The 230686-nt window shown below is 44.7% G+C and carries 222 protein-coding genes, 1 pseudogene and 9 riboswitches (2 of these 232 running past the window's edge); of the genes and pseudogenes, 32 read left to right on the top strand and 191 right to left on the bottom strand.

Features of this window, described 5'->3' with window-relative positions; all coding sequences use genetic code 11:
- Positions 1–66, bottom strand: a riboswitch (molybdenum cofactor riboswitch); it reaches 67 nt to the left of the window's first position.
- A gap of 160 nt (positions 67–226) precedes the next feature.
- The 20 genes from DESDE_RS06970 to DESDE_RS06875 form a co-directional block, all read right to left on the bottom strand.
- Complete coding sequence (locus DESDE_RS06970) at positions 227–922, bottom strand: double-CXXCG motif protein (protein WP_014793340.1); 696 nt, start codon at positions 920–922, stop codon at positions 227–229.
- 142 nt (positions 923–1064) lie between these two features.
- Positions 1065–1243, bottom strand: a riboswitch (cobalamin riboswitch).
- Between the two features lie 191 nt (positions 1244–1434).
- Positions 1435–1719 carry a DUF4491 family protein gene (locus DESDE_RS06965; protein ID WP_014793339.1) on the bottom strand — a complete coding sequence of 95 codons (285 nt, stop codon included), beginning with the start codon at positions 1717–1719 and terminating at the stop codon, positions 1435–1437.
- 136 nt (positions 1720–1855) lie between these two features.
- Positions 1856–3283, bottom strand: a complete 1428-nt coding sequence (locus DESDE_RS06960) for a sodium:solute symporter family protein (RefSeq protein ID WP_014793338.1) — start codon at positions 3281–3283, stop codon at positions 1856–1858.
- Positions 3284–3377: 94 nt separating this feature from the next.
- Entirely contained in the window at positions 3378–4658 is a 1281-nt protein-coding gene (gene larAH10 / locus DESDE_RS06955; protein ID WP_014793337.1) for an NPN-dependent 2-hydroxyacid racemase, LarAH10 family, read from the bottom strand.
- A gap of 97 nt (positions 4659–4755) precedes the next feature.
- On the bottom strand, positions 4756–5967 hold the full coding sequence (locus DESDE_RS06950; protein ID WP_014793336.1) for an NADP-dependent isocitrate dehydrogenase: 1212 nt from the start codon (positions 5965–5967) through the stop codon (positions 4756–4758).
- A gap of 37 nt (positions 5968–6004) precedes the next feature.
- Entirely contained in the window at positions 6005–7147 is a 1143-nt protein-coding gene (nifV, locus tag DESDE_RS06945; protein ID WP_014793335.1) for a homocitrate synthase, read from the bottom strand.
- A gap of 164 nt (positions 7148–7311) precedes the next feature.
- Positions 7312–8133 (bottom strand): methyl-accepting chemotaxis protein, encoded by an 822-nt coding sequence (locus tag DESDE_RS22720; RefSeq protein ID WP_014793334.1) that lies wholly within the window; start codon positions 8131–8133, stop codon positions 7312–7314.
- 255 nt (positions 8134–8388) lie between these two features.
- Positions 8389–9843: an Asp-tRNA(Asn)/Glu-tRNA(Gln) amidotransferase subunit GatB gene (gene gatB / locus DESDE_RS06935; RefSeq protein ID WP_014793333.1), complete on the bottom strand. Its 1455-nt coding sequence runs from the start codon at positions 9841–9843 to the stop codon at positions 8389–8391.
- Positions 9843–11318, bottom strand: coding sequence for an Asp-tRNA(Asn)/Glu-tRNA(Gln) amidotransferase subunit GatA (gatA, locus tag DESDE_RS06930; RefSeq protein WP_014793332.1), 1476 nt, complete (start codon positions 11316–11318; stop codon positions 9843–9845). The genes gatB and gatA overlap by 1 nt, the downstream gene beginning before the upstream one ends.
- 37 nt (positions 11319–11355) lie before the next feature.
- The gene (gene gatC / locus DESDE_RS06925) at positions 11356–11640 is read right to left on the bottom strand and encodes an Asp-tRNA(Asn)/Glu-tRNA(Gln) amidotransferase subunit GatC (protein ID WP_014793331.1); all 285 of its coding nucleotides are present in this window, start codon (positions 11638–11640) and stop codon (positions 11356–11358) included.
- 117 nt (positions 11641–11757) lie between these two features.
- Complete coding sequence (gene ligA / locus DESDE_RS06920) at positions 11758–13737, bottom strand: NAD-dependent DNA ligase LigA (RefSeq protein WP_014793330.1); 1980 nt, start codon at positions 13735–13737, stop codon at positions 11758–11760.
- An 800-nt stretch (positions 13738–14537) separates the two neighbouring features.
- Complete coding sequence (locus DESDE_RS06915; RefSeq protein ID WP_014793329.1) at positions 14538–16172, bottom strand: putative manganese-dependent inorganic diphosphatase; 1635 nt, start codon at positions 16170–16172, stop codon at positions 14538–14540.
- 78 nt (positions 16173–16250) lie between these two features.
- On the bottom strand, positions 16251–18518 hold the full coding sequence (gene pcrA, locus DESDE_RS06910) for a DNA helicase PcrA (protein WP_014793328.1): 2268 nt from the start codon (positions 18516–18518) through the stop codon (positions 16251–16253).
- Between the two features lie 240 nt (positions 18519–18758).
- Complete coding sequence (locus DESDE_RS06905) at positions 18759–19646, bottom strand: rhodanese-like domain-containing protein (protein WP_014793327.1); 888 nt, start codon at positions 19644–19646, stop codon at positions 18759–18761.
- Positions 19647–19697: 51 nt separating this feature from the next.
- On the bottom strand, positions 19698–20360 hold the full coding sequence (locus DESDE_RS06900) for a TorD/DmsD family molecular chaperone (RefSeq protein ID WP_014793326.1): 663 nt from the start codon (positions 20358–20360) through the stop codon (positions 19698–19700).
- A gap of 20 nt (positions 20361–20380) precedes the next feature.
- Positions 20381–21529: an NrfD/PsrC family molybdoenzyme membrane anchor subunit gene (gene nrfD, locus DESDE_RS06895; protein WP_014793325.1), complete on the bottom strand. Its 1149-nt coding sequence runs from the start codon at positions 21527–21529 to the stop codon at positions 20381–20383.
- Positions 21530–21540: 11 nt separating this feature from the next.
- Positions 21541–22089, bottom strand: a complete 549-nt coding sequence (locus DESDE_RS06890) for a 4Fe-4S dicluster domain-containing protein (protein ID WP_014793324.1) — start codon at positions 22087–22089, stop codon at positions 21541–21543.
- Positions 22089–24287, bottom strand: coding sequence for a respiratory selenite reductase catalytic subunit SrrA (srrA, locus tag DESDE_RS06885; protein WP_014793323.1), 2199 nt, complete (start codon positions 24285–24287; stop codon positions 22089–22091). Before srrA ends, DESDE_RS06890 begins: the two co-directional genes overlap by 1 nt.
- Before the next feature lie 26 nt (positions 24288–24313).
- Entirely contained in the window at positions 24314–25372 is a 1059-nt protein-coding gene (locus tag DESDE_RS06880) for a rhodanese-like domain-containing protein (RefSeq protein WP_014793322.1), read from the bottom strand.
- A gap of 327 nt (positions 25373–25699) precedes the next feature.
- Positions 25700–26383: a Crp/Fnr family transcriptional regulator gene (locus DESDE_RS06875; RefSeq protein WP_014793321.1), complete on the bottom strand. Its 684-nt coding sequence runs from the start codon at positions 26381–26383 to the stop codon at positions 25700–25702.
- Between the two features lie 213 nt (positions 26384–26596).
- Here DESDE_RS06875 and DESDE_RS06870 point away from each other — a divergent pair, with 213 nt between their 5' ends.
- A complete protein-coding gene (locus DESDE_RS06870) occupies positions 26597–26881 on the top strand; it encodes an ArsR/SmtB family transcription factor (RefSeq protein ID WP_014793320.1) in 285 nt (94 codons plus the stop codon).
- Positions 26882–26899: 18 nt separating this feature from the next.
- A complete protein-coding gene (locus tag DESDE_RS06865; RefSeq protein ID WP_014793319.1) occupies positions 26900–28642 on the top strand; it encodes an FAD-dependent oxidoreductase in 1743 nt (580 codons plus the stop codon).
- Positions 28643–28768: 126 nt separating this feature from the next.
- Here the strand turns inward: DESDE_RS06865 and DESDE_RS06860 are convergent, their stop codons facing one another.
- The 26 genes from DESDE_RS06860 to DESDE_RS06730 all read right to left on the bottom strand — a co-directional run bounded on the left by DESDE_RS06860 (position 28769) and on the right by DESDE_RS06730 (position 53884).
- Positions 28769–29791: an FAD:protein FMN transferase gene (locus tag DESDE_RS06860; RefSeq protein ID WP_242831400.1), complete on the bottom strand. Its 1023-nt coding sequence runs from the start codon at positions 29789–29791 to the stop codon at positions 28769–28771.
- 226 nt (positions 29792–30017) lie between these two features.
- Positions 30018–31265, bottom strand: a complete 1248-nt coding sequence (locus tag DESDE_RS06855) for a major membrane immunogen, membrane-anchored lipoprotein (protein ID WP_014793317.1) — start codon at positions 31263–31265, stop codon at positions 30018–30020.
- A gap of 431 nt (positions 31266–31696) precedes the next feature.
- Positions 31697–32512, bottom strand: coding sequence for a CbiQ family ECF transporter T component (locus DESDE_RS06850; RefSeq protein ID WP_014793316.1), 816 nt, complete (start codon positions 32510–32512; stop codon positions 31697–31699).
- A gap of 33 nt (positions 32513–32545) precedes the next feature.
- Complete coding sequence (locus DESDE_RS06845; RefSeq protein WP_014793315.1) at positions 32546–33181, bottom strand: Gx transporter family protein; 636 nt, start codon at positions 33179–33181, stop codon at positions 32546–32548.
- The gene (locus tag DESDE_RS06840) at positions 33174–33563 is read right to left on the bottom strand and encodes a NusG domain II-containing protein (RefSeq protein ID WP_014793314.1); all 390 of its coding nucleotides are present in this window, start codon (positions 33561–33563) and stop codon (positions 33174–33176) included. The genes DESDE_RS06845 and DESDE_RS06840 overlap by 8 nt, the downstream gene beginning before the upstream one ends.
- 39 nt (positions 33564–33602) lie before the next feature.
- Positions 33603–34679, bottom strand: a complete 1077-nt coding sequence (locus DESDE_RS06835; RefSeq protein WP_014793313.1) for an FAD:protein FMN transferase — start codon at positions 34677–34679, stop codon at positions 33603–33605.
- Positions 34680–34945: 266 nt separating this feature from the next.
- Entirely contained in the window at positions 34946–35626 is a 681-nt protein-coding gene (hisIE, locus tag DESDE_RS06830; protein ID WP_014793312.1) for a bifunctional phosphoribosyl-AMP cyclohydrolase/phosphoribosyl-ATP diphosphatase HisIE, read from the bottom strand.
- Between the two features lie 733 nt (positions 35627–36359).
- Positions 36360–37121: an imidazole glycerol phosphate synthase subunit HisF gene (hisF, locus tag DESDE_RS06825; protein ID WP_014793311.1), complete on the bottom strand. Its 762-nt coding sequence runs from the start codon at positions 37119–37121 to the stop codon at positions 36360–36362.
- Positions 37121–37891: a 1-(5-phosphoribosyl)-5-[(5-phosphoribosylamino)methylideneamino]imidazole-4-carboxamide isomerase gene (hisA, locus tag DESDE_RS06820; RefSeq protein ID WP_041917230.1), complete on the bottom strand. Its 771-nt coding sequence runs from the start codon at positions 37889–37891 to the stop codon at positions 37121–37123. Before hisA ends, hisF begins: the two co-directional genes overlap by 1 nt.
- A complete protein-coding gene (gene hisH, locus DESDE_RS06815; protein WP_014793309.1) occupies positions 37869–38498 on the bottom strand; it encodes an imidazole glycerol phosphate synthase subunit HisH in 630 nt (209 codons plus the stop codon). Before hisH ends, hisA begins: the two co-directional genes overlap by 23 nt.
- A 17-nt stretch (positions 38499–38515) precedes the next feature.
- On the bottom strand, positions 38516–39100 hold the full coding sequence (gene hisB, locus DESDE_RS06810) for an imidazoleglycerol-phosphate dehydratase HisB (protein WP_014793308.1): 585 nt from the start codon (positions 39098–39100) through the stop codon (positions 38516–38518).
- A 355-nt stretch (positions 39101–39455) separates the two neighbouring features.
- A complete protein-coding gene (hisC, locus tag DESDE_RS06805) occupies positions 39456–40538 on the bottom strand; it encodes a histidinol-phosphate transaminase (RefSeq protein WP_014793307.1) in 1083 nt (360 codons plus the stop codon).
- A complete protein-coding gene (gene hisD / locus DESDE_RS06800; protein ID WP_014793306.1) occupies positions 40532–41812 on the bottom strand; it encodes a histidinol dehydrogenase in 1281 nt (426 codons plus the stop codon). Before hisD ends, hisC begins: the two co-directional genes overlap by 7 nt.
- A 28-nt stretch (positions 41813–41840) precedes the next feature.
- Positions 41841–42500, bottom strand: a complete 660-nt coding sequence (gene hisG / locus DESDE_RS06795) for an ATP phosphoribosyltransferase (protein WP_014793305.1) — start codon at positions 42498–42500, stop codon at positions 41841–41843.
- A 102-nt stretch (positions 42501–42602) separates the two neighbouring features.
- Positions 42603–42785, bottom strand: a complete 183-nt coding sequence (locus DESDE_RS20780; RefSeq protein ID WP_050981816.1) for a hypothetical protein — start codon at positions 42783–42785, stop codon at positions 42603–42605.
- Between the two features lie 122 nt (positions 42786–42907).
- Positions 42908–43291 carry a TIR domain-containing protein gene (locus DESDE_RS06785; RefSeq protein ID WP_014793304.1) on the bottom strand — a complete coding sequence of 128 codons (384 nt, stop codon included), beginning with the start codon at positions 43289–43291 and terminating at the stop codon, positions 42908–42910.
- Between the two features lie 23 nt (positions 43292–43314).
- Positions 43315–44274 carry a caspase family protein gene (locus tag DESDE_RS06780; protein ID WP_014793303.1) on the bottom strand — a complete coding sequence of 320 codons (960 nt, stop codon included), beginning with the start codon at positions 44272–44274 and terminating at the stop codon, positions 43315–43317.
- A gap of 40 nt (positions 44275–44314) precedes the next feature.
- Positions 44315–45991 carry a toll/interleukin-1 receptor domain-containing protein gene (locus DESDE_RS06775; protein WP_014793302.1) on the bottom strand — a complete coding sequence of 559 codons (1677 nt, stop codon included), beginning with the start codon at positions 45989–45991 and terminating at the stop codon, positions 44315–44317.
- A 681-nt stretch (positions 45992–46672) separates the two neighbouring features.
- Positions 46673–47794, bottom strand: a complete 1122-nt coding sequence (locus tag DESDE_RS06770) for a hypothetical protein (protein WP_014793301.1) — start codon at positions 47792–47794, stop codon at positions 46673–46675.
- Positions 47791–48318 (bottom strand): DUF4365 domain-containing protein, encoded by a 528-nt coding sequence (locus DESDE_RS06765; RefSeq protein WP_014793300.1) that lies wholly within the window; start codon positions 48316–48318, stop codon positions 47791–47793. Before DESDE_RS06765 ends, DESDE_RS06770 begins: the two co-directional genes overlap by 4 nt.
- 423 nt (positions 48319–48741) lie before the next feature.
- A complete protein-coding gene (locus tag DESDE_RS06760; RefSeq protein ID WP_014793299.1) occupies positions 48742–49680 on the bottom strand; it encodes a Kiwa anti-phage protein KwaB-like domain-containing protein in 939 nt (312 codons plus the stop codon).
- The gene (locus DESDE_RS22185; RefSeq protein ID WP_242831352.1) at positions 49673–50686 is read right to left on the bottom strand and encodes a hypothetical protein; all 1014 of its coding nucleotides are present in this window, start codon (positions 50684–50686) and stop codon (positions 49673–49675) included. The genes DESDE_RS06760 and DESDE_RS22185 overlap by 8 nt, the downstream gene beginning before the upstream one ends.
- A 980-nt stretch (positions 50687–51666) precedes the next feature.
- Positions 51667–51834 (bottom strand): hypothetical protein, encoded by a 168-nt coding sequence (locus DESDE_RS22015; RefSeq protein ID WP_014793297.1) that lies wholly within the window; start codon positions 51832–51834, stop codon positions 51667–51669.
- A 245-nt stretch (positions 51835–52079) separates the two neighbouring features.
- A complete protein-coding gene (locus DESDE_RS22440) occupies positions 52080–52250 on the bottom strand; it encodes a hypothetical protein (protein ID WP_242831351.1) in 171 nt (56 codons plus the stop codon).
- 142 nt (positions 52251–52392) lie between these two features.
- The gene (gene hisZ / locus DESDE_RS06735; protein ID WP_014793295.1) at positions 52393–53544 is read right to left on the bottom strand and encodes an ATP phosphoribosyltransferase regulatory subunit; all 1152 of its coding nucleotides are present in this window, start codon (positions 53542–53544) and stop codon (positions 52393–52395) included.
- A gap of 1 nt (position 53545) precedes the next feature.
- A complete protein-coding gene (locus DESDE_RS06730) occupies positions 53546–53884 on the bottom strand; it encodes a YerC/YecD family TrpR-related protein (protein ID WP_014793294.1) in 339 nt (112 codons plus the stop codon).
- Positions 53885–54101: 217 nt separating this feature from the next.
- Positions 54102–54202, top strand: a riboswitch (SAM riboswitch).
- Positions 54203–54282: 80 nt separating this feature from the next.
- On the opposite strand from DESDE_RS06730, the gene DESDE_RS06725 reads away from it, so the two are divergent.
- The 4 genes from DESDE_RS06725 (at position 54283) to DESDE_RS06710 (ending at position 58030) form a co-directional block, all read left to right on the top strand.
- Positions 54283–55305: a methionine ABC transporter ATP-binding protein gene (locus DESDE_RS06725; protein ID WP_014793293.1), complete on the top strand. Its 1023-nt coding sequence runs from the start codon at positions 54283–54285 to the stop codon at positions 55303–55305.
- On the top strand, positions 55298–55975 hold the full coding sequence (locus tag DESDE_RS06720; RefSeq protein WP_014793292.1) for a methionine ABC transporter permease: 678 nt from the start codon (positions 55298–55300) through the stop codon (positions 55973–55975). Before DESDE_RS06725 ends, DESDE_RS06720 begins: the two co-directional genes overlap by 8 nt.
- A gap of 165 nt (positions 55976–56140) precedes the next feature.
- Positions 56141–56986 carry a MetQ/NlpA family ABC transporter substrate-binding protein gene (locus tag DESDE_RS06715; RefSeq protein ID WP_014793291.1) on the top strand — a complete coding sequence of 282 codons (846 nt, stop codon included), beginning with the start codon at positions 56141–56143 and terminating at the stop codon, positions 56984–56986.
- A 342-nt stretch (positions 56987–57328) separates the two neighbouring features.
- Complete coding sequence (locus tag DESDE_RS06710) at positions 57329–58030, top strand: hypothetical protein (RefSeq protein ID WP_014793290.1); 702 nt, start codon at positions 57329–57331, stop codon at positions 58028–58030.
- On the opposite strand, the gene DESDE_RS06705 is transcribed toward DESDE_RS06710, so the two are convergent.
- The 12 genes from DESDE_RS06705 to DESDE_RS06655 form a co-directional block, all read right to left on the bottom strand.
- Complete coding sequence (locus DESDE_RS06705) at positions 58025–59380, bottom strand: MFS transporter (RefSeq protein ID WP_014793289.1); 1356 nt, start codon at positions 59378–59380, stop codon at positions 58025–58027. The two genes, DESDE_RS06710 and DESDE_RS06705, sit on opposite strands and share 6 nt — an antisense overlap.
- 115 nt (positions 59381–59495) lie before the next feature.
- The gene (locus DESDE_RS06700) at positions 59496–60050 is read right to left on the bottom strand and encodes a manganese catalase family protein (RefSeq protein ID WP_014793288.1); all 555 of its coding nucleotides are present in this window, start codon (positions 60048–60050) and stop codon (positions 59496–59498) included.
- Between the two features lie 81 nt (positions 60051–60131).
- Positions 60132–61391, bottom strand: coding sequence for a phosphoribosylamine--glycine ligase (purD, locus tag DESDE_RS06695; RefSeq protein WP_014793287.1), 1260 nt, complete (start codon positions 61389–61391; stop codon positions 60132–60134).
- A gap of 161 nt (positions 61392–61552) precedes the next feature.
- Positions 61553–61783, bottom strand: coding sequence for a hypothetical protein (locus DESDE_RS21815; RefSeq protein WP_158309858.1), 231 nt, complete (start codon positions 61781–61783; stop codon positions 61553–61555).
- 257 nt (positions 61784–62040) lie between these two features.
- On the bottom strand, positions 62041–63591 hold the full coding sequence (purH, locus tag DESDE_RS06690; protein WP_014793286.1) for a bifunctional phosphoribosylaminoimidazolecarboxamide formyltransferase/IMP cyclohydrolase: 1551 nt from the start codon (positions 63589–63591) through the stop codon (positions 62041–62043).
- A gap of 18 nt (positions 63592–63609) precedes the next feature.
- Positions 63610–64209 carry a phosphoribosylglycinamide formyltransferase gene (purN, locus tag DESDE_RS06685; RefSeq protein WP_041917227.1) on the bottom strand — a complete coding sequence of 200 codons (600 nt, stop codon included), beginning with the start codon at positions 64207–64209 and terminating at the stop codon, positions 63610–63612.
- On the bottom strand, positions 64209–65228 hold the full coding sequence (gene purM, locus DESDE_RS06680) for a phosphoribosylformylglycinamidine cyclo-ligase (RefSeq protein ID WP_014793284.1): 1020 nt from the start codon (positions 65226–65228) through the stop codon (positions 64209–64211). The genes purN and purM overlap by 1 nt, the downstream gene beginning before the upstream one ends.
- A 41-nt stretch (positions 65229–65269) precedes the next feature.
- Positions 65270–66688, bottom strand: coding sequence for an amidophosphoribosyltransferase (gene purF, locus DESDE_RS06675; RefSeq protein WP_014793283.1), 1419 nt, complete (start codon positions 66686–66688; stop codon positions 65270–65272).
- An 18-nt stretch (positions 66689–66706) separates the two neighbouring features.
- Positions 66707–67423 carry a phosphoribosylaminoimidazolesuccinocarboxamide synthase gene (gene purC, locus DESDE_RS06670; RefSeq protein WP_014793282.1) on the bottom strand — a complete coding sequence of 239 codons (717 nt, stop codon included), beginning with the start codon at positions 67421–67423 and terminating at the stop codon, positions 66707–66709.
- Positions 67424–67485: 62 nt separating this feature from the next.
- Positions 67486–68781, bottom strand: a complete 1296-nt coding sequence (purB, locus tag DESDE_RS06665) for an adenylosuccinate lyase (RefSeq protein WP_014793281.1) — start codon at positions 68779–68781, stop codon at positions 67486–67488.
- Between the two features lie 3 nt (positions 68782–68784).
- Positions 68785–69291 (bottom strand): 5-(carboxyamino)imidazole ribonucleotide mutase, encoded by a 507-nt coding sequence (gene purE, locus DESDE_RS06660; protein ID WP_014793280.1) that lies wholly within the window; start codon positions 69289–69291, stop codon positions 68785–68787.
- A gap of 50 nt (positions 69292–69341) precedes the next feature.
- Complete coding sequence (locus DESDE_RS06655) at positions 69342–73151, bottom strand: phosphoribosylformylglycinamidine synthase (RefSeq protein WP_014793279.1); 3810 nt, start codon at positions 73149–73151, stop codon at positions 69342–69344.
- A gap of 270 nt (positions 73152–73421) precedes the next feature.
- Positions 73422–73523: riboswitch (purine riboswitch) on the bottom strand.
- A gap of 298 nt (positions 73524–73821) precedes the next feature.
- Here DESDE_RS06655 and DESDE_RS06650 point away from each other — a divergent pair.
- A complete protein-coding gene (locus DESDE_RS06650) occupies positions 73822–75756 on the top strand; it encodes a cell wall-binding repeat-containing protein (RefSeq protein WP_014793278.1) in 1935 nt (644 codons plus the stop codon).
- A gap of 94 nt (positions 75757–75850) precedes the next feature.
- Positions 75851–75970 carry a DUF4023 family protein gene (locus DESDE_RS06645; protein ID WP_014793277.1) on the top strand — a complete coding sequence of 40 codons (120 nt, stop codon included), beginning with the start codon at positions 75851–75853 and terminating at the stop codon, positions 75968–75970.
- A gap of 152 nt (positions 75971–76122) precedes the next feature.
- On the opposite strand, the gene guaA is transcribed toward DESDE_RS06645, so the two are convergent.
- The 3 genes from guaA to DESDE_RS06630 form a co-directional block, all read right to left on the bottom strand.
- Positions 76123–77655 (bottom strand): glutamine-hydrolyzing GMP synthase, encoded by a 1533-nt coding sequence (gene guaA / locus DESDE_RS06640; RefSeq protein WP_014793276.1) that lies wholly within the window; start codon positions 77653–77655, stop codon positions 76123–76125.
- A 116-nt stretch (positions 77656–77771) separates the two neighbouring features.
- Complete coding sequence (hpt, locus tag DESDE_RS06635; RefSeq protein WP_014793275.1) at positions 77772–78317, bottom strand: hypoxanthine phosphoribosyltransferase; 546 nt, start codon at positions 78315–78317, stop codon at positions 77772–77774.
- A 234-nt stretch (positions 78318–78551) separates the two neighbouring features.
- Positions 78552–79217 (bottom strand): LolA family protein, encoded by a 666-nt coding sequence (locus tag DESDE_RS06630; protein WP_014793274.1) that lies wholly within the window; start codon positions 79215–79217, stop codon positions 78552–78554.
- Positions 79218–79408: 191 nt separating this feature from the next.
- Between DESDE_RS06630 and DESDE_RS06625 the strand changes: the two genes are divergently transcribed.
- Together DESDE_RS06625 and DESDE_RS06620 are read left to right on the top strand one after the other, a co-directional pair.
- Positions 79409–79903 carry a hypothetical protein gene (locus tag DESDE_RS06625; protein ID WP_014793273.1) on the top strand — a complete coding sequence of 165 codons (495 nt, stop codon included), beginning with the start codon at positions 79409–79411 and terminating at the stop codon, positions 79901–79903.
- 200 nt (positions 79904–80103) lie between these two features.
- Positions 80104–80382: a hypothetical protein gene (locus DESDE_RS06620; protein ID WP_014793272.1), complete on the top strand. Its 279-nt coding sequence runs from the start codon at positions 80104–80106 to the stop codon at positions 80380–80382.
- 126 nt (positions 80383–80508) lie between these two features.
- Here DESDE_RS06620 and DESDE_RS06615 read toward each other — a convergent pair whose 3' ends face one another.
- The 31 genes and pseudogenes from DESDE_RS06615 to DESDE_RS06480 all read right to left on the bottom strand — a co-directional run bounded on the left by DESDE_RS06615 (position 80509) and on the right by DESDE_RS06480 (position 101768).
- The gene (locus DESDE_RS06615) at positions 80509–81048 is read right to left on the bottom strand and encodes a DUF3231 family protein (RefSeq protein ID WP_014793271.1); all 540 of its coding nucleotides are present in this window, start codon (positions 81046–81048) and stop codon (positions 80509–80511) included.
- A 141-nt stretch (positions 81049–81189) separates the two neighbouring features.
- Positions 81190–82728, bottom strand: coding sequence for a group II intron reverse transcriptase/maturase (ltrA, locus tag DESDE_RS06610; protein ID WP_041917226.1), 1539 nt, complete (start codon positions 82726–82728; stop codon positions 81190–81192).
- A 658-nt stretch (positions 82729–83386) separates the two neighbouring features.
- Entirely contained in the window at positions 83387–83617 is a 231-nt protein-coding gene (locus DESDE_RS06605) for a hypothetical protein (protein WP_014793270.1), read from the bottom strand.
- Positions 83618–83911: 294 nt separating this feature from the next.
- On the bottom strand, positions 83912–84274 hold the full coding sequence (locus DESDE_RS06600; protein WP_014793269.1) for a hypothetical protein: 363 nt from the start codon (positions 84272–84274) through the stop codon (positions 83912–83914).
- A gap of 13 nt (positions 84275–84287) precedes the next feature.
- Positions 84288–84998: an N-acetylmuramoyl-L-alanine amidase gene (locus tag DESDE_RS06595; RefSeq protein ID WP_014793268.1), complete on the bottom strand. Its 711-nt coding sequence runs from the start codon at positions 84996–84998 to the stop codon at positions 84288–84290.
- Positions 84999–85003: 5 nt separating this feature from the next.
- Positions 85004–85300, bottom strand: a complete 297-nt coding sequence (locus tag DESDE_RS06590) for a hypothetical protein (RefSeq protein ID WP_014793267.1) — start codon at positions 85298–85300, stop codon at positions 85004–85006.
- 124 nt (positions 85301–85424) lie between these two features.
- Entirely contained in the window at positions 85425–85571 is a 147-nt protein-coding gene (locus DESDE_RS22010) for a hypothetical protein (protein ID WP_014793266.1), read from the bottom strand.
- 13 nt (positions 85572–85584) lie between these two features.
- Positions 85585–85866, bottom strand: a complete 282-nt coding sequence (locus DESDE_RS06585; RefSeq protein WP_014793265.1) for a hypothetical protein — start codon at positions 85864–85866, stop codon at positions 85585–85587.
- A gap of 13 nt (positions 85867–85879) precedes the next feature.
- Positions 85880–86467, bottom strand: a complete 588-nt coding sequence (locus DESDE_RS22715; protein ID WP_282433508.1) for a hypothetical protein — start codon at positions 86465–86467, stop codon at positions 85880–85882.
- A gap of 222 nt (positions 86468–86689) precedes the next feature.
- Positions 86690–86875, bottom strand: a complete 186-nt coding sequence (locus DESDE_RS06575) for a hypothetical protein (RefSeq protein ID WP_014793263.1) — start codon at positions 86873–86875, stop codon at positions 86690–86692.
- A gap of 56 nt (positions 86876–86931) precedes the next feature.
- Positions 86932–87063, bottom strand: a complete 132-nt coding sequence (locus DESDE_RS22710) for a hypothetical protein (protein WP_014793262.1) — start codon at positions 87061–87063, stop codon at positions 86932–86934.
- A complete protein-coding gene (locus DESDE_RS06570) occupies positions 87063–87476 on the bottom strand; it encodes a hypothetical protein (protein WP_014793261.1) in 414 nt (137 codons plus the stop codon). Before DESDE_RS06570 ends, DESDE_RS22710 begins: the two co-directional genes overlap by 1 nt.
- Positions 87477–87903: 427 nt before the next feature.
- A pseudogene (locus tag DESDE_RS06565) lies at positions 87904–89186 on the bottom strand (IS110 family RNA-guided transposase).
- A 128-nt stretch (positions 89187–89314) separates the two neighbouring features.
- Complete coding sequence (locus DESDE_RS22435; RefSeq protein ID WP_014793260.1) at positions 89315–90718, bottom strand: hypothetical protein; 1404 nt, start codon at positions 90716–90718, stop codon at positions 89315–89317.
- 2 nt (positions 90719–90720) lie between these two features.
- Positions 90721–91002, bottom strand: coding sequence for a hypothetical protein (locus tag DESDE_RS06555; RefSeq protein ID WP_014793259.1), 282 nt, complete (start codon positions 91000–91002; stop codon positions 90721–90723).
- On the bottom strand, positions 90999–91586 hold the full coding sequence (locus DESDE_RS06550; protein WP_014793258.1) for a putative phage tail protein: 588 nt from the start codon (positions 91584–91586) through the stop codon (positions 90999–91001). The genes DESDE_RS06555 and DESDE_RS06550 overlap by 4 nt, the downstream gene beginning before the upstream one ends.
- Entirely contained in the window at positions 91579–92658 is a 1080-nt protein-coding gene (locus DESDE_RS06545) for a baseplate J/gp47 family protein (protein WP_014793257.1), read from the bottom strand. Before DESDE_RS06545 ends, DESDE_RS06550 begins: the two co-directional genes overlap by 8 nt.
- Positions 92658–93059, bottom strand: coding sequence for a DUF2634 domain-containing protein (locus tag DESDE_RS06540; RefSeq protein ID WP_014793256.1), 402 nt, complete (start codon positions 93057–93059; stop codon positions 92658–92660). The genes DESDE_RS06545 and DESDE_RS06540 overlap by 1 nt, the downstream gene beginning before the upstream one ends.
- Positions 93056–93415: a DUF2577 domain-containing protein gene (locus DESDE_RS06535; protein ID WP_014793255.1), complete on the bottom strand. Its 360-nt coding sequence runs from the start codon at positions 93413–93415 to the stop codon at positions 93056–93058. Before DESDE_RS06535 ends, DESDE_RS06540 begins: the two co-directional genes overlap by 4 nt.
- A gap of 19 nt (positions 93416–93434) precedes the next feature.
- Positions 93435–94406, bottom strand: a complete 972-nt coding sequence (locus tag DESDE_RS06530) for an XkdQ/YqbQ family protein (protein WP_014793254.1) — start codon at positions 94404–94406, stop codon at positions 93435–93437.
- A gap of 14 nt (positions 94407–94420) precedes the next feature.
- Positions 94421–95086, bottom strand: coding sequence for a LysM peptidoglycan-binding domain-containing protein (locus DESDE_RS06525; protein WP_014793253.1), 666 nt, complete (start codon positions 95084–95086; stop codon positions 94421–94423).
- A gap of 39 nt (positions 95087–95125) precedes the next feature.
- Positions 95126–96649: a phage tail family protein gene (locus DESDE_RS06520; protein ID WP_242831399.1), complete on the bottom strand. Its 1524-nt coding sequence runs from the start codon at positions 96647–96649 to the stop codon at positions 95126–95128.
- 524 nt (positions 96650–97173) lie between these two features.
- Positions 97174–97587 carry a phage tail assembly chaperone gene (locus DESDE_RS06515; RefSeq protein WP_014793251.1) on the bottom strand — a complete coding sequence of 138 codons (414 nt, stop codon included), beginning with the start codon at positions 97585–97587 and terminating at the stop codon, positions 97174–97176.
- A gap of 145 nt (positions 97588–97732) precedes the next feature.
- Positions 97733–98200: a phage tail tube protein gene (locus DESDE_RS06510; protein WP_014793250.1), complete on the bottom strand. Its 468-nt coding sequence runs from the start codon at positions 98198–98200 to the stop codon at positions 97733–97735.
- A gap of 19 nt (positions 98201–98219) precedes the next feature.
- Positions 98220–99536, bottom strand: a complete 1317-nt coding sequence (locus DESDE_RS06505) for a phage tail sheath family protein (RefSeq protein WP_014793249.1) — start codon at positions 99534–99536, stop codon at positions 98220–98222.
- Between the two features lie 2 nt (positions 99537–99538).
- Positions 99539–99715 carry a hypothetical protein gene (locus DESDE_RS22005; RefSeq protein ID WP_014793248.1) on the bottom strand — a complete coding sequence of 59 codons (177 nt, stop codon included), beginning with the start codon at positions 99713–99715 and terminating at the stop codon, positions 99539–99541.
- A complete protein-coding gene (locus DESDE_RS06500; protein WP_014793247.1) occupies positions 99708–100169 on the bottom strand; it encodes a phage tail terminator family protein in 462 nt (153 codons plus the stop codon). The genes DESDE_RS22005 and DESDE_RS06500 overlap by 8 nt, the downstream gene beginning before the upstream one ends.
- On the bottom strand, positions 100166–100471 hold the full coding sequence (locus DESDE_RS06495) for a hypothetical protein (protein ID WP_014793246.1): 306 nt from the start codon (positions 100469–100471) through the stop codon (positions 100166–100168). Before DESDE_RS06495 ends, DESDE_RS06500 begins: the two co-directional genes overlap by 4 nt.
- 350 nt (positions 100472–100821) lie before the next feature.
- Positions 100822–101250, bottom strand: a complete 429-nt coding sequence (locus DESDE_RS06490; protein WP_014793245.1) for a transcriptional regulator — start codon at positions 101248–101250, stop codon at positions 100822–100824.
- Positions 101234–101446, bottom strand: a complete 213-nt coding sequence (locus DESDE_RS06485) for a hypothetical protein (RefSeq protein WP_041917225.1) — start codon at positions 101444–101446, stop codon at positions 101234–101236. The genes DESDE_RS06490 and DESDE_RS06485 overlap by 17 nt, the downstream gene beginning before the upstream one ends.
- A 70-nt stretch (positions 101447–101516) precedes the next feature.
- Positions 101517–101768 (bottom strand): helix-turn-helix domain-containing protein, encoded by a 252-nt coding sequence (locus tag DESDE_RS06480; protein WP_014793244.1) that lies wholly within the window; start codon positions 101766–101768, stop codon positions 101517–101519.
- A gap of 154 nt (positions 101769–101922) precedes the next feature.
- Between DESDE_RS06480 and DESDE_RS06475 the strand changes: the two genes are divergently transcribed.
- Positions 101923–102264 carry a helix-turn-helix domain-containing protein gene (locus DESDE_RS06475; protein WP_014793243.1) on the top strand — a complete coding sequence of 114 codons (342 nt, stop codon included), beginning with the start codon at positions 101923–101925 and terminating at the stop codon, positions 102262–102264.
- Between the two features lie 151 nt (positions 102265–102415).
- Here the strand turns inward: DESDE_RS06475 and groL are convergent, their stop codons facing one another.
- The 23 genes from groL to DESDE_RS06350 all read right to left on the bottom strand — a co-directional run bounded on the left by groL (position 102416) and on the right by DESDE_RS06350 (position 126570).
- A complete protein-coding gene (gene groL / locus DESDE_RS06470; RefSeq protein WP_014793242.1) occupies positions 102416–104053 on the bottom strand; it encodes a chaperonin GroEL in 1638 nt (545 codons plus the stop codon).
- A 99-nt stretch (positions 104054–104152) separates the two neighbouring features.
- On the bottom strand, positions 104153–104437 hold the full coding sequence (gene groES, locus DESDE_RS06465; RefSeq protein ID WP_014793241.1) for a co-chaperone GroES: 285 nt from the start codon (positions 104435–104437) through the stop codon (positions 104153–104155).
- Between the two features lie 388 nt (positions 104438–104825).
- Positions 104826–105650 carry an NYN domain-containing protein gene (locus DESDE_RS06460; RefSeq protein ID WP_041917353.1) on the bottom strand — a complete coding sequence of 275 codons (825 nt, stop codon included), beginning with the start codon at positions 105648–105650 and terminating at the stop codon, positions 104826–104828.
- 95 nt (positions 105651–105745) lie between these two features.
- Positions 105746–106246: a MogA/MoaB family molybdenum cofactor biosynthesis protein gene (locus tag DESDE_RS06455; protein WP_014793239.1), complete on the bottom strand. Its 501-nt coding sequence runs from the start codon at positions 106244–106246 to the stop codon at positions 105746–105748.
- Positions 106246–106680, bottom strand: coding sequence for an MOSC domain-containing protein (locus DESDE_RS06450; RefSeq protein ID WP_014793238.1), 435 nt, complete (start codon positions 106678–106680; stop codon positions 106246–106248). The genes DESDE_RS06455 and DESDE_RS06450 overlap by 1 nt, the downstream gene beginning before the upstream one ends.
- A 20-nt stretch (positions 106681–106700) precedes the next feature.
- Complete coding sequence (gene moaC / locus DESDE_RS06445) at positions 106701–107183, bottom strand: cyclic pyranopterin monophosphate synthase MoaC (protein ID WP_014793237.1); 483 nt, start codon at positions 107181–107183, stop codon at positions 106701–106703.
- Positions 107184–107185: 2 nt separating this feature from the next.
- Positions 107186–108157, bottom strand: a complete 972-nt coding sequence (gene moaA, locus DESDE_RS06440; protein ID WP_014793236.1) for a GTP 3',8-cyclase MoaA — start codon at positions 108155–108157, stop codon at positions 107186–107188.
- 73 nt (positions 108158–108230) lie between these two features.
- Positions 108231–108356, bottom strand: a riboswitch (molybdenum cofactor riboswitch).
- Between the two features lie 199 nt (positions 108357–108555).
- Positions 108556–109182, bottom strand: a complete 627-nt coding sequence (mobA, locus tag DESDE_RS06435) for a molybdenum cofactor guanylyltransferase (protein ID WP_014793235.1) — start codon at positions 109180–109182, stop codon at positions 108556–108558.
- 267 nt (positions 109183–109449) lie between these two features.
- On the bottom strand, positions 109450–112143 hold the full coding sequence (gene fdhF, locus DESDE_RS21040; RefSeq protein WP_014793234.1) for a formate dehydrogenase subunit alpha: 2694 nt from the start codon (positions 112141–112143) through the stop codon (positions 109450–109452).
- Positions 112144–112161: 18 nt separating this feature from the next.
- Complete coding sequence (gene nuoF / locus DESDE_RS06420; RefSeq protein ID WP_014793233.1) at positions 112162–113955, bottom strand: NADH-quinone oxidoreductase subunit NuoF; 1794 nt, start codon at positions 113953–113955, stop codon at positions 112162–112164.
- Between the two features lie 11 nt (positions 113956–113966).
- Entirely contained in the window at positions 113967–114449 is a 483-nt protein-coding gene (gene nuoE / locus DESDE_RS06415; protein ID WP_014793232.1) for an NADH-quinone oxidoreductase subunit NuoE, read from the bottom strand.
- Positions 114450–114477: 28 nt separating this feature from the next.
- Positions 114478–115062, bottom strand: coding sequence for a 5-formyltetrahydrofolate cyclo-ligase (locus tag DESDE_RS06410; RefSeq protein ID WP_014793231.1), 585 nt, complete (start codon positions 115060–115062; stop codon positions 114478–114480).
- A 141-nt stretch (positions 115063–115203) separates the two neighbouring features.
- Positions 115204–116130: a LysO family transporter gene (locus DESDE_RS06405; protein WP_014793230.1), complete on the bottom strand. Its 927-nt coding sequence runs from the start codon at positions 116128–116130 to the stop codon at positions 115204–115206.
- A 417-nt stretch (positions 116131–116547) separates the two neighbouring features.
- Positions 116548–117567 carry a tRNA (adenosine(37)-N6)-threonylcarbamoyltransferase complex transferase subunit TsaD gene (gene tsaD, locus DESDE_RS06400; RefSeq protein WP_014793229.1) on the bottom strand — a complete coding sequence of 340 codons (1020 nt, stop codon included), beginning with the start codon at positions 117565–117567 and terminating at the stop codon, positions 116548–116550.
- 97 nt (positions 117568–117664) lie between these two features.
- Positions 117665–118111, bottom strand: a complete 447-nt coding sequence (gene rimI / locus DESDE_RS06395) for a ribosomal protein S18-alanine N-acetyltransferase (RefSeq protein ID WP_014793228.1) — start codon at positions 118109–118111, stop codon at positions 117665–117667.
- A complete protein-coding gene (gene tsaB / locus DESDE_RS06390) occupies positions 118108–118824 on the bottom strand; it encodes a tRNA (adenosine(37)-N6)-threonylcarbamoyltransferase complex dimerization subunit type 1 TsaB (protein WP_014793227.1) in 717 nt (238 codons plus the stop codon). The genes rimI and tsaB overlap by 4 nt, the downstream gene beginning before the upstream one ends.
- 8 nt (positions 118825–118832) lie before the next feature.
- Complete coding sequence (gene tsaE, locus DESDE_RS06385) at positions 118833–119315, bottom strand: tRNA (adenosine(37)-N6)-threonylcarbamoyltransferase complex ATPase subunit type 1 TsaE (protein ID WP_014793226.1); 483 nt, start codon at positions 119313–119315, stop codon at positions 118833–118835.
- Positions 119316–119435: 120 nt separating this feature from the next.
- Positions 119436–120605, bottom strand: coding sequence for an amidohydrolase (locus DESDE_RS06380; protein WP_014793225.1), 1170 nt, complete (start codon positions 120603–120605; stop codon positions 119436–119438).
- Positions 120606–120655: 50 nt separating this feature from the next.
- On the bottom strand, positions 120656–122821 hold the full coding sequence (locus tag DESDE_RS06375) for a Tex family protein (RefSeq protein ID WP_014793224.1): 2166 nt from the start codon (positions 122819–122821) through the stop codon (positions 120656–120658).
- A gap of 136 nt (positions 122822–122957) precedes the next feature.
- Entirely contained in the window at positions 122958–123746 is a 789-nt protein-coding gene (locus DESDE_RS06370; RefSeq protein ID WP_242831349.1) for a DUF4652 domain-containing protein, read from the bottom strand.
- A 271-nt stretch (positions 123747–124017) separates the two neighbouring features.
- The gene (locus tag DESDE_RS06365; RefSeq protein WP_014793222.1) at positions 124018–125046 is read right to left on the bottom strand and encodes a homoserine dehydrogenase; all 1029 of its coding nucleotides are present in this window, start codon (positions 125044–125046) and stop codon (positions 124018–124020) included.
- Positions 125047–125153: 107 nt separating this feature from the next.
- A riboswitch (SAM riboswitch) is annotated at positions 125154–125255 on the bottom strand.
- Positions 125256–125364: 109 nt separating this feature from the next.
- Positions 125365–126168, bottom strand: coding sequence for an ATP-dependent sacrificial sulfur transferase LarE (gene larE, locus DESDE_RS06355; protein ID WP_014793221.1), 804 nt, complete (start codon positions 126166–126168; stop codon positions 125365–125367).
- 51 nt (positions 126169–126219) lie between these two features.
- Positions 126220–126570 (bottom strand): hypothetical protein, encoded by a 351-nt coding sequence (locus DESDE_RS06350; protein WP_014793220.1) that lies wholly within the window; start codon positions 126568–126570, stop codon positions 126220–126222.
- A 270-nt stretch (positions 126571–126840) separates the two neighbouring features.
- Positions 126841–126939: riboswitch (SAM riboswitch) on the top strand.
- An 89-nt stretch (positions 126940–127028) separates the two neighbouring features.
- Between DESDE_RS06350 and DESDE_RS06345 the strand changes: the two genes are divergently transcribed.
- Positions 127029–128174, top strand: coding sequence for a trans-sulfuration enzyme family protein (locus DESDE_RS06345; RefSeq protein ID WP_174270142.1), 1146 nt, complete (start codon positions 127029–127031; stop codon positions 128172–128174).
- Here DESDE_RS06345 and DESDE_RS06340 read toward each other — a convergent pair.
- The 9 genes from DESDE_RS06340 to DESDE_RS06300 form a co-directional block, all read right to left on the bottom strand.
- Entirely contained in the window at positions 128171–128839 is a 669-nt protein-coding gene (locus DESDE_RS06340; RefSeq protein WP_014793218.1) for a YczE/YyaS/YitT family protein, read from the bottom strand. The genes DESDE_RS06345 and DESDE_RS06340 overlap by 4 nt on opposite strands.
- 492 nt (positions 128840–129331) lie before the next feature.
- Positions 129332–129982 (bottom strand): TetR/AcrR family transcriptional regulator, encoded by a 651-nt coding sequence (locus DESDE_RS06335; protein WP_014793217.1) that lies wholly within the window; start codon positions 129980–129982, stop codon positions 129332–129334.
- A gap of 49 nt (positions 129983–130031) precedes the next feature.
- Positions 130032–130424: a ribosomal maturation YjgA family protein gene (locus tag DESDE_RS06330; protein WP_014793216.1), complete on the bottom strand. Its 393-nt coding sequence runs from the start codon at positions 130422–130424 to the stop codon at positions 130032–130034.
- A 330-nt stretch (positions 130425–130754) separates the two neighbouring features.
- A complete protein-coding gene (locus DESDE_RS06325) occupies positions 130755–131282 on the bottom strand; it encodes a GNAT family N-acetyltransferase (RefSeq protein WP_014793215.1) in 528 nt (175 codons plus the stop codon).
- A 65-nt stretch (positions 131283–131347) separates the two neighbouring features.
- A complete protein-coding gene (locus tag DESDE_RS06320) occupies positions 131348–131869 on the bottom strand; it encodes a hypothetical protein (protein ID WP_014793214.1) in 522 nt (173 codons plus the stop codon).
- 211 nt (positions 131870–132080) lie between these two features.
- Entirely contained in the window at positions 132081–133217 is a 1137-nt protein-coding gene (locus DESDE_RS06315; protein ID WP_014793213.1) for an ABC transporter permease, read from the bottom strand.
- A 34-nt stretch (positions 133218–133251) separates the two neighbouring features.
- Positions 133252–134412 carry an ABC transporter permease gene (locus tag DESDE_RS06310; protein WP_014793212.1) on the bottom strand — a complete coding sequence of 387 codons (1161 nt, stop codon included), beginning with the start codon at positions 134410–134412 and terminating at the stop codon, positions 133252–133254.
- Positions 134409–135107 carry an ABC transporter ATP-binding protein gene (locus DESDE_RS06305; protein ID WP_014793211.1) on the bottom strand — a complete coding sequence of 233 codons (699 nt, stop codon included), beginning with the start codon at positions 135105–135107 and terminating at the stop codon, positions 134409–134411. The genes DESDE_RS06310 and DESDE_RS06305 overlap by 4 nt, the downstream gene beginning before the upstream one ends.
- A 71-nt stretch (positions 135108–135178) precedes the next feature.
- A complete protein-coding gene (locus DESDE_RS06300; RefSeq protein WP_014793210.1) occupies positions 135179–135760 on the bottom strand; it encodes a DUF2318 domain-containing protein in 582 nt (193 codons plus the stop codon).
- A 314-nt stretch (positions 135761–136074) separates the two neighbouring features.
- Between DESDE_RS06300 and DESDE_RS06295 the strand changes: the two genes are divergently transcribed.
- From DESDE_RS06295 to DESDE_RS06285, 3 genes are all read left to right on the top strand, one after another.
- Entirely contained in the window at positions 136075–136842 is a 768-nt protein-coding gene (locus tag DESDE_RS06295) for a tRNA threonylcarbamoyladenosine dehydratase (RefSeq protein ID WP_014793209.1), read from the top strand.
- 180 nt (positions 136843–137022) lie between these two features.
- Positions 137023–137715, top strand: coding sequence for a response regulator transcription factor (locus tag DESDE_RS06290; RefSeq protein WP_014793208.1), 693 nt, complete (start codon positions 137023–137025; stop codon positions 137713–137715).
- 4 nt (positions 137716–137719) lie between these two features.
- Positions 137720–139111: a sensor histidine kinase gene (locus DESDE_RS06285; protein ID WP_014793207.1), complete on the top strand. Its 1392-nt coding sequence runs from the start codon at positions 137720–137722 to the stop codon at positions 139109–139111.
- Positions 139112–139148: 37 nt separating this feature from the next.
- On the opposite strand, the gene DESDE_RS22250 is transcribed toward DESDE_RS06285, so the two are convergent.
- Positions 139149–139451, bottom strand: coding sequence for a hypothetical protein (locus DESDE_RS22250; protein ID WP_033422381.1), 303 nt, complete (start codon positions 139449–139451; stop codon positions 139149–139151).
- Positions 139452–139780: 329 nt separating this feature from the next.
- Here DESDE_RS22250 and DESDE_RS06275 point away from each other — a divergent pair, with 329 nt between their 5' ends.
- Positions 139781–140323, top strand: a complete 543-nt coding sequence (locus DESDE_RS06275) for a nitroreductase family protein (protein WP_014793206.1) — start codon at positions 139781–139783, stop codon at positions 140321–140323.
- Between the two features lie 116 nt (positions 140324–140439).
- Here DESDE_RS06275 and DESDE_RS06270 read toward each other — a convergent pair whose 3' ends face one another.
- Complete coding sequence (locus DESDE_RS06270; protein WP_014793205.1) at positions 140440–141015, bottom strand: DoxX family membrane protein; 576 nt, start codon at positions 141013–141015, stop codon at positions 140440–140442.
- Positions 141016–141322: 307 nt separating this feature from the next.
- On the opposite strand from DESDE_RS06270, the gene DESDE_RS06265 reads away from it, so the two are divergent.
- Positions 141323–143557 (top strand): sigma-54-dependent Fis family transcriptional regulator, encoded by a 2235-nt coding sequence (locus DESDE_RS06265; protein WP_014793204.1) that lies wholly within the window; start codon positions 141323–141325, stop codon positions 143555–143557.
- 378 nt (positions 143558–143935) lie between these two features.
- Here the strand turns inward: DESDE_RS06265 and DESDE_RS06260 are convergent, their stop codons facing one another.
- The 8 genes from DESDE_RS06260 to DESDE_RS06230 all read right to left on the bottom strand — a co-directional run bounded on the left by DESDE_RS06260 (position 143936) and on the right by DESDE_RS06230 (position 150314).
- Complete coding sequence (locus tag DESDE_RS06260) at positions 143936–144661, bottom strand: gamma-glutamyl-gamma-aminobutyrate hydrolase family protein (protein ID WP_014793203.1); 726 nt, start codon at positions 144659–144661, stop codon at positions 143936–143938.
- 397 nt (positions 144662–145058) lie between these two features.
- Entirely contained in the window at positions 145059–145658 is a 600-nt protein-coding gene (locus DESDE_RS06255) for an MBL fold metallo-hydrolase (RefSeq protein ID WP_242831348.1), read from the bottom strand.
- Positions 145637–145852, bottom strand: a complete 216-nt coding sequence (locus tag DESDE_RS22430; protein WP_242831347.1) for an MBL fold metallo-hydrolase — start codon at positions 145850–145852, stop codon at positions 145637–145639. The genes DESDE_RS06255 and DESDE_RS22430 overlap by 22 nt, the downstream gene beginning before the upstream one ends.
- Positions 145853–146137: 285 nt before the next feature.
- Complete coding sequence (locus DESDE_RS06250) at positions 146138–146488, bottom strand: type II toxin-antitoxin system PemK/MazF family toxin (RefSeq protein ID WP_005817423.1); 351 nt, start codon at positions 146486–146488, stop codon at positions 146138–146140.
- Positions 146485–146763 carry a CopG family ribbon-helix-helix protein gene (locus DESDE_RS06245; RefSeq protein ID WP_014793202.1) on the bottom strand — a complete coding sequence of 93 codons (279 nt, stop codon included), beginning with the start codon at positions 146761–146763 and terminating at the stop codon, positions 146485–146487. The genes DESDE_RS06250 and DESDE_RS06245 overlap by 4 nt, the downstream gene beginning before the upstream one ends.
- Before the next feature lie 229 nt (positions 146764–146992).
- Positions 146993–147757, bottom strand: coding sequence for a type 1 glutamine amidotransferase (locus DESDE_RS06240; protein ID WP_014793201.1), 765 nt, complete (start codon positions 147755–147757; stop codon positions 146993–146995).
- A gap of 3 nt (positions 147758–147760) precedes the next feature.
- Positions 147761–149161 carry a MurT ligase domain-containing protein gene (locus DESDE_RS06235; protein WP_014793200.1) on the bottom strand — a complete coding sequence of 467 codons (1401 nt, stop codon included), beginning with the start codon at positions 149159–149161 and terminating at the stop codon, positions 147761–147763.
- Positions 149162–149297: 136 nt separating this feature from the next.
- The gene (locus DESDE_RS06230; RefSeq protein ID WP_014793199.1) at positions 149298–150314 is read right to left on the bottom strand and encodes a 2-hydroxyacid dehydrogenase family protein; all 1017 of its coding nucleotides are present in this window, start codon (positions 150312–150314) and stop codon (positions 149298–149300) included.
- A 278-nt stretch (positions 150315–150592) separates the two neighbouring features.
- Between DESDE_RS06230 and DESDE_RS06225 the strand changes: the two genes are divergently transcribed.
- Complete coding sequence (locus DESDE_RS06225) at positions 150593–151123, top strand: gamma carbonic anhydrase family protein (RefSeq protein ID WP_014793198.1); 531 nt, start codon at positions 150593–150595, stop codon at positions 151121–151123.
- 175 nt (positions 151124–151298) lie between these two features.
- Here DESDE_RS06225 and alr read toward each other — a convergent pair whose 3' ends face one another.
- The 5 genes from alr to DESDE_RS06200 form a co-directional block, all read right to left on the bottom strand.
- Positions 151299–152411: an alanine racemase gene (gene alr, locus DESDE_RS06220; protein ID WP_014793197.1), complete on the bottom strand. Its 1113-nt coding sequence runs from the start codon at positions 152409–152411 to the stop codon at positions 151299–151301.
- Between the two features lie 10 nt (positions 152412–152421).
- A complete protein-coding gene (locus tag DESDE_RS06215; protein ID WP_014793196.1) occupies positions 152422–153987 on the bottom strand; it encodes a bifunctional ADP-dependent NAD(P)H-hydrate dehydratase/NAD(P)H-hydrate epimerase in 1566 nt (521 codons plus the stop codon).
- 74 nt (positions 153988–154061) lie between these two features.
- Positions 154062–154418 (bottom strand): holo-ACP synthase, encoded by a 357-nt coding sequence (locus tag DESDE_RS06210; protein WP_014793195.1) that lies wholly within the window; start codon positions 154416–154418, stop codon positions 154062–154064.
- Positions 154415–155686 carry a histidine kinase gene (locus DESDE_RS06205; RefSeq protein ID WP_014793194.1) on the bottom strand — a complete coding sequence of 424 codons (1272 nt, stop codon included), beginning with the start codon at positions 155684–155686 and terminating at the stop codon, positions 154415–154417. The genes DESDE_RS06210 and DESDE_RS06205 overlap by 4 nt, the downstream gene beginning before the upstream one ends.
- Before the next feature lie 67 nt (positions 155687–155753).
- Complete coding sequence (locus DESDE_RS06200; RefSeq protein WP_014793193.1) at positions 155754–156359, bottom strand: GntR family transcriptional regulator; 606 nt, start codon at positions 156357–156359, stop codon at positions 155754–155756.
- A gap of 175 nt (positions 156360–156534) precedes the next feature.
- A riboswitch (cyclic di-AMP (ydaO/yuaA leader) is annotated at positions 156535–156662 on the top strand.
- Between the two features lie 107 nt (positions 156663–156769).
- Between DESDE_RS06200 and eam the strand changes: the two genes are divergently transcribed.
- Both eam and DESDE_RS06190 read left to right on the top strand, forming a co-directional pair.
- A complete protein-coding gene (gene eam, locus DESDE_RS06195) occupies positions 156770–158011 on the top strand; it encodes a glutamate 2,3-aminomutase (RefSeq protein ID WP_014793192.1) in 1242 nt (413 codons plus the stop codon).
- Between the two features lie 69 nt (positions 158012–158080).
- Entirely contained in the window at positions 158081–158272 is a 192-nt protein-coding gene (locus DESDE_RS06190; RefSeq protein ID WP_014793191.1) for a hypothetical protein, read from the top strand.
- Between the two features lie 74 nt (positions 158273–158346).
- Here DESDE_RS06190 and mnmL read toward each other — a convergent pair whose 3' ends face one another.
- The 4 genes from mnmL to DESDE_RS22860 all read right to left on the bottom strand — a co-directional run bounded on the left by mnmL (position 158347) and on the right by DESDE_RS22860 (position 161292).
- Positions 158347–159315: a tRNA modification radical SAM protein MnmL/YtqA gene (gene mnmL / locus DESDE_RS06185; protein ID WP_014793190.1), complete on the bottom strand. Its 969-nt coding sequence runs from the start codon at positions 159313–159315 to the stop codon at positions 158347–158349.
- 38 nt (positions 159316–159353) lie between these two features.
- Positions 159354–159734, bottom strand: coding sequence for a VOC family protein (locus DESDE_RS06180; protein WP_014793189.1), 381 nt, complete (start codon positions 159732–159734; stop codon positions 159354–159356).
- A gap of 46 nt (positions 159735–159780) precedes the next feature.
- Positions 159781–160944 carry a DVU0298 family protein gene (locus DESDE_RS06175; protein WP_019849789.1) on the bottom strand — a complete coding sequence of 388 codons (1164 nt, stop codon included), beginning with the start codon at positions 160942–160944 and terminating at the stop codon, positions 159781–159783.
- A 132-nt stretch (positions 160945–161076) separates the two neighbouring features.
- Positions 161077–161292, bottom strand: a complete 216-nt coding sequence (locus DESDE_RS22860; RefSeq protein ID WP_014793187.1) for a tautomerase family protein — start codon at positions 161290–161292, stop codon at positions 161077–161079.
- A gap of 266 nt (positions 161293–161558) precedes the next feature.
- Between DESDE_RS22860 and DESDE_RS06165 the strand changes: the two genes are divergently transcribed.
- The gene (locus DESDE_RS06165; protein ID WP_014793185.1) at positions 161559–161747 is read left to right on the top strand and encodes a CooT family nickel-binding protein; all 189 of its coding nucleotides are present in this window, start codon (positions 161559–161561) and stop codon (positions 161745–161747) included.
- Between the two features lie 5 nt (positions 161748–161752).
- Complete coding sequence (gene tsaA, locus DESDE_RS06160) at positions 161753–162370, top strand: tRNA (N6-threonylcarbamoyladenosine(37)-N6)-methyltransferase TrmO (protein WP_041917352.1); 618 nt, start codon at positions 161753–161755, stop codon at positions 162368–162370.
- Positions 162371–162471: 101 nt separating this feature from the next.
- Here the strand turns inward: tsaA and DESDE_RS06155 are convergent, their stop codons facing one another.
- Positions 162472–163302: a manganese catalase family protein gene (locus DESDE_RS06155; RefSeq protein WP_014793183.1), complete on the bottom strand. Its 831-nt coding sequence runs from the start codon at positions 163300–163302 to the stop codon at positions 162472–162474.
- Between the two features lie 146 nt (positions 163303–163448).
- A complete protein-coding gene (locus tag DESDE_RS06150) occupies positions 163449–165425 on the bottom strand; it encodes a methyl-accepting chemotaxis protein (protein ID WP_014793182.1) in 1977 nt (658 codons plus the stop codon).
- Between the two features lie 308 nt (positions 165426–165733).
- Here DESDE_RS06150 and DESDE_RS06145 point away from each other — a divergent pair, with 308 nt between their 5' ends.
- The 5 genes from DESDE_RS06145 (at position 165734) to DESDE_RS06125 (ending at position 173435) form a co-directional block, all read left to right on the top strand.
- On the top strand, positions 165734–167827 hold the full coding sequence (locus tag DESDE_RS06145; protein WP_014793181.1) for a glutamine synthetase III family protein: 2094 nt from the start codon (positions 165734–165736) through the stop codon (positions 167825–167827).
- 158 nt (positions 167828–167985) lie between these two features.
- A complete protein-coding gene (locus tag DESDE_RS06140; RefSeq protein WP_014793180.1) occupies positions 167986–169608 on the top strand; it encodes a sigma 54-interacting transcriptional regulator in 1623 nt (540 codons plus the stop codon).
- Positions 169609–169857: 249 nt separating this feature from the next.
- The gene (locus DESDE_RS06135; protein WP_014793179.1) at positions 169858–171225 is read left to right on the top strand and encodes an amino acid permease; all 1368 of its coding nucleotides are present in this window, start codon (positions 169858–169860) and stop codon (positions 171223–171225) included.
- Between the two features lie 119 nt (positions 171226–171344).
- Entirely contained in the window at positions 171345–172733 is a 1389-nt protein-coding gene (locus DESDE_RS06130) for a tryptophanase (RefSeq protein ID WP_014793178.1), read from the top strand.
- Positions 172734–173054: 321 nt separating this feature from the next.
- The gene (locus DESDE_RS06125; RefSeq protein ID WP_014793177.1) at positions 173055–173435 is read left to right on the top strand and encodes a RidA family protein; all 381 of its coding nucleotides are present in this window, start codon (positions 173055–173057) and stop codon (positions 173433–173435) included.
- A 120-nt stretch (positions 173436–173555) separates the two neighbouring features.
- On the opposite strand, the gene DESDE_RS06120 is transcribed toward DESDE_RS06125, so the two are convergent.
- Positions 173556–175805 (bottom strand): cell wall-binding repeat-containing protein, encoded by a 2250-nt coding sequence (locus tag DESDE_RS06120; protein WP_014793176.1) that lies wholly within the window; start codon positions 175803–175805, stop codon positions 173556–173558.
- Positions 175806–176541: 736 nt separating this feature from the next.
- On the opposite strand from DESDE_RS06120, the gene DESDE_RS22420 reads away from it, so the two are divergent.
- Positions 176542–176874: a hypothetical protein gene (locus tag DESDE_RS22420; RefSeq protein ID WP_242831345.1), complete on the top strand. Its 333-nt coding sequence runs from the start codon at positions 176542–176544 to the stop codon at positions 176872–176874.
- Here the strand turns inward: DESDE_RS22420 and DESDE_RS06110 are convergent.
- Positions 176871–177368 (bottom strand): PspC domain-containing protein, encoded by a 498-nt coding sequence (locus tag DESDE_RS06110; protein WP_014793174.1) that lies wholly within the window; start codon positions 177366–177368, stop codon positions 176871–176873. The two genes, DESDE_RS22420 and DESDE_RS06110, sit on opposite strands and share 4 nt — an antisense overlap.
- A gap of 202 nt (positions 177369–177570) precedes the next feature.
- On the opposite strand from DESDE_RS06110, the gene DESDE_RS06105 reads away from it, so the two are divergent.
- Positions 177571–178056: a hypothetical protein gene (locus DESDE_RS06105; protein WP_014793173.1), complete on the top strand. Its 486-nt coding sequence runs from the start codon at positions 177571–177573 to the stop codon at positions 178054–178056.
- Between the two features lie 28 nt (positions 178057–178084).
- Here DESDE_RS06105 and DESDE_RS06100 read toward each other — a convergent pair whose 3' ends face one another.
- The 3 genes from DESDE_RS06100 to DESDE_RS06090 form a co-directional block, all read right to left on the bottom strand.
- Positions 178085–178960 carry an NAD(P)-dependent oxidoreductase gene (locus tag DESDE_RS06100; RefSeq protein WP_014793172.1) on the bottom strand — a complete coding sequence of 292 codons (876 nt, stop codon included), beginning with the start codon at positions 178958–178960 and terminating at the stop codon, positions 178085–178087.
- Between the two features lie 170 nt (positions 178961–179130).
- On the bottom strand, positions 179131–180096 hold the full coding sequence (locus tag DESDE_RS06095; RefSeq protein ID WP_019849781.1) for a DUF2935 domain-containing protein: 966 nt from the start codon (positions 180094–180096) through the stop codon (positions 179131–179133).
- A gap of 260 nt (positions 180097–180356) precedes the next feature.
- The gene (locus tag DESDE_RS06090) at positions 180357–182582 is read right to left on the bottom strand and encodes a YcdB/YcdC domain-containing protein (RefSeq protein ID WP_014793169.1); all 2226 of its coding nucleotides are present in this window, start codon (positions 182580–182582) and stop codon (positions 180357–180359) included.
- Positions 182583–182822: 240 nt separating this feature from the next.
- On the opposite strand from DESDE_RS06090, the gene DESDE_RS06085 reads away from it, so the two are divergent.
- Positions 182823–183374 carry a hypothetical protein gene (locus tag DESDE_RS06085; protein ID WP_014793168.1) on the top strand — a complete coding sequence of 184 codons (552 nt, stop codon included), beginning with the start codon at positions 182823–182825 and terminating at the stop codon, positions 183372–183374.
- Positions 183375–183537: 163 nt separating this feature from the next.
- Here DESDE_RS06085 and DESDE_RS06080 read toward each other — a convergent pair whose 3' ends face one another.
- From DESDE_RS06080 to DESDE_RS06040, 9 genes are all read right to left on the bottom strand, one after another.
- Positions 183538–184941, bottom strand: coding sequence for a sodium:proton antiporter (locus DESDE_RS06080; protein WP_014793167.1), 1404 nt, complete (start codon positions 184939–184941; stop codon positions 183538–183540).
- A gap of 105 nt (positions 184942–185046) precedes the next feature.
- Positions 185047–186810, bottom strand: coding sequence for a thiol reductant ABC exporter subunit CydC (gene cydC / locus DESDE_RS06075; RefSeq protein ID WP_014793166.1), 1764 nt, complete (start codon positions 186808–186810; stop codon positions 185047–185049).
- A complete protein-coding gene (cydD, locus tag DESDE_RS06070) occupies positions 186807–188561 on the bottom strand; it encodes a thiol reductant ABC exporter subunit CydD (RefSeq protein ID WP_014793165.1) in 1755 nt (584 codons plus the stop codon). The genes cydC and cydD overlap by 4 nt, the downstream gene beginning before the upstream one ends.
- Before the next feature lie 139 nt (positions 188562–188700).
- Complete coding sequence (cydB, locus tag DESDE_RS06065; protein WP_014793164.1) at positions 188701–189705, bottom strand: cytochrome d ubiquinol oxidase subunit II; 1005 nt, start codon at positions 189703–189705, stop codon at positions 188701–188703.
- Positions 189696–191084: a cytochrome ubiquinol oxidase subunit I gene (locus DESDE_RS06060; protein ID WP_014793163.1), complete on the bottom strand. Its 1389-nt coding sequence runs from the start codon at positions 191082–191084 to the stop codon at positions 189696–189698. Before DESDE_RS06060 ends, cydB begins: the two co-directional genes overlap by 10 nt.
- 452 nt (positions 191085–191536) lie before the next feature.
- Entirely contained in the window at positions 191537–192667 is a 1131-nt protein-coding gene (locus DESDE_RS06055; RefSeq protein ID WP_014793161.1) for a pyridoxal phosphate-dependent aminotransferase, read from the bottom strand.
- Entirely contained in the window at positions 192609–193598 is a 990-nt protein-coding gene (locus tag DESDE_RS06050; protein ID WP_014793160.1) for a GHMP family kinase ATP-binding protein, read from the bottom strand. Before DESDE_RS06050 ends, DESDE_RS06055 begins: the two co-directional genes overlap by 59 nt.
- Positions 193598–194158 carry a cob(I)yrinic acid a,c-diamide adenosyltransferase gene (locus DESDE_RS06045; protein WP_014793159.1) on the bottom strand — a complete coding sequence of 187 codons (561 nt, stop codon included), beginning with the start codon at positions 194156–194158 and terminating at the stop codon, positions 193598–193600. The genes DESDE_RS06050 and DESDE_RS06045 overlap by 1 nt, the downstream gene beginning before the upstream one ends.
- A 2-nt stretch (positions 194159–194160) precedes the next feature.
- Positions 194161–195585, bottom strand: a complete 1425-nt coding sequence (locus tag DESDE_RS06040; RefSeq protein WP_014793158.1) for a cobyrinic acid a,c-diamide synthase CobB — start codon at positions 195583–195585, stop codon at positions 194161–194163.
- Positions 195586–195843: 258 nt separating this feature from the next.
- Between DESDE_RS06040 and DESDE_RS21900 the strand changes: the two genes are divergently transcribed.
- A complete protein-coding gene (locus DESDE_RS21900; protein WP_162470822.1) occupies positions 195844–196002 on the top strand; it encodes a hypothetical protein in 159 nt (52 codons plus the stop codon).
- 214 nt (positions 196003–196216) lie between these two features.
- Here the strand turns inward: DESDE_RS21900 and cbiB are convergent, their stop codons facing one another.
- The 15 genes from cbiB to DESDE_RS05960 form a co-directional block, all read right to left on the bottom strand.
- Complete coding sequence (gene cbiB / locus DESDE_RS06030) at positions 196217–197182, bottom strand: adenosylcobinamide-phosphate synthase CbiB (protein WP_014793157.1); 966 nt, start codon at positions 197180–197182, stop codon at positions 196217–196219.
- Positions 197183–197187: 5 nt separating this feature from the next.
- Complete coding sequence (locus DESDE_RS06025; RefSeq protein ID WP_014793156.1) at positions 197188–198777, bottom strand: cobyric acid synthase; 1590 nt, start codon at positions 198775–198777, stop codon at positions 197188–197190.
- Between the two features lie 15 nt (positions 198778–198792).
- A complete protein-coding gene (locus DESDE_RS06020; RefSeq protein ID WP_014793155.1) occupies positions 198793–199431 on the bottom strand; it encodes a precorrin-8X methylmutase in 639 nt (212 codons plus the stop codon).
- On the bottom strand, positions 199428–199796 hold the full coding sequence (locus tag DESDE_RS06015) for a sirohydrochlorin chelatase (RefSeq protein ID WP_014793154.1): 369 nt from the start codon (positions 199794–199796) through the stop codon (positions 199428–199430). The genes DESDE_RS06020 and DESDE_RS06015 overlap by 4 nt, the downstream gene beginning before the upstream one ends.
- Positions 199786–200571, bottom strand: a complete 786-nt coding sequence (gene cobK / locus DESDE_RS06010; protein ID WP_014793153.1) for a precorrin-6A reductase — start codon at positions 200569–200571, stop codon at positions 199786–199788. Before cobK ends, DESDE_RS06015 begins: the two co-directional genes overlap by 11 nt.
- Positions 200568–201254 carry a precorrin-3B C(17)-methyltransferase gene (gene cobJ, locus DESDE_RS06005; protein WP_019849770.1) on the bottom strand — a complete coding sequence of 229 codons (687 nt, stop codon included), beginning with the start codon at positions 201252–201254 and terminating at the stop codon, positions 200568–200570. The genes cobK and cobJ overlap by 4 nt, the downstream gene beginning before the upstream one ends.
- A 26-nt stretch (positions 201255–201280) precedes the next feature.
- Positions 201281–202384: a cobalt-precorrin 5A hydrolase gene (locus DESDE_RS06000; protein WP_014793151.1), complete on the bottom strand. Its 1104-nt coding sequence runs from the start codon at positions 202382–202384 to the stop codon at positions 201281–201283.
- Positions 202381–203151: a precorrin-4 C(11)-methyltransferase gene (gene cobM, locus DESDE_RS05995; RefSeq protein WP_014793150.1), complete on the bottom strand. Its 771-nt coding sequence runs from the start codon at positions 203149–203151 to the stop codon at positions 202381–202383. Before cobM ends, DESDE_RS06000 begins: the two co-directional genes overlap by 4 nt.
- A 747-nt stretch (positions 203152–203898) precedes the next feature.
- Complete coding sequence (gene cobI / locus DESDE_RS05990; protein ID WP_014793149.1) at positions 203899–204642, bottom strand: precorrin-2 C(20)-methyltransferase; 744 nt, start codon at positions 204640–204642, stop codon at positions 203899–203901.
- 99 nt (positions 204643–204741) lie between these two features.
- Positions 204742–205968, bottom strand: a complete 1227-nt coding sequence (locus DESDE_RS05985; protein ID WP_014793148.1) for a bifunctional cobalt-precorrin-7 (C(5))-methyltransferase/cobalt-precorrin-6B (C(15))-methyltransferase — start codon at positions 205966–205968, stop codon at positions 204742–204744.
- 4 nt (positions 205969–205972) lie between these two features.
- On the bottom strand, positions 205973–206179 hold the full coding sequence (locus tag DESDE_RS22970) for a hypothetical protein (protein WP_041917223.1): 207 nt from the start codon (positions 206177–206179) through the stop codon (positions 205973–205975).
- Positions 206135–206313: riboswitch (cobalamin riboswitch) on the bottom strand. Its footprint overlaps the gene before it by 45 nt.
- 41 nt (positions 206314–206354) lie before the next feature.
- Entirely contained in the window at positions 206355–207494 is a 1140-nt protein-coding gene (cbiD, locus tag DESDE_RS05975; RefSeq protein ID WP_174270141.1) for a cobalt-precorrin-5B (C(1))-methyltransferase CbiD, read from the bottom strand.
- A gap of 46 nt (positions 207495–207540) precedes the next feature.
- Positions 207541–208383: a glycosyltransferase family 8 protein gene (locus DESDE_RS05970; RefSeq protein ID WP_014793146.1), complete on the bottom strand. Its 843-nt coding sequence runs from the start codon at positions 208381–208383 to the stop codon at positions 207541–207543.
- A 108-nt stretch (positions 208384–208491) separates the two neighbouring features.
- Positions 208492–210318, bottom strand: coding sequence for an ATP-dependent zinc metalloprotease FtsH (gene ftsH, locus DESDE_RS05965; RefSeq protein WP_014793145.1), 1827 nt, complete (start codon positions 210316–210318; stop codon positions 208492–208494).
- Positions 210319–210368: 50 nt separating this feature from the next.
- Positions 210369–210821, bottom strand: coding sequence for a MarR family winged helix-turn-helix transcriptional regulator (locus tag DESDE_RS05960; protein ID WP_014793144.1), 453 nt, complete (start codon positions 210819–210821; stop codon positions 210369–210371).
- 158 nt (positions 210822–210979) lie between these two features.
- On the opposite strand from DESDE_RS05960, the gene cls reads away from it, so the two are divergent.
- A complete protein-coding gene (gene cls, locus DESDE_RS05955) occupies positions 210980–212509 on the top strand; it encodes a cardiolipin synthase (protein WP_014793143.1) in 1530 nt (509 codons plus the stop codon).
- 135 nt (positions 212510–212644) lie between these two features.
- On the opposite strand, the gene DESDE_RS05950 is transcribed toward cls, so the two are convergent.
- The 17 genes from DESDE_RS05950 to DESDE_RS05870 all read right to left on the bottom strand — a co-directional run.
- Complete coding sequence (locus DESDE_RS05950; RefSeq protein WP_014793142.1) at positions 212645–214021, bottom strand: 4Fe-4S binding protein; 1377 nt, start codon at positions 214019–214021, stop codon at positions 212645–212647.
- 14 nt (positions 214022–214035) lie between these two features.
- Positions 214036–216312, bottom strand: a complete 2277-nt coding sequence (locus DESDE_RS05945) for a molybdopterin-dependent oxidoreductase (RefSeq protein ID WP_014793141.1) — start codon at positions 216310–216312, stop codon at positions 214036–214038.
- A 33-nt stretch (positions 216313–216345) separates the two neighbouring features.
- Positions 216346–216651 carry a hypothetical protein gene (locus DESDE_RS05940; RefSeq protein WP_014793140.1) on the bottom strand — a complete coding sequence of 102 codons (306 nt, stop codon included), beginning with the start codon at positions 216649–216651 and terminating at the stop codon, positions 216346–216348.
- A gap of 34 nt (positions 216652–216685) precedes the next feature.
- Positions 216686–217249: a 4Fe-4S dicluster domain-containing protein gene (locus DESDE_RS05935; protein ID WP_014793139.1), complete on the bottom strand. Its 564-nt coding sequence runs from the start codon at positions 217247–217249 to the stop codon at positions 216686–216688.
- A gap of 3 nt (positions 217250–217252) precedes the next feature.
- On the bottom strand, positions 217253–217504 hold the full coding sequence (locus DESDE_RS05930; RefSeq protein WP_014793138.1) for a chaperone NapD: 252 nt from the start codon (positions 217502–217504) through the stop codon (positions 217253–217255).
- A 34-nt stretch (positions 217505–217538) separates the two neighbouring features.
- Positions 217539–218381, bottom strand: a complete 843-nt coding sequence (gene ccsB, locus DESDE_RS05925) for a c-type cytochrome biogenesis protein CcsB (RefSeq protein ID WP_014793137.1) — start codon at positions 218379–218381, stop codon at positions 217539–217541.
- The gene (locus tag DESDE_RS05920) at positions 218378–219727 is read right to left on the bottom strand and encodes a cytochrome c biogenesis ResB family protein (protein ID WP_242831398.1); all 1350 of its coding nucleotides are present in this window, start codon (positions 219725–219727) and stop codon (positions 218378–218380) included. Before DESDE_RS05920 ends, ccsB begins: the two co-directional genes overlap by 4 nt.
- Before the next feature lie 188 nt (positions 219728–219915).
- Positions 219916–220620, bottom strand: coding sequence for a response regulator transcription factor (locus DESDE_RS05915; RefSeq protein ID WP_014793135.1), 705 nt, complete (start codon positions 220618–220620; stop codon positions 219916–219918).
- A 92-nt stretch (positions 220621–220712) separates the two neighbouring features.
- Positions 220713–222371, bottom strand: coding sequence for an ATP-binding protein (locus tag DESDE_RS05910; RefSeq protein WP_014793134.1), 1659 nt, complete (start codon positions 222369–222371; stop codon positions 220713–220715).
- 47 nt (positions 222372–222418) lie between these two features.
- Positions 222419–222925, bottom strand: coding sequence for an iron reductase (locus DESDE_RS05905; RefSeq protein ID WP_014793133.1), 507 nt, complete (start codon positions 222923–222925; stop codon positions 222419–222421).
- Between the two features lie 82 nt (positions 222926–223007).
- On the bottom strand, positions 223008–223826 hold the full coding sequence (locus tag DESDE_RS05900) for a dimethyl sulfoxide reductase anchor subunit family protein (RefSeq protein WP_014793132.1): 819 nt from the start codon (positions 223824–223826) through the stop codon (positions 223008–223010).
- Positions 223827–224025: 199 nt separating this feature from the next.
- Positions 224026–224868: a dimethyl sulfoxide reductase anchor subunit family protein gene (locus DESDE_RS05895; RefSeq protein WP_014793131.1), complete on the bottom strand. Its 843-nt coding sequence runs from the start codon at positions 224866–224868 to the stop codon at positions 224026–224028.
- Positions 224869–224870: 2 nt separating this feature from the next.
- Positions 224871–225449: a DMSO/selenate family reductase complex B subunit gene (locus DESDE_RS05890; RefSeq protein WP_014793130.1), complete on the bottom strand. Its 579-nt coding sequence runs from the start codon at positions 225447–225449 to the stop codon at positions 224871–224873.
- Entirely contained in the window at positions 225449–228046 is a 2598-nt protein-coding gene (locus DESDE_RS05885) for a molybdopterin-dependent oxidoreductase (RefSeq protein ID WP_014793129.1), read from the bottom strand. The genes DESDE_RS05890 and DESDE_RS05885 overlap by 1 nt, the downstream gene beginning before the upstream one ends.
- A 19-nt stretch (positions 228047–228065) precedes the next feature.
- Entirely contained in the window at positions 228066–228896 is an 831-nt protein-coding gene (locus DESDE_RS05880) for a dimethyl sulfoxide reductase anchor subunit family protein (protein ID WP_014793128.1), read from the bottom strand.
- A gap of 2 nt (positions 228897–228898) precedes the next feature.
- The gene (locus DESDE_RS05875; RefSeq protein WP_005808093.1) at positions 228899–229474 is read right to left on the bottom strand and encodes a 4Fe-4S dicluster domain-containing protein; all 576 of its coding nucleotides are present in this window, start codon (positions 229472–229474) and stop codon (positions 228899–228901) included.
- Positions 229475–229491: 17 nt separating this feature from the next.
- On the bottom strand, positions 229492–230686 hold the final stretch of the coding sequence (locus DESDE_RS05870; protein ID WP_014793127.1) for a molybdopterin-dependent oxidoreductase. Its footprint extends 1382 nt past the window's final position; only the last 1195 of its 2577 coding nucleotides appear in the window; its start codon lies off the right edge, out of view; it ends in the stop codon at positions 229492–229494.

The following is a 230686-nucleotide window of genomic DNA, read 5'->3' as shown; positions in this document are numbered from 1 at the left end:
GTTTGCTCAGGCTCTTCCGTCATGAGAGATTCTTTTAGACGAATGAGCTCGGAAACTATTCAGTTTTGTCTTTATGCTAATAATCGGACAATCCGAAATTTTAATTCCCGATGTTTCTTCCCACAAACATAAATAACATAAATCAACAGAAAAATAAACATCTTGATTTTATTTTACATTATATCTAGTTATGTTAGGTTATCTTCCGCCCAGTTATGCAGCAGCCTCAAAGCACTACAATCTCAGTAAACATCAATCCTGTCAGCTCGTGTCTTTGATAGGCTTCAACAAATCTTTCAGAGCAATAGATATTAACACCGTAGCCCTTGGCCCTGAACAGATCTATTCCATTGAGAGACTCCCCCCTCAAAAAAAGGCTATCTCTCGATTCAATCCGCTCCTTGCTCTCGGCAAGGTATGTTTCATAGCCGCATTCCGAGCAACTATCGAGCAGAATAATGTTTGATTTTCTATAAAGTTCGGCGCACACATCAACATGAAGTTTGTAATAGGCAGGCGGGACTGTGGGTATTTTATTGACCCGGGTACCATGGCGCCGGAGCTCCTTAAGTTGCATATCAGTTAAATCATTGAAGGATAACACAGGGGCTTTCTCTAGTCTATAGCCCGTAATCTTTTCTCTTTCCAGAACGTCTTTAGCTTTCTCTGAAATATGATTAATATAAAACCAGAGAAAATCAGGATAATTATCATTAGACAAAACAATAGGGGTATCTGTTCCAAAGTCATGCATTACGCTTTTTTTCCATTCTCTCTGGCATTTGGAGCAAAGAATCCATTTTCTTGGCCATTCGGTTACACTTAACCCATAGGCGTATTTTTTCTTGTTTCCTTCATCAATTTCTAAACAATAATATCGCATCTCATCACCTTCAATATATACTTTATGGACATCAACCATTTCTGGTGCTCCCTATAAGTTAAGCTTCTTAAATAATAAAAAAGAGCCGATGAATTCGGCTCCGGCAAACATCATGTAAAAAGGCAAAGATGTAATATCATACTACCCTTAAATTCGCCACACTTGTTCCCTCCCCGAAAACTTGTGCTTCTGGAATAGGGCAGGTATCCTGACTTGAACTCATCCTCATCCCTTGCCTTCCCGGCTTCGACCAGTGGATCCTCTAAGGGACTCGTCCTTCATACAGTAGCGGGGCTGTCCCGGCTTCGCACCGGAGTTCACTATTAATGCCATTAAGCAACCCTATTCCGCATCGTATTTAGCTGTTTTCCTTAACTTTCCCTTATAACCAGATTATAACAAGTACCCCCGTAAGTCAACAGAATATTTTGACATTTCACAGAAGTTCTATCGATTTAAAAATATTTTGCCCACAATAAAAGCATCCCCTATAAATAGGAAAATCCAGCAGCCCAAATTATGCATCGATGCATAATTTGACCTCTTTTCCTTCACTTTCTGTTCGGATTGCTTGGAAACCAGCCTTTTTTCACCCGTTTTTCCTGCTCAAGAATTTCATGGATACTCCAGAGACAGGAGAAGCCTGTCACACTGACGATTGCGGAAAGCATATTATTCGTGATGAATAGAGAAGCGCCGATCAGTACCACCCCTGCGACCAAGAATAAGGGCCAGATCCTTTTTCCGAAATAGTACTCTCCCTTGATAACGATGGGATGAAAGACACCGATTATGATAAAAACCATGATTCCTATGATCACACCCTGAAAACTCATCTAAATCCCCTCCTATGTACCCTAGAAGTTTATTTTAATCCCATAACTCCCTTTTGTCACTAGCCTGTCACTCTGGATCTCCTAATAATAAAACCGAGGCATAGCCCCGGCTTTATACACATACAACGATCCAGCTCTACTTTGCAATTTGTCCTAATACAGAAGCCTCTTTATTTCCTGTTTGAATGGGCTGTCGATCAAAAATAGGCACCAATAAAAACGTAATTAAACAGACAATCCACTCCAGATAAATCACATGAGGGAACACCCTTATGACCGGGATAAATTGCCATAAAATAATTGCCGCAATCCCCACGAGATTCGTATAAAAAGCTGAACTCCTCCGGGCAAGCCCCGGCGCAAAAACAGTAAACAGGAATACAACGGTAAAAGCTGTGGTCAGGCTAAGTCCGATCATAATCGTCTTCAGAATCCCACTGATCGTCAAAGCTAAAGTAAAGGTCAGTACACCTAAAGCGATCACCGAAAACTTTGTCACCCACATTAAATGCTTCTCATCGCTATCCGGACGTAAAAAGCGTTTATAGATATCCTGGGAAAATAAGGTGGCGGAACCTAATAATAAACTTCCTGCTGTAGATACATCCGCAGCCCAAAGAGCGGCAAGGGTGATTCCGGCAAGTATCGGAGGCTGCGACATAATCATTTGGGGCAGCGCCAGGGTTGCACTCATATCCGGATACATTCCCTTGGCAGCAATTCCCATCAAGGCGGCGAGAAAACCTATGGGCAGCATCAAAAGCCCCCCAATGACAAATCCATTCCGTGCTGTCTTCGCATCCTTGGCACTTAAGGAAATCTGTACTGTACCTTGAATGGACATGGTTTGCGTGATCATCACGGCAAACCAGCCGGCAATGACAATCCAGCCCAGACCATCCACCCAATGAAAATACGGGACCTCTTGGGGAAGCTTCACAGCGATCTGTGCAATCCCACCTTGGTTCATGAGAGTGGAAATGGTCGCCACAGCAATTCCCAGATAGATCAAAACTACATTTAAGATATTCGAAATACCGGCGGACCACATTCCTCCGACGAAGGTAATTCCAATAAAAACAATGGCACTTATAATGATTCCCGACTGCAGCGTAAACACGGAAGGGAGCAAGGAGGCCAGGATCGCTCCGCCGGCAAGGTATTGCAGGGATGTTATGACCAGTTGAATGGTAATTTGACTGAGTACACAGATCACCCGGCCTTTAACATCATAGAACTTCTCAAACATCTCGGGAACTGTAGTGATATTCATACTACGGTATTTGGCGGCAGCCAACATTCCCATACAGATCGCCCCTGCACCCCAGGCCACATTATACCAGCCGGCAGCAAGTCCCACATTATAGGCCTGTTCCGCCACACCAATGGTCGAAGCCCCGCCGATGGCTAAACCTGTAATCAATACGGCAATGAGAGGAGTCGTCATCTGACGACCGGCAAGGAGGAATCCTTCCGTTCCCTTGGCGCGTTTAGAGGCATAAACACTAATTCCAAATAACGCAATAATATAAAGAATTACAATCAGCAAAGGTATATTGAACATCTCGCCACCATCCTACTAAAGTTAATTTGAAAGTTAAGATTTAATTTTCTTCAAAGTCCTACTGAACTTCTGTACTTCACTTTTTATACTACAATTAGTTACCCTTTTGGTACAAAGGTATGGTTGCCCCCCCATAGGGCATTAAAATTACATCTTGTTTTTCCTGATCAATTTGAGCCAATTGTATGGCCTCTTGAAATGAATTGACCCCGATTACTCCCATGGGTTTGACCAACTTCGGCTCAATCTCCGAGTAGAGAATGACTTTTGCCTTACGGGCTGATTCCACTGCGGCATAGAAGATATATCCAGGAATGGTAAAGTTCTTGCGCAGCTCTGGATCAAGGACTTTTTCCTTAAGGGGCTCATTCCATCCGAAAAACTCATCTGCGCCGGCCCCTTCCCGGCACTCAGCCAGAATAAGAATCGTACCGCCGGGCTTGACGGCAAGAGCCGCATTAAATAAGGTTTTGGTACTCTGATAGAGAGAAATATCTTTAGGGAAACCCCCACAGCTGGCAATGACGAGATCAGCCTTCTTCTCAATCGGTACTCCATAATTCTCATCAGCCCATGTACAGCCTTCTTCCCAAGCTTTTAGCCAGTGTCCGGCCACAAATTTAGCAATCCGGCCATCCGTATGGATAATGGTATTAATGAGGAATTCAGGATTGACAAAGCGTGTCGCATCGACCATATCTTCATGCAAAGGGTTATCGATAAGTGCTCCTACCCCGATCAATGGATTGGACTGCTCTGCATTGGGATCCAAGGAATGCAAATGGTTTTGAGCAATGGTCTTCCGGCTTGCTACCCCTGGAAGAATGGACTTGCGCCCACCGCCGAAGCCGGCCATCAGGTGATGAACAATTCCTCCGGTGAGAATCACCTTCCGGTCCACAACGAAGCGGTTGACAACCACTTCCGTGCCCCGAGGAGTTGTTCCCACATGTACCATTTCGGAATGGTCGCAGTCATGATCCACCACCTCAATTCGTGAATACACCTCCTCTCCGACAATCTTCTTTTTCTCCTCAGGAGTTTGTCCCCGGTGAGTTCCGGTAGCCGTTAGGATAAGGATATCCTTATCCGGAATGCCTAAGGTATTCAATCGATTCACAACCGTGGGCAGATATTCATGAAGCTTTACCAGACGTGTGATATCACTGACGACAATCGTAACCTGATCCCCTGCCTTAAACAAGGTATTGAAAGACGGAGAGGCGATGGGAGTATCGAGAACCCTCTCGATTTCCTTCACCACATCCTCTAAAGGCTGAATATCTTTGGCCTGGAGCTCCTGGATGACATTCTGCGGATTGAGTAGAAACTCCTGATACCCTTCACCGTATTTAAACCGATATTCCTTTTTCATAAGTTTCCCTCCCTATGCACCATATACTGATTCAAATAAGCCGCGATAAGGGAAAGGCCCCATATCTCGGTGAGATATGGGAACCTTCCCTCTTTTCCTATGAGCGGATAGTATCAAGAGTTTTCTTAATCTCTTCGAGGAAACTTTTTGTGTTTACAGTTTTTATATTGGGCAACTCAGAGATCAGTGCCAGATCTTTGGTCATAATTCCAGCTTCTATGGTCTTTAAGGAGGCTTCCTCTAATTGTCTGGCAAAATCAACCAAATCCTTCAAATCATCCAACTCTCCACGCTTTTTAAGGGCGCCCGTCCAGGCAAAAATAGTGGCGATGGGATTCGTTGATGTCTCTTCCCCTTGGAGATGCTTGTAATAGTGACGAGTGACGGTACCATGGGCCGCTTCATATTCGAAATATCCCTCCGGGGAAACCAGGACGGAGGTCATCATGGCCAGACTTCCAAAGGCCGTGGCCACCATGTCCGACATCACATCCCCATCATAATTCTTACAAGCCCAGATGTACCCGCCTTCTGAGCGGATGACTCGGGCGACGGCATCGTCAATGAGGGTGTAGAAATATTCCAATTGAGCCTCGTCAAAGCGTTCCTTATATTCCTTGTCATAGATTTCCTGGAAGATATCCTTAAAGGTATGATCGTATTGCTTGGAGATGGTGTCTTTGGTAGAAAACCAAAGATCCTGATTGACATCCAGTGCGTAATTAAAACAAGCCCGGGCAAAACTCTCAATGGAATGATCAAGGTTATGCATTCCCATCAGGATTCCCTTACCTTCAAAGTCATAGATGGTCTGACGCGATTCTTCCCCATGTTCACCTGAGAAAACAAGCTCAGCCTTGCCTGGACCACCTACCCGATACTCCACATTTCTATAGATATCTCCATAGGCATGACGAGCGATGGTAATGGGTTTCTTCCAAGTGGTGACTAAGGGCTTGATGCCTTCCACAAGAACGGGAGCACGAAAGACCGTTCCATCGAGAAGGGCCCGGATGGTTCCGTTGGGACTCTTCCACATTTGCTTTAGATTGTATTCTTCCACCCGCTGTGCATTGGGTGTAATCGTAGCACATTTAACCGCTACCCCATATTTCTTGGTGGCCAAAGCTGCATCAATGGTGATCTGGTCATCGGTTTCGTCCCGTTTCTGCAGTCCCAGATCATAATACTCAGTCTTCAATTCAATGTAGGGATGAAGCAGGATTTCCTTGATATAGTCCCAGATAATCCGGGTCATTTCATCTCCGTCCATCTCCACCAAGGGGACATTCATTTGAATTTTAGTCATGGCTTCCTCCTTATATTAAAATTACTTATGGGTTAGGTTAATGATCTCCTTTTTCCCTAAGCAAATCTTCGTAAATATACATAAGCTCCTTATCAAAGAGGGAGCGCTTCATATCCACAGCAAAAGCTCTTACCCGGGCAAGAAGCTCATCGGCTTCTTCATCCGTAATCTCTTTACCGTATTCATTCCGGAACTTAGCTTTGATGGCGGCAGTTCCCGAGTGTTTACCAATAACAATCTGACGCTCTAAGCCTACTTCCTCCGGTTTAAACACTTCGTAGGTGAGGGGGTTCTTCAACGCTCCATCCGCGTGGATCCCTGACTCATGAGCAAACATGTTACTGCCCACGATGGCCTTCCAAGCAGGAACAGAACGTCCTGATGCTCTCGCCACAAATTCTGAGACCTCTACAAAACGCCCTGTGGCAAACTTCAGATCGACTCCTGCCAAATACTTCAGCGCCATGACAACTTCCTCTAGGGCTGCATTGCCGGCCCGCTCTCCCAAACCGTTGACAGTTACCCCAATATGGCTGGCCCCCGCTTTTACCCCGGCTAGAGCGTTGGCGGTTGCCATACCAAAGTCATTGTGAGTATGCATCTCTATATCAATATCGATGGTTTCTTTTATCTTTGTAATTCGTTCAAACGTCGTGAAAGGCTCAAGAATCCCCACCGTATCACAATAGCGGAGCCGGTCTGCCCCCGCCTCTTTGGCCAGACGGGCAAATTCCAGGAGAAAATCCATATCGGAACGGGAGGCATCCTCAGCATTCACTGATATATAAAGCCCATTTTTCTTGGCAAATTCGGTGGCCTTAACCATTCTTGCCAGCACATCTTCCCGCGTGGTCATCAGCTTATGTTCGATATGAATGTCCGAAGTAGAAATCGATATAGCAACAGCATCGCATCCACAATCCATAGATTTTTCAATGTCCGCTATCACAGCCCGGTTCCATCCCATAATACTGGCCTTCAAGTTCATCTTAACAATATCACGGATGGCCTTTTGCTCATCTCCACCCATGACCGGAACCCCAGCTTCAATCTGATGGACACCGAGATCATTCAGCATCCGGGCAATCATCAGTTTTTCCTGATTAGAAAATACTACTCCTGCAGTCTGTTCTCCATCCCGCAATGTCGTGTCCACGATGGTTAATGTTCTTTCTTCCACGACTATTTCAGCTCCTTGCATTTTTAGCAAATATTCATCGACCTTAATACTAACACAATCTAGAAATTTGTGAACTATTTACCCCAACAAATACTGTATACTTTGTCGAATAACTAAAACAAAACTTCCTTTCAGATTATACTCCAGAAAGGAAGCCCGATTGCTTATAACTTTGCTGCGAAGTCCTTTAATTTTAACCCTACATTGCGCAGCTCATCGATCGTTGCTGTATTTTCCTGAATCGCAGCCGCTTGCTGCTGGGAGATCGCTCCAGACTCCTCGGCGGATAGGATCATATTCTTTACTGCAGATGAAATCGCCTCAATGATGACCCTGACCTGCTCTGTTGAATGTTTACTCTCATCAGCTAATTTGCGGATTTCCTGTGCGACTACACCAAACCCGCGTCCATACTCTCCGGCCCTCGCGGACTCGATCGCCGCATTTAATCCCAGCAAATTGGTCTGATTGGATATGGATTTGATCGAATTGATGATGACTTCTGTTTCGCTAATTTTCTTATCGGATAATTGTGCCTTTTCTGTAAGTGCTTGCCCGACTTCTGCCAGCCTTGCTGCCCCACTGGCAATCTCATTCATCGCCTCAGCCATTTGGTCCAAAGTATCTGCTAATTGCTCAGCCACTTGATAGACATCCTGCTGCTTTTTTCGGCCTGTAGCACATAATATGGTACCTACGGGATTTTTATTTTCATCGAGAATCGGGATGTTCACCCCTTTAAATGGCATGCCGTCACGAACATTAAAGGATGTTTTTCTTTTCTCCTTCATGCACTTTTCCGTGGCTTTTCCCCATACCTTGCTCCCCACAGTGATGCCAATCTGTAAATCGGGACCTTCCGCAACTTGTAAGTAGTTTTCGCCATCCGTGACATATAACGCCATATCTTCAGGTAGAGACTTAACGATATGAGGCAAAACGCCAATCAGAGCCTGCAGCGCTTCCTGCCCTTTCAATACTTCCATCTTCTTTCCTCCAGACTTCGAAAGTGAACCACTTCGACAGCTTTGACGTCATAATAGGCCTTTGCAATCTTAGATCAATTACCAAGTACTATTTAAAATCACCACCATTTTACTATGGTTTTACAAAGGAAACAATCTTCTCATTGATTAATTATTTTGAAACTTCAAATTAAATAACTTCTTGCATAAAAAAGCTTTCTTCCCAAATGTCTGGAAAGAAAGCTTTATCGATCAACAATTCTCTAAATTCTACTCTTAAACCTTCGCTAGCTGTTCCTTGAGCAGGGTATTGACCACACCGGGGTTAGCCTGGCCTTTGGTGGCTTTCATCATCTGACCGACAAGGAAGCCCATGGCTCTCTCCTTACCGGCTTTATAGTCTTCCACCGATTGAGGATGAGCGGCAATCACTTCATCTACCAGTTTCAGTAAGGCATCTGTATCGCTGATTTGTGCCAAGCCCTTCTCTTGAACAATGACTTGCGGATCCTTCCCAGATTCAAACATTTCTTCAATCACAGTTTTGCCGATCTTACCGCTGATAGCTCCTTTCTCAATCAGAGTCAGGAGCTCAGCCAGTTGAGATGGCCGAACGGGGGATTCTTCCACACTGATTTGTTTCGCATTGAGGAGGCGGGCGAACTCCACCATGACCCAATTCGCCAAGGTCTTGGCATCTTCATAATTCTTCAGAGCTTCATCAAAAAAGTCCGATATCGCCTTAGACAAAGTAAGTACTCCTGCATCATACTCCGTCAATCCTAAAGACTTATAACGTTCCCGACGTGCAGCGGGCATTTCCGGAAGGGTCTGGCGAATTTCCTCCACCCACTCCCTCTCGATAACCAGGGGCACCAGATCCGGCTCAGGGAAATAGCGGTAATCATGGGCCTCCTCTTTTGAACGCAAGGAAAGGGTGACTCCTTTTCCCTCATCCCATGTCCGGGTTTCCTGAATGATGCTTTTCCCCTGATCTAAAAGTCGGGCTTGGCGCTCAGTCTCATATTCCAGGCAGCGCCGTACAGAGCTGAAGGAATTGAGATTCTTCGTTTCGGTCCGGATGCCAAACTCCTTCTGCCCGTGCGGACGCAAGGACACATTAATATCAAAGCGGACCGAACCTTGTTCCATCCGGCAGTCGGAGACTTCGGTGTATTGAATGGTCCGCACCAATTCTTCCAAGAAGCTCACCACTTCGGAAATAGAACGCATATCCGGTTCCGATACAATCTCCAAGAGAGGCACTCCGGTCCGGTTGTAATCAACAAACGACTCATCGGAGGTGGAAATGGTGGCACCGCTATGAACCAGCTTTCCGGCATCATCTTCCATATGGGCGCGGGTTATTCCCACCTGTTTTTTTTCTCCGCCCACTTCGAATTCCAACCAGCCCTTTTTGCAGATAGGCAGATCATACTGGGATGTCTGAAAATTCTTCGGTGCATCTGGATAAAAGTAATTTTTACGATCGAATTTAGAAAAGTCGGCAATCTCGCAATGTAAAGCCAGACCAGCTTTGATGGCCAGATTGACCACTTCACGATTGAGGACCGGCAGTACCCCAGGCAACCCCAGACAAACGGGACAGACATGGGTATTTTGCTCTCCCCCAAACTCGGTGGAGCAGTTGCAAAAGATCTTGGTCTTAGTAGCCAGCTCAACATGGACTTCCACTCCGCAGACCATTTCATAACGTTCAAAGATACTCATTACCGCGCCCCTCCTTTGCTTAAGCTTGGTTTCCTGGTATGGAAGGCGGTGTTTTTCTCGTAGGCGTAGGCTGTCTTATAAAGAATTCCTTCAGCAAAATGTTTCCCCATCAGCTGCATACCCACCGGCAATCCATCCACAAAGCCTGCCGGAATGGATAGGGCCGGGATTCCGGCTAAATTAATGGGGACAGTACATACATCGGATAGATACATGGTGAGAGGATCTCCGGATTTCTCCCCGATGCGGAAAGCTGGAGTAGGCGCTGTAGGTGAAAGGAGCACATCAAACTTATCAAAAGCCTGTTGAAAGTCCTGAACGATTAGGGTCCTTACCTTTTGAGCCTTCAGATAATAGGCGTCATAATACCCGGCACTTAAGGCATAGGTGCCCAGCATGATCCGGCGCTTAACTTCTGATCCGAAACCTTCTGCCCGGGTTTTGCAGAACATCCCTATGACATCTTCCGCCGATTCGGCCCGATGTCCATAGCGAACCCCATCATAACGGGCTAAGTTGGAGCTGGCTTCTGCCGTAGCAATCAAATAATAAGCCGGCATAGCATATTCTGTATGCGGTAAGGAGCATTCTTCAACGATAGCTCCCAGACTTTCATAGGTGCGAAGGGCTTCCCGAATGACCTCTTCGACATGGGGATCCATCCCCTGCCCAAAGTACTCCTTAGGCACACCGATTCTTAAGCCCCGAATATCTTCGGTTAAAAATTGAGTATAATCTGGTTTCTCAAATGGCACTGAAGTGGAATCTTTAGGATCATGCCCTGCAATAGCATTGAGCACTAAAGCATTATCGCGGACAGTTTTCGTCACCGGTCCGATTTGATCCAGGGAAGAAGCATAGGCAATAAGCCCGTAGCGAGACACTACCCCATAGGTAGGCTTTAAGCCCACGACACCGCAGAAAGCTGCCGGTTGACGAATCGATCCCCCTGTGTCCGAGCCTAAGGAGTAGACTGCTTGGTCTGCGGCTACAGAAGCCACAGAGCCTCCCGAAGAACCTCCAGGTACCCGTTCCAAATCCCAGGGATTACGGGTGGCGAAAAATCCGGAGTTCTCAGTAGAAGAGCCCATGGCAAACTCATCCATATTGAGCTTTCCTAAGAGAATGGCTCCAGAATCATTCAGCTTCTCAGCCACGGCAGCATTATAGGGCGGAATAAAGTTCTCCAGGATTTTAGAGGAACAGGTTGTGCGAATTCCATCTGTGCAAAGATTATCTTTCAGAGCCATCGGAATTCCCTCTAAAACTCCAAGCTTCTCTCCCCGGGCTAATTTTTCATCCACAGTCTTCGCTTGGGAAAGTGCCTCTTTTTTAGTAACCGTGATAAATGCTCTAATATCAGGATCTACAGCTTCAATTCTATCCAAAAAACCTTGGGTAAGCTCAGTTGTACTGATTGCCCTGCTTTCTAATAGCTCATGCAGTTCGCCAATGGTTAGCCCTGTCATTTCCATGAAGTTCCTTTCTCCTTTGCTACACTAAATTTCAATATTAAACAATCCGTGGGACTTTAAAGAAACCCTCTTTTGCATCAGGCGCATTGGCGAGTACTTTTTCACGGTCCATGGAGGGCTTAACCAGATCCTCCCGCAGCACATTATGCAAAGGAACTGCGTGAGCCGTAGGTCTGATATCGTCCGTATTCAACTTTTCCAGCATAACTGCATAGTCCAGAATAGAGTTCAATTGCTCTGTATTGGTCATTAATTCTTCCTCCGTCAATTCCAATCGAGCAAGCAAGGCCACATGTTCTACTTCTTCGCGAGAGATTTTCATTTCGTTCACCATCCCATGTACAAATAATGAAATATGAGAGCTTATAGTATAACCCCAAAGTGTATATTACAACATTTTTGTGGATAAACAACCATTTTTTGAATTGGAATTAACGTCCTAGGGCAACAGCTTAACAAACTCCTCTTCAGTTAAAACTGGAATCCCCAATTCTTTTGCCTTGATGAGTTTTGAACCCGCTTTTTCTCCGGCGACCACAAAGGCGGTTTTCTTGCTGACACTGCTGGCAGCCTTGCCTCCGAACTCTTCGATCATAGTTTCTACATATTGACGATCCCAGCGCTCTAAAGACCCTGTCACCACGATGCTTTTTCCGGCGAAAATCTGGGGTTTCGCAGAGCGTTGAGCCCTCATGTTTACACCTGCTTGACGCAGCTTATCCAGGAAGTGGTGCGTACTTTCCTGCTGGAAAAATTGAGCGACGCTTTGAGCCATGGCAGGACCCACATCCGGAATCTCCTGCAATTCCTCTACCCCAGCTCTCTCCAGCTCTTCCATGGTTCCGTATTTTTGAGCTAAGATCTTGCCGGCCTTTTCCCCCACATGGCGAATTCCCAGACCGAAAATGAGGGAAGCCAATCCTCGTTCTTTGCTGTCTTCGATAGCCTTGAGCAGATTCTCGGCAGATTTTTTACCCATCCGCTCCAATTGGACCAGGGGATCATATTCCAAAGCATAGAGATCTGCGGCGTCCTTAATCAGTCCAGCCTCCAAAAGCTGATAAATGACCGCCGGTCCCAACCCATCAATATTCATCGCATCCCGGGATACAAAATGAATGATGGCTTCCCGCTGCCGGGCCGGACAGGTGATACTGGTACAGCGATGAGCTGCCTCCCCTTCTTCCCGAATGACCGGACTTTGGCACTCAGGGCAGGTCTGGGGCATCTCAAAGATTCGCTCACTGCCTGTTCTCTTTTCCGGCAGAGTTTTCACCACTTCAGGGATCACATCCCCGGCCTTTTGAATCAAGACACGGTCCCCTATGCGGACATCCTTGGTTCGGATATTATCCAGGTTGTGAAGCGTGGCCCGGCTCACCGTGGATCCTGCGACAAAGACCGGAGTCAAATTGGCTGTGGGAGTAAGTACACCTGTCCGCCCCACTCGAATCACAATATCCTCTACAACGGTTTCCACTTGCTCCGCAGGAAATTTATAAGCTATGGCCCAACGAGGGCTTTTGGCAGTGAAGCCCAGCTCCCGCTGCTGGGCGATATCATTGACCTTAATCACCAGTCCGTCAATATCATAAGGATAGTTATGACGTTTCCCGACCACTTCCTCACAATAGGTAATGACATCTTCAATAGCTGTAAAGACCCTATACTCCGGATTAACCGAGAACCCCTGTTCCTTCAGATAATCCAGTACGGCAGACTGGGAAGCCAGCTCCGCCCCTTCGGGAGTCAGGACTTGATAAGCAAAATACCCTAATTTGCGCTGAGCCGTAATCTTGGAGTCAAGCTGACGTAAAGAACCGGCTGCCGCATTGCGAGGGTTAGCAAAGAGAGGCTGTCCAGCATCTTCGCGCTCTTGGTTAAGTCGTAAAAACGAGCCTTTAGGCATATATCCCTCTCCCCGCACATCAAGGCGGCCGCCCGATTTACGAAGTCGCAAGGGAATAGCGGGTATGGTCTTCACATTGGCTGTAATTTCTTCACCGACTTCACCATCGCCACGAGTAGCACCACGAACCAAAACCCCATCTTCATAGGTTAAAGCGACGGTCAAACCGTCAATTTTGAGCTCCACTACATACTCCACTTCGGCTACCATCGAACGAACCCTGCGGTCAAATTCCAGAAGATCTCCTGCATTAAAAGCATTATCCAAACTAAGGAGGGCTTCAGCATGACGAACTTTGGGAAATTCCTTGGCAATATATCCTCCGACCCGCTGAGATGGGGAATCGGAAGTCAGGAATTCCGGGTGTTCTTCCTCCAGACGAATCAACTCCAGAATGAGTGTGTCATACTCTGCATCACTTAAGGTCGGCTGATCCAAACCATAATATTGATAATTAGCTTCCTCGATTTGCTCACGTAAGGCCTTGATTCTTTGTGATACATCGGACATAAAAATTTCCCTCCTAAACATATAAAACTAAGGAGATCCGGGTCAGGTAGCTTTACGCACAACGTTCTCTCAGTAGCTCCAAGGCTGGTCAACTCGCTCTCTCAACAGCTCCGCCAAACCCCTGGGTAGTACCCGATGTGAACCGGTGGCTCCGCTACATTAAGAAAGCCTCGTTAACCCGGCCGCCCTTCCGCTAAAATCGTTCACTCTTGTGCGTAAAGCTACGCTTACGGGTCCTTAAGATTGTCTTTCCCGGGTCTATTTTCCGGTAGCTGGCCATGCCGCGGAGCGGCACCGGCCAAGAATGAAAAGTGTCATCTGGGTCGTATAACTTTATCCTACATCTGCCTGCCCAAGCCCGAAAAGCAGCCAAAGGATTTTGCTTTAAGGCAGAGAACGGATTCTAAGCGAGCAGGTCAGCAATCTTCGCGAAAAGACTGCAGCGGAGTCGGGTTGGAAACAGGACGTTTCCAACCGGCTATGAGAACAAGTGCGAAAGCAGTGCTTTCGAGGAGCCGATTTAGCCACGAAACCCGGGTGAGGGTTTCGCCCAAGCCGCCACGCCACAGAGATTACTTAGCGGCGCAGGTGCACCCGACGTAGCGGAGGTCTTGAGCGATTAGATTGCTCCGCACAGCTTATGGAGTGAACGCCGAAAGCAAAATCCTGGAGAACTGGCTTTCAGGCCTTTTCAAAGTTGGCATTCGTGCCGAGCCATTTACAGGAGAGGCGCTGTGGGTTACCCTCACAACGCCATCTATAGTCTAACCCGTTAAGGGAACTCAATTCTTCGGGAGACGCTATTGAAGGAAATATTTAGACAAGGGGGGAACCACCTGTTTCTTCCGTGACAGTACTCCAGGCAGGAAGATACCTCCTTTGTCCAAGGGTTTATCAAAGGCCTTGGCTATTTCCTCAGGTTTGGCACCGCTGATGAACAATTCCGTGTTTTCCTCCAGCAGATCGGTCACCATCAACATAAGGTAATTCATAGCTCGCTGACCGCGAATCTCTTCAAGCCTTTGAGATAATTCGACACGCAATTGATCCAGCCCTTCAAGCCCCATGACGCTGAATTGACCGATTCCGATCCGGAGATCTCCCATAGTAAATTCTTTGAGATCTTCTTCGATCAATTCATCCACTTGCCGTTCCCTGAGATTTGAAGCCGCCTTGAACATTTGCACTCCAAATTCCTTGGGATCTACTCCGGCGATTTTTGCCAGGTAGGTAGCATTCTCCTTATCAATCTCTGTACAGGTGGGAGATTTAAAGATGACTGTGTCGGATAAAATAGCTCCCAGCATGATTCCGGCTATAGCTTTCTCAGGAACAATGTCCCAATCCCGATAGCATTTTGCTACTATCGTACAAGTAGAACCTACAGGCTCATTGCGGAATAAAATCGGCTCTCCGGTTTGGATACCACCCACCCGATGGTGATCTACCACCTCAAGAATCTGGGCTTGATCCGTTCCCACCACAGCTTGCCCAAATTCATTATGATCCACGAGAATTACTTTTTTCCGACTTAAGCTCAGAAGATGATAGCGGCTGATTAATCCGACGACCTTTCCCTGCTCATCTAGGACAGGGTAATTGCGAAAACGGGTTTCCAGCATCTTCTCTTTGACTTCTGAGATAAGATCATCTTCATTAAAAGAGATAATTCCCTCTGTCTGCATGGCATTTTGCACTGGGGCGGTCATAGGCAGAAGCCGGGCTGCCGTAAAGGTATCATAGGGTACGGAGATGACCACACAATTCTGCTGACGGGCTAAGCCCTCCAGCTCCGGTGCTAAGGTGGCGCCCCCTGTAAGGATCAAGGCCGATACGCCCTGACGGAGAACGCTCTCCTGTGCTGTCTGCCGATCTCCCATCAATACAATATTACCGTTACCCACATAGGCCTCTAATGTCTCATGGCGCATGGCCCCCACATAAACATTCCCTTTGAGGTCCTGCTCTTCACTGCCTACCAATAATCGTCCGTCCAGTGTTCGTATTACGTTTTTCACCGGTATATGAAGAGATTCCAACTCATGATCCGCCATGCTCTCAATATAGGAACCGGATAAATCACCCACCGTGATCATCCCGATCATTTGGTCGGTATGATCCACCACAGGAAGTGTCTTTTGGTTATTCTCCTTCATGATCTTCCAAGCTTCCAGAAGAGAAGTTCTTGGTTTAACGGTAGGAATAGGACCATTAAGCATATCTTTAACTCGGAGATGAAGATCCTTCAAAAATTCCGGAGCCTCCACTCCGAAAGCATTTAATACGAATTCTGTCTCACGATTGATTTTTCCAGCCCGATAAGGAATAACATTGCCCATACCAAGACGTTGCTTTAAGCGAGCATAGGCAATAGCTGCGCAAATAGAATCGGTATCCGGGTTTCGATGACCTACTACATGGATTTTTTTTGGCACGTTGTTCTATCCTTTCTTAATTAATTATATCGGATTCTCTTAGAGAATAGCCCGGAGAAGATCTATAAGCATTCCCAATCAAAGCTTAACAAGTCTAGCATATTCCGCTATTAGCTTTTTGATTTCGCCCCCAAAAACCACAGAAAGTTCAGCAGAGTTTCCTTCTCCTTTGATGGCCACAATCACGCCCTTGCCAAATTTGGCATGCTCCACTTTTTCTCCCACTTTATAATCTACCCCAGGGGCATCTTGTATAGGATTACCAATGGTTCTCTCCCCAGTTCTCCAAGGTGATGGCCCCCCTGCCGGGGTCGTTCCTACGCTTGCCATAGAGGAGCGAGGCTTCTGGGCCCGGACTGGCGGGGGATCGATAGGATCCCGATCCACGAGGATATGGGTGGGAATTTCTTGAAAGAACTCCGAAGGGCGATTGTATTGAGTTCTTCCATAAAGCATCCGCTGCTGTGCATAGGCCAGGTAGAGACGTTCCCGGGCACGGGTTATGGCCACATAGCAAAGTCTCCGTTCTTCTGCCAAAAGTACCGGGTCAAGCATGGAGCGGCTGCTGGGGAAGATCCCCTCCTCCATTCCTCCTAAGAAAACCACAGGGAATTCCAGCCCTTTAGCACTGTGGATGGTCATCATAACCACAGCATCGTCTCCCTGATCTAAGGAGTCGATCTGGGCTACTAAGGATACTTGTTCCAAAAATCCTGCCAATCCGGGAACAAGAGCTTCTTCAATCCCCTCCTGTGCAACCACGTTTTCATAATTATCCGCTTTCTCATCATACTCTGCAGTCACGGATAAGAATTCGCGAAGGTTTTCCAGTCGGGCTTCCGCTTCCGGCGATTTATCACTAACCAGATTATCCCAATATCCGGTACGCTTTAATACTTCTTCGACCAATTTAGTTACTGAGCTCTCTGCAACAGCTAAGGCCTTAAGCTCTTGCATAAGGTGGGCAAAGGCCAGCAAAGGCTTCTTAGCCCGGGACTGAAGTTCAGGGATATAGTCTGCTTCCATGATAGCATCCAGAACAGGCATTTCCTGTTCATTAGCATAGTCAAGAATCTTTTCTAAAGTACTCTCCCCTAATCCCCGCTTCGGAACATTTAAAACGCGGGAAAAGCTCACTTGATCCGCCGGATTATGGAGGATCCGCAGATAAGCCAGGATATCCTTGATTTCCATGCGCTCATAGAATTTAAGTCCTGAAAAAATCCGATAAGGGATTCCTTCCTTCATAAAGCGCTCTTCTATGACCCGGGATTGAGCATTGGTACGGTAGAGCACGGCAAAATCATTGAACTTGCGGCCTTCCACATTAAGCAAGCGTTGAATACGCTCGGCAATATAGCGGGCTTCATCATGCTCATTGTCTGCCACATAATAGACTATGGGCTGTCCATCCTCATTTTCCGTCCACAAGGACTTTTCTTTCCGCTCCGTATTATTCTGAACCACCGAGTTGGCAGCCTGCAGAATAGATTTGGTTGAACGGTAATTCTGCTCGAGTTTCAAAGTTTTGGCTTCAGGATAATCCCGTTCAAAATCCAGGATATTCTGAACATCTGCCCCACGAAACATGTAAATGGATTGGTCATCATCTCCTACCACACAAAGGTTGCGGTATTTCTTAGCCAGAAGATTGACCAAAGCGTATTGAGCATGGTTGGTATCCTGATACTCATCCACAAGGATGTAACGAAATTTATCTTGATACTGGGACAGCACCTCAGGATTTTCTCGGAATAACCGAACCGTCAGCATGATGATGTCATCGAAATCCAGCGCATTATTAGCCAGGAGCTTCTTTTGATACAGCTCATAGACCCGTTCGGCCTTTTGCTCGAAGTAATCTGTAGCTCTGCGGGAAAAATCTTCCGGCGTAAGCAGCTTATTCTTCGCATCACTAATCACAGATTCGATGGCCCGAGGCGCGAATTTCTTCTCATCCAGGTTCAGTTCTTTCATGCAAGACTTGATTACGGCCAACTGATCCCCACTATCATAAATGACAAAGCTCCGCGAATATCCGGGCAGATAGCCGATCTCGCTTCTTAATATCCGAACGCAAGCGGAGTGAAAGGTCGCTACCCAAAGCCCTCTTCCTTCACTGCCCACCAAGCTATAGACCCGCTCACGCATTTCCTGAGCTGCTTTATTGGTAAAGGTAATGGCCAGAATATTCCATGGTTCAACGCCTTGGGCGATTAAATGCGCTATACGATACGTTAAAACCCGTGTTTTTCCGGATCCTGCCCCCGCTAATATTAATAAGGGGCCTTCACGATGCTCTACCGCTTGGCGCTGAACCGGGTTCAAATCCTCTAAACGATACATTTCTTACTCCACCTCACTATTCGACTTTTTATTATATCATAGGAAGGGGAGCTTGTTTAAGACTTTCCTTTAGATTTCATAACAAAACAAGCCACCGTAGTAAAACGGCGGCCTGTTTAAGCCATGACATTGCTCATCTAGGGTTGTGATTGTGGGAAAGTGATATTACATCGTCATCGTCTAGAGGGATGATGCGGTTGATATGCCCATGAGCAACGCTGGCAAAATAACAACCTCAAATTATTCAAACTTATAGTTTCCGCTGGCATCAATAGTAATCTTATTGTCCAATGTTACCACATTGGTATAGCCTTCAGCTTTCAGATGAGCCTGAGCCACTTTCGCACGGGCGCCTACTGCGCAATGAACCAGGACTAAAGCATCTTTGTTAGGAATGGCTTCCTTCACTTTGGCGATGGTTGCGGCATGATCCACAGTGAATTGATCTCTGACACCGAAATTCAATGCGCCTTCAATATGTCCGGCATCATATTCACTCTTATCACGGGCATCGAGGACATAATAGTCTTTACCAATAGTTCCTTGCATTTTCGCTACCCAAGCATCAGGCTTAAGTTGCTCAGAGCTGGCGGTTATTTTAGTGGCACCAAAATAGCCTTTGGCATCAAAAGCAGTCCATCCGTCAAGGGCAAAAGTATTGACATAACCTTTGTCCAAGAAAGCTTGAAGATTCTTTTTAGCTCTTCCACCGGATTTACAATGGACAAGGATGACTGTATCTTTGGATACACCTTGCAGTTTTTCGTCGATAACATCGGTATTTCCTGTGCCAAGGGTTGCATTAGCATCAATATTGATTGATCCTTCTAAGGCTTTCTCCAGTTTGATTTCATCGGGAGTTCTTAAGTCTACGATATAGTAATCTTTGTTAATGGTGCCTTTCATTTTGGCTGACCAATCATCCCAGCCTAAGGTGTTGGACTCTACTGTAGGAGCAGCTGCAGCCGGTTGTTCAGGTTGAGCAGGAGTTTCCGGTTTAGCCGGTTCTTGACTTGAAGGCGGTTGAGCAGGTGTGGTGGTAGCGGTCGCGGATCCGCAACCTGTAATGAGACTGAGAACAAGTAGAAGAGAGATAACCAGAGTAAAGGCTTTTGATTGTTTAAACATTCTTTTTCCCCCTTTTATTATTTAAACCGACTCGTAATGAGTCAATTTAATTCAGAAGTTTGAGTAGTCAATAGTCTCTTTCAAAAGTCTATGATTCCGAGCATGACTCATGAAAGCCTGGAGAATGTCCTCTAATTCTCTAAGAGCAGCGATGAAAATACGTCCATTGGCGGGAAGTTCTTCAATGGCCTTTTGCAAATCCGGCAGCCAGTCAAAATGGTCCTGGCATAACTGCTTGGCCTCTTTTTCAAAACCGCTGCCCACCAGAAAGGCTAACAATTCCAACAAGATGACAAGGTGGTCCGGCATCATGGTGTATTCCTGTGGGATTTCCAACCCAAAGGACTTAAGGATATGTTGAACATGCTGTGCAGAATCCCCCATAAGGTACCCTTTTTGATTTTTAAAGGGTACTTGAAAACTTTCATCTGTGGTCCATGGTTTATAGATGGACTCAATGGGTGGTGCAAAAGGCTTTTGAACTCCCAAGAAGCAGCGATTATATGAGGTTACCCACTCTTCGTAGCTTAGAGCATCCTTCTCGAGTTCACTTTCAATGGGCACTCCTGCCCTTTGACTTAGTTCTTTTACCTGTAGGTCCACACTCCCCCCGCGGACCGCTTCACAGAAATCCTCATCGGGAAACGCAAAGAACTCTGCAAAAAGCCGTAGCAGATCCTGCAAGGCCTGCGGGGAGGGACAGGTGTTATTCATAGTCACACCTTCATTCTCGCTTAATGATGAGAATCCAGAGAGAATTTGCTCTCGGCATAATCGAACACTAGGATAATTAAGCCTATAGCCCCAATAATCAGAGACCATTCACTCCAAGTTGGCGAATAAGCATTGAATACATGCATAGCCTTGGTAGCTTCATCTGTAATTTGTAAGGGCACCACTTGACCGGCGTAGACAAAGTCCAGCCTGGAAAAGAGCAGACCAAGCATGGTCAGGATTCCGGCCCAGAAGGATAGCCCCGGGGATGAGAATTTGGATCGATAGAGAATCAGTAAGGGAGCCACAATTCCTGCAAGTACTTCCATCAACCAGAAAGGTACGGCCATAGGACCGGATATCAAGGCTTTAGCTGCCTGAGCCACCGTTATATTCTCACTGCCTAGAGATGTGCCTACCTTTACAGCCTGGAAGAGGGCAAAAACCATCAGGGCACCTGCTAAGATCTGACTTAAGGTTCTAGATAGCTCTTTTCCTTGAGAGTCTTGTGCAAAGGAATTGTACGAATTTTTATTGGATAGATAGAGAATAATCGACAGCACTGCAGCACCGGAAACCACCGCTGAGACGACCATATACGCCGGGTAGTAATACCCATCCCAAAAGCTGCGGGTGGTCGTGAATCCAAAAACTCTGCCTAAATTTATGATAGCGGATAATTTAACAACAAAGGACACATAAGCAATACCTGTAGCGACTTTGTGATTGTCTTTCATGGTGAAAAAGAATTCACCGAAAAGCAAAACCAGATAGAACCCATAAAAGACCCCCATCCAAAGAATTGGACTGGACAAATTAGGCAAAAGCAAGAGGTAAACCATCTTAAAGGGATTGGACAGCTCCACTGCCAGCACGATGAAAGCGGAAAGAAGCAAGAGTATGGAGGCAAGTAGAGCGCGCTTGGATAGAACTTCGAATTTCTTGATGCGGAAGACGTGGCCTAAGGAACCCACAAGCCCTGTCCCGGTAGCGGCAACTGCAAAGAAGACATAGCCGGAAATTAACGCCCCCCAAGGAACGTCCGGGGTAACTCCAAAGGCATGTTCCCCGCTGATCAGGTACTTATTAATGGCTCCTGCTACAGCAAAGGCCAACAAAAGAAGGGACAAATAGGTCCAAATACTTCGCTGATACTTTCTTTTTTCCATGAGCTCACCTCCTAAATCCGTTTACTCTTGGCATAGTAGATTCTCGGCTTGGTATGGAGATCAGCCCGGAGCTGAACAACTTCTTGGTTCTTGAGAAGTTCATGAAGGGGGCTATTGGGATCATCCAGGTCACCAAAAACGCGTACATCATTCATACAGGTAGATACGCAAGCCGGTGTTTCCCCATTGACCACATACTCAGCACAGAATCGGCATTTCTCCGGCACTCCGTGCTCATTAATGACCCGTGCATTGTAGGGGCAGGCCACCATACAATATTTACAGCCAATGCACTTTTGGGCATCGATTAAAACGATTCCATCTTCCCTCTTGTATGTCGCTCCCGTTGGGCAAACGGTTTGGCAAGGAGCATCGTCGCAATGCTGACATTGGACGGGAGTAATAAACCGTTGAACCTTAGGATATTTCCCTGTCTCCTGTTCGATAAGGCTGTTAAAATTCATACTCGGTGCTAAACCCCACTGGGTCTGGCAGGCGATTCGGCACGCATTGCAGCCTGTACATCTGTTGGGGTCAATGAACATCACATAGTCAGCCATCATTTCCCCCCCTTTGCAATAGTCACGATACATTCCTGTCCCATGACATGACCGGTCTTCTTATCTATCCGGGCAGGAATAAAATCGTTATAATTCACGCCTTTACCGAATCCAAGCTCTAACTTTTCGGAAAAGGTCCCATAAGTCGAGGGAATCCAAACACATTCCGGATGGAGACCTTCTGTTACATGAATCTGCACCTGCTTAGTGGCTATATCACTGGTGACTTTAACCCAGTCCCCCTCCTGAATACCTAGCTCAATTGCGCGGGAACTGTTCATCCACATGGTGGTTCCCTTTTTCTCTTCTGTGATAGCCATCAAATACGGATTATTGGTAGTCATAATATGGGAATGCCAGGGTTGTTTGCCATGAATCAAGCGGAACTCGTTGGTTTCCTTAGGCTCCACCAGGGGTGGCACCCATGTGGGTACACCCAGATACCCTTCCTTCCTCCAGGCTCCTATAGAGAACTCTATTTTTCCGGTAAAGGTGCTGAAGGTTAAGCCTTCGTCTTTGGGTAGTACTGAGGGCATAAGCTCTATACATCCCTTTTCCCGAAGTTCATCCACACTGATCCCTATGGGACCTAAAGCTACTTCCAATTCTTCCTCCACGGTATAGCCATAGAGATTTTCAATTCCGTAAGCCTTAGTCAAGCCTTTCATAATATCCAACAGGTCAAGACTCGAGGTGGTGCTCTCCAAAGCTTTAAAGCGGGTTGCCACTTGGGCTGCCGGCCAATAGATATTACCATTGATAACCTTTGGGTGCTCCGTCCGCTCCAGATAGTGGTTCTCAGGTAGAATATAATGGGCGGTATAGAGAGAGGTTTCATTCCAGTCATAAGGAATGCTTACTACTAAATCCGCATTTTTAATTTTCTTTTGGTATTCCGGTTCAGGGGCTGAACGCAAAGGATTGTAGGAGTAAAAGAATACCATTTTAGCTCTTCCCTTTTCGATCATGTCGGGGATCCTCTGGGGAATACCACGGGAAGGTTCCACTAAAGGATATTCTCTGGCTTCACCGGCACCGTCTGCCCGGATCCCTTTTACAGCAGTAGGCCCGTAATAGGTGGCCTCAGGATGACCGAAAGTAGTGCTGGCGGCTGGGAATAGTCCACCCGCTTTCCAGAAGTTGCCGAGGAGAGCGTTGATGATAATATTCAACATCATGGTCTCATTGGAATTTTGGTAGTGGGCGGCCAATCCGTGATAGCCCGGATCCAGGAAGGCTTGGGGAGCACTCTTGGCTAATTCCCTGGCGATTTCACGAATCTTATCCGCAGCAATACCACAAATGGCGGCTGCCTTATCGGCGCTAAAATCCTTATTATGCATCCAGAACTCGTCAAAGCCGTAAACGTATTGCTCCACAAAATCCTTATCATAGAGGTTTTCCGTAATTAAAGTGTGTGCGATTCCTAAAAAGAAGGCTAAGTCTGTTCCGGGCCGAATAGGAATCCATTCATCGGCGATGGTCGCCAATTCACAGAAACGGGGATCCACTACGATGATCCTGGCTCCTTTGGCCTTGGCTTCCGTTATCCGTTTCATAGCAGCGGGAATAATTCCCCCGGCATAGTTTCTTCCCACAAAGAGCATGGTTTTGGCTTGATCTAAATCCGGGTTAAACATACCGCCCACCATGTTTTGCCAGATATTGGTCTTAGCTGAAAAGCAGGTGGCATAGTGGGTTATATAGGTGGCAGAGCCGATAATATCCATAAATTGCTGAGCGTAAGTTTCCTTACCCCCATGGCAAGCCCAGACCATTTTATCGCCGCCATGCTCCTCCACAATGGCTTTCATCTTAGCCCCGACCTCCTGGAAGGCTTCCTCCCAGGTCATAGGTTGGAAATTGTTTTTGTCATCCACACGCTTCATGGGTTGGGTTACCCGTCCAGGGTTATACACATTCTGAGCAATCCCATGCCCCCGCGCACAGAGATGTCCCCTGGATTTCATATGAATTTCATTACCCTCGATCTTCCACAGTCTGCCGTTCTTCACATAAGCCCATACTCCACAGTAACTGGAGCATCCATTGCAAAGTGATGGAACCCGTGTGACTTCTGCAGTCTTGGCATCCTGAGCAAAGGCTTTGAAGTTCATATTCAATGCTTGAGGCAGAGCAACTGCTGTTGTAGTGGCCGCAGCAATTTTTAAAAAGGACCGACGTGATATTGGCCGCATAACCTTTCCTCCTTGTCCGTAATCCGTCAACCGCAACCTGCAGCACCTGTACTCGGTGGGAGATAGTTCAACGGAGTTAATTGGTAATATTCCTTAACAAGGTTGTGCACCGGAGTCACTCCTGTAGCTTCCTCCTCGGCACTCCAATAGCTCATTCCATACTTCAGAGCCACACAATCATAGCCTAAGGTGACCAAGCTTCGGGAACCCTGGCTGGCATCCATACCGTCATAGCCAATCAAGACTATGCGCTTATCCGGCGAGTAGCTCTTAACCTTATCCGGGTCGGCCAATTGATCGAGAGGAATATTGACAGATCCTTCAATGTGACCCTGCTGATAATGCTTCAGGTCTCGAATGTCCACTAAAAAGTAGTGGTCTGTAGAACCCTGTTGAAGCTCGCCATAAAGTTCTTCCGCAGTAATCACTCCTTTATAATTCCGATCCAGATACGTTCTGGTGGTCTGAGCTATATAATCCTGGGTTTTCCCCTCAGGGTATTTAATTTCTGGAGATGTATTCTCCGAAAGGACTATTGGATTGACTTCTGTAACTAGAGTGTTGTTAAGGGGTTGACCGGGAAATGCTTCATAACCGATGGATGATGCTTCCTGTGTCCAGCTTTGTACTCCATAGAGAAGCGGTACCGCCTGATATCCCAGCTGATTCCAAGTGGCAGCTGTTTGCGCTGCCTGATGGCCATTATAGTCAATAACCACCAGGGTTTTGTCTTTGGGCAAAGCCTCTAGCCTTTCAGGGTCAGAAGTTTGAGCGTAGGGAATGCTGACTGAGCCTTGGATATTGCTATTGATGAAATCCTGATTGGCTCTTATATCCACTAAGTAGTAATGATCATTACGCTCCTGAACAATTTGATAAAGCTCCTCGGGCGTCATAGAGACCACTTTATCACTTGAGAGAAAATCCTCCACGACTTGCCTGACAGATTCAAACTGTTCCACCAAAGGCGCTTCACTACTACCCGGTTCAATTACAGCCGCCGGGCTTGTGTGGGAACACCCTGCCAAAGCAAATGCAAGAAGCGACATCCCAAGCAGGGTCTTAAATCGAAACCGATGCTTCATTTGCTACTCCTCCTTCTTCAATGCTAATTAGTAATTGTGATAGTATTCACGTATAAAGGCTAGGCAATACCGGATTCTTGCTCGGCTAATAAAACTTACCTTCGTAAAGTTCTTAATTCTGCCTATAATGTAACTTTTATCACAACTTACTCTTATCCTAACATAACTTTTTAACTTCATCTGTGACTAAAGTACAATTGCGAAAAAAGTCAATATTTGGCCAGTTGCTCTTACCCCCTCCAAATCACTTCAAAAAATATAAAAAAATGTGAAGAACAGTAAGTTTATCTTCACATTTCAGGAGATTTTTATCTAAATTTTATAACCCTATTGGGTGAGTTTTTCTAATTCCTTAGGATCCTTGATATCCAGACGTCCTCGCGATAACGTTAAAATACCCAACCGTTCAAACCCTTTTAGTTCCCGACTAATAACTTCCCGTGCTGTACCCAGCTCTCGAGCAAAGCCTTCATGAGTCATGTAGATAGGAGACCTGCCACCACTACTGCTGGAGAATAAGAGTTGTGCCAATCGCTTTCTTACCGGGACAAAGGCAATACTATCCACGACCTCTGTCGCCTCGAAAAGTCGGTTGGAAATATCATTGATTACAAACCGATAGAAGGGTTCTGATTCTACAAACGACTGCGCCAAAAACCTGCGGGATACCCAAACCACCTTAACGTCAGTCTCTGCTGTAACTGTGACCGTGTTTCCCTTAAAATCCCCTAATACACAGGCTGCCGATAGAGGACAAATCCTTCCTTTAAAAATATGATAGATTGTCACTTCCCGTCCGTCCTCTGAACTCATGGCCACCCTTAATTTACCGGATAAAAGTAGTGCTAAGCCATGACAATAGGATCCCTTTTCTGCAATCACTGTACCGGCAGGAACTTCTTGAATATTTGAATGGTCCACTAATGTCTCAATCTGCTTATAGGATAACTCTCGAGCAAAGCTGAAGGTTTCGATTAATTCCTCGACAATACCTTTAGTTTTACCTTCCATTCATCATCCTCCTCGATCTCTTATTGCTGCATGCTTCGACACTTGTGCAAGAATATCCTGTTAAATTTTAGAATAAATCATAAGAAATACAAGAAAAGAATTCTTCAAAACAAATCATAGCCACTTGACGACTTATATTATTATATCATATTATTTGAATATAGTAATATAGATTGCAGAATAGGCTCTTCATGATAGAAAGGCGGAATCTCTTTGGATCATGGTTACGCAAAATACAACGAGGTTGCTGAATTACTCAAGGTTTTGGCTCATCCGGTAAGACTTTGTATTGTAAGCAAGTTGCTGGAAATGGGGGAGTCCAATGTAACCTCCATGCATACTTGTCTCAATACTCCTCAGTCCACAATATCACAACATTTGCAGAAATTGCGTTCCGCCGGTATCGTGGAATACCGCAGGAGTGGATTAGAAATTTATTACAAAATAAAAAATCAAAGAATTACCCAACTTGTCAGCGATGTTCTTCAAGAAGTGTAAAAGAAAGGATTGACCAATATGAAGAAAAAAGTACTCATTGTCGGTGGAGTGGCCGGCGGAGCCTCCGCAGCAGCTCGACTAAGACGTTTGGATGAAGAAGCAGAAATCATCCTTTTTGAACGTGATGACTACATCTCTTTTGCCAATTGCGGATTACCTTATTATATTGGAGGAGCTATTAATAAACGGGAGCGATTAATGGTTCAGACCCCGGAAGATATGAAAGCCCGCTTCAATATTGATGTTCGAATTCGCAGTGAAGTCATAAAGCTTGATACAGATAACAAGAAAGTTCTCGTCAAAAGCCAGTCCAGAGGAACCTATGAAGAAAGTTACGATTCCATCGTTCTCTCCCCCGGCGCAAAGGCTTTGCGACCCAATATTCCCGGCATAGACAGCAAGAGAATCCTCACTCTCCGCAATATTCCCGATACGGATGCTATCAAAGGCATAGTGGATCAAAAAGGCGTTCACAGCGCCATTGTCATTGGCGGTGGTTTTGTGGGAGTTGAGATGGCTGAAAACCTCAGGGAACGGGGATTAAATGTGACTCTCGTCGAAGCCGCCCCCCATATCCTCGCCCCCTTTGATACGGATATGGTGGTCCTTGCGGAGAAAAAGCTCGTGGACCACGGAATTCGCCTCATATTGAGTGATGGCGTAAAATCCTTTCAAGATCTGGATAACCAAGTTGAAGTGACCCTGGCCAGTAATACGAAGCTCCAGGGAGATTTTATCATCTTAGCGATTGGCGTCACTCCTGATACAGGATTCCTAAAAGAAAGCGGTTTAGAACTGGGACCCAAAGGCCATCTGATCGTTAACGAATCTATGGAAACGAATATTCCCCATGTCTATGCCGTGGGGGATGCTGTCGAGGTCTTGGACTATATAACCAAGACAAAAATGGCCATTCCTCTGGCCGGTCCGGCTAACAAGCAAGGACGAATTGCAGCGGATAATATCGCCGGATTAAATTCAACCTACAAGGGCACTCAGGGGACTGCAATCCTCAAGATTTTTGATCTCACCGCGGCCAGCACCGGTGCTAATGAGAGAACGCTGCAACGGGCCAATCTACCTTTTCATGTAATTCATATTCATCCTGTTTCCCATGCTTCCTATTACCCTAATGCTTACCCTATGACCCTAAAGCTCATCTTCGGTAACGATGGAAAGATTTTCGGCGCCCAGGGCATCGGCGGGGATGGGGTAGATAAACGCATTGACGTTATCGCCACGGTCATCCGCCTTGGGGGGTCCATTGAGGATCTAACCGAACTGGAATTGGCCTATGCACCGCCCTTCTCCTCAGCTAAAGACCCTGTCAATATGGCCGGGTATGTGGCTCAGAATGTTTTATCCGGTAAAGCTCACATGATGGTCTGGGACGACCTGAAAAAGATAGACGAAGACTATATTTTTGTTGATGTTCGGACTAAAGTTGAATTTGCTATGGGTCATGTGGAAGGAGCTATAAATATTCCCGTGGATGACCTTCGCCAGCGTATCCAAGAGCTGGATCCTGAAAAATTAATTATTGTCTATTGCCAAGTCGGGTTAAGAGGCTATTTCGCCGACCGGATTCTTTCCCAAAAGGGCTATCGGGTCTTAAATCTCACCGGTGGCTATACCACTTACTCCATCCAAGGCTTTGATCCGAATAAAGCCTTAGATGACTACAAAAAAGAATTTAACCCCTACCCTTGCTGTGATGATGAAGCAGCCATCGACCCAGATACTCAAATGATCAAGCATTAATGGATTCATAAATGCCAAGGTGCTTAAACAAAAAAGGTGTTTAAAATAAAAGGAGGGCTCTCAAAGGATTGAGATGCCCTCTTTTTGTCATTCAATGCTATTCCAACTCAAAACGAGATCAACCATCTACTTAACCTCTGAGAAAGTGCTGGTCTGCAGATGATAATCCGGGTTTGTAATTTCAAAGTTCGAGTCGTTGATGCCTGACGTTACATACACCTTTTTATCGGCGGTGATGAATATTGCTTCCGTATCGGGCATTTCTTCGATCATTTTCATACCTTCCTCAAGGCCCAGAAGGAAGGTACCGGTGGATAAACCATCGGCATTAATAGACTCCTTAGTAATGATGGAAACACTGATCAGCCCATTTTCTCCGGGATAGCCTGTGTCCGGATCAATCAGGTGATGATAGACTTTGCCATCTTCTTCGAAGTATCGTTCATAGGTCCCGGATGAGACCATGGTCTGGTCATTGAGCAGAGCCACACCCATGGATTTTCCTCTGATTTCATAAGGATCCTGCAAGCCAAGCCGCCAAAGAGATCCGTCGGGTTTGGTATTTATAGCCACAATATTGCCCCCAAGGTTAACAATGGCGTGCTTGATTCCAGCCTCTTTGAGGATTTTTGCCGCCTCATCCGCAGCATACCCTTTGGCGATAGCCCCCAAATCCACCACCATACCCTCTTGGTTCAATTTAGCACTCGAACTTTCTTTATCGAGAATAAGCTCATGATAATCAACCAAAGGTAACTTCTCGTTTATTTCATCTTCACCAGGGACCCGAGCATTATCTGAGCCGATATTCCAAAGCTTTACAATGGGGCCTACAGTAATATCGAATTTTCCTTGAGAAAGTTCAGCGAAATATTTCGCCTTCTCTAAAACGTAAAATGTATCGGCGTTTATTTTCACAAACTCCTTACCTGAAGCTTTATTCAACTGGATAATCTCACTGTTTGGATAGTCATCATTAATAGTCATTCTTTGCTCAATATCTGTGAGACGATCAAAAATCTTCTGAAAGATCTCTTTATCTGTAATCTCATCGTAGATGGTGATCTTTGCTACTGTCCCCATCAAAAAAGTTGTTTCGACTACAGGTTCAAACTCCTTCACCTTGGTCTCTGTAGCCAAACATCCCACTAGAGAAAAGCTCAAGCATAAACAAGTTAAAATCATAATTAACCTAGATTTGAAGGGTGACGGTCTTAAAGCTCGCATAGTATAAGAAAACCTCCATCTTTGAGAGTAAGAATCCTGTCTCAAGCTATATTATAGTATGAATTGATGTTTTTTAATAGGAGAAAGAAATGAAGAAGCAGTAGAAACCGCTTCTTCATGGTATTAGTATTATTTTGCCTAAAAACTATTATTTGGCACCTTCAAGAGCTTTTTGAGCTAGTTTGAAGAACTCACCTACTGTTACGGATACCCCAGCGATATCATCGGAATGACCGGCATCATCTTTGTAGGTGATCTTAGTCGGATCTTGAGTTTTCAGGAGATGAGCTTCTGCTTTTTGTGCTTGCACAGCCCATTCACCTTGGTTTCCAGGGGCGAGTTTGTAATCACCGTTAGTGGATTGAACGTCTTTATTTGGCTTGGTAGCGTCCTCAGGAATACCGTTCCAGTCAACACCAACGATAGTTCCATTCTTAACTACGATGCTGGCCATGTATTTCCAGCCCTTTTCAAATTTTTCGTCAGCGGCGTAGTAGATACCATCTTTATAGGAACCCTGGGCAATCGGTCCCTTGTCTAAAGCAGCTTTAGCCAGCTCGAAGAAGTCCTTAACTTTGATGGATACTCCGGCAATATCATCAGTTTTACCTGCATCATCCTTGTAGTTAACCTTAGTGGGATCTTGAGTTTTCAGGAGGTAAGCTTCTGCTTTTTGTGCTTGTTCGTGCCATTCTGCTTGGGCTTTCCCTTTTTCTTTCATGCCATATTCGCCATCTGCAGATAACGTATCTTTATCTTTGCCGCCTTTAACGTTTAAGCCATTCCAATCAGCAGCTACGATATTTCCATTGACTACAGTAAGGCTAGCGGAATATTTCCAACCATCTTTACCATACATAGGGGCTTCAGCATAGTATGCACCATCTTTATATGGACCTTTGTCTACTGGACCAGCATCCAAAGCTTTTTTAGCTAGTTCGAAGAAATCCTTAACACTGACGGATACGCCGGCAATGTCATCGCTATGTCCTGCGTCATCCTTATAGTTGATCTTGGTGGGGTCTTGAGTTTGAACAAGATAGGCTTCTGCTTTTTCGGCTTGCTCATGCCATTCTGCCTGAGCACCACCTTTTTTCATACCATATTGACCAGAAGCAGAGAATGCAACTTTATCCGGTCCACCTTTTTCATTGGCGCCATTCCAATCAGCGGAAGCGATTTTACCGTCTTTAACTTCGATGGTCACCATATACTTCCAACCTTTGGCAAATGCATCTTGCTGTGCAAAATAATTCCCATCTTTATATTTTCCATCTTGAGCAGGAGCCGGATCCTTAACCGCGGTAGCCGGTGTAGTTTGGCCACCTGTGCACCCACTTAATACGAGAACAGTACCTAAGGCAAAAACTGACATTATAGATTTAATCTTTTTCATTTCCTTCCTCCTCCTTGTGAAACTACCTTTATACACTTTTTGTTGAAAACTAAGTCTTTCAGAACAGCCCCTCTCCTGTCCCCCTTTCCGTAGTCTTCATAAAGTAATTTGAGAAAGCACTTGTAGAGAAAAAGAAGATAAACACAAACTTACATATACTTGCACCTTCAATAAATGTAATTGCAATACATGTTTCGACAATATATGTATTCGCAATATTTGTCACAACAAGCTTTTCTCAAATAGACTTTATCAGAAAGAGGTTTTTCTGTCAATACATAAATTTAGAATTCTTTCAATTTAAATAATTAATAGATAATTAATTTTCGGAAACCTAATTATCAAAACTTCAGTTCCCATTAAACAATCAAAATAGCGGTCAAGAATCCCCCTTATGGACTCTTGACCGCTATACTCCAGCCTTACTACTTCTATAGTATCCCATTTATTATTCCATTCTCTATAATCCAAATGATCCCTAGAAACACGACGAAACTCACAAGAGCTACTCCGTCCTTAAGAGTGAATTTGAACCGATAATGGTACAACTCCTCGGGGCTCACTTTATCAACATATTCTTGAATTTTATCAATTTTTTCGAAGGAATCAACGATAAGATTAACGATAATCTGAGAAATCCCTTTCACATTAATTCTGAGCTTACGCCTCTCTTCCCCAACTACAGCACGCATTTTTTCTCCCAAGCTCTTTTTAACTTCAGAGCCTGTATCTTTCAGCTGGTCTACGATACACATAACAACCTTCAAATAATCTTGAACCGGCAGCCCCAGCCTTTTTAAAGGCATTAAAAATTTATCCAGCATTCCGATAAAGGTTCTCATTGGCGTGGTGTGGAAATACAGGATACTGATATACCAAATAACAAAAATCTTAAAAAGCCTTAGGAAAACCGCGCCAAACCCTTGGAAAGCAAACATGGGATTCCGGGAAAAATAAAAGAAGAGAGCATTCATTAACAAGCCGAAGAAATAAGGAATAAGTACAATAATTCCAAAGGACGCCCCGCTGATCGCTATTGTTCTCAAATCAACCTTAAAAACCCATGCGATCAGGATTAAATAAATGCTTAAAAGTCCAAAGCTCAAAGGGTACCGGAACCAAAAGGGCATAACCATAAGCAGAATCGCTAGGATTAGCTTGACAAGTCCATCCATCCTAAAGTATTCCGCTTTATTTAACCCCTTATTTTCTTCGTCAGAATGTATTGCTGTTAAATCCTTCGCCATAGGCCACTCAAATCTCTTCTACTGTATTTCATCTTAATTCCCTTCTACACCGGAATCCTGTACTTCTTTATTGTCATTCGTTCCGGTATGGATAAGTTCCCGATCATCTCCAGGCTTTAAAGCAACCTGCTCTTCCGCACTTTCATGGGGCTCAGGATCTTTTTTGAAAATTTCTTTTTTATTTATTTCATTAATTGCCAGTTCACCTATACTCCCGGTGACCAAGCCTGTAACCACGGCGGATATAAGAAGTATTGGCAAGTAATAGAAAACCACCGCTTGACCAAGAATGAAGGATGCAATGGTAATCTGGGTCGTATTATGAACGATAGCTCCAGCAATGCTTATTCCCTTAATACTGAAAAATCTGGAGAGTTTTCTGTACAGCAGCCACATGACCAGTGCACTTAATATACCTCCCGTCAAGCTAAAGGCAAGCATCATTACGCCCCGGGTCAGTATAGCCACTACAAAACAACGGACTAACACAATAAATAAGACATCTTTAAATCCCAAAAAAACAATGGCGATCATGGTAATAATATTACCCAAACCCAGCTTAATACCGGGTACAGGAATTGGTACGGGAATGAAGGATTCAAGAAAGGATATAATGATCGCATTGGTGACCAGGATGATAATTATCGCAAAGCGCTTACTTCTATTCATATTCATCACCCTCAATGGTCACTATGGTTCCCGCAGGCAAACAGGCCGCGAAATCACCGGGCTTACTCAAAACTCCGGATCTTACACAGATTTGGTCAGGACATTGGGATTCTAAAAATCGAATCGTTCCGTTCTCAGCAACTATCGTTAATTCAATTCCATCTTCATAATGAAAATGCTGGGGTTCAGTTACACTATCTAGATTAATTCTGGCAACTTCCTTACCGTCCCGGGTAATGACAGCAATATGTTCCCGCCCTGCACTTTTTGCTCCTGGATTAATCTGATTCCAGAGCCAAGGCATTGCCGCACCAACTCCGATTAAGAGAACGACCAGAATAATGATCAAATCACCTTTTTTTCTTTTACCTTCTGCTTTCATGTTTATCTCCAGTCCCCTATACCCGGCAATTAATAGGCCTTATTCTTCGACCAACTCATATTCCTTGCTTTCATCATAGAATTGGAAACTATCCTTAAGTCCATCTGTAATATAGATTTTTTTATCTCTGGTGATAAAAACAGCTTCCACTCCACCATACTTTTCGAGCATCGCCCTACCTTTTTCCAAGCCAAGAATATATACAGCTGTGTCCAAGGCATCGGCCACCAAAGAAGAATCCGTCACCAAGGTGACGCTCATCAAATCCGATTGGGCAGGATAGCCTGTGTGAGGATTAAGAATATGGTGATAACGTACACCGTCTACTTCAAAAAAACGCTGATCGTCCCCGGCAGTCACAACCGCTTTATCCGCTACAGTAATCATACCCACAATCTGATCGTCTTCTTCATTAGCAGGACGGGGGTTACGCACCCCAACAGTCCAAAGGCTGCCATCAGGCTTACTTCCCACAGTAACCACATTACCGCCAAGATTGATGAAGGCGGAAGTAATACCAAGCTTTTTATAGACTTCAACAGCTGCGTCTCCGGCATACCCTTTGGCAATACCACCCAAATCCACCATCTGGCCCGCTTGTTTAAGGTAAGCTGTGTTCCCCTCAATAATCAAATTCTTATAATTGACGAGAGGCAACTGTTCTTTTAATTCCGCTTCAGATGGAATTCGTGCATTATCCGTACCAATTCCCCAACTTTTCACTATAGGACCAACGGTTACATCAAAGGCTCCCCCGCTGAGTTCGGCTATTGTCTTGGACTCTTTCAAAATAAGCAATGTCTCCGGCTGGAGCTCTACACTTTGCTTTCCAGCATATTCATTGAGTTTGTTAACATCTCCCCCTGGAGCATTGAAGGTCAAAAGGTTCTCCAGGCTCCTGATCTTCTCCAGAGCTTCGTCGATTGCTGCCTGTCCATTATCCCCAAAGACCCTTTGACTTATGACCGTACCCATGGCGATATCCGTGCTGTCAAACTTTTTAACTTCTTCCTGTTGTACAGGTTTCCCATTGCACGCAGTTAATAACCCAAGTGTTATCAGGACAATGCCTATAAACGATAGTTTTCTACTTCTTAGTTTTTTTTGGTCAAACAACAACTCCAGCTCCTTTTTTATCTATACCCTCTTTATTGCTTATAGTGACCAATCTAGAATTACCTTAATCTGTTTTAGTGTAATTCTCTACAAATAATACCATACGAATCCTGAGATTAAAATAGCTTATCCTTTAATCACATTTTCTTAACAATTGCATATGGGCGCTATCTACCAATATGATACAAATAAAGGAGGAATTAAGGAAAGAATCCTTATAAAGAAGGTCTCCAAGCCCTCTTTACAAGGATTCAATTTTTGCCTGACTATTTTCTTCGTGAGAGCAGCTCTTGGGCGATATCCTTTAAACTTACTCCCCGTTCTTCCAACATTACCAGCACGTGATAAATGAGGTCTGAGACTTCATAACGAATCTCCTCAGCCGAACTATTTTTAGCAGCAATAATTGTCTCCGCGCTTTCCTCCCCAATCTTTTTGAGGATCTTGTCCAGCCCCTTGTCAAACAGATAGGTTGTATAGGCTCCTTCCGGACGTTCTATATTCCGTGAGTGAATGACCTCTGCCAATAACTCCATAGTCCTTCCTAAGGAAATTAAAGGAACTTCTTTAGGTCGTCCAAGAGTTACATAGTCTCCTCCCTGGATCCCATAATGAAAACAGGAATAAAAATCCTCATGACAGGCTACCCCCTTCTGCTTTACTATCAGCAGAATAGTGTCCCGATCGCAATCAAAACGGTGATCCATAACCTCTTGGGTATTGCCTGAACTTTCCCCTTTCAGCCATAGGGATTGACGGCTTCGACTGAAATACCAAGCCCTTCCCTCCTGAAGAGTAAGTCTGAGTGCTTCTTCATTCATATAAGCCAGCATCAGGACTTCTTTTGTATCCACATCCTGCACGATGGCAGGAATTAAACCCTCGGCATTCCAGCGTATCCCTTGGGGGACCTGAGCCTGTGACTCTTTAGGATTATATGTATTCATTAAATCCCCACCTCTTTGTACATGATTTCTAGTTTTGCCACGGTCATGCCTCTGCCACAGCACCAGCAGGGGGAAAAGCTGCTCGGGTCGCGTAGCTTTACGCACAACGCTCACTCCATAGCTCCGGGGCTGGTCAACTCGCTTTCTTAACAACTGCGCCAAACCCCGCTGTTTTCTGCATGTAAACCAGTGGCTACGCTATGTTAAGAAAGCCTCGTTCACCCCGGCCGCCCCTCCGCTAAATCCGTTTCGCTTTTGTGCGCAAAGCTACGCCTTGCGGGTCTCTTTTATTTTCGCTTGGGGTCTCAGGGCCTTTTGTGAGGACTTTCTGGGGTTAGCTTCAAGGCCTTTTTGGCCCTCGTAGCTTTCTCAGGGTAGCCGACCATGCCGCTTAAGCGGCGTCGGTAAAGACGGAAAAAGCAACTTTGGTCAGGCGACTTGCCCTACATTTCCTACAACACCCTACTCAAACCCGAAAAGCAGCCCAAGGATTTTGCTTTACAAAAGGGAGCTAATTTAAGCGAGCGGAAACAAAACTTCGCGAAAAGCACGCTGCGGAGAAAGGTTGGAAACAGGACGTTTCCAACCGGCTATGAGGCAGGAGCCGATTTAGCCGGGCACCTTTCGGAGCGGAGAGCTTGAGCGTTAGTTTTGTCCGCGCAGCTTATTGAGCGACCGGTGTAAAGCAAAATCCTGGAGAATTAGCTTTCAGGTCCTTTTCAGAATGATCTACCTAAGCCTTCCTCACCGGAATGCCCCGCGCCTCCAGATAAGCTTTAGCCTCTGCAATGCTATACTCCTGATAATGAAAAATCGAAGCTGCCAGAACCGCATCCGCTTCTCCTATCGTTAGTCCTTCAGCCAGATGCTCCAGCGTTCCTGCACCGCCACTGGCAATGACTGGCAGAGAAGTTGCTCTGCTTACGGCACGGGTAAGGTCCAAATCATATCCATTTTTCGTCCCATCCCGATCCATGGACGTCAGCAGTATTTCACCCGCACCTAAGCGCTCCACTTCCTTAACCCACTCCAAAACATCCTTCCCCGTGGGAGTCCGTCCCCCATGGATATAAACCTCCCATGCTCCCGGACGAGTCTGCCGGGCATCGACAGCGACGACGATGCATTGGCTGCCAAAAGCATGGGCTCCCTCTTCGATCAGTCCAGGGGTCTGGACAGCCGATGTATTCAGAGAGACCTTATCTGCCCCAGCCCTTAGCACCTTACGAATGTCCTCAACGGTTCGCAGTCCTCCACCTATGGTAAAAGGAATAAATACTTGTTCCGCCGTTCTGCGGACCAGTTCAACCATGGTTTCCCGGCCTTCAGCTGATGCGGAGATATCGAGAAACACCAATTCATCGGCTCCCTCCTGATCATAAAGAGCCGCCAACTCCACAGGATCTCCGGCATCGCGAAGATTGACAAAATTTGTCCCTTTGACCACGCGACCTTCATGAACATCCAGACAAGGTATAATCCGTTTCCCTAACATCAACCTTCCCCCTTGTGGTCCTTATCTACGGCCTCTCCACTATGACGAACAACCCTAAGGGCATCAGCCAGGGAGAAGGCACCTGTATAGAGTGCCTTGCCCACGATTGCACCCTCAATGGAGGCACCTTTATCTGCCTCCCTTTGGAGTAATATGAGATCTTCCACCCGGGAAATCCCTCCCGAGGCAACCACCTGCAGGCCGCTTAACCGGGCCAATTCAGCCGTGCTTTGAATGTTGGGACCTTGAAGCATCCCGTCACGGGAGATATCCGTAAACACCAGATGCTTCACCCCGATCTCCTTCATTTTCAAAGCCAAATCCAGGGCCCTTATCTCCGTCTTTTCCGCCCAGCCCTGTACCGCTACCAGGCCATCCTTCGCGTCAATTCCCACCACGATGGCTTCCCCAAAGCGTTCCGCTGCTTTTTGTATCAGTTCGGGATGGCGCACAGCCACTGTACCGAGGATGACCCTTTCAACCCCTAACTCCAGGAGCTCCTCTATTCTCTCAAGCGTTCGAATTCCTCCTCCCACCTGTACCCGCAGCCCGGAGGATTGAATAAGCTTAAGTATCACAGCATCATTTATAGGTTTGCCGGCGAAGGCACCGTCCAAATCCACAACGTGGAGAGAATCAGCTCCCTGAGCCTTAAAATTCCGAGCCACTTCTAGCGGCTGATCCCCATATACGGTAGCATCCTCCATCCTCCCCTGGAGCAGGCGGACAGCTTTCCCCTCTTTAAGATCAATGGCCGGAAATAGTCGCATCCTCATTCACCCACTTTCCGAAGTTCTCCAATAATTTAAGCCCCCAAGGACTGGATTTCTCAGGGTGGAATTGTGCCCCCCAAACCGTATCTCTTCCCACGAGAGCGGGAAAAGGTACTCCATAGTCACTCGTCCCCGCGAGAATCTCCTGCTCTTCACTCAAAACATAATAAGAATGAACAAAATAAAAAAAGGGTTCGTCCGGAATCCCCTGAAGAAGGCGGCAAGGCTTTTCCTGATGAAGTGTATTCCATCCCATATGAGGAACCTTTCGCCCCACAGGGAACCTCACTACTCTCCCGGGGAGCAATCCTAATCCCTTATGTTCCCCATGCTCTTCCCCAACCTCAAAAAGCACTTGCATACCGAGACAAATCCCCAAAAAGGGCTTTCCTGAACAGGCATAGCGAATTAAAGGCTCAATCCATCCTTTTTCTTCAAGAGCCGCCATGGCATCGGCAAATGCGCCCACTCCCGGCAGAATGATACCTTTCGTATCCATCAGTTCATCTGGAGATTCCAGAACCTTAGCCGAATATCCTAATTTTAAGAGAGCCTTTTCTACACTGCGCAAATTTCCACGGCCATAATCGATAATTCCTATCATAGAGAAAAAAGACCTCCTTAAAGCACTCCCTTTGTCGACAAAACTCCTTGGAACCGGGGATTCTCACGAAGAGCCAAGCCTAGTGCACGACCGAAGCCTTTGAAGATCGCCTCCAGAATATGATGGCGATTCTTGCCGGAGAACAGTCGAATATGCAAGGTTATCCCTGCCTGGACGGACACCGCCCGAAAAAACTCCTCCGCCATTTCCACAGGGAATTCTCCCACCATCCCATCGGGGCAATCCACATCCCAGACCAGATAGGGACGATTGGAGATATCCAAAGCAATCTGAACCAGTGCTTCATCCATGGGAAGAAGAGTATCTCCAATCCGCTCAATTCCACGACGCTCTCCTAAGGCTTCTCGTATTGCCTGCCCGAAAACGATACCACAGTCTTCTATAGTATGATGAGGATCCACCTGCAAATCCCCTTGGGCAGCTATTTCCAGGTCAAGATAGCCAAACCGGGCCAGGGCCTCAAGCATATGATCAAAGAAGCCGATACCCGTATTGACCTGAGCTTCTCCGGCTCCATCAAGGTTTAACTTAACCAGAATTTTGGTTTCTTTGGTCTGACGTTCAATTCGTGCTTCACGCATTTCAAAAACCTCACTTACAAGGTGTTATCCTAATTATTGCGATGACTGAAAAATCGTTTACTCGAGTCGAGTAGCTTCATGCACAACGCACCTTCGGGCGTGATCTCCTGAAACCTTCCGCTGGAAGGTTTCTTGATCGGAGACTCACGTTCTCCATAGCTCCAGGGCTGATCAACTCGCTTTATTTAACAGCTACGCCAAACCCCGCTGTTTTCTGCATGTGAACCGTGGCTTCGCTACGTTAAGAAAGCCTCGTTGACCCGACCGCCCCTCCGCTAAATCCGTTCCGCTTTTGTGCATAAAGCTACGCTTGTAGGTCTTTTTTAGATATAGAATTAGTTGTTAGTAGGATCATTTATTTTAGAATCTCCCGAAGTGCTTTCATAAGTCTCTCATTATCTTCAGGCAAACCGACGCTAAACCGCAAGGCCTTGCCCACCAACGGCAGATTCCCCATATTGCGGATCAGAAACCCCTTCTCGATCAATTCCTGATAGACCCGGTCCGGATCCTCGGGCTGAAAAAGAACGAAATTAGCCCGGGTTGCAAAAACCTTTACCGAAGCAAAAGCGGTCAGTGCCTCAACGATCTTCTCCAGCTCAGCTCTCAGAGTCCGACCTTGCTCAGCAAAGTCCTCAACATAATTCAGAGCAATGGCTCCCGCCTTTTGACTAAAGCTATTCACATTAAAAGGTTGACGAGCCCGGTTCAATGCTTCGATCATTGAGGGTTGCCCCAGAAGGTAACCCAACCTGAGAGCAGCCATGGCAAACAGCTTGGAAAAGGTCTTCATCACTAAGAGATTGGGGCAGTGAGGAATCTGATCCACGACACTCTCCCCGGAAAATTCTCCGTAGGCTTCATCCACAACGACGATCTTCCCTGATTCTGCCACAATCCTGAATATCTCTTCCCGAGGGAATAGGGTTCCCGTTGGATTATTGGGATTGCAGAGTACAATCATATGTACCTGAGACTGGGCCGCTGCCTTAAGTATCCCTTCCACATCCAGACGGAAATCCCGCCCATCTTCTGTGAGGAGAAGAGGAACTTCAAGAACATTAGTTCCGGTCACCCTGGCCGCTGCTCCATACATACTAAATGTGGGCGGATGAACAACGACGGCCCGATTCTCTCCTCCAAAAGTCGTCATGAGCAGCTGGATCAGCTCGTCAGAGCCATTTCCCGTTAATATTCCCTCACCAGGTACTCCTGTATAACCGGAAAGGGCTTGCTTGAGTTCTTGAGCTCCTCCATCAGGGTAGCGATTAAAGGCAATGGATGAACCCAATAATCGCTCAATCATTCCTTGAGGCCAAGACAAAGGATTTTCATTGGCGTCCAAGCGTACACAGTCGGGGATGGACTTGCTTTCATAGGCTTTTAATGCTCGTATGGATGGTCGGATCCATTCTTCAAGGTTCATTTTATCTACCATAGCTTTCTTGCCTCCACTGCCCGGGCATGGGCCTCAAGTCCTTCTTTACGAGCTAAATGAGTAATGTGCCGACCGTCACGCCGCAAAGCTTTTTCCGAATAACTTATGACACTGACCTTCTTAGTAAAGGTATCCACGTTTAAAGGAGAATAAAAACGGGCAGTACCTCCCGTAGGTAATACATGATTGGGACCGGCAAAATAATCCCCTACGGGTTCCGGCGAGAAGCGTCCCAGGAAAACAGCCCCAGCATTTCTCACCCGACCCAACCAACTATAGGGCTCCTTAACCACCAGCTCAAAGTGTTCGGGAGCAATTTGGTTGGCCAAGTCCATTCCCTCTTCCAGATCCTGAACCAAAATCGCTGCCCCATAGGCCTCCCAAGAGGCTCGGGCGATCTCCTGCCGTTGAAGCAGATTTAATTGCCGTTCCACTTCCACCACTGTCTCCTCCAGCAATTTCCGATCAGGAGAGACTAAAATGGACGAAGCTAACGGGTCATGTTCGGCTTGGGAAAGAAGATCGGCGGCAAGCTCTTCCGGTTTTGCGGACTCATCGGCTAAAATCAATATCTCACTGGGGCCGGCCAGCATATCAATATCCACGGTACCAAAGACCTGCTTTTTCGCCAGGGTGACGTAGATGTTTCCGGGGCCGGTAATTTTATCCACAGGGGAGATTCCCTCAGTGCCAAAGGCTAAAGCTGCGATGGCTTGAGCCCCTCCTACCTTATAGATTTCGGTGACTCCGGCTTCCGCAGCAGCTACCAGGACTTCAGGCAATAAGGTTCCATCCTTTCGCGGAGGACTGACCATAACGATCTCTTCGACCCCTGCTACCACAGCAGGTACTGCATTCATCAGCACTGAAGAGGGATAAGCGGCGGTTCCTCCCGGAACATAGATACCAACCCGTTTAAGTGGAAGTAAAAGCTGCCCTAAGACACTTCCATCCTCTTTGGCATCCAGCCATGAAGTACGCTTTTGTTTTTCGTGATAAGAAGTAATATTTTCTTTGGCAAGTCGCAGGGCTTCCAGGAATTCCTCATCCACCTGGGCGTATGCCCTGGTCAACTCTTCTTTTTGGACGCGAAGCCCTGAACCGCGGAGATCCACCCCATCGAATTTCTCCGTTAAAGCATAGAGAGCAAGATCCCCTTCCTTCTTAATTTCAGAAAGAATCTCGGCTACCTTATCTTCCAGCAATTGATCATTGCCATAAGACTTGCGCGTTAGAGTAGTCAAATCCAATTCCTTAAGGGTCTTAATCTCCATGTCTCTTCCCTCCATCTTAATGAGCTTTCTAAAGAATCTGACGAAGCTTCTCAGTCAGCTCATTAATGCGTTCATATTTCATACGATAAGCGACGCGATTCGCAATTAATCTCGTCGTAGCTTCGAGAATGGGAGCGACTTCAACCAGCTTATTTTGCCGTAGTGTGGTTCCAGTGGAAACAATGTCCACAATCATCTCCGAGAGTCCTACCCGAGGGGCCAGTTCGATATTTCCATGAAGCTTGATGGGAAGAACCTGCATACCCTGCTTGCGAAAAAATTCTTCAGCTACCCGGGGGAACTTGGTCGCCACCCTTTGATGGTTTAACTCACTCAGATCAAATTTTCCGTCCGGTAAGCGGGGAGAAACCTTTTCTTCCGGCATGGCTACAACAAAGCGGCAATAGCCAAAGCCAAGATCCAAAAGCTCCACGACATCTTTATTTTCTTCCAAGAGTGTATCCTTACCTACAAAGCCTACATCCGCCGCCCCATATTCCACAAAAGTCGGAATATCCGTAGGGCGGCAAATAATGATCTGTGCCTGAGCTTTTTCTAAAGGAAAGACCAATTTCCTCGACTCTTCGCTGACCTCTTGACATTCGATTCCTATCTTTGTCAGAACCTCTAGAGAGTCTGTCAATAATTTTCCTTTAGGAAGAGCGATGGTTAAGAAATTCCGAGCCAACCTCCCTCAACTCCTCTTTACTCATTTCATCACTTTAACTAATTAAAGTGTTAGCGCGTTATGTTTATTATAGCAATCTCATTTTTCCCTGGCAATAGTTTTTTAATATTTTATGGCTTCTGGCAAATCTTCTGCCTTTTCCACCCATAGCTTCGGATCTGCCCGAAGTAACAACATGTCCCGGAACACGACAACGTTGTCGCGTTCCGGGACATGTTGATTATTCAGCCTCACGGTTTTCATCTTGAATGACCACGGCTTTGCTCCCAGGATACGGCTCTCCATTTATGAATTCCGCCTCTCCCTCTTGCCTTGAGGAGACAAAAATGATGTCGTGAGAACCTATTGAGGCCTTGGCGGATATTTAATAAACTTTCAATACAACTAATAAATTGTGGTTGCATCATTCAGATATTCTGGCTAATCCATGCTTCCAATGAATCCTTTCTTTTCGCAACAACAGGTACACCTAAACTTGAAATACTACTACTTGTGCTTTCCGTAATTTTAACTGCTACTACTGGCTTTCCTATACTAATTGCAAATTTAATTTCATCAAGGGCCATTCCAGAATTATTGGCCGATCGATTTGAGCAAATAACAACACTAGCGTATTTAATTTGCTTCTGAATCTGTGGATCAACATTGAATCTCCTATCAATACTATCAAATGGCGAACTACTTGGCACAGAATAATCTCTAATACTGAATTTTGTACGATCCAATATCGCACTAATATCAGCAAAATCATTATTGTTCCAGCGATGTGGAATAAACACATTAACTTTCATTTTCTATCTCCTCCTATATTAGCTTAGAATCTAGTATCTCTGGACAATTTCCAATAGTGAAGTCCAAGCGCTGTCAATTTACAGGACTTACTCTTTATTGCAGCAAAATACATATGTTCTTCATCTACCGGCTCTACAAGTCCTACACTTTCAAATAACTGAAGTTCTTTAAATACATTTACATTTTCTTGTTTTGCGTAAGGTTCTACAACTTCATGTTCATATTCCAGACTATTTGTAAATTCAAATGAAGGATCAAGTTTGAATTCATCACTCGGCGAAACAAAATACTGACCTAATTTACGCAGAATACTTTTAGGGACTCTTGGTTCTATGTCACGGACTGAAACAAAATGTGAAATATTAGTTTTGAAAACCGGACGTTGTTGCCAAGCACCTAGAGATTGATCTATGAACGCATATATTCCCGCCGGTGTAATCTTTCCTGTTATATCTGCAGCACTGCCTCTTAACCCCTGTAAAAATAAGCTCGTGAAAAGGCCTTGTCCATTACTTTCCATCGCTACTTCGTCTCTTGAGCTAGCTGTCATAATTGTAACACCTTCACCAAGTGTAGATTCATTACTTTGCATAACTGGTGATTCACCAAATTTCCCAGAAAAACAGCAGTCTAGAATTATTATCTTATTCTTACATTTTGATTTATTTGCATACCCTAGAACCTCACTCATAAGTACGCCCAAGTCTTTACCTTTATAATCCGGTGTTACAATATGGCCGTACTCACTTCCATGTCCCGAAAAGTATAACAAAGAAGCACCTGCATCGCCACTAAATAATCCATCTATCATCTCTAATAATTCGGCTTTTGTTTTAACGTTAAGCTTTAGCGAAACGTCAAAATTTGGTGCACCATCGCCATTTGTTTTTAAGAGCTCTGCAACTGCACTAGCATCGTTTACGCATCCATGTAACCGTGCATCTGGATACTCATCGATACCTATTATCAATGCTTTTTTCATATTACTTCCTCTCTTTAAAAAAATATTTTATAGTTACTATTTAATATTTTTTATCTTTATATTTTTCTAACATTTCCACTTTGTGCATTTTTTCAATTAAACTATTTGAAATTCTTATAATGTAGCTCATTTCAAAATCATTTAACTTATATCTACTAAGGTCATCAGTAAATACCTTTATACATCTTAGGATATCATCTGCTAGGGAACAATTATTATGATTCTTTTCAATCTTGCTGATAAACTTATCATTATACAAATTTTCTATTACTGACTCAGAAATTTCAAATGGTTCTCTTTGTAGATTTATTCCACTTAATCCCAACTTAGATATAATATAATTGAAGTCCTCTTTGGGGTATTGTTTTCTTAAGCAAAAACATAATGCATTTCTTAATATAATAATTTCATCATAATTGACATACGCCTTTGAACACATATAGAAATATTGCATTTGTGAAAACACATCTTCTTCACTCTTACAGAAGTCTCTATAGATGACATCATTGACTATTAAATTTTTCTTTAAACAGACAAAGGGTATAAATTCCTCTTTTAACCAATTATATGCTTTACGAATCCCCCATGATTTTCGTTCTGAAATTTCTATTTGAGAAAATCCTATAATATCGCGAACACTTACGTAGATATCTACTATATCATTATTAATGTCTTCATTCTTCTTGACTCTATATATAGCATGTTCTCCACTATTGTATCTTTTATTATATGAAATTATTGGTGAAAACACATGAATATAATAATTATTACGTTGAAAAATATTCCATTCTGTTTTCCCATTATCCCAATCAAATTGATTAGCAACACTAATTAACATATTCCAATAACTTCTTTGTACACTTAATAATTTATAGGAATACGACTCATCTAAGAGTTCAAATTTATCAACTTCGAACAATGCTTCATAGTTAATTACTCGTTTAAGGTATTCGTTTACACCTTGTTCTATTTTAATTAAGACTTCTGTATATTGGTTTTGTCTTATTGGTAGAGCAAAATACTCAGTGCTTAATACTTTAGTATCTGAAGTGTCTTCAGTTTTGCAAGTATTGTTTTTTGAAACCATTATAAATAGAGATAATACCTGATTTTGTTCTAAATAGAGACTTGCTTCACCATATTGAACAACGGCACTAACTTGAGGCGGATTATCCTGGTAGTTAAATAATATATCTATATTCTCAATCAAATTAGATATTGGGTGCTCTCTTGTGATTAACGGAATATCGGTTTTTACTTTTTCAGAATGGATTATATTCCTAATTTTCTGTAATTCTTCCTTGTATAAATTTTCATTCGACATGTCGTAATAAGTTAATCCTGAAATATTATCTGGTAAATTACTCTCTTTCTTCTTCATAATTATTGGAATAAGTGACTTGCTATTATTATGTTTCCTTTTTATAATATAGTCGTTTTCAATTTCCACCCAACTCCTTTTTCTATTTCCATTTCCATCATTTTTAATATTTGATTTGTTTATGTATGAAGGAGTTATGACAATAATAATAAAATCTGCATCATTCATATTATCTGATATGAAACGATCTATGTTAATCGTCCCTTTATCTAATTCATCTTGATCAAAAATTATCTCTAAACCTTCATTGCTTAAGTCATTTTTTAAGCGGATTATCCATTTTTTATTCTCTTTCTCTTCCCAACTATAACTAAAATATATTTTCTTTTTTGGCATACCGCAACATCCCATCTTGAAGTTATTCTCACAAATTTAGACTAATAGATTTGATAATTTACTGCTGCCTAATCTAATTAAACATTCTCATTCTCATTAGGCGTTTTCTCCCCCTCGATACGTATAACAATATCATATTTATATTTTACTATTATGAGAATATTTTAACAACAATTTTTGAACTACTATTTGGAAATATTGCCATCTATGCACCAATTCTAATTTGAATCGTGCATACTATTTTATTTTCTTCTCGAAACAACAGATTGAACATTCATAAAATCTAAATTTGAATTATCCATTCCGCATTATTTTTTCCTTTTACGACTAGATATTTTTGATAAACAATTGATCCGCTCAATCCTCTCCCTCAACAAAAAAGGACATGAAGCATCTACTCTCATATCCTTAATCCTCGCGTTATTGTCTAGTCATTAATTTCAGCTATTTTTTCGATGCAACAGGACTATGGTCTCCACGTGCCTTGAGGATACAAGAAAGATGTCATGAGGACCTACTGGCTCCTTGGCGGAAGGATTGTCTACGTATAAACTACGGCATATGGCTGCCACACTCATATGTAAACATAGACACGCTACAATTTCATCTCAACCTTAAGAAGCCGTCGATAAGTGTCAAAAACTTGAACCTTGTTAGGGCCTTGACGGCAGGGTATCATACTTATATGATTTTGAAGTATTTTATTTTGCTTAATACCCATGTTCTATTACTCATGTCAAGTTCCCCAGAAACTTCAACTTCTAAATCATCTCGATATGCGTCACAAGCAATTCGATGCTCTTCATCAGGCAATTCCATAAATATAACCCGGTATTTACCGTTATAATTTGTAAGTAGCCGTATTGTCTTTTCAGTCGTTTCTTCTACATCCTTTTTTGAAAGAGATTTGACTACCCCTGTTAGAATGACATCGTCATAAAGCACTTTATCACGATAAATCTTAGCTAATTCATCAATAGTCCAAAAGTGATGATTTCCAATATCAATACTTTTGCTCTCATCTTTTCCTATCGTTAATAATGAAGCATACTTTAAAGTCGCATTAATTTCTGCCTCACCATTTTCTGGCTTCATCTTCAATAGAGCATCACACATATTGGCAGTAATTCCTGTTTTATATGCGGTTTCTGCAACATCACTGATCACTTGTTGGCGCTCAACAATATCGTTTACTTGTTCAATAGCTGTAAAAATACGTTCAACAATTTTATGTTCAAACGGTATAGGTGGCGTACAGCCTTCAAGCACAAGTTGTTCTTCAACATCGTCAACAACTTGTATATCTACATTTATAACAAAGCTCCCAACATCTGTTTGAGCTAGTTTAAAATTCTGTAAGTAATCTTTTGCAAAATTAGTAGCACGAAAACAAATAGGCTGCGCATTTTGCTCAGCACAAGCAGAGTATAATATCAATTCTGTTATTCCCTCAATGCACTCGGATGCATATTTTAAAGGCATTTTGCCATCCTCAGTAAGACTAGAAATAATTCTGAACTCCATTTTATCAAAATAAACATTAGATATTTCTTTAATAATCTCACCAATACTTTTATTTTGTATAAGAGATATTGTTTGTAATGCACTCTCTAGTGTAAAATAAAAATCTTGAAATTTATCACTAGCAGATATGGCAATTCGCTTATTCAGGGGCTTATAAATAAAACTCAACAAATTTGGGTTCTTAAATTGATAGTCTCTATCCCAGCCTTTCAATAGTAAATATCGCTCGATAGAGGTAGTACTTATTCCATGAAACATTCTTTTTGTGTCTTCATTCATAGAATATCCCCTCCTTTTACGAGTTTTATCAATCTTTTTAGTTCTTCAGAAGTAAACAATTGTCTTTCAGGTATCTCAATTCTAACTTTTGTTCTATTACTTTCATGCGGTTTTCCGCGTAATGAGCACCACCATGCACATCTATGTAATACCGCACCATCATCATTGATTTCTAACCACTTATCTCGTTCTTTTGGTAAAGAATAGATAATCAAAATTCTTTGAGTACCAATATCAGTGCGAATTAAGTCGAGATAATTTTTCATTTCTAGATCATAGTATACCGTCCCACTTCTGGCCACAATATTTACTGTTGCTTTGAGTTGAAATTCTATGCCATATCCGGTTTCACTATACCGACAACGATCTTTATTATCACGATAAACATCAACATCCGAAAATTTTCCATCTAGCCCATAGTCCATATTTCCGTAATCCCTGAAAATCATCCCTGCGTTAGCGGCAATTGCATTCGCATATGCTTTGCTTAATTGCTCCTTTATATGTTGCTCTGTCATATACATGCTTTTCCCCCGCCAATCATTAGTATTTTATATATAGGGAAATATAAGCCCCTCCTTAACTAGATCAATCAGCTTTCTTCTACCTTTTGGTAGATCATTAAAAACAAAACTTCATCCCGCTAATAGTTTTTCAAGTGCTTCCATGGCAGACCCTTTTCCGCTTTGTTAGCACCAGCAAATAAAGTAGTCTTCTTTCTGACTCAATACGGCACTGCCACAACTTTCGAAAATTCTGAATATACATAGACGAAATTTTCACATCGACCTCAGCTTAAAAAACTAATTAATATCTATTTCTTTTATTGAAGCCGGCTTTGCAGTATTGCTATTCGTATTATCTATGTTAAGAGAAGTTCATGGCGTAAACACAACAAATGATTTGAAGTAACCTATATTTTACGAGCAGCATTTTTAAATTTTCTATTATCCAAAAACATTGTCGTTTATAACAGAGTTAACTTCAATGAGATTATCTGTTTCCTTATCTTGAAAGATTTTATAGCACAGATATTTAATAAGCTGATTGGCTTGCTCCTGATTAACAATAATTAAATCATTAGATTCAGTGGTGTTAATTCTCAACCTTTCTGCAATTTCAATTCGTCCTTCCGATGTCTGAAGTTTGTTCATTCGCTGTTGTTTTAAGGTTAAAAATGTTTTAGGTGACGTATAACTCTTCATAAAGCCACGCACTTTTTCTGCATCCTGAAATACGTTTGTGCCCATTATGCTTTCAACTGCCTGCATTTTCAACCTATGCAATGTTTTTTCAAGATTGAACATTCCTTCAAAACTATGGTTGAATGAATATAAAGTATCTGCAATCACAAAAAAGTCGGCATTTAAATATAAGCGACATAATTCATCTGTGAGTTGCTCTAATTCGCCATTTACTGTATGTTTGAACACCTTTGAATTCTTTTTATCCAAAGAAATAATTGGATTTCCTGCCTTCACTATAGTGATCTGTGGCAGTTCTTCAGCTGTTGGCTGTCCATCAAGAATATACCCCTGATATTTTCCGGTGATTTGTTCTCTTGGCGCACCGACAACTGAACCAACAAGCTCACTCCATTGTTCTTCAATTAAATCGTTATGAATATCCAATTTATCGCATGAAGTCTTGCTATTTTCACCGTTGTAATCCTGCACAGATTCCAATGGTTCGATTTGATATTGTATTACCAAATCAAGCAAAGCAGATATGTAATCCGATAAATATGTAGCATTTCTAAATGTGTGTTTGTAGACATAGTAAGGATTACCTCTAAACCGATGATTGATTTTAAGAAAATACAAATTCCATGAGTATGAACCACCATTAACATTCCGAAATGTATTTAAAAGAAATTCTTTACTCATTTGCACTATCTCCTATTTCAATGTATATATAGTTTTCAAAATCGAAATAGCTTATCTCGTGTGGAACTGTCTGCGCTAAATTATTTTTACTGATAATCAAGCAATCTGTATACAGATGCTTACTATTCATAACACCACACTCTATATCGCATTCATACATTCGATATCCCTTAAATTCAAGGAGAATATTAGTATAAACGTTGCTGTTTCTAACGCATAAGAAACTTAACACAGAAAAGTAAATTGAAAATAGTACAATGCTTTTTAAATTACTGAAATCAAACGCTATCATTGGGAGGATATACGCCAATAAAAATTCAGCGGTTAATTTATTTGCTCTTTTAGCTCTTTTTATAGTGCCACGCTCTGGGTTTGCAGCCCTTTCCTGTTCACTGATTATCTTGTTTATTTGGTGAATACTGATAATTATATAGATAATCAGTAGTATAACCGTGATTGCTTCTATCTTTATTTTCCATAAGAATTCACTAATTACACACAGCCAGTGCATTCCTGCAAGTTCCAGGGAAACAAGGTATAGTACTGCATGATTTCCGATACTCCAAAAGTCGCTTAAAATAATCGAACACCACAAGGGAAGAAATGACGTGAAGAACATATTCCACTTAAATAGCCTTCCCATAATACCTCCTATTGCGCCTTCTTCAACATCTTTTGATAAAATCGCATGAAGACCTATGTTTATTATAAACAATACTTTATGACCAGAGAATGAGAATTTTCTTATATTATGCCATATTCTGGACAGAAATGACAGATGATTTAGCGAACATTTCAACACGTTCATTATTGCCCTCACCGCCCCTGACAATCCTTTCATATTGTTAAACTTTGATATTAATACACAATTTATCTTCATAGCAAATTGAAATATTCTCTTCAAAAACCAGTATATTTTCAATGGTATTCCTGATAAAAGCTTCCTCATAAATACCATGTTCGCAAACCATTTCACCAAGACACCCTTGAGCCACATTTCATCCAATGTAGGGGAATTAGAACATGTCACTGTTCTTTTCCTCCATCCTCATAGCAGATCTCCAAACCACCTTGCCCCTTTCTGTTCTTCTCCAATAAGATGCTCAGCAATCACACACACGAGCAAATCCCCCAAAAGATATTTTCGTTGTATTTGCTTCCACTGGGTTCTACTGTGCCATCCTCTTTATAAACTAATCTTCTACGCCTTGCCATTTCTTCCTGAACTTTATTAAACACTTCAGCAGAAACAATCGCCGGATGGCTGTCTTTTACGTAATACCGATAGCGTTATCCAATAATTTTGCTTTTCTTTCCGGTCATAAAGTCCTCGGTAAAAATCTTTTGTAACAGCGTATCACCCTTGTACTTTTCGTTCTTCAACATCTTCTAAATCGTTTTCGTATCTCAAACCTCTTTGCCGGTTACAGTTTTAATCCCCTGGGACTCCAAAAGAAAAGACGTGAAAGCATCATCCTTTCACGTCAAAGCATATTTCAACAACAATCCTGCGATCCCGCTTATAGCAAGCGTTTTGACGTTACAGCAGGATTATGGTCTCAACGATCACCGTTATATTGTTGAAGAATGATCAATTTAAACCCCCAATTCTCAATTGACGTATGGCCGGCTTACCAAACCTTCTTGGTACAAGACTATAAGCTGATTCCTCTAATAAAATCAAACCTAAGCTAATTAATCAAAGAAGATGGCTCCATCGGAAAAATCCCTGAATTGGATTTTAATTTTATAGTAGCTGAACGGGAACAATGCAAAAAGAATTTCGATCCGACCTGCTGCTTTCAGTGTCTTACATTCCTTAGTTTCTGATCAACCGTTAACGTAATAGCCAATATTAAGTAGCCTATAGAAACCGGCAGAAAAAACCTGAATAGCCTAATAAACATGTCCCCAAACACGACAACGTTGTCGCATTTGAGGACAAACCCCGTTCCCTCCGCTTTACTAATCAGAGCCCAAACGTCCTTAGTCACACTCACCGCGTTCATCCGGAATGACCATGACTTTCCCCTTCGAAAGACTCTCCCCGTCCATGAATTCCTTTTCGCCCTCCTGCTGCGCTTTTAAAAGGATATCCATGACATCGGCGACTTTAGCCGCCAGTTGAAAATACATCTTTTCATAATCCGTCATTTTAATCTATACCCCCCTATTTCAAGCAGCGGCAAGGCTCCAGGTCTTGACCCGGTCCTGCCGTCTGCTTTTATAGGGGAAATTAAAAAGCACATGCGAGGTTTTTTTCACCCTACACATGCGCTATGCTTCGTTATCTGCTGAATCCTAAACACCTAACCCCGTTCAACCGGAAGCAAACCGGCTGTAAACAGAAAAGCAATCCGCATAACCGGTATGCGAACAGTTCCTTTCCGCTGCCAGGGTCAGGAATAGGCTGAATCTCCTGCTGCGTGAAGCCGCACAGTCTGCTCCCCGCCCCATCCCACTATACCCACCTCACCCGCAGCACAGGCACTTTGCTTGTGCAGAAACGGGCAGCGTTGTATAATAAGAATGTCGTCGTGGACAGCTTGACTGTTACGTGTAGGTGCCAACACACCTGCTCGTGCCTGGAAGTGCTCCAACACTTTCAGGTCACGGCGACTTTTTAATTTCCACCTATTTCTAATTATAGCTTTTTTGAGGGGAATTGCAAGGCATGGGAGAGCGGGAATCATCATAAACCTTTTTATTGAATCACCTTGCGCAAACTACTTCCTTGATTCCTTTGCGGTTAGCCGATTCCACAGCTTGTTCCTGTGTAAAGCTTTCCAGACACATCTCCACACGTTTTCCTGGTTGGCGGAGTTTCCGGGCTTCAGCGATAACTTTTGAAACATCACTGCCATAGACAAGAACTTCCGGGATTTCAGCATTGGAGCAGGTCATTTGCTCGATGATAGCCTTTAGATTGATAGCAAACCCTGTAGCAGGGGCATCCTCCCCAAATTCACCGTATAGGGAGTCATAACGCCCTCCTTCAACAACAGGGAAGCCCACTCCGGGAACATAGCCTTCAAAGACTGCACCCGTATAATAACTAAAGCCACGTAAAATCCCCAGATCCAGGGACACATAGTCCTGAACTCCGAAATCCTTTAAGTATTGATACACCTGCCTCAGGGCATCCACCGCTTCCAGTAATGAGGGCTGCTGACTCCATTCAAGAACTTGATCCAACATATCCTCTTTACCATGAAGGTGAGGAAGCTTTAAAAGAATCTCCTCGACTCTGAATTCAAAACCATAGTCCTTAACCAATCTTTCGATCCCCACGAAATCCTTGCGGGCAAGCTTTTCTTGATAGCTGAATTTAAATTCCTGAGGAACTCCCAACTCAGCCATAATACCTTTAAATATACCCATATGTCCCAAATTGATTTGAAAACCCATTCCGCCGATTTTGCGGAGAGCTTCAATCGCTAAGGCGACTACTTCGGCATCCGCCGCAGGGGAGGCTGATCCGATAAGCTCTACTCCTACTTGCCTGAATTCTTGTTTATGAGATTTAGAATAGCGGAAGACATCCGCTGCGTAACATAATCGCAAAGGAAAGGCAGTCCCCCGCATCCGGGTGCTGACCATCCGGGCGATGGGAGTGGTTAACTCCGGACGCAGCACCAGGACATGGCCCTGACGATCAAAGAGCTTAAAGAAACTATCCCCTTCTTCTTCGACCGGCTGGATGCATGCCCCATACTCCAAGGTCGGAGTGACAACCTTCTGATAAGCCCATGCTTTGAATAAATCCAGCGCAGAGGCCTCTGCCCGCTCTTGTAAGGCTAACTCATCTGGAAGAATATCATGCATCCCTTCCGGGATTCTTAAGCCCAAAGAACTTCGCGGCATATTAGTCCTCCTCCTTTTCCTTCTCCTCCAGACGCTTCAGGACCATCTGATAACCGTCGGCCCCAAAGTACAGGCACCGCTTGACCCGACTAATAGTAGCCGTGCTGGCACCTGTGGATTGAGCAATGGTGGTGTAGGTCACATTCTTTTCAAGGAGTTTGGCCACTTCCAGGCGCTGAGCCAGGGATTTAATCTCCGCCACCGTAGCGATATCCTGAAAGAACCTATAGCATTCTTCCCGATCCTTTAATAATAAAAGAGCGTCAAAAAGCGCATCCGTTAAGGAATCACGCAAGCGCTGATCAATTCCCTTAAAATCATCGTCATTATATTCATTCATTATCGATCATCTCCTTATACTTCTATACTTTAATTTATTAAAGTATGAGGTCCTTGTCAATATTCATAATCCTTCTTAAGAAAATTTGTTTAAAAAAGAAATGTCCTTTGATCATAATAAGAACTGTTGTAAAAATTACTTGCCAAGACCCTATGTTCTATGTTAGTATATTGTCTATCAAGATTTCGACTGAAACTTGGCTAAAAATCAATAAACACTCTTATCCAGAGTAGGTGGAGGGACTGGCCCGATGAAACCCGGCAACCGACATGAAAATGCACGGTGCTAAATCCTGCAGGAAATACTGGGAGATGAGAGGAAACCCGACTATAACTCCGCGGATTTCCTCGTGGAGTTTTTTATTATATTGAGTTAGAACCTAACGAGGAGGAACAGCGTTGATTAGAATTGAGAACTTAACAAAGGTTTACACCTCCCGCAAAGAGCAAGTTGTAGCCATTCAAGATATCTCCCTTCATATTCCCAAAGGCGCTATATACGGCATCATCGGTTTAAGCGGCGCGGGTAAAAGTACCCTGGTCCGTTGCATCAATCGCTTGGAAGAGCCTACCGGCGGTAAAATCGTGATCGATGGTCAGGACTTGACGGCGATGTCTGCTCCTGAGCTCCGGCAAGCCCGCCAAAAGATCGGCATGATCTTTCAGCACTTCCATCTGCTCCAGTCCCGCACCGTTTTTGATAATATTGCCTTTCCCTTAGAGATTGCCGGTTTTAAAAAACTGGAGATAGAAGAACGAGTTAAGGAGCTTCTCCCCTTAGTCGGTTTAGAAGATAAAGCTTATGCCTATCCTTCCCAGCTCAGCGGCGGTCAAAAGCAAAGAGTGGGGATCGCTCGTGCATTGGCCACCAATCCCAAAGTACTCCTTTGTGATGAAGCTACTTCCGCCCTTGACCCCCAAACTACTTTATCCATCTTGGATCTCTTAAAGGATATCAATCAACGCTTCGGCTTAACCATCATCATGATTACTCACGAAATGAAAGTGGTTAAAGAGATCTGCACCGATGTGGCCGTCATCCATGAGTCAAAAATCGCTGAACAAGGGCCTGTGGAATCCGTTTTTATTCACCCCCAGTCCAGTGTTGCCAAAGAATTTATCTCTACCGTATTTCCTAATGAGCTGCCTGGGGATTTGCTCCGTGAACTGGCCACACATCCCAATTCCCAGATCGTACGCATCCAATTCTTAGGCTCACGGGCCTCGGACCCCATCATTGCCGATCTTATGAAAGAATGTGAAGTTCGGGCCAACATCCTCTACGGAAGTATCGACCACCTCCGCTCCACTCTCTTTGGCACCCTGACTTTGGAGCTGCAAGGAGAGCCCGAGCAGTTGGCTTCAGCTCATCAATATCTTGCTCAGCGCGAACTTAAAGTGGAGGTGATCAAGCATGTTTGATTTTACCAATCCCCAATACTGGGAAACCATCTATCGACTTCTGGTCCCTGCCACGGGAGATACTTTATATATGGTTATCGTCTCCACTCTGCTGGCCTATCTTATGGGCGTTCCCCTTGGGGTTATTCTGGTCATCTCTTCCCCCGAGCATATCTCACCCAATCCCTGGATAGAACGCACCCTCGGGACGGTGATCAACATCTTCCGTTCAATACCCTTCATCATTTTGCTCTTGCTCTTGATTCCCGTCACTCAGGCCATTGTCGGCACCTATATCGGTACAACGGCGGCAATAGTACCTTTAGTCATTGCCACTGCACCTTTCGTAGCCCGCATGGTGGAGAATTCACTGAAAGAAGTTCCTTATGGAGTCATTGAAGCAGCTTTATCCATGGGTTCTTCCCCTTGGCAAATTATCTGTAAAGTACTTTTACCCGAGGCTAAAGCCTCTCTCGTCTTAGGCGTCGCTATCACTACCATCAGTGTCGTTGGGTATACCGCCATGGCGGGAGCCGTAGGAGGCGGCGGCTTGGGAGATGTCGCCATCCGCTATGGACAACACCGTTTTCGGACCGATGTTATGTTTATGACCGTCATCATCCTTGTGATCATCGTCCAATTCGTCCAACTCTTTGGCACCAAACTGGCTCGCCGGATTAATCACCACTAAGCATGTTCCAAGCTCTCACTCAAATTCATGCCGGGCGATACCGGTACCCCGTCATGTTCTTTGAGGAGAAGGCTTGAGCATATATCTTCTAAAGGGTATCTCACAGAAATGTCTTCATGTGTATCTTCAGAGGAAAAGAAAGAAGAATTTAAGGAGGAAATAAGAATGAAACGTAAACTCTCGACTTTAATTATCGGCTCCGTAGTAGCCCTATCCTTGGTACTTACCGGGTGCGGAAGCACCCCTCAAAAAGCCGATACTCCGCCCAACTCCGGTAATGCTAATGAGCCTGTGACAATCAAAGTAGGCGCTACTCCCGTTCCCCATGCCGAACTTCTTGAATTCGTCCAACCTAAATTAGCAGAACAAGGTATCAATCTGGAAATCGTCGATTTTACGGATTACGCTCTTCCTAACCCAGCCGTTAACGACGGAGTCATCGACGCCAACTTCTTCCAACACACTCCTTACCTGGATACCTACCTTGCTCAAGGCATGAAGCTGGCAATCATCGGCACCGTGCATATTGAGCCTATGGGCTTCTACTCTAAAAAAGTAACCAAAATCGATGAGCTCAAAGACGGTGATGCTATTGCCATCCCTAACGATCCCTCCAATGGCGGCCGCGCTTTAGCCGTCTTAGAACAAGCCGGATTGATTAAACTCAAAGACGGTGCCGGTGTCACCGCAACAGAATTGGATATCGTTGAAAACCCTAAAAAGCTAAAAATTCAAGCCATTGAGGCTGCTCAACTTCCCCACGCTCTTACTGACCCCAAAATTGCTGGAGCTGTCATCAACACCAACTACGCTTTAGAAGCCGGCCTCAATCCCACTGAGGATGCCATTGTCCTTGAAGGCAAAGATTCTCCTTATGCCAACATCGTGGTAGCCAAAGAAGATCGCAAAAACGATCCCAATCTCAAAAAATTAGTAGATGCTTTGAACTCCCCAGAAGTTAAGCAGTTTATTGAAGATACCTACAAAGGTGCTGTCGTTCCTGCCTTCTAAGCATTACTACTTCAACTCATAAAGAAAGAGCCGTTCCTCAAACCGAGGGCGGCTTTTCTCATTGCTATGCACTCTATGTCTATTTTAATCTTAACGATTTAATCTTCGCTCTTACCATCAGATCCTGAAACTTCTCATTATCCATGAATCCACATCCTTATTCCTAGGAATGGAATAATCATATCTTATCCCCTAGATTAACCCAACTACAAATCCACTTAAACCCATCTCCGATTACCATATTTTTGATGGCATAGAACGGGTCACTCCTCACACACTATAGACAAATTACCCAGGATGAAGAACTTAGTCAACATCTTGGACTATGAGGAGAATATCTCTATGAATTCCTTCGATAAAAAAATCCAGACCCGATTACGCATGCATCCTGAGATGCTGCGCAACATTTTAACCGAGCCCAATGAAGAGACTCTCACGACCTTAACGCGCTATAAAGTGTTTGAATCCAAAGGAGCCTATCTCAGCCAACTTCTTCTTTCCCTGCTTCCCCAGTGGGAATACCTGGCTTGCGAAGGCAATGCATATTTAGGACAAATCCTTCGCGACCTGGAAAAGGCGCCCATCAGTCCGGTTCCTCATGAGTCCGATTTTCTGCGGGCGAATCTATTGCGTATCCGCATCCTTGCCGAAACTCCAGGAGTTTTTCCTTTTTCCCCCTTTATTATTCAAGAACATCTTCTCAACTTTTTAGAGGGTGCGGATCTGATCGCTGATTTACCTCAATTGACGGTCATTCATTTCAGCAGAGATGAACTGAGGCCCTTAGCCTCAGAACTAGCTCAATACCGCCTTAGCCCTTTAAGCCGCCGCTATGTGCAGAACCTGTTCCACCAGGAACGCCAGGAAGCCATTCTCTCCAATCTTGCTTATCTATGCAAAAACTATCCTTTGCTCGGCACCTGCCGACAGGCCTATGCTTTGCTGCTCTCCCTGGATAACATTGAAAATTGGAGCAAACACCCCTTCTGCCTCCGTCTGGTGTCCAATCGCTTCTGGGATTATCGCGCAAAGGAGATTTTATAGCTCATCCATGGGTCGGCCTTTCGTCTCTTCACCTAGAACGAGAACATTAAAGACAACTAATATAAGCACTCCGGCAAACATCAGAAAAACCGTTTCTGTAGGTATTTCTGCTCCTAGCATGCGGCCTACCACCATAGGGGCTAAGATGCCGCCGATACGGCCAAACCCTGCAGCCCAACCGGCACCGGTTCCACGAGCTCTGGTAGGATAAAGCTCAGGGGTATAGGTGTAGAGAATTCCCCATGCTCCAAGATTAAAGAAAGACATAAGGGAGCCAAAGATAAGAATCATTGTTACACTGTTTCCCTGACCAAAAAAATAAGCACTCATCGCCGTACCTAAAACGAAAGCAGTCAAGGTAGGCTTGCGCCCAATGCGATCGACCAAAAAAGCCGCGCTAAAATAACCGGGAATCTGAGCTAAGGTCATAATAATAACATAGCTAAAACTCTTGGTCAGAGAGAAACCCTTTAAAGCAAGAATAGAGGGCAGCCATGTGAAAATCCCATAGTAAGAATACACAATTCCGAACCAAAGAAGCCAGAGAAATACCGTTCTGCGCAGGAACTTCCGGGAAAACAATTCCGCTACTGTGACCCGGTGCAGTACTTTGGTATTAGGATTCTCTTGCTTTGGCAGCTCTCTTTCACGTTTTACTTTTTTATCAATTCTACTATCTTTTACATCAAAGCCTGCCTCCCCGGCGACCATGCGATACACTGCCTCAGCCTCTTGTATTCTTCCCTGTTCCTCAAGAAACCGCGGTGACTCCGGGATGTACTTCCAGAGATAGAAAACATAAAGAGCAGGAATTGCACCAATAAAAAAAGCAATATGCCAACCATAGTTGGGAATGATCAGGTAGGAAATAACGGATGCCAAGAGCCATCCTATGGCCCAGAAGCTTTCCAAAAGGACGAGAAATTTCCCCCGATGCTTAGCAGGAGTGAACTCACTAACCAAAGTCACGGCGACAGGCAGTTGTCCTCCCAAACCAAACCCCACGAGAAAACGAAAAAACAAAAGGGAGCTATAACTCCATGCTAAGCCGCATAATCCAGTAGCTAAAGAATACATAACCAAAGTAAAAGCAAAGACCTTTTTTCTTCCGATCCGGTCCGCCACACTCCCGGACAGAATAGCTCCCAGAGCCATTCCTAACAGGCCGACACTCCCGATATTCCCCACCTGTTCCGGGGTTAATCCCCAAGTCTTCATCAATACCGGCAGAACAAAGGAAATAATGCCCGTATCCATGGAATCAAACATCCATCCTAAACCTGCAGAAATAAGAAGTATATAGTGAAATCTCTTAACCGGTAGGTTTTCTATTCGTTGTGATATACTCATCTTTTATCCTCCTGAAAGAAGCGATGATAATTTCATATAGTTTAGCAAAAATTAGTAAAAAAATAAAGAAGCTTGCAGATTAAGCTTCTTTTTTGCTTTTTAAATTTTATGCCATCTATTCCAGTACCTGTAAACTCATTTTGTACTCATAGATAATCTCCATATATTGCTCTGAAGTACCTCCTTCAGTTAAGACCTTATAACTTTGATATAAGAGCCTTTGATGAATCCCTTCCCGCCGGGCTAAAAAGGTAAGCAGACGTTTAACTCCAGGATCCTGGGTCATGGAAGCATGCTTCTCATACAAAAGGCGTGCTCTCTTTTCCAAGGCAGCATTAGCTCTTAAAAGTTTATCCGGTTCAGAATACTGGTTTACATAGGAAAGAGACCAAGGGGAGTTCTTATGGTCGCTTAAGCGATTGACCTCCCCGCCCAGCTTAATAATCATTGCCGATAAAGTTTCCAAGTGAGCAAGTTCTTCAGCCATGATGAGCCCTAAAAGTTCACGTAAAAAACGGTTGTCTATATTAACCTGATGATTTAAGTATTGAACTGCCTGAGTGAGCTCTCCATCCTTTCCACCATAATGCTCCAACAATTCTTTGGCCAGGACCGGATCAGGCCCTTCCACATGGATAGGATAAAAGAACCTTTTTCGATAGATGTACACACCCTTCCCCCCTTTGAACGTCGTCCTGTCTTCATTATATGAAGACGGGACAAACTGAAGTCACAGAGGGAAAAGCCGAAACTAAAGACCTTTTACCCCAATATCTTTACGATAATGAGCTCCGGGGAAGTCTATTTTTTCTACTAAGGCATACCCCAACTGACGTGCCTGGTTAAGATCATCTCCCAAAACCGTTACCCCCAAAACCCTTCCACCAGAGCTCTGCAGCTCTCCATCTTGGGAAAGGGAGGTTCCGGCGTGAAAAATCACTTGTCCTTGCTCAAAGACTTCCGGCAAGGCGATGGGAATGCCTTTTTTATAGGCCATAGGGTACCCTGGTGCGGCCATAACGATACAGATAGCTTTTTCTTTTTTCCATTCCAACTTTATATCCTTAAGCTGCCCCTCAGTACAAGCCCAAAGAACCTCGAATAAATCCGATTCCATACGGGCCATAACCACTTGGGTTTCCGGATCACCGAAGCGGACATTGAATTCCAGCGTTTTAGGACCATTTTTGGTCAGCATCAAACCGGCAAAAAGAACCCCTTGAAAGGGCATCCCCTTATCCTTCATGACTTTTAAAGTGGGGTGCACGATTGTTCTTAATGCCTCTTCTTCCATCTCCGCATTCCAAAAAGGTGGAGGACTATAAGTACCCATTCCGCCGGTGTTCAAACCCTGGTCCCCGTCCAAAGCTCGTTTATGGTCTTGAACAGGAACCAGAGCGACCGCATGTTCACCGTCACAGAGACAGAGTAAGCTGACTTCCTGCCCTTCCATATATTCTTCAATCAAGAGCAATTTTCCCGACTCACCTAAAGAGCCGCCCATTAACTCATCCACAGCCTTCAACGCCGTGTCCAAGTCCATGGCTACAATCACTCCCTTGCCGGCTGCTAGGCCATCGGCCTTTAAGACAATAGGTGCTCCCATGTGCTTAATATATTCCTTGGCCTTCTCAGGTTCAGAGAACACCCGGCTTTGAGCCGTGGGTACCCCTGCCTCTTCCATAATTTCCTTGGCAAAGGACTTGCTTCCTTCCAGTCGAGCGGCTCCTTGAGTAGGTCCAAAAATCCTTAGCCCCTCTTTTTGGAAAGCATCCACGATCCCTAAAGTCAAAGGAGCCTCAGGACCCACAATGGTTAAATCAATGCCCTCTTTTTGGGCAAATTCAAGCAAGCCGGGGATATCTGTAGCCGAAATCGCCACATTCCATTCCAGAGTTCCGGCATTTCCTGGGGCAACATACAGTTTTCCGACCTCCGGACTTTGGGCTATTTTCCAGGCCAGGGCATGTTCTCTGCCTCCATTGCCTACCACCAAAACCTTCTTACCCATGGGACACCTTCTTTACAATTTGATTTAGACTGCTTTAGGAAAACCCGAAAGCTGATTCTCCAGGATTTTGCTTTACACCGGCCGCTCCATAAGCTGCGCGGAGCAATCTAATCGCTCAAGACCTCCGCTGCGTCGGGTTCCCGGCTAAATCGGCTCCTGCCTCATAGCCGGTTGGAAACGTCCTGTTTCCAACCCGACTCCGCTGCAGTCTTTTCGCGAAGATTGCTTACCTGCTCGCTTAAATCCGCTCCCTTTTGTAAAGCAAAATCCTTGGGCTTATCTTTCGGGTTTGAGCAAGCGGGCGTTGTGGGAAATGTGGAGTAAGTTGCTTGACTCAAGTCGCTTTTTCCGTCTTTGCCGACGCCGCTTAAGCGGCAGGGTCGGGTACCCAAAGAAAAACTAAAAAAGACCCGCAAGGCGTAGCTTTACGTACAAAAGCGAACAGATTTAGCGGAGGGACGGTCGGGTGAACAAGGCTTTCTTAACTTAGCCGAGCCACTGGTTCACATGCAGACAGCAGCGGGGTTTGGCTCGGCTGTTAAGAAAGCGAGTGAACCAGCCCCGGAGCTATGGAGTAAGCGTTGTGCGTAAAGCTACGCGACCCGGACATTCTCTGCTGATACCGCAACAGCAGCAGACAAATCCATTCTTAATGCTTAAAGTGGCGACGATGAGTAAACACCATAATCAGGTTCAAGCGATCAGCCGCTTCAATGACTTCCGCATCTCTGACCGAGCCGCCCGGCTGAACCACAGCTCGCACACCTGCTTTTGCCGCTTCCTCCAAAGAATCCGGGAACGGAAAAAAGGCATCGGAGGCCAGATAAGCTCCCTGAGCTTTTTCTCCCGCCTGTTCCAAGGCAATCTTGACTGAGCCGACCCGATTCATCTGACCCGCTCCCACCCCAAGGGTTTGGCCATTTTTGGCTAGTACAATAGCATTGGATTTGACATGCTTCACCACCCGCCAGGCAAAATCCAATTCGCGAAGATCCTCAGGGGTGGGCTGGCGCTTACTGGCTACCTGCCATTCTGAGACCGGTGTAGTCCCTTCATCCTCTTCCTGAATTAAATATCCACCTTGGATGGAACGAACCTTCCAGGGCGTGATCGTTGGATTCCCGTCCTGAGCTACCTTGACTAGACGAAGATTCTTCTTTTCCTGTAGTATTGCCCTGGCTTCAGAGCTGAATTCAGGAGCAACGATGACTTCATAGAAGTGAGCCTTAAGTGCGCCGGCACATTCAGCATCGATAGCACGGTTAAAGGCGATAATTCCTCCAAATGCCGACACCGGATCCGCTTCCAGAGCCCTTTCATACGCTTCCAGAGCCGTTTTTCCCAAAGCTGTACCGCAGGGATTGGTATGCTTAATAATAGCGCAGGCCGGATCATTGAAATCCTGGACGATACTCCAGGCTGCGTCCATATCCGTCCAATTATTATAGGAGAGTTCTTTCCCCTGAATCTGCTCGCCATGGGCCAATGTGCCCATTGCTTCTACTCCCCGATAAAAAGCAGCTTTCTGGTCCGGGTTCTCCCCATAGCGAAGATCCTGAACCTTTTGGGCAGAGAGTGTTATGGTATCGGGGAAAGGAGAGGTGGAGATGGACTCCCCAGCAAGCTCCGCCGTCAAATACGCGGCAATACACTGATCATATTCGGCGGTATGGGCAAAGGCCTCTGCTGCCAAGCGTTTACGCATAGCATAAGGGATTTCCCCCTGCTCACGTAGGGCTTGAAGCACCTCTGAGTACCGCTGCGGATTGACGACAATACCCACCCGTTCCTGATTCTTTGCTGCCGCACGAACCATGGAAGGACCGCCAATATCAATATTCTCAATGGCCTCCTGAAACTGGACTCCCGGTTTGGCAATGGTCTCTTTAAAGGGATATAGATTCACCACCACAAGATCAATCAGGCCGATATCATTATCCTTGAGCTGCTGTAAATGTTCTTCCGTAGCTCTGGCCAAAATGCCGCCATGAATCTTCGGATGAAGGGTCTTGACCCGCCCATCCAAAATCTCCGGAAATTCCGTAATCTCAGTAACATAGCGAACAGGTAATCCTGCTTCGGTCAAGGTTTTAAAGGTTCCACCGGTAGAAACCAACTCAAAGCCCAACTCAACAAGCCCTTGAGCGAATTCCACAATTCCTGTCTTATTAGAAACACTAAGCACAGCTCGACGATTCATTAAAAAGCCTCCCCAACTCTATAGTTTAACTACGATACGCCCATTTCTTTTGATCCGTCCACTGGACACCCATCCTACTGCTTCCGGATAAATGCGATGTTCTGCCTCCAGAATACGGGCAGACAAGGAATCTTCCGTATCCTCCGGCAAGACGGGTACTGCCTCTTGTGCAATAATGGGACCGCTGTCCAGACCTTCATCCACAAAGTGCACTGTGCATCCGGATATCTTGACCCCGTATTCAAGGGCTTGCTTTTGAGCATGCAATCCTTGAAAAGAGGGCAAAAGGGATGGGTGGATGTTAAGTATAGGGATCTGAATATCATGGAGAAACTCCTTGCTTAAAACCTTCATAAACCCAGCCAAAGCCAGAAGCTCTACCTTTTGCTCCAGCAGCCAATTCAGGATAGCGTTTTCTTGCTCCTTGCGGGAAGGAAAGTGGCTCAAAGGAAAGGTCGCATGGGGTATACCGGCCTCTTCTGCTCTTTTGAGAGCCAGAGCTCCTTCTTTGTCCGACCCGACAGCCACCAGTTCCCCATTTAATTCTCCATGCTTCCACGCCTCAATCAATGCTTGTAGATTGCTCCCACGTCCGGAAGCAAGGACTCCGATCCGCATCAACTGTAACTCACTCCTTTGCTTTGTCCCCTTACCTCTCCCAGGACAAAGCACTTCTCTCCAGCTGCTTGGAGCTGAGTACGAATAAAGTCGACATCTTGAGGATGAACGATAAAAACAAAGCCAATACCCATATTAAAGGTGCGCAACATTTCGGCTTCCTCCACCTCACCCATCTTTTGCAAAAGGGTGAAGAGGGCCGGGACTTGCCAAGCCGAACGATCAATCTTTATCCCCAACCCTTCAGGGAGAATCCGAGGAATATTTTCAGTAAGACCTCCCCCGGTAATATGGGCCATGCCAAGAACTTTGCGGCTTTCTATGAGAGGAAGGACACTTTTGACATAAATCCGGGTGGGCCGAATCAAAGCTTCACCTAAGGTTTCCCCCAGTTCCGGATAGTCTTTCTCCCAGAGATCGGGAGTAAAAATTTTACGGACCAAGGAATACCCATTGCTATGAAAGCCTGAAGAAGGAAGTCCGATCAGAACATCCCCTTCCTGAATTTGTGACCCATCAATCAGGTCAGGACGATTCACAGCCCCTACTGCAAAACCAGCAATATCGTACTCCCCTTCGGAATAAAACCCCGGCATCTCCGCAGTCTCCCCTCCAATCAGGGCACAGCCTGCCAATTCGCAGCCCTTGGCTATTCCGCCCACAACCTCGGCTACCCGCTCAGGAACCAGCTTTCCTACAGCAAGATAATCAAGAAAGAACAAAGGCTCCGCGCCTTGAACCAAAATATCATTGACACACATAGCTACTGCATCCTGGCCAATGGTATCATGGCGGTTCATCTGAAACGCCAGCTTAAGCTTCGTTCCCACGCCATCCGTTCCTGAGACCAGAACCGGCTCGGGGTATTTTTTAAGATCCAAAGCAAAGAGCCCGCCAAATCCACCCAGTCCGCCCATGACTTCTGGGCGAATGGTCCGTTTTACTGCGGGCTTCATCAATTCCACCGCTTGATTTCCTGCATCAATGTCCACTCCGGCCTGCCGATAAGAATATCCCATGATAGAACCACCTTTCTATGCAACCTACTCATCGTTATCTCTTAACACTTACCTTTAAATTCTTCCCATTTCTCCTTGGTACCCGCAGGTATTCCAGCAGGGTAATCCCCATTAAAGCAGGCCAAACAGACCGACAGTCCGCCTAAGGCCCGTTGGACACCTTCTTCAGATAAATAATGAAGAGAATCTGCTCCTACATACTCACGTATCCCTTCCCGATCCAACTGCGTGGCAATCAGTTTTTCCCGCTCCGCCGTATCTATGCCATAGTAGCAGGGATAAAGAACCGGCGGAGAGCAGATGAGAAGATGGACCTCTTTGGCCCCTACCTTTCTCAGCAACTCGACGATCCGGGAACTGGTGGTCCCTCTCACGATGGAATCATCAATCATAATGACTCTTTTTCCCTTAATCACTTGAGCATTGGCATTGAGTTTCAGGCGAACAGCTACTTCCCGCATCTCTTGGGTGGGCTGAATAAAGGTTCTCCCCACGTACCGGTTCTTCAGTAATCCCTGGGCAAAGGGGATACCGGATTCCTCAGCGTAGCCAAGGGCAGCGGTCATTCCCGAGTCAGGTACCGGTATGACAATATCTGCATCGATAGGATATTCCCGTGCCAGCTCGACACCCATTCTCCGACGGCTTTCTGTCACGTTCAATTGATCTATCGTACTGTCGGGACGAGCAAAATAAATATATTCAAAGGAACAGACGGCTGTCTTTTGGGCCGGAAACCCTTGCCGTGAATGAAGTCCCTCCTCATCGATAGTAATAATCTCACCTGGCTGAACATCCCGCACAAATTCAGCTCCGATCGTATCCAAGGCACAGCTTTCTGAAGCTAAAACATACCGACCTTCCAGTTGACCAATACATAAAGGGCGTACTCCATGAGGGTCACGCATCCCCAGAATCTTATTTTCCGCAGCCACTACTAAAGCATAGGCCCCCTGCAAATCCAGCATGGTTTTGACCAGAGCATCTTCTAAACTCCCCCGGCCATAGCGGGCAATCAGTTGAACGATCACTTCCGAGTCCACAGTGGTCTGGAATACTGCCCCTTCCTTAGCCAATTCCTCCCGCAATTCTCCCGCATTGGTCAAATTGCCATTATGGGCCAGAGCCATCATACCCTTTTGGTAATGAACCACTAAAGGTTGGGCATTAGTTAAGAGACTGGAACCTGTGGTTGAATAACGTACATGGCCAATGGCCATTTTTCCGTCCTGTTCAAGTTCCTTAAGAATTCTTTCCGAAAAAACTTCGGCGACCAATCCCATTCCTTTATGGACTTGAATATCCCTCCCGTTGGATACGGCAATCCCTGCACTTTCCTGCCCCCGGTGCTGTAAGGCATAGAGCCCGAAATAGGTTAGGCGAGCAACCTCCTGCTCGGGAGCATAAATACCGAATACTCCACATTCCTCATGGGGTTTATCATCCCAGGGTTCTCTCAAAGCGATACCCTCCTAATTTTAATTGTTAAGAACTTCTTTAACACGTCGATAGACTTCCGCATAGGCTTCTTCAACCTTGCCCAGATCACGACGGAAGCGATCCTTATCCAGCTTTTCCTGAGTCTCTTTATCCCAAAAGCGGCAGGTATCGGGTGAAATCTCATCCCCTAAATAGACTTTACCATCCGCTTTGCCGAATTCCAGCTTAAAGTCTACCAGAATAATTCGCGCCTGGTCTAAAATCTTCTGTAACTCTCCATTAATTTTAAGCCCCAGTTCTTGAATTTCTTTAAGGTCCGATTCTTCAGCCCACCCCATCGCTAAGGAATGGAACTCATTCACGAAGGGATCACCCAGAGCATCGTCCTTATAGTATAGTTCCACCACAGGGCGGGATAATTTAAACCCCTCTTCCACCCCTAAGCGCTTTGCCAAGCTGCCAGCTGCGATATTGCGTACCACCACTTCCAAGGGAATCATGTTCAGCTTGCGTACCAGCATTTCCCGCTCATTAAGCAATTCTAGAAAATGGGTAGGGATCCCAACCTTTTCTAAAACTTCGAAAAAGAGGGCGGAAAGACGATTGTTGACCACTCCTTTATCCTCAATGGTCCCCTTCTTTTCCCCGTTAAAAGCAGTGGCATCATCCTTGTACTCTACCCAATAGATTTCTTCTTGATCAGTTGCATAAACTTTCTTGGCTTTTCCTTCATATAACATTTCGCCTTTTTCCATAGCTCACTCTCCCTCTTCAATCGCCTAATCGATTTCCGCCGGTTTCTAAGGTTCTAAGTTTATTAAAGAAGCCCGACTCTCTTGAAAATTGTATCCACATGCTTCGTATGATAGCTGTAATCAAAGAGTTCAGCGATTTCTTCTTCATCTAAATAATTCCGAATGTCTTGATCCTTAAGCACCAAGGATTGGAAAGACTCCTTGGTCTCCCAAGCCTGCAAAGCATTGCGCTGGGTCCAGGCGTAAGCCGTCTCCCGGCTCAGGCCTTTTTCCACCAGGGTCAGCATGACCCTTTGGGAGAAGATCAGCCCTACTACTTTATCGATATTTTCCTGCATGGTTTCTGGAAAGACCCGAAGTCCCTCGATAAGCTTGATCATCTTATCCAACATATAATCCAGAGCAATGGTACTGTCGGGCAGAATAATCCGCTCAGCAGAAGAATGAGAGATATCCCGTTCATGCCAAAGAGCGACATTCTCCAAAGCAGCCTGAGCGTTGCCACGTATGACCCTTGCCATGCCGCAGATTCTTTCACCGGTTATGGGATTTTTCTTATGGGGCATTGCCGAGGAGCCCTTTTGACCTTTGGCAAAAGGTTCTTCCACTTCATGGACATCGGTACGCTGGAGATTTCGCAGTTCCGTAGCTATTCTATCCAAACTGCTGGCAACCCCGGCCAGTGTGGTCATATAAAAGGCATGCCGGTCACGCTGCACTACCTGAGTAGAGATGGGAGCCGGCTTTAATCCCAAGGACTCACAGACCCATTCTTCTACAAAGGGTTCCACATTAGCAAAGGTTCCCACTGCTCCGGAGATTTTTCCGACCCGAATCTCCTCCCGGGCGAACTGGACACGGCCGATGTGACGCTTAATTTCTTCGTACCATAAAGCAAACTTAAGACCCATAGTGATGGGTTCGGCATGAATGCCATGGGTTCTTCCCATCATCAAGGTATCCTTATGCTCAAGGGCTCTCTTTTTTAGCGCTACTTCCAGCCGCACCAGCTTCTCAAGCAAGATGTCTGCGGCTTCCACCATCTGCAAGGATAAAGCCGTATCCAGAACATCTGAAGAGGTAAGACCGAGATGAATATATTTTGCTTCCTCCCCTACATGTTCCGCTACATTAGTGGTAAAAGCCAGAACGTCATGGTGGGTGATTTCTTCAATTTCTTTGACTCTTTCCCAAGAAAACCCTGCTCTTTCACGGATGATCTTGACCGCATCTTCCGGAATCTTCCCAAGCTTTGCCCAACCTTCACAGGCTGCTATTTCGATCTTGAGCCAAAGCTCCAACCGATGTTCATCGGTCCAGATTCGCCCCATCTCTGGGAGGGTATATCGTTCAATCATGGGTTATTTCCTCTCTCGATTATCTAAAATCTCCTGTAGCGCTCTATCCTTTTCTTCCACCCCTTGTGCCATCTTAATGCGGTAATTTTTCAAAGCTTCTTTCAGATGTTCATCAGCATTAGCCAACATTTGGACTCCTAAGAGTCCGGCATTTTTAGCACCGTTGATACCGACTGTTGCCACAGGAATACCAGGCGGCATCTGGACGATAGCATACAGGGCATCCACACCCTCTAAGGCACCGCTCCGAATAGGCACCCCGATAACCGGTAATGTCGTCGCCCCTGCCACAACGCCGGGCAAGTGAGCAGCCATCCCCGCTCCTGCAATAATCACCTTACCGCCCTGTCCTTCAAACTCCTTAACCCAATTTAAGGTTCTTTCCAACGTTCGATGAGCAGAGGACACCTTAACCTCAAAACTCACCCCGAATTCCTTCAGGACTTTGATAGCATCCTCCATCACGTTAAAATCCGAGTCACTGCCCATGACGATACCAACTAAGTTCATACTGCTTCCTCCTATTACTTTGTCCTTTGTTTAATCAATAGGTGACACTATTATCCCCTAAAATAATTCACGCCGCCTTCGAAAATCGGCTGATATTTATTCCCGCTAATATTAATGGCCACACCTTCACCCACACGTTCGGAGTGCCCCATCTTACCTAAGACGCGGCCATCAGGACTAGTGATCCCTTCGATAGCCTCATAGGAGCCATTGGGATTATAAAGGACATCATTGCTGGGATGACCTTGGTGGTTCACATATTGAGTAGCCACTTGCCCCCGCTCCATCAGCTTTCGGATCACATCCGGGTTGGCCACAAACCGTCCTTCCCCATGGGATACGGGGATAGTATGAATATCTCCTAACTCCATACCGCTGAACCAGGGAGATAAGGTGGAGACCACTTTGGTCTGCACCATACAGGAAATATGGCGTCCGATTTTATTATAGGTTAGAGTTGGAGCATCTTCATCCAGATCCATGATTTCTCCATAAGGCAATAAACCTAATTTAATCAAAGCTTGGAACCCATTACAGACTCCCAGCATTAATCCATCTCTTTGGTTAAGCAATCTCATGACCGCTTCCTTAATTCGGGGATTGCGGAACATCGTGGCGATAAATTTCCCAGAACCGTCAGGCTCATCCCCGGCACTGAAACCACCGGGCAGCATGACCATTTGTGCTCGTTCTATCCCTTTGACAATTCCGGCGATGGATTGCTCCACATGATCAGGGGTCAGATTGCGAATGACTAAGGTCTCAACCAAAGCCCCCGCCTTTGTGAAGACTCGTGCCGAATCATACTCACAATTCGTACCTGGAAAAACAGGGATAAACACCCTGGGCTTGGCAATCTTAGTAGATGGCCTTTGTAAATTCCGTTCCTCAAAGGACATCCTTTGAGGCTGTCCCGCACTTTTAGTTTTTGTGGGGAAAATTCTTTCTAATGGTTTTTCCCAAGCTTTAAAGGCTTCATCTAAGGAGATTTCGACTCCATTGAGTTCGATGGCAGGCTTTTCTTGAGTGCTGCCCAGAACCACATACTTGACTTCACCAAAAGCATCCTGAAGATCAACCGCTGCAGGAATTTCTAAAATGATGGATCCGTAATCCGTCCGGAACAAGTCTGCCACGACCATAGGCGAACAGAACCTCATGCCGACCAGATTGCCAAAGGCCATCCTGGTCAGAGCGGCGGCCAGTCCCCCCATTCTTACAGTGTGGGAAGACAGGACTTTACCTGAACGAATGAGTTCATGAACCTTATCATAATTAGCAGCTAGATGTTCAAAATCAACTACTTCTTCTTTATCCCGCCTTGCAGGAATCAGGACCACTTGGCTGCCTGCTTGTTTAAACTCCTGGGAGATTACATCGCCTGTATTTAATACCCCCACTGCAAAAGCCACCAAGGTGGGGGGCACATGCAGATCCATAAACGTTCCTGACATACTGTCCTTACCACCAATGGCCGGAATTTCCAGCTTCTTTTGGGCATAGTAGGCTCCTAAGAGAGCGGAGAAAGGTTTTCCCCATTTTTGAGGTTCCTTGCCCAGTTTTTCAAAATACTCTTGCAGGGTTAAACGAATGCTTCGATAATCGGCTCCCATTGCTACCATTTTCGTAACTGCTTCCACCACTGCATACAGAGCGCCGTGGAAAGGACTCCACTTAGCACATTGGGGATTATATCCGTAGGTCATAGCTGTAGCTGTATGAGTATCCCCAGACTCTACAGGAATCTTCGCCACCATTCCTTCAGCTGGGGTGGCTTGATATTTTCCGCCGAAGGGCATCAGTACTGTATTCGCTCCAATAGTACTGTCAAAACGTTCTACCAGACCTTTTTGACTGCAGACATTCAGATCTTCTAAATTAGCCAACCAAGCTTCATATAGAGCATTATCGCCTGAAGCATGTTTCCCGAGCTTCTCTTCAACGGCTTTCGGCAACCGACTAAAATGGTTCTCTTTGCTTTCAGGAAGCAGCACCGACACATCCGCTTTTTGTTTTACACCGTTAGTGTTTAGAAACTCCCGGCTGATATCCACAATGGTTTTGCCTCGCCAGGTCATATTTAAGCGAGGATTCTCACTGACCTTGGCAACTAAAGTGGCTTCAAGATTTTCCTCATCTGCATACTCGACGAAGGCCTCTAAGTTTTCTGCTGCGATGACCACCGCCATTCGCTCCTGGGATTCAGAGATGGCCAGCTCCGTACCATCCAAGCCCTCATATTTTTTGGGAACTGCGTCCAGGTTGATCTCCAAACCATCCGTCAATTCTCCAATGGCCACCGATACTCCACCTGCGCCAAAATCATTACATTTTTTAATCATAGTGCTGACTTTAGGGTTACGGAAGAGGCGTTGAATTTTTCTCTCTGTAGGAGGATTCCCTTTTTGTACTTCCGCTCCACAGCTGGCTAATGATTCCATGGTATGCTCTTTGGAAGAGCCCGTAGCTCCTCCGCAGCCGTCCCGGCCTGTACGCCCTCCCACTAAAACCACGACATCTCCGGGCTGCGGTGCTTCCCGGACCACATTTTTCCTAGGGGCTGCAGCGATGACTGCACCGATCTCCATCCGTTTGGCGATAAAACCTTCATCATAAACTTCTGCAACTTGCCCAGTGGCTAAACCAATTTGGTTGCCGTAAGAACTGTAACCAGCTGCTGCAACTGTAGTGATCTTTCTTTGGGGCAGTTTTCCTGGTAGGGTTTCTTCCACTTTTGTCCGGGGATCGCCGCTTCCGGTAACCCGCATGGCCTGATAGACATAAGTCCGCCCGGATAAAGGATCCCGTATGGCCCCGCCGAGACAGGTAGCAGCTCCCCCAAAGGGCTCGATTTCTGTGGGATGATTATGGGTTTCATTTTTAAACATAATTAGCCATTCTTCACTCTTGCCATCCACATCCACATTGACAACAATACTACACGCATTGATTTCATCGGACTCGTCGAGATCTTGAAGAAGCCCCTTCTTTTTGAGCTCCTTCATTCCGATAACGGCCAAATCCATCAGACAGACATCCCGGCTTTGAGCTTTTTCCCCATAAACCAGCTCCCGGGATCCCATATACTCCTCATAGGCTTTCTGAATAGGCGCCGCAAACTCTCCTTCCTCGATGGAGATATTTTGCAATTGTGTAAAAAAGGTCGTATGGCGGCAATGATCCGACCAATAGGTATCAATGACTCGAATTTCCGTGATGGTGGGGTCCCGTTTTTCCTCATCCCGAAAATACCCCTGACAGAAAGCCAGGTCCTCCAGGCTCATGGCCAAGCCTGCTCCCTGATAGAATTCTTCCAACTCTACCTTCTTCATTCCGATAAAACCCTCAATAATTTCGACATCCTCAGGAAGTTCAGATACAAAAGCGAGGGTTTCAGGTTTTTCTAGACCAGCTTCCCGAGATTCCACAGGATTGATACAATATTGCTTAATTCGTTCCAGTTCATCTTCCGTGATCTGCCCCTTAAGAACAACCACTTTGGCGGAAGCGATCTCCGGACGCTCTTTTTGGGTGAGGATCTGAACGCATTGGATCGCCGAATCAGCCCGTTGGTCATATTGACCTGGAAGGTATTCCATGGCAAATACGTGGTCTTGGGAAGAAAGCACGAGTTCTTCATCATAGATCCAATCCACGGTCGGTTCGGAAAAAATGATCGTTCTGGCCTGAGCGTATTCCTCAGATGTAATACCTGCCACATCGTATCGGTTAATGATTCTTAGCTCTTTTAAGCCTTTGATACCCAGATTTTCCTGAAGATCCTGCAATAATCCCTGGGCCTCGATATTAAAACCGGGCTTCTTCTCCACATAAATACGTTTTACAGTTTGCAGTTCCATGATACCCTCCCTATTCTATGTCTTCTATGATATGACTCATAAACAATGAAACCATAATTGGCTAAAAAATAAACGGGTAGATTCCACTTGACTAAAAGAGTGAAACCTACCCGCCTGGGCTTTTTGTCCACGACCATTCACCACTAGGCTCCAGCTCTTTAGCGGGTGCAAGCAGCGAAAAGTTGTAATCCAACAGCAAGCTAAGGTCCACTCCTTTGAGAAGCCACCTTAGTACACACAGCCATCAGACCTGTGCCGCTCGGGTAAGACCCTAGGCACACTTTCGCTCATAGTCAGGCCATTTACGGCAGCCTGGTAGAAACTTGCAGACCCTATCTCCGCGATTATATGAACGCCCTATTTAAATTTTTACGTATCTTTGTAGAAACTACCTTCTGGAATAATTGTACCGTTTCTTAATTCAACGGTCAACACTTTTTCGAACATTTTATTTGTTTTGAGTTAAATCGTTCGGCTTTTGCAACTAGAATCTCTGCGTCCTTCCAAAGGCACTGTCAATAAATTCGTTTTTTACACAAGTTCTCCTTAAAATCACTCCCCCCCAAAATAACGCTGTATATTCTTATATAAAAAACCTCTAAGATTCTATATAAGAAAAAGGATTTTGGAAGTTTATTGTGAATATATTAACTATGGAGAGGTGATTCACTTGAAACAAGAAAAACGAACTTTACTCATTTCAATTCTCATGGTCTTTTTCACTTTTCTGGGAGGAAATAACCTTGAAGCAAGTACATTCGCTCCCCAGGATACTCCGGAATCTCCCCTCCTAACCTATAAGGGAGCCAATGGTGTGGAAATTCGCAGCTATGTGCCGGGTTATGACCTAGACAAGCTCGAAGAAATATATAATGAGTTCGCGAAGAATACCATAGGTGAGGAAATCACCTATTTATCTCATATCAATCTCTACCCAGATTATCCCAGAGGAACTGATACTGTAGGTATGTGGTATGGGGAATGGTTTAGAGACCAACTCGCTCCAGGGCGCTATATTGACCTCTTTGGAGTGGGAGACGATAACCCCTATGTCTTAAACACCCTTTCCCATGAATACGGCCACCATTTTCTCTATTATTATCTGAATAAAAAAGAAGGTATAACCACTAATTACCTTGATTCTCACTATGCAAAAATCCGCAATCTCACTTATTATGCAGAAGTCAATAACGGTGATCACTGCTGGTCGGTCTTGGAAATTGCTGCTGAAGACTACGTACAGCTTTTTGGCAGCCCAGATTTAATTCGGATCCGCTCCTATCAGTATACCCCCCAAGAAAATACCCATATCCCCTTAGCCTGGGAAGTTCCCGGGCTCTATGATTATTTTGTTAATCTTTCAGGGCTAAAAGGCAAAAAGGACCAGGAGGCTCCAAGTAAACCCTTGCTCCAATTAACCGAAGTAACGCCCAGTGGGCTCTTTTTCCAATGGGAAGAATCCATGGATGACTCCTGTGGGCCTCTCACCTATTCTGTGGTAGGCGTAACTCAACCTACTAAAGACTCTACCGTCAAATACCTGATGAATATTACTAAGGAAAACAATCAATATAAATCCTCCCTCAGCAGAAAACAATTAAGGGAGGATCGTGTTGAGGACATCTTAGTTAAACTTATTGTCATGGACCAAAGCGGCAATGCCGTGTCCAGTAACATCCAGATTGATTTGAACCATCCCGAAAATTACTTTTCTTATGTGTTCCCCGGTCAAAGAATCTGTGGAATCGATCGCTATAGAACCTCCGTCGCTATATCCCAAGAAACCTTTCCTCAGGGCTCCGCTTGTGCCATCCTTGTGACCGGTGAAAATTTCCCGGATGCTCTCTCCGCTGCTCCCCTAGCCCAAAAATATAATGCGCCCATTCTCTTGACCTCCTCCAAAACCCTTGACCTCTATACCAAAGCTGAGATCAAGCGTTTAGGAGCTAAAAACATCATCATTATCGGTGGGACCGGGGCGGTTTCCCAAGGGATCGAAGAATCCCTAAAAAGTAAAGGAATCTCTGTCCGCAGAATCGAGGGTACTTCCCGTTATGAAACCTCCTTAGCCATTGCTAAGGAACTGGGCAATTTCAAGGAGTTCTTCGTCTGTACCGGTGAAAACTTTCCTGACGCTTTATCTGCAGCTGCAGTGGCTGCTAGCGAAGGCATGCCAGTTCTGCTCACACCGTCCAATAAATTACCAGAAAGGTTTTTAGAGTTTATCGAAGACCATGACCCAACCCAACCTTATGTGGTGGGGGGAACAGGGGTTATTAGCAATCATGTTTTCAACCAACTCCCTCGTGCCAAACGTTTATCCGGAAATGACCGTTACGAAACCAACCTGGCCATCCTTGAGGAGTTCAGTTTGTCTTTTACCGGTAATACTGCCTACCTGGCCACCGGAACCAATTATCCTGATGCCCTCTCCGGTTCTGTTCTAGCCGCTCAGATGAAATCTCCGATTCTCTTAGCGGGCACTAACCTGACTAATGAAGCCAAGTCTTATTTGTCTTCAAAGGGGTTAAATGACCAAAATGTACAAATCATCGGTGGGAGTGGAGTTGTTAGTGATAGCCTGTTAAAAAAGATCATTGAATAATTACATGCCAAAACTTTACTTAATTCGTCCTAAGCATGTTTTAAGAGATTCATGGTTAAAGTAATTAATGATTACATATAGAGGAGGTCTAACCATGAACTTCGTCGATAAATTTAACGAAGACAAAAAGAAGGCAGAAGAAAACCAAAAGCATCAAGGTAAGGGCAATCCTGACCGGAAGTTACCTAATAAGCAGCATAGCACAAACAAGTAGTAATTTTTCTAAGATAACACCTTAAGTCTGAAAGCTGGTAGACAAGGAAGCGGTTATGAATCACAAATGCCTGTGAAATCATAACCGCTTTTCAATAACCAATTTGATCAATCACGCTACTTCATGTGAATCGTAATTTAGCCAGAACTCATTTATTCCCACTCAATGGTTCCAGGAGGCTTCGAGGTAATATCATACACGACCCTATTGACACCTTTTACTTCATTAACAATGCGGGTGGAGATCTTCTCCATCAGTTCATAGGGAAGTCTTGCCCAATCCGCTGTCATAGCATCCTCACTGGTGACAGCACGAACAACGATGGGATAGGCGTAGGTCCGACCATCTCCCATGACTCCAACACTTTTTATGGTAGGAAGAACGGCGAAAGATTGCCATATCTCTTTATAAAGCCCCGCATTGCGGACTTCTTCCACGATGATGGCATCAGCTTCCCGAAGGATGTCCAGTTTTTCTTCCGTAACTTCGCCGATAATGCGAATCGCCAGTCCCGGTCCGGGGAAAGGCTGCCGCCAGACGATCTCATCAGGGATTCCTAACTCAGTACCTACTTCACGAACTTCGTCCTTAAAAAGCATATCCAAAGGCTCAATCAGCTCAAACTGCATATCTTCAGGGAGTCCGCCTACATTATGATGACTCTTAATGGTCTCTGCTGTATCTGTACCGCTCTCCACGATATCTGGATAAAGGGTACCTTGGACTAAGAAATCGATCTGCCCTAATTTGCGAGCCTCATCTTCAAAAAGACGAATGAACTCATTCCCGATACCGATCCTTTTGGTCTCAGGGTCGGACACCCCACCGATCTTGGCCATGAAACGTTCCCGAGCATTCACAAAAATTAAATTAAGATGGAATTGCTCGGTAAAAATTTTCTTGACCTGTTCCGGTTCATTCTTACGCATAAATCCATGATCCACAAAAACGCAGGTCAGTTGGTCGCCGATAGCTTTGTGAACGAGAACAGCCGCTACAGAAGAGTCTACACCCCCACTGAGAGCGCAGAGAACTTGCCGGTCCCCTACTTTCTCCCGGATGGCTTTGACTTGGGCGTCGATAAAGGACTCCATGGTCCAATTTCCATGGCATCCGCAAATATCAAATAAGAAGTGCTCAAGCATAGCTTGCCCATCTGGGGTATGCTTGACTTCCGGATGGAACTGAACTCCATAAAAATGGCGTTTTTCATCCATCATCGCAGCTACTGGAGTATGGTCTGTATGAGCAGCGATAACGAAACCTTCAGGAAGCTTGGTTACCGAGTCCCCGTGGCTCATCCAGCATTGAAGTTCCCCTCCCAGGCCTTTCCAGAGGTCCTTGGCTTGGTCCACATGGAGCATAGCTTTACCGTATTCCCGAACCTCGGGATGGAGAACCTTTCCTCCCAGTTGAACAGCCATCAACTGCATGCCATAACAAATACCGAAGATGGGAATGCCTAGTTCATAGATTCTTTCGTCCACCTTAGGTGCCCCTTCTTGGTTGACGCTGGCAGGCCCACCGGAAAAAATGATTCCTTTGGGGTTTCTCGCCTTAATCTCCTCCACAGGTGTCTTATATGATATCATCTCTGAGTACACATGAGCTTCTCTGACACGCCGAGCAATCAACTGATTATATTGGCCACCAAAATCCAGAACCAACACGAGTTCTTGAGCCATCCTTGTACCTCCGTCCTTTTTATCAGAATTCATCAAAGTAATGTTAAGAAGTATGCTTAAAAGAGCTCGGCAAATCTACCGAAGCTCTATTTTTGTCCATGCTCCAACTTCGTCCTTTAGCCTTCAGAGCTATAAGCTTCCGGCTTAAGAACACCAACATAGGGCAAGTTGCGATACTGCTCATCAAAATCAAGCCCATACCCTACCACGAATTCATCTGGAATCGTAAAACCATTATAATCCGGCACTACTTCAGCCTTGCGGCGCTCCGGCTTGTCCAGCAAAGTAACCACCTTAATACTGAGAGGATTCCGTGCAGCTAAATTCTCTTTTAAGTACTTCAAAGTCAGCCCTGTATCAATGATGTCTTCAACAATCAATATATGATGATCCTCTACACTGCGTTCCAAATCCTTAAGAATCCTTACCACACCGGAAGAGTGCGTAGAAGCACCGTAGCTGGAAACAGCCATAAAGTCATATTTCAAAGGAATTTTAATCTCCCGGATCAAATCCGCCATGAAGGGGACTGCTCCTTTGAGAATCGCTAGAACTAATAAATTTTCACCTTTATAATCACGGGTGATTTCTTCACCCAGCTCTACAACTCGTCTTTGAATTTCTTCACAGCTGAGCAATACCTTGCCAATTTTTTCCTCCACCCAATCACACCTCCACAAACTAAAAAAACTCATTCTAGAAATAAAATTATAACAGAGGCATTACATCGAGTCAAACGAAAAGCGAACGATTTGTAGAGTTTAAACACCAAGGTACGGATAGGATAAGATAGAACAAACAAAGCTAAGAGGCGTTCCAAAATTCTTCTTGGAAGCCTCTTTTATCAGCACAAGTTTGACCTTTCTAAGTTTAATTTCTAAAGAAAATGTTTCCTGTTAATTACTAATGGGTACAGAAATATTCATTGTTTCACCGTAATCTTTAAAATCCATCGCTAAGGACATCATCTGACCATCGGTCTTGCTCTTAGCTTCGATAATGACTCGGTGAATCAATTTATCTTTTTTACCAATGAACATAATATAGGCGAAATCGGTCCAACCATTTTCCATGATCTGATTTTGAATCGTAGGGTTAAATTTCAATACCCAAGTATTTACCTTATCCAGCTTCTCTTGTCCTTGAAGCATCACCTCACCATACTCTTTAAATTGCAGAGATGATAATGGATTGAGCTCCGCCAGAAAGACTTCATGGGCAGCTGGGACACTGGGATACCGAATCCACCTTTTAGTGAATGGGTCTTGCATATAGAGACCTTCGCCGGTAAGAATCATTTCCGTTTTTGTGCCCACAATCTCCCCTGAGATTCGAGTGTTCCCACCGTCCTTTTCTCCTAAAATCTGATTGAGTATGCGATCCTTTCCTTCTACCGTTTGATGTTGGATCATAGTGTAGCGAAAAGAGGTCGCTTGAGTCAATTCTTCTAGGCCGTGTGTAAGCAACTCTGTGGGGTTGGGTTTCCATAAAAGTTTCCCCGCAATTCCCCCTAGCAACACGGTACTGATTAAGATGAGTAACAGTATGCCTCTTTTCTTCATATGCCGGCCCCCCTGGCGGAGTTCTTATCACACTTTATGTGTTTTCAGGTTGCCCTATTCCATGGTAAATTTTACTCTTTTAGTATCTTCCTATGCTTTTAGATGGAATCGGGTCGTAACAACGAACTGTCTTTGGACATATCATGTATCAGCAAAAATTGTCATAAACCGGAAAAGGAGGCTCAATTACCATGCTATTCGGTAAAAATAATGTCGCTAATCCGCCGCCATTGTTCGATTCCTTTCCCCTGGGCACACGCCTGCAAATCGGTGTGGATGCCGGTTATTGGATCGGCGACCTTGCAGGTATTCGAAATAATTCAGTTATCATAAACAAGGCCCAACTTTTTGATAATTCAGGATCTCCCATTGAAGAATTACGTTCTACAGCACAAATCCCCCTCAAGCTCATCTCCTTTGTCAGCGAGGCTCCGGAAAATATACTAGCAAAATTCCACAGCAAAGAAATAGGTAATATTAGCGTCAAAGAGCAACGCAAACAGTTCTTCACCAAAATGGGCATAATAAAAAGTCTGGATAAATCCGCGGATAAACTCGCTGATTTTATAATAAGAATTAATGAATCCGCTCAATTACTTTTTAATAATGTCTTCGGTTCGAATTCTTCAAATCTTATGCAAAATGCAGAGAATGAAAATGACAGCAATAATAACACTCACGACTAATCAACAGTCGAAGGGCTCATATGCAAAAAACAGGAAGGTTTGAAAATCACCTTCCTGTTTCTCTTAAATCTTTTATCTCTGATGAAGTAACCCTTGTCAATCATGTACATATATTAAAGAGAGGAATAGCATAAATCTCACCCTACTTCTCATCTTATGAAGCCACAGTGATGTGGTAAGAAATGAAAGGGGATCGATATATGTTATTCGGTCAGAATAATATGCTCATTACAGCTTTATTCAAGTGCTTTGCCCTGGAAACAAAGTTGGAAGTGGGAGTCGGAACTCGCTATTGGGTCGGTAACTTCGCAGGATTATGCGATGGGGTTGTTATTCTAAGAGAAGCCCAGTTTCGTTCCAATTCATGCAGTCCAATTATCGGGACTAGACGAACTGTTCGAATTCCCATCGGACAAATTAATTTTGTCAGTCAAGGAGGCTGCCAGAAATGGCCGTGGCTGTGTAAAGAGAAAAAATAATTCACTCTATATCTCTTGACGTTTTAAAAGATTGGAGCACACTATGTGATCCAATCCTTTTTTGTCAGAAGGGAGCTGATGATCACGAAGAATCCGTAATTCATCAACTCCCCTTTATCTGGTTTTTTAATGTGTGATTTTAGCAACGTGAGGCAGCCAGCCGCGATTAATCATCAACTGCAGGAGGCGGTAGTTCCAATCCAGGCTTTCATCCAGGAATCTGCGGAACATAACTCCAATATGCAATTGGTAGGAGCTGTGCAGAGCTGCTAGGATATTAATCTGAGCGGCTTTGGCCATGGTTCCGATGGCAGCCGCAATTTCCATATCCGTCATTCGAGCATCTTCAGGAATATTCAAATTCTCCTTATGCATTTTATGATTGGTGAAGTGGAATTGGGGAACCTGGGCATTGCTTTCTTTCAAAAGTCCTTCGCACTCTTCAATTAAAGGGCGTGTAAGCTTTTCCATAGCTTCTTCGATGCGTTCTTTCAGTTCAGAATCCTGAGCATGGTTATACATAATCTCTAGAGTACATAAATTATGTCGTCCCTGAGAGATTATACCGTAAATACCCCCACCCTCGAGATAGTTTACAGGCTCCCGGTCGACAATACCCTGCACTGTCGCACGAGTAGCAGATTGAACTTTATCCATTATGGTCATAGGACTCCCTCCTTGAAATGACTTTACATAGCTATTAATGTACAGATTTGGAGTATTTATTCTTTGTATAAGATATTTGCTTACTTTTGCCACAAAATCTTACAATCGACTAAAGAAAAGGGATTACTCCCTTTCCCTCGTCTAAGAACCGTACGTGAGAGTTTCCCGCTCATACGGCTCAAGCATTTCTTCGCCATTTCTGGCGGCAAATAGTGACGTTAGTTTCGTTTTTCTCTTCATGAAGTACTCACTGTCTATAAAAGGATTTTGAGAAATCTTCAACTTAGGGTGGCGGATGATATCTATCCTTCTTAAATTGATAAGGCTGTATTCATCCGTCATGAACAACCATCTCTTCCCATTCTTTTCATGCCAATATTTATTGAGTCTCCACCATTTATTTTTGTTGGGGTGCCGGTGTTTTGCCCATTGTTGCAGAAGGAGATAGAGTGTGTTATTGATGTAAGAAAAGGCTCGGCTTGCCACAACGTGTCTATGATAGTTGGTCCATCCTCGGATAACTTGATTAAGTCTTCGGATTAATTCCGATTGACTGCTTGCTTTTCCTTCTTTCAAAATGATTGTAGCACATTTCTTTGTCAGGGCTTTGATGGAATTCTTTGATGGTTTAACAATCAATTTTCCTTTGAACTTTCGAAATGTCCAGCCAAGAAAGTTAAAACCGTCGTCTATATGCGTGATCATGGTCTTCTCTTCCGATAGGGTGAGTCCCCGGACTTTAAGAAATTGGCTTACCATCTCTTTGAGTTCTTCCGCTATTTCTTTGGTGTTTGCAGTGATGATAAAGTCATCTGCATATCGCACTAGATTGACTTTTGTCTTTGCGCGATAGTGATTTTCTATGTTGCCCTTGGAATTTCGATGGTATTTGTCTTGAATCAGTTGTTCAAGACCATCTAATGTCATGTTGGCATATAGACTTGAGATGGCCCCTCCTTGGGGTGAACCTGTGTTGGTAGGAAATAGGTTGCCCTTGTATATGAACCCTGATCCTAGAAATTGCTTCATGACCCTTAGGTCCATCGGAATATTCTGTTGCAACCAGCTATGGTTGATGTTGTCAAAGCACCCTTTGATGTCTCCTTCTAATATCCATGTCGGAGAACATTGCCTGGCTAGTACACAAAATATCTGTTCACAGGCATCTTTAGCACTTCTCCCTTTGCGAAAACCAAAGGATATGGAGTCTCCTGTGGTTTCAGCTATAGGTTCGAGTGCCAGAGCGTAGAGTGTCTGCATAGCTCTGTCATACATAGTAGGGATTCCCAAGGGTCGTTTCTTGTTTTTGCCTTTCTTTTCAATAAACACTCGCCTAAGGGGTTTTGCTTTGTAGTGTTTGTCTGTAAGGGCCAATACAGCCTTCATCTTTGACGCTGCGGTTGACCAGAGTTTTTTGTCTACCCCAGAGGTGTTTTTCCCCTTATTTGATGTGACTTTTTTGACTGCATAGGCTTTGGCATAAAATGAGTGGGTGAGTAGATACTGTAAGCGTTTGACCTTGTTCTTGTCACCCTGCACTGTTGCCTTGGCAATTCTGGTTTGTAGCCTATTAACTTCATTTTGCACCTGTACCCAATCAATGGATTCCCATTGACGAGCAAGTGTGTTTCTGTCTTTTAGTCTCTCGGTTTTATCCGTCGTTGAATTACTAAAATTCATAAGTTACCATCCGTTCCTGCCAAGAAATACCACAGGATAAGTCAGCACCCTTTCAGGTTAGGGCAAAGTTTGAACCCCTATCTTCTTTCGTTACAAAAGGAGCGTTTGCTTTTTATCCTTTTCTTCTGCCCTCTATGCCGTTTCTTTTCCTTGCGGTTGGATACCTCATTGTCGTGAGGAGCATGTAGGGTTTACCAAGTTCCGCATGATACATAATTGTGAAAGCCTTAGGAGCCACCTTTGAACCGGGAGTGCTTTATCCATTCGCATTGGTTTGCCAGTTCGCCGTTGCTCGACTCCTTACCTTTTGGTCGAAGCGTTTCAGCCTATTTCGCTTCCTCCAGCGTAACGATTCCTACAGTGATTCACTTTACGTTCTCCATAGCTTTCTTACTCTAGCAGTTATCCCAGATTTAGGCTTCTTGGACTTCCACATTGTCTTGTGAGCTTTCTAACCCAGACGTTACTATCCACGCTAGTCACAATAGAGTTACCCCGAATGGATGGGGTAGCCTTTCGGCAATATATCAAGCGACTTCTTGTCGCACCTGGTAACCCTAATCATTATGCAAACTCCACCAAAGCCCATATTCAAAGAGAAAAAGACCTCACAAGAAGTTCTTTCTGAACTTTCGTGAGGTCTGGCTTTTATGTTTAATTATATATCAGTTATCCTTATGTTATCCCGAAGCTCACGCACTGTTAACTCATTAAGCGTTTTAAACTCATCAAGTCCTTTTCTCATTTGCTCACACGCATCTACAAAGCCGTCGTAATTAACGCTTTTATTTTCTCCATACAGCTGCTTAGTTCTTTCATTAAACACGAGCAAGCAATTTTCCAGACGTGTATATATTTTATCGTAGTAATAAACCTCTAATTCTTTCATAATGAATTACCTCGCTTATACAGTCGTTTCCTGTTGCCTTCATTGGCATAAATATGTATAATTCAGTTGGGTATTACCCTATAGGGTAATTCTATAGGAAGCCAAGTGCTCTGGGGAGGGTAATTGGCTTCTTATTTATTTTTCTTTGGTGATTTCTAGTTTGTTCTTTCCATATCACACCCCCTCAAGAACATATATTTCCTTTACATTAGAACATATGTTCCTTTATTGTTCAAGGGGTAATTTGTCGAATGCCTTTTATTCTATTGGATAAGCGAGAGAGGGCTTTGTTAGTTATTCAGGATCAGTTTCCTTACGGTCCTTAACTCGTGCCTGGATGGGCTTTTCGTCTAGGTTCAAAAAATAATCTTTTGCTTCCTCATATAATTTATTGGCTAGCTCAACAAACATCTTATTGGTAATAACTATCTTTACATACTTCGGCAGCAGTTGATAACCTCGCTCTACCACGAAGCCGAACTTTTCCTCACCAGTCTGCAGCGCATACTCTTCAGCTTGCTTCTCCAACCTCAGCATCAGTGAAAGCAAAATCTTCCCCGCTTTTGCCCTTCCCTGACTAAGCAAATAAATAATAAAAGCTGCCACAACAAGTAGCAGCCCCCAAACATTCTGGACATAACCTAAGGCAGTTTCCATGGTTGATCCCCCTTTATAACCCTAATTTCGCAGTCTCTACCCGATCACTCCCGGCATAGTAGTAATTCCCATTGCTGTTTGCCCCCTGTACCCCAATCCAGTGCTTATTCTCGGCTTGGATTTTATCTGCAAAGGCCTTATGGACCATCGGGCACTTTAGCTTAAAGCTGAGCAAAAGCGCAGCTCCTACATCCCCATCGGCATAGATTACGAGGTTATCCACTTCATGATCTCCCTTCAAATCAGCAAATAACTTAGCCCAGGGAAACTTAGTCCCTGGGCAGTTTGGTCTGTTTATACTGTCAATTCTGTAATGACCTATAATATGGTCACTGTCTATCTTTATTGCTGGATATTTAGCCAGCAACTCCCGATGGAACCATAATGTGGACTGATACTGAGCTTCTGTCAGCCCGTCCCCAGGCCTTCCTTCGTGCTCAATGCCGATGGTGTAGAAATTAGGGTTCGTTCCGTCATACAGGCTCCAATTCGGTTGGTTCACTATGCCGGCATGCCAGGCTGTGTTCTTATCTTCGACCAACTGCAATATGCGACCGTTTCTTAAGACCAGGTAATGTGCACTTGCTTGGGATTCAGGATTCTGCAACCAGCTTAAGCAGCTTGGATAATAGCCGGCAGTAATATGGTCCACAATGGCTAACGGCTTACGACCATTGCGCCCGGATCTAAAGTTCGGTGTGCCTACCCATTCAATTTGTGGCATTTTACTTACTCTTCTTTCTGCTCGATGCGGTCAATCCTCTTGTGAGCCTGTTTAGATGACTCTTCAACTCGAGTAAGGCGTTCGCCCATGACATCCATGCGCTGCCCTTGTGCCCGCTGCTCTATCCGGATATCGTCTACCCCGCGTTTTAAATATTCCATGTCCATCCGGATTACTGTATCTATTTCTGCATCTTTTCTGACTTCGTTTTTAGCTTCCTTTGCCCTTGCCGACCAACCTAAGATGATTCCGGACAAAGTTGCTACAATCCCAATTAGGGCTGTGATAACTGTAAAGTCCAAAGGCTATCACCTCTTTCAAGCTTGTACATTATATGAATTACACGTCACTATTGTGATTGACCTATTTTGGAGCATAAAAAATACGCCCTATGTGGCGTTCTTGGTGTTGCGCATTTTGGGTCTATTACGCAGCATCCATCAAGCTTTTTAGCTCTGTGTACTCTTCTGGCTTAATCCTATTGGCCAGCAGATATACGTCCAATTTCATCAACATAGATTGATATTCGTAATTTCCAGACTCAATGACCTGTTTGCAAAGTTTATAGATCATAAATCAACACTCCTTATAAATTTGATATCTCTGCTAAACAGACAAGGTATTCAGTGTTTAACAGGGTTTGTGCTTGCATTTCTTCTAATGATGGTAAAGGTTCAGGGAGAGGCTCCTGTTCGGGTGGAGGGGAAAAAGTATCGGTGGCCTCATTATACAACCAGCCCTCTTTGGGTTGGTGGTCAAGGTTTGTTATGTCTTTCAACACTACCCCAGGAGCGTCAGCAAATTCAGGCATGGAGTCAGCTTCGAATATCCACCAGGCTACTTCGTTAATTATTTGACAAAGTTTCATGTCATCCCCTCCCTTACACATACCATGATATGATCATAATACCTGGATTTCCAACAAGCCCTTGAGCTCCAGGTTGTCCGGGGTTTGATCCTCCACCGTAACCTGCTCCGCCTCCACCGCCTCCTCCGCCACCACCAATACTTACAGCAAGATTAGCTCCTGCGGTTACCCGAAGGGGAAACTCAAATACAGCTGCGCCAGTTGCTCCACTACCCCCGCCACCACCGTTGTGGCCGCCCAATCCTCCTTTTCCACCTGCGCCTCCATTACCTATACCGCACCATCCGACTTTTGCTCCTGCACCATTACCACCATTAACCCCGTCATTCCCTACATATCCTGGCCAACTAAAATTATCATACATGCTGACCACCGATGCTATTGGCCCACCAGGCCCCCCAGTACCAAGCTTATTGGCATCGTCATCACCTCTACCGCCATACCGACCACCAGACCCGCCCGGTATGGATAGCAGAGATCCAAGTGAGGTCGCACCCCCAGTACCACCACTAACCCCATCGTATGCGGAGTAGCCACCACTGCCACCACCACCTCCACCACCTCCACCACCGCCCCCACTTACAGCAGTAACATAAATCATACTAACTCCCGCAGGCACGGTGAAAGTTCCGTTAGCCGTAAATATCTGATACTTTCTTCCTCCGCTTGATTCTATGGTTGTTTTTAAGTCTTTTAACTTTGCATGTATACTTCCTGATGCACTTGCACTATCGGCATTACTACCAACATTGGTTTTTACAGTATCTGTATTTGTTTTAACAGAATCAAGTGTAGGTTTGTCAGCTATGTAAATCTCCGCCACTTAGACCACCTCCTCATAGACTAGTACCGCTACACCATTCACGGCTTTCATACCCCATTTAAAGGTTTTTCCAGTGCTTGTGTCAGTGAATCGATGTGGCGTACTTTCCGCCTCATGCGCAGCAAAATTATCTATTTTTTGTAATAATAATGGATGCAATTCTTCTTTCGTAATTTTTCCGGCCATTATTTCACCTTCCTTATAAAGTAAATCATTCCTCTTTATGTCGCATTATGGGTCTATTATGCAGCAAGCTCTGTCTCGATTTCCTGTCTTTTCTCCGCTCCAAACTTGTCCTCGATCATTTGTAAAGTGATTGCCCTATCCTGCCCTTGCTTTTCTTTGAGTAGTACATAATTAGCCCAAAAACTCATTATAAAGCACCTCCTAGTAGTGCATGGCCGAGTTGCAAGGTGAGTTCGTCAATCAAAGACTGCTGATTAGAGATTGTAGTTTCCATCTGCGACACCTGACTTCTTAAACTTGTATTCTCTGACTCCAATTGCTCCACCTTTATAGAAAGTGGTTGTTCAAAAATTGGATAGTTAAAGATTAAACTACCCGTCTCTAAATCCACTTTCCAAGAATTTGCAGTTAAAAAATCACTTTGGTATTGTCCATACTCTAACTGCATAACTCCTATTGCTTCTGGACTATATGCTTGCAAAGCATCGTACATAGCAAAGTCTTGTTCTTTGGTTGTGTTAATACCGTTTAGTTTTTCAAGTGTGGTTAAAACCACATCACCAATGGTTAATTCGTAATATATTTTTCTTCCTATTTGCATTTTGTAATCACCCTCCCTATAATATCTTATGATTTCTTTGAATATCTCGCTTTTTCATAGAATTTCTAACGAACCAAATTAACTCACCACGGATAGAATTCGCATAGAATGCCTCATTCAGAGAATTCGGGTATGGCAAAGCCAACGTCTGCTATTGATATGTTGGCCGTTGTAAACCCATAATTCTCACGGTGGTAAACCTCCCATGTCTAACAGGGTCAAGCTTATAAAACCTGCCCTAAATTCCTTCGTTCCACCTATCCATGATTGGGTGTCAGTTATGCTCCTCAACCGAGTCATTGCTCTAATGGTGATTTATTCGACTGACTACCAGCTCTTGTGTCTTGTTAGGTTACCTGGATGACTCGCTTCTGTGGTGACGCTTTACCCACAGACCGTTACTTTTTATGGTTTCTCTGCTATTCTGTTACGCTGCTAAATACTCAACTGGACGATGAATGTCCTGTATTAGCTTGTTCGGGTCATAGTCTATACCCTTTGTTAATAGGGCATAAAACACCCGAATCAGTTTACAGCTTAAGGCTATTAACGATTGCTTCTTCTTCAGTGGATTCTTGGGCCTTGTCGTATAGTAGGTGTGTATCTCTGCAAACTCTGCGTTTTTGGCGACGAGCGGCATCACTGCCTGAAATAGAATCGCCCTTAGTCGTGCGCGGCCGCGCTTGCTGATCGTGGTCTGTCCTTTGTGCTTACCCGAGCTACTTTCTCGCAAGGCTAGGCCCGCTAGCTTTTGAATTTGCTTTGGAGATTAAAGCGTCTAATATCTCCAACTTCGGAGAGAAAACCTGCCACGGTAACGAGGCCAACACCTTTAATTTCAAGCAACTTGGCTACTTCGGGTATCTGACGGCACAACCCATCGATGGTTTCAGTGACTGCCTCATATTGTGCTGTTTTAGTATGATAGTCTTGCAGTAATAGCTGGATTTCCATTCGGGAACAAGACTCTCCTTCGGTGCAACCAATGCTCTTCTGAGCAGCTTCATACAGGCTCTTAGCCCTTTTCATTCCCACTGCTCTCAACTTGTTGTCTCTCCAAATTCGGTTGATTCCTTCTGCTCCAAGTCTTTCAACATCCCTAGGTAGCGGGGCAACTTGCAATACCAGCATGCTACTCGTGGCATCAAACTTTCCAAACACCGTTTCATGCTCGGGAAAGTAGATTTTCAGCCACCGTTGAACACGATTTTTTATACTGTTCATTTCCTTTTGGATGCGCATCCTGCAGGCCATTGCTATTCGCAGTTCTGCATAGATCCCCTCCGGGATATAGGACTCATTGTATCTGCCCTCGATGACCAGCTTAGCGATGGTTTTGGGGTCCTTTGCATCCGTTTTGCTGGGGTGGTTATCATCAAGCTCCTTACTACGCTTTACATGGAATGGGTTGACGAGGACCAGCTTAATGCTTTGCTCTTTTAGGTAGGATGCCAGGCCAAACCAGTAATGACCGGTTGGCTCTGCGCCTACCACTGTACAGTCCTTTTGTGCTTGCCTTTTTAAATGTTCAATCCATGCGTAGAAATCCTTGAATCCTTCAGCACTGTTTTCAAACTTGAATACCTTGCCTAGCTCGACTCCTCGCCAGTCGAAAGCCTTGGCGTAATGAAGCTCGCTGGCGATGTCCACTCCGATCACAATACTTCTTTCGGATAGTTGCTTTAGTTTCTCGTTTTGTGTAAAATTCATTGGGGATGACCTCCGTTATTTTGATTGGATTCTGTTGGCCAACAGTCCTTTCAAATTGTAACGTGAGGTCTTCTTTTTGACAAAGCTCATTTTTGACTACTACAGGAATGCTCCATATTATCTTGTATTTATGCCACTATAAGAGAGATTGCTCCAAATCCTACGCCATTGTCTCCTTGCATTTTATAAAATGAAAGTCTAAATACAACTTTTCCATAGCTGAACTGGACATCATTAAATTTCAGTACATTGTACCCATAAGCTGTTGATACTTGGGTTGTTAAGTATTCGCCATATGCTAAAATACCAGTAACATCATTGCCAGTACCTATTGCTGTTCCGTAACCAACGATTTGACGCGGAGTAAAACTCAAACCATCTATAGTAAAATATTCGCTATACTGGGTTCCAGAAACTCTAGAGGGGTTGTTGCCGAAACTAAAACTCTTATATACATTAGAACCAGACGCAGGTTGCAATGTCCCAACCTTATCAAAAATATTAACCCCTGCTTTAATATTCTCAGGCTTCAAATTATCACTTCCAGCAATCGTCTGCACACCACTTAGATATTGTCCAGATGCTATGGTCTGGTTGGTAGTGCCGGGTGTAAAGGTCTGCGCTCCCTTGCTGGGGATTGTTCCAGGTACTACTCCTTCGTCAGTGCCAATTGTATAAGGGGATAGTACATGTTGAGGTTGTGCGTTCCCGTACTCACCCCCTTCACCCAACAACTGAAAATTTACTCCATCTCGAATGAATGAATATATTCCTGCCTTTGGTTTAAAATCGCTCCCATCAGGTTTTTTTAATGTTCTTGCTGTCCCGTCTGATGAAATTTTAAGAGTTGCTGTACCAGTTGCAACAGCGTTGAATTTAACACTGAATTTATCATTGCCGTCAATTATCTCCGAACTCGTAACACTGTAAGCGTTACCTACATTTGTCGTTGTGCCTAAATGAGGGACATGCTTCGCATTTTCCGCCAAATGTGTAGCAAATGTATCATACCCCGCCACTCCTCCAGGGATATCCTTTTTCATCTCATCAGCCATCTTCGACTCTGTCACAGTATCATTAGCCAGCACTGCCGCAGATATCGCTCCATCCGGACCGATAGGCACGTTCTTCCATACCTGAATAAATATTTCTGTTCCTATATTTACTCCTTCAGCCAATCGAACTGTCTTCGGGTCAATGATACTGTATCGCTCCGTGCTCAACACCGTGCTATTCTGGGCAACAGTCACCGTGTCTGTTTCCTTGACGAAGGTTTCCAAAGGTATTTCAAAATCAGTTTGATCCTGCTGGCCAGCTGTCAGTACATATGAGTAGGTTACCAGTTTGGGGATGCCGGTAGCTGTAACCAGCTGAATTTGCTGATCGGTGTAGGCTTTGCTGATTTGTTCCGCTTCCCCAATCTGCTCTTCCAGAACAGCTAATCCAGCCGTGGCTTCATTCATTTCTTGCCCCAATTGGTTAAAATCTTCCTCGGTGACAATTTCACCATATTGCCAATTTGTCTTTGCCATTCTCAACCCTCCTTAACTCGAATGGATTGCGTTATGATCGTATCCGCAGTAATCGGTACATATACTTCATTTGAGCTGATGACAGTATCTGAACTATCCCTAAGCTCGATTAAAGAGACTATCGGAACCGCACCATCAGGAACGACATATTGCATATTAACCAAGCCTTGCCCTGTCTCTTTGACTTTGAAGCTGGTGATTTCATAGCTTCCATTTAATACAACTTTAGCTACTTGACCATCTACATATCCTGCTATACTGGATAAAAATTTTGTTGATATCACTTTATGATCACCTCCGGACCTGCTACAGCAAAGAGCGTAATCCCTAATCTCCATGTTATGCCTAGTCGAGCTTGTCTCTCTAACGTACGGAAACCGATATGTTCTTCAAGAGAGATATGATCACCCAAAGCGGTCTGCTGGTTATAGATCAAGTTTGCCGGTTTGATGGTTTTTATTGTTCTCTCGACCTCTTTAAAGAGGGCCGCATCTTCAATTGCTGCTTCTACAAAAAGAAGAAAGTCTTGAACATCTACACTAACAGTTGCTTTCTCTTCACCTACCAGAAAATCCAAACGGTCCTGAAGATAGCGAATGGTGAAGGGTGGCTTGGATGAATACCGATTAATAATCCGTTTTTTCCGGAAGTCCAGCCTTTCAGTCGTGGGATCGGCCTGGATGCCCAATATTCTTTCCCGATGTTTTATCGCCTCGTAGCCCGAAGTGAGAACGAATTGATCAGCGAATTGCTGATCCCTTGCGCCATCGAGAGATAGTATTTCGGTATCCACCGTATCAGCTAGAATCTGAAAGTCTAAGATGTTATCAAGCAATTTGGGCCAATACTCTCTAATCGACTTACTCATTTATAACCACCGTCCCCAGGATTGGAATTTCTTCCTCGTCAAGCACGAGATTGGCCTCCATCCCATTAAGCTTTGTTCCAATCACATCTTCGACGCCTTGGATCGTAAGCATCCGGGCATCAATTTGTGCCGTCCGGACGATGATCTGGGTCTGAGCAGCCCAGGCTTTTCTTTGTTCTAAAAGATAGGCGTCTAAGACCGCTTCCACATCGGACTGAACCTGCCCAGGAGTTACGCCGGGCGCAAGAGTGAGCGTCGTTTCCACATTCACCGTGACCTTATCCACCCCGGTAATCGTCACGGTATGGCCGATAGGTGCCTGCCCCAGCCCCATACCTTGATTCTCTTCCGGATCCATGGTGGACTGGACCTCATTCACTAATTCGGGAGATGGCTTAGTCCAGTCAGCAGCAATAATCGTGCATTTCACGGTCCCGCCGCCGGCCCAGGTTGGAAAGACTTTGCTTCCTCCGACACCATTAATAGCATTGATTTTCTGCCTATAATCTGCCATATTCCCGCCAAAAGCCGGTTCGTTAACCGTCTCATAATATCTTGAGAGCAGGGCTTCATCTGTCTCCTCATCCTCACCTGGAACTAGCACCTCGGTGAGTTCCGCCTTGGCAAGACCATTGACATAGGCGATAGGGAGCAAATCCCCAAACTGCTGATTGCCTGCCGTTCCAGCCGTTTCGCATTCAAGGACATACACGCCGGTACTGATCTGTTCAATAGTTGTATAATTCAGCCCACCGATACTGTAGCGGCTGCCTAGCGGAATGTTAAGAAGAGCACTATTGCTGTCCAGAAATCCGCCGCGCCGCCAGGCTTTTGTAGCCACCTTCCGCTTGATTCCAAACTCAGCGACCCGGCGGGTTAAAAATTCCCCACTGGCCGTATCTGCGAAAGAAAGATTGTTGTTGACCTCTAACTCAGCATATGACTGAGCCAGCTCCGCCGCTGCCGGGGCCAAGGCATCGTAAATCAGGCTGCCCTCCCGCTTGTCGATGGTCACCGGCACCCGGGCGAGCATCCTGGCCAGAATCGCCTCATAGGTCTGATGTTCATACATTAACCACTCACCTCCTGAGTCATATCGAAGCTCCCGTAGGTGCTGACCACCGTAAACTCAATCAGCAGGCTATCCCCAGTAGCTGTGGTCTGCACATTCTCGACTCCTATGATCCGGTCATCCTGAGTCAATGCCTCCTGAAGCATCCTCGTGGCTTCAGACTTCATGAAAGTCGGATTCATGCCCATCAATTGACTTAACTCACAGCCATAATTCGGAGTATAGATCAAATGACGAAACCGCTGCGTCTGCAGAATTTTGGCAGCGGCTTGTTGCACAGATTCCAGTCCGTCCAGTCTCCCGGTGATGCGCTCTTTTTCCGGATCAATTCTCCATGTGAGGGAAGGCCGTTCGGCATATTGGATCGTCCCATGGGTAATTCTTCCACCAGTAGGTATCATAATGTTGTCACCACCTTATCTAAAATGACATAACGCTGCCCTCCCTGGACCTTAAGCATCAGGACCCTATCCCCTGGGGCAAGCCCGGAACGAATCACGATTTTGGAAGTTAAGGCTTCCGAAGTGTTACTCGCAGACCCATTGTCAGTGTATTGATGCGTATGTTGCAAATCCACTTCGTAATTTGTCACCCCCTCCGGCACAATTAAAAAATCCTCCGGCAGTGTAAAACGTTGATCGACTTTGACACTGAGCGGATTCACCGTTAAGATCTCGCCAAAAAGGATATTCACAGGGTTAGATGCATTGACAGCATCAGTTCCTGCTGCTTTGATCAAGTCTAATAAACTAGACATTTCATCACCTCCTCAATTATCAAATGACCCTTAACTCAAGACTCATGGTATGGTCCACTCCATTAAAGCGGTGAGTGCATTCATCGACCAGAAAGGGTTGATTAATCCCATACTCTGCTATTTGAATTCTTACATAACGGCCACCCTGGACTCGAATGTCGCCCAGAGCTTCAATCTTAAGGGATCTCGTCTCGCGATTCTTAATCGCAGATAAATTTGTGAGCATTTCATTGATTTGGGCATAGTTCATGTTTTCGTCTACGGATTGATAAAGTTGTAGTACTCCCCACTTGGCTATATTGACACTGTCATGCGCCTCGTAAATTTCCCGCTTGCCTGTTTCTTGATTGTCCTTATATAGTTTGATGACATTATAGGTGTCAGAGTCAATAGAAACCCTATGACTGAAGTCTGTCATGAGGCTGTAGTCGCCAATGATAAAATCCAAGAGAAAATCTTCGACATTCCGAACTGACAAGGCTCCGAAATCGTCGAAGAAGACATAGTTTTTGCCGGTGTTGATCAGGGTAAGGTCCAGGGCTTTGCAGATGATGTCCATCAGCTTCTGGTTGTCTTCATGTACACTGGGGATTAGATAGCCGGTGTCATCAATCCGCCCTAGTTTTAGATCAAAGTCCGCAGCAATCTTCTGAACAACTTCGGATGCTTTTATGTTGGTCCATACACAAGTCTCGCTGGCCATGAGGTAGCGCAACTGGTCATAACAGGTGATATTAACCGTCTCACTGCTTCCACTATCAATCGAGAAGATATATCCATAAAAGACATTCGTTCCATCCTGCATCTGCACATGGACAATATCCCCGTTGGAGTATTTGAACAATGGCTCCTGATCAGATGCAGTCTTAATGAGTGTAAAGTCCAGGCTACCCGCTTTACCCATCCGACTCGTTTTCCAGCTCACATCGGCGACAATCCGAGAGATATCCCAAACGTTTCCGTCTTTATTATCTAAGACTACTTTCAGCATAACTTTAATTCTCCTTATGGCAGTTTTAGCACCCGACCGATCTGCAGGCGCTTAATTTCAGCATCCGTAATGCTATTCAGCTGCTGTATTTCCGGCCAGCGAGCGCCGTTGCCCAAGTGCTTTTGAGCTACAGCCCATAAGGTATCCCCTGCCACCAAAGTATACGTTTTAATCTGCTGTGTCTCGTTTGGTCTGGAGGGTGTCGGAGTCGGCACGGCTGTGGAGGCGCCTCTATCGATGATCATATCTTCTGTGACCCTTGTGGCTGCATAGGAGACATACCTCTTCAATTTAATGGAGTATTCAATATCCCCTGAGCCACCGGCAACCTCTTTCCAATCAAAGCTTTCGATGCTGGCTAAGGTGTTGATATCGACGCGATCTGAAATAAAAATAAAACGGATGGGTTGTTTAGACTCCATCCACCTGATGATAATCCGGACATATTCTATCGGCTGCAGGATGACTTGCGCTGTCACAAAGGGATAAAACTGGGCTGGAAAGATACTGCTAAATCCGTATTCCATGAGCTGAGGATGTTTAATGATGTTAATCTCACCCAAGGATACGATTTCTTGGGTTTGGTTGTTACCGGATTTGCTTATTTCAATGCTTCCTGGCATTACTGGGAGCTGGAAGGCTTCATCCTCACTAAAACTGAGTCTAATGCTGTAGGACATTTTGGTATCACCTGCCTTTCCATGGCATTATTTTATGACTTATCCATACACAGCTGATGTCGATGATGCGATATCTCTCTCCAACATGGTCTTAATCTTGGATACAATGGTATCCGCATCACTTCCATTGCGGATGTCTCCTGTGGTCACAGATACCGTCGGGGTGAGCGTTACGAAGTTTTGGATGTTCTTCATTTCGGCTAACTCGCGCATAATCTTCAGATCTTCACTGGAGATATCTACGGTGTCATTGATTTTGCCGACTTCGCCGACTCTGTCGATTCGGTCAATGTTGGGGAAGGAATCCTCTAGAGGATTGTTTAGGGGATAGTCTTCTTGCTTATTAAACTTATTATCAAGCCCAAACTTTGCTTTTAGATCATCTATTGAAAAATTCTCTATGGCATTTTGTCCAGCCTTTTTAAATTCTGAAAAATCAGCCTTAACTTGGATCTCTTGTATTTGTTTTGACTCAACATTTAAGAGATTAGCAAAGAATCCAGATACTGCGTTTATTCCTTTTATCGCACCATTAATTATTCCAAAAACTGCATTTATTGCGTCTTCCACAACATCAACAATAAACCCAAAGGCATCAGAGAACACTTGTCTGATTCCGTTCGTTACTAAGCCTAACGATACCAAAACAGTAATAAGCCCTATTACAGAACTAATAAACAACCCGATGGGGTTCTTCTTCACAACGAAATTCAGCACCAACCAAGCTGCCGCAACTCCTAGTATGATTGGCATTAAGCCCAAGAGAATCACACCCAGATTGTATATCAAGGTCCCTATACCCAAAAATATCTGCAGAATAGCGGGCCATGCATTTTGAACCATCGTAACTACCCATTGGATTCCAGCAACTAACCCAGTTAGCCCAACGCTTACAATGTTAAGAAACAGTCTAAATTCGTCAGACTCAAAACCTTTAATAATCATATCCAAGAGAGGGGACAAAGCATTCGCAGCATCTTCCCCCGCGTTAGCCATACTATACTTAAATATTTGAATAATCTTCTGCCACTTTACCAACGGGCGGTCCAGCAACTTTTCAAAAGCTTCCTGAGTCATGTTTTGCTGGTTTAATAATTCGTCCATCCCTTTAATAAATTCATCGATATTTCCTTTAAGTCCAGCCTGCTGCACCTCACTGCCTTCAAGCATTGCCCCGCTCATGTTAAAGCGGTCAGCCATTGATGTATAGTTGCCTGACATCAGTTCTTTCATCGAAGATGCGGCCCCTTCTAATCCTTCAGTTGGATTTAGCATAGAGAGCCGCATTGCTAAGCCATTAAGCTGCTCCAATTTGCTTGGATCTATGGTATTGGACATGAAAGACATTGTTCCTGAAAGTGAAGCATCCACATCTTGTCCTAATGCTAAAGCTTGCTTTGTAATTCGATGATAAATCGCCTTACCAAGAGGCTCACTCCCGGCCTTTGCGCTAAAAGTATCTATAGTCTGCTGTTGTTTCATTGCCGCACCTATTGTTGGCTCGCCAATTACTTTTGCTGCGTGGATTAACTTGTCTGCAACATTGGGTATTTTATTAAACATACCCAATGCTGAACTGCTCGTTGCCACTAATCCTTCTATTGGATTTAGCTTCGAAATCCGCATTACTAAGCCTTTAAGCTGCTCCAATATGTTTATGTCTATGGGCTTGAATATGGGGAACATTGTTCCTGAAAGTGACGCATCTATAATCTGCTGTTGTTTTACTGCAGCACCCATTGTTGGCTCACCAATTACTTTTGCAGCGTGGATTAACTTATCTGCAACATTGGGTATTTTATTAAACATACCCAATGCGGAACTAATCGTTGCCACATTACCACCTCCTTTTGAGTTCTTAGTTAAGACGAAGTTTTTGACCAATTGCTATTCCTTTTGGACTTAGCCGCCTCATCTCTTTTTCCTTGTTTTCGCCATCTCCTGCTTTTCTTTTTTGATGCGAATATCGATCATGGCATAAATGGCCGCCTTTTCATTACGGGGCAATCTCATAAATGCACCAGGCGAAATATGAAGCTCATGGAGGGCGTAGTAAGCGTAATTCCACTCAGCATTGCCCTCCTCAATTAGTTTTTTGCTTCTTCGACCAAATCGTTCATGCTCGTGTCATAACCATTAATTTCACTGACAATAGTCGAAACGGTAGCATATTCACCATCCTTCATTTTTGCTTTCATGGCTTTTAGAAGATTTTCAGCCCCAAGCACCCCCCAGCTTTGCTGAAGCTCCTGTGATTTGAAGTCAGGAAATACAGTTGTTTCAATAATCAGTTTAGCCACGAATGCATCCTGGTCAGTCTCAACAACCCGCTGACCTTTATGGAAGCTTGTTTTACGGCAGCTCTTCCTGATCTCGTCACCTGTGGCGGCTGAAATAGCTTTAAACTTCATAATCTTTTCCTTCCCGCCAAGACTTACTTTGCGTTCAATAATTTCTGCATCTTCAAAACTGTCCATTAAGAAATCTTGTAAATCACTCATATTTCTTTATTCCTCCCAAATTTCATCAAATACTAAGAAAACATTTAACAACGGTAATGGAAAGGAGACCAGCATTTTATCTGATCTCCTCAAAAGCGAAGTTAGAGATGTGTCTCACGGCATGATATAACCTCAAAAAGTGCTTTTATACCGTCACAGGCCGACTAAACTGATCCAGCATATCAATATCCTCGAAAGTAAAGGGCATCTCCTCTTCCAGAGGATCATCCGAAGTGATATCAAAGGAAGTTGCTACTATGCTGTCCAAATTGCAGCCTTTAAGCACAACTGTCTGTTTCCCTACACCAGAGGCTGGGTCCTCGTTGACGATTTGAAGGTCAAAATAGAAGTCCCGCCCGGTTTTCACATATTCAATCATCAACTGCCTGAACAGGCTCGTAAAATAATAGATCGTCAAGGTCCCACTGCCGGCCCAGCCCGCAGCTTTCTTTCCCACATTCGTCCTGCCCAGAATAGGGACATCCGCTTTATTCTTTTCAATGGTAGCCTCAATGGATTTAGCATAAAATAACTCTTCCACCCGACCATTGATCGTAGCAAAAGCTTTGGCCTGCTTGCCGCTAACTGCGTCTTCCGATCTTAAATATGCCATCTTATCTCACCTTCACTTTCTATTTAATCCGTACAAGAACATAAATCTTTTCAATGCTATCTACCGGCCATGCGTAAGCCTCAATATAGACCGCATCCACATCATTACCGGCTTGAACTGTTATATCCGATTGAGCATCAAAATTCTGAATTGCATCAATACCCTGTAAGGTGTTCATGTAGTTAATACACTCTGATTTCAACAGGTTCCGTCCATCCGCATTATTGGATACTTTGCCAATATAGAACTTCGAAAAAATCCGGACAAAATCATTGTTTATTCCATCCAGGACCCTGATCACTCGGTTCTTGGCGAGCTGCTTTCCTTTATCCACCGTGAAGCTGGTCAGGGTGTTAATATCCTGCTCCACCAGCGCCTGGTTGTCATTCGCGGTAAATAAGAATTCCCCTGCCTGCAACGCCGCAACGATCTGGGCATTGGTATACCGGGGAGCTACATCGACTGCATCCTCGTAGGCCTGATAGGTGAGCGATTCATTTACCTGTGCCCCCGCAGTTGCACTGGCCACCCACGCTGTCGCTTGAGCTGCTGTCAGGGTAGTTCCATTAGAGAGTACTACGCCGTTTTTAACACTAATCACACCCTCATAATCAGCAGCAGGGTAATTTTCAAGAACGACCTGGATCTTTTTCCCTTCGTCGTCCCGGAGCCGTTTGGCAAAGGCCGTGAAGGTTGCCTTGAGCGTATCATCTGTGCTAGGCAGCGCAATCGTGTTAAAGTCGAAAATCTCCACAGCAGCCAGATAATCGACATAGGCCTGATTCGTCACGGTTCCATCAGACCCGTTCACTAGTGGAGCACCTGCTGTTTCTATTAGGGTGCCGGTACCAGAAAAAATGACCCAATCATTTGCGGTAAGACCGTCGATATCGGACACGGTTTGCTTGTCGATCTCGGCTCCGTCCACTAAGGTCGATACATCAAACTTTGTCTCATCATCGATATTTTCCTGAATAACGATGGTAATATCGTTACCACGGACTCCGCCCCACTTGGCCGATACCGTCAAGTTTCCTACTGTTGCCGTCGCCTTCGTGCCAACGTTCAGTCGATAGAGAAGTAGTTTCCTGGCACGTTTCAAAGCCTCATTGATCAAGAGTAATTTAGAATCCTTGATGGGATACCCCAGTTTCGTAAATACATCCTCGCCAGCTTCGATGGTTATAATTTTATTGGGCTCGCCCCAGCTTAGAATTAATGGGATGGATGTAATCCCCCGTTCGCCCAAAGTCTTTCCTACCTGGGGCTCAGATTTAAAATTAATATATACGCCAGGTCTCACCTTGTTTTGATTTGTAAATGTGCCTGCTGCCATTTTTATTTAGCCTCCTTTGTTAAAAAATCACCAAGAATTGAGATAGCTTCATTCTTGGTATAGTTGACGCCATCCCTCAGCAAAGCCTTTAATACGTCTCTTTGTGCCGTGAATTGCTTTGATTGCAGGATCTGCGACTTTGAATATACTTTTTCAACAGGTTTATCTTTCTTAGCCACGAATAAATCCCTCCTGTTCCATCGTCTGCATCAGTGGATCGAGTGTCGTCTCTTTTATGATCTGAAAGTTGTAATCCACAAAAAAATGCAGCACTCCGTCGATAATTTCATGTCGCATTTTCGTACCTCGCATTGGTTCATCATCCCCGCCTATCACCGGGATCAGCTCCATTTTTTCGTACAGCTGCTCAGCTATGCCGTGCATCTCCTCATTTTGCCGATTTTCTTCGCCCTCATCCACCGCTGCCGGAAAGTAGTGAATATCGAAAGAGTGGTTCCGTTGATATCGCTGGCTGATGAGCTGATCCTGAGACACCTGGAAAAGCTTCACAAAAAAATAAGGTTTATCAGGACCTTGCAGAATCTCTTCGCCATAAGTAGAGATGCCGGAGAAATGCTGATGTAATAGTGTTATAACACTATCCCGTACCCCATTAACTGTAATAGCGCTCATCGGATCACTCCTTCTTTGACGACTGGCCATTCTTGACTTGTTCCATCTCCTGCATAGAAGTGGTCATCATAAATCTGCCTTCCACCCAGCCATTTTTTTCCGACATGCATCCCGGTAGAGCCGTAGTTCCCCCGATAGGCCGGCATCACCTCCTTATTAATCTTGATTGCCCCTTTGTCTTCGACAAAACGATTCTCCTCCCAATGACCGGGTACCCAGTGTGCCCAACTGTACTCCACGAAGGAAGCTTGAAGCTTCGCAATCTCTGCCTTTAACCCCTCTTCATACTGCTTTTTGTTCATAAGAATCATCCTTTCATCATTACTTTTTGCCCGGTCGTGTCCGGTGGAGTCCTGTTGTTTTGCGCCGACAGTACCGAAGCGGCAAAAATAAATATAAAGAAAGCACCTACCAATAACTTGGTAAATGCTTTAAATATCCTCGGTTCGCAATCTTACCCTATAATCTTCACAACTACATCACTATCTAAAGCATAGCCAAAGCGGCTAGTCTATATTTCACCTAGCCGCCCGAGAGGAGAATTGTCGAAAGGGGCACTCCTATAAATAATGAAAGGTGCCCATTTCTGGACGCCTTTCACTGATACCATAATACTACGGAAATGGTGCTGAATACTTCGCAAATTCTACGTTTATATCAATCGCATCCTTAAAGCAAACCTTCTGATTATCCTTCTTTTGTCTCCATAGTACTTTGTTTGCCCTATGTGCAGCTCACTGATGATCCCAAAGTCTGTATAGCAACTCTTAAAATATTTCATCTCGACTAATCTTGTTTCCTCTTCCGACAACTCTTCCAAGACATCCTCGATACACTTCACAACATCTTTCATTCTGCTAACTCTCTGCTCATTAGCGATAATCCTCGCTACTTCATCATGTGTTGGGTCGCTTATCTGATTCTGTGAGAATCTCCCTGTTGGGTCTTTACCAAGCCCCGATTTAGCACCTGTATACAGCAACTCTTTATCGTATTCCTCAATAAGTTTTTTGTATGTCCGATAATTCCTAAGCTCTGCTTCGACATATTGATTAATATGCCTTTCAATTCTTTCTTCCACCGCCACTCAACTCCTCTTTTCTACGCATGCTTACTCCAAACACTCTGGACACATCACATATCCACTGGTGTGTGTCACTGTCGAGTAGGAGTTTACCAATAAATTCAGATTGTGATATACTGACATCAGAGATTATTTTTATTCCGCCCGTTAAGTCTGCCAGGACTTCGGGCCTTTTTCTTTTGATCTGCTTCATTAGGCTTGCTTTTTTGGGACTAAGCTAATGGATATCGTAAACAGCTCTTGTACCTTTTGATCTCGATCAGTCATGACTTTATTGTCCCTCCCCTTACCAATATCTCGGCCCACCTGTTTTTAGGAAGCTTGTCCAACTTTCGAGTACGATAAGCCGCGATTAGCTTAAGGCACTTCAAAGCAAGGTATTCTTCTACGATGATTTTTCGTTTACCGTTTAACATTTGATTGATAGCTCCGGTTGAAATCTTAGCTTTCTCGGCTAAAAAAACCTGAGTAACACCCTTGTTTTCTAGATACCGCTTAATATTTTCGCCTACCATATCCTCACCCCCTAACTTCATACTTTATGAACTCATAACACTATCTTACTTCATGAATAATGAATAATCAATATCTTTTATTCATACTTTATGAATGTTTATCTTGATTAAGGTCATAATTACAAGTATAATTAACACAAAGGGGTGGTTATTAATGGAATCAGTTAAGGTAAGGGTAGCTGAAAACTTACGCAAATATCGCGAAAGAAGAGGTATAACCCAGAAACAATTAGCCAACCATCTAGGAGTAAGAGATAACACGATATCATCGTGGGAAAAGGGAACCAACTCTATCGACATATCTACTCTTCTGAATATTTGCAACTTCTTAGAGATTAGACTGGATGATATCTATGGAATAAGTGACAAAAAAATATCCCCCGTTGAGTTAACGGAGGATGAACTGGCTCTTTTATCAAGTTTTCGTAAGCTGTCGCATGATAACAGAATGAAAGTCCTCGGAATAGTCGAACTAAAAGCATCCGAAGATGCCTAAAGAATGCCTAGAAGGCAAAAACATCGGAAAACAAAAAAAGAGGCTTCCCGCAAGTTCAGTGAACTCATGAGAAACCTCTAATTCTCATCCATACTCAACAAGGGTATGGATATCTTTACTTAATTATGTTACGCTTTTGGGTTTCTTAAGCCTACATCATACCGCCCATTCCACCCATGCCGCCCATACCAGCCATAGCAGCCGCAGCGCCATTATCCTTAGATGGAATATCGGAAACTATGCATTCGGTAGTAAGGAGCATAGCAGCGATGGAAGCTGCATTCTGCAGAGCAGAACGTGTAACCTTAGCAGGGTCAACGATACCGGCAGCAATCATATCTTCATATGCTTCGGTCAGAGCATTGAATCCTACCCCACGACCACCATTGCGGACCTTCTCCACAACGATGGAGCCTTCAAATCCTGCATTATTGGCAATTTGACGGAGAGGCTCTTCCAAAGCACGGCATACGATAGCTACACCGGTCTTTTCGTCTCCAGTCAGCTGGAGGCTGTCGAGAACCTGGGCAGCATCCACTAAAGCGCAACCACCACCGGCTACGATACCTTCTTCAACGGCTGCGCGGGTTGCAGCTAAAGCATCTTCGATGCGGAGTTTCTTTTCTTTCATTTCAACTTCTGTTGCAGCGCCTACTTGAATTACAGCAACACCGCCGGCTAATTTAGCCAAACGTTCTTGAAGTTTTTCGCGATCGAAATCAGAAGTCGTTTCGTCGATTTGCTTTTTAATGGCTTCCACACGGCTCTTAATATCATCTTGAGAACCGGATCCTTCTACAATGGTGGTTTCTTCTTTAGTTACGCGAATTTGACGAGCACGGCCCAGCATATCAATCGTAGTGTTTTCCAGCTTTAAGCCAAGATCTTCGGTAATGACGGTACCACCGGTGAGAATCGCGATATCTTCCAGCATTGCCTTACGGCGATCACCGAAGCCAGGAGCTTTTACGGCAACGCAGGTAAAGGTTCCGCGAAGTTTGTTCAGAATGAGAGTAGCCAAAGCTTCACCTTCGATATCTTCGGCAATAATCAGAAGTTGACGGCCGGCTTGAACGACTTTTTCAAGAACGGGGAGGATGTCGGCGATAGCGCCAATTTTTTTATCGGTAATTAAGATGTAAGGGTCATTTAAAACAGCTTCCATCTTATCGGTATCAGTAATCATATACGCAGAGAGATAGCCCCGGTCAAATTGCATACCTTCTACAACTTTAAGCTCGGTAGTCATTCCTTTAGCTTCTTCTACGGTGATTACGCCGTCTTTTCCGACCTTTTCCATAGCATCAGAAATCAGAACGCCGATGTTATCATCGCCAGCGGAGATAGAAGCTACTTGAGCGATGGATTCTTTGCTTTCAATGGGCTTAGCATTGGTTTTAATATCATTGACAACCGATTCAACAGCCTGCTCAATGCCCCGTTTGATACCCATAGGATTAGCACCGGCAGCCACGTTCTTTAAACCCTCACGAATAATCGCTTGAGCCAATACGGTTGCAGTGGTGGTTCCATCCCCTGCTACATCATTGGTTTTGGTTGCAACCTCTTTAACAAGCTGAGCACCCATATTCTCAAATGGATCTTCCAGTTCAATTTCCCGAGCAATGGTCACACCGTCATTGGTGATCAAAGGCGCGCCGAATTTTTTGTCCAAAACCACGTTACGACCTTTAGGTCCGAGAGTTACCCGGACAGATTCAGCCAAAGCATTAACACCACGCTCTAGTGCACGGCGAGCTTCTTCATTGAAAACGATTTGTTTTGCCACCTGTAAGTTCCTCCTTAAAAATCCGAAATTTAAGACTCGATAAGTTAGAAAGCATTATGCAATGTCAAGTTTCCTAAGTAGATAAGCAAAGAGTATGTCCTAGCCAATAACCGCTAAAATGTCAGTTTCCTTAAGAATGAGATACTCTTGACCATCATACTTTACTTCAGTACCAGCATATTTGGAATAAATCACGCGGTCACCCACTTTAACATCGAGGGCAATGCGCTCTCCCTTTTCCACTTTTCCAGGTCCTACTGCAACGACTTCACCTTCTTGAGGTTTTTCCTTAGCCGTATCCGGCATGATGATTCCGCTTTTTGTCTTTTCTTCCATAGGGAGTGCTTTAATGACTACCCTGTCACCTAGAGGCTTAATGTTCATTGAAGAAAGTCCCTCCTTAAGAACTAAAATATTATTTTGCTATTGTTAGCACTCATTCCTATTGAGTGCTAACATCATACTATAATAATATGCAAGGTAGATGAAGAAATCAAATCCTGTCATTTGCATTTTTAAGAGATTTACAGTCGAAAACCTTCTATTTTCTCCTTATATCTGCTCCTTATTGCATCACTCTTAAATTGACAGAATATCATTGCTTCTACTTGCATTCACTAAGCACTATATTGACCAGTCCCCGGGGGGTTTATTCATTCTTTGGGCAAAAAACTATAATTTCATTTTAGAAAAAGGGATATCCGCCCCCTCAAAGCCAGATATCCCTTTTTCTATTGCTTCATTATCCCATACCTTTTCACACAGAAAATCATCAAAGGACTCCTAGCTTCTCATAGCGTTTGCGAATCTCTTCTATTGCTGAACCCAGAACAGCTTGAACCATAGAATGGTCAAGATTTAAAAGATAAATCTTTGTTTTACCGATCTTTAAACCAGAATCTGCATATTCTTGTTCAAAGAGGATCCCCTCTTTTAAAGCATGGCGAATAAGGTCTTTCACTTGTGATGTGGTAGCCCCTAGATGCTCCGAAAGAGCGGTCCTTGCTTTGGTAGAGGCAACATACGCCATACTTGACTGAAGCTGAGCCAGGATTAAGATTCCTTGCTCAAGATCCTTTTCTGCTTTATATTCCCGTGGCCGCTCCTGAGTGAGAAGCTCGCTGAAAAAATCCTCAGAATCACTAAAGGGTTGCAGCTCATGGTGTATACTTCCATCCACGCCGATGACCTTAACTTCTTTTCCCCAGGCTCTTATTTTACGAACTAAGGGCAAAAAATCTCCATCCCCGGTTAGAAGGAGAAATACATCAAAAGTCGTGGTACGGGTAAGCAAGATTTCCTGCGCTTCCAGTATGAGCTCCACATCCGCCGCATTTCGCCTTAATCCTGTGCTGGCGAAATTACTTTTTCCGTAGACATGACGCGTATATACATGAGTCTTCTCAAAGGAAGTCTGGGTACGCCAGAATTCCTCCCGATCAAAATTAGCATAGAGATAAATAGCGGATAGGACATAGTGGTTTCGTTTAGCGTACAATTGAATGGATTCCATGAGGATTTCCGGAGTTAATTCATAACCTTGTTCAAATAGTCCTGTCCATATATTTTCATAATCAACAAAAGCAATAGTTTTCAAAACCATATCACCCCATTTCCACTTCTGCTTACTATAGAATACGCAGGAAAAGGACAGGGGTGACAAGCTCAAAAAATATTTTCTGCTGAATATCTCTATTGATGAGTAGGAGCAGCGCACTCGCCGGCTTCGCCTTTGAGGATTTGAATTCCATGGGGCAGAGCAGGAACAAGAGCGGCCCAACACTCCTTACAAGCCTTAGGAGAACCCGGCATATTGATGATTAAGGTCTTCTTGCGCAAGGCGGCTACCGCTCGACTCAACATAGCCTTCGGGGTAATTTTATAGCTCTCATAACGCATTACTTCAGCAATACCAGGGACCATCCGATCCGCAACGGCGATAGTGGCCTCTGGGGTAACATCACGTAAGGAGAAGCCTGTACCTCCCGTGGTCAGAATAAGGTCCAAGCCATCTTCATCCACCCACTTTTTCATAGTTTGAGCCAAAAGCTCCTGATCATCCGGAAGGATGGCATAGAGAACGACTTCGCCGTCAATCTCTTTCACCAATTCCTTGAGAACAGTACCGGAAAGATCTTCTCTTTGACCTTGGGCACCTTTATCACTGGCTGTTATAACCCCAACCCTTAGCATTATTCCATCACCTCAATAGTGTCTCCCACCCCAATAGGACCACCTTCCAGAACACGGATAAAGATCCCTTCCTTCGGCATAACACAATCCCCCGCTTGATAATAAATAGCACAACGGGTATGACACTCTTTACCGATCTGGGTCACTTCCCCCACGCCGGTTTCACCAATCTTCAGTTTTGTGCCGAGGGGCAGGCTAACCAGATCAATTCCTTCGGTGGTTAAGTTCTCAGCGAAATCTCCCGGTCCCACATCAAGCCCCATGTCCTGCATCTTCTTAATGCTTTCCAAAGCCAGCAAACTTACTTGACGATGCCAATCTCCCCCATGGGCATCACCTTCAATACCAAAATTAACCTTCAGGATTCCCTCGCCCACGTTCTTCTTCCGCATCCCCTTTTTCTCACTTGTACAAACTGCAATAATTTTCGCCATTCATCTTTCTCCCCAATCTTTTAGCTTATATGGTCTTCGCGCATAAAATGACCGCTCTTGCCACCGGTTTTTTCCATGAGCCGGATATCGCCGATGACCATGGTCTTGTCGATAGCTTTGCACATATCATAGATGGTTAAAGCTGCTACGCTTACCGCTGTAAGAGCTTCCATCTCAACCCCGGTTTTCCCCGTGACCTTGACGATTCCTTCGATTTCTATGGTTCCTGGAGGAACAATTTCAAAATTCAGTTTAGCCCCTGTAATAGCCAAAGGGTGACACATAGGAATAACATTTGAAGTTTGTTTGGCTGCCATGATTCCTGCGACTTGGGCTACCGCCAATACATCCCCTTTAGCAATCTGCCCTAACCGGATTCTCTCTAAAGTTTCCGGTTGCATCTCTACCTTACCCCGGGCTGTAGCCACTCGAGTGGTCTCCGCTTTATCCGAGACATCCACCATACGTGCCCGGCCTTCTTCATCAAAATGTGTCAATTCCATAATTATCCTCCAATCTGGGACATAATCCGTTGATCCTGCCAAGCCTGATCATTCATATGATGTTCAGCCGGCTTATTCCAAATCGCTTGGGCAAAAACATCCCTGACCTCATCATCACTCTTGTTGGAGCGAAGCACTTCACGAAAATCCACTTCATTGGAACTGTGTAAACATAGGCGCAGCTTACCATCGGGAGTTAAGCGAATACGGTTGCAGGTGCTGCAAAAATGTTTGCTGATAGCGCTGATAAAGCCCACACTACCTTTAAATCCCTCCGAAGTGATATATTCAGCAGGCCCTCCTCCTCGAATGTCACGAGTAGCTTTAAGGCCCTCTAAGCCCAATATTGCTTTCATCTCATCGATGGATACAAAATCACTGCGTTTATCCGAACTGATTCCGATGGGCATCAATTCGATAAAGCGAACATGAACGGGATAGTCATGGGCTAATTCCATAAAACGTGGCAGTTCATGGCTATTGAAATCACGAACAACCACTACGTTGAGTTTAACCGGATGTAACCCTACTTCGAGGGAGCGGTGTATCCCTTGAAAGACTTTCTTAATATCCCCACCACGGGTGAGCTCTCGAAACTTATCTTCATCGAAGGTATCCAGGCTTATATTAACTCGATTAACTCCCGCCTTCTTTAGGTCTTCTGCCATGTCTGGAAGAAGTATCCCATTGGTGGTAAGCATCAGATCCTCCACCCCTGAAATTTGGGAAGCATTCTGTAAAAATTCCAGAATTCCGGATCGAATTAAGGGCTCCCCGCCGGTTATGCGAAACCGTCTAAATCCTAAGGAGGTACTAATCCGCATGACACGTGATATTTCTTCATAGGTCAAGATAGACTCATGGGGAATCCATTGAACTCCTTCAGGAGGCATGCAATACTTGCAACGTAAATTGCAGCGATCTGTAATGGAAATCCTCAGGTATTCGATCTGGCGTCGATATTGATCTTGCATAGATTTCCCCCACCTTCACGTTCATTATTCCACAAAACAAAGAACTCCCACGGTCTGTAAAACCGGGGAGTTCCCCTATACCCTACAGACTCCTTTCCAAATGGGAGGCATTACTGTTTCCAATAATACCCGGTGCAGAATGCACGACTGGTAAACCATAGCTCACTTTAGGTTTCCAGCTTCGGAGCACAAAACGTATTCTATTACTCATTATACTACGGCTGTGAATAATTATTAAAGAATGTAACTAATTGTAGTATACACTATTTTGGAGATTGCAAAAAGAGTTCTAATAATAATATTTCTTAATCTTTATTAACAAATCTTAATAAATTCCTGATAAAATAGCCGCTTTTTATAGTTTCCTTTAAATACGATAAAGAATGTCTACATTATTGTCAAGTATTATGAAGATTATGCTGTTGCAGGGTTAGGTATTCTTGAGGTGTATTCATATTACTGAAACAAAGACGTATGTTTGGAAAATTAATGAAATCCTTCTCCCTCATATGACGTACCCTGTTGTTTTGCCGAATAAATACTGCCAGTTTAAGATGCTTCGCCTTTAAACTGTCTTCAATTATGGGAAGACAGTTTTTGTGATAAAAAGCATGGAGGGGTTGAATTTCGCCATCAAGCTCAGGGATTAAGATATCAACCTCCCCTTCAATTTTCCCGGCCATAAATCGAATCACTTCTACACTCAAAAAAGGCATATCGCAAGCGGCAAAAAAGGCATAATCATAACGAGCTTCCCGCAAGCATGCTTCTAACCCTCCTAAGGGCCCATGGTCCAGATAATTATCTTTGATCACTTTAACTCCATATTTAGCATAGAGCTCCGGATGATTGCTGCTAATCATCACTTCAGCAAAGACCGTACTAAAGATAGCTAAGGTATGCTCAATGAGTGGGACCCCAGCCCATTCAATAAAAGCCTTGTTGCGACCCATGCGAGAGCTTTTCCCACCGGCCAGGATAATTCCGGTTATCGGCAAAAGGGTTTCTCCATTATTAGCATCCATATGGTATGTCTCCCTATATCTATCAATGATCAGACTTTTGTCTTTTGCTTTATTGTAACACAGATAAGCCCTTCCCATAAAAGAACTTTTACTTTCCACCCTAATAGCTAGTTAATACCAAGCTGTTTTTTCTGAAATAAAAAAGGGAGAGTGCCGCAAGCTATGCATATTAGACAAAGCTTGGACACTCCCCTATTCCTATCCTCACAGAGGATAAGTCAACTACGCTTCAGATGGAGTCGAAACTCCACCTGAAGCAAGTTTCCTTTATTGTGCAGATTGCACCAGAGGTTCCACCCGCACACCGCAGACCTTATATTCGTAGGTCTTAGTTACTTTATCATACGCTCCGTTGGTTAAGACATTCGTCGGTGACTCCCTATAATGCAGGGTCATAAAGAGCACTCCAGGCGGGACCCTTTCAGTTACCCAGACCTTGGTCACTACCTCACCGCGGCGGGAAACTACTTTAACATTCTCACCGTCCTGAATTCCCAACCGTCGGGCATCCTTAGGATTAAGTTCAGCCAATTCCTCAGGTGCATGCTCATCCAACGCAGCTGAGAAACGAGTGGAGATATTGTAATGCTGCAGCTTGCGGCCTGTGGTCAGCAGGAATGGATACTCTTCATCAGGCAGCTCATCCGGCAGTTGATGCTCAATCGCCGCGAATAAGCCTTTGCCACGGGTAAATTTCCCTTCGTGCAGGAACTTCGTTCCCGGATGATCGGCATGGGGAACCGGCCATTGCAATCCCTTCCTGCCCAGACGTTCATAGGTGATGCCGGCATATTGCGGCGTCAGCGCGGCAATTTCCTGCATGATCTCCGCGGGAGACTGGTAAGCCATCGGATACCCCATCCGGTTGGCGAGCTCACAAATGATTTCCCAGTCAGCCTTCGCAGCGGCGATCGGCTTAATCGCCCGATTAACCCTCTGCACCCGACGCTCGGTATTCGTGAACGTGCCGTCCTTTTCCGCAAAGCTGGCGCCCGGCAAAATGACATCAGCCAGTTCGGCGGTCTCAGACATAAAGATGTTCTGAACAACCAGGAAATCCAGAGCCTCCAGGCCTTTACGCACGTGATTGGCGTCGGCGTCGGTTAGCACAGGGTCTTCGCCCATGATATACATAGCCCGCAATTCCTTCTTAACCGCTGAATCAAACATATCCGGAATCATGAAGCCCTGGTTGGGATTAAGGGAAGCTCCCCAGGACTCTTCAAACTTAGCCCGCACCGACGGGTTGGTAACACTCTGGTAACCGGTGTAAACATTAGGCAGAGCCCCCATATCGCAGGCTCCCTGCACATTGTTCTGACCCCTCAACGGGTTGACTCCGGAGCTTTCCTTCCCGATATTTCCAGTGAGCATGGCCAGATTGGCCAGGGACATAACATTATCTGTGCCACAGACATGCTCCGTGATTCCCAGGGTGTAGAAAATCTGAGCACGTTCCACACCGGTGTAGAGACGGGCAGCTTCCACCATTAGCTCTACGGGAACTCCAGTGATTTTGCTGACTTCTTCCGGCGGGAATTTCTTGAGATTTTCCCGTAGTTGTTCATAGCCTTCGGTCCGTTCCTCAATAAAGGCACGATCCTCCCAGCCGTTCTCCAAAATGATATTCATAATCCCATTGATCAGGGGAATATCTGTGCCCGGCTTCAATCTCATCCAGACATGAGCATCCCTGGCCAGCTCGATCTCCCGTGGATCAGCTACGATGAGCTTGGCTCCCCGAGCCAGTGCTTGTTTCATCTTGGTACCGATAATCGGATGAGCTTCCGTGGTATTGGAGCCGATTACAAACATGACTTCCGCATTGGGGATTTCATTGATGGAATTGGTCATCGCTCCTGAGCCAAATGAAGTGGCAAGACCTGCCACAGTGGGAGCGTGTCAGGTACGTGCGCAGTGATCCACATTATTCGTTCCGATCACCGCGCGCATGAATTTTTGCATCAGGTAATTTTCTTCATTGGTACAACGAGCCGAACTGAGGGCTGCAAAAGAATCTGGTCCATATTGCTCTTTGATCTCACCGAACTTTGTGGCAATCAAATCAAGAGCTTCATCCCAGCCTGCCGGGACGAATTCGCCATCCTTTTTAATCAACGGAGTCGTCAGGCGCTGAGGACTATGGATCAAGTCCATACCGAAACGGCCCTTGACACAGAGGGCTTTGCCGTTCACCGGTGCCTCCGGATTTGAAGTTACCCCAATCACTTTGCCATTGCTGACATTTAAGTCAAAGTTGCAGCCTGTACCGCAGAAAGGACAGGTGGTCTGTACTTTTTCGATGTTCCAGGCCCGAGCCTGGCCAACCATCTTTTTCTCCACCAATGCCCCCACCGGGCAGACCGAAACACAGGATCCGCAGAAAACACATTCCGATTCACTATAAGGAATATCAAAAGCCGGTCCCACCTGGGCGTCAAAGCCCCGCTTAAAGAAATCCAATACGCTTCGTCCCTGAATCTCTTCGCAAGCCCGCACACATTTACCGCAGAGGATGCATTTATTCGGATCTCTTAGAATAAAGGGGTTGCTGTCATCAAGGGGGTGTTCACGCCGTTCCCCTCGGTAGTCTTCACCGGATACACCGTATTCATAGGCATATTGAGCAAGGGAGCAATCCCCCATCTTTTGACAGGTCATACAATCCAATGGATGGTTCGCCACTAAGAGCTCAAGGATCACCTTGCGGGACTTGCGTACCTTCGGTGTCTGAGTTTTAACAATCATACCCTGGGTCACTTGGGTCACACAAGAAGGCGGCAAATTGCGCATTCCTTCAATCTCCACAATACAGAGACGGCATGCCCCGGCATTAGTGAGCTCCGGATCCTGACAAAGGGTTGGAACCGGAATATCGTGCATCCGGCATGCTTCCAGGACCGTGCTTCCTTTGGGCACCACAACTTCTTTTCCATCAATGGTTAAATTCAGCCATTCCACCAAATCCACCCCTTTCTTCTAGGCCCGGATAACCGCGCCAAATTTACAGGTATCCATACAGCTTCCGCAGCGGATACACCTTTCCCCATCAATAACATAGGGGGTATTTTTATTTCCACTGATACAGTTAGCTGGGCAATTTTTAGCACACAGTCCGCATTTTTTGCATTTTTCCGCATCAATCTCGTAGGTCAGGAGGTCACTGCAAACTCCGGCCCGGCATTTTTTAGCGTGGATATGCTCCTCAAATTCTTCCCGGAAATATTTTAAGGTGGCCAGGATAGGGTTAGGCGCGTTTTGACCTAAACCGCACAGGGAGGTTTCTTTAACTGTATAGGCCAGGGTTTCCAGTTTCTCAATATCCTCCTCCCTGCCTTCACCACGGGTGATGCGGTCGAGAATCTCCCACATCCGTTTATTCCCTTCACGGCAGGGGGTACATTTTCCGCAGGATTCGCTCTGGGAAAAGTTCAGGAAAAAGCGGGCAATATCCACCATACAAGTGGTTTCATCCATGATAACCAAACCACCGGAACCCACCATAGCACCAGCCCGGGTTAGGGTGTCATAATCCACAGGGAGATCCAACATATCTTCCGGCAGGCATCCTCCTGAAGGGCCGCCGATTTGCACCGCTTTGAACTTCTTACCGTCTTTAATACCGCCGCCGATATCGAAAATAATATCTCTTAAAGGCATTCCCATAGGAACTTCAACTAATCCAGTGTTGTTAACCTTACCAGTTAGAGCAAAAATCTTTGTGCCTTTGCTCTTTTCCGTTCCGTACTGAGCATACCATTGGGCTCCATTTTTTAAGATATGAGGTATGTTGGACCAAGTCTCAACATTATTGATGTTGGTAGGCTTACCCCATAGCCCGCTTTGAGCTGGGAAAGGAGGCCGCACTCGAGGCATACCTCTTTTTCCTTCGATAGATGCCATCAAAGCCGTTTCCTCACCGCAAACAAAGGCTCCGGCTCCAGCGTTGATTTTCAAATGGAAACTAAATTGCGTACCTAAGATGTTATCACCTAAGAATCCTGCTTCTTCAGCCTGTTTCATGGCAATTTGCAGATTCTTGATAGCCAAGGGGTACTCTGCACGACAGTAAACATAGCCCTCATCTGCACCAATAGCATAGGCGCCAATCAACATTCCCTCAATGACGGCATGAGGATCTCCCTCGAGAAGACCGCGATCCATAAACGCACCCGGATCTCCTTCATCGGCGTTACAAATCACATATTTTTTATCTGATGGAGTAGCTTTACATAAGCTCCATTTCAGACCAGTTAAGAAACCGGCTCCTCCCCGGCCACGTAAGCCGGCTCCCTTGACTTCCTCGATAATTGCCTCGGGGTCCATAGTGAGGGCTTTCTTTAAACCTTCATAACCTCCATGAGCAAGATAATCCTCAAGCTTAGTAGGATCGATAAATCCACAATTTTTAAGAGCGATACGGGTTTGCTTGGCAAAGAAACTAATGTCCTCATAGCTTAAAGCCGGTTCTCCTGACAGAGGATCCACATAGAAAAGGCGCTCCACCTTCTCCCCTTGACCTAATTCTTTCTCAACAAGCTCCGGAATATCTTCCGGTTGAATTCTTCTGTAAAATCTCTGAGCAGGCTCTACGACCAAAGTTGGCCCTTGCTCACAAAAACCACGGCAACCTGTGGCGATGAGCTCTACATTCTCAGACAACCCTTGACGTTTTATCTCTACGTTCATTAAATCAATGATTTTATTGGCTCCTGAAGAGAGACAGCCTGTGCCCGCACAGATAAAAACCTGTTTTTTAGCTTCTGTGTTCATCCCTATTCCCCCTACTTATACTCTGCCAGGATTCCTGGGATCTGATCTGCATTCAATCGTCCGTGGACATTTCCATTAATGGACATAACAGGAGCTAATCCGCAGGCACCAATACAGTTGACAATCTCTAAAGTAAAGCGTCCATCTTCCGTGGTCTGTCCATCCTTAATTTTTGTATTTTTTTCTATGGCTTCCAGAACTTTAGCTCCTCCCCGAACATGGCAGGCAGTACCTAAGCAGACACTGATGACATTGCGTCCCATTGGAGCAAGGCGGAATTGGGCATAAAATGTGACAACTCCATAAACCTTAGCAGAAGGTATACGTAGTTCCTTGCTTATGTGCTTTATCACATGTTCAGGCAAATATCCATAAAGTCCTTGTGCTTCCTGCAAAACCGGAATAAGCGCCCCTTTCTCCTGTTTATAGTGGGCTAATATCCGATCCAATTGTTCCTCTTTAGGATCAACTAACTCCCTACACTCCTCACACAAAACGATTCTCCTCCCTTTTCCACTAAGTTCAAAGCGTTTCTTTGAAACGCATGATACCCTGTTCAGTGATTAACATGTCTACTTTCTTATCGTAAAACTCAACGGGGATTCTGTCCACGATCTGGCAGTGAAAAGCAAGCGCAATCTTTGGTGTTCCTTCTGCCAATCTCCCGAAAAACCGATCATAATATCCGCCCCCATAACCGAGGCGATTGCCCTGAGTATCAAAAGCTGCTCCAGGAACAAGAATACAATCGATCTCCAGGGGATCAACCTTAGTGAGTTCCTCCTTTTTAGGTTCACGGATTCCCCACATTCCTGACTCAATATCCTTTTCCAAATCCTCGATAAGTGCCGGTATAAGCACCCCCTTTGGAGCACATCGCGGCAATACCAACCGCTTTCCTAAGTCAAGGACTATTTGGGCTAACTCAGTAGTCTCTACCTCATCGCGAAAATTCATAAAAAGCATGATGGTGCTTGCTTCCTGAAACTCACGGGTCTGAGTCACGATAGCCTGAATTCTTTGGCTTTTAAAAGCCCGTTCTTCCGGCGTCAACGCCGATCGCAGGGACAGTACCCGTTCCCGCAATGACCGCTTCTCCTCAGACACCTTTCAATCCTCCTTTAGATCCTCCACTAAAAAAATATACTTTTCTTTTCAAGAAAATTCAGTCAATCATATAATAGATTCGTCAAAGATTAGAATATTCCTTCTACAAAGTTCGATAAATACTTAAATGGCTTTCCTGATCTAACCTAAAACCAGGGGTACCAAAACCGGAACCAGAAGAGATAAAGAAAGCCCGCTAATTATAGCTACGATACCGATACCTTTAGGTCCCACCGCCACCAAGAGAGGAAGGGTCGAATCCATAGCTGTCGCTCCACTGGGAGCAACAAGGGCCAACGGCCCCACCCTTTTAGCTAAAAAAGGGACAAAAATAATCGCTAAAACTTCTCTAAATATATTACTCAAAAAAGCGATAGTACCCAAGGAGACCGAGTGAAGGTCGGAGATCAAAACCCCAGATAGGCTGTACCATCCAAACCCAGCACCAACTGCTCCTCCCTCCCGAAGCTCCCATCCAAAGCACAATCCTACCACCATAGCCGCTACAATACTACCGAGCACCACACCCACAGGTGCTAAAAACACCTGCCAACCAACTTTGAGCATATGTCTCCAAATATCGCGATTCAGACCTAAATCGATGCCTACCATGACCAGAGTAAAATCAAGAGCTAACGTTGTAATCGTTGGTAAGTATGCTGTCCAAGCCTGGGGAAATAAAAGAATCCCGCCGAAAATTCCTGCAATAAACGCCCCAATAATTGCGCAAGTCATCTGATAGGGATGAGCTGCCTCAGTACTGTTCACTTCCATCTTATCTTGCTGCGGAAGCATGGGCGACTTCCCAATGAAAACTCTTTCTAATAGCCAAACAGCCACTACACTTCCTATAATTGCCGCAACTGCAAATAAGAAGGCCTGCAATCCGAAGCTCCCTAATTGTGAAAGAGTGTTCTGGTCCACTCCGATCCGTAAACCCATGGTCAACAAGAGAATCAATACCCCGATCATCATCCCTCGTCCCGCTTGGTTCAAGATAACCCTAGGCAATAAACGAAACCATCCCACGAAAGCTCCTGCTATAAGACAAACAAATAATATCCACATGTTTGTTCTCCGTTCTTATAAATAAATTAATTTTAAGCCGTTAACTAAGGGCTCTCCCCCATGGTATGAGAAACTCTTTAAACACATGCTTCTATTTTATCTCGAACAAAGGATAAAAGAAAAGTACCTTGTACTACTTTTCATATTTTTAAGTTATCCCCATCTCCATCCCTTCATAATATCCCTTGTCCCTGACTTATCCACATTATCCACAGGGTCTGTGGGTAATTATGTCCAATGTTCCTCCTCAAATTCAACACCTCTCAACCCGCTAATACCAGTTAGTCACAGAGTTATCCACATTGTCCACAGAATTAACTATCCACAGAACATATTATCCCTTTTCAAAATTTCTTGCCCGAATGTCCTATTTCGAGAAAAAGAAAGGGGGTATAGTCCTATTCGAACTATACTCCCTTAAGCCAGATTCAGTCCCGGTATAGCATTCAAATTCCAAGGAGCATAATCCTTAGCTAAATAACGGTAGTATCCGGCTGCCGCGATCATGGCTCCATTATCCGTGCAGAGAACCGGAGGTGGATAACTAAAGGCAACACCCCGTTTTTGGGTTGCCTCAGTGAGACGTTTCCTTAGTGAAGTATTGGCTGCCACTCCTCCGGCAAGGACTAGGGTAGGAGCCTTTGTTTTTTCCAAGGCCAGCAAGGTCTTACGCACTAAGACATCTACGATGGCCTCCTGGAAAGAAGCTGCCACATCAGCAACATTCACCGTCTCGCCCTTCATTCGCGCTGAATTCAAGGTATTGAGCACAGCGGACTTCACTCCGCTAAAGCTGAAATCAAGACTGCCGGGTTCAAGCATAGCTCTTGGGAATTCGTAGGCATGAGGATCCCCTTCAAGAGCGGCCTTTTGAATATAAGGTCCTCCAGGATAACCCAACCCTAAGGTCCGAGCTACCTTATCTAAAGCCTCCCCTGCAGCGTCATCCCGAGTATGTCCAAGGACTTGATACTTCCCATGCCCTTCAAAATGCACCAAATGGGAATGCCCTCCCGAGACGAGGAGAGCCAATAAAGGAAACTTCAGCTCCGGATCATGGAGAAAGTTCGCATAAATATGTCCTTCTAAATGGTTAATTCCCAGCAACGGAATCCCTGCCGCATAAGCCATAGCCTTTGCCCCCGCCACTCCTACAAGAAGAGAGCCCACAAGCCCCGGTCCATAGGTCACTGCAATTCCCGCCAAATCTCCAAACTCCATCTTCGCCCCTTGCAAAGCTTCCTCTACAACACTTTGCAAATGTAGGATATGCTCCCGTGAAGCCACTTCCGGCACGACTCCACCGTATTTTTGATGGGTCTTGATCTGCGATGAAATAATATGACTGAGCAGATCACGGCCATTGCGAAGCACGGCCGCTGAGGTCTCATCACAGCTTGTCTCAATTCCAAGTATATTAATATCTTTATTGTTCACCAGCAACCTCCCGATATCTGCCTACTTTCCTTCACCAGAAAAAGACATCTCTTCTTATAGAGATACTCGCCACCGCTCAGTATGGCAAAGACTATCTCTACTCTTTGCCTATATCAAGCCACATAATAAGGGCATCTTCACGATTATCTGAGTAATAGCCTTTACGAACCCCCGCAGTTGCAAAACCTAGGCGTTCGTACAGTCTTTGAGCAGAGACATTGGAGGCTCGTACCTCAAGGGTCATACGCTCCATGCCTTCCTTAACCATCAAATCGATCACAGAGCGCATCAGGAACTCTCCTCCGCCCATCCCCTGATACCCCGGTGCTATAGCCACATTGGTAATATGTCCTTCTTCGAGTATAAACCATAACCCCATATAGCCGATGATATTGCCCTCGTGTTCCAAGCAAAAGTACCGTGCATACTCATTATCTCTCAGCTCACTGACAAAAGACTGGGGAGCCCAAGGTGCCGGAAAGCAAGCATGCTCTATCTCCAGAATTGTGGATAAATCACTCTCTTGCATGGGGCGAATCATCATTTCCCCTTTAGCGCCTCCTCTTTCTTAGCCCAATTGACCTCAGCTTCCGATAACCGAATGTAATAAGGTTCCACAAGCTTCCCCTGGGTTCCCTTCTGCCATTCATTCCAAACACAACGAACAGTATACGCTCCCCGTGGTAAAGCCAAATAATCCGGGAGAAGCACCGCCTTATTCCCTAAGGTGGTCTTAATCTTCTCTTTATAGCGCGAAACGGCGTCACCGATAAAAACAATGGCTTTATCCTGTTCCGCCAATTCCTTAAGCCAAAGAGCTGGCTCTACCGCGAAAGGATCCCGGCTTCGTATGGGGATTTCCTCTCCTTCCGACCATCGGTACCGAGCTGTATACCATTCATTCTTTCTTGCATCAAGAATAGGTACGATTTCTTCCGGTCGGCTATGTCCGGCCCAAGCCAAAGAATCCAAGGAAAGCACACCTACTAAGGGAAGTTTGAGCACTTGAGCCAAGCCCTGAGCTGTGGCAATCCCAATACGGATTCCCGTAAAAGAGCCTGGTCCCCGCACCACACCAATAAAATCGAGATCTTGAAGCTTCCAGGCTGATGCCTCTAAGACTTGATCCAATACAGGAATCAACCGCTCCGAATGGGTTTTGGATGTATGCAAAAAGCCTTCCGCCACCAGCTGCCCGTCCTCTGCCAAGGCTAAAGCTGTGACTTTGGTGGTAGTATCGATGGTGAGATACTTCATAGATCCTCCTAATATTCAAAAGGAATAATATCTTTGAGCCGTTCTACCCAGGCTTCCGAATGAGAAGAAAAGCCGATTCTGCGTGGTTCCTCCCCTGATCCTTCAATCCTGATCTCTAATGAATCATCGGGTAAGATGTCCTCTGCAATTCCCGGCCATTCAATCAAGCAAATAGTATCTTCTTGAAAGGCATCCTCTACTCCGATTATTTCTACCTCTTCTGGATAACGCAAACGATATAAATCCATGTGGATTAACCGCACCGGATTATCCCGAGCTATCCCTGAATACTCAATCTGAAAAGTAAAGGTCGGACTGGTCATGGGTTCTTGTACTGCTAAAGCCTTCCCAACTCCTTTGGCTAATGCAGTTTTTCCCGCACCCAAATCACCGAAGAGGCACACCACATCTCCCCCACGAAGCGCTTTTCCTAAATTGTATCCAAGGGCATGAGTACAATCTGCGCTTAGGCTTTGAACTTCTAGGTCCATTCTGACCGTCCTTTCCTTTAACTATTCGTTCTAAAATCTGGTTCGCTTCAGGTATTACCCTGAGGTTTGGCTAAGCGCCCACGGAAGCGAAATGATGCCGGCCCCGGCCCCCCGGAAAGCCTAATCCCTAATGATTTTGCCGTTAATAATGACAGTCTCAGGATGTGATTTTAAAACAAAAGGATGTTCACTCCAAATAACGATATCCGCATCTTTACCCACTTCCAAGGATCCTAGGCGATGATCCACGCCCATAATTTCTGCCGGATTAATAGTGATGGCCTTTAAAGCTTCTTCTTCATCCATACCGGCTCGTGCTACCAGCGCTGCACAAAGGGGCAATTGTTCGATGGGAGTCACCGGATGATCTGTGATAATTGCTACCTTAACGCCTGCTTGTGTTAGGACATTAGGAGTTTCAAAGGATTTATCTTTCAACTCCACCTTAGCCCGATTAATTAATGAAGGACCCACAACAGCAGGATATCCATATTCTGCGATTTCCTCAGCAATCTTATGTCCCTCAGTGCAATGTTCAATGACCAGATCTACATTAAATTCTTTAGCAATGCGAATAGCGGTCATAATATCATCAGCCCGATGAGCATGGGCCCGTAAAGGAATCTCACGTTTAATCACACGAATCAAGCTTTCCATTCCCAGATCCCGCTCGGGCACTTTTTCTGGATCTTCAATACCTTGCTCCAACTTTTCCAGATAGGTCTCAGCATCCACTAGAGCTTGTCGAAGAAGTGCCGCAGTGGCCATACGTGTCATGGGCATCTTCTTTTGTTCACCGCCATAGACCATTTTGGGATTCTCACCAAAGGCCACCTTTAGCCCTGCAGGTTCCCGTACGATCATCTTATCCACGACTTTGCCGACTGTTTTCAACACTACGCCTGTACCACCAATGACATTGCCGCTGCCCGGTGTGGAAAACACTGCGGTGACTCCCCCTAAACGAGCATCCCGTAAACCTTCATCCTCTGGATTAATACCATCAATTGCACGCAGTTCAGGGGTGATCGGCTCAGTCATTTCATTGAGATCATCCCCTTCACTTTGGTAAATCTCCTCTCCCAGTCCCACGTGACAGTGGGCGTCAATAAAGCCGGGTAAAACAAACTTATCCTGGGCTTCGATGATCTCTGCTCCCTCAGGAGCAACCAGATTCTCCCCAATGGCTTTAATTTGTGTGCCTTCCACTAAGATGCTTCCGATGAATTCTTGGCCTTTCATGGTCTTAATGCGACCGTTACGGATAAAAAGGCTCGTATTTGCGTTCATGATTACCTCCGTTATGAATAGTATAGTCGTTGAAATCCTTATATATAGGGCTATATAGATACCATTGCGTCTGCAGCGATTTCCCTCATAGACAGACTGACTCGCTCACGGGCGGTGTCGATACCTAGGACACGGACTTTAACGATGTCTCCCACGGAAAGCACTTCCATGGGATGCCTGATAAACTTCTCACTGATTTGAGATATATGCACCAAACCGTCGTGTTTGACTCCTATATCAATAAAAGCTCCAAAATCAACGATATTCCTGACGGTTCCTTCGAGGATCATTCCAGTCTGTAAATCCTCTAGATGGGTAACATCCTGACGTAGTTTTGGTCGGGGCAAATCCTCCCGAGGATCCCGGCCAGGGCGTTGCAGAGCGGCAAGAATATCTTTGACCGTGGGAACCCCGGCACTGAATTCCCGAGCACATTCCTCCGGATCCAATTGGGCAATCCCCAATCGCACCTCATTGGGGCGTTCTCGTAGATCTGTTAGAGCGAATCCTGCCTTGTGCAAAATATTTTGAGCAAGGTCATAAGATTCCGGATGAACCGGTGTATTTTCCAGAGGGTTGACCCCTTCGGGAATACGAATAAAGCCGGCGCACTGAACAAATGTCTGCTCACCTAGACGAGGGACCTTTTTAAGCTGATCCCGTTTTTGGAACTTCCCGTGGTTTTCCCGATAAGCCACAATATTTTTGGCAATGGTAGGTTTAAGACCTGCTACATATTGAAGGAGAGATGGTGAGGCGGTATTCAGATCTACACCAACAGCATTAACTGCCGATTCCACTACTCCATGTAGGGATTCTTCAAGGCGTTTGGGTTGAACATCATGCTGATACTGCCCAACTCCTACGGCCTTGGGTTCTATTTTAACAAGCTCAGCCAAGGGGTCCTGTAAGCGCCGAGCTATGGAGACTGCGCTACGTAATGAGAGATCAAAGTCCGGAAACTCTTCTCCCGCCAGCTTCGACGCAGAGTACACTGAAGCTCCAGCTTCACTCACGATGATATACTCCGAAGCTAAGCCACTTTCCCTAATCATTTCTGCAGTAACTTCCTCTGTTTCTCGAGAGGCTGTGCCATTTCCAATGGCGATCACATCTACATGATATTTTCCGATAGCATCTCTAAGCATTCTTTTCGCTTCTTCCCGCTTGTTTTGGGGAGGATGGGGATAAATAACCCCTACATGAAAGAGCTTGCCAGTATCATCAACTACAGCAAATTTACACCCCGTTCGGAATCCCGGGTCTAACCCCAGTACCACTTTCCCACGCACTGGAGGTTGCAGTAAGAGTTGCCTCAAATTCTCGGCAAAGACTCTGATAGCTTGTTCTTCGGCTTTTTCGGTTAGAGCACCCCGAATTTCTCTCTCTATAGAAGGTGCTATTAAGCGTTTATATGCATCATCCGCAGCTGAACGTACAATCTCCGCTGCGGGCCCTTGCTTCACAAAAGCCTGTTCGATTAGGGCTAAAATATGCTCTGAAGGAACTTCCACTTTCACATTAAGGAGCTCTTCCTTTTCTCCTCGGTTCAAAGCAAGGATGCGATGAGGAGGCAGTTTTTTCACAGGCTCCCGATAATCATAATACATCTCATAGGCTGAGCGCTCTTCTGCTTTTTTCGCTGAAGCTATGATATCACCAAGGCGGAAAGTAGCTTCCCGAATCTTTTTGCGCATAGCAGCATCATCGGAGATCATTTCTGCAATAATGTCTGAGGCTCCATTGATTGCCTCTTCTGGCGTTTCTACACCAAGTTCAGGATTTATATATTTTTGAGCTTCTATAAGCGGCTGAGCCTTGTGATATTGTTCAAGAATCCATAATGCTAGAGGCTCAAGTCCCTTTTCTTTAGCCATGGTAGCCCGAGTCCGTCGTTTTTGTTTGTAGGGCCGATAGAGGTCTTCTACTTCTTGAAGAATTGTGGCCTTCTCAATCTGATTCGCCAACTCCTCAGTAAGTTTACCTTGTTCTTCAATTAAACGCAGAACCTCACTTTTGCGTTGCTTTAAATTTCTTAAATACTCCAAACGCTCAACAATACTGCGCAGGGCGTTCTCATCCAACTCACCGGTCGCTTCTTTACGATAGCGAGCTATAAAGGGAATAGTGTTCCCCCCGTCCAAGAGTTGTATGGCTTCTTTAACTTGATGGGCTCGCAAGGTAAGTTCTTGCGCAATAATTTCCACAAATTCCAAAGGATAATCCCTCCTGCTAGTTCTCAATTTTTTATTATACCATTCTTTTAGCAAAAAGCTAAAGAAAGATGGAGAAACTAACAAAGCAAGCCCGCCAGGACCTGCTTGTAAAAAACTAGACCTTATTTATTATGCTTTAAGAAACAATGTCTCGTTGTGATAAAGTATCAATGTCTTTCAGGGGAACACGGATTTCTCCCTTCTCTATACAAAATCCATTAACATCCATGAGATTAATATAAAGAACTAGATCATCTCCCACTTGTTCAAAATCTACAACCTCTTGATTAAGTTTTTGATAGGCGGGGTAAAGAATCTCCGCCTTACCGGTAGCTCTAGTAACCTTAACCAGCTCACCACCCTTAGAAACTATACCATGAGCAAAGCCGACTATAATGATAAACTCGTTATCATTAAGCCAGTGAATCTTCTTTTTTGGAGTGTATCTTCCTTCTGGAGCAAAAGAATGCCACATTTTAACTCGGTAGTTCTGGTCTAGCTGCAGTCGCAACCAACTACTGCTCGCACTATCTTTGATATAAATATCGCCGATGGTTTCCCATTCATCTGGGTAGATATAAGCTGTATATTGCTTATTTGGCGAACTGCCATGAACCACATAATTCCCCTGTAAAATAAAGGCAGGAACATAGGGATTGGTATTAATACGAAAAAGCTGTTCAGTTTGCTCGGTGATAGCTGGTTTCGGAGTCTCGTCTTCCACTGCTCCGCTATCAGGTTCACTTGGACCAGCTGCTGCTGCGGTCTTTACTTTCTTAACATAAGCGGCATAATTGGCTCTTTGCTGTTGGATTCTTTGCTGTGGAGTTTGTTCGGGATTGGTGACCAGCGTTGTCGAATAAGTCAGTTCCTCTGAACCGGGCCCTTTAAAAAAGGCACTTAAAGGAAAGATACCAAAATTCAAGAACAAGGTACAGAATACCACTCCTAGGAAAAACAAGGTGCCGCGAGTGATTCTTCGTTTCTTGATAATGCTCCCTCCCTAAACTTTACTTCCACTTGAATCGAGTAATACCATTATTTACCATGTCTTTATAGTAGGTTCTCTATTACTGTTTCTCATTCCTTCTTTTAGCAAAGATATGTCAAATCACCCTACGAATCGTGTAGATAAAAAGGAAATCATCAAAAAACGAACTAGCATAAACTAGTTCGCTCATATGATCCTGCCTTATTTAACGAGCTGCATTTCCTATGCTGCGCTCTACAACTACTTTCTTTGCAATCTCAACGATATCGGACAAGACCGCTCCCCCTGTGGCCAATCCGCCAGCACCAGGTCCCTTCCAAAAAAGATCACCCACCAACTGCGTTTCCAGGGATAGGCCATTATCCACGCCGGAGACATGACTTAGAATTGCTTCCCTAGATAACCACTGCACACCAACCTTAGCAATAATTCCTTCCCGACTTTTTTCCAGTCCTGACGAAGACTGATCAATGATGGATGCCTCGGCAACTAATTTAGGCACTCGTCCCTGTCTTTTTTGCTCCGCGACCTCTTCCGGGGTTAGCCCTTGGATTCCTTTAATCTCCACCTCTTCAAGAGGAATATCCAGATCAAAGCATTCCCGACAGAGAATAACAAGTTTACACGCCGCATCTAAACCAGTTACATCCATGGTCGGATCACTTTCCGCATAACCAGCCTCTTGCGCTTCTTGCAAAGCCTCCTCATAGCCTTTCTCTGACTCCACCATTTGAGTCAGAATATAATTAGTGGTCCCATTTAAAATTCCACAAATTTTTTTCACCTGGTCTCCGGCTAGCCCATATTGAATGGTTCTAAGAATCGGAATCCCTCCCAAGACGCTCCCTTCATAAAGCAAGCAGATTCCTTTACGCTGGGCTATTTCTTGTAATTCCGCGCCATGAAGAGCCAGTAATAGCTTATTGGCTGTCACTACATGCTTTCCTTTATCTAGCGCCTCTTTGATATAAGAATAGGTGGGATGTTCACCTCCCATAACTTCCACTACTACTTCAATCTCCGGGTCATCGAGAATATCTTGAGGTTTCTGTGTTAGAATAACCCCCTCAATTGCTCGCTCTTTACTTATATCTTGAACAAGGGCCTTGCTTACGACCAGTGTGATCCCCAGTTTGCGAAGAATTTTGTTTGAATGGAGTAGTATTCCTTTTACCACCCCTTGGCCCACGTTCCCACATCCTAATAGACCAATACTCACTGTATTTTCCTTCATCTCTCTATTCCTCCTCTTCGTCGGTCCTTGACGGTGCCTGCAATGTTATAACTAGAGCAAATAAAAAGCCCTTCCATATTCCAGGAAGAGCTTATGTCTTATATTTTTGCTCATCTTCCAGGAATAATCCTGCTGGAATTAGCACCACTGCCACATAGGCCGGTTGCCGGGTTTCATCGGGCCAGTCCCTCCGCCACTCTGGATGAGAAGTATTCAATTTTTCATTATTATATGACAGTAAACAAAGTAATGTCAATAGAGCAGAGTGATATATTACAGAACAATGTGATCCCTTCACTGTAGAACTATGAAGTAATGCTACAGAATTGGTATTCCTTCGTTTAGACTGCCGCTTCGAAAACCCTCTAAATCCAGAGTAACATAGGTAAACCCTAATTCCTTGAGGGGCTTGACGATAGTATCGAGGTCCAGTTCCATAAGTTTCAAAAAATCTTCTTTAGGAATTTCCAATCGGGCCACATCCTGGTGATAACGCACTCTTAAATTTTTAAATCCTAGTTCTTTAAGTAAAGTTTCCGCTTTCTCTACGCGCCGAAGCTTTTCGATCGTGATCTCCTCTCCGTAGGGAAAACGAGAAGATAGACAAGGACTGGAGGGCTTATCCCAAGTTGAAAGTCCCATCTTCTTGGAAAATTGACGAATCTCTTCTTTGCTCAAGCCCGCTTCTTGTAACGGACTCCTTACCCCCAAGGCTCTCGCTGCTTGCATGCCAGGACGGTAATCTTTTAGATCATCAGCATTACTCCCATCAAGAACCCAATTAATCTTCTTCTCTTGGGCAATGCTCAAAAGCTTTGTAAACAGCTCATTTTTGCAATGAAAACAACGGTTCTGAGGGTTCTTTACAAACTCCTCCTTGTCCATTTCTTCAGTTTTAATTACTAAAAACTTTGCCCCAAACTCTTTAACCTGCTGCAAAGCATTGTTATAATCAGCAGAAGGCATCGTTTCCGAAGCACCGATGACAGCAAGACAATGATCCCCTAAAGTTTCATGAACTACTTTTAAGAGAAAGGTGCTGTCCACCCCACCCGAAAAAGCTACCACAACTGATTCCATTTCCTTAATGATTTGCTTTAAGTGATTCAGCTTTGCTTGCATGATTTACCTCCAGATTACTCAAACTTAATTAAATTTCACGCTTTAATCGATCTATTCTTTAGAATTATCGCTAACATAGTAGTTTCTCAGCCTCTCCATTCTTTCAGAATACTCCTCTTGAGTCAAGATTCCTTGCCCGACTAATTCCGAAAGCACTTTCGTATAGCGTTCTAATTCTTTCATCTTTTTACTTGAAACTTTCTTATGATTGTAAAACTGTATAACCTCTTCTAATTCATTATTATCCAGCACCCCGATATCCCGCAACCTGACCAGGCTTAACTCACCTTCCTCATTAACCGCAACATCATTGGAGCTTTGGATCAATGGCTGTATAGCCAGCCTTACAGCAAGAAAGATAATAATGAAAAGTAATATTGGATATACAAGGATTGCCTCCATTGTTATGACTCTCCCCTCTTTTTCATACCTTACTCCTTTACACAGTCATGAATTTTCTCTCGGTTAGGGTACTCTCTAATGCTTGCACACATGGAACTGAATTTTAGCTCCGCTTAACTAAGATATTCTCAAAAAGCTAGGATTTTCCTCTTTTCAGAACGAAGTACACTAGAACACGAAAAATTCACTTGCAAAGCCCATAGGAATAGTATAGTATTATCTAAATATCTTATTAAGCTAAAACGAATTAAATATGGACTTATGTCAAAGCTCTTATCGAGAGTGGCGGAGGGACTGGCCCAATGAAGCCCGGCAACCTGCATATGTGAGGTGCTAAATCCAGAGAACTATTAGGTTCGAAGATAAGAGGACGTGGAAACAATTCACGACCTCTTTCGAGGTCGTTTTTGTTTACGCACAACAACTTTATTGATTGCTCAAGTGTCTAAAGAGGAGGAATGAGAATGAATATTTTAACCGAACTGGCTCAGATCGGCAACCGCCGAGATCCCAATGGAGCGATTAGCTTTCCAATTTACCATTCATCCACCTTTGCTCACCCTGGCTTCGGTGAAAGCACAGGCTTTGATTACTCACGAACCGGCAACCCTACCCGCCAAATTCTGGAAGACGCTATGGCAAGCATAGAAGAAGGTACCAAAGGGTTTGCTTTTTCTTCAGGCATGGGCGCCATCACCACTATTCTCTCCTTATTTTCTCAAGGAGATCATCTCCTTGTTACAGAAGATCTTTATGGGGGAACCTATCGCATCCTTAAGGAAGTCTTCAACCGCTTTGGTCTTCAAGTGACCTTTGTGGATTCCAGCAATCTCAGGGCCATAGAAAAAGAGATCCGCCCCGACACAAAAGCCATCTTCACCGAAACACCGACCAACCCTCTAATGAAGGTTGCCGACCTTAAGGGGATCGCTTCCTTGTGCCAGATGCACGGTCTCTTAAATATAGTGGACAATACTTTTCTTACACCCTATTTGCAAAAACCACTGAACCTGGGTGCAGACATTGTTATTCATAGTGGCACCAAATATCTCGGTGGTCATAATGATGTCGTGGCGGGCCTCGTAGTGGTTCAAGGAGAAGAGCTTGCAGCTCGCTTTGGACGTTTGCAGAACTCTCTCGGCGCTACATTAGGCCCCCAAGATTCCTGGCTAATTATCCGGGGTTTGAAAACCTTGGCCCTGCGCATGAGAGCACAAGAAGAAAATGCCCTCCAGATTGCACAATGGCTGGAGATGCATCCCCTTGTCACCGAGGTCTATTATCCCGGACTTGAGCATCATCCCGGATATGCAACTCAGCTTGAACAAGCCCGAGGCTTTGGTGCTATGCTATCTTTCCGAGTAAAAAGTCCCAGCTTAATCCCCGAAATATTAAAATCTCTCAAGATTATTTCCTATGCAGAGAGCCTTGGTGGTGTAGAATCTCTAATCACTTATCCCGCTACCCAAACCCATGCTGATATTCCTCACGAAGTAAGGGCAAGGCTTGGGGTGGACGATTGTCTTCTCCGGTTATCCCTAGGTATCGAAGCCGCCGAGGATCTCATTGGAGATTTAGAACAAGCTTTAAAGCAGATGCTTTAGGCATCTTCTCCAACGGATTTCTTATAAAACCCCTTCAGATTCTTAACGGTCTCATCAATGGTCTCATGTTTGACCGAAGTCGCATCAAATTTCACCCAAGCAAAGACCGTTTGTACGCAGATCCCTATTCCAAATGCAGAAATAACTGTACCAATTCCTACGGGTCCGCCCAAAATCCAGCCGATCAAACATACCGTTACTTCAATAATCCCACGGCAAAGCCCTATCGATAATTTAGTCTTTCTCTCTAAAGCCACCATTAGACTATCCCTTGGGCCTGCTCCAAAACCAGAGGCAATATAGAGATAGGAGCTAAAGGCGCAAAGGAATAATCCAAGGATGAGCATAATCATCCCTGGAATAAAACTCTGCATCTCAGGGATTAGTTTTAAGGGTAACAGTAAGTCAATATAAATTCCGATAGCAAATATATTAAAGATAGTGCCAATACCCAACTTCTCTCCAAGCAAAACGACTATGATAGAGATCACCAAACTGGCCACTATAGAAACATTTCCAATTGTGATGCCGACAGTATCGGCAGTCCCCCGATGGAACACATCCCAGGGGGCATAACCTAAATTGGCTTTCATGGTCATAACAATTCCGAAGGATAGTAAAAAAGTGCCTAAAAATAAATACACAAGCCTTTTCCACAAATTCATATCCGCACTTCTCCTCAATATCTCCTGATTGATTATCTAATAAGTGTAACATTTTATTGAGCACATTTCCAAACCTTTATTTTATTTCTAACGTATATCTTACTCATAAAACGGTATTAGGACCGGGAGAAGACAAAGACTAAAGTGGAAGCCATAGCGGAGCTGTAGCGTCATTGACCCAGTTTGAGCCGGAGATTATGAAAGTGTTTGTAGGAAAGGCTTTATGAGCACCTCACAACCAAAAGAAGGCTAATGCTTGTAATGATAAAAAACGCGATACCTGTTAGATAAAACGTAAACTGTACCGCTGAACTTCCAACTATAGAAATTGTTTGACCGATAGTTATCGTAAAAAAGCTTCTCTTCCATGGCTGTTTTGTATTGGTTGAATTGATACTCATACTCACATCTCCTATTTCTAAAATATACCGACGTTTGGTATGTATCTTTTTAAAATAATAGCTATTCTCTACATCCACCTGTAAAGAATAGCTATTTCTGTTTTTGGGAAAGCGAATGGAGTTCGTTAATGGATTGAAGAACCTCTTCCGTAAATATAGGGACCCCTATTTCTTCAAATACATTTCTTGCAAAGAAAATTATGTCCTTTAACTCATTGGGAGTCCAAGAATACATCCACGGGTTAAACCAAACGTTAAAAAATAAGAGAATCATCTGGGCAAGCCGACGGGGTTGAGCTGTATGAATGGATCCATCTCTAATACCTTCCTCAATAACACCTGTAAGCAGGTCGGCTGCAGAGCCCATAGTATCTCGCATATGAAGAGCCAATAATTGAGGATTTCTAAGAAACGGCGGTACGGTCTGATCGAGAGCCTCGTGTTGGGCCGATTGTATAGAAAACATAAGCATCTTACAAAGTTTATCCAACCCGGATATGCCGGTATCGTGAGCAACTGTTTTTATATCCGCTATCCCCTGCTCAGCTAATCTTTTATTCACCGCATCCATAATTTCTTCTTTTGACTTGAAGTGATGATAAATAGCGCCTTTACTCAAATCTCCCAATTCATCGATGATATCCTGTATCGTCGTATGCTCATATCCTTTGGACATAAATAATTTCATGGATGTATCGAGAATGCGGTTTATCGTTACTTCAGGATATTTATTCCGTGCCATAGTAGTACTCCATCTTTATATACATACTTTAAGTATGTATACGTATATGTCAAGGTAGGTAAGAGTTTATCAACCTATCTATAACTGCTCCCACCGCTACTCCGATGGTATAGGCTACTAAATCCCTCCACAAAAAGCCATACCCTAGCACCAAACCACCCAGCCGGGTTTGCCTTATAGCATCAATCCAGGGAGCATGATAAAGCTGACTGATTTCAATTCCAAAGGTGAAAAGCAAAGCTACTGCAGCAAGCCAGCCGGTTCCTTTCAACCTGAAAATAAAGCAAAACATAAAGAAAACCATAAGTGCCCATAAGGCATCTCCCAAGTAAAGATTGATTGTATAGGGCAAATACCCCGAAAACTGCCGGCTGCTTAAGCCAAGTATTATTGTTACTCCAACAAAGATAAGGTAAGTCCATCGATTTCTTTTTGCTGCCATAATCATTTCCTCTTTAAAACAATAACAACTATGCTTCAGTAACTCCTCCGGTGCTGATTATACTTAATTCTTCTCCACCTGTTTTAAGCATACAGAGTTATCCCATTAAAAGCAATTTTAATAAACTGAGTACGGAAAGTGTAACGAGGCCGATTCCCCCGCTCCTTTCCGTTAACTTTATCTTCTCATCGGGCAAGGGGAGCCTTTCCCTCACCCAGTCAATATATCTTTTACTATAGGTAAGTGTAACAATACTATTCCTGCAAATAGCACAAAAATCCATAAAACCATACTAAACCACTCAGGCATCGCTCACCCCCACAGGTTAAGTTAAGACTGAAGATTATAATTTGCTCTGTTTATTCTGGCCATTAGATATTCATCTTCATATTTTCCATTTCTTATTGCCGCCAAGCGCTTTATTCCTTCTTTTTCAAATCCAAACCTTTCATACAAATGTATGGCTCTAGCATTGTCTACAAATACAGTTAATTCGATTCTAACTAACATTAGCCAGTTGTCCGCAACATCTATAAGTCTTCCTAACAAGGCACTGCCAACACCCTGATTTTGGTAGTCTTTATGAATCATTATACCGATAGCACCACTATGCCGCATGCGATGATTAGGATATACCGTTAAGCCTGCACTTCCTATTATCACTTCCTGTCCATCTTGAAGCCTGGCTACCGCCACAAATTGATGCTGGTTGACATCTAAGTTGGCGATAAACTCCTCATTCCTCTTTGCCCGCTCGGACGGAATGCCTAGAACATTTTCAAAAACGCCAGGCATACGCCTCAACTCATTTATACCTTTGCCATCACCAATTTCTATGGGTCGAATATGATACTCCATTCCTATGTCCTCCCGGTAAAAATTTCCGCAATGTTTCAACGATATGCAGCTGCTTTAAGATACTATCATTCTTCTAATTCCGAATCGCTTTCTCTCTTTAATCCAGCTGTTCTAATAAGATTCAATAGATTAACCAACCCCTGTGAACCAAGAAAAATGCCTATTCCAATAAGCAATTCGGTTGTTGGTCCTCCCAAAAAAAGCACCCTTAACCCGGTGGGTTCCGGTAATCCATAGCTAGCAGTATGCAAGCTGGCTAATTTAGTCACCAATTCCGGCAATGAGTGCCCAATAAAATAAAGTCCCAATACTGAAAAGCCTATTCTCTGTAGATCACTAGCCCCTAATCCGATGACCTCATTTTGATTCCTTTTTTTAACCAAAACTTTAGCTAATTTATCAGAAAAGTACCACAGTAAAACACCAAATAGAATTGTAATTAAAGAATAAAAAATGTTTACCATACTATAATCAGCTATCATATTTGCCGCTACAGGTACATTAAGCGAAAGCAGTCTGGACCCTTGAACGATAAAGAATATCCCGATAAGCTTACACCCTATACTTGCAATCTCACGCTGGTTCATTCTTTCCCCTCCCTTAAAACAACCCATTTCCTGCCGATTTCCCTTCTATGTATACTCCTTCATTTTTATCGTTTAACTTCGCTAAACCGGAATATATCTCCTTCTAATCCTTTAATCAGTATAAGATAATCTTGTCAACATAAATAAAAAAACAAGCACTGCATAACGAATTTTTACCTCATGCAGTGCTTGTTGGTGCGGATTCCTCACCTTATATGAACTTAAGAACATCCTGTAAATTCAGCTTAAGTATTCGCCATGCAGGATAAATCATTGCCAGCACTCCTACCAGAAGAGATCCGGCAATCAGGGCGCTTCCTAAACCGACGTGAGGCGCAAAGGCGAAGTTACTATAACCTAAAAGCGGTCCCAGTACAAGGGGGACAAATACTCCTATGATATATCCTAGAAGGCTTCCAGTAAGGCTGGTGATCAGCACTTCACGACCAAGCAAGGATAGTATATGCCTTTGGCGAAAGCCAATAGCCCGAAGCACGCCAAGTTCACGAGCCCGGTCATGGACATTTCCGGCCAAAGTTACGATAATCACTAAGGCCCCGATTAACCCCATGGCTAAAGAGATGGTTGAGGAAAAGCTGGCAAAACGCTCCAGACTCTCTTTGGAGCCTTGGACAAGCTGAGTCACTTCTGTGACGTTAGCCGACCGTAGAACAGAAGTTAGTTGGGTTACGGTTTGTGCCGTGTCTTGCGTATTGAGTTCGATTAAAGACCATTCGGAGGTTATATCTGTAAAAGATCTAGCGGTATTGATCGTTGTAAATACTCCTTGGTCCTCTGCTCCTCCCGTTTCTTCCATAATTCCCACCACAGGGTACTTCCCTTTTCCTAAATCCAGGATATCCCCAATCTTCAGGTTAGAATTCATGGCCAACTGAGAACCGATTACCAACTGATTATCCTCGGCGACCCTACCTTCAATCTTCCACCAGGGCTTTATCTTAAGCTCTTGGTCAAAGTCAACACCGATAATCATGAAGGTCTTGCCCATGGCTTCTGCCGAGCCAATAACTTTGGGAGCAATGGTCACTTCCGGGCCCATCTCTTGGGAGATCATCTCTACAGCATCGGCGTCCAGCTTCTTGACCTCATACTCCACCCCGGAGACAGATAATCCTCCATAGCTTAAGTTCAGGTGCTCGGAACGAGGGCTAATCACTACATTGGCACCATATTCGGTTAAACTCTTCTGCAAATCTTCCTTCATTACCAGCGCTAGGATGGTTAAGGCAGAGATAGTGGAGACGATAAAGGCAAATGTCAGGATCAGAAATAGAGTTTTGCCCGGCCTTCTACGTAGATTTTGCAGGGCGATGTGGTTAAGTGTCATAAATACCCTCCGAGATAGAAGTAAAGCAGATTTTTTAGAAGTAACGCAGGGCTTCAGCAGGATCGAGCTTAGTTGCCTTCCAGGCTGGATAGATAGTGGCAAGGAAGCTGATCATCAGGGCAGCCACCAAGGAGTAAAGGGCAAGCATAGGCTGAAAGGGTATCTGAAGGGTAAGTTGAGCCAAAGAAGAGCCAAATTGCATAGCCAGCCCCATGCCCAAAACAAAGCCCATTAAACCTCCCAAACCGCCGACCAGACTGACTTCATAAAAGAACATGCGTAGTATATGCTTTTTCCGAAAGCCAATAGCTCGCAGAACCCCAATATCTCGCGTCCGCTCTTTAACAGCCGAGATCATGGACATAGCCACCACAAACCCACTGGTGATAAGCAGAATCACTGATATCACTGTAGCAAAAAGGCTAAATTGGGCGACGGTATCGTCCCTTGCTTCTAATGTGGACTGGAGAGCGGTCACTTTAGCATCGGGGAGTTTTTCACTTAATTGTAGGGTGACATCTTCAATAGGACAGGTGTAGCAAAGAACTGCTGCTTCAATAAGACTAATAGCAGTGGGCTTATGTTCAACTTTTTGCAAGGTGGGTAAATCCATAAAAATCGCCTGGTCATTTTCCATGGAGCCTGTGGGTTTGATAATTCCCCCTACCCGGAACATTTCTCCTTTAATCTCAACCTCATGTTGAGGGCTGAGATTAAGGATCCGTGCCACTTCACTACCGATCAGAATCTCGTCATCTTTTGGAAGTTGCCCATCTGCTAATCCATCAATAGTCCACCATTTTTTTAAGCGCAGCTCTTCAGCAAATTGTACTCCCACCAAAAGAACTTTTTTACTATCTATCTCCGCTTCAGCAAGCAATTTAGGAGATATGGTGGCTAAAGTCTCATTATTCTTGATGGTTTTCATCTCTGGAACCATGGCCATATCCAGCTCTTTTCCTGAGCTGGTTCCCACAGTTACTCCACCAAAGGATAAGGTTTCCCCTGTCTTAGGGAGAATAAGAAGATTGGACCCAAATTGGTCGATTTTATCGGCCACATCCTGTTCCATAGAGCGAGTGGTGGTAAAGAGAAAGACGCTGGAAGCCACACCGATGATAATGCTAAGCAAAAGCAAAAGGGCACGCTGCTTGCGCCGTTTTAAATTTCCCAGGGTAATGGTGAAGATCTTCATATTGTACCACCAACCACAGGCTGCGGATCCTTCTCAATGATTCCATCGCGAATCTGTACCCCATGGGAGACATAGGCAAGATTCTCTAGATTATGGGTCACCATGATAATGGTCTGCCCTTCTTTATTTAAGGACTGGAAGAGTTCCAGGATTTCCTTAGCTGTCTTGGTATCTAGACTTCCTGTCGGTTCATCGGCGAAAAGAATCACCGGATCATTGACAATGGCTCGGGCGATGGCCACTCGATTTTGCTCTCCACCGGAAAGCTGGTTAGGCAGCCGCATGGACTTTTTGCCTAACCCTACCTTTTCCAGAACTTTTTGAGCCATCTCCCTTTGGGCTTGATCCGAGTACTTGGTAATCGCTAAGGGAAGCATGACATTTTCTAAGGCAGTAAGATAAGGGATCAACTGATATTGCTGAAAGACAAACCCAATATACTCATGGCGGAAATCGGCTCTTCGCTCTTCATTCAACTCATAGATGTCAATATCATCGATTAAGACCTTACCCTCTGTGGGTGGGTTCAACGCACCAAGGATACTGAGTAGGGTACTCTTTCCCGACCCGGAAGGCCCCAACAAAGCTAGAAACTGACCTTGAGAAATCTGGAGATTAATATTTTTTAGGGCATGGACTGATCCTTCCCCGCCTTGATAGATTTTTGATACGTGATTGACCTTGATAAGACTCATATTCAACCCCCCTGCTGCTCAAGGCTATTAACTATTTGATCTACCACTGAATTCAATTAAAATTCTACCAACTAAACTCTAGGCTTCCAAGCATCCAGTATCCCTTGATCCACTTCCAGGTTATCCCCATTTTGAGTATAGACTAAGCGATCAGGTGGATAAGCCTGGCATCCTCCGCTTAAGCCCTTAAAAGAGTTTAAGGTCCAGGTAGTGTTGCAAGCATTGCAGACAAGATTATCGCCTTCAATTCGGAAGGAATCACTGTTGCAGGGCTCGCAGATGCTTACAGCCACAACGACTTTTCCATCGGGCAGAGCTACAGCTGTAAGAGGAATGGTCTTATCATTGGCTTGGTACTGGGTATAGATAAATTTCTTTTCCTTAAGCTCGGACAAGGTGGTGACCACCACTTTGCCGTTTTCGGCATTGACGGGTGCCGTTTCGGCCTGCTGAAGAGGAGATCCGCTGTAATCGACCGTTTGACCAAGGGTTGCAACAGCATACTGATCCCCATCGGAGCTTCTGTTTCCTAAGAAAAAACTTCCCGCAATAATAGCGATTCCTAAGACAATCGCTCCACCAATCAAAGGCACTTTGCTCTTTTTTTCAGGTTGGGTAAATTTCTCTTTTTTACTGTTCTGGTTATTGCTCATCAAATCTAACCCCCATAATTTTATTTTTATAATTCCGTACACTAAAAGAAATCTTTACAAATTAGCATGTCATAAATATAATCAATACACAAGTTTTTTTCAAGCAAACCTATCGTCTTTCTAATATTCTCTTTTTTTACTTCCAGCTTTGTCTAAGGCGCTACCTTTGGTCGTGTTAGTCCTGATGTCTGTGGACAAAATAATAGCTAAACACTCTCTTTCTTTGCCTAAAGCACTATGCTATACTGATTAACTGAAATCATAAAATTGACCTAATGGAATAGATAGACTTCTGAAAAACGAGGAGGATACTCATGCAGCATAAATTCTCTAGAACTGAGATTCTTATTGGTAAATCCGCATTGGAGAAGCTTAGCCAAAGCACAGTTATAATTTTCGGCGTAGGCGGTGTGGGATCCTATACCGCAGAAGCCCTGGCTCGGGCCGGTGTGGGGCACTTGATCCTCGTGGACTACGATGAGATTTGTTTGACCAATATCAATCGTCAGCTTCATGCTCTTCATTCGACCATCGGTAAAGCGAAAGTTGAAGTCATGAAGAACCGCATCCTGGATATTAACCCAAAGGCGAAGGTGGAAGCTATTAAAGAATTCTTCTCCGCCGAAAATGCAGAAAGCTTCTTGGGCAAAAAGCCGGATTATGTGGTGGACGCTATTGATACCGTCTCCGGTAAAGTTGCTCTGGCCAAAGAATGTATCCAGCGTAATATTCCCCTGATTTCCAGTATGGGAGCAGGCAATCGTCTTTCCGCTGAAAACTACCGTATTACAGACTTATCCAAAACCAGCGGAGATCCTTTGGCCAAAGCGGTACGGAAATTACTTCGCAAAGAAGGAATTACAAGGGGAATCAAAGTCGTATATTCTCCTGATCTCCCTCTCACACCCTTAGCTACGGAAGCCGATTGTCGAAATAATTGCATTTGTCCGGGGGGCGATGCCCATTGTGCCCTTAAACGGCAAATCCCCGGCAGCATTTCCTTTGTCCCCCCAGTATCAGGGCTTCTCATGGCAGGGCAGGTTGTGAATGACTTAATCGCAGGCTGTCCCCGCGAGGCCTAAGAAACAAAGAAGACCAAAAGCATACGGCTTGGGTCTTCTTTATTTTTACCGATGACTGTGATTTCCCCATGAAAAACTCATGAATTTCTTATGAATTCCTGGAACAATCTATGGATATTACTTTCCAACCGCTGCTTGGTCCACTAAAATTAGACTATGTTAAAAAAGAGGTGAATCTCCATGCGAATTCTCTTAGTGGATGATGAAAAAAATATCAGCAATGTCCTTAAAGCCTATCTCCAGCAGGAAGGGTTTCATGTGACCACAGCGGTCAATGGCCTCGTAGCCTTGACCTTATTTAAAGAAAATTCCTACGATCTCGTCCTTCTAGACCTTATGCTGCCCGGCTTATCCGGTGAAGAAATCTGTAGGGAGATTCGTAAAATCTCGGCCACTCCTGTTATTATGCTCACAGCCAAGGTCGAACTGGAAGATCGGCTTCAAGGCCTTAACCTGGGCGCCGATGACTATATTAGTAAACCATTTAGCCCGCGGGAAGTTGTGGCTCGGGTCAAAGCAGTGCTTAGGCGAACCCATATAGAAACCTCTCCCCTTGCCGATAGTATCACCTACGATAATGGCTTGACCATTGATAACTCACGGCACGAAGTCCGTTTACTGGAAGAGGTCGTCTCCCTTACCCCCACTGAGTTCAAAGTTCTAGGTGCCTTAGCCAAATATCCGGGAAGAGTGTATTCCCGAGGGCAGCTGGTACAAATCGTCCAAGGGCATGATTTTGGCGGGGATGAACGGGTGATTGATGCTCATATCAAAAAACTCCGCCAAAAAGTCGAGAAAGTACCCAGTGATCCCAAAATCATCCTGACGGTCTATGGAGTCGGCTATAAATTCAACCCACATAAGGAGGAGTAAAACCATGCATAAACGCCTTTTTCTCTCCTCCCTAGCCATTATTCTCTTGACCTTATTGCTCAGCATTCTATCCGTTAACTTTGTGTTCCAAAAACATTTCAGTAATTATCTCGCCAGCTCCACTGAAAAGACTCTGGAGCAATTGCCCGAGCGTTTGAGCAGTAGTTTCTTCAGTCATGGTTGCTGGAATCCGGATTCCCTATATGATATCGCCCACTCCCTTCCCTTTGGAACCCATATCGTGATCAAAGAACCCTCTGGGGAAACTATCACGACCCTGATCAACCCCATGGAATCCATGCTACAAAATGATTCCGGCATGTGGATGAATATGGGTTTAAATTACGCCATTGAGGAATGGAAAAGCAAGACCCTCATGATCCCTGGGCCCACTGGAGTCTTTGCCATTGCGGAAGTTCGGTATCCGGCCAGGGCCAAGGTTCTGAACCCCGCTGATCAGTCCTTTGTCTCTGCTATCTACCAATCCTTGTTTCTAGCCGGGGCTTTTGCCTTGATCATTGGTACTATCCTGAGTTATTGGATCAGCCGGCGCCTGATTTCCCCTTTACAAGGGTTGACCGAGGCCGTACAGCGGGTGGGTGAAGGGCATCTGGATGAGCAAGTCCCCGTTACCGCTAAGGATGAAGTCGGTCAATTGGCTACCGCCTTCAATGGGATGGCCGAAAACCTGAAACGGCAGGAACAACTCCGCAAGCAGTTCAGTGCAGATATTGCTCACGAATTGCGCACTCCCTTAACCTCCATCCGCAGTTATATTGAAGCCTTCCAAGATAGAGTTCTTCCAGCAAGCAGCGAAAATCTTGCTGTCATTAACGAGGAAATTGAGCGGCTGGTCGAGTTATCCAGTGATCTTAAAGATCTCAATGTTGCAGAGATGGGTGCCTTGCATCCTCATTTAACTCAGGTCAATCTTTCCGAGCTTATAGATAAAACAGTGAATAAGATCTCCCCTCTTATCCAGGAAAAAGGCATTTCTTTAGAATGGCGTAAACCTGAATCAATTCTTATAGAAGGGGATGAGTACCTATTAACCCGCCTTTTCTACAACCTCCTTCACAATGCTTATAAATTTACGGAAAGCTTGGGTAAGATTGAGGTCCAAATGGAGCTTCGCCAAAAGGATGTACTGATGACCGTTTCCGACTCCGGAATCGGTATTCCAGAAGAAGACCTTCCCTTTATCTTTGAACGGTTCTATCGCTCAGAAAAATCCCGCTCACGTGCAACAGGTGGCACGGGCATCGGCCTCGCCTTAGTCCGACAGATCGCTCACCTTCATCAAGGAACACTAAAAGTCGAAAGCATCCTAGGCAAAGGAACCCAATTTATAATCATACTTCCGTTAGTAATCAAAGATGAGTCGACTCGTATCTAGAACAGAAAATTCATCTCATAATGCCATAGATGTTCATTTAGATAAGATGTAGCTTAGTCCTCTGCACATTAAAGAAGCCATCAAATTCTGAGCCCGTTAAAAGCTCAACTTTGATGGCCAATTTCCTTTCTTGTAAGCCTTTCACATCCAGAGCTCGAAAGGCATTAAGTATAGCAGTAATAGTTACACCTACATCTGCAAATACCACTTCTAGATGCCCACCTATGCCCACAAGGATGTAACTGGCGACAAAGAGTACTAAAAACCCAAATGAATAGTTATTGTCTAAGACCGTTCTTTGTCTTTTCAGTACTATATTTGAAACAAATCCAGGGTCCAATAGTTTATAAGACTTATACCTCTTTAATATGTTCTAAGCCCTTTTCAAAAATATCCCTGACATGGTTATCGGACAGATCGTAAAGGAATGTGTTCATCATACGTATATGGATTTGTTACATTACAACGAAAATGCTATAGTTATATCATCAACAATTGATCAATCGTTCAGCTATTACTTGACAGATAATTGAACGAATACTTAATTATTAACCTAATCTTCTCACTTAACTTCATTTACTAAATGTTTGGATTGGAGTAAAATTAACTAAACCATTTGCCGAAGTCTGAAAAGAGGGAAAATTTAGCCTTTGGAGGAGAGATTATATCATGGATACCATCAAAGCGATTGGATTAAGAAAAAGTGTACGGAGCTATCTACCAAAATCTGTAGAAGCAGAAATAATTAATCAGCTTGTGAGAGCCGGCAATAGTGCACCTAAAGTAGGTTTTTTCCATACTTCAGTCATTGAAAATCCTGAAGTATTGAAGGAAATTAACGAAGAAGCCTTAGTCCAGTACAAAAACTCCGGCGACAAACTTCTCATGGGGCGGGCAGCACTCGAAGGCTACCAGCCCCTATATGGTGCTCCTGTATTCTTCCTCTTCTCTGCTCCTTTTGCTAACCCTCTGAAGGAGGCCACCACTTCCTGTGCCGTAACTTGCATTACCATAGCGGCAACGTCTCTTGGACTGGGTTCTTGTTATATTCATTCTGCCTTACAAGGTATCAAGGGAAACTCACAACTCATGGGAAAAATAGGCATACCCTTTGGTTTAACCCCTATCTGCGGAGTTGTGGTGGGCTATTCTGCCGAGGACTCCTTACCACCCTACCGCTCCACTGAAGAGAATGTGAATTATTGTCGATGAAAAAGCGCCTGTCCCGAAAATTATTTCGGGCAGACGCTCCCATTTCATATTGTCATAGACAACACAAGATATCTCTTTATTATATTTTAGAATTGTGTTGAGATAAATCCGGATTATTAGCCCGCTTGATTTATTCCCTTATTTATTGTGGTTCTATGACCGGCATCAACCGGAAAAAGATGTCTTAAGAACCCTTTGTTCAAGATGGGGAATTTGTCCACCAGTTTATTCATAAAGAAGCGATCTACTCCAATTGCCCCCGATGCTGCCGCAAAATATAAAATAACCAAGAACCCAATAACCATTTGGGGGTTAGAAGATACTGTACCCGAAAGTAAGAATGAAAAATTCATGGTTAGAGCAAAGAATGCTGCTAATGTGGTAAAACAGCCAAGAATAAGTCCCAGCCCGATCATTACTTCACCGGTTTTAACCATGAAAGCCATAATATCTGCATTAGGTAAAAACACATGGCTGATGAGCCAGCCCCAAGTGTCGGTTACATTGGCTTTCCCGGTTTTACCCGCAGCGGCTATAGCTCCTGCAGTCTGAGCCAGCCCTCCTTTTAAGAACCCACCGACTGACTCTCCGTTAAAACCGGTTTGGAATTTACCAATTCCGGCATTAAGAAAGTAGTAACCAAAGTAGAGACGGATCAATAGGGCTATAACGGATTTGATTGGATTTTTCATTTTAAACCCTCCTACAAATTATAATAATAGCAGTGCTTTTTGACCTAAGGAAGGCCTCCTCTTCCCTCCTCAGTAACACTTTTATCAACAAGAAGATTACTTTGCAAAAACTATGCCAACACTAGAAAGGCTTACTTTCCATGTTATATTAAGCAACAGTGGTTAACTAATTAACACCGTCAAGTTAACAGTGTTAACTTGAACCGAATTCACTTAATAAAATAGCTGTTAACACCAATGATAAAAAGTTAAAACAACACATTAGACTGCCATGAGTATAGCCTTAAATCGATTAGGGAGAACGATTATGCGAGATGAACTATTTGAATCCTTTCCTTTTGGGATAATCCGTATAGACTCCGATAACAAAATACAGCGGATGAATTATTATGCCAAACAACTGACTCATGCCCTGGATCATGAATCTTTAGAAATGCTTCTCAGTCTAAAACCGAAGAATGATATTACCTCATGGTCTGTAGCCAATCATCAAGTTGCTTTAAGTGTCGAACTCTTTATGGTAAGCGGCGATTCCCACCGCCTGCTTCTTCTCGGCTTGGAACCCAATTTTACATCCACACTCCCTCCTCAATTTGAAAGAGCACTTGAAGACCTGACCACCGATCCGGAAGAAATCGTATTGCGCATTGTGAATATGATCAGTGCGGCAACCTCTTTTGAACGTTTTGATTTGGTACGGGTAAATCCTCACCTTCGCAAATACAGCTATGCTTACTCCATCGGCTTGGGAATAGAAGGCACTTTATACGCTCCTTATTCTCAGATTCGCAAGACCGGTTTAGGCTGGATTCTGGAAACGGAAGCTCCCCAGCTGAGCTCCTCTCTTCAGCCGGAAAGTTTCTCTTTCAGTGAAGATCCTTTACTTTATCAGACAGGATTTCGTTCCGCTATGAGAGTTCCCATACTCTTTGGCCAGGAGGTAATCGGTGCCATCTTATTGGGCGGTACCAGATCTTTGCAATTTGAGATAGAAGATGCATATTTAATTAATCAGATTTCCCGGCACTTTAGCCAGGCCTTTTATCATTCCGGAATAATCGAGGAGCGTTCCTATCACGCAATAGCTACATCTGCCTTTTTGCACAGTATTGCGGGAAACCTTAAAGATGAGCACATCCTTGACTTTCTCAATGATTATTGCACTCAATTGCAGCTCGCTACTCTGCTTGAAAGCATACACCTCTGTCTTCTTGATCAGGAGCATCAAAATCAGAAACTCCTCGTTAGCTCTGGCAAAAAATTCCTTCAGGAAAACGAATGGAAACCTTTGAACAAGGAGATCGCCGAGATGCTCCAAGTAAAGAGTATTGTCTGTTATAGTTTAGCTCATACCCAAACTCAAAACACTGACGAGCTTTTGAACCAAGGTTTTACCTCCATTCTTTACGCCCCCATCGAACATCGGGAAAATATTGTAGCCGCGTTGGTGGCCGCTGCTATGGACGAAAAAGCTTCTTCCCCTCATATGTCCGGATTATTCAAAGTGGCTACAGAACAACTTAGCTCTATAGTAGCCCACCTCCAAGGCGTGCCCAATGCAGTCCCTGAACCAAAGCCTTTCCTGCAATCCTTTAAAAAAACAAGAAAAGATCCTCTACAGGATCAAGGAACTTCCGGGTTTTCACGGATTATCGGCAGCTCGAAAATCATGCAGGACACGATCCAAAATGCTGCTCGAGCCGCCCAATACGACTTCCCCATATTAATTACCGGCGAAACGGGAACCGGTAAAGAACTGCTGGCTAAAGCGATTCATCAATCAAGCCAAGTTGCTCAAGGTCCCTTTATTGTCGTTAATTCGGCGGCTATACCAGCTAATCTTTTAGAATCTGAGCTTTTTGGTTACCAGGAGGGAGCCTTTAGCGGTGGAGCAAAAGGAGGCAAGCCCGGAAAAATCCTTCTAGCCAATAGGGGGACCTTGTTTCTGGATGAGATTGGTGAACTTTCTCCGGAACTTCAAGCAAAACTATTAAGAGTTATTCAGGAGCAAGAAGTAGAACCTTTGGGGGCTATCAAGCCCATTCCTGTTAAGGTGCGCATCCTTTCCGCAACTCATAGAGACCTTAGTCAGATGGTTGAGCAAGGGGAATTCCGGGAAGATTTATTCTATCGTCTTAATTCTATTGAAGTCAAAATCCCTCCCTTGCGCGATCGAGGTCAGGATATTCTGGAACTAGCCGAGCATATGCTTCAATTCCTCGCCCAGAGTCATGGTACTCCGGAGAAAACCCTTTCTCCCAGCGCCCAAGGTCTCCTTCTCAAATACACTTGGCCGGGAAATATTCGTCAACTCCAAAATATTATTAATCGACTTTACGTTTTTGTAGAGGATTCCGTCATTCATTCGAAGGACCTGCCTCCCGACCTTCGGGTAGTTGAGACCGACAAAGGTAATTCTGAAAAAGAAGAAATCGAAAGTTTACTTGCTGAGTTTGGAGGAAACAAAACCGCTCTGGCTCAGTATTTGGGGATTACTCGGACAGGTCTTTGGAAAAAGCTTAAGCGCTTAGGTCTTCAATGAGGAACTGTATGAAAGTTTAAGTCTTAAAGTTAGAAGTAGGTAAGTACAATAAGAAACGACCTTATCTTAACAAACCTTTTATCAATAGAATCTCTTCAATTTCTCTTCAGGGATTTACTTCAACTCCAGACTCATCTTATGCTCTTTCAATCTCATATTAAAGCGCTTTTAATACTAAAGGCCCCATAACATCAGTAATTCACTAATGTCACAGGGCCTTTAGTTGATTAATCAGACATCCAATCTGTTGGCATTGTATCAATCATATATTATTAAACCCATCTTATTACTATGTATTCTTATGAAAGGATTTCAATTCTTTAAAACGAAAATGTCAATTAAAAATCTGCAAATAACTTGATCGACTTAGTAAGATACTTACAAAAGCCTTTTTCTGTAATATCCTGCCCCTGCCTCCACGAACTCCTGGAATATTCTTTGACTGCTTTTATCCTTCATCATCACTTCAGGATGCCATTGCACTCCTATGCAAAAGCGTACGCCAACCTTCTCAATCCCTTCGATGATGCCATCGGGAGCGACAGCACTGATGAGAAATCCTTGAGGAACCTCAGAAACTGCCTGATGATGAACGCTGTTGACTGCGATCCGCTCTTCACCAAGGTAGGTTCTTAATTGAGATTCCATAAGGGTTACTTCATGCCAAGGGAAGTCACGAGGGCTTTTCATCTTATGTTCCATGGAGTCTGGACATTGGCTAACAATATCCTGAAAAATCTTTCCACCTGCAGCCACAGTCAGGACTTGAATCCCTTTGCATATCCCTAAGAGGGGAAGGTTCACTTCCAATGCCTTTTGGGTCAAAAGAATCTCACTGAAGTCCCGATCCGGCATGCAGTCCCCGATTCCCCGCAGAGGATCTTCCCCTAGCAGAATAGGTGAGATATCCCCCCCTCCTGTGAGAATAAGGCCATCGATAAGGGCAATGATTTCCTCGGCATCTTCAGCTGTAGCGAGAGGGGGCAATAGTATGGGCTGCCCCCCTGCTTGCATAACAGCTTCCACATAACGGGCTCGCGGATAGGATTTTAACTCCTCATTACAATGAGCAGCGGTTATGCCGATGACAGGTTTACGCTTCATTATGTATCTCCTCTCCATACATTTCTCTACACTGGACCTGAGCACCTAATTATTCGATTGCTCAGAGCCTCTTCCTTAAACATACTATTCGACTCTCTGTATTAAGTGATTCTAAGCTAAAGCTTGAGAAGTAAGTCAGCTTCCTCTATCACAGGGACGAAGCAGCGGTTATCTCCCACTTATAGCGGGTGGGAGTCTTATCCTTAATGAAAAAATAGAACTATACCCATGCCATAAAAAAACGGATTTCGATACAAAACGCACCGCAAACCCGCATAAATACTATGTTTTTTTACTTCCCGCCATTTTCTCTCCCTCTGAAAAACTGCGAATGGTGCCCAAATCTTGTATGGCTGGCTCCGTTGCCCGTTGCGTCAAATGCTCATAACTCTATAAATCAGGTTTCAATTATTTCCCCGCATGACAGATAAAACAAATTGGATATCTGTCGTGATAGACACTGAAATGCTTCTGTTCCCGTGCAATGACATGTATAGAATTGGATTTGGGGGTACTTTTGCAACTCTTGTGCAATATCATTCAATAAGGTTGTGGATACAGTTTTCTTAGTCAATGGATTGAACAAATGATAGCCACCAATGCATAGTTGTGGATGATATGATTCCGCTTTTTCCATAATATTGACAATGCCTGCGTGACCACACCCCATTATAAGTGCCGTTTGCTTTTCTTTAACGATTAAGTTATGTTCGTGTAAAAAATTATCTTTTTGACCTTTTGCATACAAAGTATCATTGGCTTTGGAGTAACATTTATCTGTGTGGCTTACTGTAAACAGGCTCAATTCATCATCAATTTGGTAGTCACCTTCGACCAAGACAACCTGCGGATGGTTTTTAAGTTTATCGTCTATGCCAATACTCACTTTCAGAAAAATAGACTTGTTGAAATGTGGCTCAAATGCTTTCCTCTGCACATAAATTTTAGCAATTGAGTTGATTTGTAAAAAGCGGCTTAAAGCACCACCGTGATCCATATGTCCATGTGAGATAATAACTGTGTCAATCTCAGAAGATCAATACCTCTTGTTTTAGCATTATCAAAAAGAGTATTGTCAGGACCTAGGTCAAATAGAATTTTATGCTTTTGCGTTTCTATGTATAATGATAAGCCATGTTTAGCTTTTAATTCACATTTCGTTTGGTTCTCAACTAATGCTGTAATTTTCATGCCGTTTCCTCCGCTCAAGATTATTAAATTTCTGTAGCTTTGTTTTAATTCGCCTACAAGAGAGAAGCCTCATAATCTCACCGAAATAGAGAATTCGTATTATATCAAATATTCTTCGGCATCTATTACTTTATATCCTTTATCCATTAATGCTTTAGCAAAAAGACCATGTCCCCATTTGCACAAGAAATGAAGAGATATCAATAAACACAAAAACAGCGTTAGTCATTCCAACCAACGCCGCTGTTGTGTTTATCTTATTGTTTAAGTCGACTCTTATGCTTATTAAATATCAGTCAGCCCCAAGCTGATTTCGATCGCTTGATCCACTCTCAACATTACTTCTTCATCAAGAACGGCGACCTTCTCCTTGAGGCGGCTTTTGTCAATCGTTCGAATCTGTTCAGTCAAAATGACCGAATCCCGTTCTAAACCACTACGTTTTGCCCGCACCTCCACATGAGTCGGCAACTTTGCTTTTGCAATCTGAGATGTAATCGCAGCAATAATAGTCGTCGGACTAAACTGATTTCCGATATCATTTTGGATCACCAACACAGGACGGGTACCGCCTTGCTCGGATCCGACGACGGGGTTGAGTTCAGCATAGTAGATTTCCCCGCGTTTTATGATCATCTCTGACACTCCACATTAGAATCTTCATAAACCAATTGGACCTCTTCCTCTGTGAGGAACAGCTCTCTGGCAATGGCTAAGTTCAATTGAGCCATTTCCTCATAACCTTTACGCATTTGCTCGCGGATTCCCCGTTTCCGGCGTTCATGAAGAACACTGTTTATTGCTTCACGTATAAATTCGCTACGATTTCTATTTTCTAGCGTAACGACATCATCCACTTCCGCGAGCAAATTCTCCGGCAAACTAATCATTATCCGCTTACTTTCTGCCACACCAGCACCCCCAAGTCATTTAGCCACAGCTATACTTCATTATAGACAATAACCCTAAAAAGTGTCAACGAAGTATAACCTTGAGATAAGCTAAAAAACCTTCAAATCAGCCCTATTCGCCATGTAAATTTTGGCATCACATAGTTTTCTCCATTAATTAGCTTATTATTTTGGATTATATCTATTATATGAGTATAGCCTCAATGATATACTACCAATCTGTATTCTGCTAAACTTTCTTCTGCTTTGAAAGAATTCGATCCACTACGGTTTCATGAGCAAGTATTTCTAATCGATCATCTAAAGGAACTAAGTTTTTAGCCCCTCCTCCTCTTTCCATGGCTAATCTTAGCAACATATCCGCAAAATGAGGGTTCTTAGGTAAAAGCGGGCCATGGAGATAGGTTCCAAAGACATTTTTATAACGCATGCCCTCACCTTGATCCTCACCATTATTCCCGTGACCATGGATGACTTTACCTAAAGATTTCAGCTCAGAGCCAAGATAGGTTCTCCCCGAATGATTTTCGAATCCTACCAAAGTGGACAGGGTGTTGGAACTCGCCTCTGTCAGCTCTTCAATCTCTAAGTTCACTACCACATTGCCTGTTAAGCGGTTGGCACCTGCAACGGTCCAGAGATCCAAAATCCCCAAACCGGGAATCCTACGCCCTTCAGTGGTCTGATAGTATTGCCCCAGAAGCTGATAACCACCGCAGATAGATAATACTACAAGCCCATCTTCAATTGCTGCTTTTAATTCCTCGACCCGCCCCATAAGGTCAGCCACGAGTATGCTTTGTTCCCGATCGGATCCGCCCCCAAGAAACAGAATGTCCAAGGAATGAAAATCAATCCTTTCTCCTAGAGACACATTCTGAACCTCAAAGTCTAGCCCACGCCAACGAGCTCGTGCTTCTAAAGTAAGAATATTTCCTCGATCTCCATAAAGATCCAACAAATCCGGATAAAGATGGCAGAGTTTAATTTTCAAGGGTCACCCCTCCCCCCTTTGGATTTGCTGCGTAAAGCTCGGCTTGCTTCCCTTAATTTGCTTGTTCACCAGAATTTCCCGCATAGGAAAAAGTAAGGTATAGGTAGGGAGAATAAAGATGCTTTCCTGCCCTTCTGAGCCTTCGTGTACTTTCTCCAGAGCATTGCCCATTTCGCGCTCAAGGTACAGCTTGCTCACTGGTACTCCTGCATATTTGAGACGAACCGCCATATCCTCCGCCCGAAGCCCAGAACAAACTATCCTTTGAATCCGCTCCTCCTCCTGACCTAAGCACTCAAAATCTACATCCCACAACCAAGAGATATCTCGACCATCAGCCGCTAGATCATTAATACCAATGAGCAGACGAATGGGGCGTTCTTTACGACTTAATACAGTCTGAATCACTTGATTAAAGCCGGTGGGATTCTTAACCAGAGTCAAGGTAACCGGCCCTTGGGGTAAGATGAATTGCTCCATGCGGCCAGCCTGGGGTACGAATTCCCTTAAGCCTCTCTGAATTTCCCGATCTTTTATTCCTATACGCTTGGCTGCCGTCATGGCAGCTAAAGCATTATAAAGATTATAATATCCTTGCAGAGCTATGGAATAGGAAGTCGGTTCCACCTTAAATTGTATTCCATCTTCACTTGCTTTCACACTTCGAGCCAGTACAGGGGGGTCCGGACGCTTATAACCGCAAGGACAAGCATAGATTCCTAATTGACCATAATGGTAAAGTGTATAGGCCAGTTCTTCTCCACAATGAGGGCAGAATCTCGCCTCCCGGGTCTCTGTGCTGTAGGTTTTGCTGTCCGGAGTTTGCTCTACCCCATAATACAGGGTATGGACTCGATCCCGACCAAACTGAGCCACCAGGGGATCATCAGCGTTGAGAATCAAATGAGTCTGAGGGGGAATGGCATCCCGAACTAGTTTGATGGTGGTATCCAGTTCTCCATAGCGATCCAACTGATCCCTAAAAAAATTCGTTACGATGGCTATTTGAGGGATAACCTGCTGACAGAATTTCGGTACCGTAGCCTCATCCACTTCTAAGAGAGCCATCTTCACTTTGGCTTGTCCTCCCCAACCGGTATTTGCGAGCAGCGCACCGGTAATCCCTGTGACCAGGTTAGCCCCTGCTTGATTAAACGCAAAGGTCCTCCCGTCTGCCTTTAGGATCTGAGCTAGGAGGTTGGCTGTAGTCGTCTTTCCATTGGTTCCCGTCACCATAATAATTCCGTCCGTATAGGCACTGCTCAGCATGCCCATGAGACGGGGTTCAAGATTCAAGGCTATTTTACCAGGCAGGGTTGTCCCTTTTTTGCCCAGAAGCTTTAATATACTGCTTATTCCTTTACCTGCCCATAGGGCAAACCAAAAGCGGCTTGTTCGTCTCACACCTGTATCTCCTTTTCATCCGATGTCCCAATTTTAGCATTCCTTAAGGGGCTATATCAAGGATTACACACAGGTTCCTGTTAGAACTCTTTCGAAATAAAGAAGGGAACGGACTTTACCGTTCCCTGCGACGTTCTTATTTTGCTGTCATAATCCTATTCTTCAGATGATTTGCATTGACACAAGTCAAAGGAGCTTTTCCCTTCAGCACGGCTATGATATTTTCGGCAGCAATAGCGGCCATGGCATCCCTTGTCTCAACCGTAGCATTTCCGATATGAGGAGTAAGGACGACCTGATCCAACTTCTGCAGCCCTTCTGTGATCTGAGGTTCAAACTCATACACATCAAGGGCTGCTCCAGCAATGGTTTTGTTTTCCAGAGCCTTCAACAAGGCTTTCTCATCTACCAAAGCTCCTCGGGCGGTATTGATCAGATAAGCCGAAGGCTTCATGGCTTCCAGCTCCTTAGCACCGATCATATGATGAGTGGCAGAACTATAACTTAAGCTTAAGCTTACAAAATCCGCAGTTTTTAGCACGTCTTCCAAGGACATATAAGTGAACCCAAGCTCCCTCTCTTGTCGAACCGAAAGGCGTGTTCGGCTAGTATAGACGATTTTCATATCAAAGCCTTTAGCCCGTCGGGCAATAGCTTGTCCGATATTTCCCATACCAATAACACCGAGGGTTTTTCCTGTGACATCAACACCCAGATGGTACAGAGGAGCCCAACCCTTAAAGCGTCCGGCACGGGTCTCTTTATCCCCTTCGACAATGCGGCGAGCGATAGCAAGAATAAGACCTAAGGTCAAATCCGCTGTAGCATCTGTGGACACATCAGGAGTGTTGGTTACAGGAATGTTGGCTTCTCCTGCCGCAGCAATATTGATATTGTTATAGCCCGCTCCATAATTAGCAATCACCTTAAGCTGAGGGTTGGCTGCGATAATATCTTTATCAATAGTATCGGACAAAAGGCAGAGCAGAGCATCTTTTCCTTCCAAACCTGAGATAATTTCCTCCTTGCTCAACAGGCGCAGATCGTCATGCATATTCACCTCAAAATCCTTAGAAAGAAGCTCATAGGCAAGTGAGGGAATCCTTCCAGTGATAAATACCTTTTTCTTCTTGGAATGGTCGCAACGTTTCATATATTAAAACCACCTTTCGCAGTGTAAAACACCATTTACTGGCTATAAAATATCATAGCCATCTTATTAATACAATAGCTGGAAAAAAAGCTTTTATCTTTAAAATACTGTTATATTTAAAAACGTTCTAATAAGAGAGACAGTTCAGATAAATTAGCGGATTCTGAGTGTCTGGTCAATATACTGGACAGTACAAAAAAATCATTTTATAATTTAAGAGTCAATTTCCTTTTGGTAAAATCTATCAATATTGATTAAAAGTTAGGAGGAGAAGCCCATTGCTATATTCTTATATGGATAAAAAACCTTCACTAGGTAAGGATGTCTTCATTGCAGATGGAGCAAAAATAATCGGAGATGTACATATCGGAGATGGAGCTAGTATTTGGTACAATTCCGTACTTCGCGGTGATATAGCTTCTATTTATATTGGTAAACGATCAAATATTCAAGATCTCACCGTAATCCATGTTAACACCAATGTGTCGGTAGTCGTTGAAGACGATGTTTCAGTAGGCCACTCCGTTACCTTACATGGGTGTACCATTAAGAAAGGCTCAATGATCGGAATGGGCTCCACGATTCTTAATGGGGCTATTATTGAGGAAGGATCTCTGGTGGCTGCTGGCTCCCTCATTACAGAGAACAAACACTTTCCTCCTCATGTTCTGATTATGGGATCGCCTGCTAAAGTGGTGAGGGAACTCACCCCTGAGGAAGTAAACACCCTTAAAACAACAGCCGACCGATACTGCCAAAGAGCACAAGAACATCGGGAGAATAATCCCCTTCCTATAACAGATTTTTAGACTCTTTCCAAGTCCAAAGAAATTTAAACTAAGGCTGCGCTTACACTACTTCTCTGTAGAAAGCGGAGCCTTTAACTTTGCCTAAATCCTTCAATACTAAAGAAAAAAAGCACCTTCCACAATAGGGAAAGTGCCCGACCTAACGCTAATTACGCCATAATGTAAAGATCCCTCTTTACTTAATATATATCCGTGGAACTCGCTTCGATATTCCACACACAATTTCATAATTTATGGTATTTAACCAACCGGCCATTTCGGTGGCATCGATCCGTTCATACCCATCCGTACCAAGTAAAGTAACCTCATCGCCCATTTGTACATCCGGTACTTTCGTGACATCCAGCATAGTCTGATCCATACAGATTCTCCCGATCATGGTCGTTCTTCTGCCTTTAATTAAAACTTCACCCTTATTGGACAGACTTCGGCGCAGACCATCAGCATAGCCAATGGGAATCGTCGCCACTCGGGTGGGATAGGCCGTTCTGAAGGTCCTGCCATAGCTTATGGTTTCCCCTTGGGGAACCATCTTTATATGACTAATTCTGGCTTTCCATGAAAGTACAGGCTCCAGGCCAATATCATTACCCACATGCCGGGAGGGAGGAAGTCCATAAAGGATAATCCCCGGCCGCACCATCTCCAAGTGGGCCTCCGGCATCTGCAGCAGAGCTCCACTGTTGGCCGCATGTCGGATGGGTATATGGACTCCTTGTGCTTTGATTCTGTCACAAATCGCCAAAAACTCCTTCAATTGCTCTCGGGCAAACCTTAAATCTCCATGATCAGCCGTGGCAAAGTGGGTATAGATTCCCTCTATGTAAAGACTAGGCAGCTTGGTACAGTCGAAAAGTTCCTCCCAATCCTCTTCTCTAAAGCCAATACGCCCCATTCCTGTATCCACCTTAAGATGAATTACCGCCTTCTTGCCTTGTCTCTTAGCTTCTTCCGACAAGAGTACCGCTTGCTCTAACCGATACACCCCGCAGATAATATCTTCTTTAATGATTGTTGCTAAGGATTCCATGGGCAAAGAACCGATGAGCATCACCTTTATATCCGGATACGCCTTCTTAAGCTCTAAGGCTTCATCCAATAAAGCAACCCCAAAACGACGAGCACCTTTTTTATAAAATACTTCTACTACCTGTGAGGCTCCATGTCCGTATGCATCGGCTTTGACTATCGGCATGATTTCACTTTGGGTCAATGCCTGAATCCGGTCATAATTCCTCTGCAGAGCTTGTAAATTGATTTCTGTCCAAACCGGCCGTATATTTTCCATGGTGCCCTCCTTAATGATTATTTTCCAAACTTCTCCGTGCCTTGGGCAGCTGATCAGCCACCTCACCGGCCGTATATCCGCTTAAGCCGAATTCGCCGGTCAATTGATCTGCTGCCTTACCATGAAGATACACTCCCAAACAGGCTGCAGCTAAGGGTTCTACCCCTTGAGCCAACCAGGCTAAAATACTTCCTGTAAGTACATCCCCCGTCCCTCCGGTTCCTAATCCTGGATTACCGGTAGGATTAAGGAATGCTCGTCCGTCCGGGGCGGCAATAATGGTAATAGCCCCTTTGAGGATAATAATGCTCTCCCATTCTACAGCCTTACTTATGGCTAGTTCAAGCCGATTAGCTTGAACTTCTTCCGTTGTACACCCACACAGACGAGCCATTTCTCCGGGATGGGGAGTAAGGATCAAGGGTCCCCGCCCCTGACGCCAACCCAAAATTCCTGGTTCCTTGGCTAAAATATTCAATGCATCGGCATCGAGAATTACGGGAAGGGAAAGATTGCGTAGAACTTCCTCTAAAACCAGCAGCAACTCGGGATCTTGTCCTAATCCCGGACCTATGGCTAATGCCTGGGCCTTTTCAGCTCGTTCATAAATCACAGACCAAGCATTGCCATTGAGGGCTTTTTCACCTTCTGCACCCCAAACCGTAGCCTCTATCAAAGCAAGATCCATTCCTTCCGCAAGCCCATAGGGAACAACCATCTGCAATAAACCTATTCCAGATCGTAGGGCGGCTTTACCGGCTAACAAGGCGGCACCGGTCATTCCTTCTGAACCTGCCACCAAAACCCCCCGGCCGTGGGTCCCCTTATGCCCTTGAAGACTGCGGATGGGTAAATATTGACGCACATCCCCCGTTAATATGAATGTAGTCAAAGTCTCATCATCCAAATAACGTGCCGGAATCGAGATAGGGTCCACAATGACCCGACCTGCATATTCAGGTCCTACCCCTAAAAAATGGCCGAGCTTTGGCAGACCAAAAGTAACCGTGGTATCGGCTATAATGGCCTTGCGATAGATTTTTCCCGTATCCGCTTCCACGCCACTGGGGATATCTACAGCGACAACAGGTACCTGGGCGCGATTGATTTCCTCCACATACTCTTCAATTAAGCTGGGCAGAGCACCACGAAACCCTGTCCCATAGATAGCGTCTATAATCACATCAGCCTGAGCTAGAGAGATTCTCGCCAATCTGCGCTGTTTTTCTCCATCGATGGTGAAAAGTTTGCCTCCGGTGTTTTGGTATAACCTATAGTTGAGAGCTGCATCACCTTTGAATTCTTCAACCCTGGCGAAAGAATAGACGGTTATATCCATCCCTAAGATCAGGAGATGCCGAGCAACAGCTAATCCATCCCCTCCATTATTGCCTTTACCTACAAAGACTGTAGCCCTCCCCTCCGACAATTCAATATGCCGGTGTTCGAGCATTTGACGTATTTCTTGGACCACGGCTAAAGCTGCATTTTCCATGAGCAACAAACTTGGTATACCAAAATCTTGAATCGCCCTTTCTTCGAGTTCTCGCATTTGTTGGGCACTGACCACTCTCATAGCTACACCCCCATATAAAGGAAACTTACTTCAGGTGGAGTTTAGTTGACTTATCCACGCAATGGATAACCTTCCTAAAAAAGTATGGCCATTCCTACAGCGTACTCTTTCTCGTGGGATAGGCTTATTCGGATCTGGGATCCTCCTCGTGTATGCAATACTATCTCAGCTTTTTCCGTAAGGAATACGATAGGTTCCCCCAAGTCATTGCTAAGGATTTCAATATCATGCCAGGATAGTCCTCTTAGTCCTGTTCCTAAAGCTTTAAGGACTGCTTCTTTACCCGCAAAACGCGCTGCCCAACTGGGTGCCGCTTTATGTTGTAAACTCTCAATCTCACGAGATGTAAACAATCGCTCCCGAAGTTTGGGTGTTCGCTCACAGGCTTTAGCAAAGCGCTGAATTTCTACGATATCGACTCCCGGGATCATAGCAGACCTCCATCTTCTATAGTCGTTAAGGGCAAATGCATGGTCACCGTCGTCCCTATATTAGGTTGACTCCGAATTTGTAAGCCATATTCTTCACCGTAATGTCCAATTAAACGTTCATGGACATTAGCCATACCCACTCCATTACCTGAGCCGACACCGGGCTTTAGCACTTCTTGCAAACGTTCCGGCTGTATTCCCACTCCATCATCTGCCACAATAATATAAAGTTCCTGACCTATTTGCTCCACTTTCACGGAAACGACTCCATTGCCGATTTTCTCCGTAATCCCATGTTTGACAGCGTTTTCCACAAGGGGTTGAATGCTTAAGCGTGGGACCAATGCATTCATGAGCTCTTCGGGAATCTCTCCTTTAAAATGGAGCTTACGCCCAAAGCGAGCTTTCTCGAGAATTAAATAGGTTTTTACAAAACTCATTTCCTCCCGCAGAGTGATCAAGCTGCCGTGGGATTTGAGGGCCTTACGGAAAAATTCCGCAAGATGAATCAACAACCGTCGCGAACGATTAGGGCTGGTACGGCTGGTGGCAATTATGGTATTGAGTACGTTGAAAAAGAAATGGGGATTGATTTGGGCCTGCAATGCATTCAACTGTGCTTCCGCAGCCAGTTTTGCTTGGTGGTCAAGCTCTGCTAGTTCGATTTGAATCCCCAGAAGCTCTGCCATCCCAATAGCTAAGCGAATAAGATCCGATGAAAGCTGTCCATCCTTTGTCTCATACAGTTTCATGGTTCCCACCACTTCACCCTGACACTTCAGAGGTACGATGACAGCCGCCGCTAGTGGACAATCACAGATGTTCTGTCTAGGGCAGTTCAGTTCTTTTTGAGTTCGTACTATCTTATAAACTCCGGATTGGATCACATCTCGTGTCGCCCGGGTAAGAATTTTATCTCCCGGATGATGCTGATCACATCCCACACCTAAATAGGCTAGTTGCTTTTCACGGTCCGTGATCGAAACAGCTGCGACCTGCCCGATCTCTTGAATGATTTTGGCGATGTATTCTGCATTTTGCTCATTAAGCCCTCGGCGTAAATAAGGAAGAGTCTGGTTAGCTATTTTGAAGCTTAGTTCCGCATTCCGCTCTGTAGCTTGCCGCGCAGCTTTTTTATATTCAAGATTTAGATGATACAAAAGAAAAAGTGTGTTGCCTATTAAAAATGGAATTAACAGCTTCATCTGGCTTGTTACTAAGACCAGCATTAATTCCACGCCAAGTATAACTAAGCTTTGAAAGATCATCTATCATCCCTCATGTCCTCTAGAATTCATAGAGTGTTTCGACAGATGGACGGTCACTTCCTGTATTCTAGCGAAGGATTTCCTGAAGTTTTTCTTTACCTTGTTCAGATCCTACCACCAGCAGGATATCTCCATCGTCCAGAACAAACTCAGCCCCTGGAGAAAATTGTTCAATACCCTCTCTAACTACAGCCACGACCGTCAAACCGGTTTTTTCCCTCAATTTTAAATCGCTTAAGGTTTTCCCTTTGGCACCGGAACCTTTGGCGATTTCAATTTCGGCTACATCCATCCAGCGGCTTGCCAAGCGATCCGTATAGTTTACAATTTTTGTGAGATGTGCGTCAATTTTTTGATCAATCTCACGCCTCTGCTCCATTAATTTCTTCAACTCATCAAAATAGACCTGAATCTCTGCTTTCTGATCAAAACCTCTCATAAACTTTTCCGCCATGCTTTTGGAGATCACCGTAATCCCTACCCCTTGACTTACCATGACTACACCCATGGTTTGGAGGATAGCAATAGAGCGCCGGATGGTCTCCGGAGATACATTATAACGACCCGCTAAAGTCGAGCGTCCATGTATTTTTTCCCCTTCGCGGTACTCTCCCATAACGATAGAATGAGCAATATCTATCGCAATTTCTTGATAACGTGCATTATATTCCATCGGGTTCCTCTCCTTGATCTATTTATAATAATTTTTTTAACTACATGAAATAATAAACTATAATTCCTTACAAATTAACTCTAGATAACATAAACATATGGTGCAAAAATTGTGTACAAAAAATACAATTGACTACTACCAACCCACATGATACTATTAAGTTGTTAGTTATGCAACTTTATATGGGCTTAATTTCCCAAGAGGAAAACGGGGGAACCAATTTAGGGGTGAATCGTTTCAAACGTAGAGCATGTTTCAGCTCGAACCCGTCAGCTAACCTCGTAAGCATTGAGACACATATGGGCGTAAACACCTGCTTATGTAGTAAGCTTTTCTTGGGAACCGTGACGGTTCTTTTTTGTTCTAAGGACTTATTCTTTTATATTCGCAAATAGAGGAGGGCAATCATTATGGCAGTAGAATTTCTCCCCCCTAACCCAAGACAGGCTTCACAAGCAAGGGCTTTGGAATTAAAACAAAAGGCTCAATCTTACAACAAGTGCAAGGAAACGATTCCCTGCGGTCTCGCTTTAAGCGAAGAATATAATGAAAACCGAGACTTTATACTGGATCAGTTAGATGCCGGCCTGGAGCATTGGCAGGATTGGAAGTGGCAGCTTAAGAACCGTATTCAGGATGCTGAGAACTTGAGTACCCTGCTTCCCCTGACCCCGAAGCAAAGACATGAAATCGACGAGGTGGGTAAAATCTATCGCTGGGCAGTTTCACCCTATTATTTAAGCCTTATCGATAAAGATGATCCTCGGGATCCCATCCGTCTACAAAGTCTCCCCTCTATGGAAGAGATCCTCGATGATTCCGGGGAAGTCGATCCTATGGGAGAAGAGTATACATCCCCTGCTCCGAGTATCACTCGTCGTTACCCAGATCGTCTCATAATTAATGTAACCAATCTGTGTGCTATGTATTGCAGGCACTGCCAACGCCGGCGGAATATCGGGGAAATTGACCTCCATGAAACCCGTGCTAATCTGGAGGCGGCTTTAGATTATGTACGCTCCAATCCAGAGATCCGGGACGTGCTGGTCACCGGTGGCGATGCACTCCTCCTCAGTGATCAAATGCTGGATTGGCTATTAGGAGAATTGCACGAAATTAAACATGTGGAAATCAAACGCATTGGCACCCGGGTCCCTGTCACTCTGCCCATGCGCATTACTGATGAGCTCTGTGCTGTTCTTGAAAAATACCCACCCCTTTATATCAATACTCAATTCAATCATCCCAAAGAGGTGACCGAGGAGACCAAGAAAGCTGCCGATCGCTTGATTAAAGCGGGAGTTATCTTGGGTAACCAAGCAGTTCTTCTCAAAGGAATCAATGACCGACCGGAGATTATGAAGCGCCTTAACCAAGAGCTACTGAAAATTCGCGTTCGTCCCTACTACATCTTCCATGCCAAAAATGTTAAGGGCACGAGCCACTTTATTCCCCGTATTCAAGACGGGTTAAAGATAATGGAAAACTTACGCGGCTACACCTCCGGTTTGGCCATTCCAACTTATATTATTAATGCCCCGGGAGGCGGTGGCAAAACCCCCATCCTACCACAGTACCTTATTTCCCTTAACGATGATGAAGCGGTAATAAGAACCTGGGAAGGTAAGGTTGTGCATTATCCTAATCATTAACTATCTTATGAGGTCGTTTCACTCTGAGTGAATGATAAACCCCAATAAATTATATAGGGAGGAATCGGTATGAAATCACAAAAACTAACCTCTGACCCAGTCTATCAGGCCATCCTCCAGACTCACACCAACAGCCTTAAACGCTATCTTTCCTTAGCTCCTACCCTTAAAACTCCTCCTCAACAGAATAAAAATGCGTCCAATCTGAACCGGTACTATCAATGCGTAGCGAGTCATTCCAGATCATTCGAGAAAGGTTAATACACTCATCCAAAGTCAAAAGTTTCTCCCTAAACTATATTTACGGCTAGCTCCTCTTTATTATTGAAATGGTGTTAGCCGTTTTTATTATCTCTCTTTTTCCCTTGCCATGTTCCCCTACTCTCCAGTTCCTGGTCGATAGCATTAAGAATTTCCCATTTTTTAAGACTCCAAAGGGGTGCTATCAAATCCTTTCGGGGAGCATCCCCGGTCAAGCGGTGAATGACCATCTGAGCGGGCAATCTTTCCAGAGTATCGCAAATTAGATGGACATACTCATCCTGTGAAAGCAAAGGAAAAGGGTTCTCCTCATAAATTTTAGCCAGGGGTGTCCCCCTTAACACATGCAAAAGATGCAGTTTAAGTCCCTGCACATCGAGTTTGGCTAAGGTTTGAGCTGAGCTAAGCATATCCTCAAGGGTTTCCCCCGGCAGCCCATAAATCAAATGAGCACAGACTCTTATCTTTCTTTGGCGGAGCTTATCTAAGCCTTGAAGAAAATCCTCAAAAGTGTGTCCTCTCCCCACCCATTCCATGGTCCGGTCATGAATGCTTTGCAGGCCTAACTCCACCCAGAGATACGTTCGTTGATTGAGCTCTTCTAGATAGTCCAGCACCTCGGCCGGTAGACAATCCGGACGAGTGGCAATGGACAGGCCTACCACTCCCTCCTCCGCCAAGGCTTGCTCATAGACTTCCTGCAAACGCTTCAGGGGAGCATAGGTATTGGTATAAGCTTGGAAATAGGCTAGATATTTGGCTCCGGACCATTTTCGGCTCATGACTTGCTTAATTTCACAGAATTGCTCATGAATAGATTTCTCTGCCTGACCGGCAAAGTCTCCTGAACCTCTCGCACTGCAATAAATACAGCCTCCTCGCCCTACTCGTCCATCCCGATTGGGACATGTAAACCCCGCATCAAGGGATACTTTAAACACCTTATCTCCGAAAACATCGCGCAAATGTTGATTTAAAGTGTAATAACGTTTATCTCCATTTTGCCAATTAAAATTTAGTTTTTCTTCCCTACCGCGATTCAACTTGGTATTGCCTCCTATTTCCTTAGTCGACCTTTTGATTATTCCTGAAATAGCTCCAGTTTCTCTCCAGAGGGGCCTCTAAAGAAAAAATTATAGCGTCCTCCCTCCATCTCACGAGGTTCTGCGTTAATACATTCCACATGGTGTTCCTTCAACCAAGCCACTGCCTGAAATATATCCTCTACTCGTAGAGCCAGGTGATTAACCACTCCATCTTCAAATTTCTTTTGGTCATTAATTTCAATCAGTTCAACAACAGTTTCCCCGCATTTCATGAAAATAAGCTCTACATCCCCTGGTTTAATCCGCTCAAGGAGTTCAAAGCCAAGCACCTCAGAATAAAAGGCTGCGGCCTGATCCATATTCATCGACTTGATCCCAATATGGGCTAAACCTTGAAACATTTTCTTCTCGCTCAATTCATTACCTCCAATATTCTTTTTGGGGCTGCCCCCCTATAGTACTCTATTTGTGGCGATGGGCTGCTTCCCAGTTTAGAAGTCGCACCTTATAATCAAGGCCACTGGCATAACCCACCAAATCTCCCTTTTTGCCCACCACCCGATGACAAGGCGTAATGATGGCCATGGGATTCTTATTATTTGCCAAGCCTACGGCCCGTGGTCCTTTAGGGTTGCCAACATTCTGAGCAATCTCACCATAACTGCAGGTTTCTCCATAGGGTATTCTGCGCAGCTCTTCCCATACTTTAAGTTGAAAATCAGTTCCTCTAGGGTCTAAGGGAAGAGCAAATTCTTGCCGGTCACCCGAAAAATACTCTTCCAATTGCTCCATAATTTTTTGATTAGGCAAGGCTCGGGGAATAATCAATGCTTTAGGTGCACGTTTCTGTGCCCAGGACCTTATTTCCGCTTCTTCTTTTTCCGGAGTTCCTAAACCTACCCAACAAAGGCCTTTCTGAGAGCTAGCCACACTGATATTCCAGGTAAAGTCTTCTTGTTCATATTCTCTGGCATGGAAGGTAAGAATCTCTTTTCCTAATAACTCAGAGATTGAAAAATGGTAATAGTTTCCCTCCAGGTAGATTTCAGCCACCTCTTTATCCTGAACAAGCACCTTGTGTAATTCTTCCCCAATCTCCCATCGTTCCTCGGCTAAGGGATAGGCTTTCATCAAAGTAAAAATCCAGACCGCTAACCCCCTTTGGCTGACATCCTGGGCTTTGAGAAATGGATACACCCTCTCTACCAAAGGATCCACCACTTCAGGAGCATTGATGGATAGATTAAGCAATCCCCAAAGAACTCCTTCCTGTAAGCTTTCATCTTCCAAAAGATTAGCATACATCCAGTTGAAGTGGCCACACTCCTTGGGGTTATGAGCCATGATACTGCCGATGGCCTCGGATGCATTCCAAGCGTTGCCACCGGATTCCTCATTTAAAGACCAAAAATAGCGACGTACCAACTCCACAGAAGAATCTTTCTTCTGTTTCTCCTCTAAAGCAGCGGCCACCCCCAGTGCTTCTACTGCACGCCAAAACCCCAGTCCATCCTTTATGTAAATCCTGTTCACTAAACTGCGGGTTGCTTTTTTATTACCTACAAGAACTAACTCTTCTAATTCCCGCCAATTTCGTTCAAGCAAAATTTCTTCCATCTTCTCCATAATCTCACCCACTTTTTCAATACTCGATCATTTTATTAATCATCCTCTAAAAGCAAGATTTTTTCAATAGCAAAATAAAGCTAGCGGGATTTCCGCTAGCTTTATAGCCCGTGCGAGGTTAAAAAACTCTTCTTAGTCTTTGATCTCTTTAACCTTATTCCAAAAATTTGATTCTACCAATACTTCTCCCCCGATACCAAAATTACTGTACTCATGCTCATCAAGAACAACAGTGAAGGAGGCCATTGGCAATCCTGTTGCTTGAGAAGCCGCTTGCGATATTCCATGAATTAGGCTTCGCTTTTGATCCATAGTAAGTACAGGACCATCAAAATGAATCATTGGCATAAAAATTACACCTCCAAAAGACTTCTTAAATACATCTATTAAACTTCCCGAATTGTAATCGAAACATGTAAAAATAAAGAAGGAAATTTTCAATGAATGGAGAATAACCATGGTAAAGGAATGGATTAATAAAGGCCATGGAGGTCTTGCCGTTACAATGGTATCTCCATGGCTTTTTGGCAACCTTTTGGCATCAAGATACACAGCTTTAAAGGATAGGGTTTCAAGACATTTTAAGGTATGTTTATTGAAAGGAGGGCTTGGCAATGTGTGAGGCAAATGCTTATTTAAAGGATGGCACCGAGGAAGTTCTGTTTATGGAATCAGTGGATATAATCGAGCCCCATGATGAAGGATTGAAGCTCGTTGATATTTATGGCAAGCAAAAATTTATAAGAGCGTGTATCAAAGATATGAATTTACTCAATCATCGCATTGTGCTTGAGAAAGGTTGATGTGTATGAGCATTGAATTGAAATCCATAGGGACCATCCACACCCCCTATATACCTTCCCTGCCGATTCCTCATCAGCCCATGAAGGACGCTCCCGGGGAGTTCTGGATTTCCCTGAACCCTGAATATGTAGAGGGATTGAGTGAGCTTTTATCCTATCGTTACATCACACTTCTTTTTTATCTTGACAAGGTATCTGATGAAAGCTTAAAGGTTAACCCGCCTATGGCCCCTGAACTAGAAGTCGGAGTCTTTGCCAGCCGCTCTCCCCGCCGTCCAAACCCCCTCGGCTTAAGTGTGGTAGAGCTTAAAGGTATCGAAGGAAATGAGATTATCATCTCCAGCATTGATGCCTATAATGGTACGCCCTTATTGGATATTAAACCCTATATTAAGTCCATCGATATAAAGGCCGATGCGAATGATGGCTGGTTAGATACCCTTCCCGACAAGGAGCATCTCCTGGCTCATTTTCTGGGGCTACCTCACGACCATACTCATGAACATCCCCACGACCATACTCATGAACATCCCCACGACCATACTCATGAGCATTCCCACGACCATACTCATGAGCATCCCCACGACCACACTCATGAACATCCCCACGACCATAAACATTAATCTGTGAGCATAACAATGCTCCCTGAGAATCAGGTTCACCTTTCTCAGGGAGCATCTTCGTATTGCGACACATACCAATTTTTCAAAAGGCACTAACCTTTCTAGTGCATCGGTTTTTCCTGTCCCGCTACATTAGGGGTAGGTTCCTTGGGCTGAGTATACTGTGGGTTATTCCGCCTGCTATCATCATACCCAGGTCCAATTTCCTCTTTGTTGTCTGCACCACGATCTTGACCATATGACGCTGGTCCACCGTACTTTTCATTAGGATTCTCTTCATATTGAATGCCATTACCTTGGTTCCATGGACCACGGGCATCTCCCATACCAGTAGATAGATTCATATACTTCTTCGTGAACTCGGTATCTCTGAAATTTGCATCTACCCCGGTTCCTTTAAGGGTTTCGATAGCTTGCAAAAAGGAGAAGTTATGAGCTTCTTCCCGACTAAGGAGGAATCGCACCATATCTTTTACCCCGGCGTCATCGGTTTGTTGAAGCAAACGCTCGTAGATAAGTTTCGCCCGTAGTTCCGCCGAGGCATTGGAAGCCAGATCCGTATAAAGATCACCAGTGGTCTCAATATAACTTGCGTTCCAGGGAATTCCCATAGCGTTAGTTAAGATAGGACCACCTGTTAAGATTGCCATGTGTATCGCAGGAAAATCACGAGACACTTCATCAGTTGGGCCAAGAAGCATGGCGATACATTCTCCAACCATTTCAAAGTGGCTCAGTTCTTCCGCAGCAATATCTTGTAACATATCCCGAATTTTCGGATCGTTACAGCCAACTGCTTGAGAGAAATATTGCATCGCCGCTTTCAATTCTCCATGGGGCCCACCGAACTGCTCAAGCAAAAGATTGGCAAATCGAGGATCGGGGCGATCAACACGGACAGTGTATTCCATATCTTTGATATGTTTAAACATAGTGATACCCTCCTTAATTTGGCTATAAGTAGTCAAATTTATTATCCTCAAAAAGGAAAAAACTATACAAACAAAAAATGCCCAACAGACATTTATCTGTTGGGCTATATCTTTTTTAGAATATCAACTTAATCTTTCCGTATTAATCAAATTTTGAACCGAGCAACCTCTAGACTCAATTTTCCGGCTAGCTGCTCAAGCTCTTCTGCAGTTTTTGCTACACTACTAAAGGCGCTGGCCGTTTGCTCCATGGATGCACTGACTTCTTCAGATGCGGCAGATGTTTCCTCGGTTACTGCAGAGATGCTCTGAATCACATCCACCACTTGATTTGAATCCATGGTCATTTCCTGAATCAAAGCCGTCGTATGGGTGATTTTTTCTCTAATAGTATCCATCGCTTGCGATATTTCAGCAAAAGATTGATTAACATCCTCCACGGATTGCACCGTGGCTTCGGAGTGATTCCTCACTTCTTTCATCACGCCCACCGCATGAGAACTCTCCCGTTGAATGTCTTCCACAATTCCTTGAATACCTTGTACTGATTGGGCAGATTGCTCAGCAAGCTTACGTATCTCATCCGCCACCACGGAGAATCCTCGACCAGCCTCTCCAGCCCGAGCAGCCTCGATGGAAGCATTTAAAGCTAAAAGATTGGTTTGCTCCGCAATACTTGTAATGGCAGAAAGAATACTACCAATAGCTTGGGATTTACCGTCAAGGTTACGGATCACTTCATTGATCTGATCGACAGCTAATCTGCTTTCTTCCGTTTTCACACGTAAATGCTCAACCGAATGCAAACCCCGCTCATTGGCCTCTTTAGCACCAACTGAGGAGTTTACCATTTCCGCCGAGTTTACCTCTAGAGCTTGAATTTTTGTAGCAAGTGCCGTAACCATTTGGGTACCCTTTTCTGCTTGAACCGCTTGATCGGAAGCACCGCCGGCAATCTGGGCCGCTGTAGCATTGACCTCTTCACTGGATGCCATCGTCTCCTCTGCACTGGCCGCTAATTCCTCGGCGGAAGTGTTCATCTCTTCAGCAATATATTTAATATTTCCCATTAGTCCGGCCAACTGAATGACCATTTGATTTAGGGTATTGGTCAAGGCACCGGTTTCATCTCGCGATAGGGTCTTGGCCCGAACTGTAAAATCTCCGGAACCAATTTTCTCACTATATACAAGCAGATCTTTAATAGCTTTAGTAAATCCATGGGTAGTGAACATCCCAAAAGCTATGGCTAATGCAGCAAAAATCGCACAATAGATGATGGTGTTTTTTAAAATTTGGGAGACTGCTTCATCAATCTCGTTATATCCTAATACGCCGATGAATTTCCACTGGGTTTTGGGATAGGTAGCAAAGATACCGAATTTCTCTTCTCCATCATATGTATAATCCACGATTCCATGTTCTTGGGCTACAGCTGCCCTTAGCTTTTCCACGGGAACCTCTTCCCCGATCAAGGTAGTGTCAGGGTGGGTCATAACTTTGCCGCTTTGATCCAGGAGGAAAATATAACCCTGGCGACCTATTTTCATGTCTCCAACTAAAGCACTCAAAGTATCGAGCGCAATATCAACACCCACCACCCCTACGACTTCCTTTGTCAATGGATCTTGGACAGGTTTTGTTGCAGAAATCACTAATTTCTTCGTCCTTGTATCTACATAAGGCTCCGTCCAAATAACCTCTCCACTGCTTACTGCTCGTTGATACCACTCCGTAGCCGTCGGATCAAAGCCTGGAGGCACTTCTGCCGCAGGGTACATAATCATGCTTTTACTCTTTGTTCCCAAATAAACATTCAATATATCAACATTAGTCTCTTTATAAATTTGGAAATTTTTCAAAGCCTCCACGGTATCTCCCTGCAATGCAGCAATCAGGGTATCTTCTTCCTTACCCAGTCGCTTAAGATTTTGTTCATACCCTTCGAGATACAATGTCGTGGAATCTTGTATGCGCTGCATCGATTGTTCCGCTGCATTCTTAAGTTCATTTTCCAATGCATCATTCGCACTTTTGTAGCTAAAAAAGCCCAATAAAGCTGTAGGGATCAGGGATGCAAATAGTATGACTGCAGTTACCTTTTGCCTAATCGAGAAAACCATTCTTTTACTCCTTTCAGATACACCGCTAAATTCTTCTTTTTTTCAACAAATTATACATATTATTAAACAAATTGACAATATATGTCGGAATTAAAAGAAAACATTTTTATTTGCTCGTTCAATTGCTCAAAAAAACCTTTCACAAATGCTTTTTATCGCCTATTTTTATCTTGTGTTTTACAACAGGATATGCTATTTTTATCAGTAAGGCATTTTCGAGAGCTAAGACGCTCAGTAGAGATTTTCTTGCGCAAGAAAATCCAATGGGGGTCTTTTTCCTTTTAGTCATAATAAGGAGAGGATAAGAGATGGATTTCTTCGGTAAAAATGTATTTAATGACGCGGTGATGCGTGAAAGATTACCCAAAAACACATATAAGGCACTCCACAAAACTATTGATGAAGGCCTTCCTCTGCAACTAGAAGTGGCCGAAGTAGTAGCTAACGCTATGAAGGATTGGGCTATCGAAAATGGGGCAACCCATTATACTCACTGGTTCCAGCCTATGACCGGTTTTACCGCGGAAAAGCACGACTCTTTTATCTCCCCAACTCATGACGGTAAAGTAATTATGGAGTTTTCCGGTAAAGAGTTGATTAAAGGCGAGCCCGATGCTTCTTCCTTTCCCAATGGCGGGATTCGATCTACTTTTGAAGCCAGAGGATATACTGCCTGGGATTGTACTTCGCCGGCCTTTTTACGAGAGGATGCAGGCAAGGTTATCCTCTGTATTCCTACGGCCTTCTGCTCCTACACCGGAGAAGCCTTAGATAAAAAAACCCCTCTCCTCCGCTCCATGGAAACCATATCTAAACAAGCTCTTCGTATCCTTCGCTTATTCGGCAACACCACAGCCAAACGGGTTACTCCCACAGTTGGCGCGGAACAAGAGTACTTTCTCATCGAAAAAAAATACCATCAAAAGCGTTTAGACCTTATGCTTACAGGTCGCACTTTATTCGGTGTCCTTCCTCCCAAAGGTCAAGAAATGGAAGACCATTATTTTGGAATCATCAATGAGCGCGTTACTGCTTTTATGCAAGAAGTCAATATTGAACTCTGGAAGCTGGGTGTCTTGGCAAAAACCCAACATAAAGAAGCGGCTCCCGGTCAATATGAGATTGCACCTATATTTACCAGCACGAATATTGCTACAGACCATAACCAAATTGTCATGGATACTTTGCACAAAGTAGCAAACCGCCATGGCCTGGCATGCCTTCTTCACGAAAAGCCTTTTGCCGGCGTCAATGGATCAGGCAAACACAACAATTGGTCTTTATGCACGGATGAAGGGGTCAATCTGCTGGAGCCCGGTAAGACACCCCATGAAAACGCACAATTCTTAACCTTTATTTGTGCAGTCATAAAAGCCGTGGACGAATATGCTGCCCTTTTGAGAGCATCTGCAGCTAACCCTGGTAATGACCATCGTCTAGGAGCCAATGAAGCACCTCCCGCCATTATTTCCATTTTCCTTGGTGATGAATTATCCGACATTATAGAACAGCTTAAAAATGGCAAACCCAACTCGTCCAAACAAGGTGGCGAATTGACCATTGGAGTATCAACCCTTCCTTCCCTGCCCAAGGATTCTACAGACCGCAACCGGACCTCTCCCTTTGCCTTCACTGGCAATAAATTTGAATTCCGTATGGTTCCTTCTTCCCTTTCCATTGCTGATCCTAATGTAGTGATCAATACCATTGTGGCTGAAGTCCTCACCCAAATGGCAAATCGCCTGGAAAAAGCCAAAGATTTCCACGGAGAGCTTCAAGCTATCCTTCAGGAAATCGCCATCCAGCACTCCCGTGTAATCTTCGATGGCAATGGTTACTCTGAAGACTGGGTTAAAGAGGCAGCAAGGCGGGGCCTGCCGAATCTGTCTTCCACAGCGGAGGCCATCTCAGCACTAATCAGCGAAAAAACTACTGAGCTCTTTAAGAATCATGGCGTCTTCAGTGCAACGGAACTCCACTCCCGCTATGAAATATATCTAGAGCAATACTCCAAAACCATTAATATTGAAGCCCTGACTATGGTGGATGTAGCGAAGCGCCAAATCCTCCCAGCTGTCATGCGCTATTCCACAGAGCTGGCCAATTCTATTAATACCATCCGCACAGCGGACCCGGAAGCGGATGTGCTGGCCCAAAGATCTTTGCTCAACGAACTCTCTCCTTTGCTTAAAGAACTGAGCCTTAAAACCAAAGCTCTCCAAGATGCCACCTCTACAGCAAAACATCTTCACGGAGACGCTTATAAGCAGGGTATCTATTATCGTGATGTGGTCTTTAAAGCCATGCAAGAACTGCGCCAGGTGGCCGATAAACTGGAAGTACTTGTAGACTACGACATGTGGCCCTTGCCTTCCTATACTAAAATGCTCTTTAGGCTATAATAAACCATTATTATAGCATCCTCATCCGGCTAGCACGATTGCTAGCTTTTTTCTTCTTGGGCAGTCTCTAGGAGGATTCAAATGTTAATGCTATAATTATAGTAACAAGTTAAAAGCATTCACTTTAATCACAAATAGACGTTCGAGAGGGTGACAGCATGGAATCCCAAGAATTAATTGTACGGATTGATTTTGTCGATCGCCCCGGTCTTGGTTACGACATATTTCAACGCTTTGAAACTCATAACACTGATAAAATCGGAATGGAAGTCACACATGGTCACCAAATGATGATTAAGTTTCGTTGTTCTAATCAGGAGGAATCGGAGACTCTTATTCAGGATCTTCTTACTGTTCAAGGTGTCGTATCAGTGAAGCTTGCTAATTATATGCCTTACGAAAAGCGGGAGCAGGAACTAAAAACAATTCTCGACTTAGTAAGCGAAGGAATCATTGCCATCAATACGAACCATAAAGTGACTCATATTAATGAGGTTGCGGCACGTATCTTTTATACAACTCCGGAAAAGGCTTTAAACCAGGATGCAGAGTTTTTGTTTGAAGCGAATGCCCCGATTTTCGAAACCTTAAAAACTGGAATCCCTTACAGCTTAAAAGAGCGCAAAATCCGGAGAAATCAGAGACTTATACATTTTTTGACCAGCGGTGTTCCCATTCTTAATAAAAGGGGACAGATCATTGGCGGGGTTATGACCATCAAGGATTTTCGCCAGGTGGAAGAACTCCTCTCCAAAGTTGAACGTAAACCTCAATCTATAACCTTTGATAATATCATCTATGAGAGCCGACGTATGAGAGATCTCATTGAGACCGCTAAAACAGTGGCCCGCGGGACCTCCACCATACTTCTTAGAGGAGAAAGCGGCACAGGGAAAGAACTGTTCGCCAAAGCAATTCATGCCGAGAGTCCACGCTCCCAACAAGCCTTTATCCCTATAAATTGTGCTGCTTTGCCGGATACCTTATTGGAGAGCGAACTCTTTGGTTACGAGGAGGGTGCTTTTACCGGAGCGACTAAAGGAGGGAAGAAAGGGCTTTTCGAGCAGGCCCACGGGGGCACACTTTTCCTTGATGAGATCGGTGATATCACTCCTCAGGTCCAGGTACGCTTGCTCAGAGTATTACAGGAAGGAACGGTTCGCCGGATCGGAAGTTCGAAAGAAATCCCTGTGGATGTACGAATCATCGCAGCTACTCACCGCAATCTCGAAGCGTTGATTGATGAGGACCAATTTAGAGAAGATCTTTATTATCGCCTCAATGTGATTCCCTTGCATATTCCATCACTACGGGAGAGACCTGAAGATATCCCTTTGATTGCCCAAACCCTCACCCGAAAGATTGCTAAAAAGCTCGATAAATCTGAAGTGTATCTTACAAAGGAAAGTACAGACTTGCTCATGGCCCAAAAATGGCCCGGAAATGTTCGGCAACTAGAGAATCTTCTGGAAAGAATTATCAATTTGAATTCCAGCTCTGAGATCAAGCCTAGTTCCTTCTATGAATGGGCTGATCTCGCTCCAGCAGTTCCTATCACTAAACCCGAAAGCACAGCCCATCAACTTATAGTCCCTATTACAGAACCTTGGCCTCCTCTTAAGGAAATAGTCGCTCAAGTGGAACGTGAAGTCCTGCTTAAAGTACTGGCAAAACATCCTTCCTCACGCAAGGCAGGTAAAATACTTGGAGTTTCCAATACAACAATTTTAAATAAAATGAATTCCTATGGACTTGGCAAAATCGATGAACCCGAGGGATGATTTAATGGGATAAGCGGAGTTATGCAAAAGTTTTTTACCATGTGATAAGAAAAATTGTCAATTTTTCTTATCACATTTTATTTTATACTTGTTTTTTAGTTTTACCTCTTCTAAGTTAAATGGATAGCTACCCCTAAAATATAAGAAAATCACCTAAAATATTTAATAATTTTACAATTATTTTGGCATGGGATTTGCATTATCATAAAGTACGCACTATTCAATTACATTATCGGAAGGAGAAATTTTATGAGCAACCAAGAAAACGGTATGCACCGCGGTCTAAAAAACCGGCATATCCAAATGATCGCTCTAGGAGGAGCGATTGGCACAGGTCTTTTTTACGGATCTGCTGCAACGATTGAGCTGGCCGGTCCCGCAATCACATTTTCCTATCTTATTGGTGGATTAGTTATCTTTTTCATCATGAGAATGTTAGGGGAAATGGCCGTTGATGAACCTGTTTCCGGATCGTTTAGTCACTTTGCCTATAAGTATTGGGGGGAATTTCCCGGATTTCTTTCAGGGTGGAATTATTGGTTTAATTATATCGTCGTAAGTATGGCCGAATTGACTGCTGTCGGGATCTATGTGAATTTCTGGTTCCCTGATATTCCTCACTGGGTAACTGCGTTGATATGTCTGGTCTTCATTACTCTGCTTAATCTTATTAGTGTCGGTACCTTTGGTGAATTTGAATTCTGGTTTGCGATTGTCAAAGTCGTGGCAATTATCGGCATGATTGTCTTCGGGTTATTTCTTATCTTCTCCGGAATCAACGGTGAAGCTACAGGATTTGATAATCTTTGGATTCACGGCGGGTTTATTCCCAATGGCATGATTGGTATTTTGTTCTCTTTGGTACCTGTCATGTTCAGCTTTGGCGGAATTGAGCTCATCGGCATTACGGCCGGTGAAGCTGATAACCCCAAAAAATCCATTCCTAAAGCCATCAACCAAGTTATGTGGAGAATTCTTATCTTCTATGTGGGAGCCTTATCTGTCCTGATGGTCATCTATCCCTGGAATCAAGTAGGTGCAGATGGAAGTCCCTTTGTTATGATCTTCTCTAAAATCGGAATTCCCGCAGCTGCAACCATTCTCAATGTCGTTGTTCTAACCGCTGCTCTTTCCGTGTACAACAGCGGCGTCTACAGCAATGGACGCATGCTGTACAGTCTGGCTATGCAAGGAAATGCTCCGAAGATTTTTGGCAAATTAAACAAACGAGGTGTCCCTGTGGCAGGAGTACTGGTCTCTTCCGGAATTACCTTAGTCGCTGTTATACTCAACTTCCTGTTGCCTGGGAAAATTTTTATGTATCTCATGGCCGTGGCGATCATTGCGGCAGTTATTACCTGGACTACGATTATTATCGTAAACCTTAAGTTCCGCAAAGCAAAAATCGCTCAAGGTGAAGGAGCAGCTATTGAATTTAAGACCCCCTTCCATCCTTACACAAACTATTTCTGCGCCGTCTTCCTTGTGATGATTGTCATCCTTATGGCCTTTACCGAAAGCATGAAAATGGCCGTGTTTGTTCTTCCCGTCTGGTTGCTCATCCTCTGGATTAGCTTCAAAATCAAAAAATCAAGAGAAATCAAACAAAAAGCTTAACGTTGGCATAAATCTTGCATAAAACTAAACTTGAACTTTGTCCCAACTACTCTACCAAATACCGTCCGCTCATCATTTTGATAACCGGGGTATAAATAAACAAAATGGAGGTATTTGTTATGGCTATCAAGTATGTACCCGAACCCTTTCGCATCAAGGTGGTAGAACCCTTGCGGATGCTTACCCACGAAGAAAGAGAGGTAAAAATCGCCGAGGCTAAGTACAATCTTTTCAACCTAAAAGGCGAGGATTGCTACATCGATTTGCTGACTGACTCCGGAACCAATGCCATGAGCCAGGAGCAGTGGGCTGGTGTGATGAGAGGTGACGAGGCCTATGCAGGGGCTTCCAGCTACTTTAAACTCATGGAAGCGGGCAAGGATATTTTTGGCTTTGGCTTTATCCAACCTGTTCACCAAGGTCGTGCGGCAGAGAAAGTTGTATTCCCCTTATTGCTCAGCGAAGGCAAATTTGCAATTTCCAACATGTTTTTTGATACCACTCGCGCTCATGTCATCTTGTCTGGTGCCAGACCCATTGACTGCGTAGTGGCGGAAGCAAAAGATCCATCAAAACGCGCTCCATTTAAAGGGAATATGGACATTGCTAAGATGGAAGAAGTCATCAAAGAAAAGGGTCCGGAAAACATTGGTTTGGTTGTCATGACCATCACCAACAACTCTGCTGGTGGACAACCAGTTTCCATGAAAAATCTTCGTGAAGTTTCTGTTTTAGCTAAAAAATATGGTATTCCTATGTGCATCGACGCAGCTCGCTATGCGGAAAATGCTCACTTCATTAAACGAGATGAGCCAGAATACAAGGATGTATCCATTAAAGATATTGTTCGCGAAATGTTCAGCTATGGCGATCTATTCACTATGTCGGCTAAGAAAGACACTATCGTCAATATGGGCGGTCTTCTTGGTGTTAAAGATGCCGATTCGCCGCTAGTTTTAAAAATCAAAGCTAATTGCATTAGTTATGAAGGCTTCTTCACTTATGGCGGTCTTGCCGGTCGTGATATGGAAGCATTGGCAATCGGTCTCTACGAAGGAATCGATGAAAACTATCTCCGTTACCGGATTGGTCAAATGGAATACCTGGCAGCTCGCTTAGATGATGCAGGTATTGCCTATCAGTCCCCTGTCGGCGGCCACGGCGTATTTGTTGATGCTGCTGCGATGTTCCCCCATATTCCTTACAATGAGTATCCTGGTCAGGTTCTTTGCGTGGAGCTTTATAAAGAAGCCGGCATTCGGACTTGTGATATTGGTTCCTATATGCTGGGCAACGACCCGGATACCGGAGAACAATTAAAGGCCGACTTTGAATTCAGTCGCCTTGCCATTCCACGCCGCGTTTACACCCAAGCCCATCTTGACATTATGGCTGATGCCTTGATAGCAATTAAAGAACGGGCTCACACTATTAAGCGCGGATATAAAATCACTTGGGAACCCCCCATTCTCCGCCATTTCCAAGCATCACTGGCACCCATCGAGTAATATTACTGGGCGGAAGCTTCAACAAAGTTCAATCATAAATTAAACTTCGTAGTATTGGAAGCCCGGAACCCCATTGCAAATAGGGCTCCGGGCTTCCCTCGTTTTCATTGACAAGCCAGTGATGCATGATAATTCATGTCATCTTGATGAAGATATTTAATCGAATAGTACTAAAAATATAATTCTATTTTTATAGAGGTATTCACATATTGATAAGCAAAACAGAAGACGTTTACACCCGATCAGTGTTATAATAAAACCATAATCCGATTAGTTTACTTAGAATTCGCTTCGATGAACATTTGAACAGGAGGTTGCTTTATGTCCATTAATGTTTTACATACCGACAAGGCTCCTGCAGCCATCGGTCCTTATTCTCAAGGAATCAAAGCAGGAAATTTGGTATTTACTTCGGGGCAATTACCTATCAATCCCGCCACCGGTGAATTAGAAAATGATATCCGTAAAGCGACCCAACAATCCTTGGAAAATGTAAAGAACATTTTAGAAAGTGCCGGAACTTCCATGGATAAAGTCGTCAAAGTCGGAGTCTTTCTGAGAGATATGAACGATTTTGCCGCCATGAATGAGGTGTACGGAACCTTCTTTACAACAAATCCACCTGCTCGTTCAGCAATACAAGTCGCCAGGCTTCCCAAGGATGCCATCGTTGAGATTGAAGCCATCGCTTTAGCCGAGTAAAACAGGAAACACAGGCCACGATTTTCAGTCGTGGCCTGTGTTATAAGAGTTTCTTTCTATACAATGGGTTAGAGAGAAGAGGAGGGGTAATTCCCTCCTTTTAATTTTTCAATTTAAGTCTTACTCGTTGCCTTCTGCGGGTGCTTTAGTGACGACCACTTCACCCATGGTGGAAGCAAGGACTTTACTTTCTTGACCCTCTGCAGCAACGGTCATGACTTCTAAGGTGTACTTATAGGTTCCCACTTCACTAAAAGCTACTTTGAATTGGCTTGCAGCATTCATGAAGGGAAATCCTGATTCAGGACCATAAAAGGCGCTGTTCTCTGCATCCAAAGGAAGTGCTTTATAGGTTCCGTCGTTTTCAAGGTATTGAAGGACCATTTTCTCTTTATCCCCTTGGGTTAAAGTGATTTTTACACGAACTTTGGTGGTGGCTGCTGCAGGCTCAGCAACAAAGCTGTTCGGAGCCGTGGTCACTTCAAAATCAACCGTTTCGCCCACCGTTAATTCTTCAGCTAATCCGGAAACGATGGCAGGTGCGGCAAGAAGTTTTGTATCCCCGGTTAACTCAGTGTTTTGAACGGCAAATTTACGTCCGTCTTGGTATTGGATGGCGATAATAGCTTTAGTAGGAACATCATCAACTGTTCCGTTAAAATCACCATAGGTCCAGTAGCCATCGTTTTCAAAGGTTCCATTGATATTGAAAGGAGACGAAAGCTGCTTGTCGGTTGATTCGAAGAGCTTGGCATTATTAGCACGGGTTGCCTTATTGGTTGCCAGGATCGTCTCTTCTATTTGCTCTTCTTCGGAAGCTTCATCTTTAATGGTTTCTACTTTAACCAAGCTCACTTCAATGCTCTGTAAATCTACAGGAAGCTTGTCTACTAAAGAAAATCCAACATTATAACCGTTAACTCCAGATACTTGCATTACACTAAAGTCTTCAGCTTTGATGTGATTAAGCGCTTCTTTGTTAAGCTCTTCCGGATTACCGGCAAGGTTTGTATTGACGACTTCATAGACACGGCCATCCAAATAGGTCACTTTGATGACTGCTTTGGTAGGAACATCAAGAACACTTCCGTTCCATTTACCATAAGACCAAAAACCGTCTGCAGAGAAGTTTCCGTCAATGTTGAAAGGAGAGGAAAGTTGAGTTGCTGTGGGGTAAGAATTAAAGAGTTTATCCATGCTGGTGTTTTTGGAAAGAACGGTTTCTCCTTTGTAAAGGGTGACTTCAACGCTTGCCAAATCTCTTGCGTTTCCATCAACGATTTGGAGTCCTACATTGTAACCGTTAACACCAGATAACTGCATAACAGCGAAATCTTGCGGACGAACATGGTTAAAGGTGAGAACTTTGTCCGTTACGACGGTGGGTCCACCCACAGCCACGATGCTCTTTTCTCCCAATTTTGGAAGCAAGAAATCTTCTGTTTTTTTGCTCAGCTCTTTATCTGTTAAAACAATAGGAGAATTGGTTTTTGCGGCAAGAGCCGATACAACTAAAGCGTCCACGAGATGGTCATCATAACCATTGCCTGCGTAAACCTTGTTATACTCTAAATCAGTGAAGGTTTTTAATACTTCTAAGTTGGTATCGAAACGGTCATCACCGAAAATACGAAATTTACTTTCACCATCGGTTCCAGGCAGTTCTTCATATACTTTTTTATTGACAGTTATTTCCCCACCAAGTACATAGGTTTCTTTCACTTGGTCCTTGATTTCATCAAGGTATTCTGCTTCGACTTCAGGCAACCCATTTTGATCTGCTAAGAGGATGGGCATATTCTTAGCAGCAGCAATAGACGCTACAGAAAGGGCATCAGCATATTTATAAGCTGTAGTTACCATGATCCCTTCTACACCTTCGAGTTGACTGGCGATATTTTTAGCAGTCTCGAAGCGATCTTTACCACCTAATTCTTCTTTAATCTCAATTTCTAATTTGTTCTCTTTAAAAGCCTTTTCCAAGGCTTCTCTTTTAATAGCACCGCTTACAGTGTAAACTTCTTCAACTTTTAAGGTTTTAAGTGCTTCGATGGTTGCTTCCGGAATGTCAGTACCATGAGTCAAAAGAATCGGTGCATCTACAGAATTGGCAAAAGGTGCTGCAGTTAAAGCATCCACTAAGTTTTCGCTTTTACCTGAAGCAAGAATTGCCACTTTAGAGGTTTCCCAGCCTTCCGTTGCAACTTTGGCAGCAGTTTCAAAACGATCTTCACCGTACAGACGATTCAATGATGTTTTACTGTCAGAAGATACTTGAGTACCTGCTAATACGGCAGCCGGAAAAGCTGTGCCAAGAACCATAGTTGCAACAATAACACTGGATAGTACACGAGCTCTTGTTTTCTTCATTCGAATAATTGCCCCCTATAATGTAATGTTGATTTCTCGTGCCGGCATGATATTACTCAGCAACTGCATGTATATATTATTAGTTTCAAAACTATATATAACTATATATACATTGCAATGCCCATTGTAATCACTTACCGCAATACCAATGTTATATCAACAGATGATATAAGTCATTAGGATGTTACTGGAAGCTCTTTTGATATATTTAAACCAATTTTATCTCAAACATCGTATAGAGGCATCTCTGTACAAGGTATGACTCTATGCCTTGGTGCAAATGCTAAAATAGTACAAGTCGATTGGTAACTTATGTAAGATTACTGGAATATCCTGGAATAGAACATTGGGTACTAGGTAATTATATATCTGTGTTTATCCATAAGGAGGGAATGAAATGCACCTTTTCTCGCCAACAAAACCTCAAGTTAATCCTTCAGGCACCCCTCAAGCCAATTCTCGATCCTTTCAAAATAATATAAATAATCTCCCCAAAGGATCCTCTACACCCTCTACACCCTCTACACCTTCTACGCCCTCTTTGCTCTCTTCTACTCCTCCATCTTTATCTCCTGTATCTTCTCAGTCATCAACTCCAGTTACTAATGCTCCCATGCCACAACCCCCGTTAAAAACGATAGAAAAGAGTCCTCATCCACAAACCCCACTTCAACCATCTGCTCAAACTCCCACAAACCCTGCTTCCCAAAGTAATCCAAAACCCGTTCAAACCAACTTGAAACCAGCTGCAAAATCTACCAGCAACCCAAATTCAACACCAAAATTTGTTGCGCCGGCTTCCGGGAATGTTAACTCTGAACTTAAATCTCTTCTGCAAAAGCAGGGTGTTAATCTTATACAAAACTTTGGCCCTGCTTTAGCCCGGGAGTTTGGGGCACCATTAGCACGAAACATCGCTCCTCAGCTCGCTGAACGTTTGGGCCCTCCCCTTGCCGAAAAAGTTGCTCTACCCTTAATAAAAAGAGTAGGCTTCCCTTTGGCAAAAAGGGTAGGCCTACCGTTAGCTAAAAAATTAGGCGGACTGATTTTAACACGAATCGGCTTTTAAGATCTTCTCCAAATCAATGCGGCTCCGATAATAATTAAAACCAGGGGCCACATTTTACTTATAGTATCCCATAGAGGTAACCATTGATTGGCTAGAAAAAAGACACCGAGAATAATCAAGATTAACCCGGCAGTTCTGCCGCGCTGAGAGTGTCTTGTATCTGAACTATAGGTCGAACTCGAATAGGATGTGGAACCGGCAAAGGAATCCACTCCGAATTCTCGGGCAGTATCCTTGACATTTTGGACGACTTCATCCACGATATCTTGCACATGTTCTCCTTGTCCTCCAAAAGAGATAGAGGGATCCCGTTGGTCACTGGGGATAATAAGCAAGGCTGCAATATAAAGAAGTATGCCGGACCCTCCCATGAATAACGTGACAAGAGCAACTAAGCGGACCAAGGTGACATCTACATCGAAATACTTGGCCATTCCACCACATACTCCGCCAATCATTTTTTCCTTTGAAGAACGATACAAACGATTTGTCATGCTTAAATTTCCTCCCTGCACTATCTCCAAAATACGATTAATTCTTTGTATAATAAAGATAGGGTCTTTAAAAGTTTACCCATAGTATTCACTGGCTCTTTCACTTTTTAATACGTACAAGATTCTCAAAAGGTTTCATCAAGGACCCCGTGTACATACTCATTAATTCAAGGAATTAAAATACGCTGAGGAGGATTTACACATGGAAAAAAATAAAGGGATTTTAGGAATACTCCTTATTGGATTAGGTACAATTTTGTTATGTTCTAATCTCTTTGGGTTTCGATTCGGAAATATCGCCATTCATTGGCCATTGTTGATTATTGCCTTAGGTGCAGTCTTTGAATGGTTATACTTATCGGATAAGAAAAATCCCGGACTTCTGGTTCCTGGTGGAATCCTCCTCGTCCTTGGTTTTCTCTTCGAGTTTGAGATGCTAACTGACTGGCGCTTTTCTGAGTATACTTGGCCTATCTACCTCCTGGCGGTAGCCTTTGGTCTTTTTCAGCTTTATTTAGCCTCAGACCGCCGAAGAGGGCTTCTCGTTCCTGTAGGAGTTCTTAGCGGTATTGCATTATTATCTTATCTAGCCTATATTTTTAAAGCCATATCCGCCGCGATTAATTTTGGCATACTTGTCCCACTGATTCTCATCGTTCTTGGACTTCTGCTTATTTTCCGAAAATAGCCCCAAAAATCTTAACCCCCAATAATTCTTATTTCATATATAGTTTATATAAAGCATGTGTACCGCTGTTTTCCTCTCCATCATCAGCTAATTGTTCATAAAGTGATTTCGCCAGCTCAAGACCAGGAGTCATCAACCCCATTTCCTTGGCTGATTCTAAGGCAATGTTCATATCTTTGATAAAATGTTTTACATAAAAACCCGGTTCAAAATGTCCGGCAATCATCCTTGGCCCAAGGTTGCTCAAGGACCAGCTGCCCGCTGCTCCTCCCCCGATACTGTCGAGGACCCGGTTGGGATCTAAACCGGCCTTTTGAGCATAAGCTATAGCTTCACAAACTCCAACCATCCCCGCAGCAATGGTGATTTGGTTAGACATTTTTGTATATTGTCCTGCCCCGGCCGGTCCATGCAGGATTATATTTTTACCCATGGCTTCAAAGATGGGCTTAACCTTATTAAATACCTCTTCTTCACCGCCAACCATTATGACAAGGGTACCGTTTTTCGCCCCCACATCCCCGCCGGATACCGGAGCATCCAAAATATCAATACCCTTGCTTTTTCCTTCGAGAGCGATCCTTTTAGCTAGAAAAGGGCTGGAAGTCGTCATATCAATAAGAACGCTCCCAGACTTAGCATTAGAGATTAGCCCCTCTTCACTCAAGTAAACTTCTTCCACATCCTTAGGATAGCCGACAATGGTGATGACCACATCGGATAACCCAGCAAGTTCGGCTACTGAATCCACCCACCGTGCACCTAGGGGAAAAAGTTCCTCAGCACTGGCTTTAGTCCGGTTAGTGACCGATACAAAATACCCAGCCTTCAAGAGGTTTTTGACCATACTGCGTCCCATGACTCCAGTTCCCACAAAGCCAATTTTAAGATTATCTTTACTCATTGCAATTTCTCCTTTTGTAAATCTATATTTGCTTTCATAATCTCATTATTTCTTAATGCTTCTCTATAGTATACCAGCTTATCCTGCTCAGAGAAAACCAAAAGGAGCATCGCACCCCCTTTGGGCTTTCCGCAATGCTCCCAGAGTTTTTTGTACTTAACTATATCTTTTTATCCCTTTCCACCCTTGAATTCCGGTAATGGTAAGCCGAGGATGCGCAGATAATGAATAGCCTCTCTTAAGATGTGATCGGCCAGCAAAGGAAGAATCAAAGATCTCAAGCGACAGCATAGGATAGCGTCCGTTCCTGCTGCCTTGTATTCCTTAAACTCTTCGGTTACCCGGATGGTTTCATTGGTAATCCGTCTAAGGTTCTGCGCAGGCACCGACCCATTTCCCAACTGACTTAAGAGCTGTTCATAAGCTTGAGCAAAATGGTCGGCTCGGCTAATCATAGCCTTTTCTGTAGGATCCAGCAAATGGCTGATAACTTCGGCATGCTCCTTCATAATATGGTCCCAGAACATTTGCATTTCCACCATGTGATACGTGGGGTCCATATACTGATGGCTTTGCAGTTTCTTAATCTGCCTCATATACATTTCTGTTTCTTTCATTTGATGTTCATAGAGGGCTGGGAAGTTATGACTGGTGATGCAACACCGAAGAATTTCATGCAAAGCCCGCTCAGTAAACTCGTAGACAAGGCAAGCACAAGCCAGGGCTTTTTCGTTCAGTGCATGGACTTGCTCCGCTATTTCCGGCTCACAGGGAACCATGCCCATCCCCACGCCCATATAAGGGTGTAAGCCCATGGTTTCCACGGTCAACTGAGAGTTTATTGGAATACAGGTAAGTTCTTGGGTCTTTTGCTCCGCCTTTAAGGTTTTATTGGTAAACAACTCTCCTGACTTCATGACTTCAATGCCCACTTTTCCATCGGCTAGACAATTGGCTTCATGCAAGATTTCTTCAAACTGGCACTTAAGAGCATCTGCTTCCTGAATCCAATCTACATCTTTACACATAAAGCCGCTTTCCAAAAAGATAAGATGCTCTTTTATAATCCTAGCCCAAAAGAGGTGCAGTTCCAAGGATTCCCGAATGAAATCACCAGTCATTGGCAGGGTACTCATAGAGGCAACTCCTTTCCATAAATGCCCCAGAGGCATAGTTTTTTCTGACACAGCATATTCAGAAAGAGCACTAATAGCAACCCATTTGAGCACTCCTTTTTATTCCATCATTTAAGACTAGATCTCCCCCTAATCTAAAAAAGACTGTAAAAGGCAATCCATACCTTTTACAGTCTTTCCTTATATCCTAAACCCTGGTTTATCTATCCTGTTCTTTGTACCACTATGCTTTATATTGCAGTTTGAATGAGTCTCTTTAATTAACGATTCGACTGTAATGCTTTTACTAAAGCATAAGCGGCTTCAGCACGAGTCATTTTCTTGGTAGACTCAAATTTATTACCCTCGATGTTCATGATCCCTAACCCCTTGGCCAAAGAAATATAACCAAGACTTCCATCACTAAAAGTATCGGCATCCTCATAAGGAACTTGGAAAAGCTCCTCAATCTGAGCAATTTTCTCCAATTGCAACATCCGAATGGCTAATTTGGCTTGGAACTCGCGGCTGACTTGATCATTAAGAGACAGGTTCTCTTTTACCCAACCCAGTTCCTTGACTTGCTTTAAGAGCTCTTCATCGCTTAATCCTTGATAGGACCAAACGCCGTTTTTGGCAATCAGCATTGATTTTAGCAACGATTTTACGGTAACCTGCTCATTTGGTCTGAATTCATCACCATACTCACCAAATGCACCGGCTTGACCGAGGAGTCTTATTTCTTCTTCAGCAAAGCTGCCCGAGATATCACCGAAATTATAGGGTCGTGGCTGCTCGGTAATGGGTTTACCTTGCCAATCAAGAAATTCGCCGGTTTTGGCATCCATAATGTTAGAAACTGCAAAACTGTTGTCCATTTTAGGCTGATACACTAAGCGGATATCTGATAACTGGCCGTTCTTGTAGATTTGAACATATTTGAGTTCCAGGGGTCTCTTATTTAAGAAGGTATCCTCACCCTGTTTTTGGTTCATAGCCTGGGAGACACTAGGGAAATTCACATCAGAGAAATCCATGCTATAGCTGACAATTTTCTGGGTATTGCGCTCTACGGAGATAGAGAAACCATTGTCGGGCACAGGTACTCCATTGACGATTCGCTCATAGCGGAAATCGTGGTTGGGCTGATCTTCAGGATACTTTTGACCATTGTCCAGAACCTCTAAATACTCAACCTGTTGAACGCGATTAGGCTGAATTTTCTTGATGAAAGCATCGGCAATTGCTTTTGCTGCAGCCCGATCGATGGCATCCGGGCTTTTGGACTGTGGGGTGGAAGAATAGGTATTAAACCCAATGACTTCACCTGTAGCCGCATCCACACGGGCATAGGCATAGTTATATCCATCCACGCTTTCCTCTGTACTCCAATCAAAGGACCATACACGTTTCTGGCTTAAGCCCCCTTCAAAGCCAAGATTGGCGCTGCGCAGGGTAAGTTTATCCGGTATTTCCACCCATTTCTTGACGTTTTCAATTGCTTTTTCCTGAGTAAGCAGTTTAGATGTATCGTCCACTTCTTTTTGCTCGGCAGGTGCTAAAGCATTTTCTGAGGACTTCGCCATTCCACCCATACCACCGATTGCGTCTAAAGCAGTATCGCTATAAAGCCATTCTCCGGAATTAAGCTTTAGGGGTTCTCCCGTTTTAGCATCAATCATACCGCTGAAAGATTGATTGCCTAGTTTGTAAACTAAGAGAGCGTCTTTCTTGGCATCTTTTGCCTGACTATCCAGAGGTCTAACACCTGAGTTAAGGAAATATTGCAGCTGGAGAAGATTATTTTTGGCAAATACTTCACGAGCCTTAGCTGCACTGATAACACCATTGAGATCAGGAATACTTTCTTTGCTCCATGTGAGAGAATACCCTGTAATCGTGCCATCATAAGCATTCACTTGAATGGATACTCCATTGCTTGGGAAAGCAACTCCATTGGCTACCCTCTTCCATTGCACGGAATAGGTCGTATACCCATTGTCTATCACGGGTGTGATTTGCGTGTTTTCCGACACTAACTGTAATTGATTGAGTCGATCTCCTAGGATCTTGTTCACTAGGCCTTGAGCGATATCTTTAGCCTCTTCATAGGAGTATTTGGGAACACTGGTCTGGGAGGATGGACTTATGGGATTCCAGCAATTCATATAGATAACTTCGCCGGTACTTACATCTACTTGAGCATTAAAACTACCGCCGGCATCCTTCTTTGAATTCCAATTTAAGGACCAGGTCTGTCTTTCATTATAACTATTATAGCCCGAAGTAAATTCAGTATATCCCTCAGGAACGGTAAAGTTCTTTTTAACGAGTTTAATTGCATCCTCTAAACTCACTTTAACCTGTGCCGGAACGGCGATCTTTTCAACCGCACTTATGGGGCTTACACTCACCTCAGATGCCGCCATAACGGAGGCAGGTAATGCACCTTGCATTAATAAGGCCACAGCCATAGGAATTGCTAATTTACGTACTTTCTTATTCATTTTTCCATTCCTTTCTTACCTTGTCTTTTTCAACCTCTGTTACCATAATAGACGAAAAATCTTGTTCCAATATGACGTTAAAAAATAATTATAAAATAAAATCATAATTATTAATCATTTTTCTTTTACCACTATTTTCAATATGATACATTTTTCTAAACATTTACAATAATCAGAAGGTGTTTTGGATTTTTCGCAGAATATCTAGATAAGGACTAAAATAACAGGAGTGAGAAGAAAATGAAACGCAGTGTTTGGGTCTTTTCAGTTCTCTTAGCCACCCTATTTCTTCTTGGCCATTGGATTCCTGGCTTTTCGGCAGACTCTACTTTGAATACCCCCAACCAACCTGCTCTAGCCTCACCATTCATCGACCCCCTTACTCCGGCTGAGCGTAAAGAGATGGAGACTTTGGCACTTGATTTTACAAAAAGCTATTATACTTATTCTTTGGATAATTATTTGGAAGAGGGTCTAAAACTCCTCCCCCTTTTGACACAGGATTATCAGGAAGCCTATAGCAGTTCTCTCGAGAAAAGCTACATTGCAGCCAAAGCCATTAATGCCAAGTCTTCAGTAGAAAGCGCACTTGTCCTGGCTCTGGAGAAAACTGCTCCAGATACAAGCATAATTAAAATGCAATTTAAAGCAAAGGTTTTGACCCATGATGTTGAAACCTTAAATCGCTATAGTGCAGTTTTAGAGTTAAAAAAAGAGGATGGGGTATGGCTAATTCATGGCATAACGGAAGAAGAGCCTGTTGCTTTCTCCAATCTTCAGGGTTTATTGTAATTCTGAAAAAAATTACGTTTTTTCAGAATTACAATACTTAATATAATACATTAAAACTCCCGTGGAGATGGTCTCGTGATGTTCACATAGACTATTTCCATCGGGAGTTTCTATTTCATGTCATTAGTATATTAAATACCATGAGGCACCGCCCCTCAAAATCTTAGAGAAAGAAAAGCCAGGTTACTATCCCAAAGAGGGGAAGGAGAATGCAGAAGCTATACGCCATATAGCCGAAAAAGCTAGGCATTTTTACTCCGGATTCTTCAGCAATGGAGCGAACCATAAAGTTAGGGGCATTGCCGATATAGGTAACCGCTCCAAAGAACACCGATCCAGCAGAAATTGCCAGAAGGTATAAGGGCTGGTCGACTAAGAACTGAGCCACTGCAGGGGCTTCAGCCATACCTGGATAGAATTGACCTAAAGCAGTACTAAAGAAGGTTAGGTACGTTGGGGCATTGTCAAGGAAGCTGGACAATGCTCCGGTAATCCAGAAGTATTGAACCGGCTCTTTGACTGCTGCAGTAATAAAAGACAAAGCTCCGGACTCACCAGCCTTCAATATCGCTAAAGCAGGAGCCATGGTGACAAAGATTCCGAAGAAGAGATAAATGATCTCCAAAATTGGCCCCCAGGAGTATTCGTTTTCCTCACGAACTGCCTTGGGTGTGATTTTCATGGAGATAACCACAATAGCTACAAGTACCAGATTACGGATAACATCCTGCCAGCCAAGATGAACCCCCAGAATAGATACTTCGCTCATCTTAACATAACCGCTAAATAGAATAACACCAATAATTGCGGCTAACAGAATAAAGTTTTGAACGCCTAAAACTTCCAATCTTTTTCCCAACGTTGAATCTCCACTGGAGTTATCTTTGGCTGCAACCCCATTGCAAGAAGATGAAGCAAAGGCTAAATTGCCTTCTTTTTGTTCCTTAGCCAGAAAGTACTTATCAAAAGCGATATAAATGAGTAAAAGCCCGGCCAGCACTACAGCCATAGGGGTAATAAGGCGTAAGGTCCAAAAGAAAGGCACTCCGTGTAAAAAGCCCAGGAAAAGCGGCGGATCCCCTAAAGGGGTCAATGCTCCTCCCACATTGGCAACCATAAAAATAAAGAATACTACCATAAAGGCCTTATACTTACGATCCTTATTCACACGCAGGAATGGGCGGATTAATAACATAGCCGCTCCTGTAGTCCCCATCCATGAAGCGATAATAGCCCCGATCGTCAGGAAACCTGCATTGACCCAAGTTGTCCCCTTTAAGGATGTACGAACTAAGATTCCACCACCGACTGTAAATAAGGACCCGATAAGAACGATAAAGGGAATGTAATCCGCGATGAGTAAATGGAGCAGCTCATCAACACCTTGTTTTCCATAAGCTACGATCAGTGGAACAGCAAGCAGTGCTGCCCAGGCAGCTGATACCTTACCAAAATGATGATGCCAAAATTTTGGAAACAGAACAGGCCCCAGTGCAATGGACAACAACATACCTACAAAAGGAATGACTGAATACAATGGCAATAAAGTACCTAAAGAGTGTTCCATTTTTTCCTCCTTCAATTTTCTAGCAGACAAAGCAGTCTTCCGGTTTACAATTCATATATTAGTACAAAAATTAATTTATAACAATAAACAAAGTGTTTCAAAATCCTAGATTTCGCTGCCATTTTCCCATAGACGCCGGTACAAACCTTTCCGCTTCATAAGATCCTCATGCTTCCCATATTCAATGATTCTTCCCTTTTCCAACACTAGTATTTCGTCCAGATCTTTCACAAATCCAAGATGATGGGTAATAACAATCAGTGTCCTATCTTCTGTCAAAGCCAATAATTCTTCTTTAAGCTCTCCTTCTGTTACTGGGTCCAGTCCATTGGTTGCTTCATCTAGAATAAGGATAGGTGCATCTTTTAATAGGACACGTGCGATAGCAAGGCGCTGCTGTTGTCCACCGGAGAGCTTCATCCCCCCTTCTCCGATTAGAGAATCATACCCTTGAGGGAGGGAAAGAATAAATTCATGAATTTTTGCCCTCCGAGCTGCTTCGTATAGCTCCTCATTAGTAGCCTCCGGCTTAGCCAATAATAGATTTTCTTTTACCGTAGCATGGAAAAGATGCGATTTTTGAGCCACTATGCCAATCTTTTCCCTAATATCCAGGGGCCTTAGCTCTTTTATATTTACCCCGCCTAGGCGAATCTCCCCAGTATTTGGTTCCCAGAATCGAACCAAGAGATTGACAAGGCTGCTTTTTCCTGCTCCGCTTCGACCCACGATGCCAATCCGCCTGCCTCGTGGTATCTTAGCAGAAATATTATCTAATACCCAGGGACCATCTGGGTCGTATCGAAAACTCACGTTAACAAATTCAAGTTCACAATTTTGAAAGATTGACCTTTCTTCCGATCCATCGCCGATGCCAGTGCTGATTTCCTTACGCTCATCCTTCTCCAGAAGCTTCTGTCCTTCATCTATCAAATTCTTAAGGCGTCTTCCCGCCGCCTCATTTTCCTCTAAATGATGCTGGCTGACAGGCAGCGGAATCACTGCCTCAAAACTGCTCAGTACTCCCAAAGCCAACATACCCAACAGAATCCCGTCAATCTGCCCCTGCTTTACGAGAAAAATCCCCAGAACCAGAACAGCCAGCATTCCTAAATGGGAAATCATCCCCATAAGGGCATTAGATATCCCTGTCACTCTAGCCATCCTTCGATCCGACCGGCTGAGTTCACTCTGGGCTTCTTGAATCCGCTGAAAAACAGCCCCGGTCTGCCCAAAAGCCAGCATTTCCGGCATCCCCTGCAAACTATCCAAAATAAAGGTATGCATTTTGGCTTTGGCCTGGATTTTCATCTGACCGATACCATTCCCTAAGGCCCGGATAAGAAAAGGAAGAGCTACACCTGCTGCCAAAAAGAAAGCCGCCAAGATAGTGGTGAAACCTTGATTAAAATGAGCGAGAAAACCTCCATAGCCAAGCAAAACCAGCACGGCGACGAGAGGAGGAGCCAGTACCCGCAAAAATAAGTTTTGCTGCACCTCCACATCTCCCACAATGCGGCTGAGTAAATCCCCGCTGTGCATATCCTTAAGTTGGGCGGGGGCTAGTGGTTCAATGCCCTTATAAACGATCATCCGAATACGGCTTAACACCCGAAAGGTAACATCATGGGAAACTAGACGTTCACAATAGCGAAAAACCGCTCGGGAAATTCCAAAGAAACGAACCCCTACGATAGTTATCATCAGATCCATAATCGGGGGCTGTAAGGCTGCCCGAGCCAGCAAATAGGAAGAGGTCGCCATTAAGCCAATATGGCTGGTAACAGTTAAGGCACTTAATAACAAAGTCAGGCATACCCTTGGCCAGAAGGGAAGTATTTCTTTGATTATCCACCTTAGATTTTTCATCCCTCTTCCCTCCCATAGGTGCTTACGAAACGGGCATATAATCCTTGATTATTTAGAAGCTCTTGGGGAGAACCCTGCTCAATGATTCTCCCTTTATCAAGTACCAGGATCCGATCCGCCTGGATTGTAGTCTTCATTCGATGAGTCGTAAAAATTACGGTCCTCCCCTGACAAAGGCCCTCTAAAGCTGTCAGTAGATCCTTTTCATTTTCATTATCCAACCCGCTGGTTACTTCATCCAATAATAACAGGGGGGAATCCTTAAGGAAGGCCCGGCCAATAGCTATGCGCTGGGCCTGTCCTCCGCTTAAACGAGCTCCTCCCTCGCCAACAAGGGTATCATAGCCTTGAGGAAGCTCGGTGATGAATTCATGGGCCATAGCTAACTGAGCAGCTTTTACCACATCCTCCAAAGATGCTTCAGGGTTACCAAATCGAATATTATCCATAACCGACCCTGCAAAGAGATAAGGCTTCTGGGGAACATACGAGATCACTTTCCGCCAGGTTGCCGGCGGGATCGTGCTTAATACAGTATTATTAATCAGCACCTCGCCTTGGGAAGGCTCTGCGAAGCGAAGCAGAATCTGAAGAATGGAGCTTTTTCCAGCGCCACTGGGTCCGATTAAAGCCACGCGCTCACCAAAGCGAAGTATAAAATTTATATCCTTTAAAACCCTTTCGCCCTCTTTTTCATAGCACAGGTCTACTTGCTTAAAAGTAAGCCATGGTGCTTCTTTATTTCCTTCGAACAAATAAACGGGCTCCTTAGCTCCTTTGATCAGCTCGAACTCTGATTGACTTTCAAGCTCAAGAACTTCAAAAATACGATTAGCAGCATTGCCCCCTGAGAGTCGTGCGTGAAAATGCAAGCCCAAGGTTCTTAAGGGCAAATAGAACTCCGGAGCTAATATCAGGATAAAGAGTGCCTCAGAATAAGGAACCGTGCCATTAATCAAACGAATACCCAAGGTTACGGCGATAATAGCAGTGCTAATCATGCCCATAAACTCCAAGACAAAAGCCGATAAAAAAGCTATTTTCATGACGCCCATGGTATTCTTTCGAAATGTTTCACTGACTCGACCAATCACAACCGCTTGGTCCTTGCTCCGGCCGAATAGTTTCAGTGTGGTTAAACCTTGGAGCATATCAAGAAAATGGGCGCTCATACGGCTTAGACTTTGCCATTGCTGCAGGGACTTTTTCTCAGCAAGTTTTCCAATCAATATCATGAAGAAGGGGATTAGGGGTCCGGTTAGGATTAAGATCGTTGCGGATTGAAAATCCTTGGGGAAGATAAATACTAAAGTAAGTATTGGTACTAATACGGCCAAAATAAGTTGGGGGATATAGCGAGCAAAATAGTCATCCAAGGCCTCAATCCCCTCTACGGCTGTGTTGAGCAGTTCCCCCCCTCGTTCACCCCGGGCATACACCGGCCCCAAGGAGAGGATCTTTTGCAGAAAACGGACTCTTACTCTTTCCTTCACACGGATAGCGGTCTCACGGGCAGTTACCTCACTAAAATACTGAAGAAGCGCCCTAACTCCAATGACAGCCAAAATACCTAAAAGATAACCTTTTGTTTGTAGAAAAGGAGCATCTTCCAGAAAGACTTGAGCAATCACCTGTGAGAGTAGATAAGCTTGAGCAATAGCAAGTAAAGCGATTCCTACACCCAGTGCTACGGTTCCCAAAAGATATTTTTTAACATATTTACCTTCCCGCATCAATCGCTTATCAAACATAATTTAAAAAAGGGGCAAGATAACTTGCCCCATCCCCCTATCAATTAAATTACGTATCCACGCCATGTTTATACCAAGTACCCATGTACTTATAGTTTACATGATAATGGACAATTTTTCATTAATTATTATCGATTTCTTAATAGTGAATATCTTTTGCTGTTATACGCTTGCGGAATACCCAGTAGGTCCAGATCTGATATGCTAAAACAATCGGAACCAAAGTCAAGGCTACTATAGTCATGATCTTTAGGGTGTATGGGCTGGAAGAAGCATTATAAATATGCAGACTCCATTCTGGATTCAAGCTTGATACCATAACCCGTGGGAAAAGCCCTGAGAACACGGAGAGCACTAAAAATGTAATGGTTAAGCTACTGGCTATAAATGCCTTTCCAGCGGCTTTTTTATAAGTGAACAGAACAGTCAAAATCATGGCCACGGCACAAACCAGAATTCCCAGAGCGGCCAAAGTGCTTGCGAAAAGGTCCGTTTGGAAATAAGTCATAGCGGCAAGAAGTACAAGAACTACAAGTGCTCCGACGCTTACTGTTTTAGCGATGCTCCAAGCCCGTTGAACCATTTCACCTTCAGTCTTCAGGGTCAGATAGAGAGCACCGTGCACAGTAAATAAGAGGAGAGTTGTGACTCCGCCAATGAGTGTGTAGGGTGATAAGAGGTCAAAGAAGGTTCCCACATACTGCATTTCCCCATTGATAGGCACACCCCGTAAAATATTGGTAACTGCTACACCCCAGAGGATGGCGCTAAGAAGGCTACCTACGAAGATTCCCCAGTCCCAAGCAGAGCGCCAGCGTGGAGAGCGATCACTGCTACGAAATTCAAAGGCTACGCCGCGAATGATCAAAGCCACAAGAATGAAGAAAAGGGCTAGGTAGAAGCCACTGAAAAGGGTGGCATACCAGTTAGGGAACGCTGCAAAGATGGCACCGCCTGCGGTAATCAACCATACTTCATTGCCGTCCCAAACCGGCCCGATGGTATTGATCACGATGCGGCGCTCTGTGTCATTTTTGCCCATGAAGGGGAGAAGAATCCCCACTCCATAGTCAAAGCCTTCTAAGAAAAAGAAACCAATGAAGAGTACTGAAATCAGGATAAACCACAGAATATTTAAGTCCATAATGATGCCCCCTTCGCTACATCAGTCGAGGAATCTTCATCCTCAGCCTCAACAGGCCCACGCTTGACGAACTTCAGGATGAGGTACACATCAACAATGGCTAAAATACCGTAAAGCAGGGTAAAGCCAATCAGGCTGGTCCAAATATATGCGGCGGGTACAGAAGTTGAAAGTCCATCCGCCGTCTTCTGTAAACCATAAACAATCCATGGCTGGCGGCCTTGTTCTGCCAGAAACCATCCTGTTAAGTTAGCAATGTAGGGTAGCGGAATCATCCAGGGCAGAAGCTTTAAGAACCACGTCGTATTTTCAAAACGCTTCGTCTTATATAAGAAAGCCCCCAGTAATACGACAAGGATTAATAAACTACCGACACCCACCATAATCCGGAAGGACCAGAACAAAGATGTAACCGGCGGAATATAATTTCCCTCTCCATGCTGTTGAACGGCTTCTTTTTGTAAATCATTGATCCCCTTGACTTCGGCATCAAACGTGCCGTAAGACATAAAGCTCAATACACCAGGAACTTTAATCTCAAAACTATTTGTATTATTTTCTTTGTCAACAATGGCAAAAACATTAAACCCGGCTGGACTTTCTGTTTCCCAATGAGCCTCAGCAGCAGCCATCTTCATCGGTTGGGCTTCAACCAAATGCATGCCTTGGGCGTGACCCACACCAAGGACGCCGAAAAGACTAATGACTCCGAAAATCAGGGCAAATTTTGCTGACTGCATGAAAACATCGACATGCTTTTTCTTTAAGATATGATACGCGCTGATACCTAAGACGAAAAACGCTCCCGTGGTAAATCCACTAAGTACCGTGTGAGGAAATTGATAAAAGACATGTTTATTGGTTACTACAGCCAGGAAATCAACCATCTCCGCACGGCCATTGCGTAACACATAGCCCACAGGTTCTTGCATAAAGGAGTTAGCGATTAAAATCCATAAAGCCGATAGATTGCTGGCAATGGCTACAAGCCAAATGCTCATACAGTGGACTTTCTTGGATAATTTATCCCAACCAAAAATCCAAACCCCTAAGAACGTTGATTCAATAAAAAACGCTAAAAGTGCTTCAATTGCCAATGGTGCCCCAAAGATATCTCCCATGAACCGGGAGTACTCAGACCAATTCATCCCAAATTGGAATTCTTGGACTAACCCCGTTACGACGCCCATTGCAAAGTTAATGAGAAAGAGCTTGCCCCAGAACTTGGCCATTTTCTTATAGGTTTCATCCCCCGTCTTGACGTACCAAGTTTCCATGAGGGCAACGAGGACTGATAGCCCTAGAGTTAGCGGGACAAATAAAAAGTGATAGGATGTTGTCACCGCAAACTGCAGCCTGGATAAGATCAGTTCGGTCAACTTTTTTTCCCCCTTACCTTTCTTAAATTAGTAATATTATTATGTATAAAATTTCTCTTGCATTTATTATAAATCTAAATAACGAATAAGTCTAGAGTTTAACGACCTTTTTTTCCAGCTGATAATTAAAAAGAGGCTGATGTTTTTGAAGATCTCCTACATCAGCCTGCCTTGATTACCCTATTTCCTCAGTAGCCCCTTAGGATCAGAGCTTAAATGAACAACACAATAGCCAGAATAAACACCACTACTGCCAAGATAAAGCTGTTGATAATTACAGCCCCGATACTGCAAGCTGACATATAACTTTCACTCCCTTTTAGACAGTTTCGTTGCTTGTCTAATCTATTCTATGACTTTAATCCCTAGGTGGTGACAAGCAGTGTTTTTTGAAAAAAAGGGAATTGGTTTGGCAACTTTTTCAATTTATCCTTATCATAGCATAATTGTTTTTAGCTTTCCAGCGTCTTAAGACCTATTAATAACGAATTCATACTTTCTCTATCCTTAATGGCCACCCTGATGTACTTCCCTTCCAATCCCTGAAAGTTTTCGCAATCCCTGACCAAGATTCCCTGTCGTCCTAGTTTCTGAAGGATTATCTTCTTCCGTCTTTCGGCTTCAACCAGATCAAGGATTGAGTCTTCCACTCCTAAAACCTGAATCAAGGCAAAATTAACTTTACTGGAATATAGGCGTAGACCTAAGAACTTTTGTTCCTTGCTCCCTTCAGCAAAATTCTGGTAAAACGACTCTTTGCTTTCTTCTAAAAGGAACCTTACTCGCTTCCCATACTCTGCATCAGCTAAAGCAGCTATCCCAGCTTCTTCTGCCAGGCAATTAACGGCCCAGGGGTCTCGTTGTTCTTGTAGACGGTTAAGCAGTTTGGGTGCAGCAAAAACTGCCCCCAAGCGCAATCCCGGGATGGCATAAAATTTGGTTAGAGAGTATAACACCAACAGATTGGGATACCTTCGTAAATACTCCCTGCCTGACCAGCGGATCCTATCCTCCATAAAGTCAACAAAAGATTCGTCCAGAACGACCCAGGTTTTATGTTTTAAGGCAAGGTTGAGTATCACTTCGAATTGCTTCTTTGTGAGTGCACTGCCGGTAGGATTATGTGGAGAATTAATAAACACCAACTCGTTTTCTGCAAGGGCTTGCTCCCATTTTCTGTAGGTTTCTTCGTTCTGAAAAGAAAGAGCCCCCCATCCCTCTACTCCAAGAATCATTTTACTTACTTCTGCACCACAGGCCAAGGCTGCCCGCCCATATTCACTAAAGGCCGGCTGGGGAATCAGCACTTTGCGAGGCCGGAGACCGTGGAGGATCAGAAAAATCAATTCCCCAGCTCCATTGCCAAGAAGTATCTCCTCATCGGTGAGCGCGTAATATTCTGCCATCCTCCCCCGGAGACGCCGATATTTCGGATCAGGGTAATGGGTTATACTTTTTATCCCTTTCTGAAGGGCTTCCCATACTCCCTGAGGAGGGCCAAAGGGATTAATATTGGCGGACAGGTCAATAAAGTTCTGTCTTCCATACTGTACTGAGGCTTCCAATAGGTTTCCGCCATGCATTCATAACCCCCCCTTCGATACCTCCATCATAAGTCTCTACCCATTCCACCCTACCTGGTCGGAATTGGATATGACTTTCCCTCTGAAGATTTCTTTTTTCAGTTGTGGAAAGGTGTGCCGGAAAAATCCCAGCTAATAGAGTTCCACTATGAGCTGCGATAACTCCAAGCCCTCCCCTTCCCAAGATCCAGGAGAGAAAATCCTCAAAAAAGGGTTTAGGATTAATGTCCTGATTACATTGGGCACTTACGGTGCTGGCTCGGGCGATTTTCTCCAAATCCCTCTGGTCCATTCCTTCATAAAAAAGAGCCAGGGCATTCTTAATCATAAATTCATATTTGCGATAATGACCAGGTAAATCTCTGCGGGCGTTGAAAGCTAGAGTGTCTAAAAATCCTCCCCCATCCAACATCAGCAACTGTGCCGGAATTTTCGATCCTAGAGATTTGATATACCTGCCATCGCCATGGGCTAATTCTGTAACTCCTGGAAACATAATGGGATCAGAGGGCTCTATGGCTAAGGCTAAACGCGCCTGTTCCTCAGGCTCCCAAGGGATGGCCAAAGCATGAGCTACAGCGCTGACTGCTGCCGTCATATCCGCAGTGGAGCTGGCCATGCCTTTTCCAACAAGCAATTGGGATTTCATCCGCAGCTTACCCGTCAATGAGGGGAGATTCTGACTCCTGGCAAATCGCTCCAAGGCCTGGCGGGTCTTTTCTTTACCCTCAGGAAGTTCCCAGATCCAATTCTGAAGCTCCTGCTGATGGGCATAATGTCTCTTGTTCGTGGGCTCCGAAAAAAGAATTTCCGCCTTTGCTTCAACGAACCGATTAATGGGACAACCAACTAAAAAGGGTATACCATCTTTCGCTCCTTGAACCCATTCCCCGCAGGTTCCGGGGCATTTTGCCCAACCTAATCCCCTCATCAGTATTCAATCCCCCTTCGGCTGCGTATCCCCGCTTGCAAGGGATGCTTGATTGGATTAAGTTCCCACCATTGCTCTGCAAAGGGAATTAATTCCTCAGGCATATCCCGCCCAGTCAAAATCCAATCCAAGCTTTTTGGTTTTAGCCCGATCAACTCATGCAATATCTCAATTTCTAAGAACCCTTTATTCAGGGCATGACTCACTTCATCAAGGATAATCAGCCCCCAATCCCCCTCTTGAATCTGGGTCTTGAGGAACTCGACTCCTTGTGCCACAAGAGGCAGAGCAATCCCGGGTTCCCGGTTCTGGCGAAAACACTCTCCACACCCATTACAGTGCCTTAAGCCTGTTCGAATCATAGCCGACCAACGGCAGCCTACTCCAAATTGGATTAAGGGTATACCTAAGCGCCCCATTGTATAAAGCTCACCCATATAGGTACTTCCTTTGAGGAATTGAACCATAAGAACTTTAGTACCCTGGGACTGTGCCACCAGAGCTTCCCCCAGTGCAGAAGTGGTTTTCCCCTTTCCTTTGCCTGTATACACTCGAATCATGCCTATGCTCCTTGCCGTATATGCTCCGCCCAGTGCTGCAAAAGCTCCGGTTGTCCTGCGAAGTTGATATGAAGATAAGATGCGACGATATTATCCCGAGCATAACCGTCCATTCTTATGGTCTTTTCCCCTTTAAGCAGTTCAAAAGCAGGACAAACCGAATCACCACAACTTAGATAATCCACTTTTGAATAATGAAATTCATGACCGTAAACCACATTTCCTGCATCACTCAGAAAATTATCCTGTTGAAAGACGCCTTGACGATAGCCCATACCCTGAAGTCTTGGCGTCATCTCGGCTGCAATAGGAATCAGTCCAGTCATGGGGTATGTTCTACCTTCAAAATCCGTAACCTGTGCGCCTAGATACATATATCCCCCGCACTCCCCGTAGATGGGTTTCCCTAATCGCGAGAACTCTCGTAACGATTCCAAAAAACTCTGGTTCTGGCTAAGCTTTTCTAAATGCAGCTCTGGGAATCCACCACCAAAAAAGAGCCCATCCAATCCATCCGGTAGAGACGGGTCATGAAGAGGGCTAAAGGGAACCAGCGTAAATCCTAGGCTTTCTGCACTATCCAAAGCATCTTGATAGTAAAAGGAAAAGGCCTCATCCCGTGCCACTCCCAATCGCAAGGAATGTTGATTAAGATTCCCTGCTGCCCCTTCACCCAAGCCTTTATATATAATCGGTTCTTCGATGAATGGCTCATGTATAACCTGTTTTTTCGGCAAGGTTTCCTGCATAATCCCTTGGATCTGTTCCAGGTCAATGGTGCGGGTCACCACGCTGATAAGCTCGTCAAAAAAACTCTCCCGGAAAGCTTGTTCTTGAGAAGGAACCAGTCCCAGGTGCCGTTCGGGCAGACGAATTCCCTCTTCCTTAGGCAGCACTCCCAATATGGGTACTTGAATTTCGCCAAGGGCTTCACGCAATAAGCTTTCTTGGGCTGGAGATTTCACCCGATTGAGAATGACTCCGGCAATCTTAATCCCAGGATCAAAGGTACAAAAACCATGGACTATGGCCGCTGCACTACGTGATAAATTGCCCGCATCCACGATCAGGATCACAGGAGCATCCAGCAGCTTGGCAATATCAGCACTGCTACCATATCCTTTGGTTCCTGATACCCCATCAAAAAGCCCCATAACCCCTTCAATGACCGCCCAGCAATCTTGAGAAGTTCTTTTAAAAATCGGGATTAACTCTTCCCTAAGCATCCATCGATCTAAGTTCCGAGAAGGACGGCCCGTAGCCAAAGTATGATAAGTGGGATCGATATAGTCGGGACCAACTTTATAGGCTTGGATAGGAAGTCCTTTCTTAGCCAGGGCTGCCATGATCCCTGTAGCGATGGTTGTCTTACCTACACCACTGTGGGTCCCAGCGATAAGAATACGGGGAGGCATGGAATGGGGCATTGTCTTCACCTCTTCGCAAAATTTTCTGGGTAGGGTAGCTATTCATGCCGCTGTCGCAGCACCAGTAAAGGATGAAAAATGTCGTCCGGGTCGCATAGCTTTACGCACAACGGTCACTCCAAAGCTCCGGAGCTGGTTTACTCGCTTTCTTAACTGTTACGCCAAACCCCGCTGCTTTCTGCATGCAAACCGGTGGCTCCACAGTGTTAAGAAAGCCTCTTTCACCGGACCGCTCCTCCGCTAAAGCCGTTCCCTTTTGTGCGCAAAGCTACGCTTTTGGGTCTTTTTCAAGTCATCTCTGAGGTCATCTCCAGAGTCTTTCCCAGGGTAGCCGACCATGCCGCAAGCGGCGTCGGCAAGGCTGAAAAAGCTGCTTGGATCGGGTCGTTTATTCCACATCGCTCCGCTCAAACCTAAAAAACTACCCAAGGATTTTGCTTTACAAAAGGGAGTGAATTTAAGCGAGCGGAAACAAAACTTCGCGAAAAGCACGCAGCGGAGAAAGGTTGGAAACAGGACGTTTCCAACCGGCCATTGAGCATGGAGCGAATTGGCCGGGCACCTTTCGGAGCGAGTGCTTGAGCGTTAGTTTTGTCCGCGCAGCTTATGGAGCTTTTCCAAGTCAGATCACTTACATGATACTATTGACAAAGACGATACCTGAAAGGATTAGCGCAAAACTAATCCAAGTCCCCAGCCGAATTAATTTTTGACACCGCTCAATATCAAGCCAGGTCAGCTCATGGAGAGGATCGCCCATCTCAGCCCGGTGGTGAACCTTGCCGTGATAGATATTATTCCCTCCCAGCTGGATTTCCAGCAATCCCGCAACCATACTCTCGGGATTACCACCATTGGGACTGGGATGAGTTTTGGCATCCCTGCGCCAGATCGTTAGGGCATAGCCTACCGGCAGCTTATAAAACCATCCTGCCAGTGAAAGAATGCCCACCGAGAGACGGGCCGGAAGATAGTTAGCCCAATCATCGGCTCGGGCGGCAAAGCGGCCAAAGTCTTCATAACGCTCATTGCGATAGGCGATCATAGAATCCAAAGTGCTTACAGCCTTAAAAGCCATAGCCAAAGGTGCCCCGCCAATGAGCATATAAAATAGTGGAGAAAGGATGCCGTCTACAAAATTCTCCGCTAAGGTCTCCACCGTACCCCGAGCTATTTCCCCTTCCGATAATTGGGCGGTATCGCGACTGACAAACCAACCCAACTTGTTTCGTGCTTCATCAAGTTTCCCTTCTTTTAACGGGGTAAGCACTTGACTCCCAGCCTCCAGAAGGGATTTACCGGCAAGGGTAGAGCCAAGGAGAAGTACTTCAATGATAAGGCCAAAGACCGCGGAGATCTCTTTGGCTCCCCCAATTATACCAGCTGTTAAGATATAGCTTCCTATCACTAGAATCAGGGTAAGTAGAGCACCTTTCAGGCGGCGAAGCCGGGGCCTCCCCTGGTTAAAGCGCTTATCATACCAAGCGATAATCTTCCCCATGTAGATAACAGGATGAGGCCATTTTGGCGGATCACCCACGGCTTGATCCCATAGAAATCCTAAACAAAAAGCTATGGGATTAAGCAATACTATCATGAACATCATCCTTTGTGCAGACCCATAATAGAACGAATTTTTTCCATATCCATACTATTTCTTACCCAGTCCGCCAGTTCATTAAAGGCCTGCTCGCGAATTGCTGCCTGGGACATGGTCTTGTCTACTGAACGTGTCCCTCCCCTTCTCTCCCAAAGCCATTCCAAGAACGCGGTTCGCAAGGGATCATTATCAAATATCCCATGGAGATAAGTTCCAAAAGCACTACCATTTAACATACCATCTCCATAAACTGTTCCTTGGGCTTCGATCTCAAAAAGGGAATTACCTTCTCCCTGGGAACGCCCCATATGAATTTCATAACCGGTTATCTCTGTCCCCTGACAACGTGACAAGAACAGCTCCTCTCCTACGACCTTGCCCCGACTTTGCACCGTATGTTTATCCGACACAAACTCAGTCTCCATAGGAAGAATACCCAGTCCTGTGATTTCCTTCAAATCAGATTCAGTACCCAACGGGTCCCGAACCACTCGTCCCAGCATTTGATAGCCGCCACAAATTCCAATAATGGGGACATCCTCTTTCCAGTACTTGATAATTTTCTCACCTAGACCACTATCCCATAAAAATCGCAGATCCGATAAAGTGTTTTTGCTTCCGGGGATTATAACACAATCCGGCTGCCCCAGCTCAGCAGGTTCCCGGACATAGCGAAGAATGACATCAGACTCATCTTCAAAAGGATCAAAATCTGTGAAATTAGATAAATAGGGTAAGCGAATGACCGCTACATCTAACGCTTCATCCCGGCTCTTCCCTTTATCCTGTTTGCTTTTATTCTGTTCTTCAAGAACCACGGAATCTTCTTCCGGAATCTTAAATTGATCATAGAAGGGAACGACTCCCACCACAGGAATTCCGGTTCGTTCTTCAAGAAAATCCAAGGCCGGTTGTAAAAGTTTAATATCCCCTCGGAATTTATTCATCACAATTCCCCGAACCAATTCGCGTTCTTCCGGCTCAAGGAGCTCAAGGGTACCAACCACGGATGCCAAGGCTCCCCCCCGATCAATATCTGCCACCAGAAGCACGGGAGCCCGGGCTTCCTTGGCTACGCGCATATTGACAATATCATTTTGCTTGAGATTCACTTCCGCGGGACTTCCGGCTCCCTCGATAATTACAATCTCATGTTCCTCAAGAAGTTCATGGAGAGCTTTTTCCACAATGGGCCAGGTTTTTCTCTGGTAATCCCCGTGATATTTAAGGGCAGAAAGAGTCCCCTGGGCTTTGCCCAGAACAATCACCTGGGATCCTGTGTGTCCCGTGGGTTTCAGCAAGACAGGATTCATCCGCACATCAGGCTCTAATCCTGCAGCCTGGGCCTGTACCACCTGAGCTCTGCCCATCTCTCCTCCAGAGCGGGTAATAAAGGAATTTAAAGCCATGTTCTGGGCCTTAAAAGGTGCTACGTGATACCCTTCTTGATAAAATATCCGGCAAAAGGCCGCCGCCAAGACACTTTTTCCTACATTGGAAGAAGTCCCTTGGATCATTAACCGAGCAGCTTCTTGTTTCTCACCTGGAACTGAATTTCTATTAACCTCCGGGTTGGTTTCTTCTTTGCTCATTCTCTCACCTCATTTTTAGATCTCTCGATTTACGGCGAGATAGATCAAGGCGTTGACACAGGTTGCTGCTAAAGGGCTTCCCCCTCGATTCCCTAAGATTGTAATAGAAGGAAGCTCTGGATGCTCTTCCCAAAGCAGGTCCTTGGATTCCTTAGCTCCCACAAAGCCAACCGGTATCCCGACGACTAATGCAGGTCGGGTCTCGGGATCTTTGGCTAACTCCAGTACCTCCAGCAAAGCAGTGGGAGCATTGCCGATAGCCACGATAGCCCCCTTCAAACGTTCTTTATTCAAACGTAGAGCTGCCATGGAGCGGGTAATTCCCAATTCCACCGCTTGATCCGCAACCCGGGGATCACTGAGAAAACATTCTGCAGTGCCGCCTAACTGAGACAATTGCTTCTTAGCAATTCCTGCTCTGACCATTTCTACATCTGTAATCACTGGAGCCCCTTGCTGCAGTGACTTAAGTCCGGCCTCAATCCCTTGAGGGTGAATGCGGATGACCGATTCCAGGGTAGGATCCCCACTGGTATGAATACAGCGCTCCACGATTTTTAACTCCTTCTCAGTCCAATCCTGTTGCAAGTATCCACGAATGATCCGCATGCTTTCCCGTTCAATTTGCAGCGGGTCGGTGATAAATCCCTTCATGCCCCTAAGGCCTCCTTAATTCTTTGGCTTGCCAATTGAGCAATAACATCATCGGCTCCCAGTTCCTTGCTGAATAGAATCTCAACATCGGCGTATTTTTCCTTAAGCTCGCGAATTTCTTCATGGATATCCACGGTGACATGCATTCCCCGGAATAAAAAGAGAGGCATAATGATAATCTTCTTGGCACCCTGTTGAATCTTTTCCAAGACCCCTTCAGGTAAGCTGGGTTCTTGATGGTCCATAAAGACCGGGGTTACCTCTTCTCCCAAAATCTTACTTACTTTATGAGCTACCTCAACCAATCCCTGATTAGCCTCTTTGCGTCGACTCCCATGACCTAAAAGAATAAATTTAGTGTCCAAAGCTCTCTTCCACCTTTCTTATAAAATCTTCAATCGTCAATGTATTCTCTTCAGCCGCCAACTGCGGTTGGGCTTCCCGAGGTCGTTCCAAGACAATAACAGGAATGTTCAGCTGCAGGCAGGCCTGGACTTTCTCATCCGTACCACCGATGGCACCGCTATCCTTGGTAATCACCACATCAATCTTTAACTGCTCCCAGAGTCCCTCATTAAATTTCTGAGTAAACGGTCCCTGCATAGCTATAATCTGATAGGGTTTCAATCCTGCCTCTTCACATTGCTTTAGAACATGGGAGGTGGGAAGCACCCGTACATAAAGCTCGCAGTCGTTTAATTCAGACATCCCCACCCAATCCCGGAGGTTTTTGCTTCCGGTACTGAGAAAAACCCGCTTACCCAGTTGGGCTGCCAATCGGGCAGCATCCTCAAGATTGGAGGCAAAATGAAGGAGAGGGTGAACAGGATAATCCCCTGAAGGACGCTCCCAGCGAAAATAGGGAAGATTACATTTACCGGCAACGCACCGGGCTAAGTTCCGGATATTTTGGGCATAAGGGTGAGTGGCATCAATCAGGGCGTGAATGGCCTGTTCCTGCAGAATCCTCTCCATGGAATGTTCATCCAGAGCACCCGAACAGGTACGTAGACCTTGACGCTCAGCGATTTCGGCACCGTATTCCGTTAAAGTAGAAACCAGAACCTCATGACCATGTTTTTGTAATTCAAATGCTAATTCCCTGCCATCCTCAGTCCCCGCCAGGATGAATAACCTCATAAAACATATCCCCTCGGAGTCACCATATAGGGGCCTACGACACGGGTATGGGAATTGCCGATGATGACTGTGGTCAACATATCAATGGGGGATTGGGTAAATTCTGCAAGAGTCGTGATGATCACTTGAGAGTCACCACGCAACGCTTCCTTTACAATTCCCACCGGGGTTTGGGGATCTCGATATTCGAGTACTGCTTGACGAACCCATTCAATCTGGTCCTGACGGCCTTTACTCTTTGGATTATAAATGGCCATGACGAAATCTCCCTCTGCTGCCAGCTTAACGCGCTTTTGAATAACTTCCCAGGGCGTGAGCAGATCGCTCAGACTAATGACCGCAAAATCATGCATCAAAGGCGCTCCTAACAGGGATGATGCAGCATTGGCAGCACTTACCCCAGGGATAATCTCCAAAGGAATATCCAAGGCATCTTTTTCTTCCAGGCATTCTATCAGAATCCCCGCCATACCATAGACTCCCGCATCTCCACTGCTGACCAAGGCAATGGCCTGACCCTCCAGAGCGATCTCTACAACTTCGCGGCAGCGATCAATTTCTTGCCGCATACCCGTGGCCACCACTTTTTTCTCGGCAAGCCAAGGACGAATCAAATCGATATAGGTTTTGTATCCGGCGACCACATCCACTTCTTTCCATACCGACTGAGCCCGTTGAGTCATATGCTCCGCATCTCCAGGACCAATGCCTACCACATAGATTTTGCCTTGCTGATGGCCACCGTGACCCCATTCCACTTCTGCTTGGGAAGAACTAACTCTCCCTGACTCGTTCCCAGTAAGCTCGCTGCTTCGCATACACCATCCACTCCAATCTTCTCTTTGACATATTCCGATGGCCTTAGCCCTTGTTGTTCATTTATACTCTGTATTTCTTGTGATGAAAAGGTATGAAAGGGTATGCCCAGGATTCGGGCTGCCTCGATAATTCCTGCTTCATCCGCTTTTAATTCAATACTGTATAGCCCCTGAATACTCTTTGGTGATATCCCTATTTGCTTGAGACTTCCCTCAATGGCTTCGATCACCTGCTCCCTACTTACCCCTCTGCGGCACCCTACTCCGATACCAAAGATCCTTGGCACCAAATGAAGGGGCCTGCTTTTTCCCTGGATCCGCTCATGCTGAGCCGCAAGTTGTTCTGTTGTAACCCATAGCTGGGCATGTTCTTTATCTTTATCCTTAAGGAAATGGTAATAAGGGTCCTGACGCAGGGGGTGTTCCTCGGGCAGGCAATCGGTCCAGACCTTGAGATAACCCTGCTCCAGCAACAAAGAATTGACTTCCTTCAGTCCTGATAAAGGTTCGACAGACCAACCAAACCGTCGGGCGTACTCATCAGGTGCGGTCAGCCCTTGCACATCTGTGGCAGTGGTTATCACCGGCTGGGCATGGATCCACTGGGCCACGGATTTCGCCCAGGCATTGGCTCCTCCTAAATGCCCGGATAAGAGGGAGATTACAAATTCCCCTTTTTCATCCAGCACCAATACGGCCGGATCCCGATCCTTACCCTGAAGATAAGGAGCAATATGACGAACCACAATCCCCGTAGCCATGATAAAAATCAAAAGAGAGGAACCTTCCCATAGTTCAGGAAGGACTTCTTTCAGCTCACTAAAATAATAAGGATCGCAGCAAGGGGCAGGCTCTTCTGTTTCATGAATGCGCTTCTGACCCTCAAGACGCCGGTGCAGATAGAGTAAGGTTGGTTCCTCTTCAGGCCATTTCTCGATGATCCGGCAGGCCGTCCTTAAGCCCTGATCCCTTAACACCACAATGGCTGTTTTCATGAGCGTCCTTGCCGATACTCATGAGTAAATTCCGGGTCATACAGTTTAGAGCGGGTCCCTTGATCCCGGAGAAAATCTCCCACAAGAATCTGTGCATGCTTACGGATTCCCGCCTCTTTCACCTGATTTTCAATGGTTTCTAAGGTACCCTCCAGAATGTGTTGATCCGGCCAGCTGGCTCGATACACAACAGCTACAGGTGTATTGGGGGGGTATCCTTTCCTCAGGGTCGCCACCACTTCCCCTATATCCTGTACACTGAGAAAAATCGCCATACTGGCTTGATGTTGAGCCAATAATGCCAGATCTTCCTTTTCCGGCACCGGGGTTCTTCCCGCCAGTCGTGTAAGAATTAAGGTCTGGCTGACCTCAGGCAGGGTAAACTCTTTTTTCACCGCAGCGGCGGCGGCAAACACAGAGCTTACTCCCGGGATCACTCCGTAGGTAATGCCCTTTTCTTCCAGGCATTGCATCTGTTCCTGGATGGCTCCATAAACACTGGGATCTCCAGTGTGTAAACGAACGACTTTTTCTCCTTTTTGTACCCCTTCCGCCATGATGGCTACAGTCTCTTCCAAGGTTAACCCGGCACTGTCAAATAAAGCTATGCCCTCTCGGCAATGCCGCAGGATATCCGGGTTGACCAAGGATCCCGCATAAATAACCCGCTGGGCTTCTTCAAGAGCCTTTTTGCCTTTTAAAGTGATCAAATCCGGATCCCCGGGACCGGCTCCTACAAAGAGAACCGGATTAATATTCTCAGCCAAGGTTTTCACTCCTGTCTTTATAATGATATCCAAAGATCTTTTTAGTGCAGCCGTCTGGGTCGCGTAGCTTTACGCACAACGCACCTTCGGGCGTGATCTCCTGAAACCTTCCACCGGAAGGTTTCTTGATCGGAGACTCACGTACTCCATAGCTCCAGGGCTGGTCAACTCGCTTTCTTAACAGCATCTGCGGCGGATGCGTATGCTTTGGGGAGTGCCGCCTTGAGCGAAACTGTCCACCGGACACTTTCGACGCCAAACCCCGCTGTTTTCTACATGTGAACCGTGGCTACGCTATGTTAGGAAAGCCTCGTTGACCCGACCGCCCCTCCGCTTAAAGAAAGCTTGGCTTATGGTGAGTGAAGCGAAGCAGAAGCCTTAGCTGCCTTATACACAGTGAAATCCGTTCGCTTTTGTGCGTAAAGCTACTCTTGTGGGTCTTTCTTGCACTTCTTTCGGGTCTTTTTCTGTGTCCTGAAAAGATACTTAAACGAATACTTGAAAAATCGCCCAAGGATTTTGATTTACAAAAGAGAGCGAATTTAAGCGAGCGGGAACAAAACTTCGCGAAAAGACTGCAGCGGAGTCGGGTTGGAAACAGGACGTTTCCAACCAGCCATTGAGCAGGAGCGATTTGGCTGGGCACCCGACGGAGCGAAGGGCTTGAGCGTTAGTTTTGTCCGCGCAGCTTATTGAGCGAACGGTGTAAAGCAAAATCCTGGAGATTTAGCTTTCAAAGGGTCTTTCTCAAGATTGAGGCTTCTTACAAAGCACAAGACTTAAATAGTCCACTTTTTCCAACACTTCCTCCGGGCCAAGCAGGCGAACGTCTTCTCCTGCCTGACCTACCCGGGTAGCTAAAACTGCCTGTGACCCGGTTCTTTGGATATGATTCAGTACATCCGGCAAATTTCGCGATACTTTCATTAAGACAAGATTAGGATATTGCTCATACTCCTCTAAGCCCTCGATCCCCGGCAAAACCACTAAAGGCTCATCTCCCGTAGCCAAAGGCCAATTCACTTGAGCTGCGGCAGCCGCCATAGCCGTGATACCTGGAATGGTCTCTATCTGATCCGGTTCAAGCTGATCTCTTAAGATAGCAAGTAGATAACTGTAAGTGCTGTATAAGGAAGGATCACCTAAGGTAAGGAAAGCAACGGAATGCCCCTGACAGAGCTCCTCCTTAATCTTCTCTGCCGCAGTATGCCAAGCAGCTTGAAGTATGCTCTCATCAGCGGTCATCGGCATTTCTAACTCTAAAATGCTAACTCCGGAGGGGCAGTGTGATTTGGCAATTTCCCACGCGACACTTTCCCGCTCCATCTTGGACTTGGGTATGGCGACCACCTGAATAGCTTGTAGAATTTCCACTGCCCGCAAGGTAATAAGCTTCGGGTCCCCCGGCCCTACCCCTATTCCGTAAAGCTTAGCCTTTTCACTGATCTGATTGTTTACTATGTTTGTGTCTTCGTTCCTATCCTTCTTCACTTCGTTCCTCCTTAGCTCTTCGGCCCGCAACCATCCCGCGGTTCTGGAGCTCATTTTCTTTTGAACGGGTTCTTAACTCCTTTGTTTGAAGCAGAGGCCTTAAATAATCCCCTTTCTTCCTGAAAGTATAAATACGGGGTTTTGGGCCTGGGCAAGATGAATATCCTTAATACCCTTCCAGCGTACAGCTTGGATCGAAACCACATCAACATCCTCATATTGCAAGCTTTTTAAGGCTTCCATACCATGAGCTAATGTCTCTAAAGTTACGGCAGTCAATACAACCCTTCCCCCAGGCGCCAAGGGAGCTTGAAGTAAAATCTCCCGAATCTGCCCATGACTACCGCCAATAATACAGACATCCATAGGGGGGATTTCCTGTAACGCTTGAGGCGCAGATCCACGAACCAGTCGCAAATTTCTTACCCGAAACTTCTCTTGATTCTTCAGAATAAGCTCCTGTGCCTCCGGATTTTCTTCTATGGCATAAACGCAGCCACGATGAGCTAAAAGCGCCGCTTCAATGCTTATGCTACCCGTCCCTGCTCCCACATCCAAGACCCGGGTCGAAGGGGTAATCTCTGCCTTAGCCAGAACTTGAATCCGAATCTCATTCTTAGTCATGGGAACATTGCCACGAACAAACTCCTCATCCTTGATACCAAAGCTCTTAGGCAATGAAAGCAAGGATTGAGCCGACTTATCCTCTGGATTTTCAGGGTAGAGGATCATCACCGCATTAGAGAAATCTTCTTCCAAATCCATGAGCTGATGAGCATCTGTATTTAACCAACGCTCTTCCGGATAAGTCAAGGCATTGCCAAGAGAGATCTGCGGATTGAAGTCATAGGTATGATAATACTCAGCAATCTTCTGAGGTGAGTTTTCACCCCCAGTGAGAACTCCCAAGGGGCGGCTGAGATGTAAAGGTAAGCAATTCAGCGGACGGCCGTGGACACTGAGCAACTCTGCATCCTGCCAGGGGATCCCTGCTCGTGCAAAAGCAAGCTGAATGGAGCTAAGGCCAGGCAACACCTGGATTTCTTCTTGCGGGAACTCCCTTTTCAACCAAGGAAGCAGACTATAAAAACCTGGATCGCCAGAAACCAGGACACTTGCCTTTTTTCCCTGCTGTAATACTCTCTGCAAGGTTTCCAAGGTTTCAGCTAAATTTCCACTGACCCGGTATGACTCTCCCTTGAAATCCGGAAAGAGCTTTAAGGCTCGTTGCCCTCCTACCAAAACATCGCTCTGATGGACCATTTCTTCAACAGCCTGGGAAACCCATGCTCTTGTACCAGGGCCTATCCCCAATATTTGGATCATCCCATCACCTTCCCCTTTGTTTAACCACTATTTCGTTAATTAACCAAGCCTTCGGCTTTGCCCAATTCTGCCGCGATTTATAGTGAAATAAAAAAGAGCCCTGAGCGGCTCTTTGGTTTTTCCCTTCGGTTATTCCGAAATAATCACCACACCCATCGCTCGTGGGCGTAATGCAATGTTCAAGGCAGGTCTCCTGACTTCCAGTCTTCATGCCTCCCCCCTTCCCAGGATTATCCCAGTGGGCTATAAGGAGGCACTCGTGGTTCACAGTGGCGGGACCGCGCCGGATTTTCACCGACTTCCCTTTTCATCCTCAAAAGAGGAACCTTGAGTATTATCCGATTGTTGTGACAATTTAATTCGAATTACTAAGTTATTCTCTACTTTTACCTAAATTCCTTCTCTATCTGCGGCCAATGCCAAAATTCTTTGCAGATCTCTTTGGCCTGATCATCCCAGGCAATGATCTCACCGTTAAGCAAAGTAAAGGCGGTTCCCACCTGCACTTCCCCATGCACATGCTCTTGAGCCCGACAACTCGCCCTTTCTGCTAATTTAAACAGAAGATTTCCCCAACCCTTGGTACGAATTTCTTCAGCAGCACCTTCAACCGTTGGATACTCCGCTATGGTCTGCAAAAAGTTCCGGTCAATACCATTCAGTGCGGCATGAGCCACTAAAATTTCCATCCGGGCATCGGCAACATGGGTATGGGTATGGAAAATCCCCCCGGCTACTTTAATCAATTTACCAATATGACCAAAGAGAAGCACTTTCTCGATCTTGCGATAGGCAGCCTCCTCCAGCAGAAAGCCCACAAAATTGGCCATCTGAATAATGGCTTCCTCAGGAACTTTCAGTTCCGCCGTAGCTGCTCTGAAACCATAATTGCCAGGAGTTAGAACAATGGCTTTATGTCCATAAGCAACGGCTTGATCCAGCTCAGGCAGAATAGAATTCTTGAACGCTTCCTCTGACATAGGCCGAACTATACCTGTTGTGCCTAAAATCGATAGCCCTCCCCTAATTCCCAAACGAGGATTCAGGGTCTTCGAAGCAAGCTCTTCTCCATCAGGCACCTCAATCACCACCAGGACTTCTTCCTGGGGAAATACTTCTCGTACCGCTGCCTGAATCATTGACCGGGGAACAGGGTTAATAGCGCTTTCCCCTGGAGGAATCTGAAGTCCTTTTTTGGTAACGACGCCAATACCTTGACCCCCGCGAATGAGGATTTCTCCTTTTTCAGAAAGAACCCGCACTTGAGCTACCACTTCCAAACCATGGGTGACATCAGGATCATCCCCTGCATCTTTGATAATACCTACACGAGCTATATCCTTTTCCATTTCCCATCGATGTATGGATAATTGAAGCCGTTCCCCTTGGGGCAGTGGGATATCTACTTGTGTTCCTTGATTTAATCCTTTCAGTAAGAAGCATGCGGCTTTTGCCGCCCCGGCTGCACAGCTGCCCGTAGTAAAGCCCATTTTCCATGAATGCCTGTCCTTCATCTCTTTCCTCATATCAGCCGCCCCATCTATTATCGTATTCAACTATAATGCTATCATTTCACCTCGTCGTCTCAAAATCCTTCATTTTGTCATGAACCTTTTGTGCATAGTCTTTATAGAAAACATCCAATTCCCCCATATAATTTTCCTTCCAGGGTTTGTTGCGGCCACAATAATGGATAATCACGGTATTATTGCGGACCCAATCCAGGTCAATCTTCGCATCCCAATACTTGGGATTCAGGTTATAGAGAACATAATACCGTTCACTAAGATTATAGATTTTCGCATCCACAGTCAGCGTTCTATCACTATAAACTCCATTAAGGACATCTTGGTCAGGTAGAAATAAGCGATGCTTATATCCCTCAATATATTCATAGACTTCATGAATATCCTGTTCCTGGCGCAGCAGAGACAAGTTCATCATCATAACCCCCGAATTGACATAGGTGCTGTCTTCAGCCATATTAAGCCTGACATGATTAATCCTTTTCAATATTTCCTTGACATGGGAGGCCGCCGCGAAGAAATTCCCTTGGAAATCTATGGTATAGAACTCCTTTAAGGGATTTATCACCACTAGATCCGGATCCAGGTACAAAATCCGCTCGAGGTGATCCGGGAGATATTTGACAGCGAAAATCCGATAATACATTTCTTTGGGGTAGCGGCTGGTAATGGGGGCATCGCTTAAACCCTTATCGGAAATTTTAATGTCTTCAATTTTACATCGAGAGGTGTCAATGGCATGATTGATGCGGGTAAAGTCTTCTTTTGACATGCCGGAATGAGCCACATAAACTGTAAACTGCTCCCCTGGATTGGACTCAATCAGAGAGGTGAGCATGACGATCAAGTGTATAATATAATTCGAGTTTAGGGTGACTAAAATATTCATGGATTTACCCCTTTGCTGGTTTTATCTTTGGATATGAGGATTATGCTTTGTCACCTATTCAATATAAAACAGGGACCGGGATGTTAAAAACATCACCAGTCCTTCATTTTACCTTGAGAGCACCGCCATAAATTCTTCTCCGGTGATGGTTTCTTTCTCTAACAAAAAACGCGCCAACTCATGGAGTTTGTCAATATTCTCTTTTAAGATTCCGAAGGCCTTTTGATGGGCACTTTTAATGATGGATAGGATTTCCTCATCAATTTTGGCTGCGGTTTCAGGGGAACACATCAAAGAGGTATCGCTACCAAGATAAGGATTATTCACTGTTTCTAAGGCCATCATATCAAAATTCTTGCTCATCCCCAGACGGGTAACCATGGCGCGGGCGATTTTGGTCGCTTGTTCAATATCATTGGAGGCTCCTGAAGTATAGGTTCCGAAGATCAATTCTTCGGCTGCCCGGCCTCCTGTAAAGGTCGTGATTTTATTGAACGCCTCCTCCTTGCTCATCAGAACACGCTCATCCTCTTCCACTTGCATAGTGTAACCCAAGGCACCGGAAGTCCTCGGAATGATGGTAATCTTATGAACGGGTGCAGAATCAGTTTGTTTGGCCGCCACTAAAGCGTGACCAATCTCATGGAAAGCAACAATCTCTTTTTCTCGATGAGAAATCACTGCCCCTTTCCTCTGATAGCCTGCAATAACGACTTCCACAGACTCCTCCAAATCGCTTTGGTTCACCCGGCTTCTCCCACAACGAACAGCCCGCAAAGCCCCTTCATTGATAATATTAGCCAGCTCAGCCCCGGATGCTCCGGCAGTGGCTCGGGCGATAGTTTTAAAGTCGATAGAGGGTTCCATTTTCACCTTTTGTCCATGAACCCTTAAAATGGCTTCTCGGCCTGCCAAATCCGGAAGCTCTACAGGGATTCGGCGATCAAAGCGTCCAGGGCGCAATAAAGCCTTATCCAGTGATTCCGGCCGGTTGGTAGCCGCGAGAATCACAACACCCTTCTTCCCATCAAAGCCATCCATTTCGGACAAAAGTTGATTCAAGGTTTGTTCCCGCTCATCATTACCTCCTCCGAAAGATCCTCCATCACGTTTTTTCCCGATAGTATCAATCTCGTCGATAAAAACGATGCAGGGGGCTTTTTCATTGGCTTGTTTAAATAAATCTCTGACTTTTGCAGCACCCATTCCCACAAACATCTCTACAAATTCGCTCCCGGATATGGAGAAAAAGGGGACTTTAGCCTCTCCGGCAACAGCCCTTGCCAGCAAGGTCTTCCCCGTTCCCGGAGGCCCTACCAAAAGAACCCCTTTAGGCAAATTCGCTCCAATGGCTGCATAACGGCTGGGGTCGTGAAGAAAATCCACTATTTCCGTGAGGGCTTCTTTCGCCTCATCCTGACCCGCTACATCGGCAAAGGTCTTGCCCGTCTGGGCTTGAACATAGATTTTAGCATTACTCTTGCCAAAGGTCATGGCATTCATGCCGCCGCCCATCTTTTTCTGCATCAGATTGCCCAGCAAATGCCAAAGTCCAAATAATAAGATCATGGGAAGAATCCAAGTCAAGAGAAAGTTCATTAAGGGCGAGTTTTCCCGGGGGATAACCTGAGAATATTTATCCACTCCGGCAGCCTTAAGGCGATTAACCAATTCGGGATCATCCATGGCACCTGTAACAAAGACAGTTTCTTTACCTGTGGAGTCTTTGGTCACAAAAGCAATCTGATTATCCTGAACTTCGACTTCAGAAATCGCTCCACTCTCAAGATAAGACAGGAAAGAGCCATAATCCACTTGAGTAATTTGTCTTTTAAGCAATTCTGGAAAAACAAAAGCATTAAGGAACAGAAGAATTAACAAGGCAATCAGGGAATAATAGATAAGCGGTTTCTTCGGGGTTTGTTTTCCGTTCATTTTTTTCACTCCATTATTTTTATATCTAACCGCTCACAGGGATTCTGATTCTACTTCGGATCAAATCGATACATCTCTTGCATAAAGGCTTTCACATTGTCCATGCACTCAATAAATCGTTGGTATTCCTTTTCGCCCTTATGTTCCAAAAAAGCACCGTAACGCCGTTCAAGAGCCTCCTCTATCCTATAAACCGTGTCTTCCCCGTGCTGTGTAAGGGTAAGTTTTACAAATCGTTCGTCCTCAGGAGTACGAATCCGTCTTAGAAATCCTGCAGTCTCCAATTTCTTGCACATTGAGGAGGCATTCCCGCTGGTAAGGCCAATGATTCCTCCCAGACTCCCTATAGTGTGAGGTCCTCCGTCCTTAACTTCCACTAAGATTCGCGTCTGCATTAAGGTCAAGCCGTGTTCCTCAACAATGGGGCGGAATGCATTGGCCATACCTTCGGTTATCGTCCTTAAGAAATCCCAGATTTCATTCTCAAATACCATGCTTTTCATGCTTTGGCCCCCACCACGCTCTCCGATATTATATTTACACTATATATATTATAGTGTATACTTTATCTAGTCAATACATCATAGTTCCTTGTTTTTTATCAAGTGGACAAAAAGTCCGGAATTTACATATACTAAGATAACGAATGGGAGGGAGAATCATGAAAAATTTGCCTATGCTTTACCGTGTGATATCTATCGCCTTGCTTCTCCTCCTTCAAATCTTTGCTCTGGTTATGATCATTTGGAGATTCAGCAGTTATTTTATTTATTTCTATACTATTTGTACATCTCTCAGCATTGTCGCCCTGCTTTATATATTGAACAGCAAATCTGACCCCGCTTATAAGATTGCTTGGGTTATCCCCATACTTATCTTCCCTATCTTCGGGGGTCTATTCTATCTTTTGTTTGGCCGCAATAAGTTAAGCAAGCGTAAAAAGCGTGAAATGAAGGCTGTCAACGAAAAAATGAACCAGTCTTTAATACAGAATCAAGTCATCGTTCAGGAGCTTGAAGTACAAAATCATCGCGCAGCTAACCTTTCTCGATATATCGAGAAATATTCCTATTGCCCCGTTTATAAGAATACCATTACAGAATATCTGCCTCTTGGCGAGATAATGCATGAGCGTCTGCTAAAGGAATTGAGAAAGGCTGAGAAGTTTATTTTCTTAGAGTATTTCATTATTGATGAAGGGGTCATGTGGGATTCTATTCTCGATATTTTAGTAGAAAAAGTCCAACAAGGTGTGGATGTTCGAGTCCTTTATGATGATGTGGGCAGTCTCTTTAAGTTGCCCTATGGTTATGAAAAGAAACTGGAGGAGAAAGGAATTAAGTGCAGTGTCTTTAACCGCCTGATTCCTGTTCTCTCTATACACATGAACAATCGAGATCATCGCAAGATTGCCGTGATCGATGGAAAAATAGCCTTTACAGGTGGGGTCAATCTGGCTGATGAATATATTAATGCCTATGACCGGTTAGGCCATTGGAAAGATACCGCCATACTCATCCAAGGTGAGGCCGTCTGGAATTTTACAGTGATGTTCTTATCCTTATGGGGTTATGAGACTGAGACGAATGAAGATTATACCCGATACAAATTACCTGCGGACGAGGCAGAGGCCCACCCAACCGACGGATTTGTCCAGCCCTTTGGAGACAGTCCCTTAGATGAAGAACCTATGAGTGAAAACGTTTACCACACTCTCATCGCTCAAGCAGAACGCACTATCTATATTAACACCCCTTACCTAATCCTGAATAACGTAATGCTTTCGGCCCTCTGCTCTGCTGCCAAACGAAGTGTTGATGTTCGTATCGTGACTCCTTATCGTGGGGATCGCTGGTTTGTTCATTCCATGACCCGTTCGAACTATAGGCTCCTTGTCGAAAGCGGCGTAAAGATCTACGAATATTCACCCGGCTTTATCCATGCCAAATCCATCCTTGTGGACGATGTCCACGCTGTGGTTGGAACCATCAATATGGACTACAGAAGCCTTTACCTGCACTTCGAATGCGGTGTTTATCTCTATAAGACTCAAAGTATCTTGGAAGTAAAGGAAGATTATTTAGAAACTTTGGCAAAATGCCAGCAAATTACCGTAGAGGATTGTCGTGCTGTCAAATGGTACCGTAGATTAGGACGTACGATTCTTCGTATTTTCGCTCCGTTGATGTAGAATTTCAATAGTATGCTTAAGACTAATTGCAAAAAACAGGAGCTTTTCAGCATTTTCGTAAATCTGCTGAAAAGCTCCTGTTAGGTTTATAAGCACTTAGCCTATTTATTTTTAGGAGGAGATGGCGATAAGAACCTACATCATCCGTTTAATCTGAATAGCCGGGTATTCCATCACACAAACATACTCACAGATTCCACATCCTGTACAGATCTCCGGATCAACCACCGGATATTGAAATCCTTCCATCTTAATCGCTTCGTCAATCAACGGGCAACTGTTGTAACAGGAGCGGCATACATCATCCTGATAAGCATAACATCGGTTTTTATCAATTTCGGCAATACCGATTTTTACTTCTCGCATGCCCAAAGGTACAAGGGCACCACTGGGACACACATCAGGACATTCCATGCACAGTGAGCAGGGTACTCGACGGGGAATAAAATAAGGGGTTCCAAGATTTAATCCTTGATCGAGATGCGCACTTAATAAGGTCTTATCCGGGCAAACTTCAATACATTTGCCACAGCGCAAACACTTAGCCAAAAACTCTTCATCCCTAACTGCACCCGGCGGGCGAAAAACCCTGGGAGCAGCGGCAGCAAGAGCCTGAGAAGGTTTATAGGCCAATCCTGCCAGAGCAATCATTCCTGCCCCTTGGAGAACACTCCTCCGGGATATTTTTTCCCCTCCCTCTTCCGAAAGTAGATCTGCAACAGGTTGCAGAGAAAATTGCAGAGCTCCGCTTGAACAACTATCAATGCAACGTCCGCATCGGGTACATAGACTCGAAACACAAAATTCGCTTGTGCTTGTGATAGTACTTTTCAAACTTTCAGCAGTATAATTACATGCCTTTACACATTTAAAGCATTGTACACACTTATCCGTATCGCAACGAACCTTGATGGGGCTCCAGCGAGAGCCTAGCGCATAAAACACCCCGATTGGACAAAGCGTCCTGCACCAACCACGCCTGTATCCTGCCAGCTCCAATAGGATGATCATCAGGATAAGAAAAGCTTCCAGCCCTAACCCGAACAAAAAGGTCCTATAAAGGATACCTAAAGGGGATAGAGTCTGAAATATAGGAATCCCTACAACCAAACTAAGCACCAGAAAGAAAGGTAAGGCCCAATAATATTGCTTTTGTTCATGAGTGACAGCTTTTTTAAGCTGTATTCGTGTCAACCATTTCCATTTCTTCTTTAGAGCATCAACGCCTTCAATCAGGAACCCTATAGGACAAATCCAACTGCAGAAAACTTTCCCTAAGAACAGATAGATCCCGACAATTAACAGTGCACTCATCAGGAAAGTAATTGTGACGGCTTTTGATGCCAATAGGATTTCTAAAAAAGCAAATGGATCTGTTAGCGTCAAACCGAGAATCCTGCTGGAACTCAATGTCCCAATGACCTGGTAAATTCCCATAAGGGGTAATAGAAAGATTAAGATCATGCTTACTTGAACAATGCGCCGACACCGATTCCAAGAAGTTTTAAGCATTACCCTGATTATTCTTAGACTTTTTCTATTTTAACAGCACAAATCTTGAATTCAGGCTCTTTTGAAGCGGCATCTACAGCATCAATAGTTACAGCATTCACCAAGGGGTCCGGTTCAAACCAAAGAGCAAAGAGCAGACCAGGTCGTGGTTCGCCAGGCTTGCCAACTTTGGTCGGTAATTCAACTTTTCCTCTACGGGATACCAGTCGGACCATATCTCCCTCTTTAATTCCTAATTCAGTTGCGTCTTGAGGATTCAATTCCACATATTGTTTGGGCACCGCCCGCATTAAGGTGGGACATTTACCTGTCATGGTCAAGGTATGCCAGTGTTCAAGAATCCGGCCGGTCGTTAAATAATACGGGTATTCCTTATCCACTACTTCCGCAGGACCCAGATACGGTCTTGCAAAAATAACTGCCCTATGATCCTTTGCGGAGTAAAAATCAATTCCTTCTTTGACATAAGGGTCTTCGGGAGCCACATAACGACGCACGGCCCCTTTACTCCCCTGATGTCCCTTTAACGGCCACTGAATACCATGGGCATCTCGAAGGGCCGGATAAGTGGCAAGCTCCATATGAGTTCCTGTTGTACATTTAAGATATTCGTTCCAGACATCTTCGGGAGTTTTGAAAGGGAAAAGATCACCGTAACCCAGACGGCGAGCAAGGTCGAGAAGAATATCCAAATCAGGCTTGGCCTCACCGGGAGGATTGATGGCTTTAGCCAAGTGTTGGGTACGGCGGTCCGTGTTACCGTACACACCTTCTTTCTCACACCAGAAAGCTGCAGGAAGAACCACATCTGCATACTTCGTAGTAGCTGTCGGGTGGAAAACCTCTGCAACAACCATAAAGACCTTTTCAAACCCTTCCCGATAGGCATTGACATTCGGTAAGGAGTGTGCCGGGTTAGTACACATAACATAGAGACACTTCACTCTGCCATCCCCGCAGGCCTTAAACAATTCCATGGTATGTAGACCGACCTGGGGACTAATCCGATCAGCCGGTACGCCCCATAGCTCGGCTATTTCTTTTCTATGTTTCTCGTTAGCAATGACACGATGCCCGGGGAGTAAATGAGATAATGCTCCAGTTTCTCGAACACTTCCGCAAGCACTGGGCTGACCGGTCAAAGAGAAAGGAGTTGAACCAGGTTTGCAGATTTTCCCGGTGATCAGATGCAAATTATGAATAAGATTATTTGCCCAGACACCGGCTACACGCTGATTGATACCCATCGTCCACATTGACATCGTGTTCTTGCCTTTTTCGCCGAATAGGCGTGCAACCTCCCGGATTTGGTCAGCGGTCAGACCTGTCACTTTTTCAGCTTTCTCCGGTGTAAATTCCTTAAGAAACTCCTTATAGTTCTCAAAATTTATAGCTTCTTTACCATCTGAGAAACTTGTATGCTTCGCAATGAACTCCTCGTCCGCCATCCCTTCTGCGACGATAACATAAGCCATAGCGTGCAGAAGAGCCATATCGGTTCCCGGTATAAACTGCAGAGAAATATCGGCAATTTCATGGGAGCGATGACGCCGCGGATCGGCGATAATAATCTTGGTCTCAGGATCTTTTTTCTTTTTGTCCGTCAGTCTGGCAAACAGAACAGGATGTGCTTCCGCAATATTGGAACCAATGATAAAGAACACATCAGCATGTTCAAAATCCTCCAGACATCCCATGGGCTCATCGGCTCCAAAAGTGGTTGTAAAGCCACCTACCGCGCTGGCCATACAAAGCCGCGGATTCCCATCAATGTTATTGGTACCGATTGCTCCCTTGAAGAGTTTATTCGCCACATAACCTTCTTCCGCCAATTGCTGCCCGGAACCATAGAAGGCCACAGAATCCGGGCCATTTTTTTCAATGGATTCTTTGAACTTTGAAGTAATCAGTTTCATGGCTTCGTCCCAAGTACCGGGTTCCAATTTGCCATTTTTACGTATCAATGGCTTAGTAACACGTTCGCTATGGGTAATGACCTGTGGCAAATAATAACCTTTGGCACAAAGCAAGCCTTTATTCCCTTCATTATCGGGATCCCCTTTAACGGCGATTACTTTGCCATCTTTTACACCGATCAGCACTCCGCAACCGGTTCCGCAATATCTGCATACGGATTTAACCCACTTTTCCGCATCGGTTTGCTTGGGAGCACCGGGTTTTGGTTCCACTTGGTCAACTTGAATCGTCTTTGTTTGATTCGTACATCCTACTGTCATCATTGCCGCAGAAACTGCACAGGTTTTGAGAAAATTTCTTCTGCTAAACTCCATGTTTTAACCTCCTTCAAAATCAACTTGCACCGATTAAACATGACATTGCCGACAGACCGTAAGCTCCGGATGAGGCGTCTTCGACGCACCGCCCACACCCTCGTTATGACATGAGCCACAATTTTCTCTTCCTTCAATGGCGTGGGGAGTTGGTGGAGGAAAACCTTCTACAGTGGTATTTACAACTGCTGCTTCAGGTTCTTTCTCCCCAACAGGAGCGGGCGAATTGACAGACTGGTTCACAGGCTGACTTTGGCAGCCGGTGAACATAACTACACTAAGAGCTAGAACAAGAAGCGTTAAGAACAGAGCCTTTGATGATCTTTTAGATCGAACCATACTTCTCTCTCCTTTTCATTTATTCTTTTTTTGATCAGCATGGTATCACAGTGATTGCAGAACCTTCCGCGATACATGCCTTGATACATCGGCCGCAGCCAATGCAGTATTCCGTCCGGATTAATGGATAGCGAAAGTCTCTTAATTCGATGGCCTTTATTCCCGTTGGACAAGTGTAAAGGCAAGAGCTGCAAAGCTGTTCATGATAAGCCAGGCAAAGATCCTGGTTAATCTTTGCCACCCCTATGGCATAGGATTGAATTGACTCCCGGTTCTCAAGGACCCCACTTGGACACACTTCAATACATCTCAGACAGAATGTGCAAGGCTGTTCGTCAGGGACAAGGTAGGGAGTCCCTACTAAAACCCCTTCATCCGGCCCGGCTATGTGAATAGACTTATCTTCACAAACCAAGCTGCATTTCCCACAGCGCTGACACCCAGCCAGAAAAGCGATTTCCTCTATAGCTCCAGGAGGTCTTATGAGTTTCTTCTTTGGGGCCGTGGTCCTGACTGCTGTCATTGTCAGCTTGCAGATATCGTTGAACACGGTCCCAAAGAAATCTCTACGATTGATGAGTTCATTTCCCTTAAGCAAAATTCACACCCCCTTCGCAGGGAAATCCGTATCCATAGCTATATAAACCGGATAGACTCCAGTGACTCCTGGCAATGAACCAATCCCGCTTTCGATCACCCGAACGGCATCGTTGACCAACTCACTTTCTAGGACAAGGATGATATCCCCATTAATGACTCCTTCCACAGAGACTCCTTCCACTTCTTTTAACTGAATTGGAAGAATATCTTCAAAACCATGTAAGCATTTTACTATTAAGCTTGATATCACCATAAAGTTTAGCCCCTAACACAATTTATTTTTGCCTTTATGCATAGGAATGCAAGCTGATTACAAAGTAATTTACCCCAAAGAAAGTGAACAGTACGGCCAAAAAGCCAATGACAGCCACCCAAGCCGTACGTTTCCCTTTCCAACCGTGCATAAGCCGGACATGGAGGTAGACCGCATAGATCATCCAAGTGATCAAGGACCATGTCTCCTTCGGATCCCAGGACCAATAAGAACCCCAAGCGATATTTGCCCAGATAGCTCCTGTAATAATGCATAAGGTCAACATGGGAAACCCGAGCATGATCATTTTGTAGCCGATTAAATCCAGACGACCTAAATCAGGGGTGCGAGTAGATAAGTTTGTATGGGTTCCCTTATCCAGCCACCGCTGCTTGATCAGGTACAGTACCCCTACCCCAAAGGAAATCGCCAAAGCTCCATAGCCGATCATGGCAGTCAGCACATGAAAGGTCAGCCAATTGCTCCGGAGCGCGGGTTGGATATTGGTTAACACCCGCTCATTATTACTCATAAAAAGTACGACAAAGGCCAGAAGGAAAAAAGCCAAAGGGAGAATAAATGCACCAATAACAGGTGCTTTATAACGGGACTCTACCCAGAGATACACGGCGATGATACCCCAGGCAAAGACTAAAACAAATTCGTAGCCATTGGCTAAGGGCGGGCGACCGGCAATTCCCATTCGCAGGAGAATCGCTATAGTGTTGCCTACTAACCCTAGTATCGCTGTATATCTGGCTAACTGACCCAATCTATTGTTCTTAAGCGGAAGGAGAAGAACATAGAAAATCATGGCCAAAAAGTATCCGGCAAAGGCCATATAAAAGGCAATAGGCTCAAGATTTTGCAGACTCATCCTTCAAATCCCTCCACTTCTTCGAGTAAACCATGTATTTTCCTGGGTTTGGGTTCTTTCTCCACCTCAGCCTTAAATTCTTCCAACAACTCCTGAGCATGCTCTGAGCCTCCTCCACTCCAGAGGGTTATCACCAAGCTTCCTCGATACCCCTTCCGTACCCCTTGAGTAGTCAGGGCAAACCATAAAGTCTGAGGTTTCAAATAGAAAGAGAGCACGAGACCGAGGAACAGCATTCCACAGCCTAACCAGATAAGCGGAACCCCTGGATCCTTTTTAACCACGAGACCCGTAAAATTAGTGGGGCCTGTAAAGACGATATCATAAACCCCTTGGATACTGATCTGCTCTCCCTGACGTATCGTCCCCTTTTGAACAGGTCCCTCCCTTTCCGGACTCAAAACCTGGTAGTCCACAGTTAAATGTCCATCGTTCATTTTCAAGCGTTCGATAATCAGGTACAAAGTAGTACCCGTGGCCTGAAAATAGCTCTGTCCAACTTCTGCCAAGGAAAAGAGGGTCTTCTCCCCCCGCAGAGTTGCCTCAAAGGATGCTCCATATTCGAAAAAAGTCTGGTAAAAGGTGATCCCTTCATAGGTCAAAGGCGAATTCACACTCACCGTCTTATGAACCAGTTCTTTACCACCCTGGGATATACTCATGTCGGTATACCAATTCTCGCGAACGCCTTGTGCATCAAACTTTTCTTCGGCACTATGAACCTCGATTTCCCAGTCGCTTTGCAAGGTTCCTTTTTCCAGAGTGATATCCTGCATCTTCAGGTGTGTGCCCTCAGCCGACATAAAATACCCCATAAAACCCCAATGTCCCAAGACCACTCCAATAACCAGAATAATAAAGCTGCTGTGAACCAGTACAGACCCCCATACCCCAAGACGATTTTTATCGGCCCATCCTAGGATTTCTTTAGAAGTCTCTTGGAAATCATGACGATAATGCTTACTATCCAACTTTGTCACTAACTTACGTTGGAAATCGTCCGGACTTTGCGTCAATTCAATCTTTGTCCTAATGGCTGCTCCCTGGATTTGAGCCGCTGTTTTATGTTCGGGAATATGACGATAAATCTGTACGATCTTGGGAATTCGTTTTATGGTGCATGACAAAAGATTAATGACAACTAAGGCTACAATGATACGATACAAAACACTACTATAAAGATGTGTCACGCCAAGAGTTTGCCACAAAGGCGAGATCTGAGCCGCTTGTTCAGGTGCAAAGGATTCTTGGGGTACAAACGTTCCAATCATGGAGACTCCAGTAAATAAAACCAGTAAAACGACACCAAGTTTCATGGAAGTCAAAATTGCCCATAAACGCTTCATCTGTTGCAAACAGTACCCCCTTTTCTCTTCCCGCACATTCATTGAGAATGTGGCAATTTTCGCATAAAAAAATACTTGCTTCTAATATAGCAAGTATTTCTTACGAGAACGTTAGTCAAAACTTTATATATAGTTAATGAAATCTTTACATTTTCTTACACGAATCTTAACAAAAGATTAACCGAATTCTACTCGGAAAACTTATACCCAATTCCCCATACGGTTTGGATATATTGGGGCTTAGCAGGATCCAGCTCAATCTTTTCTCTGAGCTTGCGAATGAATACGGTAATGGTGCTTGTGTCGTTCACATACTCGTCTCTCCACATATGAGCAAAGAGTTGCTCCCGGGTAAAGACTTGAGCAGGATGTTCCGCCATAAAAGTAAGCAATTCAAACTCTTTGGGAGTTAAATACACAGGCTTGCCGCGAACAAAGACTTCGTGGCTCTCACAATTGATTTCCAGATCACCTTTACTTATTTTCGTGGTTTTTCTTACTTTGGGAGCCGACTGCTCTTTGTCAAAAGAACGTCTCAAAAGAGCCTTAACGCGCAACCCTAATTCAACAGGACTGAAAGGCTTGACAAGATAGTCATCGGCACCGAGATTAAATCCCACACTTTTGTCGATTATCTCCCCTTTAGCTGAAAGCATAAGGATAGGAACCTTACTGTTTTCTCTTATGGTTTTACAGACCTCATAGCCATCGATCAAGGGCAGCATCACATCAAGTATCACTAGATCCGGATTTTCTTTTTGAAAGCATTCCAAGGCCCCTTCTCCATTGTCTGCATAAAGTAGTTCATAAGCTTCCCTCTTTAGGACTTGCTCGACAACTTTATAGATACTTTCTTCGTCGTCGACCAACAAAACCTTATAGGTGCGCTTCATCCCTTTTCCTCCTTGTGCATCACTATGTATTTTTATCCACTGCGTGAATAAGAGCGACTAACTTTCAGATTGGGCTGAATCCCCGCCTGAAGCTAGTCTACTTTATCGGGATCCTTCGGTAAATAGACCACAAAAGTACTGCCTTTATTTATTTCGCTCTCGACCCATAGTTCTCCTTTGTGAAGAGTTACTAATTCCTTAGCCAGGGCTAAGCCCAGACCGGTTCCTCCATATTTTCTTGAGTTGGAACTATCTACCTGGGTGAATCGTTCAAAGATCTCTTCCTGCTCTTCAGGAGGGATGCCAATTCCTGTATCAATGACGCGAATGATGATCCAATTCTCCCTCGGAGTGTTAGTCACCTGAATTTCTACACGCCCTCCAGAAGGTGTGAATTTAATCGCATTCCCCGCTAAGTTCTCAATAACCCGGCGAAGTTTCTCCGGATCCGCACGAAGTAAGGAAACTTCAGGGGCAAGGTTTATTTCCCAGACAATCCCCTTCTTCTTTGCTAAAGGCGCTACTACACTGTCAATGGCTCCCAGAACATCGGCCATGTCTACATATTCTAATTTTAATTCCAGGCGACCGGCTTCGATCTTGGCAAGATCAAGTATATTATTAATCAATTTTAAGAGGTTCTGGCTGTTGGCTTTTATGTATTTAAGGTTCTGTCGTTCTTGTATAAATTCCTTGGGAAGCTCTTGAAGGAGAAGGTCCGTAAAAGCCATGACGGATGTCAAGGGAGTCCTTAATTCATGACTCATAATCGCCAGAAACTCCGATTTATAGGTATTGATCTCATTCAGTTTAATATTGGCGGCTTCCAGTTCATCCTGCTTAATCCTTAAGTCTTCATTGACCAATTCCAATTGATGGGTTCTTTTTTCTACCTTGGCCTCTAAATTTTGATATAAATCCTTCAGTTGATTGGCCATCTCTTGAATATGCTGAGCCAGTTCCTTTATTTCTCCTTGTGCTTTAATACAATTGAGGTCAATATCGAAATTTCCTTGCCCCACTTGAGCAGTAGCAATCTTTAGCTCCCCTAAAGAGCGGGTGACAAGACGGGTGACAAGCAAGTACATTGAGATTACAATCACACCGATAAGTAAAAGGGAGAAGGATAAATGGCGATAGACATCGACCTTCATCCCTTGGAGGAAAATATCCATGGGCATAATCAGACTGATGGCCCCGCCTAAATCCTCGGCTTTGTACCCTTCTTTGAAATGTCCAGTGATATCTATATCTCCAATCGGTTGGCCATGACAGGAGAGGCATTCTTCCTTCATATGCAAGGGGACCATATAGCGAAAAACCCGCTCTCCTCCTACTACATCTTCCCCCCAGATTTCGGCAAGATGTGGCTCCTGGCCGAACCTTAGCAATCCTTGTGCTTCAAAAGCATCCGGCGCATTGCAGCTGGCTCGATAATCAATCCGCGTCTGTTTGATGGAGTAATTGGTCAGCTGCCCAAAAATGTCACCGATTTGCATGCCAATCGCCGCCGGATTAAGATGCTTAAACTCAAAATTTCCTTGAGAATCATAATTAATACGGTCCTGATTCTTCGCTATGACTTCACGAGTAGCAATGAGCTGTTTTGTGATAACTTGAGCCTTTTCATGCATCTCTAAAGTGGCTTGAGCCCTTTGCGTGCGATAATCCCAAGTAAAATGGATGAGCATAATAGATACCACCACAAAGGTGGTAAATAGCATAAACCGATGTGTTAAACTATCCTTCATCGTATCAGCTCACTTGTCATGTAATCATATACCCAATTCAAGACTCTTTATTGAAAATTGATATGGATGATAATAAGTACCGCAAAGAGAATGGTCATAAAAACATGGTTGAAATAGGCGGATTTTATCTCCTTGCTTTTCGCCATGATGTTTTTATCCAAGCCCGAAGTCACGACTAAACTCATGGGAATCAAGGCTAAGACTCCGGTGATGTAATAATTGGGAGAAATCTCATTTTCCGGCCAAAAAGCTAAGGATAAGAAATACAAGCTATGATAAATAACCAAAACAAAAACAATCCAACCAAAGCAGGTATGCAGAAATTCTATGATCCTCTTACCTTTCATACGCCGACCCGGTTCTTCGACAAATTCCAGAAAAAAAACTTTAAATACCGCAAGAATCAATATACCCGCTATAAAGAAGCAGGCTATTCCTCCGGCTTGCTTAACAGTACTTCGGGTCACTGCCGTAATGAGTAAGAATACTATAGACAGACCTAAGGCAAAAAGCACTTTTTGATAGGTTTTGTTAAAGCGGTTAAGGAATAGCACTCAATCACCTCATTATTTAAATCTTAAACTATTTTGAAGAAGGTTTAAAGATGGTTAGACAAAAAAGTCAACCCTAGCGCTTTTACCCCATAATGGGTATTGCATTGGCATAAAATAAGTAACGTCCTAAAATTTGTGCACTAAAGAGCAGAACTAAGCTCAGATAAAAGACCGGGCGCAAGCCTTTGCCTGGGTTTTTAAATCCTTGAAAGCTATACCCTACAAAGTTCATTCCCCCCAGCAATAGGAGCGCACAGTAGAGCAATGGGAGCAAAGAATACGTCTTTGAGTTAAAGAAAAAGAAAGCTAACTGAACGAGCAATACTCCCATGGTAAGGAGTGAGAGCTTCCAAAGCAAATCTCTTACCCCTTGATGACCCCGAAAATCTCTGACCGTCTCCATGAATAAGGTACAGGCGATGGAACCCAGGGTGATCATGGTAGCGAAAAAACTAATGTAAGTATTGGGAGAAGCCCAAGCAGGAATAGGTGTGGTGTAATATATACTGGACATACTGAATACCGCAATCAACCCCAAAAGGGAAGTGAGCCATCCTAAAGCCATACTTGCCCCCTCGCGCCGGTAGAACAGGATAGAGATAACCCAGAAAAATAAAAACAACCCACTGAAGACAATCTCACGGCTCAGCCATGAGGTGAGCAAATTACCTACCGATGCATAGGCCTGCGTCGGTGAACCAAGGTGAAATATGGAGATCACTAAGGCGACACACATGAGAGGCCCTACCACTAACAGAGGACGCCAGGTCAGTTGAGTTGCAAAGCCAGGGTCTATCCTTCTGGTCATAAACGTTCTAAGTCCAATGGCAATGACCCAGATTCCTACAGCACATTGGGTTAAAACACTGAAAATAATTAAAGCCCATTCACCGCTATACATTTCTAATCCACCTCATTTCCAGTTTAAAAGCGTCGTTGCGTAGTATGTATGTAGTTTAGCATGATTTCCAATAGAGAAATATACGAAAAATCTATGAAATATTTGTGTCCTCAGCTAAAAAGAATCCTACTTTCTATAGCAGAAGAAAGTAGGATTTAATGAGGGTATTGTACTAATTGGGTAATTAGGGAGTTGTTTATTAGGTCAGCCCAATCGTAGAAGCGACCATCCCTGCGTAAAACACATAGCGGCCGATAAATTGTCCACAGATCAGGGCAGCTAACGATGCGTAAAGCAAGCTGGAAGATTGGGTCTCAGGTTTGGCGGATTTTTGCAGAGTAGGCCAGAGAAGAATAACGGCTCCTCCCAGGACAAGAATCCATTTCACCGCAATGATGAAACTCATTCCGCTGAGGATTTCCGCACTGGCTTGTGCAGCCGGTCCCCCCAGGCCTAAGTTGATAGCATAGGGTATGGCCACTGCGGCTTGAATAATCACCGCAGCCAAAACCAGATAACCGAAGATCTTTTTATCGACACTTTGCAGTTCTTTCATGCTTACGACGAGGAACAAAAGGGCACCCACAGCAATGGCTGTGGCATAGAAGTCCACGAAAGTATTGATCCCCTGCCAGACCGGTACGGAAGCGGTGGTGTAGAGCTTGCTCATGGAAAACACCGCAATCAGACCGATACCGCTGCCCAGCCACCGGAGTCCGGCACTTAAAGCGGAGGCATCCGCTTTAAACCATTGGACCAGGGCATAGAGGACAGCAACACCCATGAACATTCCGCTAAAGAGCACTTCCCGGCTTAACCATGAGCTGCCCAGATTGAACAGGGAATTCAAGGCGTGAAACGGTTGACCAAGATGGGCCAAAGAAGCCAGAACACCAATGACACTTAATCCGGCGGCTGTTGCCGCTGCACCTTTGAAGACTTTTCCTTTATACAGCTGATGACTTAGAGTCATGAAAAACATGATTCCGATCGCGGCCTGCATGCAAAAGGAAAAAATCAATAACGCTGTTTCTCCTCCCATGATCAGTCCTCCTTCACTATAAATTCTTTATTGAGAGCAACAGTTTTGGGTTTGATCAGAACGGAGGGGGTTGTTTTGGAAGAGTTCGGCAGCACCGGCAAGTCACTTACAGCATCCGCCCCATATTTTGCCCGCAGTTCGTCAAGTTCTCCCCATTTGATAGCTCTCATGGTGCAGGCATCGACACAGGCAGGGTTCTCCCCTTTTTCCACTAAGTTTTGGCACATATCGCATTTGCTGACCTGGCCGGTTTCTTCGATAAATTGAGGAACCCCGTAAGGGCAGCTCCAAGTGCAATAACGGCAGCCGATGCATTTGCTTTTATCGTGGGCGACAATCCCATTCTCCAGCTTATGCATAGCCTGAGTGGGGCAGCCTTCCACACATTTAGGTTCTTTGCAGTGGTTACAGGTGATGGAAAGGTAGTAAATCCAAGGCGCGGGGAATTTCCCGCCTTCAAAGCCTTTAACTCTTCTGAACAAAGTTCCGGGCTTCAGGTCATTGCGATCGTTACAAGCAATTTGACAGGTTTTGCATCCGCCACAAGCGGTCATATCAAAGTAGAATCCATATTGCGCCATTATTTATTCCCCCCTTGTGCAGCAACAATCCGTTTGGGCCATAAATAGTCGGTTTGCAGTTTGCTGTCGTACTTCTCGACTTGAACATTACATGTGTTGTATGCCTGCACCCCTTGTCCGGTAGGAAGTCCGCCATTCAGTACATTGGTGGCGCCTGCCTTACAGATACCGGTTTCATCGTCCACTTCTGCCCAAGCGCCCTGACCTAAAGTAAGAGTTCCCGGCATGATTCTCTCCGTGATATACACAGGCCGGATCACTTGGCCATGGCGGCTGCTGATTTTCACGATATCATTTTTAGCGATTCCTCTGGCGGCAGCATCGGCAGGATGAATATAGAGTCTGTTTTGGAACGCCTCTCTGAGCCAGGAGATATTATCCAAAGTTGAATGGCTGCGGCGTGCATAGTGGATTGTGGTGAGCTGGAGCGGATAGCCGCCCTTCTCTTTCTTCTCAAAGTTGGAGAAGGTTTCTTCATAGCCTTCAGTAACATATTGATACTTAGGGATGGGAGCTAAGGTGTTCCAACCATAAGCATTGATCGTATCGGCTAAACCTTGGCTGTGGATTTGGAATTTGCCGCTTTCGGTGCCCAGTGGGTTCTTTTCAGGGTCCTCAATGAAGTCTTTATAGTCAATATAGGTGTATTGGTCTCCAGGGGAACGGGGCACCTGATAGATTCCTTGTTCTTTAAATTCTTTATAGCTGATGCGGCCTTCCTGGGGAGTTCCTTTCACTCCCAGGGCGGCGATATCCTCAGCGGTAATGGTCACCAGCTTCTCATAGCCTGATCCGTCTTCCTTCATCACAGTGCAGCCAGCCACCATATTGAACAGCTTCTGCTCAGGGGAAAGGGGATCAAAATCAGCAGGATCCAAGCCCAGCCGCTTGCCGATCTCGGCATACATCCAATCATCATCTTTCGCCTCAAACATGGGTTGGGTGATTTGGCTGTAGAAAATGATCATTTCCGGGTTACCCGTTAAGAAACCGCCCAGTCTTTCCCACTCGGTGGTAGCCGGAAGCACGATATCTGCATATTGGGCCGTGGCGGTAAGGAAATGAGCTGATGTTACCACAAATTCAACTTTGCGGAAAGCTTCGATTCCTTTCATGATATCGGTATTCTGATTGAGTACATTGCCCGAACCGATATTCCAGATCATGCGGATATCGCAGGGCTGTTTGCCTCTCACTCCTGCAGTGTACTCCCCATTGAGCACTGCATCCCAGGCTTCGTCGATGACCATGCCATGCCAGTCTGTTTTAAAAGGATCTGGTCCTGGGAAGGTTGGCTCTTTATAGAGAGGATTAGCCGGAGATTTGCCGCCGGCAGTTCCTGCTTTGACTAGAGCCGGCCCGCCATAGCTTTGAGTATTATGACGATTATTAGTGCACACGCTGGCCCCTGGTTTCCCCACATTTCCTGTCATCCAACCCACGGTCAGGAAGGCTTGGCAGAATTGTTCACCAACGGAGGTTCTGGCCGCTGCCGATGAACTGGAGAAGGTCATGGGTTTCGTGACAGCTACCTCATGAGCGAAAGAGCGGATAAGATCCGGATCGGTTCCACAATGCTCGGAAGCCCATTCCGGAGTTTTAGGTGTACCATCATAGGTTCCCAGAACATAATCCTTAAAGTTCTCTTTCGGATCAGCACCTTCCGGCATATGCTCGGCATCAAAGCCCACACAGTATTTATCGAGGAACTCCTGATCATGGAGGTTATTGGTGATCATATAGTGGGCCATTCCCAATAATAAAGCCGTATCTGTTCCAGGTCTTACGGGAATCCATTGATCAGCAAGAAGCTGGGCTGTATCGTTATAGAATGGGTCAACGATAATGAACTTTGCACCTGCTTCTTTGGCCTGTTTAAAATTGTAGGCAGGATTACCGCCGCTGCTCCATACGGGATTAGCGCCCCACAAAACAATGAGTTTGGAGTTTCTCAGATCCAGGCGGTCGTTAGACCCTTTGGAACGGCCGCCGTTCATAAATTGCTGGGGTTTTGGCCAAGCTCCATCTGAAGTACATCCCCAGTAGGTCATAGCCCCGCCATAGGCATTAAGAGCCGGACCTGTGGCTTTCGCCAGAATAGCTTTATTGCCATAGGTTTCTTTAACACGTTTTAGTTCGGCGGCAATATGATCCAGGGCTTCTTCCCAGGAAATTCTTACCCACTCATCTTTACCCCGGAGCTCTCTCTTGCCGCCGTCTCCTGGGTTCCAATTCTTGCGTTTCATGGGGTATCTTAAGCGATCGGCACCAAAAATCTGCTGGCGCTGAGATCTCCCTCTGGCGCAGCCCCTTTGTTGTGGATAATCCGGGCTGTCTGGATGGGTATCATCGGTCTTTTGACGGACAACAACACCGTCCACTACCTGGGCCTTGTTCAGGCAGCGTCCGCCGCAGTTATGCCAGCAAGCTGCCGTAATCCATGTTCCTTCTTCATTGGCTGCCTGACCCGCATTCGTCGTGGTCAGAGTATTGCCACAGCCCACCAAAGATAAGCTGGCAGCAGCAGCGGTGCTGGCTTTGATGAAGTTTCTGCGGCTGATTGTCATTTCATTGATCTTATCAAAGAACTTTGTCATGAGTATGAGTAGCCTCCTTTTAAATTAGTCCAATATTCGTAACGACCATGGCAGCGTAAAAAATATACCGGCCAATAAACTGACCACAGACCAAAGCTATACCGGCCAGATAAATCATCCCTGTGGCTGACTTCGCCTCCTGCTGAAGAGTGGGCCAAAGCAAAAATCCTGCTCCACCAAGAACAAGCAGCCATTTTAAGCCAACCGCTACACTCAGGCCATTGAGGATTTCGGCGCTGGCATGGGCGGCCGACCCGCCAAGACTAAGGTTAATCCCATAAGGTACCGCTACTGCAGCTTGAATGACGACGGCAGCCAGGACGATCAAACCAATGATCTTTTTATCCTTACCCTGTAATTCTTTAAAGCTTAAGGCCAGGAAAAGCAAGGCGCCGACGGCAAGGGTTGTTCCATAAAAATCAGCAAAGGTATTGGCCCCCTGCCAAACGGGAACCGAAGCTGTAGAATAAAGTTTCGCCATGGAGAATACGGCGATTAGGCCAATCCCGCTGCCAGCCCATCTAAGCGCTGCCTTAATCCCTTGATTCTCCACCTTAAGATATTGAACCAGAGCATAAAGCACGGCGATGCCCATAAATACGCCGCTAAACAGGATTTCTCTGCTCAGCCAGGAACTTCCCACATTGAGAAGAGAATTCAAGGCAGCCAGTGGTTTCCCTAAGTGAGCCAGGGAAGCAATCACGCCGATGATGCTTAAACCGGCGGCCAGATAGGCCGCTTTCTTGAACTCTTGATCAGCGTGGAGGATCTTGCCAAGGGTCATAAAAAGCATAATGCCGATGGAGGCCTGCATGAAAAAGGAAAATACCAGTAAAGCGCTTTCACCCATACTTAAACCTCCTTATACCTGAAGTCTTTTTGTGCCGCAATTCTTTTCGCCTTGATCACCAGGGACGGCTTCGTCCGGGACGCTTCAGGCAGAATTGCCAATTCACTGGTGGTGTCACCATGTTTGGCCTTCAGTTCATCCGTATCTCCCCACTCCAGAGCCCGCATCGGGCAGGCATCCACACAGACGGGGTTTTTGCCTTCATCACGCAAGTCCTTGCAGCCGTCGCATTTTCCTACTTTCCCCAAATCTTTGATGAATTGGGGTACACCATAGGGGCAGGCCCAGGTACAGTACCTGCAGCCAATGCATTTGGCTCTGTCATGCTGAACTGTGCCGTCTTCTGCTACATGCATGGCCCCGGTAGGACATCCTTCCACACATTTAGGTTGGGCACAATGGTTGCAGCTTCCTGAATAGTGATAGGCCCCGGGTGCCGGATAGACCCCTACTTCGTAGGTTCTGGCCTGCCTAAAGATGGTGCCTACTTTCAAATCATTTTTATCTTTACAGGCAATCTGACATGTTCTGCAGCCAATACAGGCCGTCATATCAAAATAGAATCCCAAATAACCCATTTACTGCACACTCCCTTCTAAAAAATGATCCGTTGGGGTTTTTCTACATCTGGGATTAATGAAGCTCCAGCATATTTCTCAAGCTGAACGATACAGGTATTCCAGCCGGAAGCACCTTGTCCCGTAGATACCGGACCGCAGAGAATGTTGTCTGCTCCGCCCTTATCAATACCGGTTTTCTCGTCCATGTCCACCCAAGAACCATGAGGCAGGCCGATGACACCCGGCATAAAGCGCTCGGTAACCAAAGCAGTGCGCAGGACCTTGCCATGTTGGCTGGTTAACAAGACGGTATCTCCATCCATAATTCCTTTAGCTTTGGCATCCTGAGCATTGATGAAGACAGGATTAGGCCAGGTTTCTCTGAGCCACTGGACATTATCAAAGACGGAGTGGGAGCGGCGCAGATAGTGAGGATTAATCACTTGGAAAGGATAGTCTCCTTTGGCCTTGCTCTTCCAATCACTGAAAGTGGCCTGATAGCCTTCAACCGGTGGAATATAGGTGGGAATCGGCTCGATCTTGCTATATCCCATATTGTTGATTCTCTGGGCAAGAGCACGGGAATAAATCTCCATCTTGCCGCTTTCGGTGCCCAGCGGATTGGCTGCCGGATCGTCTCTGAATTTCTTATAAGCAATGAAGCCGTAGTTATCTCCCGGTTTTCTTTCGACTTGATAGAGGCCTTGCTCTTTAAATTCTTTAAGAGTAATTTGACCTTCCTGGGGCTCACCTTCCACTCCCCATTCGGCAATATCGGCGGCCGTGATGGTGACCAGGGGGGCTTTTGTCTTGCCATCGGGTAAGGTCACTTTGCTTCCCGCAATCATATTAAAGAATTGCTGTTTTTCGTCAAAGGGGAAGGCTTTGCTGACATCTACCCCTAAACGTTTTCCCAACTCCTTGGCAATCCATTGGTCGCTTTCACATTCGTACATTTTTTCGGTAATTTGGGAATACATAATCAAAATTTCCCGGTTGCCGGTGACAAACCCGCCAAGTTTTTCCCATTCTGTAGTCAGAGGCAGCACGAAGTCTGAATATTTAGCGTTGGTGGTTAAGAATTGAGCATGGCTTACCACCAGCTCCACCTTACGGTGGGCTTCGATCCCTTTGGTCATACCGTCGGCAGTTTGCAGACGGGCACTGGTATCGTGGTAAATAGCGCGGATGTCAATGTCGCGCATTTCTCCCTTTTTCCACTTCATTTGA

It is taken from the genome of Desulfitobacterium dehalogenans ATCC 51507, assembly GCF_000243155.2.
GTDB lineage: Bacteria > Bacillota > Desulfitobacteriia > Desulfitobacteriales > Desulfitobacteriaceae > Desulfitobacterium > Desulfitobacterium dehalogenans.
This window is presented reverse-complemented; position numbering and strand designations above follow the sequence as displayed.

Bases quoted from the DNA above. Each gene is read 5' to 3' on its own strand.
- DESDE_RS22720 (WP_014793334.1), bottom strand. From the start codon at position 8,133: ATGGAAGTATTGAAAGGGCAGGAAGCGCTGCAGGCTCTGATTGGCGTT.
- DESDE_RS06265 (WP_014793204.1), top strand. From the start codon at position 141,323: ATGCGAGATGAACTATTTGAATCCTTTCCTTTTGGGATAATCCGTATA.
- DESDE_RS06215 (WP_014793196.1), bottom strand. From the start codon at position 153,987: ATGAGAGTGGTCAGTGCCCAACAAATGCGAGAACTCGAAGAAAGGGCG.
- DESDE_RS06715 (WP_014793291.1), top strand. From the start codon at position 56,141: ATGAAACGTAAACTCTCGACTTTAATTATCGGCTCCGTAGTAGCCCTA.
- DESDE_RS06645 (WP_014793277.1), top strand. From the start codon at position 75,851: ATGAACTTCGTCGATAAATTTAACGAAGACAAAAAGAAGGCAGAAGAA.
- DESDE_RS22710 (WP_014793262.1), bottom strand. From the start codon at position 87,063: ATGAGTTTTTGGGCTAATTATGTACTACTCAAAGAAAAGCAAGGGCAG.
- DESDE_RS06965 (WP_014793339.1), bottom strand. From the start codon at position 1,719: ATGAGTTTTCAGGGTGTGATCATAGGAATCATGGTTTTTATCATAATC.
- DESDE_RS06450 (WP_014793238.1), bottom strand. From the start codon at position 106,680: ATGGCGAAAATTATTGCAGTTTGTACAAGTGAGAAAAAGGGGATGCGG.
- purC (WP_014793282.1), bottom strand. From the start codon at position 67,423: ATGGAAAAAGGCGAAATGTTATATGAAGGAAAAGCCAAGAAAGTTTAT.
- DESDE_RS06095 (WP_019849781.1), bottom strand. From the start codon at position 180,096: ATGAGTACCCTGCCAATGACTGGTGATTTCATTCGGGAATCCTTGGAA.
- DESDE_RS06850 (WP_014793316.1), bottom strand. From the start codon at position 32,512: ATGGCGAAGGATTTAACAGCAATACATTCTGACGAAGAAAATAAGGGG.
- DESDE_RS05950 (WP_014793142.1), bottom strand. From the start codon at position 214,021: ATGCTTAAAACTTCTTGGAATCGGTGTCGGCGCATTGTTCAAGTAAGC.
- DESDE_RS06105 (WP_014793173.1), top strand. From the start codon at position 177,571: ATGGAAAAAAATAAAGGGATTTTAGGAATACTCCTTATTGGATTAGGT.
- DESDE_RS06485 (WP_041917225.1), bottom strand. From the start codon at position 101,446: ATGAAGCAGATCAAAAGAAAAAGGCCCGAAGTCCTGGCAGACTTAACG.
- DESDE_RS06780 (WP_014793303.1), bottom strand. From the start codon at position 44,274: ATGAAAAAAGCATTGATAATAGGTATCGATGAGTATCCAGATGCACGG.
- DESDE_RS06550 (WP_014793258.1), bottom strand. From the start codon at position 91,586: ATGAGTAAGTCGATTAGAGAGTATTGGCCCAAATTGCTTGATAACATC.
- ltrA (WP_041917226.1), bottom strand. From the start codon at position 82,728: ATGAATTTTAGTAATTCAACGACGGATAAAACCGAGAGACTAAAAGAC.
- DESDE_RS06630 (WP_014793274.1), bottom strand. From the start codon at position 79,217: ATGAAGAAAAGAGGCATACTGTTACTCATCTTAATCAGTACCGTGTTG.
- DESDE_RS22015 (WP_014793297.1), bottom strand. From the start codon at position 51,834: ATGACGGATTATGAAAAGATGTATTTTCAACTGGCGGCTAAAGTCGCC.
- DESDE_RS06710 (WP_014793290.1), top strand. From the start codon at position 57,329: ATGAATTCCTTCGATAAAAAAATCCAGACCCGATTACGCATGCATCCT.
- DESDE_RS06875 (WP_014793321.1), bottom strand. From the start codon at position 26,383: ATGGAAGGTAAAACTAAAGGTATTGTCGAGGAATTAATCGAAACCTTC.
- groES (WP_014793241.1), bottom strand. From the start codon at position 104,437: ATGAACATTAAGCCTCTAGGTGACAGGGTAGTCATTAAAGCACTCCCT.
- DESDE_RS05885 (WP_014793129.1), bottom strand. From the start codon at position 228,046: ATGACAAAGTTCTTTGATAAGATCAATGAAATGACAATCAGCCGCAGA.
- hisF (WP_014793311.1), bottom strand. From the start codon at position 37,121: ATGTTAGGGAAACGGATTATACCTTGTCTGGATGTTCATGAAGGTCGC.
- DESDE_RS06210 (WP_014793195.1), bottom strand. From the start codon at position 154,418: ATGATCCCGGGAGTCGATATCGTAGAAATTCAGCGCTTTGCTAAAGCC.
- gatA (WP_014793332.1), bottom strand. From the start codon at position 11,318: ATGGAAATGACAGGGCTAACCATTGGCGAACTGCATGAGCTATTAGAA.
- DESDE_RS22010 (WP_014793266.1), bottom strand. From the start codon at position 85,571: ATGATCTATAAACTTTGCAAACAGGTCATTGAGTCTGGAAATTACGAA.
- DESDE_RS06730 (WP_014793294.1), bottom strand. From the start codon at position 53,884: ATGAATGAATATAATGACGATGATTTTAAGGGAATTGATCAGCGCTTG.
- DESDE_RS06200 (WP_014793193.1), bottom strand. From the start codon at position 156,359: ATGGAATATAATGCACGTTATCAAGAAATTGCGATAGATATTGCTCAT.
- DESDE_RS06775 (WP_014793302.1), bottom strand. From the start codon at position 45,991: ATGCCAAAAAAGAAAATATATTTTAGTTATAGTTGGGAAGAGAAAGAG.
- DESDE_RS06770 (WP_014793301.1), bottom strand. From the start codon at position 47,794: ATGAATGAAGACACAAAAAGAATGTTTCATGGAATAAGTACTACCTCT.
- DESDE_RS06500 (WP_014793247.1), bottom strand. From the start codon at position 100,169: ATGAGCGCTATTACAGTTAATGGGGTACGGGATAGTGTTATAACACTA.
- DESDE_RS06050 (WP_014793160.1), bottom strand. From the start codon at position 193,598: ATGAGGGGATTAGGTTGGGCAAAATGCCCCGGAACCTGCGGGGAATGG.
- DESDE_RS06085 (WP_014793168.1), top strand. From the start codon at position 182,823: ATGAAACGCAGTGTTTGGGTCTTTTCAGTTCTCTTAGCCACCCTATTT.
- hisIE (WP_014793312.1), bottom strand. From the start codon at position 35,626: ATGAATACATATAATCCTAAAGAGTCACAGGCTCAGGTCCCCCAAGGG.
- DESDE_RS06595 (WP_014793268.1), bottom strand. From the start codon at position 84,998: ATGCCACAAATTGAATGGGTAGGCACACCGAACTTTAGATCCGGGCGC.
- DESDE_RS06055 (WP_014793161.1), bottom strand. From the start codon at position 192,667: ATGCATGGCGGAAACCTATTGGAAGCCTCAGTACAGTATGGAAGACAG.
- DESDE_RS20780 (WP_050981816.1), bottom strand. From the start codon at position 42,785: ATGGAGAGCCGTATCCTGGGAGCAAAGCCGTGGTCATTCAAGATGAAA.
- DESDE_RS06260 (WP_014793203.1), bottom strand. From the start codon at position 144,661: ATGAAGCGTAAACCTGTCATCGGCATAACCGCTGCTCATTGTAATGAG.
- tsaB (WP_014793227.1), bottom strand. From the start codon at position 118,824: ATGAAGTATCTCACCATCGATACTACCACCAAAGTCACAGCTTTAGCC.
- cls (WP_014793143.1), top strand. From the start codon at position 210,980: ATGAAAAATTTGCCTATGCTTTACCGTGTGATATCTATCGCCTTGCTT.
- DESDE_RS05915 (WP_014793135.1), bottom strand. From the start codon at position 220,620: ATGAAGCGCACCTATAAGGTTTTGTTGGTCGACGACGAAGAAAGTATC.
- DESDE_RS06285 (WP_014793207.1), top strand. From the start codon at position 137,720: ATGCATAAACGCCTTTTTCTCTCCTCCCTAGCCATTATTCTCTTGACC.
- DESDE_RS22435 (WP_014793260.1), bottom strand. From the start codon at position 90,718: ATGGCAAAGACAAATTGGCAATATGGTGAAATTGTCACCGAGGAAGAT.
- DESDE_RS06705 (WP_014793289.1), bottom strand. From the start codon at position 59,380: ATGAGTATATCACAACGAATAGAAAACCTACCGGTTAAGAGATTTCAC.
- DESDE_RS05900 (WP_014793132.1), bottom strand. From the start codon at position 223,826: ATGTATAGCGGTGAATGGGCTTTAATTATTTTCAGTGTTTTAACCCAA.
- DESDE_RS06020 (WP_014793155.1), bottom strand. From the start codon at position 199,431: ATGAAGGGATTTATCACCGACCCGCTGCAAATTGAACGGGAAAGCATG.
- DESDE_RS06130 (WP_014793178.1), top strand. From the start codon at position 171,345: ATGGCTATCAAGTATGTACCCGAACCCTTTCGCATCAAGGTGGTAGAA.
- DESDE_RS06475 (WP_014793243.1), top strand. From the start codon at position 101,923: ATGGAATCAGTTAAGGTAAGGGTAGCTGAAAACTTACGCAAATATCGC.
- purM (WP_014793284.1), bottom strand. From the start codon at position 65,228: ATGGGATATTCTTATCGGCAGGCCGGAGTGGACATTGATGCAGGAAAT.
- DESDE_RS06350 (WP_014793220.1), bottom strand. From the start codon at position 126,570: ATGGAGGCAATCCTTGTATATCCAATATTACTTTTCATTATTATCTTT.
- DESDE_RS06045 (WP_014793159.1), bottom strand. From the start codon at position 194,158: ATGATTCGAGTGTATACAGGCAAAGGAAAGGGGAAAACCACTTCTGCA.
- cobJ (WP_019849770.1), bottom strand. From the start codon at position 201,254: ATGACTCAACGGGCTCAGTCGGTATGGAAAGAAGTGGATGTGGTCGCC.
- DESDE_RS06570 (WP_014793261.1), bottom strand. From the start codon at position 87,476: ATGCAAATAGGAAGAAAAATATATTACGAATTAACCATTGGTGATGTG.
- DESDE_RS06300 (WP_014793210.1), bottom strand. From the start codon at position 135,760: ATGAGCAATAACCAGAACAGTAAAAAAGAGAAATTTACCCAACCTGAA.
- DESDE_RS06040 (WP_014793158.1), bottom strand. From the start codon at position 195,585: ATGCCCCATTCCATGCCTCCCCGTATTCTTATCGCTGGGACCCACAGT.
- DESDE_RS22970 (WP_041917223.1), bottom strand. From the start codon at position 206,179: ATGAAGACTGGAAGTCAGGAGACCTGCCTTGAACATTGCATTACGCCC.
- larAH10 (WP_014793337.1), bottom strand. From the start codon at position 4,658: ATGAAAAAGGAATATCGGTTTAAATACGGTGAAGGGTATCAGGAGTTT.
- eam (WP_014793192.1), top strand. From the start codon at position 156,770: ATGGCAGTAGAATTTCTCCCCCCTAACCCAAGACAGGCTTCACAAGCA.
- DESDE_RS06335 (WP_014793217.1), bottom strand. From the start codon at position 129,982: ATGGCACGGAATAAATATCCTGAAGTAACGATAAACCGCATTCTCGAT.
- hisZ (WP_014793295.1), bottom strand. From the start codon at position 53,544: ATGCCGCGAAGTTCTTTGGGCTTAAGAATCCCGGAAGGGATGCATGAT.
- DESDE_RS06535 (WP_014793255.1), bottom strand. From the start codon at position 93,415: ATGTCTAGTTTATTAGACTTGATCAAAGCAGCAGGAACTGATGCTGTC.
- DESDE_RS06845 (WP_014793315.1), bottom strand. From the start codon at position 33,181: ATGAATAGAAGTAAGCGCTTTGCGATAATTATCATCCTGGTCACCAAT.
- DESDE_RS05875 (WP_005808093.1), bottom strand. From the start codon at position 229,474: ATGGGTTATTTGGGATTCTATTTTGATATGACGGCCTGTATTGGCTGC.
- DESDE_RS06325 (WP_014793215.1), bottom strand. From the start codon at position 131,282: ATGGAGTATCATATTCGACCCATAGAAATTGGTGATGGCAAAGGTATA.
- DESDE_RS06625 (WP_014793273.1), top strand. From the start codon at position 79,409: ATGCTATTCGGTAAAAATAATGTCGCTAATCCGCCGCCATTGTTCGAT.
- srrA (WP_014793323.1), bottom strand. From the start codon at position 24,287: ATGCGGCCAATATCACGTCGGTCCTTTTTAAAAATTGCTGCGGCCACT.
- DESDE_RS05930 (WP_014793138.1), bottom strand. From the start codon at position 217,504: ATGGTGATATCAAGCTTAATAGTAAAATGCTTACATGGTTTTGAAGAT.
- DESDE_RS06290 (WP_014793208.1), top strand. From the start codon at position 137,023: ATGCGAATTCTCTTAGTGGATGATGAAAAAAATATCAGCAATGTCCTT.
- DESDE_RS06960 (WP_014793338.1), bottom strand. From the start codon at position 3,283: ATGTTCAATATACCTTTGCTGATTGTAATTCTTTATATTATTGCGTTA.
- DESDE_RS06080 (WP_014793167.1), bottom strand. From the start codon at position 184,941: ATGGAACACTCTTTAGGTACTTTATTGCCATTGTATTCAGTCATTCCT.
- moaA (WP_014793236.1), bottom strand. From the start codon at position 108,157: ATGCAAGATCAATATCGACGCCAGATCGAATACCTGAGGATTTCCATT.
- DESDE_RS06605 (WP_014793270.1), bottom strand. From the start codon at position 83,617: ATGAAAGAATTAGAGGTTTATTACTACGATAAAATATATACACGTCTG.
- gatB (WP_014793333.1), bottom strand. From the start codon at position 9,843: ATGAGTATCTTTGAACGTTATGAAATGGTCTGCGGAGTGGAAGTCCAT.
- DESDE_RS06090 (WP_014793169.1), bottom strand. From the start codon at position 182,582: ATGAATAAGAAAGTACGTAAATTAGCAATTCCTATGGCTGTGGCCTTA.
- DESDE_RS06890 (WP_014793324.1), bottom strand. From the start codon at position 22,089: ATGGCTGACTATGTGATGTTCATTGACCCCAACAGATGTACAGGCTGC.
- DESDE_RS06380 (WP_014793225.1), bottom strand. From the start codon at position 120,605: ATGAACGCAAATACGAGCCTTTTTATCCGTAACGGTCGCATTAAGACC.
- DESDE_RS06320 (WP_014793214.1), bottom strand. From the start codon at position 131,869: ATGAACCAGCGTGAGATTGCAAGTATAGGGTGTAAGCTTATCGGGATA.
- DESDE_RS06865 (WP_014793319.1), top strand. From the start codon at position 26,900: ATGAAGAAAAAAGTACTCATTGTCGGTGGAGTGGCCGGCGGAGCCTCC.
- DESDE_RS06525 (WP_014793253.1), bottom strand. From the start codon at position 95,086: ATGTCCTACAGCATTAGACTCAGTTTTAGTGAGGATGAAGCCTTCCAG.
- cbiD (WP_174270141.1), bottom strand. From the start codon at position 207,494: ATGAGGAAAGAGATGAAGGACAGGCATTCATGGAAAATGGGCTTTACT.
- DESDE_RS06600 (WP_014793269.1), bottom strand. From the start codon at position 84,274: ATGGAAACTGCCTTAGGTTATGTCCAGAATGTTTGGGGGCTGCTACTT.
- hisH (WP_014793309.1), bottom strand. From the start codon at position 38,498: ATGATAGGAATTATCGATTATGGCCGTGGAAATTTGCGCAGTGTAGAA.
- DESDE_RS22860 (WP_014793187.1), bottom strand. From the start codon at position 161,292: ATGCCAATGATTCATTTTGATGGTCCTGTACTTACTATGGATCAAAAG.
- alr (WP_014793197.1), bottom strand. From the start codon at position 152,411: ATGGAAAATATACGGCCGGTTTGGACAGAAATCAATTTACAAGCTCTG.
- DESDE_RS05920 (WP_242831398.1), bottom strand. From the start codon at position 219,727: ATGAAGCGTTTATGGGCAATTTTGACTTCCATGAAACTTGGTGTCGTT.
- purH (WP_014793286.1), bottom strand. From the start codon at position 63,591: ATGAATCGTCGAGCTGTGCTTAGTGTTTCTAATAAGACAGGAATTGTG.
- pcrA (WP_014793328.1), bottom strand. From the start codon at position 18,518: ATGTATCGTTTAGAGGATTTGAACCCGGTTCAGCGCCAAGCGGTAGAG.
- DESDE_RS06110 (WP_014793174.1), bottom strand. From the start codon at position 177,368: ATGACAAATCGTTTGTATCGTTCTTCAAAGGAAAAAATGATTGGCGGA.
- DESDE_RS06250 (WP_005817423.1), bottom strand. From the start codon at position 146,488: ATGATCATAAAACGCGGGGAAATCTACTATGCTGAACTCAACCCCGTC.
- DESDE_RS05960 (WP_014793144.1), bottom strand. From the start codon at position 210,821: ATGAAAAGCATGGTATTTGAGAATGAAATCTGGGATTTCTTAAGGACG.
- DESDE_RS05970 (WP_014793146.1), bottom strand. From the start codon at position 208,383: ATGAATATTTTAGTCACCCTAAACTCGAATTATATTATACACTTGATC.
- DESDE_RS06190 (WP_014793191.1), top strand. From the start codon at position 158,081: ATGAAATCACAAAAACTAACCTCTGACCCAGTCTATCAGGCCATCCTC.
- DESDE_RS06025 (WP_014793156.1), bottom strand. From the start codon at position 198,777: ATGAGCAAAGAAGAAACCAACCCGGAGGTTAATAGAAATTCAGTTCCA.
- DESDE_RS06840 (WP_014793314.1), bottom strand. From the start codon at position 33,563: ATGAAAGCAGAAGGTAAAAGAAAAAAAGGTGATTTGATCATTATTCTG.
- DESDE_RS05945 (WP_014793141.1), bottom strand. From the start codon at position 216,312: ATGGAGTTTAGCAGAAGAAATTTTCTCAAAACCTGTGCAGTTTCTGCG.
- DESDE_RS06620 (WP_014793272.1), top strand. From the start codon at position 80,104: ATGTTATTCGGTCAGAATAATATGCTCATTACAGCTTTATTCAAGTGC.
- DESDE_RS06455 (WP_014793239.1), bottom strand. From the start codon at position 106,246: ATGCTAAGGGTTGGGGTTATAACAGCCAGTGATAAAGGTGCCCAAGGT.
- DESDE_RS06345 (WP_174270142.1), top strand. From the start codon at position 127,029: ATGAGAATGAATATTTTAACCGAACTGGCTCAGATCGGCAACCGCCGA.
- DESDE_RS06315 (WP_014793213.1), bottom strand. From the start codon at position 133,217: ATGACACTTAACCACATCGCCCTGCAAAATCTACGTAGAAGGCCGGGC.
- DESDE_RS06480 (WP_014793244.1), bottom strand. From the start codon at position 101,768: ATGGTAGGCGAAAATATTAAGCGGTATCTAGAAAACAAGGGTGTTACT.
- DESDE_RS05890 (WP_014793130.1), bottom strand. From the start codon at position 225,449: ATGGCGCAATATGGATTCTACTTTGATATGACCGCTTGTGGCGGATGC.
- DESDE_RS06310 (WP_014793212.1), bottom strand. From the start codon at position 134,412: ATGAAGATCTTCACCATTACCCTGGGAAATTTAAAACGGCGCAAGCAG.
- cbiB (WP_014793157.1), bottom strand. From the start codon at position 197,182: ATGATAGTATTGCTTAATCCCATAGCTTTTTGTTTAGGATTTCTATGG.
- rimI (WP_014793228.1), bottom strand. From the start codon at position 118,111: ATGATGATTCGCCCCATGCAAGAGAGTGATTTATCCACAATTCTGGAG.
- DESDE_RS06120 (WP_014793176.1), bottom strand. From the start codon at position 175,805: ATGAAGAAAACAAGAGCTCGTGTACTATCCAGTGTTATTGTTGCAACT.
- DESDE_RS06495 (WP_014793246.1), bottom strand. From the start codon at position 100,471: ATGAACAAAAAGCAGTATGAAGAGGGGTTAAAGGCAGAGATTGCGAAG.
- cydD (WP_014793165.1), bottom strand. From the start codon at position 188,561: ATGTTTGATAAGCGATTGATGCGGGAAGGTAAATATGTTAAAAAATAT.
- DESDE_RS06155 (WP_014793183.1), bottom strand. From the start codon at position 163,302: ATGTTTAAACATATCAAAGATATGGAATACACTGTCCGTGTTGATCGC.
- DESDE_RS06405 (WP_014793230.1), bottom strand. From the start codon at position 116,130: ATGTGGATATTATTTGTTTGTCTTATAGCAGGAGCTTTCGTGGGATGG.
- DESDE_RS06165 (WP_014793185.1), top strand. From the start codon at position 161,559: ATGTGTGAGGCAAATGCTTATTTAAAGGATGGCACCGAGGAAGTTCTG.
- DESDE_RS06365 (WP_014793222.1), bottom strand. From the start codon at position 125,046: ATGAAGGAAAATACAGTGAGTATTGGTCTATTAGGATGTGGGAACGTG.
- cobK (WP_014793153.1), bottom strand. From the start codon at position 200,571: ATGAGGTTATTCATCCTGGCGGGGACTGAGGATGGCAGGGAATTAGCA.
- mobA (WP_014793235.1), bottom strand. From the start codon at position 109,182: ATGGATGCTAATAATGGAGAAACCCTTTTGCCGATAACCGGAATTATC.
- purE (WP_014793280.1), bottom strand. From the start codon at position 69,291: ATGAACTTAGTTGGTATCGTCATGGGCAGTGACTCGGATTTTAACGTG.
- hisB (WP_014793308.1), bottom strand. From the start codon at position 39,100: ATGCGTGAAGCACGAATTGAACGTCAGACCAAAGAAACCAAAATTCTG.
- DESDE_RS22430 (WP_242831347.1), bottom strand. From the start codon at position 145,852: ATGAAAATTACAGCATTAGTTGAGAACCAAACGAAATGTGAATTAAAA.
- cydB (WP_014793164.1), bottom strand. From the start codon at position 189,705: ATGGACTTAAATATTCTGTGGTTTATCCTGATTTCAGTACTCTTCATT.
- DESDE_RS06330 (WP_014793216.1), bottom strand. From the start codon at position 130,424: ATGGCAGCAAAAAGAAATCGATGGACTTACCTTATCTTTGTTGGAGTA.
- DESDE_RS06295 (WP_014793209.1), top strand. From the start codon at position 136,075: ATGCAGCATAAATTCTCTAGAACTGAGATTCTTATTGGTAAATCCGCA.
- gatC (WP_014793331.1), bottom strand. From the start codon at position 11,640: ATGAAAATCTCTCGCGAAGAAGTAGAACATGTGGCCTTGCTTGCTCGA.
- DESDE_RS06275 (WP_014793206.1), top strand. From the start codon at position 139,781: ATGGATACCATCAAAGCGATTGGATTAAGAAAAAGTGTACGGAGCTAT.
- DESDE_RS06510 (WP_014793250.1), bottom strand. From the start codon at position 98,200: ATGGCATATTTAAGATCGGAAGACGCAGTTAGCGGCAAGCAGGCCAAA.
- DESDE_RS06720 (WP_014793292.1), top strand. From the start codon at position 55,298: ATGTTTGATTTTACCAATCCCCAATACTGGGAAACCATCTATCGACTT.
- moaC (WP_014793237.1), bottom strand. From the start codon at position 107,183: ATGGAATTGACACATTTTGATGAAGAAGGCCGGGCACGTATGGTGGAT.
- larE (WP_014793221.1), bottom strand. From the start codon at position 126,168: ATGCAAGCAAAGCTGAATCACTTAAAGCAAATCATTAAGGAAATGGAA.
- DESDE_RS06270 (WP_014793205.1), bottom strand. From the start codon at position 141,015: ATGAAAAATCCAATCAAATCCGTTATAGCCCTATTGATCCGTCTCTAC.
- DESDE_RS06305 (WP_014793211.1), bottom strand. From the start codon at position 135,107: ATGAGTCTTATCAAGGTCAATCACGTATCAAAAATCTATCAAGGCGGG.
- DESDE_RS06615 (WP_014793271.1), bottom strand. From the start codon at position 81,048: ATGACCATAATGGATAAAGTTCAATCTGCTACTCGTGCGACAGTGCAG.
- DESDE_RS06255 (WP_242831348.1), bottom strand. From the start codon at position 145,658: ATGGATCACGGTGGTGCTTTAAGCCGCTTTTTACAAATCAACTCAATT.
- tsaA (WP_041917352.1), top strand. From the start codon at position 161,753: ATGAGCATTGAATTGAAATCCATAGGGACCATCCACACCCCCTATATA.
- cydC (WP_014793166.1), bottom strand. From the start codon at position 186,810: ATGAAAAATCTAAGGTGGATAATCAAAGAAATACTTCCCTTCTGGCCA.
- DESDE_RS06175 (WP_019849789.1), bottom strand. From the start codon at position 160,944: ATGGAGAAGATGGAAGAAATTTTGCTTGAACGAAATTGGCGGGAATTA.
- ftsH (WP_014793145.1), bottom strand. From the start codon at position 210,318: ATGAACGGAAAACAAACCCCGAAGAAACCGCTTATCTATTATTCCCTG.
- DESDE_RS06785 (WP_014793304.1), bottom strand. From the start codon at position 43,291: ATGAAAGTTAATGTGTTTATTCCACATCGCTGGAACAATAATGATTTT.
- DESDE_RS22715 (WP_282433508.1), bottom strand. From the start codon at position 86,467: ATGATTTATGTTACTGCTGTAAGTGGGGGCGGTGGTGGAGGTGGTGGA.
- tsaE (WP_014793226.1), bottom strand. From the start codon at position 119,315: ATGGACCTAGAAGTTCAAAGCCTAAGCGCAGATTGTACTCATGCCCTT.
- DESDE_RS06145 (WP_014793181.1), top strand. From the start codon at position 165,734: ATGGATTTCTTCGGTAAAAATGTATTTAATGACGCGGTGATGCGTGAA.
- purD (WP_014793287.1), bottom strand. From the start codon at position 61,391: ATGGGTAAGAAGGTTTTGGTGGTAGGCAATGGAGGCAGAGAACATGCC.
- ccsB (WP_014793137.1), bottom strand. From the start codon at position 218,381: ATGAGTCTGCAAAATCTTGAGCCTATTGCCTTTTATATGGCCTTTGCC.
- DESDE_RS06515 (WP_014793251.1), bottom strand. From the start codon at position 97,587: ATGAGTGATTTACAAGATTTCTTAATGGACAGTTTTGAAGATGCAGAA.
- purN (WP_041917227.1), bottom strand. From the start codon at position 64,209: ATGCGGATCGGAGTCCTTGCTTCCGGACGTGGGAGCAATCTACAAGCA.
- DESDE_RS06000 (WP_014793151.1), bottom strand. From the start codon at position 202,384: ATGAAAACAGCCATTGTGGTGTTAAGGGATCAGGGCTTAAGGACGGCC.
- DESDE_RS06230 (WP_014793199.1), bottom strand. From the start codon at position 150,314: ATGAAACGTTGCGACCATTCCAAGAAGAAAAAGGTATTTATCACTGGA.
- DESDE_RS06905 (WP_014793327.1), bottom strand. From the start codon at position 19,646: ATGTTTAAACAATCAAAAGCCTTTACTCTGGTTATCTCTCTTCTACTT.
- DESDE_RS06140 (WP_014793180.1), top strand. From the start codon at position 167,986: ATGGAATCCCAAGAATTAATTGTACGGATTGATTTTGTCGATCGCCCC.
- DESDE_RS06505 (WP_014793249.1), bottom strand. From the start codon at position 99,536: ATGGCAGCAGGCACATTTACAAATCAAAACAAGGTGAGACCTGGCGTA.
- DESDE_RS06125 (WP_014793177.1), top strand. From the start codon at position 173,055: ATGTCCATTAATGTTTTACATACCGACAAGGCTCCTGCAGCCATCGGT.
- DESDE_RS06100 (WP_014793172.1), bottom strand. From the start codon at position 178,960: ATGAGTAAAGATAATCTTAAAATTGGCTTTGTGGGAACTGGAGTCATG.
- hisC (WP_014793307.1), bottom strand. From the start codon at position 40,538: ATGGTAGATAAAATGAACCTTGAAGAATGGATCCGACCATCCATACGA.
- DESDE_RS06150 (WP_014793182.1), bottom strand. From the start codon at position 165,425: ATGGTTTTCTCGATTAGGCAAAAGGTAACTGCAGTCATACTATTTGCA.
- DESDE_RS05880 (WP_014793128.1), bottom strand. From the start codon at position 228,896: ATGGGTGAAAGCGCTTTACTGGTATTTTCCTTTTTCATGCAGGCCTCC.
- DESDE_RS06540 (WP_014793256.1), bottom strand. From the start codon at position 93,059: ATGATACCTACTGGTGGAAGAATTACCCATGGGACGATCCAATATGCC.
- hisD (WP_014793306.1), bottom strand. From the start codon at position 41,812: ATGGAGATTAAGACCCTTAAGGAATTGGATTTGACTACTCTAACGCGC.
- DESDE_RS06545 (WP_014793257.1), bottom strand. From the start codon at position 92,658: ATGTATGAACATCAGACCTATGAGGCGATTCTGGCCAGGATGCTCGCC.
- DESDE_RS06340 (WP_014793218.1), bottom strand. From the start codon at position 128,839: ATGAATTTGTGGAAAAGGCTTGTGTATTTATTTTTAGGCACTTTTTTA.
- DESDE_RS06585 (WP_014793265.1), bottom strand. From the start codon at position 85,866: ATGAAACTTTGTCAAATAATTAACGAAGTAGCCTGGTGGATATTCGAA.
- nrfD (WP_014793325.1), bottom strand. From the start codon at position 21,529: ATGGAAAAAAGAAAGTATCAGCGAAGTATTTGGACCTATTTGTCCCTT.
- DESDE_RS06855 (WP_014793317.1), bottom strand. From the start codon at position 31,265: ATGAAAAAGATTAAATCTATAATGTCAGTTTTTGCCTTAGGTACTGTT.
- DESDE_RS05895 (WP_014793131.1), bottom strand. From the start codon at position 224,868: ATGGGAGGAGAAACAGCGTTATTGATTTTTTCCTTTTGCATGCAGGCC.
- DESDE_RS06530 (WP_014793254.1), bottom strand. From the start codon at position 94,406: ATGCTGAAAGTAGTCTTAGATAATAAAGACGGAAACGTTTGGGATATC.
- DESDE_RS06655 (WP_014793279.1), bottom strand. From the start codon at position 73,151: ATGGAACTGCAAACTGTAAAACGTATTTATGTGGAGAAGAAGCCCGGT.
- hisA (WP_041917230.1), bottom strand. From the start codon at position 37,891: ATGCGACTATTTCCGGCCATTGATCTTAAAGAGGGGAAAGCTGTCCGC.
- DESDE_RS06900 (WP_014793326.1), bottom strand. From the start codon at position 20,360: ATGAATAACACCTGTCCCTCCCCGCAGGCCTTGCAGGATCTGCTACGG.
- DESDE_RS06880 (WP_014793322.1), bottom strand. From the start codon at position 25,372: ATGAAGCATCGGTTTCGATTTAAGACCCTGCTTGGGATGTCGCTTCTT.
- DESDE_RS05985 (WP_014793148.1), bottom strand. From the start codon at position 205,968: ATGATCCAAATATTGGGGATAGGCCCTGGTACAAGAGCATGGGTTTCC.
- DESDE_RS06970 (WP_014793340.1), bottom strand. From the start codon at position 922: ATGGTTGATGTCCATAAAGTATATATTGAAGGTGATGAGATGCGATAT.
- DESDE_RS06760 (WP_014793299.1), bottom strand. From the start codon at position 49,680: ATGAGTAAAGAATTTCTTTTAAATACATTTCGGAATGTTAATGGTGGT.
- ligA (WP_014793330.1), bottom strand. From the start codon at position 13,737: ATGTCCGATGTATCACAAAGAATCAAGGCCTTACGTGAGCAAATCGAG.
- DESDE_RS06950 (WP_014793336.1), bottom strand. From the start codon at position 5,967: ATGACTAAAATTCAAATGAATGTCCCCTTGGTGGAGATGGACGGAGAT.
- DESDE_RS06575 (WP_014793263.1), bottom strand. From the start codon at position 86,875: ATGGCCGGAAAAATTACGAAAGAAGAATTGCATCCATTATTATTACAA.
- guaA (WP_014793276.1), bottom strand. From the start codon at position 77,655: ATGGCTCAAGAACTCGTGTTGGTTCTGGATTTTGGTGGCCAATATAAT.
- DESDE_RS06765 (WP_014793300.1), bottom strand. From the start codon at position 48,318: ATGTATATGACAGAGCAACATATAAAGGAGCAATTAAGCAAAGCATAT.
- nuoF (WP_014793233.1), bottom strand. From the start codon at position 113,955: ATGAACACAGAAGCTAAAAAACAGGTTTTTATCTGTGCGGGCACAGGC.
- DESDE_RS06205 (WP_014793194.1), bottom strand. From the start codon at position 155,686: ATGATCTTTCAAAGCTTAGTTATACTTGGCGTGGAATTAATGCTGGTC.
- purB (WP_014793281.1), bottom strand. From the start codon at position 68,781: ATGATTGAACGATATACCCTCCCAGAGATGGGGCGAATCTGGACCGAT.
- DESDE_RS05940 (WP_014793140.1), bottom strand. From the start codon at position 216,651: ATGGTTCGATCTAAAAGATCATCAAAGGCTCTGTTCTTAACGCTTCTT.
- DESDE_RS06135 (WP_014793179.1), top strand. From the start codon at position 169,858: ATGAGCAACCAAGAAAACGGTATGCACCGCGGTCTAAAAAACCGGCAT.
- DESDE_RS05910 (WP_014793134.1), bottom strand. From the start codon at position 222,371: ATGAAGGATAGTTTAACACATCGGTTTATGCTATTTACCACCTTTGTG.
- DESDE_RS06520 (WP_242831399.1), bottom strand. From the start codon at position 96,649: ATGTTTAATAAAATACCCAATGTTGCAGACAAGTTAATCCACGCAGCA.